Annotated in this window: 172 protein-coding genes and 1 pseudogene; 127 read left to right on the top strand and 46 right to left on the bottom strand. The window is 31.6% G+C overall.

Annotation, left to right across the window (positions count from 1 at the left end):
* Positions 1–38: 38 nt before the first annotated feature.
* The 4 genes from IDG64_RS01995 (at position 39) to IDG64_RS01980 (ending at position 3,182) form a co-directional block, all read left to right on the top strand.
* A complete protein-coding gene (locus IDG64_RS01995) occupies positions 39–695 on the top strand; it encodes a uracil-DNA glycosylase (RefSeq protein ID WP_000455256.1) in 657 nt (218 codons plus the stop codon).
* The gene (locus tag IDG64_RS01990) at positions 696–1,076 is read left to right on the top strand and encodes a DUF5327 family protein (protein ID WP_000934516.1); all 381 of its coding nucleotides are present in this window, start codon (positions 696–698) and stop codon (positions 1,074–1,076) included.
* A 132-nt stretch (positions 1,077–1,208) separates the two neighbouring features.
* Entirely contained in the window at positions 1,209–1,577 is a 369-nt protein-coding gene (locus IDG64_RS01985) for a DUF423 domain-containing protein (RefSeq protein WP_000765183.1), read from the top strand.
* A 120-nt stretch (positions 1,578–1,697) separates the two neighbouring features.
* Positions 1,698–3,182: an APC family permease gene (locus tag IDG64_RS01980; RefSeq protein WP_000412520.1), complete on the top strand. Its 1,485-nt coding sequence runs from the start codon at positions 1,698–1,700 to the stop codon at positions 3,180–3,182.
* Between the two features lie 140 nt (positions 3,183–3,322).
* Here IDG64_RS01980 and IDG64_RS01975 read toward each other — a convergent pair whose 3' ends face one another.
* The 3 genes from IDG64_RS01975 to hemQ all read right to left on the bottom strand — a co-directional run bounded on the left by IDG64_RS01975 (position 3,323) and on the right by hemQ (position 5,853).
* Positions 3,323–3,775 (bottom strand): threonine/serine exporter family protein, encoded by a 453-nt coding sequence (locus IDG64_RS01975; RefSeq protein WP_000498572.1) that lies wholly within the window; start codon positions 3,773–3,775, stop codon positions 3,323–3,325.
* Between the two features lie 12 nt (positions 3,776–3,787).
* Complete coding sequence (locus IDG64_RS01970) at positions 3,788–4,552, bottom strand: threonine/serine exporter family protein (RefSeq protein WP_000354088.1); 765 nt, start codon at positions 4,550–4,552, stop codon at positions 3,788–3,790.
* 548 nt (positions 4,553–5,100) lie between these two features.
* Complete coding sequence (gene hemQ, locus IDG64_RS01965) at positions 5,101–5,853, bottom strand: hydrogen peroxide-dependent heme synthase (protein WP_000075705.1); 753 nt, start codon at positions 5,851–5,853, stop codon at positions 5,101–5,103.
* Positions 5,854–6,020: 167 nt separating this feature from the next.
* Between hemQ and pta the strand changes: the two genes are divergently transcribed.
* From pta to IDG64_RS01935, 6 genes are all read left to right on the top strand, one after another.
* A complete protein-coding gene (gene pta, locus IDG64_RS01960; protein ID WP_000774287.1) occupies positions 6,021–7,007 on the top strand; it encodes a phosphate acetyltransferase in 987 nt (328 codons plus the stop codon).
* A 2-nt stretch (positions 7,008–7,009) separates the two neighbouring features.
* Positions 7,010–7,846, top strand: a complete 837-nt coding sequence (locus IDG64_RS01955) for a lipoate--protein ligase family protein (RefSeq protein ID WP_000362356.1) — start codon at positions 7,010–7,012, stop codon at positions 7,844–7,846.
* A 586-nt stretch (positions 7,847–8,432) separates the two neighbouring features.
* The gene (gene mvk, locus IDG64_RS01950; RefSeq protein WP_000197035.1) at positions 8,433–9,353 is read left to right on the top strand and encodes a mevalonate kinase; all 921 of its coding nucleotides are present in this window, start codon (positions 8,433–8,435) and stop codon (positions 9,351–9,353) included.
* Between the two features lie 4 nt (positions 9,354–9,357).
* Positions 9,358–10,341, top strand: coding sequence for a diphosphomevalonate decarboxylase (gene mvaD, locus IDG64_RS01945; protein WP_000597330.1), 984 nt, complete (start codon positions 9,358–9,360; stop codon positions 10,339–10,341).
* A gap of 12 nt (positions 10,342–10,353) precedes the next feature.
* Complete coding sequence (locus IDG64_RS01940) at positions 10,354–11,430, top strand: phosphomevalonate kinase (RefSeq protein ID WP_000616885.1); 1,077 nt, start codon at positions 10,354–10,356, stop codon at positions 11,428–11,430.
* A 176-nt stretch (positions 11,431–11,606) separates the two neighbouring features.
* Positions 11,607–11,948, top strand: coding sequence for a YuzB family protein (locus IDG64_RS01935; RefSeq protein WP_000798967.1), 342 nt, complete (start codon positions 11,607–11,609; stop codon positions 11,946–11,948).
* Between the two features lie 51 nt (positions 11,949–11,999).
* Here the strand turns inward: IDG64_RS01935 and merA are convergent, their stop codons facing one another.
* Positions 12,000–13,322 carry a hypothiocyanous acid reductase MerA gene (merA, locus tag IDG64_RS01930; protein WP_000860599.1) on the bottom strand — a complete coding sequence of 441 codons (1,323 nt, stop codon included), beginning with the start codon at positions 13,320–13,322 and terminating at the stop codon, positions 12,000–12,002.
* On the bottom strand, positions 13,309–13,749 hold the full coding sequence (gene hypR / locus IDG64_RS01925) for a redox-sensitive transcriptional regulator HypR (protein WP_001047239.1): 441 nt from the start codon (positions 13,747–13,749) through the stop codon (positions 13,309–13,311). Before hypR ends, merA begins: the two co-directional genes overlap by 14 nt.
* A 57-nt stretch (positions 13,750–13,806) precedes the next feature.
* Here hypR and IDG64_RS01920 point away from each other — a divergent pair, with 57 nt between their 5' ends.
* The 24 genes and pseudogenes from IDG64_RS01920 to IDG64_RS01805 all read left to right on the top strand — a co-directional run bounded on the left by IDG64_RS01920 (position 13,807) and on the right by IDG64_RS01805 (position 34,520).
* A complete protein-coding gene (locus IDG64_RS01920; RefSeq protein ID WP_001788276.1) occupies positions 13,807–13,908 on the top strand; it encodes a hypothetical protein in 102 nt (33 codons plus the stop codon).
* A gap of 465 nt (positions 13,909–14,373) precedes the next feature.
* Positions 14,374–15,780 (top strand): T7SS effector LXG polymorphic toxin, encoded by a 1,407-nt coding sequence (locus IDG64_RS01915; protein WP_025176421.1) that lies wholly within the window; start codon positions 14,374–14,376, stop codon positions 15,778–15,780.
* Positions 15,781–15,783: 3 nt separating this feature from the next.
* The gene (locus IDG64_RS01910; RefSeq protein WP_014533155.1) at positions 15,784–16,404 is read left to right on the top strand and encodes a DUF443 domain-containing protein; all 621 of its coding nucleotides are present in this window, start codon (positions 15,784–15,786) and stop codon (positions 16,402–16,404) included.
* Positions 16,405–16,478: 74 nt separating this feature from the next.
* A complete protein-coding gene (locus tag IDG64_RS01905) occupies positions 16,479–17,108 on the top strand; it encodes a DUF443 domain-containing protein (protein WP_001834198.1) in 630 nt (209 codons plus the stop codon).
* Positions 17,109–17,164: 56 nt separating this feature from the next.
* The gene (locus IDG64_RS01900) at positions 17,165–17,281 is read left to right on the top strand and encodes a hypothetical protein (RefSeq protein WP_001788281.1); all 117 of its coding nucleotides are present in this window, start codon (positions 17,165–17,167) and stop codon (positions 17,279–17,281) included.
* Positions 17,282–17,303: 22 nt separating this feature from the next.
* The gene (locus tag IDG64_RS01895) at positions 17,304–17,924 is read left to right on the top strand and encodes a DUF443 family protein (protein ID WP_000882092.1); all 621 of its coding nucleotides are present in this window, start codon (positions 17,304–17,306) and stop codon (positions 17,922–17,924) included.
* Between the two features lie 139 nt (positions 17,925–18,063).
* Positions 18,064–18,696 (top strand): DUF443 family protein, encoded by a 633-nt coding sequence (locus IDG64_RS01890; protein ID WP_000226989.1) that lies wholly within the window; start codon positions 18,064–18,066, stop codon positions 18,694–18,696.
* Between the two features lie 447 nt (positions 18,697–19,143).
* A complete protein-coding gene (locus IDG64_RS01885) occupies positions 19,144–20,082 on the top strand; it encodes an aldo/keto reductase (protein ID WP_000808903.1) in 939 nt (312 codons plus the stop codon).
* Between the two features lie 208 nt (positions 20,083–20,290).
* Positions 20,291–20,827, top strand: a complete 537-nt coding sequence (locus tag IDG64_RS01880) for a flavodoxin family protein (RefSeq protein WP_000633782.1) — start codon at positions 20,291–20,293, stop codon at positions 20,825–20,827.
* A gap of 167 nt (positions 20,828–20,994) precedes the next feature.
* Entirely contained in the window at positions 20,995–21,471 is a 477-nt protein-coding gene (locus IDG64_RS01875; RefSeq protein ID WP_000477505.1) for a GNAT family N-acetyltransferase, read from the top strand.
* 39 nt (positions 21,472–21,510) lie between these two features.
* Entirely contained in the window at positions 21,511–22,806 is a 1,296-nt protein-coding gene (locus IDG64_RS01870; RefSeq protein ID WP_000180145.1) for an HD domain-containing protein, read from the top strand.
* Between the two features lie 27 nt (positions 22,807–22,833).
* Positions 22,834–23,355, top strand: coding sequence for a YwhD family protein (locus IDG64_RS01865; protein WP_001792725.1), 522 nt, complete (start codon positions 22,834–22,836; stop codon positions 23,353–23,355).
* Positions 23,356–23,853: 498 nt separating this feature from the next.
* A complete protein-coding gene (adhP, locus tag IDG64_RS01860) occupies positions 23,854–24,864 on the top strand; it encodes an alcohol dehydrogenase AdhP (RefSeq protein WP_001200748.1) in 1,011 nt (336 codons plus the stop codon).
* 74 nt (positions 24,865–24,938) lie between these two features.
* Positions 24,939–25,047 (top strand): annotated as a pseudogene (locus IDG64_RS01855) (hypothetical protein).
* 92 nt (positions 25,048–25,139) lie between these two features.
* A complete protein-coding gene (locus tag IDG64_RS01850; protein ID WP_000359086.1) occupies positions 25,140–25,556 on the top strand; it encodes a YwiB family protein in 417 nt (138 codons plus the stop codon).
* Positions 25,553–27,214, top strand: a complete 1,662-nt coding sequence (gene argS / locus IDG64_RS01845; RefSeq protein WP_001021139.1) for an arginine--tRNA ligase — start codon at positions 25,553–25,555, stop codon at positions 27,212–27,214. Before IDG64_RS01850 ends, argS begins: the two co-directional genes overlap by 4 nt.
* A gap of 333 nt (positions 27,215–27,547) precedes the next feature.
* Complete coding sequence (locus IDG64_RS01840; RefSeq protein WP_000901764.1) at positions 27,548–28,183, top strand: endonuclease III domain-containing protein; 636 nt, start codon at positions 27,548–27,550, stop codon at positions 28,181–28,183.
* Between the two features lie 316 nt (positions 28,184–28,499).
* Positions 28,500–29,387, top strand: coding sequence for an ABC transporter substrate-binding protein (locus tag IDG64_RS01835; protein ID WP_000749059.1), 888 nt, complete (start codon positions 28,500–28,502; stop codon positions 29,385–29,387).
* A gap of 147 nt (positions 29,388–29,534) precedes the next feature.
* Positions 29,535–30,485: a FecCD family ABC transporter permease gene (locus tag IDG64_RS01830; protein ID WP_001790232.1), complete on the top strand. Its 951-nt coding sequence runs from the start codon at positions 29,535–29,537 to the stop codon at positions 30,483–30,485.
* A 54-nt stretch (positions 30,486–30,539) separates the two neighbouring features.
* Complete coding sequence (locus IDG64_RS01825; RefSeq protein WP_000365354.1) at positions 30,540–31,259, top strand: HAD family hydrolase; 720 nt, start codon at positions 30,540–30,542, stop codon at positions 31,257–31,259.
* Positions 31,243–32,043 carry an alpha/beta fold hydrolase gene (locus tag IDG64_RS01820; RefSeq protein ID WP_000362967.1) on the top strand — a complete coding sequence of 267 codons (801 nt, stop codon included), beginning with the start codon at positions 31,243–31,245 and terminating at the stop codon, positions 32,041–32,043. The genes IDG64_RS01825 and IDG64_RS01820 overlap by 17 nt, the downstream gene beginning before the upstream one ends.
* Before the next feature lie 135 nt (positions 32,044–32,178).
* Positions 32,179–32,685 carry an SA0570 family protein gene (locus tag IDG64_RS01815; protein ID WP_000735558.1) on the top strand — a complete coding sequence of 169 codons (507 nt, stop codon included), beginning with the start codon at positions 32,179–32,181 and terminating at the stop codon, positions 32,683–32,685.
* A gap of 161 nt (positions 32,686–32,846) precedes the next feature.
* The gene (locus IDG64_RS01810) at positions 32,847–33,563 is read left to right on the top strand and encodes a hypothetical protein (protein ID WP_001222133.1); all 717 of its coding nucleotides are present in this window, start codon (positions 32,847–32,849) and stop codon (positions 33,561–33,563) included.
* Between the two features lie 168 nt (positions 33,564–33,731).
* Positions 33,732–34,520, top strand: a complete 789-nt coding sequence (locus tag IDG64_RS01805; protein WP_001045423.1) for an alpha/beta fold hydrolase — start codon at positions 33,732–33,734, stop codon at positions 34,518–34,520.
* 248 nt (positions 34,521–34,768) lie between these two features.
* On the opposite strand, the gene sarA is transcribed toward IDG64_RS01805, so the two are convergent.
* The 4 genes from sarA to sroA form a co-directional block, all read right to left on the bottom strand.
* The gene (gene sarA, locus IDG64_RS01800; protein ID WP_001018677.1) at positions 34,769–35,143 is read right to left on the bottom strand and encodes a global transcriptional regulator SarA; all 375 of its coding nucleotides are present in this window, start codon (positions 35,141–35,143) and stop codon (positions 34,769–34,771) included.
* Positions 35,144–36,090: 947 nt separating this feature from the next.
* Positions 36,091–37,020, bottom strand: coding sequence for a DMT family transporter (locus IDG64_RS01795; protein ID WP_001813815.1), 930 nt, complete (start codon positions 37,018–37,020; stop codon positions 36,091–36,093).
* A gap of 194 nt (positions 37,021–37,214) precedes the next feature.
* Positions 37,215–37,439 (bottom strand): DUF2922 domain-containing protein, encoded by a 225-nt coding sequence (locus IDG64_RS01790; protein ID WP_000169042.1) that lies wholly within the window; start codon positions 37,437–37,439, stop codon positions 37,215–37,217.
* A gap of 16 nt (positions 37,440–37,455) precedes the next feature.
* Positions 37,456–37,659 (bottom strand): sigS mRNA-stabilizing protein SroA, encoded by a 204-nt coding sequence (gene sroA / locus IDG64_RS01785; RefSeq protein WP_000036088.1) that lies wholly within the window; start codon positions 37,657–37,659, stop codon positions 37,456–37,458.
* A 158-nt stretch (positions 37,660–37,817) separates the two neighbouring features.
* On the opposite strand from sroA, the gene IDG64_RS01780 reads away from it, so the two are divergent.
* The 9 genes from IDG64_RS01780 to IDG64_RS01740 all read left to right on the top strand — a co-directional run bounded on the left by IDG64_RS01780 (position 37,818) and on the right by IDG64_RS01740 (position 46,614).
* Positions 37,818–38,378 carry a tyrosine-type recombinase/integrase gene (locus IDG64_RS01780; RefSeq protein ID WP_001044915.1) on the top strand — a complete coding sequence of 187 codons (561 nt, stop codon included), beginning with the start codon at positions 37,818–37,820 and terminating at the stop codon, positions 38,376–38,378.
* An 18-nt stretch (positions 38,379–38,396) separates the two neighbouring features.
* Positions 38,397–40,799 (top strand): Na+/H+ antiporter Mnh2 subunit A, encoded by a 2,403-nt coding sequence (mnhA2, locus tag IDG64_RS01775; protein ID WP_000060782.1) that lies wholly within the window; start codon positions 38,397–38,399, stop codon positions 40,797–40,799.
* Positions 40,786–41,211 carry a Na+/H+ antiporter Mnh2 subunit B gene (gene mnhB2, locus IDG64_RS01770; protein WP_000661906.1) on the top strand — a complete coding sequence of 142 codons (426 nt, stop codon included), beginning with the start codon at positions 40,786–40,788 and terminating at the stop codon, positions 41,209–41,211. Before mnhA2 ends, mnhB2 begins: the two co-directional genes overlap by 14 nt.
* On the top strand, positions 41,208–41,552 hold the full coding sequence (mnhC2, locus tag IDG64_RS01765) for a Na+/H+ antiporter Mnh2 subunit C (RefSeq protein ID WP_001048985.1): 345 nt from the start codon (positions 41,208–41,210) through the stop codon (positions 41,550–41,552). Before mnhB2 ends, mnhC2 begins: the two co-directional genes overlap by 4 nt.
* Positions 41,542–43,038, top strand: a complete 1,497-nt coding sequence (mnhD2, locus tag IDG64_RS01760; protein WP_000950548.1) for a Na+/H+ antiporter Mnh2 subunit D — start codon at positions 41,542–41,544, stop codon at positions 43,036–43,038. The genes mnhC2 and mnhD2 overlap by 11 nt, the downstream gene beginning before the upstream one ends.
* Positions 43,039–43,521, top strand: a complete 483-nt coding sequence (gene mnhE2 / locus IDG64_RS01755) for a Na+/H+ antiporter Mnh2 subunit E (RefSeq protein ID WP_001071973.1) — start codon at positions 43,039–43,041, stop codon at positions 43,519–43,521. It begins immediately after the preceding gene.
* Positions 43,518–43,820 carry a Na+/H+ antiporter Mnh2 subunit F gene (gene mnhF2 / locus IDG64_RS01750; RefSeq protein ID WP_000616642.1) on the top strand — a complete coding sequence of 101 codons (303 nt, stop codon included), beginning with the start codon at positions 43,518–43,520 and terminating at the stop codon, positions 43,818–43,820. Before mnhE2 ends, mnhF2 begins: the two co-directional genes overlap by 4 nt.
* Entirely contained in the window at positions 43,795–44,232 is a 438-nt protein-coding gene (mnhG2, locus tag IDG64_RS01745; protein ID WP_000406611.1) for a Na+/H+ antiporter Mnh2 subunit G, read from the top strand. Before mnhF2 ends, mnhG2 begins: the two co-directional genes overlap by 26 nt.
* 339 nt (positions 44,233–44,571) lie before the next feature.
* Positions 44,572–46,614 carry a cation:proton antiporter gene (locus IDG64_RS01740; protein WP_000402172.1) on the top strand — a complete coding sequence of 681 codons (2,043 nt, stop codon included), beginning with the start codon at positions 44,572–44,574 and terminating at the stop codon, positions 46,612–46,614.
* Between the two features lie 1,159 nt (positions 46,615–47,773).
* Here IDG64_RS01740 and mntC read toward each other — a convergent pair.
* From mntC to IDG64_RS01725, 3 genes are read right to left on the bottom strand one after another with little or no spacing between them, the layout of a single operon-like run.
* Positions 47,774–48,703 carry a manganese ABC transporter substrate-binding lipoprotein MntC gene (gene mntC / locus IDG64_RS01735; protein WP_000737654.1) on the bottom strand — a complete coding sequence of 310 codons (930 nt, stop codon included), beginning with the start codon at positions 48,701–48,703 and terminating at the stop codon, positions 47,774–47,776.
* Positions 48,700–49,536, bottom strand: a complete 837-nt coding sequence (locus IDG64_RS01730) for a metal ABC transporter permease (RefSeq protein WP_000889252.1) — start codon at positions 49,534–49,536, stop codon at positions 48,700–48,702. The genes mntC and IDG64_RS01730 overlap by 4 nt, the downstream gene beginning before the upstream one ends.
* Positions 49,530–50,273, bottom strand: coding sequence for a metal ABC transporter ATP-binding protein (locus IDG64_RS01725; RefSeq protein WP_206171276.1), 744 nt, complete (start codon positions 50,271–50,273; stop codon positions 49,530–49,532). Before IDG64_RS01725 ends, IDG64_RS01730 begins: the two co-directional genes overlap by 7 nt.
* Positions 50,274–50,394: 121 nt before the next feature.
* Here IDG64_RS01725 and IDG64_RS01720 point away from each other — a divergent pair, with 121 nt between their 5' ends.
* Entirely contained in the window at positions 50,395–51,039 is a 645-nt protein-coding gene (locus IDG64_RS01720) for a metal-dependent transcriptional regulator (protein WP_000954654.1), read from the top strand.
* Positions 51,040–51,118: 79 nt separating this feature from the next.
* Here IDG64_RS01720 and IDG64_RS01715 read toward each other — a convergent pair whose 3' ends face one another.
* Positions 51,119–51,871 carry a M50 family metallopeptidase gene (locus tag IDG64_RS01715; protein ID WP_001108545.1) on the bottom strand — a complete coding sequence of 251 codons (753 nt, stop codon included), beginning with the start codon at positions 51,869–51,871 and terminating at the stop codon, positions 51,119–51,121.
* 235 nt (positions 51,872–52,106) lie between these two features.
* Between IDG64_RS01715 and tarA the strand changes: the two genes are divergently transcribed.
* Complete coding sequence (gene tarA / locus IDG64_RS01710; RefSeq protein WP_000215389.1) at positions 52,107–52,871, top strand: N-acetylglucosaminyldiphosphoundecaprenol N-acetyl-beta-D-mannosaminyltransferase TarA; 765 nt, start codon at positions 52,107–52,109, stop codon at positions 52,869–52,871.
* A gap of 60 nt (positions 52,872–52,931) precedes the next feature.
* Here the strand turns inward: tarA and tagH are convergent, their stop codons facing one another.
* Positions 52,932–53,726, bottom strand: a complete 795-nt coding sequence (tagH, locus tag IDG64_RS01705; protein WP_001103231.1) for a teichoic acids export ABC transporter ATP-binding subunit TagH — start codon at positions 53,724–53,726, stop codon at positions 52,932–52,934.
* Between the two features lie 346 nt (positions 53,727–54,072).
* Here tagH and tagG point away from each other — a divergent pair, with 346 nt between their 5' ends.
* The 4 genes from tagG (at position 54,073) to tagD (ending at position 57,606) form a co-directional block, all read left to right on the top strand.
* Positions 54,073–54,885, top strand: a complete 813-nt coding sequence (gene tagG / locus IDG64_RS01700) for a teichoic acids export ABC transporter permease subunit TagG (protein ID WP_001273058.1) — start codon at positions 54,073–54,075, stop codon at positions 54,883–54,885.
* A 98-nt stretch (positions 54,886–54,983) separates the two neighbouring features.
* Positions 54,984–56,087: a teichoic acid glycerol-phosphate primase TarB gene (tarB, locus tag IDG64_RS01695; RefSeq protein ID WP_001101618.1), complete on the top strand. Its 1,104-nt coding sequence runs from the start codon at positions 54,984–54,986 to the stop codon at positions 56,085–56,087.
* Entirely contained in the window at positions 56,084–57,145 is a 1,062-nt protein-coding gene (locus tag IDG64_RS01690; RefSeq protein ID WP_001212877.1) for a glycosyltransferase family 2 protein, read from the top strand. Before tarB ends, IDG64_RS01690 begins: the two co-directional genes overlap by 4 nt.
* 62 nt (positions 57,146–57,207) lie before the next feature.
* Complete coding sequence (tagD, locus tag IDG64_RS01685; RefSeq protein WP_000832260.1) at positions 57,208–57,606, top strand: glycerol-3-phosphate cytidylyltransferase; 399 nt, start codon at positions 57,208–57,210, stop codon at positions 57,604–57,606.
* Between the two features lie 116 nt (positions 57,607–57,722).
* Here tagD and pbp4 read toward each other — a convergent pair whose 3' ends face one another.
* Entirely contained in the window at positions 57,723–59,018 is a 1,296-nt protein-coding gene (pbp4, locus tag IDG64_RS01680) for a penicillin-binding protein PBP4 (RefSeq protein ID WP_000793066.1), read from the bottom strand.
* Positions 59,019–59,438: 420 nt separating this feature from the next.
* On the opposite strand from pbp4, the gene IDG64_RS01675 reads away from it, so the two are divergent.
* The 14 genes from IDG64_RS01675 (at position 59,439) to IDG64_RS01610 (ending at position 73,581) form a co-directional block, all read left to right on the top strand.
* Complete coding sequence (locus IDG64_RS01675; protein ID WP_000817954.1) at positions 59,439–61,166, top strand: ABC transporter ATP-binding protein; 1,728 nt, start codon at positions 59,439–59,441, stop codon at positions 61,164–61,166.
* Positions 61,167–61,524: 358 nt separating this feature from the next.
* Complete coding sequence (locus IDG64_RS01670) at positions 61,525–62,754, top strand: NupC/NupG family nucleoside CNT transporter (protein ID WP_200626247.1); 1,230 nt, start codon at positions 61,525–61,527, stop codon at positions 62,752–62,754.
* A 254-nt stretch (positions 62,755–63,008) separates the two neighbouring features.
* The gene (locus tag IDG64_RS01665; RefSeq protein WP_001788321.1) at positions 63,009–63,101 is read left to right on the top strand and encodes a hypothetical protein; all 93 of its coding nucleotides are present in this window, start codon (positions 63,009–63,011) and stop codon (positions 63,099–63,101) included.
* A 177-nt stretch (positions 63,102–63,278) separates the two neighbouring features.
* The gene (locus IDG64_RS01660) at positions 63,279–64,112 is read left to right on the top strand and encodes a YitT family protein (protein WP_001044662.1); all 834 of its coding nucleotides are present in this window, start codon (positions 63,279–63,281) and stop codon (positions 64,110–64,112) included.
* Between the two features lie 281 nt (positions 64,113–64,393).
* The gene (locus IDG64_RS01655) at positions 64,394–65,191 is read left to right on the top strand and encodes an ABC transporter ATP-binding protein (protein WP_001080809.1); all 798 of its coding nucleotides are present in this window, start codon (positions 64,394–64,396) and stop codon (positions 65,189–65,191) included.
* Between the two features lie 35 nt (positions 65,192–65,226).
* The gene (locus tag IDG64_RS01650; protein WP_000184754.1) at positions 65,227–66,231 is read left to right on the top strand and encodes a FecCD family ABC transporter permease; all 1,005 of its coding nucleotides are present in this window, start codon (positions 65,227–65,229) and stop codon (positions 66,229–66,231) included.
* Positions 66,228–67,244 (top strand): FecCD family ABC transporter permease, encoded by a 1,017-nt coding sequence (locus IDG64_RS01645; protein ID WP_000625897.1) that lies wholly within the window; start codon positions 66,228–66,230, stop codon positions 67,242–67,244. The genes IDG64_RS01650 and IDG64_RS01645 overlap by 4 nt, the downstream gene beginning before the upstream one ends.
* A gap of 299 nt (positions 67,245–67,543) precedes the next feature.
* On the top strand, positions 67,544–68,512 hold the full coding sequence (dhaK, locus tag IDG64_RS01640; protein ID WP_000976266.1) for a dihydroxyacetone kinase subunit DhaK: 969 nt from the start codon (positions 67,544–67,546) through the stop codon (positions 68,510–68,512).
* A gap of 41 nt (positions 68,513–68,553) precedes the next feature.
* Positions 68,554–69,138 carry a dihydroxyacetone kinase subunit DhaL gene (dhaL, locus tag IDG64_RS01635; RefSeq protein ID WP_000867200.1) on the top strand — a complete coding sequence of 195 codons (585 nt, stop codon included), beginning with the start codon at positions 68,554–68,556 and terminating at the stop codon, positions 69,136–69,138.
* Positions 69,131–69,493, top strand: a complete 363-nt coding sequence (dhaM, locus tag IDG64_RS01630; RefSeq protein ID WP_001124169.1) for a dihydroxyacetone kinase phosphoryl donor subunit DhaM — start codon at positions 69,131–69,133, stop codon at positions 69,491–69,493. The genes dhaL and dhaM overlap by 8 nt, the downstream gene beginning before the upstream one ends.
* Positions 69,494–69,608: 115 nt before the next feature.
* Entirely contained in the window at positions 69,609–70,106 is a 498-nt protein-coding gene (locus IDG64_RS01625) for a hypothetical protein (RefSeq protein WP_001164085.1), read from the top strand.
* A gap of 456 nt (positions 70,107–70,562) precedes the next feature.
* Entirely contained in the window at positions 70,563–71,630 is a 1,068-nt protein-coding gene (locus tag IDG64_RS01620; RefSeq protein ID WP_000980137.1) for a YkvI family membrane protein, read from the top strand.
* 150 nt (positions 71,631–71,780) lie between these two features.
* Positions 71,781–72,824, top strand: a complete 1,044-nt coding sequence (locus tag IDG64_RS01615; protein ID WP_001030771.1) for an alpha/beta hydrolase — start codon at positions 71,781–71,783, stop codon at positions 72,822–72,824.
* Between the two features lie 328 nt (positions 72,825–73,152).
* Positions 73,153–73,581 (top strand): hypothetical protein, encoded by a 429-nt coding sequence (locus IDG64_RS01610; RefSeq protein WP_000198504.1) that lies wholly within the window; start codon positions 73,153–73,155, stop codon positions 73,579–73,581.
* 208 nt (positions 73,582–73,789) lie between these two features.
* On the opposite strand, the gene IDG64_RS01605 is transcribed toward IDG64_RS01610, so the two are convergent.
* Positions 73,790–74,296, bottom strand: coding sequence for a GNAT family N-acetyltransferase (locus IDG64_RS01605; protein WP_000940129.1), 507 nt, complete (start codon positions 74,294–74,296; stop codon positions 73,790–73,792).
* 112 nt (positions 74,297–74,408) lie between these two features.
* On the opposite strand from IDG64_RS01605, the gene graX reads away from it, so the two are divergent.
* The 7 genes from graX to IDG64_RS01570 all read left to right on the top strand — a co-directional run bounded on the left by graX (position 74,409) and on the right by IDG64_RS01570 (position 82,204).
* Positions 74,409–75,332 (top strand): auxiliary protein GraX/ApsX, encoded by a 924-nt coding sequence (gene graX / locus IDG64_RS01600; protein WP_000802955.1) that lies wholly within the window; start codon positions 74,409–74,411, stop codon positions 75,330–75,332.
* 15 nt (positions 75,333–75,347) lie between these two features.
* Complete coding sequence (gene graR, locus IDG64_RS01595) at positions 75,348–76,022, top strand: response regulator transcription factor GraR/ApsR (RefSeq protein ID WP_001166505.1); 675 nt, start codon at positions 75,348–75,350, stop codon at positions 76,020–76,022.
* A complete protein-coding gene (gene graS, locus IDG64_RS01590; protein WP_001061247.1) occupies positions 76,015–77,055 on the top strand; it encodes a histidine kinase GraS/ApsS in 1,041 nt (346 codons plus the stop codon). The genes graR and graS overlap by 8 nt, the downstream gene beginning before the upstream one ends.
* A 143-nt stretch (positions 77,056–77,198) precedes the next feature.
* Positions 77,199–77,960, top strand: coding sequence for an ABC transporter ATP-binding protein VraF (gene vraF / locus IDG64_RS01585; protein ID WP_000985996.1), 762 nt, complete (start codon positions 77,199–77,201; stop codon positions 77,958–77,960).
* The gene (vraG, locus tag IDG64_RS01580) at positions 77,950–79,839 is read left to right on the top strand and encodes an ABC transporter permease VraG (RefSeq protein ID WP_000143623.1); all 1,890 of its coding nucleotides are present in this window, start codon (positions 77,950–77,952) and stop codon (positions 79,837–79,839) included. The genes vraF and vraG overlap by 11 nt, the downstream gene beginning before the upstream one ends.
* A gap of 724 nt (positions 79,840–80,563) precedes the next feature.
* A complete protein-coding gene (locus tag IDG64_RS01575) occupies positions 80,564–81,181 on the top strand; it encodes a DUF47 domain-containing protein (RefSeq protein ID WP_000491755.1) in 618 nt (205 codons plus the stop codon).
* Positions 81,182–81,196: 15 nt separating this feature from the next.
* Positions 81,197–82,204: an inorganic phosphate transporter gene (locus tag IDG64_RS01570; RefSeq protein ID WP_000120368.1), complete on the top strand. Its 1,008-nt coding sequence runs from the start codon at positions 81,197–81,199 to the stop codon at positions 82,202–82,204.
* 587 nt (positions 82,205–82,791) lie between these two features.
* On the opposite strand, the gene IDG64_RS01565 is transcribed toward IDG64_RS01570, so the two are convergent.
* On the bottom strand, positions 82,792–83,589 hold the full coding sequence (locus IDG64_RS01565; protein ID WP_000731644.1) for a LysM peptidoglycan-binding domain-containing protein: 798 nt from the start codon (positions 83,587–83,589) through the stop codon (positions 82,792–82,794).
* A gap of 360 nt (positions 83,590–83,949) precedes the next feature.
* On the opposite strand from IDG64_RS01565, the gene IDG64_RS01560 reads away from it, so the two are divergent.
* The 11 genes from IDG64_RS01560 to IDG64_RS01510 all read left to right on the top strand — a co-directional run bounded on the left by IDG64_RS01560 (position 83,950) and on the right by IDG64_RS01510 (position 93,486).
* Positions 83,950–84,594: a Bax inhibitor-1/YccA family protein gene (locus IDG64_RS01560; protein ID WP_000081602.1), complete on the top strand. Its 645-nt coding sequence runs from the start codon at positions 83,950–83,952 to the stop codon at positions 84,592–84,594.
* A gap of 696 nt (positions 84,595–85,290) precedes the next feature.
* Positions 85,291–87,441: a helix-turn-helix transcriptional regulator gene (locus tag IDG64_RS01555; protein ID WP_001129749.1), complete on the top strand. Its 2,151-nt coding sequence runs from the start codon at positions 85,291–85,293 to the stop codon at positions 87,439–87,441.
* A 145-nt stretch (positions 87,442–87,586) separates the two neighbouring features.
* Positions 87,587–87,946: an HTH-type transcriptional regulator SarX gene (sarX, locus tag IDG64_RS01550; protein WP_001090985.1), complete on the top strand. Its 360-nt coding sequence runs from the start codon at positions 87,587–87,589 to the stop codon at positions 87,944–87,946.
* A gap of 189 nt (positions 87,947–88,135) precedes the next feature.
* Positions 88,136–88,852, top strand: a complete 717-nt coding sequence (locus IDG64_RS01545; RefSeq protein WP_000532966.1) for a YebC/PmpR family DNA-binding transcriptional regulator — start codon at positions 88,136–88,138, stop codon at positions 88,850–88,852.
* Positions 88,852–89,325, top strand: a complete 474-nt coding sequence (locus IDG64_RS01540; protein ID WP_000833481.1) for a cupin domain-containing protein — start codon at positions 88,852–88,854, stop codon at positions 89,323–89,325. The genes IDG64_RS01545 and IDG64_RS01540 overlap by 1 nt, the downstream gene beginning before the upstream one ends.
* 91 nt (positions 89,326–89,416) lie before the next feature.
* Positions 89,417–89,533 (top strand): hypothetical protein, encoded by a 117-nt coding sequence (locus IDG64_RS01535; protein ID WP_001789973.1) that lies wholly within the window; start codon positions 89,417–89,419, stop codon positions 89,531–89,533.
* A 144-nt stretch (positions 89,534–89,677) separates the two neighbouring features.
* Positions 89,678–90,322 (top strand): ribonuclease FAU-1 family protein, encoded by a 645-nt coding sequence (locus IDG64_RS01530; protein ID WP_000865624.1) that lies wholly within the window; start codon positions 89,678–89,680, stop codon positions 90,320–90,322.
* 115 nt (positions 90,323–90,437) lie between these two features.
* Positions 90,438–91,304, top strand: coding sequence for a LysR family transcriptional regulator (locus IDG64_RS01525; protein ID WP_000687412.1), 867 nt, complete (start codon positions 90,438–90,440; stop codon positions 91,302–91,304).
* Positions 91,305–91,363: 59 nt separating this feature from the next.
* A complete protein-coding gene (locus IDG64_RS01520) occupies positions 91,364–91,735 on the top strand; it encodes a hypothetical protein (protein WP_142758962.1) in 372 nt (123 codons plus the stop codon).
* A gap of 45 nt (positions 91,736–91,780) precedes the next feature.
* The gene (locus IDG64_RS01515) at positions 91,781–93,001 is read left to right on the top strand and encodes a sugar efflux transporter (protein WP_000367064.1); all 1,221 of its coding nucleotides are present in this window, start codon (positions 91,781–91,783) and stop codon (positions 92,999–93,001) included.
* Positions 92,998–93,486: a DUF456 domain-containing protein gene (locus IDG64_RS01510; protein ID WP_000152582.1), complete on the top strand. Its 489-nt coding sequence runs from the start codon at positions 92,998–93,000 to the stop codon at positions 93,484–93,486. The genes IDG64_RS01515 and IDG64_RS01510 overlap by 4 nt, the downstream gene beginning before the upstream one ends.
* A gap of 98 nt (positions 93,487–93,584) precedes the next feature.
* Here the strand turns inward: IDG64_RS01510 and IDG64_RS01505 are convergent, their stop codons facing one another.
* Positions 93,585–94,274 (bottom strand): DUF1129 domain-containing protein, encoded by a 690-nt coding sequence (locus IDG64_RS01505; RefSeq protein WP_000842860.1) that lies wholly within the window; start codon positions 94,272–94,274, stop codon positions 93,585–93,587.
* Between the two features lie 126 nt (positions 94,275–94,400).
* Between IDG64_RS01505 and IDG64_RS01500 the strand changes: the two genes are divergently transcribed.
* The 4 genes from IDG64_RS01500 (at position 94,401) to IDG64_RS01485 (ending at position 96,359) form a co-directional block, all read left to right on the top strand.
* A complete protein-coding gene (locus IDG64_RS01500) occupies positions 94,401–94,844 on the top strand; it encodes a GNAT family N-acetyltransferase (protein ID WP_001259679.1) in 444 nt (147 codons plus the stop codon).
* A gap of 66 nt (positions 94,845–94,910) precedes the next feature.
* Positions 94,911–95,300 carry an SA0632 family lipoprotein gene (locus IDG64_RS01495; RefSeq protein WP_206171275.1) on the top strand — a complete coding sequence of 130 codons (390 nt, stop codon included), beginning with the start codon at positions 94,911–94,913 and terminating at the stop codon, positions 95,298–95,300.
* Between the two features lie 137 nt (positions 95,301–95,437).
* Positions 95,438–95,737 carry a hypothetical protein gene (locus IDG64_RS01490; protein ID WP_000545115.1) on the top strand — a complete coding sequence of 100 codons (300 nt, stop codon included), beginning with the start codon at positions 95,438–95,440 and terminating at the stop codon, positions 95,735–95,737.
* A 79-nt stretch (positions 95,738–95,816) separates the two neighbouring features.
* Complete coding sequence (locus IDG64_RS01485) at positions 95,817–96,359, top strand: GNAT family N-acetyltransferase (protein WP_000638620.1); 543 nt, start codon at positions 95,817–95,819, stop codon at positions 96,357–96,359.
* Positions 96,360–96,454: 95 nt separating this feature from the next.
* On the opposite strand, the gene IDG64_RS01480 is transcribed toward IDG64_RS01485, so the two are convergent.
* The 4 genes from IDG64_RS01480 to IDG64_RS01465 all read right to left on the bottom strand — a co-directional run bounded on the left by IDG64_RS01480 (position 96,455) and on the right by IDG64_RS01465 (position 99,214).
* The gene (locus IDG64_RS01480) at positions 96,455–97,021 is read right to left on the bottom strand and encodes an LOG family protein (protein ID WP_000820892.1); all 567 of its coding nucleotides are present in this window, start codon (positions 97,019–97,021) and stop codon (positions 96,455–96,457) included.
* Between the two features lies 1 nt (position 97,022).
* Positions 97,023–97,481, bottom strand: coding sequence for a YaiI/YqxD family protein (locus tag IDG64_RS01475; protein ID WP_000148828.1), 459 nt, complete (start codon positions 97,479–97,481; stop codon positions 97,023–97,025).
* A gap of 2 nt (positions 97,482–97,483) precedes the next feature.
* Entirely contained in the window at positions 97,484–98,167 is a 684-nt protein-coding gene (locus IDG64_RS01470) for a hypothetical protein (RefSeq protein WP_000358508.1), read from the bottom strand.
* A 171-nt stretch (positions 98,168–98,338) separates the two neighbouring features.
* Positions 98,339–99,214: an undecaprenyl-diphosphate phosphatase gene (locus IDG64_RS01465; RefSeq protein ID WP_000469890.1), complete on the bottom strand. Its 876-nt coding sequence runs from the start codon at positions 99,212–99,214 to the stop codon at positions 98,339–98,341.
* 218 nt (positions 99,215–99,432) lie between these two features.
* Between IDG64_RS01465 and IDG64_RS01460 the strand changes: the two genes are divergently transcribed.
* Together IDG64_RS01460 and IDG64_RS01455 are read left to right on the top strand one after the other, a co-directional pair.
* The gene (locus IDG64_RS01460; RefSeq protein WP_000737146.1) at positions 99,433–101,064 is read left to right on the top strand and encodes an ABC transporter ATP-binding protein/permease; all 1,632 of its coding nucleotides are present in this window, start codon (positions 99,433–99,435) and stop codon (positions 101,062–101,064) included.
* Positions 101,061–102,734 (top strand): amino acid ABC transporter ATP-binding/permease protein, encoded by a 1,674-nt coding sequence (locus IDG64_RS01455; protein ID WP_000857604.1) that lies wholly within the window; start codon positions 101,061–101,063, stop codon positions 102,732–102,734. Before IDG64_RS01460 ends, IDG64_RS01455 begins: the two co-directional genes overlap by 4 nt.
* A 126-nt stretch (positions 102,735–102,860) precedes the next feature.
* On the opposite strand, the gene mgrA is transcribed toward IDG64_RS01455, so the two are convergent.
* Entirely contained in the window at positions 102,861–103,304 is a 444-nt protein-coding gene (gene mgrA, locus IDG64_RS01450; RefSeq protein WP_001283444.1) for a global transcriptional regulator MgrA, read from the bottom strand.
* Between the two features lie 226 nt (positions 103,305–103,530).
* Between mgrA and IDG64_RS01445 the strand changes: the two genes are divergently transcribed.
* The 5 genes from IDG64_RS01445 (at position 103,531) to IDG64_RS01425 (ending at position 109,085) form a co-directional block, all read left to right on the top strand.
* Complete coding sequence (locus tag IDG64_RS01445) at positions 103,531–104,457, top strand: CobW family GTP-binding protein (protein ID WP_000794421.1); 927 nt, start codon at positions 103,531–103,533, stop codon at positions 104,455–104,457.
* Between the two features lie 102 nt (positions 104,458–104,559).
* Entirely contained in the window at positions 104,560–105,468 is a 909-nt protein-coding gene (locus IDG64_RS01440) for an aldo/keto reductase (protein WP_000435107.1), read from the top strand.
* A 34-nt stretch (positions 105,469–105,502) separates the two neighbouring features.
* Entirely contained in the window at positions 105,503–105,790 is a 288-nt protein-coding gene (locus IDG64_RS01435) for a hypothetical protein (protein ID WP_000180416.1), read from the top strand.
* Positions 105,791–106,072: 282 nt separating this feature from the next.
* Complete coding sequence (locus IDG64_RS01430; RefSeq protein WP_001288060.1) at positions 106,073–107,626, top strand: SLC13 family permease; 1,554 nt, start codon at positions 106,073–106,075, stop codon at positions 107,624–107,626.
* A gap of 85 nt (positions 107,627–107,711) precedes the next feature.
* On the top strand, positions 107,712–109,085 hold the full coding sequence (locus IDG64_RS01425) for a cryptochrome/photolyase family protein (protein WP_000952043.1): 1,374 nt from the start codon (positions 107,712–107,714) through the stop codon (positions 109,083–109,085).
* A gap of 154 nt (positions 109,086–109,239) precedes the next feature.
* On the opposite strand, the gene IDG64_RS01420 is transcribed toward IDG64_RS01425, so the two are convergent.
* From IDG64_RS01420 to IDG64_RS01410, 3 genes are all read right to left on the bottom strand, one after another.
* Entirely contained in the window at positions 109,240–109,524 is a 285-nt protein-coding gene (locus IDG64_RS01420; RefSeq protein WP_000154462.1) for a hypothetical protein, read from the bottom strand.
* On the bottom strand, positions 109,521–110,138 hold the full coding sequence (locus IDG64_RS01415; RefSeq protein ID WP_001191875.1) for a DUF1361 domain-containing protein: 618 nt from the start codon (positions 110,136–110,138) through the stop codon (positions 109,521–109,523). Before IDG64_RS01415 ends, IDG64_RS01420 begins: the two co-directional genes overlap by 4 nt.
* Before the next feature lie 185 nt (positions 110,139–110,323).
* Positions 110,324–110,746 (bottom strand): PPC domain-containing DNA-binding protein, encoded by a 423-nt coding sequence (locus IDG64_RS01410; protein WP_000776015.1) that lies wholly within the window; start codon positions 110,744–110,746, stop codon positions 110,324–110,326.
* 208 nt (positions 110,747–110,954) lie between these two features.
* Between IDG64_RS01410 and norA the strand changes: the two genes are divergently transcribed.
* From norA to csbB, 10 genes are all read left to right on the top strand, one after another.
* Positions 110,955–112,121 carry a multidrug efflux MFS transporter NorA gene (norA, locus tag IDG64_RS01405; RefSeq protein ID WP_001041274.1) on the top strand — a complete coding sequence of 389 codons (1,167 nt, stop codon included), beginning with the start codon at positions 110,955–110,957 and terminating at the stop codon, positions 112,119–112,121.
* Positions 112,122–112,413: 292 nt separating this feature from the next.
* The gene (locus tag IDG64_RS01400; RefSeq protein ID WP_000216727.1) at positions 112,414–112,866 is read left to right on the top strand and encodes a hypothetical protein; all 453 of its coding nucleotides are present in this window, start codon (positions 112,414–112,416) and stop codon (positions 112,864–112,866) included.
* Positions 112,867–113,039: 173 nt separating this feature from the next.
* Positions 113,040–113,522, top strand: a complete 483-nt coding sequence (gene ybaK / locus IDG64_RS01395) for a Cys-tRNA(Pro) deacylase (RefSeq protein ID WP_001107241.1) — start codon at positions 113,040–113,042, stop codon at positions 113,520–113,522.
* A 249-nt stretch (positions 113,523–113,771) separates the two neighbouring features.
* A complete protein-coding gene (locus tag IDG64_RS01390) occupies positions 113,772–114,536 on the top strand; it encodes a DeoR/GlpR family DNA-binding transcription regulator (RefSeq protein WP_000972699.1) in 765 nt (254 codons plus the stop codon).
* Positions 114,533–115,453, top strand: a complete 921-nt coding sequence (pfkB, locus tag IDG64_RS01385) for a 1-phosphofructokinase (RefSeq protein WP_000640731.1) — start codon at positions 114,533–114,535, stop codon at positions 115,451–115,453. The genes IDG64_RS01390 and pfkB overlap by 4 nt, the downstream gene beginning before the upstream one ends.
* A gap of 5 nt (positions 115,454–115,458) precedes the next feature.
* Positions 115,459–117,417 carry a PTS fructose transporter subunit IIABC gene (locus tag IDG64_RS01380; protein WP_001266541.1) on the top strand — a complete coding sequence of 653 codons (1,959 nt, stop codon included), beginning with the start codon at positions 115,459–115,461 and terminating at the stop codon, positions 117,415–117,417.
* A gap of 307 nt (positions 117,418–117,724) precedes the next feature.
* On the top strand, positions 117,725–118,906 hold the full coding sequence (nagA, locus tag IDG64_RS01375) for an N-acetylglucosamine-6-phosphate deacetylase (RefSeq protein ID WP_001292247.1): 1,182 nt from the start codon (positions 117,725–117,727) through the stop codon (positions 118,904–118,906).
* 220 nt (positions 118,907–119,126) lie between these two features.
* Complete coding sequence (locus tag IDG64_RS01370; RefSeq protein WP_000450257.1) at positions 119,127–120,476, top strand: hemolysin family protein; 1,350 nt, start codon at positions 119,127–119,129, stop codon at positions 120,474–120,476.
* Positions 120,477–120,697: 221 nt separating this feature from the next.
* Positions 120,698–121,537 carry an aldo/keto reductase gene (locus tag IDG64_RS01365; RefSeq protein WP_000931239.1) on the top strand — a complete coding sequence of 280 codons (840 nt, stop codon included), beginning with the start codon at positions 120,698–120,700 and terminating at the stop codon, positions 121,535–121,537.
* Positions 121,538–121,668: 131 nt separating this feature from the next.
* The gene (gene csbB, locus IDG64_RS01360) at positions 121,669–122,652 is read left to right on the top strand and encodes a lipoteichoic acid-specific glycosylation protein CsbB (RefSeq protein WP_000702781.1); all 984 of its coding nucleotides are present in this window, start codon (positions 121,669–121,671) and stop codon (positions 122,650–122,652) included.
* Positions 122,653–122,723: 71 nt separating this feature from the next.
* Here csbB and saeS read toward each other — a convergent pair whose 3' ends face one another.
* The 8 genes from saeS to queC all read right to left on the bottom strand — a co-directional run bounded on the left by saeS (position 122,724) and on the right by queC (position 128,464).
* Entirely contained in the window at positions 122,724–123,779 is a 1,056-nt protein-coding gene (gene saeS / locus IDG64_RS01355; protein ID WP_000244415.1) for a two-component system sensor histidine kinase SaeS, read from the bottom strand.
* Positions 123,779–124,465: a response regulator transcription factor SaeR gene (saeR, locus tag IDG64_RS01350; protein ID WP_000149344.1), complete on the bottom strand. Its 687-nt coding sequence runs from the start codon at positions 124,463–124,465 to the stop codon at positions 123,779–123,781. The genes saeS and saeR overlap by 1 nt, the downstream gene beginning before the upstream one ends.
* A complete protein-coding gene (locus tag IDG64_RS01345) occupies positions 124,440–124,913 on the bottom strand; it encodes a DoxX family membrane protein (protein WP_001037807.1) in 474 nt (157 codons plus the stop codon). Before IDG64_RS01345 ends, saeR begins: the two co-directional genes overlap by 26 nt.
* A gap of 341 nt (positions 124,914–125,254) precedes the next feature.
* Positions 125,255–125,695, bottom strand: a complete 441-nt coding sequence (locus tag IDG64_RS01340; protein ID WP_001093560.1) for a DM13 domain-containing protein — start codon at positions 125,693–125,695, stop codon at positions 125,255–125,257.
* A 279-nt stretch (positions 125,696–125,974) separates the two neighbouring features.
* Complete coding sequence (locus IDG64_RS01335; RefSeq protein ID WP_000604990.1) at positions 125,975–126,559, bottom strand: hypothetical protein; 585 nt, start codon at positions 126,557–126,559, stop codon at positions 125,975–125,977.
* A gap of 98 nt (positions 126,560–126,657) precedes the next feature.
* On the bottom strand, positions 126,658–127,371 hold the full coding sequence (gene queE / locus IDG64_RS01330) for a 7-carboxy-7-deazaguanine synthase QueE (protein ID WP_001062965.1): 714 nt from the start codon (positions 127,369–127,371) through the stop codon (positions 126,658–126,660).
* Positions 127,372–127,374: 3 nt separating this feature from the next.
* Positions 127,375–127,794: a 6-carboxytetrahydropterin synthase QueD gene (gene queD / locus IDG64_RS01325; protein WP_000941340.1), complete on the bottom strand. Its 420-nt coding sequence runs from the start codon at positions 127,792–127,794 to the stop codon at positions 127,375–127,377.
* Position 127,795: 1 nt separating this feature from the next.
* Positions 127,796–128,464, bottom strand: coding sequence for a 7-cyano-7-deazaguanine synthase QueC (gene queC / locus IDG64_RS01320; protein ID WP_000446724.1), 669 nt, complete (start codon positions 128,462–128,464; stop codon positions 127,796–127,798).
* Between the two features lie 350 nt (positions 128,465–128,814).
* On the opposite strand from queC, the gene IDG64_RS01315 reads away from it, so the two are divergent.
* The 13 genes from IDG64_RS01315 to IDG64_RS01255 all read left to right on the top strand — a co-directional run bounded on the left by IDG64_RS01315 (position 128,815) and on the right by IDG64_RS01255 (position 144,455).
* Positions 128,815–129,408 (top strand): anthranilate synthase component II, encoded by a 594-nt coding sequence (locus tag IDG64_RS01315; protein WP_000604515.1) that lies wholly within the window; start codon positions 128,815–128,817, stop codon positions 129,406–129,408.
* On the top strand, positions 129,392–130,543 hold the full coding sequence (locus IDG64_RS01310; RefSeq protein WP_206171274.1) for a chorismate-binding protein: 1,152 nt from the start codon (positions 129,392–129,394) through the stop codon (positions 130,541–130,543). The genes IDG64_RS01315 and IDG64_RS01310 overlap by 17 nt, the downstream gene beginning before the upstream one ends.
* Positions 130,543–131,151: an aminotransferase class IV gene (locus IDG64_RS01305; RefSeq protein WP_001175778.1), complete on the top strand. Its 609-nt coding sequence runs from the start codon at positions 130,543–130,545 to the stop codon at positions 131,149–131,151. Before IDG64_RS01310 ends, IDG64_RS01305 begins: the two co-directional genes overlap by 1 nt.
* Positions 131,152–131,216: 65 nt before the next feature.
* On the top strand, positions 131,217–131,423 hold the full coding sequence (locus IDG64_RS01300) for a hypothetical protein (RefSeq protein WP_001790169.1): 207 nt from the start codon (positions 131,217–131,219) through the stop codon (positions 131,421–131,423).
* An 87-nt stretch (positions 131,424–131,510) separates the two neighbouring features.
* Positions 131,511–132,221: a 5-oxoprolinase subunit B family protein gene (locus tag IDG64_RS01295; protein ID WP_000708692.1), complete on the top strand. Its 711-nt coding sequence runs from the start codon at positions 131,511–131,513 to the stop codon at positions 132,219–132,221.
* A complete protein-coding gene (locus IDG64_RS01290) occupies positions 132,205–133,209 on the top strand; it encodes a 5-oxoprolinase subunit C family protein (RefSeq protein WP_200626250.1) in 1,005 nt (334 codons plus the stop codon). Before IDG64_RS01295 ends, IDG64_RS01290 begins: the two co-directional genes overlap by 17 nt.
* 473 nt (positions 133,210–133,682) lie before the next feature.
* The gene (gene ltaS / locus IDG64_RS01285) at positions 133,683–135,623 is read left to right on the top strand and encodes a polyglycerol-phosphate lipoteichoic acid synthase LtaS (RefSeq protein ID WP_000098285.1); all 1,941 of its coding nucleotides are present in this window, start codon (positions 133,683–133,685) and stop codon (positions 135,621–135,623) included.
* A gap of 269 nt (positions 135,624–135,892) precedes the next feature.
* Entirely contained in the window at positions 135,893–137,776 is a 1,884-nt protein-coding gene (locus IDG64_RS01280) for an ABC-F family ATP-binding cassette domain-containing protein (RefSeq protein WP_000525103.1), read from the top strand.
* An 11-nt stretch (positions 137,777–137,787) separates the two neighbouring features.
* Complete coding sequence (gene recQ / locus IDG64_RS01275; protein ID WP_000983672.1) at positions 137,788–139,569, top strand: DNA helicase RecQ; 1,782 nt, start codon at positions 137,788–137,790, stop codon at positions 139,567–139,569.
* Positions 139,570–139,791: 222 nt separating this feature from the next.
* Positions 139,792–140,769 carry an ABC transporter ATP-binding protein gene (locus IDG64_RS01270; protein WP_000589249.1) on the top strand — a complete coding sequence of 326 codons (978 nt, stop codon included), beginning with the start codon at positions 139,792–139,794 and terminating at the stop codon, positions 140,767–140,769.
* Positions 140,762–142,276 (top strand): ABC transporter permease/substrate-binding protein, encoded by a 1,515-nt coding sequence (locus IDG64_RS01265; RefSeq protein ID WP_156981644.1) that lies wholly within the window; start codon positions 140,762–140,764, stop codon positions 142,274–142,276. The genes IDG64_RS01270 and IDG64_RS01265 overlap by 8 nt, the downstream gene beginning before the upstream one ends.
* 239 nt (positions 142,277–142,515) lie before the next feature.
* The gene (hisC, locus tag IDG64_RS01260; RefSeq protein ID WP_000663035.1) at positions 142,516–143,574 is read left to right on the top strand and encodes a histidinol-phosphate transaminase; all 1,059 of its coding nucleotides are present in this window, start codon (positions 142,516–142,518) and stop codon (positions 143,572–143,574) included.
* Positions 143,575–143,912: 338 nt separating this feature from the next.
* Positions 143,913–144,455, top strand: coding sequence for a 5' nucleotidase, NT5C type (locus IDG64_RS01255; RefSeq protein ID WP_000197262.1), 543 nt, complete (start codon positions 143,913–143,915; stop codon positions 144,453–144,455).
* Between the two features lie 566 nt (positions 144,456–145,021).
* Here the strand turns inward: IDG64_RS01255 and IDG64_RS01250 are convergent.
* Complete coding sequence (locus IDG64_RS01250; RefSeq protein ID WP_000429006.1) at positions 145,022–145,939, bottom strand: diacylglycerol/lipid kinase family protein; 918 nt, start codon at positions 145,937–145,939, stop codon at positions 145,022–145,024.
* 90 nt (positions 145,940–146,029) lie between these two features.
* On the opposite strand from IDG64_RS01250, the gene IDG64_RS01245 reads away from it, so the two are divergent.
* Positions 146,030–146,131 carry a hypothetical protein gene (locus tag IDG64_RS01245; protein ID WP_031835073.1) on the top strand — a complete coding sequence of 34 codons (102 nt, stop codon included), beginning with the start codon at positions 146,030–146,032 and terminating at the stop codon, positions 146,129–146,131.
* A 77-nt stretch (positions 146,132–146,208) separates the two neighbouring features.
* Here the strand turns inward: IDG64_RS01245 and IDG64_RS01240 are convergent, their stop codons facing one another.
* The 4 genes from IDG64_RS01240 to IDG64_RS01230 all read right to left on the bottom strand — a co-directional run bounded on the left by IDG64_RS01240 (position 146,209) and on the right by IDG64_RS01230 (position 149,441).
* The gene (locus IDG64_RS01240; RefSeq protein ID WP_000193751.1) at positions 146,209–147,714 is read right to left on the bottom strand and encodes a peptide MFS transporter; all 1,506 of its coding nucleotides are present in this window, start codon (positions 147,712–147,714) and stop codon (positions 146,209–146,211) included.
* Positions 147,715–147,779: 65 nt separating this feature from the next.
* Positions 147,780–148,025 carry a hypothetical protein gene (locus IDG64_RS15110; protein WP_001788366.1) on the bottom strand — a complete coding sequence of 82 codons (246 nt, stop codon included), beginning with the start codon at positions 148,023–148,025 and terminating at the stop codon, positions 147,780–147,782.
* 29 nt (positions 148,026–148,054) lie between these two features.
* Positions 148,055–148,555 carry a preQ(1) synthase gene (gene queF / locus IDG64_RS01235; RefSeq protein WP_000930014.1) on the bottom strand — a complete coding sequence of 167 codons (501 nt, stop codon included), beginning with the start codon at positions 148,553–148,555 and terminating at the stop codon, positions 148,055–148,057.
* Positions 148,556–148,574: 19 nt separating this feature from the next.
* Positions 148,575–149,441, bottom strand: coding sequence for a DMT family transporter (locus IDG64_RS01230; RefSeq protein WP_001068497.1), 867 nt, complete (start codon positions 149,439–149,441; stop codon positions 148,575–148,577).
* Between the two features lie 800 nt (positions 149,442–150,241).
* Here IDG64_RS01230 and nrdI point away from each other — a divergent pair.
* The 8 genes from nrdI (at position 150,242) to IDG64_RS01190 (ending at position 157,991) form a co-directional block, all read left to right on the top strand.
* On the top strand, positions 150,242–150,640 hold the full coding sequence (gene nrdI / locus IDG64_RS01225) for a class Ib ribonucleoside-diphosphate reductase assembly flavoprotein NrdI (protein ID WP_000692521.1): 399 nt from the start codon (positions 150,242–150,244) through the stop codon (positions 150,638–150,640).
* A complete protein-coding gene (nrdE, locus tag IDG64_RS01220) occupies positions 150,603–152,708 on the top strand; it encodes a class 1b ribonucleoside-diphosphate reductase subunit alpha (RefSeq protein ID WP_000855505.1) in 2,106 nt (701 codons plus the stop codon). Before nrdI ends, nrdE begins: the two co-directional genes overlap by 38 nt.
* Positions 152,709–152,825: 117 nt before the next feature.
* Complete coding sequence (nrdF, locus tag IDG64_RS01215; RefSeq protein ID WP_000562498.1) at positions 152,826–153,797, top strand: class 1b ribonucleoside-diphosphate reductase subunit beta; 972 nt, start codon at positions 152,826–152,828, stop codon at positions 153,795–153,797.
* A gap of 180 nt (positions 153,798–153,977) precedes the next feature.
* The gene (locus tag IDG64_RS01210) at positions 153,978–154,133 is read left to right on the top strand and encodes a hypothetical protein (RefSeq protein WP_000499195.1); all 156 of its coding nucleotides are present in this window, start codon (positions 153,978–153,980) and stop codon (positions 154,131–154,133) included.
* Between the two features lie 38 nt (positions 154,134–154,171).
* Positions 154,172–155,143, top strand: a complete 972-nt coding sequence (locus IDG64_RS01205) for an ABC transporter permease (RefSeq protein WP_000876319.1) — start codon at positions 154,172–154,174, stop codon at positions 155,141–155,143.
* On the top strand, positions 155,130–156,086 hold the full coding sequence (locus IDG64_RS01200; RefSeq protein WP_001245577.1) for an iron chelate uptake ABC transporter family permease subunit: 957 nt from the start codon (positions 155,130–155,132) through the stop codon (positions 156,084–156,086). The genes IDG64_RS01205 and IDG64_RS01200 overlap by 14 nt, the downstream gene beginning before the upstream one ends.
* Entirely contained in the window at positions 156,083–156,844 is a 762-nt protein-coding gene (locus tag IDG64_RS01195) for an iron ABC transporter ATP-binding protein (protein WP_000616840.1), read from the top strand. The genes IDG64_RS01200 and IDG64_RS01195 overlap by 4 nt, the downstream gene beginning before the upstream one ends.
* 118 nt (positions 156,845–156,962) lie before the next feature.
* A complete protein-coding gene (locus IDG64_RS01190) occupies positions 156,963–157,991 on the top strand; it encodes a ferrated catecholamine ABC transporter substrate-binding lipoprotein SstD (protein ID WP_000754443.1) in 1,029 nt (342 codons plus the stop codon).
* 316 nt (positions 157,992–158,307) lie between these two features.
* Here the strand turns inward: IDG64_RS01190 and IDG64_RS01185 are convergent, their stop codons facing one another.
* The 3 genes from IDG64_RS01185 to IDG64_RS01175 all read right to left on the bottom strand — a co-directional run bounded on the left by IDG64_RS01185 (position 158,308) and on the right by IDG64_RS01175 (position 160,208).
* Complete coding sequence (locus IDG64_RS01185; RefSeq protein ID WP_001127269.1) at positions 158,308–158,622, bottom strand: CHY zinc finger protein; 315 nt, start codon at positions 158,620–158,622, stop codon at positions 158,308–158,310.
* 17 nt (positions 158,623–158,639) lie between these two features.
* Positions 158,640–159,563 carry a UDP-N-acetylmuramate dehydrogenase gene (gene murB, locus IDG64_RS01180; RefSeq protein WP_000608440.1) on the bottom strand — a complete coding sequence of 308 codons (924 nt, stop codon included), beginning with the start codon at positions 159,561–159,563 and terminating at the stop codon, positions 158,640–158,642.
* A 126-nt stretch (positions 159,564–159,689) separates the two neighbouring features.
* A complete protein-coding gene (locus IDG64_RS01175) occupies positions 159,690–160,208 on the bottom strand; it encodes a GrpB family protein (protein ID WP_000287200.1) in 519 nt (172 codons plus the stop codon).
* Positions 160,209–160,327: 119 nt separating this feature from the next.
* Here IDG64_RS01175 and IDG64_RS01170 point away from each other — a divergent pair, with 119 nt between their 5' ends.
* From IDG64_RS01170 to IDG64_RS01160, 3 genes are all read left to right on the top strand, one after another.
* The gene (locus tag IDG64_RS01170; RefSeq protein ID WP_000724887.1) at positions 160,328–161,206 is read left to right on the top strand and encodes an EMYY motif lipoprotein; all 879 of its coding nucleotides are present in this window, start codon (positions 160,328–160,330) and stop codon (positions 161,204–161,206) included.
* A gap of 153 nt (positions 161,207–161,359) precedes the next feature.
* Entirely contained in the window at positions 161,360–161,680 is a 321-nt protein-coding gene (gene ytxJ, locus IDG64_RS01165) for a bacillithiol system redox-active protein YtxJ (RefSeq protein WP_000985617.1), read from the top strand.
* A 424-nt stretch (positions 161,681–162,104) separates the two neighbouring features.
* Positions 162,105–163,229, top strand: a complete 1,125-nt coding sequence (locus IDG64_RS01160) for a glycerate kinase (protein WP_000866739.1) — start codon at positions 162,105–162,107, stop codon at positions 163,227–163,229.
* 181 nt (positions 163,230–163,410) lie between these two features.
* On the opposite strand, the gene pepT is transcribed toward IDG64_RS01160, so the two are convergent.
* The 4 genes from pepT to gdpS all read right to left on the bottom strand — a co-directional run bounded on the left by pepT (position 163,411) and on the right by gdpS (position 167,190).
* Positions 163,411–164,637 (bottom strand): peptidase T, encoded by a 1,227-nt coding sequence (gene pepT, locus IDG64_RS01155; protein WP_000795826.1) that lies wholly within the window; start codon positions 164,635–164,637, stop codon positions 163,411–163,413.
* Between the two features lie 13 nt (positions 164,638–164,650).
* Positions 164,651–165,145 (bottom strand): threonine/serine exporter family protein, encoded by a 495-nt coding sequence (locus IDG64_RS01150; protein ID WP_000899890.1) that lies wholly within the window; start codon positions 165,143–165,145, stop codon positions 164,651–164,653.
* 17 nt (positions 165,146–165,162) lie between these two features.
* The gene (locus IDG64_RS01145) at positions 165,163–165,924 is read right to left on the bottom strand and encodes a threonine/serine exporter family protein (RefSeq protein ID WP_001113406.1); all 762 of its coding nucleotides are present in this window, start codon (positions 165,922–165,924) and stop codon (positions 165,163–165,165) included.
* 195 nt (positions 165,925–166,119) lie between these two features.
* Positions 166,120–167,190 carry a GGDEF domain-containing protein GdpS gene (gene gdpS / locus IDG64_RS01140; RefSeq protein WP_000460983.1) on the bottom strand — a complete coding sequence of 357 codons (1,071 nt, stop codon included), beginning with the start codon at positions 167,188–167,190 and terminating at the stop codon, positions 166,120–166,122.
* Positions 167,191–167,467: the final 277 nt, after the last annotated feature.

Genomic DNA, 167,467 nt, shown 5'->3' with positions numbered 1-167,467 from the left:
AGTGTGATATGTTAAAATATGTCCTGAGGTGAGATTGAATGGAATGGTCGCAAATTTTTCATGACATAACAACGAAACATGACTTTAAAGCTATGCATGATTTTTTAGAAAAAGAATATTCGACTGCAATCGTATACCCTGATAGGGAAAATATATATCAAGCGTTTGATTTAACACCGTTTGAAAATATCAAAGTTGTTATATTAGGACAAGACCCGTATCATGGTCCAAACCAAGCACATGGATTAGCATTTTCAGTGCAACCTAACGCAAAATTCCCTCCATCTTTACGTAATATGTATAAAGAATTAGCAGATGATATTGGATGCGTTAGACAAACACCGCATTTACAAGATTGGGCAAGAGAAGGCGTCTTGTTATTGAATACAGTTTTAACCGTAAGACAGGGTGAAGCAAATTCTCATCGTGATATTGGTTGGGAAACATTTACTGATGAAATTATTAAAGCAGTGTCTGATTATAAAGAACATGTTGTCTTTATTTTGTGGGGGAAACCTGCACAGCAAAAAATAAAGCTTATCGATACATCTAAACATTGTATTATAAAATCAGTGCATCCTAGTCCACTGTCTGCATATAGAGGATTCTTTGGATCAAAACCGTATTCCAAAGCGAATGCCTATTTAGAGTCAGTAGGAAAATCACCAATTAATTGGTGTGAAAGTGAGGCGTAGATGTTGAATAGAGAAACTTTAATAGCACGAATTGAGCAAGAATTAGTACAAGCAGAGCAGGCACAGCATGACCATGACTTTGAAAAACATATGTATGCCATACATATATTAACATCTTTATATGCTTCAACATCAAATACACCACATATTGGTGAACAACAAATGAATCGTCGTATTGCTAACCATAATCAAATGCCACAATCACAAATAACGCAGCCAACTCATCAAGTGACAGCTGCTGAAATTGAAGCGATGGGTGGTAAAGTAAATACGCATTCAGCACATCATCATAATAAGTCATATTCACAACCTTCAAACCAACAACAAAGATTAGCGACAGATGATGACATTGGCAATGGTGAATCCATATTTGATTTTTAAAAAGCAACAATGAAACATAATTACTTAATAGCTTGTTAAGTATGTAGGTTAATAATCAAGACGCATATACTTTTATTCGAGTGTTCGGATTTAAACATTTATTAATACTGAATTATATAAGGAGAGGTAGCAATGAAATTATTTATTATTTTAGGTGCATTAAACGCGATGATGGCTGTCGGAACAGGTGCATTTGGTGCGCATGGTTTACAAGGAAAAATAAGTGATCACTATTTATCAGTATGGGAAAAAGCAACGACGTATCAAATGTACCATGGCTTAGCATTATTAATTATAGGTGTAATTAGTGGTACAACTTCAATCAATGTTAACTGGGCTGGCTGGTTAATATTTGCTGGTATTATTTTCTTTAGTGGATCATTATATATTTTAGTATTAACTCAAATTAAAGTTTTAGGTGCGATTACGCCAATTGGTGGCGTATTGTTCATCATTGGATGGATAATGTTAATCATTGCGACATTCAAATTTGCTGGTTAAATTTTAAAACTTTAGATTACCTATGTAACTAAACATTAAATTTTTAATAAAAATAATCAAGAAAAAGAGTTACAAACTCATCTTTTGGGTATAGAATACCTTCGAGGTGAGTTTTTATTTATGGAAAAAAAGAATAAGCAAATAGATAGAGGCGATTTAAAACAAAACCTATCTGAAAAGTTTGTATGGGCGATTGCATATGGTTCATGTATCGGATGGGGCGCATTCATCTTACCAGGAGACTGGATTAAGCAGTCAGGTCCGATTGCAGCATCAATTGGTATAGTTATTGGTGCATTATTAATGATATTAATTGCGGTTAGTTATGGCGCATTAGTAGAGAGATTTCCAGTATCAGGGGGCGCGTTTGCCTTTAGTTTCTTAAGTTTCGGCAGATATGTGAGTTTCTTCTCATCATGGTTTTTAACTTTTGGTTATGTCTGTGTCGTTGCTTTAAATGCGACCGCATTCAGTTTACTAGTTAAATTCTTATTGCCAGATGTCTTAAATAATGGGAAACTATACACCATTGCGGGCTGGGACGTTTATATTACGGAAATCATTATTGCGACCGTATTACTACTTGTATTCATGCTAGTAACGATTCGTGGCGCAAGTGTATCTGGATCATTACAATATTATTTCTGTGTGGCGATGGTAATCGTCGTATTATTGATGTTCTTTGGTTCATTCTTTGGTAATAATTTTGCACTTGAAAATTTACAACCGTTAGCTGAACCTAGCAAAGGATGGTTAGTGTCTATTGTGGTTGTTGTATCCGTGGCACCATGGGCATATGTTGGATTTGATAATATTCCACAAACAGCAGAAGAGTTTAACTTTGCACCAAACAAGACATTTAAGCTTATCGTGTACAGTTTATTAGCAGCATCATTAACTTATGTTGTCATGATTTTATACACTGGTTGGTTATCAACAAGTCATCAAAGTTTAAATGGGCAGTTGTGGTTAACAGGTGCTGTTACACAAACAGCATTTGGTTATATTGGATTAGGTGTATTAGCAATTGCAATTATGATGGGTATATTTACTGGTTTAAATGGATTCTTGATGAGTTCAAGTCGCTTGTTATTTTCTATGGGACGTTCAGGTATTATGCCAACAATGTTTAGTAAATTACATAGTAAATACAAAACACCATATGTCGCAATCATATTCCTAGTAGGTGTGTCGTTAATTGCACCTTGGCTAGGAAGAACTGCATTGACTTGGATTGTAGATATGTCATCTACAGGTGTATCCATTGCCTACTTTATTACATGTTTGTCTGCAGCGAAATTATTCAGTTATAACAAACAAAGTAATACGTATGCACCGGTTTACAAAACGTTTGCTATTATCGGCTCATTTGTATCATTCATTTTCTTAGCGTTGTTATTAGTGCCAGGTTCTCCTGCAGCACTGACTGCACCGTCTTATATTGCATTACTTGGATGGTTAATCATCGGTTTAATATTCTTTGTGATTCGATATCCTAAATTGAAAAATATGGATAATGATGAATTAAGTCGCTTGATTTTAAATAGAAGTGAAAATGAAGTTGATGATATGATTGAAGAACCTGAAAAAGAAAAAACTAAATAATAAAAGAATCGCACAATATACCTTCTTCATTCGGAGGCGTATCGTGCGATTTTTTGTATTATAAATTGACATTTAAGACGAGGCAGCTGAACCTTATATATAATTGCTAAGAGTTTGGGCTGAGCCATTTCTAACAATATTTATAATCGTTTAAAAGATTTCACGAACCCAGAAACAATTAATTTGGAAATTTGGTCGGCGAATAATAAACCTAATGCGATGGCTCCTGCAATAAGTGTTACTTCTAACATTGTATTTATTGCTGTGCTGAAATTTAATAAGACTAAATTTTTTGTAGCATCGTATGCTAATCCACCTGGTACTAATGGAATGATACCCGTTACCATAAAAATGATGGCAGGTTCTTTTTGTTTACGAGCCATATAATGACTTAACAAGCCTAATGCTAAACTACCAAAGAAACTAGAGTATATAGTGTGCACATTAAAGCCGTTGAAGAATAAGGTGTAAACCATCCATCCACATGTACCAACGAAACCACATGATAGATATAATTTTCTAGGTGCATCAAAAATGACGCAGAAGAACATTGAAGCTAAAAAGCTAAAGATAAAGTTTAAGATCCAAAACATAGTCTGATACTCCTATACTAAAATTAATACGCTACCAACGCCAGCACCGATGCCAAACGCAGTAACCAATGCTTCTAATGATTTCGTTGTGAACATCAACATGTGTCCACCAAATAAATCTTGTATTGCGTTTGTTATTAATACACCAGGAACAATAGGCATGACTGCCGCAATGATAATAGTTGCCAAGTCACCTGTTGGAATAAGTGTATGTCCAATAACGGCGATAATCCCAATAACTAATGAACCAATGAATTCTGGGATAAACTGTGCGTGTAACTTACGATCTAAAATCTCAGTGACTAGGTATCCTAGACTACCTGCTAATATCGCAGTTAAAACATCAATCAATCTACCACCTTGTAAATATAAGAAACTCATTGCAATCATTGCTGCAGCAAAACCTTTAAAGGGAAGACTGCTGTCACGCTTAGCAACATATATTTTTTCAAGTTGCGTTTTTGCTTCGGCTAAAGAAATTTCATTATTTGTAATTTGACGCGAAATTTTATTAGCTTGCGAAATTTTTATTAAGTTTGTATCTCGAGAGGTAATTCTAAATATTCTAGGAAACGATTCCGAATGTAACGTAAACTGGATGACAGTGTTTGTAACAAAGCTGTTACTTTCACTGTAACCAAGTTTTTTTGCAATACGTGTCATGGTATCTTCTACACGCGTACCTTCTGCACCAGATTCTAATAGTATGCGAGCAGCAAGCATGACAACGTCTTTGATAAGTACCTCTTGTTTGTATTCTTCTGAATTTATGTCCATTTCATCACCATTGTTTATAAGAATTTAATACTCATTATAGTTTATACACTATAAAATAACCACATGAGCTTTTTGATAAGTTGTTATTGATTTTAAAAAACTAATATTTGATACTATTGTAATAATAATCATCGGAATTTTTAGTAGTTAAAATTCTCTTGAAGTATAAAAAGGAAAAATTATTGAAAAAAATTCGACAAAAATATGTTTCAAATATTTCAAATAGGTTAAAATAATATTAGTTAACCATTACAAAAATTGTATAGAGTAGCGACTGTATAATTTCTATTGAGGTTAACGTTTATATGTAGTGATAGTAGTTAAAGTTCTCCCAAGGAAGACTACTCGGGTACACTTTGCTATGAGCAAAGTGTACTTTGTTATTGATAATACATTAGCACATATATATAAGTTTAAACATACAGATTTCAACTATTTACCAAATCACGTCTTATGTATACGGGAATATACTGAAGATAAACGAAAAATTCCAAGCTTAAACCGATAAGCTTGGAATTTTTTTATTAATTTATAAACGTACCAATGTATTAAGAAATCGCAAAGAATTGATCGAATTCGTTTGTGTTAATAATATGTCCTACAAAGAAACTACCGAATTCACCGTATCGTGCTGTTGTTTCATCAAAGCGCATTTCGTATACAATTTTTTTGAATTGTAATACGTCATCTGAGAACAATGTTACGCCCCATTCGAAATCATCAAACCCTACAGAACCAGTAATAAATTGTTTGATTTTGCCAGCATATTTTCTACCAATCATACCATGGTCATACATTAATTTTTGGCGTTCTTCCATAGTTAACATGTACCAGTTATAAGTTTCATTACGACGTTTGTTCATTGGATAGAAACAAATATAATCAGAATGTGGTAATTCTGGGTATAATCTTGCTTTGATATGAGGGTTCTCATAAGGATCTTCATCAGATTTACCAGCTAAATAATTGCTCAATTCAATGACTGATACATATGAATATGTAGGGATTAAGAAGTCAGCAATGCGCAATTTGTTAAATTCATTTTCAATATGATTTAAAGACTTCATTTCAGGACGTAAGTACCATAATAACAAATCTGCTTTTTGACCAGTTATATTATAAATAGCTTGATCACCAGATTTTGATGATCTTACAGTTGCTGTATTTTCTAAAAATGATTGAAATTCAGTGACAAGTGCATCGCGTTCGTCCTTTGGAACTATACGTAATGATGCCCAATCAACTGCATAAAATAAATGTAGACTATACCAACCATCTAATGTTTCGGCTGCTTGACTCATGTTTATCGCTCCTTTTCAAAAATCATCAGTTCTTTATAAATTTTATCATAAAGCAAAGGGGTAACGATAAAATTATGATTACAAATTGGTGACGTGGCATTATGAAATAAAATGGCGTATAATTATACCGTGAATGATTAATAAGATTTATATTACAGGAGGACATTATGGCTGATTTATTAAATGTATTAAAAGACAAACTTTCTGGTAAAAACGTTAAAATCGTATTACCTGAAGGAGAGGACGAACGTGTTCTAACAGCTGCAACACAATTACAAGCAACAGATTATGTTACACCAATCGTGTTAGGTGATGAGACTAAGGTTCAATCTTTAGCGCAAAAACTTAATCTTGATATTTCTAATATTGAATTAATTAATCCTGCGACAAGTGAATTGAAAGCTGAATTAGTCCAATCATTTGTTGAACGACGTAAAGGTAAAGCGACTGAAGAACAAGCGCAAGAATTATTAAACAATGTGAACTACTTCGGTACAATGCTTGTTTATGCTGGTAAAGCAGATGGTTTAGTTAGTGGTGCAGCACATTCAACAGGCGACACTGTGCGTCCAGCTTTACAAATCATCAAAACGAAACCAGGTGTATCAAGAACATCAGGTATCTTCTTTATGATTAAAGGTGATGAACAATACATCTTTGGTGATTGTGCAATCAATCCAGAACTTGATTCACAAGGACTTGCAGAAATTGCAGTAGAAAGTGCAAAATCAGCATTAAGCTTTGGCATGGATCCAAAAGTTGCGATGTTAAGCTTTTCAACAAAAGGGTCTGCTAAATCAGACGACGTGACAAAAGTTCAAGAAGCTGTCAAATTAGCACAACAAAAAGCTGAAGAAGAAAAATTAGAAGCAATCATTGATGGCGAATTCCAATTTGATGCTGCGATTGTACCAGGTGTTGCTGAGAAAAAAGCGCCAGGTGCTAAATTACAAGGTGATGCAAATGTCTTTGTATTCCCAAGTTTAGAAGCTGGTAATATTGGTTACAAAATTGCACAACGTTTAGGTGGATATGATGCAGTTGGTCCAGTATTACAAGGTTTAAATTCTCCAGTAAATGACTTATCACGTGGCTGCTCAATTGAAGATGTATACAATCTTTCAATTATTACAGCAGCGCAAGCCTTACAATAACGATGGATTTAGCGAGTAAATATTTTAATGGCGTCAACTGGCGATATATCGATCATTCTTCTGGATTAGAACCTATGCAATCTTTCGCATTCGATGATACATTTTGCGAAAGTGTGGGCAAAGATATATCAGATAATGTTGTGCGTACTTGGATTCATCAACATACTGTTATTCTTGGTATTCATGATTCAAGATTGCCGTTTTTAAAAGATGGCATTGATTATTTAACGAATGAGATTGGTTATAATGCCATTGTTAGAAATTCTGGTGGCTTAGGTGTCGTTCTAGATCAAGGTGTATTAAATATATCGCTGATGTTCAAAGGACAAACAGAAACAACGATTGATGAAGCGTTTACTGTGATGTACCTCTTAATTAGCAAAATGTTCGAAGATGAGAATGTTGATATTGATACGATGGAAATTGAACATTCTTATTGCCCAGGAAAATTTGACTTAAGTATCGATGGTAAGAAATTTGCAGGCATATCGCAACGAAGAGTTAGAGGCGGTATTGCTGTACAAATTTATCTTTGTGTTGAAGGCTCTGGTTCAGAACGTGCATTGATGATGCAAACATTTTATGAACATGCTTTAAAAGGTGAAGTGACTAAATTTAAATATCCTGAAATTGAACCATCTTGTATGGCCTCATTAGAGACATTGCTTAACAAAACGATTACTGTTCAAGATGTAATGTTTTTACTATTATATGCAATCAAAGATCTTGGTGGTGTATTAAATATGACGCCAATTACTCAAGAAGAATGGCAAAGATACGATACGTATTTTGATAAAATGATTGAAAGAAACAAGAAAATGATAGATCAAATGCAATAGTTAAATATTTAACAGCCCCTTTCAAGTTAGCGTTTGGGGCTGTTATTTTTGAAAGTATCCATAAAAAGCATAAATATGTTATTGACCTAATATTTAAATTGAACATCATTAAATTAAAAGTAATGATATGATGGAAATAATAAATTTAATAAGAAAATTTCATGTTTTACGTATTAAATAGATTGAGAATAGGGTATATATAATGCGTATGACTATGAAAGAAACGACCTTCTATTGAAATGTTCTAATACTTTAGTAGTAAATCTATATATTCCAATTATTATTTGTAGTATTATAGTTAGGGTGGAAAATTATAAATTGTAGGGCTATTTTATAAAAAGATAAAGAATCTGAAATATCACTCGATAAGATTTAAACTTTGAAGTAAACGAAAGTTAGTTTTATACTAATCAAGTTAAGTCAAATATAAATTCAAAATAAAGATTATACATAATATGAATAATGTGAGATAAAGACTGCAATGAAATTTAACGCGAATGCGTATGCAACTTAGAATATGATGTCTTTTACTAATAAATAAAAATAATGAATCAAGTATAGGATAAATATAAAAGGTGATATTGACATGACAAGAAAAGGATATGGGGAATCGACAGGTAAGATTATTTTAATAGGAGAACATGCTGTTACATTTGGAGAGCCTGCTATTGCAGTACCGTTTAACGCAGGTAAAATCAAAGTTTTAATAGAAGCCTTAGAGAGCGGGAACTATTCGTCTATTAAAAGCGATGTTTACGATGGTATGTTATATGATGCGCCTGACCATCTTAAGTCTTTGGTGAACCGTTTTGTAGAATTAAATAATATTACAGAGCCGCTAGCAGTAACGATCCAAACGAATTTACCACCATCACGTGGATTAGGATCGAGTGCAGCTGTCGCGGTTGCTTTTGTTCGTGCAAGTTATGATTTTTTAGGGAAATCATTAACGAAAGAAGAACTCATTGAAAAGGCAAATTGGGCAGAGCAAATTGCACATGGTAAACCAAGTGGTATTGATACGCAAACGATTGTATCAGGCAAACCAGTTTGGTTCCAAAAAGGTCATGCTGAAACATTGAAAACGTTAAGTTTAGACGGCTATATGGTTGTTATAGATACTGGTGTGAAAGGTTCAACAAGACAAGCGGTAGAAGATGTTCATAAACTTTGTGAGGATTCTCAGTACATGTCACATGTAAAACATATCGGTAAGTTAGTTTTACGTGCGAGTGATGTGATTGAACATCATAACTTTGAAGCCTTAGCGGATATTTTTAATGAATGTCATGCGGATTTAAAGGCGTTGACAGTTAGTCATGATAAAATAGAACAATTAATGAAAATTGGTAAAGAAAATGGTGCGATTGCTGGAAAACTTACTGGTGCTGGTCGTGGCGGAAGTATGTTATTGCTTGCCAAAGATTTACCAACAGCGAAAAATATTGTAAAAGCTGTAGAAAAAGCTGGTGCAGCACATACTTGGATTGAGAATTTAGGAGGTTAATGCGTTGATTAAAAGTGGCAAAGCACGTGCACATACGAATATTGCACTTATAAAATATTGGGGTAAAAAAGATGAAGCACTAATCATTCCAATGAATAATAGCATATCTGTTACATTAGAAAAATTTTACACTGAAACGAAAGTCACTTTTAACGACCAGTTAACACAGGATCAATTTTGGTTGAATGGTGAAAAGGTTAGTGGCAAAGAATTAGAGAAAATTTCAAAATATATGGATATTGTCAGAAATAGAGCTGGCATCGATTGGTATGCAGAAATTGAAAGCGACAATTTTGTACCAACAGCAGCAGGGTTGGCTTCATCAGCAAGCGCATATGCAGCTTTAGCAGCAGCTTGTAATCAAGCACTAGACTTGCAGCTGTCAGATAAGGATTTATCGAGATTGGCGCGAATTGGTTCGGGTTCTGCATCGCGTAGTATTTATGGTGGATTTGCAGAATGGGAAAAAGGGTATAATGATGAGACGTCATATGCCGTTCCACTTGAATCGAATCATTTTGAAGATGACCTTGCCATGATATTTGTTGTGATTAATCAACATTCTAAAAAGGTACCTAGTCGATATGGTATGTCGTTGACACGAAACACATCAAGGTTTTATCAATATTGGTTAGATCATATTGATGAAGATTTAACTGAAGCAAAAGCAGCGATTCAAGACAAAGATTTTAAACGCCTTGGTGAAGTAATTGAAGAAAATGGTTTGCGTATGCATGCCACGAATCTAGGATCAACACCGCCGTTCACATATCTTGTGCAAGAAAGTTATGATGTCATGGCGCTCGTTCACGAATGCCGAGAAGCGGGATATCCGTGTTATTTTACGATGGATGCGGGTCCTAATGTGAAAATACTTGTAGAAAAGAAAAACAAGCAACAGATTATAGATAAATTATTAACACAGTTTGATAATAACCAAATTATTGATAGTGACATTATTGCCACAGGAATTGAAATAATTGAGTAAGGAAGAGATAAAATGATTCAGGTCAAAGCACCCGGAAAACTTTATATTGCTGGAGAATATGCTGTAACAGAACCAGGATATAAATCTGTACTTATTGCGTTAGATCGTTTTGTAACTGCTACTATTGAAGAAGCAGACCAATATAAAGGTACCATTCATTCAAAAGCATTACATCATAACCCAGTTACATTTAGTAGAGATGAAGATAGTATTGTCATTTCAGATCCACATGCAGCAAAACAATTAAATTATGTGGTCACAGCTATTGAAATATTTGAACAATACGCGAAAAGTTGCGATATAGCGATGAAGCATTTTCATCTGACTATTGATAGTAATTTAGATGATTCAAATGGTCATAAATATGGATTAGGTTCAAGTGCAGCAGTACTTGTGTCAGTTATAAAAGTATTAAATGAATTTTATGATATGAAGTTATCTAATTTATACATTTATAAACTAGCAGTGATTGCAAATATGAAGTTACAAAGTTTAAGTTCATGCGGAGATATTGCTGTGAGTGTATATAGTGGATGGCTAGCGTATAGTACTTTTGATCATGAATGGGTTAAGCATCAAATTGAAGATACTACGGTTGAAGAAGTTTTAATCAAAAACTGGCCTGGATTGCACATCGAACCATTACAAGCACCTGAAAATATGGAAGTACTTATCGGTTGGACTGGCTCACCGGCGTCATCACCACACTTTGTTAGCGAAGTGAAACGTTTGAAATCAGATCCTTCATTTTACGGTGACTTCTTAGAAGATTCACATCGTTGTGTTGAAAAACTTATTCATGCTTTTAAAACAAATAATATTAAAGGTGTGCAAAAGATGGTGCGTCAGAATCGTACAATTATTCAACGTATGGATAAAGAAGCTACAGTTGATATAGAAACTGAAAAGCTAAAATATTTGTGTGATATTGCTGAAAAGTATCACGGCGCATCTAAAACATCAGGCGCTGGTGGTGGAGACTGTGGTATTACAATTATCAATAAAGATGTAGATAAAGAAAAAATTTATGATGAATGGACAAAACATGGTATTAAACCATTAAAATTTAATATTTATCATGGGCAATAAATGATTTGATAGGGGAGCAATCATCTAATTTAATTAGAAGATAAATGCTCCATTTTTTATTGTCAGCCGTGTTACGTATCTTGAAAAAAATATTAAAAAGAGTAAAATAGATAGAGTTAACGAAAAAATTAATGAAATCGACGATATAGATATGATAAAGAAAGGTGGGTAGCAATATGAAAAATACATTCCTTATTTGTGATGAATGTCAGGCAGTCAATATAAGAACGTTACAAAAGAAGTTGGAAAAATTAGATCCCGATGCTGAAATCGTGATAGGTTGTCAATCTTATTGTGGACCTGGACGCCGAAAAACATTCACTTTTGTTAATAACCGCCCACTGGCTGCGCTTACTGAAGAAGAATTAATCGAAAAAGTTTCTCAACAATTAAAGAAACCACGTGATCCTGAAGAAGAAGAGCGTTTAAGAAAACGACATGAAGAACGTAAACGTCGTAAAGAAGAACAAGATAGAAAGCTTAAAGAAAAATTAGAAAAGCGAAAAGCACAACAATAAAGCCTGATGGCAGCATCATTCAATGCGTGCCACCAGGTTTTTATGTTTTGTCTAGAAATTAAATAAATCATTAAATGATTCGGCCATCGTAGGATGCGTATAAATATTATCTCGTAATACGGTATATGGAATGTTTTGATCAATCGCAAGTTTAATTATATTAATTAATTCTTCAGATTGCTTACCATATAATGTAGCACCTAAAATCATATTATTTTCATTATTAATGACTACTTTAAATAAACCTCTTGGATCATTGTTAATTTTATGACGAGGTATAGCACTTACTAAAAGTTGATGTTCAGTGTAATCATAATGTTGAGCGGCAGCTTCTTTACTAGTTAATCCAACACGTGATAATGGTGGATCTATAAATACTGTATAAGGCACGCTGCCTCTATTGTCAGTCGTACGTGACTGATTACCATATAACGCTGATTTGATAATTCGATAATCATCTAAAGATATATACGTAAATTGAAGTCCGCCTTTAACATCACCTGCAGCATAAATATGCGGCACAGTTGTTTGAAGATGAGCATTGACTTTAATTTCGCCTCTGTCGCCTAATTCGATATCAGTATTTTCTAAAGCTAAATCCGTATTCGGTTTGCGCCCGATAGCCAAAAGTACTGCATCAGCCTCAAAGTTACCAACGTTGGTATGGACTGTTGTATGATGATTGTCAGATGACAATTCAGTCGTTTCAACATTTGTATGCAATGCAATGCCTTTATTTTCTAAGTCAGTAATACCATGTGCAACGACATCTTGATCTTCGCGTGGCATAAATGATTCGCCACGTTCTAATACTGTTACCTTACTACCTAAATTCGCAAACATTGAAGCAAATTCTAAGGCGATATAACCGCCACCTACAATAACGAGGTGCTTAGGTTGATAGCTAATGTTTAATAAACCTGTCGAATCGAAGACGTGTTTAGCTTGATCAAGGCCTTTAATGTTAGGAATGACAGAGGTAGCACCGGTATTAATAATGATATGAGGTGCAGTAATACTATCGACGATATCGTCATGTTGATCTAATAAATTCACTTCAGTATTAGATTTAAACTGCGCTTTAAAATCCAGTACATCAATGTTGTTATCGTCTGCTAATAAGTGGTAATTTTTATTGTTTAGCCCATTGACAACATCGTTTTTACGGTTATAACTTGCTTCAAAAGATTTGCCTTCTAATCCATCATGTACAAGTGTCTTCGAAGGTATACATCCTATATTTATACAAGTGCCTCCATACATTTTCGAAGATTGTTCGATAACTGCGACGTGTTGACCTGTTGATGCAGCGTATTTCGCTAAAGTTTTACCAGCTTTCCCAAATCCTATTACAATTAAATCATATGTTTTCATGACATAAATCCTCCTTTTGAATGTCTTCAATGACATCTTTGATTGTTTTTCCATTATAAAAATTAATAATGATATTCTGTTCGTCTTGCTGATAATGTGACATGGTAGTTGCAATATTACGAGCAATTTGACAGTGACTGCCTTCGTCGCCAGTAAATAGACGTGTGTGGTGTTCTTTCTCTAAGACAAAATGTTTATATAATGTTGCTAGAGAGACATCAGCACTTTGATCATTTGCTAAATAACCGCCATCTTTACCTCGTATTGTGTCAATCATTTTTAAATCGACAAGTTGAGTCGTCACGCGTCGTAATTGAACAGGATTTAAACAAGTTAATTCTGCTAATGAACTACTATTGAATTTTTCTGAATGATGCTTAGTTAAAAAAGCTAATACATGCACGGCAATGTTAAATTCTAAATTCAATGTTTCTCACCTCATAATTGTAACTGTATTAGTTACAATTAAAAATCATTTTGCTCAATGTGTCAATACTTATGTTTGAAAAGTGTTGAATTAGGTGTGGTTATTGTGATGATTTATTGTTTGAAAGTTGATGCATTAACGGTGAGATTGCACAATTGAAATTTTAATTATGTATGAACTGATAGATATGAAATGAATATTGAAAATGAGAGCAATAAAATTTTGAATGATGATGTTGTGTGATTGTATAAACTTATTCGTATTTTAGATACGTTTTGATATTTCGCATGATGAGGAAATACTTTTAACAACTGATGACATATTTTAATAGTGAATATATTTTGAGATATTAATATATTTAATGTTAAGGATGTTGTCGCAATAAAATTAAAATATTGAAAGATAATTTTTATTGATTAATTGCGAATATACAAAGACACCATTATATCCATATGCTAAAATAAGAAAAAAGGCGACATGTTATCTCAATTTACCTGCATCTAGACTCCTTTACATAAGAAATAATCATCGCCGAGTTTTAAAATTTTACAACTTTGTAGATGTAAAAAGCATTTGATTTTAAATAGTTTGAAAATCATATATTTTTGAAAAAGGAGCATGCCGATGAGTATTGACATGTATTTAGACAGATCTCGAAACCAAGCTTCAAGTGTGGGGAATTTGAGTCAAACAATGAATTCAAATTATGATGCGTTGGAAAAAGCAATTACTCAATTTATTAATGATGATGCGCTTAAAGGGAAAGCGTATACGTCAGCTAAGCAATTTTTTAGTACGGTGTTAATTCCATTATCAACAAGTATGAAAACATTGAGTGATTTAACGAAGCAAGCTTGCGATAATTTTGTGTCACGTTATACGAGTGAGGTTGATAGCATATCTTTAAAAGAATCAGAGCTTGAAGAAGATATCAGATCATTAAGTCAACAAATTACGCGATATGAAAATTTGAATAACAATTTGAAAAAGCATGCTTCCGATAATCAGCAAGCCATTTCATCGAACCAACAAATAATACGAACATTAGGTCAACAAAAACATGAATTAGAAGAGAAGCTACGCAAATTGCGTGAGTTTAATCAAAAATCACCAGAAATATTTAAAGAAGTTGAAGAATTTCAAAAAATTGTCCAACAAGGACTTACCCAAGCGCAGAATTTTTGGAACTTTTCAACAAATCAATTTAATATACCTTCAGCTAAAGAACTTGATTGGGCTAAAGCAAGTCATGAAAAATATTTGAAAGTTGCTATGGGGAAAATTGAACATAAAGCAGAGAAAGAAACTTTAAATAAAGCAGACTTTGCTGTTATAAAGGCATATGCCAAAGAGCATCCAGAAGACGATATCCCGAAAAGTATAATGAAATATATAAATGACAATAAAGACAGTATTAAAAGAGATATAGGATTAGATATCACTTCAACACTTTTAGAGCAAGGCGGTATAAATGCAAGTAAATTCGGTGTATTTATCAATACAGCAGGTGGAGTGAAAGGCCCAGCCGGTCCAAATTCATTTGTGGAAGTCAAACGTACATCAGGTAATGTGTTTATAGAAAATGGTAGTAAATTTGCTAAAGGTGGAAAATATCTAGGTAAAGGTGTTGCAGGTGTAGGATTTGGTATAGGTATGTATGATGACCTTGCAAATGATGATAAAACATTTGGGGAGGCGTTGTCGCATAATGCTTTAACTACAGGAATAGGTACTGGTGCTGGAATTGCTACTTCAGCAACAATAGTCGCACTTGCTAGTAACCCAGTTGGTTGGGCTGCTTTAGGAGGTTTGGCAGTAGGTATTGGAGCTACCCACCTTGCTGATTGGGCTTACCAAGCAAATATTTTGGGGTTAAAAGATAAAACTGATTGGGTTGGACATAAGATAGATGAAGGTATTGATAATTTCAAAAAGTCAACGGTAAATACAGTAGATAGCATTGGAAATGTCGTTGGTGAAGCTACAAAAAGTATTAGCAATCATATAAACCCTATGAAATGGGAGTGGTAAGTGTTGATTTGTGAATCAAAAAATATAAATAAGAACCCGAGATATAAAATTATAAAATATAAGAACGAGTTTTTAATGGTTGATGTAACTAGTTCTTGGATTTTCTTCTTCATTCCAATGCTTAATTGGGGTGTACCTAAGAAATATGCGAAGATTAGTCAAAGTGAGTTTGAAGAATTAAATACATTTACACCGAAAAATAGTAGCTCAGCTGGATGGATAGCAGGTGGGGGATCAGTTTTATTGGCAGTATTGACGAGAAAATATATACAGTTGTTAAATATACAAGTTAATCAAATTGCTGTAAATATTTTATGTTGTCTCGTACTTTTGGGGGTTTTCCTTTCAGCTTTATATATTAATTCGAAATCTAAATTAAATGTTTATGATAGAAATAACTGTGATGAAAAGATAATTTTAATACCAACTTTTAAAAATTTATGCTTAATGCTCCTTTCGTATATTATTTTTGGTGGTTTAAGCATACTTGCTTTTTATATGTTTATCACAGAAGGTATTCAAAACATCATTTTATTTATTACTTGGATTATGCTTGTAATAATGTTCTTACTTAGTAATGTAGCTTTGGTAGTCAATAAAAAAGTATATGTTATAAAAAGGTAGAAAAATGACTAACAATATTATGTTAACCGTTCTTCAAATAAAGATTACTAAGTAAAAGTAGGAAGTGATAAACAGTGCTTTGTGAATCTCGAGTCATTAATAAAAACCCAAAATACAGGATCATTAAATATAATGAGGAGTATTTCATGGTTGATTTAGTAAGTACTTGGATTGCTTATTTTTTGCCCATGATTAATTGGTTTATTCCCAAAAAGTACGTGAAAATTAGTAGAGAAGAATTTGAAAGTTTAAATATTGTCAAACCCGCTAAAAATAATACTTTCTGGCCTGTTGCAGGATTTGCAGTGTTATTAACAACCTTAACAAGAAAATATATTTATTTGCTTAATATCCATTTAGAAAAAGAATTAGTTATATTAACATGCTGCATGATACTTCTAGGTGTTTTCGCATTGTTTATATATATAAATACAAAATTGAAGTTACATATTTTTGATAAAAATAAAAGTAATAACGAAAAGATCATATTAATACCTACATTTAAAAATATTTGTTTATCTTTATTTGCTTATATATTATTTGGTGGATTGTCAACAATGGCTCTGAGTATGTTAGTAACTTCATCCCCTCAAAATATAATAGAATTTCTTGCTTTAATTGGCATGACTGCATGCTTCTTTCTACTGAATATGTCATCGGTTTTAGATAAAAATATTCATGTTATTTTAAAAACAAATAAGTAGTAAAATTGATTAACTTAGGTAGTATCGGATACTTAAATGTTGGTTCATAAAAAGCAATGATTTTAAATCGAGGAGCTATCTTAGAACAGGGAAATAAAACAGCTAAAGTTATAAAAAGCGAATTAATAACTAATTATATTATGTTAGCCACTCTTCAAATAAAAAATAATTAGAATAAGGTGGAATTGATAATCAATGCTATGCGAATCTAAAATCATCAATAAAAATCCAAAATATAGAATTATTAAATATAATGATGAGTACTTAATGATCGATATAATAAGCACTTGGATTAGTTTGTTTTTTCCTTTTATTAATTGGTTCATCACCAAAAGATACGTCAAAATTAGTAGAGAAGAGTTTGAAAATTTAAATATTGTTAAACCTGCTAAAAAGAATGTTTTTTGGCCAGTTGCAGGTATCTCTACTTTATTCGCAGTTACATTAAGAAAGTATACGCATTTACTTGACACTCAACTTGATAAAAAATTAGTTATTGCCATATGTTGTATCACATTTATAGGGATTTTAATATTTTATGTACGCCTAATTAAAAAATCATCTTTAAATATTTATAATACTAAAAATAAAAGGTCGAAAATCATCTTAATACCAACACTAAAAAATTTTTGTTTCACATTGTTCGGATATGTTTTTTTAATTTTTTGGACAGTGGTTTTCTCATATGCTCTATTATCAATGAGTTATCAAAACATAATAGTATATTTTGCTTGGATTACAGCAATAATGGGTTTTTTTCTAGTGAATATAGCTTTAATTATAGATAAAAACATTCATGTCATACTTAAAAATTAAATGGTGGTAATAAATTCAGATTAAAGATATGCAAATAACAATGAATAAAATTTTTAATGATAGTAAGTTGATAATATTTTAATGTCTTTTGAAGTATCGAAAAATGTATTACACATAAAATTAAAGGGATGTGGAGACATTGGTTTGCGAGGTAATAGCTATATACAAAAATCCCAAATATAGAATTATTAAATATAATGATGAATATTTGATGGTGAATATAATAAATAATTGGTTAGTTTTATTCATTCCATTGCTTAATTGGTTGACACCAAAAAGATACATCAAGATCAGTCAAGAAGAATTAGAAAGTTTAAATACTTTCAAACCTGCTAAAAACAATGCATTTTGGCCAGCATTAGGTAGTTCAGTTTTATTTAGTGTGACTTTTAGAAAGTATATGCCTTTATTTAATGTTAGATTGGAAAAAACAATAGTAATAGCCATATTTTTTGTTGTATTTCTTGGTATTTTATTTTTCTACCTAAATTTAAATCGTAGGCTAGCATTAAGTGTTTTTACTATGAATAAAGAAAAAAGTCAGAAAATGATATTGCTACCTAATTTAAAACATTTTTTCTTTATAATATTTGCATATTTATATTTCGGTGGTTTTTCATTTTTCACTTTATATGCCCTGATAACTATAGATGTTCAAAATATAATTATATTTATCTGTTGGGGTGCAGTAACTATGTTTTTCTTTTTTATAAACATTGTTCCCATTGGCATTAAAAAAGCTCATGTAATACTTCTTAAAAAAGCTGAATAATAAATGAGTTTTTTAAATCTAAAATTATTAAATTTAATATAAAAATTTGACTCATAGATAGAATGAATAAAAATCCGAAATATAGAATTATCAACTACAAAGATGAATATTTTATAATGGATATCCCATGTTAATATTAACAGTTTTAATTTCTTTGTTATGCAAATCAAAACATTATAGTATTTCTAATTGAATTTGTAATGGCTTTAATGTTGTCGTTCTTAAATGTTTTTCAATTTCTGATTCAAAAGTACATGTAATTTAAAGGTCAACGAGCAATCGCGCTATGTGAATATCAACTTAAACAATACTTATTTTAACTGAGTTCTACATAACGTTTTTCTAAAACACCGCCTAAATTCAAACCCTAATTCTAACATTTGGAAGTTGTATTAAATCATGGTAGTGTGATAGTGGAAAAGTTATAAAGATAAGGAGCTGGGTCTAATGAAGCAATTTGTAAACTTAGGTAAATCTGATGTTGAAGTGTTTCCAATCGCACTTGGGACGAACGCAGTAGGTGGGCATAATTTATATCCGAACTTAGATGAAGAACAAGGAAAAGATGTTGTTCGTCAAGCCATTAATCATGGTATTAATTTATTAGATACGGCATATATTTATGGGCCAGAACGATCAGAAGAATTGGTTGGAGAAGTTGTTAAAGAATATCCGCGAGAGCAAATTAAAATTGCTACAAAAGGGTCTCGTGAATTTGATGAAAATCAAGAAGTACATCAGAACAATCAACCTGAATATTTAAAACAACAAGTTGAGAATAGTTTGAAACGTCTACAAACTGATTATATCGATTTATATTATATTCATTTTCCGGATGACAACACTCCGAAAGATCAAGCAGTTGCAGCATTACAAGAGCTTAAGGAACAAGGGAAGATTAAAGCCATTGGTGTATCAAATTTCACATTAGATCAACTTAAAGAAGCAAATAAAGATGGTTACGTTGATGTTGTACAGTTAGAATATAATTTATTGCACCGCGAAAATGAGGCAGTATTGCAATATTGTGTTGATCACCAAATCACATTTATTCCTTATTTCCCATTAGCATCCGGTATTTTAGCTGGAAAATATGATGAGAACACTAAATTTAGTGACCATCGTACTACACGTCGTGATTTTATACCTGGTGTTTTTGAAGAGAATGTGCGTCGCGTAAAAGCTTTGGAAAGCCTAGCTGCAGCACATCAAACTTCAATTGCGAACATTGTATTAGCATTTTATTTAACGAGACCAGCTATCGATGTGATTATTCCTGGTGCAAAACGTGCAGAACAAGTCGTTGAAAATATTAAAGCTGCAGATATCGTTTTATCAGATGATGAGATTCAATATATCGATGAACTGTTTCCGATTGAAGACTAAATGAATTGTATTTAATGGTGACATATGTATCTAATTCATCATGAATTAGCCCCGTATCACAAACGACGTTATATAAGGAAGACGAAATTTCGTCAAATTTATATAAAAGTTGTAAGCGTTTTACTATTCGGTAGGCAAAGCTTATGATAGTATAATTAGGTAACGAAAAACACAGATATTTATTAATCAAAAGTGAGGTTAGGCTAAAATGATTACTGTTTTGTTTGGTGGGAGTAGACCAAACGGTAATACTGCACAATTAACAAAATTCGCTTTGCAAGATTTAGAGTATCAATGGATTGACGTGACACAACATCAGTTTAAACCGATACGTGACGTGAGACATACAGCAGAGACTATTACTTCATATGACGATGACTATTTGCCGATTCTAGATAAAATATTGGCTAGTGATACAATTATTTTTGCATCACCAGTGTATTGGTATAGCATTTCAGCACCATTGAAAGCATTTATCGAACATTGGTCAGAAACATTACAAGATAAACGATATCCTAATTTTAAGGCACAAATGGCCGAAAAGGATTTTAGAGTTATTTTAGTTGGTGGAGATTGTCCAAAAATAAAAGCGAAGCCAGCAATTACGCAAATGAAATATAGTTTAGACTTTTTAGGTGCCACTTTAAATGGTTATATTATTGGAACTGCTGAAAAGCCTGGTGACATCATGAAAGACAACTATGCCTTAGCACGTGCAACTGAGTGGAATAGTATATTGCAATAAGACATACCTCATACTAAACGAAGTGATTTTTTGCTTCGTTATTTTTATTTTTAATTTTAACGGAAAATATAAATATATAAATTGAATAGACAATCATTGTTTATTAAGTATTGAGCAAGTTGTGGTATAATGCCGTTATTAAAACTTGTTAATAAGGGGAGAAAGTCATGTTCAAGGTAAGACAAGCAACTGAAAAAGATGTTGTTCAAATTAGAGATGTCGCAACTAAAGCTTGGTTTAATACATACTTAAATATATACGCTGCGACAACAGTTAATCACTTGTTAGAAGCTTCATATAATGAACATCATTTAAAGAAAAGACTTCAAGAACAATTATTCTTAGTCGTTGAAGAAGGTAATGACATCGTTGGCTTTGCTAACTTTATTTACGGTGAAGAATTATATTTATCAGCTCATTATGTTAAACCAGAATCGCAACATACAGGTTATGGTACAGCATTGTTAAATGAAGGATTATCACGTTTTGAAGATAAATTTGAAGGTGTTTACTTAGAAGTAGATAATAAAAATGAAGAAGCAGTAGCTTACTATAAAGAGCAAGGTTTTACAATCTTACGCTCTTATCAGCCAGAAATGTATGGCGAAAAGTTAGACTTAGCACTTATGTACAAAGCATTTTAAGTAAATTAAATATTATATTAAACGAAAAGGAGGGGAATAATGACTAACGCATTTGTAGATTTAAAATTAGTAGAAGAAAAAGTTTTTAAAGACCCGATACATCGATATATTCATGTTGAAGATCAATTGATATGGGATTTAATTAAAACTAAGGAATTCCAAAGGTTACGTCGAATTAGACAACTAGGAACACTGTACCTATCTTTTCACACAGCAGAACATAGTCGCTTTGGACATTCTTTAGGTGTGTATGAAATAGTTAGACGATTAATTGATGAGTCATTTATTGGTCATGATGCATGGGACAATAAAGATAGACCGTTGGCATTATGTGCTGCATTATTACATGATTTAGGACATGGTCCATTTTCACATAGTTTTGAAAAAATATTTAATACAGACCATGAAGCATACACACAAGCGATTATTACTGGAGATACTGAGGTGAATGCTGTATTACGTAAAGTGGCGCCTGAGTTTCCAAGAGAAGTTGCGGAAGTAATTAATAAAACGCATCATAATAAATTGGTCATTTCGATGATTTCGTCACAAATCGATGCGGATAGAATGGATTATTTACAACGTGATGCGTATTTCACAGGTGTATCATATGGTGCTTTTGATATGGAACGTATTTTAAGATTAATGCGACCTTCTAAAGATGAAGTACTAATTAAAGAAAGTGGTATGCATGCAGTTGAAAACTTTATTATGAGTCGTTATCAAATGTATTGGCAAATTTATTTCCACCCAGTTAGTCGTGGTGGAGAAGTGCTGCTTAATAATTGTTTGAAACGCGCAAAACAGCTTTATAATGAAGGCTATGAATTTAAGTTGCATCCACATGATTTTATTCCATTTTTTGAAGAGACAGTTACGATTGAACAATATGTTGAACTCGATGAAGCGGTAGTTACGTATTATTTGGAAAAATGGACAAAAGAAGATGATGCTATTTTAAGTGATTTAGCAAGTCGATTTATTAATAGAGACTTATTTAAATATATTCCATTTGATGGCTCAATTATTACAATATCAGAACTGCAAGAACTGTTTGAAGCAGGTGGTATTAATCCAGATTATTATTTTGTGAGTGAAGCATTTTCGGATTTGCCATATGACTATGATCGACCTGGGTCAAATCGCAAACCGATTCATTTATTAAGACAAGATGGTACGATTAGAGAAATAAGCAATCAATCTTTAGTCATTCATAGTATTACAGGTATTAATCGCCAAGACTATAAATTATATTATCCTAGAGAAATGGTTGCAAAGATTAAAGATAAGACAATTAGAGAAGCTATTGAAAATTTGATTAATGAGCTTAATTAAACAGGGCTAAAATTGTTATCGTTAAATATGGAGGTTATATCATTGTCTGAGAAAAAAGGCTTTAATTTTAATATCATAAAAAATGACCCTCTAGATGGTCATAAAGGTACAAATATTGGTTCAATTAGCTTAGACAATATTGCACCAGTTTTTATCGATGTTGCTAACAAAGAAGCATTTATTGATATTGGAGGCATGCATGCTCGCGCCAAAGTTGAAAAAGGCGTGAAATGGATTACTGATAAAGCTGCTGTTGAAGGCGATGAAGCTAAAGAATATTGGTTGTGTTGGGTAACAACAGAACGTAATGAACAAGGACCATATTATGCTGGTTTAACAGCGTGCTATTTATTAGTGAATAAAGCAATTCGTCGTGGTTATAAAAGTATGCCTGAACATGTTAATATGATGGATAAATCAATGAAACATCATATTATCATTGATCAAATTGGTGACGAGAATAAAGCTATTTTAAAAGACTTTTTAATGAACCATGATGAAGGTATGTGGAAGCTTTCTTCTGATGCTTTACATCAAGCATTTAATTAAATATTAGAAACTAAAATTTCCCAATTAATCTATAAAGATATGATTCATTTCTCAATGACGACGTAAATCTTGAGGTGAAAATAAAGTCTTAGATTGGTTGGGAGTTTTTTTAATTTTTTTGAAATTAAATTAATCTGTAGTTAATAAAAAATTTGAATAACTGACACATTTTTTTGATCATAGCTATATACTTTGTGAATTAATTCACATTATAATAAGAGTGAAGATAAGAGTATTATAAATTATCTTTAAATAAATATATGTGAAGTAAAAATTACACGTTAGCATATCGATTATGTCATTTCTTTTAACATATTAACTAGGGAAACGTTAAAAGTTAACGGTTGATATCTAACTAAAAACAAAGTCACAGTAGTATGTTTTAATCTGGCGTCTATTACAAATAAAAATTACATCTATAATTATTCGTTTTCATTTTTGAAAGTAATCGCCAATTAATATCATACATACTGGAGTGACTATAAGGAGGACATTATTATGAGAGCAGCAGTTGTAACGAAAGATCACAAAGTAAGTATTGAGGACAAAAAGTTAAGAGCTTTAAAACCTGGTGAAGCATTGGTACAAACGGAATATTGTGGTGTTTGTCATACCGATTTACATGTTAAGAATGCTGATTTTGGTGATGTTACAGGCGTTACTTTAGGTCATGAAGGTATTGGTAAAGTCATCGAAGTTGCAGAAGATGTAGAATCATTAAAAATTGGAGACCGTGTGTCTATCGCTTGGATGTTCGAAAGCTGTGGAAGATGTGAATATTGTACAACAGGTCGTGAAACACTTTGCCGTAGTGTGAAAAATGCTGGTTATACAGTAGATGGTGCAATGGCTGAACAAGTTATTGTTACTGCAGACTATGCTGTGAAAGTACCTGAAAAATTAGATCCAGCAGCAGCGTCTTCTATTACATGCGCAGGTGTGACAACTTATAAAGCTGTAAAAGTAAGTAATGTAAAACCTGGTCAATGGTTAGGTGTTTTTGGTATAGGTGGTTTAGGTAACCTAGCTTTACAATATGCTAAAAACGTTATGGGGGCTAAAATTGTTGCCTTCGACATTAATGATGATAAATTAGCATTCGCGAAAGAATTAGGTGCAGATGCTATTATTAATTCTAAAGATGTTGATCCAGTTGCAGAAGTTATGAAATTAACTGATAACAAAGGATTAGATGCAACAGTGGTAACTTCAGTTGCTAAGACGCCATTTAACCAAGCGGTTGATGTTGTAAAAGCTGGTGCAAGAGTTGTTGCCGTTGGTTTACCTGTTGATAAAATGAACTTAGATATCCCAAGATTAGTGCTTGACGGTATTGAAGTAGTAGGTTCACTTGTTGGTACAAGACAAGACTTACGTGAAGCGTTTGAATTTGCTGCTGAAAATAAAGTAACACCTAAAGTTCAATTAAGAAAATTAGAAGAAATCAATGATATTTTTGAAGAAATGGAAAATGGTACTATAACTGGTAGAATGGTTATTAAATTTTAAAAATATCAACTGACTATATAGATAAAGAAGGTAGTGCTCTGAACACTATCATTATAATCAAACACGAGGTTTTCATGAAAGATAGTGAAAATCTCGTGTTTTTTTGGTTTTGAGGTGTTGTTTGTATTTTATAAAATGGCTTACATATATGAAGCGTTGATTAAGTATGGAATTGTTAATTAATTGAACCTATTTAGCTTTAAGAAGGCATAACAAGATGACCTTATTTTATGCTATAATATTTCTATTATGCGAAGATTAAGGTGAGTAGTAAATTGGATAAAAAAGTAAGTATTCAAACAAAGCAAGTGTTGAAACAGCACAACGAAAAAGAAAAATTTGAATTTACTACTGAAGGAACTTGGCAACAAAGGCAATCTAACTTTATTCGGTATGTAGAACAAATTGAGGATGCAACAGTTAATGTTACAATAAAAGTGGATGATGATAGCGTTAAGTTGATTCGTAAAGGCGACATTAATATGAATTTGCATTTTGTTGAAGGACAAACGACAACAACTTTTTACGATATATCGGCTGGACGAATTCCACTAGAAGTTAAAACATTACGCATTTTACATTTCGTAAGTGGAGACGGTGGCAAGCTAAAGATTCATTATGAATTATATCAAGATAATGAAAAAATGGGTTCTTATCAATATGAAATTAACTATAAGGAGATAGGCGAATGAATATTATTGATCAAGTGAAACAAACATTAGTAGAAGAAATTGCAGCAAGTATTAACAAAGCAGGATTAGCAGATGAGATTCCTGATATTAAAATTGAAGTTCCTAAAGATACAAAAAATGGAGATTATGCTACTAATATTGCGATGGTACTGACTAAGATTGCAAAGCGTAATCCTCGTGAAATTGCTCAAGCGATTGTTGATAACTTAGATACTGAAAAAGCACATGTAAAACAAATTGACATTGCTGGTCCAGGATTCATTAATTTTTACTTAGATAATCAGTATTTAACAGCAATTATTCCTGAAGCAATTGAAAAAGGTGATCAATTTGGACATGTAAATGAATCAAAAGGTCAAAATGTATTGCTTGAGTATGTTTCAGCTAACCCTACAGGAGATTTACATATTGGTCATGCTAGAAATGCAGCAGTTGGTGATGCTTTAGCTAATATTTTAACTGCAGCTGGCTATAATGTAACACGTGAATATTATATTAATGATGCTGGTAATCAAATTACTAACTTAGCGCGTTCGATTGAAACACGTTTCTTTGAAGCTTTAGGTGACAATAGTTATTCAATGCCAGAAGATGGCTATAATGGAAAAGATATTATTGAAATAGGTAAAGATTTAGCAGAGAAACACCCTGAAATTAAAGATTATTCTGAAGAAGCACGTTTGAAAGAATTTAGAAAATTAGGCGTAGAATACGAAATGGCTAAATTGAAAAATGATTTAGCAGAGTTCAATACGCATTTTGATAATTGGTTTAGTGAAACATCTTTATATGAAAAAGGAGAAATTCTTGAAGTTTTAGCAAAAATGAAAGAATTAGGTTATACGTATGAAGCTGATGGCGCTACATGGTTACGTACAACTGATTTTAAAGATGACAAAGACAGAGTATTAATTAAAAATGACGGTACATATACGTATTTCTTACCAGATATTGCGTACCACTTCGATAAAGTTAAACGTGGTAATGACATTTTAATCGATTTATTTGGTGCTGATCATCATGGTTATATTAATCGTTTGAAAGCATCTCTTGAAACGTTTGGTGTAGATAGTAATCGTTTAGAAATTCAAATCATGCAAATGGTTCGTTTAATGGAAAATGGTAAAGAAGTGAAGATGAGTAAACGTACTGGTAATGCGATTACATTAAGAGAAATTATGGACGAAGTTGGCGTTGACGCTGCACGTTATTTCTTAACTATGCGTAGTCCTGATAGTCACTTTGATTTTGATATGGAATTAGCGAAAGAGCAATCTCAAGACAATCCAGTTTACTATGCTCAATATGCACATGCGCGTATTTGTTCAATTTTAAAACAAGCGAAAGAGCAAGGAATTGAGGTAGCTGCTGCGAATGATTTTACAACGATTACAAATGAAAAAGCGATTGAATTGTTGAAAAAAGTAGCTGATTTCGAACCTACAATTGAAAGTGCTGCTGAGCATAGATCAGCACATAGAATTACTAACTATATTCAAGACTTGGCTGCTCATTTCCATAAATTCTATAATGCTGAAAAAGTGTTAACAGATGATATTGAAAAAACAAAAGCACATGTTGCTATGATTGAAGCGGTCAGAATTACATTGAAAAATGCATTGGCAATGGTCGGTGTAAGCGCACCTGAATCAATGTAAGAACATTTATATACACTCCAACGTAGAGTTTCTCGAAAGATACTTTGTGTTGGAGTGTTTTTTTTAGGTATGTGACATATTGGGGAATGCTTAGTATGTGAATAAGGTTAAGAGGAACACAGTTGGATGCTACTGCACAACTGCATAAGAGAGCCTGAGACATAAATCAATGTTCTATGCTCTACAAAGTTATAATGGCAGTAGTTGACTGAACGAAAATTCGCTTGTAACAAGCTTTTTTCAATTCTAGTCAACCTTGCCGGGGTGGGACGACGAAATAAATTTTACGATAATATCATTTCTGTCCCACTCCCTCTAAAATGGAGGGTGTAAATGTTAGGAACTGATGAATTATATAAAGTTTTATATGAACATCTCGGACCACAATTTTGGTGGCCTGCTGATAATGACATTGAAATGATGTTAGGTGCAATTTTAGTTCAAAATACTAGATGGCGAAATGCAGAAATTGCATTGAATCAGATTAAAGAACATACGCATTTTAATCCAAATCATATATTAGAACTACCTATTGAAACGTTACAATCATTGATACATTCAAGTGGCTTTTATAAAAGTAAATCACTGACGATTAAAACATTATTAACATGGTTAGCACGACATCATTTCAATTATCAAGAGATTAATGAGCGATATAAAGGTGGATTAAGAAAAGAATTATTATCTTTGAAAGGTATTGGAAGTGAAACAGCAGATGTCTTACTTGTTTATATATTCGGACGTATTGAATTTATTCCAGATAGCTATACAAGAAAAATATATGATAAATTAGGATATGAAAACACTAAAAATTATGATCAATTAAAAAAAGTAGTCACATTACCAAATCATTTTACAAATCAAGATGCTAATGAATTTCATGCTCTGTTAGATGTATTTGGTAAACATTACTTTAGAGACAAAGATATAAAGAATTATGATTTTTTAGAACCTTACTTTAAAAAGTAAACGCTGTGAAGTTAGATAGATGAGTTTATATGAAATATAAAAAATAATTTACTATTTTCTTTTAGTATGTGGACTTATATAATAAATAGAAGCATATAAAGAAAAAAACAGTTGTTTGTTTGTGCAGCAACTGCATAAGAGCCCCTAATCGCTAAAGCTCAAGGGGAGTAAAGGAATACAGTTGTTTGTGCAGCAACTGCATAAAAGCCTCTAATCACTAAAGGTGAAGAGGAACGCAGTTGGATGCTAAGGCACAACTGCATAAAAGCCTCTAATCGCTAAAGCTCAAGAGGCTTTAAAAAGGAGATGTGATAGTGTGAAGAAATCGTTAATTGCTTTTATTTTGATTTTTATGCTTGTCCTGAGTGGCTGTGGTATGAAAGATAATGATAAACAAGGTAGCAATGATAATGGCTCGTCTAAATCGCCGTACCATAGAATTGTTTCGTTAATGCCTAGTAATACTGAAATTTTATATGAATTAGGATTAGGTAAATACATAGTTGGTGTTTCAACGGTTGATGATTATCCAAAAGATGTGAAAAAGGGTAAGAAACAATTTGATGCTTTGAATCTAAATAAAGAGGAACTTTTAAAGGCAAAGCCAGATCTAATTCTTGCGCATGAGTCGCAAAAGGCAACTGCTAATAAAGTATTGTCATCATTAGAGAAACAAGGCATCAAAGTAGTGTATGTTAAAGATGCACAATCAATTGATGAAACTTACAACACATTTAAGCAAATTGGGAAATTAACGCATCATGATAAGCAGGCTGAACAACTTGTTGAGGAAACTAAAGATAATATCGATAAAGTCATAGATTCAATTCCTGCTCATCATAAAAAATCAAAAGTATTTATTGAGGTTTCATCAAAGCCTGAAATATATACAGCAGGGAAGCATACATTTTTTAATGATATGTTAGAAAAATTAGAAGCCCAAAATGTGTATAGTGACATTAATGGTTGGAACCCTGTAACGAAGGAAAGTATTATTAAAAAGAACCCAGATATATTAATTTCGACGGAAGCTAAGACAAGATCAGATTATATGGATATCATCAAAAAAAGAGGTGGATTCAATAAAATTAATGCTGTCAAGAATACACGTATTGAAGTTGTAAATGGTGATGAAGTATCAAGACCAGGTCCACGTATTGATGAAGGATTAAAAGAATTAAGAGATGCAATTTATAGAAAATAAACCATTCTAATTATGCCCCTTATTGCTACATGTAAAAAATACATGTTTGAGATAAGGGGTTTTTAAAATATATTTAGTGAATGATAGCAACGCGAGTATGTGATTGCTATAATGAATGTAATTATCGATGAAAGAAAAGAGAATGCTATGACATTTAATAAAGTATTATTGAGCTGGATAGTCATATTGATTATAACAACTAGCATATATCTATTTTGGCAGTTGGGCGATATCAATGATGTATTTAACCAGTCTATTTTAATCAATGTTAGATTACCGAGATTATTAGAAGCATTGTTGACAGGTATGATATTAACTGTTGCAGGCCTTATATTTCAAACAGTTTTAAATAATGCATTGGCAGATAGCTTTACATTAGGATTGGCAAGCGGCGCTACATTTGGTTCAGGATTAGCATTATTTTTAGGTTTAACAACGTTATGGATTCCTGTATTTTCAATAACATTTAGTTTGATAACATTAATAACTGTATTAGTCATTACGTCGGTATTGAGCCAAGGCTATCCAGTTAGAATCTTAATATTAAGTGGTTTAATGATTGGTGCGTTATTCAATTCACTTCTATATTTTTTGATTTTATTAAAACCTCGCAAATTAAATACAATTGCCAATTATCTGTTTGGTGGTTTTGGTGATGCAGAATACTCAAATGTATCTATAATAGCAATCACATTTATCATTGCATTGTTTGGTATATTTATCATTCTTAATCAACTAAAGTTATTGCAATTAGGAGAACTAAAAAGTCAGTCACTAGGCTTAAATGTTCAATTGATTACATATATCGCGTTATGTATAGCTTCTATGATAACGGCGATAAATGTCGCATATGTTGGCATCATTGGATTCATTGGTATGGTGATACCGCAACTCATTAGAAAATGGCAGTGGAAACAATCATTAGGAAGACAATTGGCTTTAAATATTGTAACTGGAGGACAAATAATGGTTATGGCAGATTTTATTGGTAGCCATATATTGTCACCAGTACAAATACCGGCAAGTATTATCATTGCATTAATTGGTATACCAGTGTTATTTTACATGCTAATATCTCAGTCGAAACGGTTACACTAGCACACGACATTTGCTAAAATAAAAATAACTATAAACATAAAGAGGGCATAAGCGATGGATTTGAATCAAATTAAAGCAGTTGTATTTGATTTAGAAGGTACGTTGTTGGACAGAGTTAAATCTCGAGAGAAATTTATCGAAGAGCAATATGAACGATTTCATGACTACTTAATTCATGTTCAACTGGCAGATTTTAAAAAAGCATTTATTGAGCTAGATGACGATGAAGATAATGATAAACCTGATTTATATAAAGAAATCATTAAACGTTTCCATGTAGATAGGTTAACTTGGAAAGACTTATTTAATGATTTTGAAATGCATTTTTATCGTTATGTATTTCCTTATTACGATACTTTGTATACACTAGAAAAGCTATCGCAAAAAGGCTTTCAAATTGGTGTTATCGCAAATGGTAAATCTAAGATTAAACAATTTCGATTACATTCACTTGGTTTGATGCATGTTATTAATTATTTATCAACATCAGAAACAGTTGGTTTTCGTAAACCACATCCTAAAATTTTTGAAGATATGATTGATCAACTAGGGGTATTACCTGAGCAAATTATGTATGTTGGCGATGATGCGTTAAATGATGTAGCTCCAGCACGAGCTATGGGCATGGTTAGTGTATGGTATAAACAAGAAGATGCTGAAATTGAACCACTCGAAGAAGAAGTTGATTTTACAATTACAACAGTGGAAGAATTATTAACCATTTTACCAATAAAAAATGATAATAAAGGAGAAAATTATGGATCTATTTACTAGAAAAGATGGAACATCGATACATTACAGTACATTAGGTGAAGGCTATCCTATCGTATTGATTCATACTGTACTTGATAATTATTCTGTGTTTAATAAATTAGCAGCAGAATTAGCAAAATCATTTCAAGTTGTGTTAATTGATTTACGTGGACATGGCTATTCTGATAAACCTCGTCACATTGAAATAAAAGATTTTTCTGATGACATTGTTGAATTACTTAAATATTTATATATTGAAGAAGTTGCATTTGTATGCCATGAAATGGGTGGAATCATTGGTGCGGATATTTCAGTACGTTATCCTGAATTTACATCATCACTTACGTTGGTAAATCCAACATCTATTGAAGGTGAATTACCGGAAGAACGTTTATTTAGAAAATATGCCCATATTATTCGAAACTGGGATCCTGAAAAACAAGATAAATTTTTAAATAAGCGTAAGTATTATCGTCCGAGAAAAATGAATCGATTCCTCAAACATGTCGTAGATACAAATGAAATATCAACTAAAGAAGAAATTCAAGCAGTTAAAGAGGTATTCAAAAACGCTGATATTTCTCAAACTTATAGAAATGTCGTAGTACCGACAAAAATTATTGCAGGAGAATTCGGTGAAAGAACAACAAGATTAGAAGCTAAAGAAGTAGCTGATTTAATCCAAAATGCGGACTTTGAAGTATATCAAGAATCAAGTGCATTCCCATTTGTTGAAGAGCAAGAAAGATTCGTCGAAGATACAGCTGCATTTATCAACAAACATCACGATGAAAAGCATGTTTAATTTTTAGTGATAAGTGAAATATAAAAGTAGTAATTATTATTTGTAATATAATTGTAATATGACTGTTGTTTTAGAAATGATTGTTGTATAATGGTTGTGAGCACAAGACGATATAAATAAAAGGAGAGAGTGCTTATGAAAAAGCTACTAACGGCAAGTATAATTGCATGTTCTGTTGTAATGGGAGTAGGCTTAGTGAACACTAGTGCCGAAGCAGCAAGTGGCAACTCTATTGATACTGTTAAACAATTAATTAAGGGTGATCAGTCATTAGAAAATGTGAAAATTGGCGAATCTATTAAAGATGTTTTAACTAAGTACAAAAATCCGATGTATTCTTACAATGAAGATGGAACTGAACATTATTACGAATTCCATACTAAAAAAGGTATGTTATTAGTAACTACTGATGGTAAGAAAAACAATGGTAAAGTAACTCATATTTCAATGATGTATAATGATGCTAATGGTCCAACATATCAAGCTGTTAAAAATTATGTTGGCAAAGCAGTAACACATACGGAATATAGCAAAGTTGCTGGTAATTTTGGATATATTGAAAAAGGCAAAACGACTTATCAATTTGCCTCAGCACCAAAAGATAAAAACATAAAATTATATCGTATTGATTTGGAAAAATAATAATTAAATTAATCGTGCTTAACCGACAAGTTAAATCGCAATACTTGTCGGTTATTTTATTACATGGCATAATACAGTGAATATTAATTTTTATGATTTGCGAAGGGGAAATTAAACCAATACAATAAATAAAGATGTTTCATTTTAAAGGAGTACTACCAATGCGTATTAACGATAAAATTTTACTAGAAAATATAGAAGATTACTTTAATCATAAAGGTTTATCACCGCATTTGATTGATGATATTAAAGAGAAAGTAATTACTGATATAAAAAATTCTGAAAAGAAAGATCAAGATTATATTGAATATAAAAGAAAATCTCCAGCACAAATCATATTAATGATTCAAAGGAATTTGTTTGCTTTACAAATGAATCCAGTTATTTTCTTTATTATAAACTTCATTCTCATATCCTATTTATATGATAAACAGTATGTTCAGTTTCAAGCTATTACTGGAATGAGTCTATTTTACTGTTTAGTGATTTTTCCAATGACTATTGTTGTATACCTAAGGGTGTCTCAAAAGAATTACTTGCGTAGTAATAAAATAGAAATGATTATGGGTACAATTATCGCTATCATATCCTTGTTATTAATTATATTACAAGCATTTAATATTACTTGGGGCGTTATACCAATTACAAATTTTGGACATCAATTTTTCTTTTTCATTGGTATTATTTTAGTAATTGCCGGCATATTTTATAAGCGACTTGAGTTTTCGGGAATCGGGTTATTATTTTGTCAAAAAACCGTCGATGCAATGATTCATAATCCACAATCAGCCCAGATTTTTTCATTAATTATATGGATATTATTAGTAGTTCTAGTTATATATTTCACAATTAGATTATCTTCACGTACAAGATTATAAATATGATAAAACTATTCACTTGATTAATTGTATTAATTGAGATGAATAGTTTTTTTATTGTTGGAATAACTTTTGGTAATTTATAAATAATTTAAAAAAATTGTTTATAAAATGGAAGCGTATATAGAATGAAGGTTGGGTATATAGTTTATTGAGGGAGGTGTCACAATGAATAAAGTCACAATTAATCCTCAAATCCAATTAACTTATCAAATTGAAGGTAAAGGGGATCCTATAATATTACTTCATGGATTGGATGGTAATTTAGCTGGATTTGAAGATTTGCAACATCAACTAGCATCATCATATAAAGTACTTACTTACGATTTAAGAGGTCATGGCAAGTCTTCTAAAAGTGAATCATACGATTTAAACGATCACGTTGAGGATTTAAAAATTCTAATGGAGAAGTTAAATATTCATGAGGCACATATTCTAGGACATGATTTAGGTGGGGTAGTTGCTAAGTTATTTACAGATAAATATGCTTATCGTGTAAAATCATTAACTACCATTGCATCGAAGAAAGATGACTTAATACACAGCTTTACTCAATTGTTAATTCAATATCAAGATGATATAGCGGGTTTTAATAAGTCTGAAGCGTATATTCTTTTATTTTCTAAATTGTTTAGAAATCAAGAGAAGACGATGAAATGGTATCAAAAACAAAGAATATATAGCATTAAGTCTGAGGATGATAGTGCGGTGGCAATTCGTTCATTAATTTTGCATAAAGATGAACCTATGTATTTAAAAAAACGTACATGTGTGCCTACTTTGTTAATTAATGGGGAACATGATCCTTTGATTAAAGATAAAAATCATTTTAAATTGGAAGCGCATTTTTTAAATGTTACGAAAAAAATTTTCGAACATTCAGGACATGCACCGCATATTGAAGAACCAGAAGCATTTATGAATTATTATTTAAATTTTTTGAAAAGCGTATCATAATATGTGATATATAAACCTAGGGCATAAAGTCCTTAGGCAATGTGAAAAAGCTGATTACTATTCATTATTTGATAGAAATCAGCTTTTTTGAAATGTATTTGATATATACTACTTGTTATGCGGCTATCTTCCCTATATTAAGTGCCATTAGTGCAAAACCTCTTAACATTTACAAAAAAAGACATAAAAAAAGGAAGTTTAATAGAATGTATCATCTATCAAACTTCACCAAATTGCGCTAAACAAAATTATAGTTCAATTTCGTTGTTTGCTTCAGTGATTCGTTTATTTACTCGACTCAATAATGATTCGATTTTTTTACGTTGTTGTGCATTAACAAGAATTAATACAGTTCTTTCATCATGCTCATTACGTTTTTTATCGAAGTAATCTTCTTGAGATAAAATTTTAACTGCTTTAACAACTTGTGGTTGTTTGTAGTTTAAATGATTAATAATATCTTTAAGATAGTATTCTTTCTCTTTGTTTTCGCTGATGTATGTCAATACAGCGAATTCTTCAAAGCTAATTGAAAATTCCTTTTTAATTAAACTTTTTAATTTGTCAGCATAAGTGACCATTGATAACAACTCAAAGCAATCATTGATTTTTGTAATTGCCATGTTTAAAACCTCCCTATTTGATGCATCTTGCTCGATACATTTGCCCGATAATATATTGATATCTAATCTTTATTTATTATAGATATGTTAGTCATAATTTTGCATTAAATAAGTTTTATTAAATATATTTAATGCTCTATTATTTAGTTAATTATAACTAATTAAAAATGAGAAGTAAACAAAAAAGTGTTTATAAAACAAATTATTCATTAGACACAGTGATTGTATTTCTGGGTTAGCATTTGGTTTAGTCAAAAATATCAGCATTTTTTATAATTTACCTTAATTTAATCGCCAATACAAGGTAATTTATTTAATGAAACGATTTAGCGCAATTAAATGTTTCGATATTCAATGTATGTCTAAAGAGATTCTTTGTTATAGCTTAACTCTTCCAAGTTAACTTCTTCTACTATTTATACCCATTTTTCAGAATTTTATCACTAAAAATGAAAAATTTTTATAATTTTTTTAATTTAGTAATTCTCAGTGCAGTTTTAATGATAAGAAAAACACATTAATTTAGTGATTAAAACCAATCTATAGCACGTTAAAGTGTCTATACGTTATTCCGATTGATAACGGGTAACAAATAATAGAAAGTACGATAATTGATCATGCATTAAAGCACTTTTATTTTTCAAACTCGACTCAATGAATTATAAAAAGTTGTGCATTTTGACTTATTTTTAATTAATTGAATAACCAACTATGAAATATTAGCACGAATAACATAATTTTTGCTATTAATTTGGTGTAAATTATTAAAAAATAACATTAATTTAGGTCTTAAGAATGAGTTGACTATCGAATTTGCTAAATTAAAATTTGTTGTGTCAAAGCATACTACCCAAATCAACGCTTTTCTAAAGATTTTTAGACCACAAAAAAATAGCTTATCACTTTTAAAAATAATTACAAGTTAAAATGATAAGCTAAAAGTTAATTTAAAATAATCTTAAAAGTATAATGCCTGTCAAAATACATAATAGACCAATAGTTTTTCTGGATGTCATTGCTATTTTAGGTGAACCAAATAATCCAAAGTGATCTATCAATATGCCCATTAGAATCTGGCCAAACATCCCAATAAGTGTTGTTAATGCTGCACCCATATGAGGCATTAAGATAATGTTAGCTGTTACAAAAGCCATGCCAAGTATACCGCCAGTAAAATAGATAGGCTTTAATTTACCGAATTTTAAATGACTTGTTTTCAGTTTTAAAGAACGATTAAAAATAGCGGTTAAAATCAATAGCGCTATTGACCCAATTGTAAATGATACTAATGATGCAAAGGCTGGTGAATGAGTATGACTTGCTAAAGCACTATTAATTGTCGTTTGAATAGGTGGAAAGAAACCAAAAATAAATCCTAAGAGAAGCCAAAACAGTAAATACTTTTGATCAGTTAGTAATAAATTATTCTTGTTAAATTGATTCATTATGACGATGCCGATAATGAGTAACAATACTCCAATTGCTTTAATTAAATTAAAATCATGAATTGTAGCGCCAAATAAGCCAAATGTATCAATAATGACACCCATAATAATTTGACCCGCAACTGTTGCAATTACAGTTAATGTTGCACCTAATTTTGGCAATAACAATAAATTGCCAGTTAAAAAGCTAACCCCAAGCAAACCACCGACTACCCATGTGTAGTTAAATGATTGATTATTGTAAAAGTGAATAGTAAATACTTCTGGATTGATAATGATATTTAAAATAATTAAACAAATTGTTCCAACTGAAAATGAAATGAATGAAGTATAGAAAGGCGATTTAGTATACAGTGATAGTCTTGAATTGACAGATGTTTGGATAGGAATAAGCATTCCAACTAGGACACCAATGATATAGAAAAGAAGCATATGAATAAAGTCTCACTTTCCAAAGTTAATAATAAAATCATATGAATACATTATCATTATAGAGAAAATATACAACTCATTTACAATAATGTTGAAAAAAACAGGACATTATCACAACAAAATCACCCTAGACAATCATGATGAAAGTCTAGGGTGTTAGTATTTATACTAAATTAATTGCGCTTTCTTTATATCTATTTCTTATCTTCAAATAAAACAGTTGTTGTTTTATCAATAATTTGAGCAGAATGTACTTTGGTGATAGTACCACTATTTGACTTTATAATATTTAAATCTACTAATGCATTCATACTATCACGTGCAACTTGCTCGGTCACTACGTTGTTTAATTGTGGTAATTGCAGTTTTACAGGCTTGTCTAGTGAAGATTTAAAACTTAATTCAAGTGTTTTAGTCATGAATATGTCCTCCTGATTAAATTGATAAAGATTTGATGAGTTCGATATTGCTATATGTTTCTCCAGTAAGTCGCTCAATAAGTTTGCTGAATGTTTTAATTTGGTCGTTTGATGCATCAGGGTTAATGTTAGCGAATCGACGCTTAAATTCTGTTTGTTTGCCGTTAGCGTCTACTTTAGTAAATGATAATACAATAGTGATGTGGTTTATTTTACTCATATTTTAAAACCTCCTTTCACACTATATATCGAAATAAAATAATAAAATGGCTAATTTTATTTTCTATGTTTAAAATCTATAAAAAAGGCAATAGATATATGTAACTAAAATATAAAATAGCTATGATTAAGACACTTAAAGCAAGGGGAGGTTGAGTAATGAATAAAGTAGAAGCGATTAAATTTAATGATGATATTGTTAAAATGTATGAAGCGCTCAAGATAAAATCTGAACGTGACTATTTATTCTTTAAGTTAGCTATACATAGTGGATTGAAAGTATCAGAATTATTAACAATTACAGTCTCTCAAGTTAAGAGACTAATTGAAAAGTGTACGTTATCAGAAATGTGTAAAGCACATTTTCATTCGTTGATTAAAATTAGGTTACCAGAAACATTATCGAAAGAACTACTTCAATATATAGAGGACAGGAGTCTTTCGAATGAAGACGTTCTTTTTCAATCACTACGAACAAATCAAGTATTATCTAGACAGCAAGCATATCGAATAATTCACCAAGCATCAATTGAAGCTGGTATAGATAATGTAGGACTAACGACATTGCGTAAGACATTTGCATATCATGCTTATCAAAAAGGTATACCTATACCAGTCATTCAAAAGTATTTAGGGCATCAATCTGCTATTGAAACACTAAATTTTATCGGTTTAGAAAATGAGTGTGAACATAGTATTTATATTTCATTACAATTATAGAAACAAAGGAGGCTAATAATGAGTTTGGTTTATTTATTAATTGCTATACTTGTGATTATGGCGATGATACTTCTAATGTCTAAACGTAGAGCATTGGCTAAATATGCCGGGTACATAGCGTTGGTTGCACCTGTAATTTCATCTATCTATTTTTTGATTCAAATACCATCAGTAGCTAAACTGCAATATCTTTCTACCTCTATTCCATGGATTAAGACATTAGATATTAATTTAGATTTACGTTTAGATGGTTTAAGTTTAATGTTTTCTCTTATTATTTCACTTATTGGAGTTGCAGTATTCTTCTATGCAACTCAATATTTATCCTCTCGAAAAGACAATTTACCAAGGTTTTATTTTTATTTAACGTTATTTATGTTCAGTATGATTGGTATTGTATTATCAGACAATACGATATTGATGTACATTTTTTGGGAATTAACGAGTGTATCATCATTTTTATTGATTTCATATTGGTATAACAACGGAGATAGTCAATTTGGTGCGATGCAATCATTTATGATTACAGTATTTGGTGGTTTGGCGTTATTAGTTGGTTTTATCATGTTGTATATTATGACAGGAACGAATAACATCACAGAGATATTAGGACAAGCAGATCATATTAAGAATCATGGATTGTTTATCCCTATGATTTTTATGTTTTTATTAGGTGCATTTACAAAATCAGCACAATTTCCATTTCATATTTGGCTACCTAGAGCAATGGCTGCACCTACACCTGTAAGTGCTTATTTACATTCAGCCACGATGGTAAAAGCTGGTATCTTTTTATTACTTCGATTTACACCATTATTAGGTCTTAGCAATATGTACGTATATATCGTTACGTTTGTTGGTTTAATAACAATGTTATTTGGTTCAATTACAGCTTTAAAACAATGGGATTTAAAAGGTATCCTAGCGTACTCTACAATCAGTCAACTTGGGATGATTATGGCTATGGTGGGTATAGGTGGCGGATATGCTCAACACCAACAAGACGCAATAGCATCTATTTATGTATTTGTATTATTTGGTGCGCTATTTCATCTAATGAATCATGCCATCTTTAAATGTGCGCTTTTCATGGGAGTAGGTATTTTAGATCATGAAGCAGGTTCAAGGGATATACGAATTTTAAGTGGAATGCGTCAACTATTTCCTAAAATGAATCTAGTCATGACGATAGCGGCTCTATCTATGGCTGGAGTACCATTTTTAAATGGATTTTTAAGTAAAGAAATGTTTTTAGATGCATTAACACAAACTGGACAATTATCCCAATTTAGTTTGATTTCAATGATAGCTATCGTGTTTGTTGGTGTTATTGCGAGTGTTTTTACATTCACATATGCACTATACATGGTAAAAGAAGTATTTTGGACAAAATATGATTCTAAGGTTTTTACTAAAAAAAATATCCACGAACCATGGTTGTTTAGTTTACCATCTCTTATATTAATGGTGCTAGTACCTGTAATCTTTTTTGTACCAAATATATTTGGGAAGGGGATTATCGTTCTAGCATTAAGAGCTGTATCAGGTGGTAATCATCAAATTGATCAATTGGCACCACATGTTTCGCAATGGCATGGATTTAACATACCGCTTCTTTTAACCATCATCATTATTTTATTGGGTAGTGTACTAGCAATCAAAGTAGATTGGAAAAAAGTGTTCACAGGTAAAATTAGACAGATTTCAGTTTCAAAAAGCTATGAGATGGTATATCGACATTTTGAAAAGTTTGCTACGAAGCGATTTAAACGTGTTATGCAAGATCGTTTAAACCAATACATTATTATGACCTTAGGCATATTTATGATTATCATTGGATATGGTTATATTCGAATTGGACTTCCTAAAGTACATCAGTTACATGTTTCTGAATTTGGGGCATTAGAAATTATATTAGCAATCGTAACTGTCACAATTGGTATTTCTTTAATTTTTATACGTCAACGACTGACAATGGTCATTTTAAATGGAGTCATCGGATTTGTTGTGACCTTATTCTTTATAGCAATGAAAGCCCCTGATTTAGCATTGACTCAGCTAGTAGTTGAAACAATAACGACGATACTATTTATTGTCAGTTTTTCAAGATTACCAAACGTGCCAAGATCTAACGCTAACAAAAAAAGAGAAATAATTAAAATTTCTGTATCACTCTTGATGGCACTTATTGTTGTATCATTAATTTTTATTACACAACAAACAGATGGTTTATCATCAATATCAGACTTTTATTTAAAAGCTGACAAACTAACAGGTGGTAAAAATATTGTAAATGCGATACTTGGTGACTTTAGAGCATTAGATACATTATTTGAAGGATTAGTGTTAATTATTACTGGGCTAGGTATTTACACATTATTAAATTATCAAGATCGGAGGGGACAAGATGAAAGAGAATGATGTCGTGTTAAGAACGGTCACGAAACTTGTTGTATTTATTTTATTGACTTTCGGATTCTATGTCTTCTTCGCAGGTCATAATAATCCTGGTGGTGGGTTTATTGGTGGTTTAATATTTAGTTCAGCGTTTATTTTAATGTTTCTGGCTTTTAATGTTGAAGAGGTTTTAGAAAGTTTACCGATTGATTTTAGAATTTTAATGATTATTGGAGCATTGGTATCATCTATTACTGCGATAATACCTATGTTTTTTGGAAAACCATTTTTGTCTCAATATGAAACAACTTGGATACTTCCAATTTTAGGACAAATTCATGTAAGTACAATAACACTTTTTGAATTAGGTATTTTATTCTCAGTTGTTGGTGTTATTGTCACAGTGATGTTGTCGCTTAGCGGAGGTCGATCATGAATTTAATATTATTACTAGTTATAGGATTTTTAGTGTTTATAGGAACATATATGATTTTATCAATCAATTTAATTCGTATTGTAATCGGAATTTCAATATATACTCATGCTGGTAATCTCATTATTATGAGTATGGGAACGTATGGTTCTAGTAGATCAGAACCACTAATAACTGGTGGAAACCAATTGTTTGTTGATCCCTTGTTACAAGCTATTGTACTAACTGCAATAGTTATAGGGTTTGGGATGACTGCGTTTTTACTTGTACTTGTTTATAGAACTTATAAAGTAACAAAAGAAGATGAAATTGAAGGCCTAAGGGGGGAAGATGATGCTAAGTAACTTATTGATTTTACCAATGTTATTACCATTCCTTTGTGCCTTAATCCTTGTATTTTTAAAAAATAATGATCGTATTTCTAAATATTTATACTTAGGTACAATGACTATCACCACAATTATTTCATTAATGCTATTAATTTATGTTCAGCGTCACCGTCCAATTACGCTAGACTTTGGAGGATGGTCAGCGCCCTTTGGTATACAGTTTTTAGGAGATTCTTTAAGTTTAATTATGGTTACAACCGCTTCGTTTGTGATTACTTTAATTATGGCATACGGATTTGGGCGTGGCGAACATAAAGCAAATCGTTATCACTTGCCATCGTTCATATTATTTTTAAGTGTTGGCGTGATAGGCTCTTTTCTAACATCAGATTTATTTAATTTATACGTCATGTTTGAAATTATGTTACTAGCGTCATTTGTACTCATTACACTTGGACAATCTGTAGAACAATTACGTGCTGCAATTATTTATGTTGTCTTGAATATTATTGGTTCATGGCTATTCTTATTAGGTATAGGTTTACTTTATAAAACAGTAGGTACATTAAACTTTTCACATATTGCAATGCGTTTGAATGACATGGGAGATAATCGCACTGTTACAATGATTTCATTAATCTTCTTAGTCGCATTTAGTGCGAAAGCAGCGCTGGTCCTTTTTATGTGGCTACCCAAAGCCTACGCTGTGTTAAATACTGAGCTTGCAGCATTATTTGCAGCGTTAATGACCAAAGTAGGGGCCTATGCATTAATTCGATTCTTCACTTTACTATTTGATCAACATAATGATCTCATACATCCATTGCTAGCAACTATGGCTGCTATAACTATGGTCATCGGCGCTATAGGTGTCATTGCTTATAAAGATATTAAAAAGATTGCAGCTTACCAAGTCATAATCTCAATAGGATTTATCATTTTAGGTTTAGGAACAAACACGTTTGCAGGTATTAATGGTGCAATATTTTATTTGGTAAATGACATTGTTGTAAAAACATTGCTATTTTTTATTATTGGTAGTTTAGTTTACATTACAGGCTATCGACAATATCAATATTTGAATGGCTTAGCTAAAAAAGAACCTTTATTTGGAGTTGCGTTTATTATAATGATTTTTGCTATTGGCGGCGTGCCTCCATTTAGTGGCTTTCCGGGGAAAGTACTTATTTTCCAAGGTGCATTGCAAAATGGCAATTATATTGGACTAGCGTTAATGATTATTACTAGTCTAATTGCAATGTACAGTTTATTTAGGATACTTTTTTATATGTATTTTGGAGATAAAGATGGGGAGGAAGTTAATTTTAAGAAAATCCCGCTATATCGAAAAAGAATTTTAAGTATTTTAGTAGTTGTGGTTATCGCAATCGGAATTGCTGCACCTGTTGTGTTAAATGTTACAAGTGATGCAACTGAGTTGAACACGAGTGATCAATTATATCAAAAACTTGTAAATCCGCATTTGAAAGGAGAGGACTAAATGAATCAAATAGTTTTAAATATTATCATTGCATTCTTATGGGTATTATTTCAAGATGAAGATCATTTTAAATTCTCGACTTTCTTTTCTGGATATCTAATTGGTTTAATTGTCATTTATATATTACACAGGTTTTTCAGCGATGATTTTTATGTTAGAAAAATATGGGTAGCTATTAAATTTTTAGGTGTTTATTTATATCAATTAATAACATCTAGCATTAGCACGATTAATTATATTCTTTTTAAAACAAAAGATATGAACCCTGGATTACTTTCATATGAAACAAGACTAACAAGTGATTGGTCAATAACATTTTTAACAATTTTAATTATTATAACTCCAGGGTCTACAGTAATACGAATTTCTCAAGACTCTAAAAAGTTTTTTATTCATAGTATCGACGTGTCAGAAAAAGAAAAAGATAGTTTGTTAAGAAGTATTAAGCATTATGAAGACTTAATATTGGAGGTGTCGCGATGATACAAACAATAACACATATTATGATTATTAGTTCACTCATTATTTTTGGAATTGCATTAATCATCTGTTTATTTAGATTAATCAAGGGACCTACAACAGCAGATCGTGTCGTTACATTTGATACAACAAGTGCTGTCGTAATGTCAATTGTGGGTGTGTTAAGTGTACTTATGGGCACCGTTTCTTTCTTAGATTCAATCATGCTCATTGCCATTATATCTTTTGTAAGTTCTGTTTCAATATCACGCTTTATTGGTGGGGGGCATGTGTTTAATGGAAATAACAAAAGAAATCTTTAGTCTTATTGCTGCTGTGATGTTGTTGTTAGGTAGTTTTATTGCTCTTATTAGTGCAATAGGTATCGTGAAATTCCAAGATGTTTTCTTAAGAAGTCACGCTGCGACAAAAAGTTCAACTTTATCCGTGTTATTAACTTTAATCGGTGTATTAATTTATTTTATTGTGAATACAGGATTTTTCAGTGTGCGTTTATTACTGTCACTTGTTTTTATTAATTTAACTTCACCAGTCGGCATGCACTTAGTCGCTCGCGCTGCTTATCGCAACGGCGCTTATATGTATCGAAAAAATGATGCTCACACACATGCATCAATATTATTAAGTTCAAATGAACAAAACTCTACAGAAGCATTACAATTACGTGCTGAAAAACGAGAAGAGCATCGTAAGAAATGGTATCAAAACGATTGAAGTGTTGGCTAAATTGTTAAGCATAACAATGCTTTTGAAAATCTGTTTTCAAAATTAATCATTAAAAGAGTACTTTGAAATTGGTTAGTCGATTTTAAGGTGCTCATTTTTTGTATTATAAGTTAATGTTGTTATGTGAAAGCAAGTTGTTTATTTATACAAACAATTAGTGATAAAATAAAATTAAATAATTGCAAATTTAAGTACTGCAATCGTAGACATATATCTATATTAAAGTGCTTTTGTGGTCGCTAACTCAATTTATCCTCTAAAGTATAATTACAACGAGATGTGATACTTAATTTTCAATTAAACAATACTTTTTAGAGAGGTGAAAGTTTGGAAATATTTGAAACAATTCTTATATTTATAGCTGTTGTGATACTAAGTTCGTTTGTCCATACTTTCATACCTAAAGTACCCCTAGCATTTATACAAATTTTCTTGGGCATGTTACTATTTATTACCCCAATCCCTGTTCAATTTAATTTTGATTCTGAATTGTTTATGGTAACAATGATTGCGCCTTTGTTATTTGTAGAAGGTGTTAATGTTTCTAGAGTCCATTTAAGGAAATATATTAAGCCAGTGATGATGATGGCATTAGGATTAGTCATTACTACTGTGATAGGTGTAGGTTTATTTATTCATTGGATTTGGCCAGATTTACCTATTGGAGCAGCATTTGCAATTGCTGCCATTCTTTGTCCTACTGATGCAGTAGCAGTGCAAGCAATCACTAAAGGAAAGGTCTTGCCAAAAGGAGCAATGACAATTCTTGAAGGTGAGTCATTATTGAATGATGCTGCTGGTATTATTTCATTTAAAATAGCTGTTGGAGTATTAGTTACAGGTGCTTTTTCACTTGTTGATGCTGTTCAGTTGTTTTTAATTGCATCAATTGGTGGCGCAGTGGTTGGTTTACTTATAGGTATGGCATTAGTAAGGTTCCGATTAACATTGATGCGTCGAGGATATGAAAACATTAATATGTTTACAATTATTCAATTGTTAACACCATTTGTTACGTATTTAATTGCTGAATTGTTTCACGCATCAGGAATCATTGCAGCAGTAGTTGCAGGACTTGTACATGGTTTCGAACGTGACAGAATTATGCAAGTACGTACACAACTGCAAATGAGTTACAATCATACATGGAATATACTAGGTTATGTTTTAAATGGCTTTGTTTTTTCAATATTAGGATTTTTAGTACCTGAAGTTATTATTAAAATTATCAAAACAGAACCGCACAATTTAATCTTTTTAATAGGCATCACTATTGTTGTTGCTTTAGCTGTCTATCTATTTAGATTTGTTTGGGTTTATGTCTTATATCCTTATTTTTATTTAGCCATCAGTCCATTCCAAAAAATGATGACTAAAAATGATGATGATAATCCAACGACTGAGAAACCACCAAAGCGAAGTTTATACGCTTTAATTATGACGTTATGTGGTGTGCATGGAACAATTTCTTTAGCAATCGCATTAACGTTACCGTATTTTTTAGCAGGGCATCATGCTTTTACGTATAGAAACGACTTATTATTTATTGCATCTGGTATGGTTATTATTAGTTTGGTAGTTGCGCAAGTATTATTGCCATTATTAACGAAACCTGCACCTAAAACAGTAATTGGCAATATGTCGTTTAAAGTTGCTAGAATTTATATATTAGAACAAGTTATTGATTATCTAAATCAAAAATCTACTTTCGAAACAAGTTTTAAATATGGTAACGTGATTAAAGAATATCATGATAAATTAGCATTTTTAAAAACTGTAGAGAAAGATGATGAAAACTCTAAAGAATTAGAACGTCTACAAAAAATTGCTTTTAATGTAGAAACAAAAACATTAGAGTCTTTAGTAGATGAAGGACAAATAACGAATAGTGTACTTGAAAACTATATGCGTTATGCTGAAAGAACACAGGTATATAGACAAGCATCATTAATAAGAAGAATGATTGTATTATTACGAGGTGCTTTATTAAAACGAAGAGTACAAACGAGAGTGAACTCCGCATCTTCACTTAGTGTTACGGATAACTTAATGGAATTAAATAAAATTAATAAATTAGTCCATTATAATGTGGTTAGTCGTTTGTCTAAGGAAACAACAAAAGATAATACACTTGAAGTTGGAATGGTTTGTGACGGTTATTTAATGCGAATTGAAAACTTAACACCATCAAATTTCTTCAACTCAGCAAGTGAAGATACGATTACTAAAATTAAATTAAATGCATTGAGAGAACAACGTCGCATTTTACGTGAATTGATAGATACAGACGAAGTATCTGAAGGTACTGCTTTGAAATTAAGAGAGGCAATCAATTACGATGAAATGGTTATTGTAGATAGTATGACGTAGTTCCTAATTATGCTAAAAGGGATTGATGAAAAACTGAAGGGCTTTTCATCAATCCCTTTTATTTTATGGGAATTGAATAGATAGTTTTAAACTATACGAATTATTAATATTTGAGATTTAATTGAAATAAGTTTTAAAAATTGGAGGAGATAGATTAAGCGAAGTCATTTAAAGGTGAAGTTAAGTGTATTCACAAAAAATAGCCACACTCATATGACATCGGATGAGTGTGGCTTAAGGATCTATGGGGGGAGGAAACCATAGATGTTTACTTTGATAGGCCAGATTAAATATCAAAGTATGCGATTATTTATAGCTTGATGCAAAAGTGGTATGCCTATTAAAAGTTACTGCACATAGCTTTTAATATTCCGTTCAAAGGAAAGGGGCATACAATTGAACAATCTGTAATAGTACTTTTAACCAGCTATGCTAAAAGTCTAGTAGGGAGAACAGTTGTCCAATCACATAAGAACCTCTAACTTCGTTAGTACGATTAAGAAAAGCTTTTTAGTTAGTATGTAATACAATTTATTGACGCGCGTGAATCTCTTTTATAAGAGTGTGTAGGGAATGGCGTTGTATAAATTGTATTAGAAGAACTTCTAACGCATCTCTGTGGTTAAAAGAGATGAAGGGAACGACAGTTTAATTAAAACTGCATAAGAACTTCTAGCTTTTCTCTTTCGTTCAAAGAGAAGCAGCTGTTCGCAGTTTAATCAAAACCACATAAAGCTTTTAACTTTACTCTTTGATTTAAAGAGTGACAAATGTTTACAGTTTAATTAAAACTGCATAAGAACTTCTAACTTTTCTCTTTCGTTCAAAGAGAAGCAGCTGTTCGCAGTTTAATCAAAACCACATAAAGCTTTTAACTTTACTCTTTGATTTAAAGAGTGACAAATGTTTACAGTTTAATTAAAACTGCATAAGAACTTCTAGCTTTTCTCTTTCGTTCAAAGAGAAGTTCTAATACCACCATATCGTGCGATCGGGAACGGTATATATATTAATAGGAGGGTAATATATATTTAACGCACGATATGGGACTATTAGCCTTCGACTTTGTTATGTTGATGTGTGGCCTAAAATATTGGAGATACCAATATTTTAGGTTGCATCAACATCAATTCATCTTACTTCATTAAAACACAGCGTGTTATTTCATGCTTCCGTGTACAGTTTCAATATTTGATTTCATCATTTTGTAGTAAGAGTCACCTTTAGTGCCTTCTTTACCGATTGAATCTGTGTACACTTCACCAAAGATATCTTTCTTCGTTTCTTCAGATAAACTTTCCATTGCTTTCTTATCAACACTTGTTTCTACTAATAAGTGTTTTAATTTGTGCTTTTTAACAAACTCAATAGCTTGTCTCATTTGTTCAGGTGTACCTTGTTTTTCAGTGTTAATTTCCCAAATATAACCTGGTGTAATACCGTATTGTTTTGAGAAGTACTTGAAGGCACCTTCACTTGTAATCATGGCACGTTGTTCTTTTGGAATGTCATTAAATTTGTCTTTACTGTCATTATTTAATTTTTCCAATTGAGCAATGTATTTGTTACCTTGCTTTTCATAATCTGCTTTATGTTTTTTGTCGTTATCGATAAATGTTTGTTGAATTGTTTTTACGTATTTAATACCGTTATCTAAACTTAACCATGCGTGTGGATCTTGTTTATCTTTGTTGCCTTCTTCACCGTTTAAATAGATAGGTTTAACATCTTTTGATACTGCGATAACTTTTTTATCTTTTAATGATTTACCAGCCTGTTCTAAGGCTTTTTCAAACCAACCGTTACCAGTCTCTAAATTTAATCCGTTGTATAAAATAACGTCAGCGTCAGTTAACTTTTTAATATCTTTAGGTTTAACTTCATATTCATGAGGATCTTGACCAACAGGTACAATACTATGAATATCGACGTTGTCCCCACCAACATTTTTAGCCATATCATATAAAATTGAATTCGTCGTTACTACTTTTAATTTGCCATTTGACTTATCACTGCTTTGTTTACCACCAGTACCACATGCAGCAACTAGAAGTAATAAGGCTAATAATAAAGGTACTAATTTTTTCATGTTAAACTTCCTCGTTTCTTTCTATTCGTAAATTTTGTGAAAAATAATGTGATGATATAAATTACAAACGTACAAAGTACGATTGTCGCACCACTAGGAATGTTGTAAATATAGCTGTAATAAAGTCCGACAATTGAACTTATGACACTTATTAAACTTGCTATAATCATCATTGAGTATAGTTTTTTACTAATTAAAAATGCTGTAGATGCAGGTGTAATTAATAATGCAACTACAAGAATAATACCTACCGTTTGAATACTTGCTACTGTTACTAATGAGAGTAACAACATCACAAAGTAATGTAATAACGTCGTATTTAGACCACTCATTCTACTAAACGTTGGATCGAATGTAGAAATCATTAATGGACGATAGAAAATAATGATTAGAATAAGGACGATTGAACCAATCACAATAGTTGTTAAAAATGCACTATTTGTGATTGCCAGTAAATTACCAAACAGAATATGGTACAAATCTGTCGTAGTGTTTATTAAGCTAATAATAATAATCCCCGAAGCTAAGAAAGCGGTAAAACTAATTCCAATAGCGGCGTCAGGTTTCGTTTTACTACTAGATGTGATATAACCGATAAAAATACTTGCGATCATACCAGTTATAAGTGCGCCTACAAACATTGGAATACCAAATAAGAATGATAGGGCAACACCAGGTAATACTGCGTGACTCATTGCATCTCCCATTAATGAAAGACCACGTAATACAATTAAACTACCAACTGTACCACAAACTATCCCTACAATAATTGAAGTTATCAATGCTCGATTCAAGAATTGATATGTAAATAAATGTTCGACAAACTCTAACATGTTATATTGCTCCTTTGACTAGGGTCACTACAGTCAGTGCTACTCATAAATGTTTCGTTTAAGCGAGTGACACTCATAGCCTCTTCACTATCACCAAAGTATCGTAATGTTTGATTTAATAGAATAATGCGATCAAAGTATTGCTTTACTTTTGATAGATCATGGTGGATGATAAGAATAAGTTTTCCTTGTTGTTTTAAGTTCTCGATTTTTGTCATGATTAATTTTTCGCTACTAAAATCAATTCCGACAAACGGCTCATCTAGAAAATAAACTTCACTTTCGGACATCAATGCTCTTGCTACTAGCACACGTTGTAATTGTCCACCACTTAATTCTGAAATTTGTCGATGACGTAAAGATTCTAATTCTAAATCGCTTAATAACTGTTTGAGTTTATCCCTTGCTGATTTATTAGGTCGTCTAAACCATTCAATTTCTTTGTAGCAACCTGATAAAATCACTTGTTCCACACTTATAGGAAAATCTAAATCAATATGTGCTTTTTGTGGAATATATGTAATATGTTGCAGTTGTTGTTGTATAGGTTTGTTATATAACAATTTAGTACCGGTAGCATTAAATTCACCAATTAAAGACTTGATAAGGGAAGATTTACCAGCACCATTCGGGCCCATGATACCAATTATTTCGCCGCGTACTGGTATCGATAAGGAAATGTTTTTAAGTACATGCTTATTACCTAAAAACAGATTTAAATCTTTTGTTTCTAACAAACGTTTATACCTCCTAATTAAAAGTTTAGGCTAACCTAATTAACTGTATAATAAACTGAGAATATTTATCATGTCAAGTAAATTCGTGATATAATATAGACAATGTATGTGAGGTGAAAGTATGTTAACTGAAGAAAAAGAGGACTATTTAAAGGCAATCCTTACGAATAATGGCGATAAAAACTTTGTGACAAATAAAATCTTATCTCAATTTTTAAATATTAAGCCTCCATCTGTAAGTGAAATGGTAGGACGTCTTGAAAAAGCAGGCTATGTTGAAACAAAACCATACAAAGGTGTTAGATTAACAGAGGATGGTTTAACGCATACGCTTGATATCATTAAGAGACATCGACTATTAGAATTATTTTTAATAGAAATATTGAAATATAATTGGGAAGAAGTACATCAAGAAGCAGAAATTTTAGAACATCGAATTTCAGATTTATTTGTTGAAAGGCTGGATAGCTTGTTAAATTTCCCAGAAACTTGCCCGCACGGCGGTGTGATTCCTAGAAATAATGAATATAAAGAGAAATATATAACAACGATATTGAATTATGAACCTGGCGATATCGTTACAATCAAACGTGTGAGAGATAAGACCGATTTGCTAATATATTTGTCTAGTAAAGATATTTCTATTGGTAATGAAGTGGAAATTGTATCGAAAGATGAAATGAATAAAGTAATTATCATTAAACGTAATGATAATGTAATTATTGTCAGTTACGAAAATGCAATGAACATGTTTGCTGAAAAATAAAATAAAGAAGCCATAAAGATATCCATGATTGAACTGATAAAGACATATGGATAATTGCTTTAGGCTTCTTTTTTATTAGTTAATTTATCAAGTGAGTATATTTGAGTAAAATATTCACTGCATAAAGATTGAAGATAATCCAGATTGTACTATAAATGAAGATAGGTACATGACTGAGTTCTTTAAGTGCACTACCATCCCACTGTGGACTCGGACGCTGGAAAGTCAATTTAGCAATCGTCCAACTAGATTGTAGAACTTCGCCTAATAATACACCTAAAATATATTGATAACTCATTGTGACAAGTAGTTGAATTTCTACTATATTTTCATCTTTTAATATAAAATACAACATGATAGAAATTAAAGTTATAACAACAATGGGTGAGCCTTTTCTAGATGTTAAAATTAAAAAATAAATAAATATCAATAAATAGGTAAATATAAAGAAACTAGGTATCTGATAATGGCTCGACGCTAAACCTATCAATAACATAATAGGAGGCATAAAATAACCACCAATCGTTGTAAGCCATTGGCCTGCTAGATGTCTAGATTGTGTAATTGCGAATCCTTGTTGTAATGTCTGTTGTCGCTCTCGTGGACTTGTTACAATGACTAAATCTTTTGCACGGCCACCAGCGAGTTTATTAAACAGTACATGACCAAATTCATGTGTTAAAACAGGGATATAGTTTAAAATGACATCTAAATAGTTCAAAACAGGCTTATGTCTATATTGATGAATAGCAATATAACAAGCTGCAACAATAACGATAATGTATATATTAAGTTGAATTGTCGTATTAAAAAAGTTTGATAAATAATTCATTGTTAACCTCATATAAGATATTAATTTAAAGTTTGCTTAGCACTTATTATAAATGATATTGGCATCAATAGCGTTAGACTTTAGACTTACCTTAGTTAAACTAATTTTAATTTTTGAAAAGGTGAATATGTGTTAAAATAAAGCAAAATCATTTCGATATAAATAGGATGAATATAAATACTGTTAATATTGATTACACTAACATAATAATGAAATAAGATAGGAGATTCCTGTTATGACTGTTGAAGAAAGATCCAATACAGCCAAAGTTGACATTTTAGGGGTCGATTTTGATAATACAACAATGTTGCAAATGGTTGAAAATATTAAAACCTTTTTTGCAAATCAATCAACGAATAATCTTTTTATAGTAACAGCCAACCCTGAAATAGTGAATTACGCGACGACACATCAAGCGTATTTAGAGTTAATAAATCAAGCGAGCTATATTGTTGCTGATGGGACAGGAGTAGTCAAAGCTTCGCATCGTTTAAAGCAACCTCTAGCGCATCGTATACCTGGTATTGAGTTGATGGATGAATGTTTGAAAATTGCTCATGTAAATCATCAAAAAGTATTTTTGCTAGGGGCAACTAATGAAGTTGTAGAAGCGGCACAATATGCATTGCAACAAAGATATCCAAACATATCGTTTGCACATCATCACGGTTATATTGATTTAGAAGATGAGACAGTAGTGAAACGAATTAAACTGTTTAAACCTGATTACATATTTGTAGGTATGGGATTCCCTAAACAAGAAGAATGGATTATGACACATGAAAACCAATTTGAATCTACAGTGATGATGGGCGTAGGTGGTTCTCTTGAAGTATTTGCTGGGGCTAAAAAGAGAGCGCCTTATATCTTTAGAAAATTAAACATTGAATGGATATATAGAGCATTAATAGATTGGAAACGTATTGGTAGATTGAAGAGTATTCCAATATTTATGTATAAAATAGCCAAAGCAAAAAGAAAAATGAAAAAAGCGAAATAGTCATGATGATAAAAATAAAACCGAGGAAATCCTTAAATGGAGATTCTCGGTTTTTTCGGTTTATTTAATAACGAAGCGGGCCTCATCGAGTTTGTTTCTAAATTCTTTTTGTTCGGCTTTGGATTTCTTTTTAAAATCGTTAAGGAAAGCCTCATATTTAGGTAATACATCATCAAGTTCACCGTAATCTTTTAACTTTCCGCCTTCAATCCAAGCAATCTTAGTACAAAATTGTCTCACTTGGCCTAAGTTATGACTAACGAAAAAGATGGTTTTGTTTTGCTCTTTAAACTCGTAAATTTTATCTAAACATTTTTGTGCAAAAGTTTGGTCACCTACAGATAAAGCTTCGTCAATGACTAAGATATCTGGATTAACTGTGATATTAATTGAAAAACCAAGTTTTGCACGCATACCACTTGAATACTTTTTAACTGGTTGATAAATAAACTCACCAAGTTCACTAAATTCAATAATCTTAGGTGTCATCGCTTTAATTTCTTTTCGCTTAAAGCCCATACATAACATTTTAAATTCGATATTTTCAATCCCTGTAAGTTGTCCACTCAAGCCAGCACTAATTGCGATAACGCTGACTTCACCATTACGATCCACTTTGCCAACAGTAGGCGACAAAGAACCGCCAATGATATTGCTCAACGTTGATTTGCCGGAACCATTGATGCCAACAAGCCCTATGACGTCGCCTTCATATGCTTTTAAACTAATGTCATCTAAAGCGAAAAATGTTTTGTTTTTATGTTTGGGAATGAGCGCATCTTTCATACGTTCTTTATTTGTACGATAAATACGATATTCTTTTGTTACATTTTTAATGTTTACCGAAACGTTCATTTGTAGACCTTCCTTATTCACATTTATCTAGATTATAATATACTACTCAACAGTTGTTAAATTTTAAAACCTGTTGTAAAGTGTATAGAAGATTTTGTTATTATCAGAGTTGGTGTTTTGATACAAAATGTTAAGCATCAATGATAACAATGATATTTAAAAACTAAACTTATTTCAACTTACATGATTGTATACTATAATGTATTTGTAATAAACTAATATTTTAAAGAACTAGACAATAATTTTGATAGCATCCATGTATAGTGATAGTATTTACAACAATTATTATAATACTATTTAGTTAAGTAGAGAAATAGTTAAACATTTGAAAGTGTGGTTTAATGGAATGTCAGCAATAGGAACAGTTTTTAAAGAACATGTAAAGAACTTTTATTTAATTCAAAGACTGGCTCAGTTTCAAGTTAAAATTATCAATCATAGTAACTATTTAGGTGTTGCTTGGGAATTAATTAATCCTGTTATGCAAATTATGGTTTACTGGATGGTTTTTGGATTAGGAATAAGAAGTAATGCACCAATTCATGGTGTACCTTTTGTTTATTGGTTATTGGTTGGTATCAGTATGTGGTTCTTCATCAACCAAGGTATTTTAGAAGGTACTAAAGCAATTACACAAAAGTTTAATCAAGTATCGAAAATGAACTTCCCGTTATCGATAATACCGACATATATTGTGACAAGTAGATTTTATGGACATTTAGGCTTACTTTTACTTGTGATAATTGCATGTATGTTTACTGGTATTTATCCATCAATACATATCATTCAATTATTGATATATGTACCGTTTTGTTTTTTCTTAACTGCCTCGGTGACGTTATTAACATCAACACTCGGTGTGTTAGTTAGAGATACACAAATGTTAATGCAAGCAATATTAAGAATATTATTTTACTTTTCACCAATTTTGTGGCTACCAAAGAACCATGGTATCAGTGGTTTAATTCATGAAATGATGAAATATAATCCAGTTTACTTTATTGCTGAATCATACCGTGCAGCAATTTTATATCACGAATGGTATTTCATGGATCATTGGAAATTAATGTTATACAATTTCGGTATTGTTGCCATTTTCTTTGCAATTGGTGCGTACCTACACATGAAATATAGAGATCAATTTGCAGACTTCTTGTAATATATTTATATGACGAAACCCCGCTAACCATTAATAAATGGAAGTGGGGTTCATTTTTGTTTATAATTTAAGTAAATAACATATTAAGTTGGTGTATTATGAACGTTTTAATAAAGAAATTTTATCATTCGGTAGTTCGAATACTTTCTAAAATGATTACGCCTCAAGTGATTGATAAACCGCATATCGTATTTATGATGACTTTTCCAGAAGATATTAAGCCTATCATCAAAGCATTAAATAATTCGTCGTATCAGAAAATTGTTTTAACAACACCAAAACAAGCGCCTTATTTATCTGATCTTAGCGACGATGTTGATGTGATAGAAATGACTAATCGAACATTGGTAAAACAAATTAAGGCTTTGAAAAGCGCGCAGATGATTATTATCGATAATTATTACCTATTACTAGGTGGATATAATAAGACTTCTAATCAACACATTGTTCAAACGTGGCATGCAAGTGGTGCATTAAAAAACTTTGGATTAACAGATCATCAAGTCGATGTGTCTGACAAGGCAATGGTTCAGCAGTACCGTAAAGTTTATCAAGCGACGGATTTTTACTTAGTGGGTTGTGAACAAATGTCACAATGTTTTAAACAGTCTTTAGGCGCAACAGAAGAGCAAATGCTGTATTTTGGGCTTCCGAGAATTAATAAATATTACACAGCTGATAGAGCAACGGTTAAGGCAGAGTTAAAGGATAAATATGGAATTACAAATAAGTTGGTATTATATGTACCAACATATAGAGAAGATAAAGCAGATAATAGGGCTATTGATAAAGCTTATTTTGAAAAATGTTTACCAGGATATACACTGATTAATAAATTACATCCATCAATTGAAGATTCAGACATTGATGACGTATCTTCAATCGACACGTCTACATTAATGCTAATGTCAGATATAATTATTAGCGACTATAGTTCGCTGCCAATAGAAGCTAGCTTGTTAGATATTCCAACTATATTTTATGTGTATGATGAAGGAACATATGATAAGGTGAGAGGCCTGAATCAATTTTACAAAGCAATACCGGATAGCTACAAAGTGTATACTGAAGAAGATTTAATAATGACGATACAAGAAAAAGAACATCTATTAAGTCCGTTATTTAAAGATTGGCATAAGTATAATACTGATAAAAGTTTACATCAGCTCACAGAATATATAGATAAGATGGTGACAAAATGAGGTTTACGATAATCATACCTACATGTAATAATGAGGCAACAATTCGACAATTGTTAATATCTATTGAGAGTAAAGAACACTATAGAATCCTTTGTATTGATGGTGGTTCTACTGATCAAACAATTCCTATGATTGAACGGTTACAAAGAGAACTCAAGCATATTTCATTAATACAATTACAAAATGCTTCGATAGCTACGTGTATTAATAAAGGTTTGATGGATATCAAAACGACAGATCCACATGATAGTGACGCATTTATGGTCATAAAACCAACATCAATCGTATTGCCAGGTAAATTAGATAGGTTAACTGCTGCTTTCAAAAATAATGATAATATTGATATGGTAATAGGGCAGCGCGCTTTCAATTACCATGGTGAATGGAAATTGAAAAGTGCTGATGAGTTTATTAAAGACAATCGAATCGTTACATTAACGGAACAACCATATTTGTTATCAATGATGTCTTTTGACGGAAAGTTATTCAGTGCTAAATTTGCTGAATTACAGTGTGACGAAACTTTAGCTAACACTTACAATCACGAAATACTTGTCAAGGCGATGCAAAAAGCTACGGATATACATTTAGTTTCACAGATGATTGTCGGAGATAACGATATAGATACACATGCTACAAGTAACGATGAAGATTTTAATAGATATATCACAGAAATTATGAAAATAAGACAACGAGTCATGGAAATGTTACTATTACCTGAACAAAGGCTATTATATAGTGCTATGGTTGATCGTATTTTATTCAATAATTCATTAAAATATTATATGAACGAACACCCAGCAGTAACGCACACGACAATTCAACTCGTAAAAGACTATATTATGTCTATGCAGCATTCTGATTATGTATCGCAAAACATGTTTGACATTATAAATACAGTTGAATTTATTGGTGAGAATTGGGATAGAGAAATATACGAATTGTGGCGACAAACATTAATTCAAGTGGGCATTAATAGGCCGACTTATAAAAAATTCTTGATACAACTTAAAGGGAGAAAGTTTGCACATCGAACAAAATCAATGTTAAAACGATAACGTGTACATTGATGACCATAAACTGCAATCCTATGATGTGACAATATGAGGAGGATAACTTAATGAAACGTGTAATAACATATGGCACATATGACTTACTTCACTATGGTCATATCGAATTGCTTCGTCGTGCAAGAGAGATGGGCGATTATTTAATAGTAGCATTATCAACAGATGAATTTAATCAAATTAAACATAAAAAATCTTATTATGATTATGAACAACGAAAAATGATGCTTGAATCAATACGCTATGTCGATTTAGTCATTCCAGAAAAGGGCTGGGGACAAAAAGAAGACGATGTCGAAAAATTTGATGTAGATGTTTTTGTTATGGGACATGACTGGGAAGGTGAATTCGACTTCTTAAAGGATAAATGTGAAGTCATTTATTTAAAACGTACAGAAGGCATTTCGACGACTAAAATCAAACAAGAATTATATGGTAAAGATGCTAAATAAATTATATAGAACTATCGATACTAAACGATAAATTAACTTAGGTTATTATAAAATAAATATAAAACGGACAAGTTTCGCAGCTTTATAATGTGCAACTTGTCCGTTTTTAGTATGTTTTATTTTCTTTTTCTAAATAAACGATTGATTATCATATGAACAATAAGTGCTAATCCAGCGACTAGGCATGCACCACCAATGATAGTGAATAATGGATGTTCTGCCCACATACTTTTAGCAACAGTATTTGCCTTTTGAATAATTGGCTGATGAACTTCTACAGTTGGAGGTCCATAATCTTTATTAATAAATTCTCTTGGATAGTCCGCGTGTACTTTACCATCTTCGACTACAAGTTTATAATCTTTTTTACTAAAATCACTTGGTAAAACATCGTAAAGATCGTTTTCAACATAATATTTCTTACCATTTATCCTTTGCTCACCTTTAGACAATATTTTTACATATTTATACTGATCAAATGAGCGTTCCATTAATGCATTCCCCATCATATTACGTTGCTTCTCGCCACCAAGGTTTTTATAGTCTCCCGCACCCATGATAACTTGATTAATTCTAAATTTACCTCGTTTGGTAGTAATCGTATGGTTGTAATTTGCTGTATCACTTGATCCAGTTTTTAAACCATCTGTACCAGGCAAACTCATTTTTGCACCTTCCAATGAAAAGTTGAATGTGTAATACGTAACTGCATGCGTTGTTGGTGCTAACTGCTTTGTAAAGTCTAATATTTTAGGTGTCTCTTTAATCACGTGTAAATCTAAAATGGCATAGTCTCTAGCAGTCGTTACAGTACGTTCTTGGTCTTTATACTTTGTTGGTGCAAATGAACGTAATCTTGAATTTTCAGCACCCGTTGGATTGACGAAATGTGTATTTTTCATTCCGATAGCTTTAGCTTTGTTATTCATTAAATCAACGAAATCGCTGGTGTTTTTTGATACCTTCTTAGCTAAAATTAATGCCGCGGCATTACTAGAATTAGATACTGTAATTTGTAATAGGTCTGCGATTGTCCATACTTGTCCAGGATATAGTTTCGTATTACTCAACTCAGGTAGTGTAGACATAATATATTCTTTGTTCGTCATTGTGACTGTGTCATCAAGTGAAAGCTGCCCCTTATTTACAGCTTCCAATGTTAAGTACATTGTCATTAATTTAGTCATAGACGCTGGATTCCACTTAGTATCGATATTGTATTGATACAGTAATTGTCCAGTTTGACTTACATTAACAGCACTCGTCGGTTCGTATGCAGCCGACAAACCTGCATAACCATATTGATTTGCTGCTTGTACAGGGGTTACGTCACTGTTAGTAGCTTGTGCATATGGTGTCATAATACTTAATGTTAAACATAAAATGATGATAATAGATATTAAATTTTTCATAAAGCGTTAATCTTCCCTTTTCCAATTCTTAAATATTCCCTAAAAGCAATGGTTATTCCTACTTACGGAAATCATTGCTAATTCACTTCACCTTAATTAAATTGTTGAAAATAAAGTTTTCTGCAGTTAATTTGAAAAATAATGCAAATATATTACGTGTGTAGCTAAAGGTGTTATAATGTTTGTACGAAGAGCAAACTTACTCAAAAGCGATTAATTTTCATGTTTTAATATAAAGACTTTGAGAAGTTATTACAAAAAATGCAATAGAAATATTCTATCATATAAATGTTATGAGCGGTATTTTGGGGCAACACTTTATTTGATTTTTAAAGTTTTGTTGGGAGAAAGTATATGATAGAAATGCATGTATCTATCTAAATGAATTAACTATAAATTTCAAACAGAAGAGGTAAAACTATGAAACGAGAAAATCCATTGTTTTTCTTATTTAAAAAACTATCATGGCCAGTGGGTCTTATCGTTGCAGCTATCACTATTTCATCACTAGGGAGCTTAAGTGGACTATTAGTGCCACTGTTTACTGGACGAATTGTAGATAAATTTTCCGTGAGCCATATCAATTGGAATCTAATCGCATTATTTGGTGGTATCTTTGTCATCAATGCTTTATTAAGCGGATTAGGTTTATATTTATTAAGTAAAATTGGTGAAAAGATTATTTATGCGATACGCTCAGTTTTATGGGAGCATATCATACAATTAAAAATGCCATTCTTTGACAAAAATGAAAGTGGTCAATTAATGAGTCGATTAACTGACGATACGAAAGTGATAAATGAATTTATTTCACAAAAGCTACCTAACTTATTACCATCAATCGTTACATTAGTTGGGTCACTAATCATGTTATTTATTTTAGATTGGAAAATGACATTATTAACATTTATAACGATACCGATATTCGTTTTAATTATGATTCCTCTAGGTCGTATTATGCAAAAGATATCGACAAGTACACAATCTGAAATTGCAAACTTCAGTGGTTTGTTAGGGCGTGTCCTAACTGAAATGCGTCTTGTTAAAATATCAAATACAGAGCGTCTTGAATTAGATAATGCACATAAAAATTTGAATGAAATATATAAATTAGGTTTAAAACAGGCTAAAATTGCGGCAGTTGTACAACCAATTTCAGGTATAGTTATGTTGCTAACAATTGCAATTATTTTAGGTTTTGGTGCATTAGAAATTGCGACTGGTGCAATCACTGCAGGTACATTAATTGCAATGATATTTTATGTTATTCAGTTATCTATGCCTTTAATCAATCTTTCCACGTTAGTTACAGATTATAAAAAGGCAGTCGGTGCAAGTAGTAGAATATACGAAATCATGCAAGAACCTATTGAACCGACAGAAGCTCTTGAAGATTCTGAAAATGTATTAATTGATGACGGTGTATTGTCATTTGAACATGTAGACTTTAAATATGATGTGAAGAAAATATTAGATGATGTGTCGTTCCAAATCCCACAAGGTCAAGTGAGTGCTTTTGTAGGCCCTTCTGGGTCTGGTAAAAGTACGATATTTAATCTGATAGAACGTATGTATGAAATTGAGTCAGGTGATATTAAATATGGCCTTGAAAGTGTCTATGATATCCCGTTATCTAAGTGGCGACGCAAAATTGGATATGTTATGCAATCAAATTCGATGATGAGTGGTACAATTAGAGACAATATTTTATACGGAATTAATCGTCATGTTTCAGATGAAGAACTTATTAATTATGCTAAATTAGCGAACTGTCATGATTTTATCATGCAATTTGATGAAGGATATGACACGCTTGTAGGTGAACGAGGATTGAAACTGTCTGGCGGACAACGTCAACGTATTGATATTGCTAGAAGTTTTGTTAAAAATCCTGATATTTTGTTACTTGATGAAGCAACAGCTAATCTCGATAGTGAAAGTGAATTGAAAATTCAAGAAGCTTTAGAAACATTGATGGAAGGTAGAACAACGATTGTCATTGCGCATCGTTTGTCTACAATTAAAAAAGCCGGTCAAATTATATTCTTAGACAAAGGACAGGTAACAGGTAAAGGTACGCATTCAGAACTGATGGCATCACATGCGAAGTATAAAAACTTTGTAGTGTCTCAAAAATTAACAGATTAATTTTATATATATAAGTAAGCTTGGAGCAAATACACATATACCATCGAGGAAATTAAAGTGTGGCACATTGATGGATATAGATGTTAATAAATTGCTTCAAGCTTTTGTCTATTTTAAATCATTTGAGAAGTTACGACATAATAATTCTTAAATTAATGAAATCGATATTTTAAGAAAAAAATGCTCATGGTATAATACAAGTTATAAGCAAACATACATATATTAAATACTGTAGCCACGAGTCATAATTCTTCATATTTTACATAGCAATTTAACTGATTTTAGAGTCCACGGTACAGAAGTTTGATATTTCAATGTTTCTAAATTTTTAAAAAATTAAATCATAGGTGGGTGCCAAATGTTTTTATTAATCAACATTATTGGTCTAATTGTATTTCTTGGTATTGCGGTATTATTTTCAAGAGATCGCAAAAATATCCAATGGCAATCAATTGGGATCTTAGTTGTTTTAAACCTGTTTTTAGCATGGTTCTTTATTTATTTTGATTGGGGTCAAAAAGCAGTAAGAGGAGCAGCCAATGGTATCGCTTGGGTAGTTCAGTCAGCGCATGCTGGTACAGGTTTTGCATTTGCAAGTTTGACAAATGTTAAAATGATGGATATGGCTGTTGCAGCCTTATTCCCAATATTATTAATAGTGCCATTATTTGATATCTTAATGTACTTTAATATTTTACCGAAAATTATTGGAGGTATTGGTTGGTTACTAGCTAAAGTAACAAGACAACCTAAATTCGAGTCATTCTTTGGGATAGAAATGATGTTCTTAGGAAATACTGAAGCATTAGCCGTATCAAGTGAGCAACTAAAACGTATGAATGAAATGCGTGTATTAACAATCGCAATGATGTCAATGAGCTCTGTATCGGGAGCTATTGTAGGTGCGTATGTACAAATGATACCAGGAGAACTGGTACTAACGGCAATTCCACTAAATATCGTTAACGCGATTATTGTGTCATGCTTGTTGAATCCAGTAAGTGTTGAAGAGAAAGAAGATATTATTTACAGTCTTAAAAACAATGAAGTTGAACGTCAACCATTCTTCTCATTCCTTGGAGATTCTGTATTAGCAGCAGGTAAATTAGTATTAATCATCATCGCATTTGTTATTAGTTTTGTAGCGTTAGCTGATCTATTTGATCGTTTTATCAATTTGATTACAGGATTGATAGCAGGATGGATAGGCATAAAAGGTAGTTTCGGTTTAAACCAAATTTTAGGTGTGTTTATGTATCCATTTGCGCTATTACTCGGTTTACCTTATGATGAAGCGTGGTTGGTAGCACAACAAATGGCTAAGAAAATTGTTACAAATGAATTTGTTGTTATGGGTGAAATTTCTAAAGATATTGCATCTTATACACCACACCATCGTGCGGTTATTACAACATTCTTAATTTCATTTGCAAACTTCTCAACGATTGGTATGATTATCGGTACATTGAAAGGCATTGTTGATAAAAAGACATCAGACTTTGTATCTAAATATGTACCTATGATGCTATTATCAGGTATCCTAGTTTCATTATTAACAGCAGCTTTCGTTGGTTTATTTGCATGGTAATATGTCGAAGAGTGACTATGATAATACATTTTAACTAATAAATATGTCCAGGTATGTCGTCTATTGATATAGGTGAGATGCTTGGACTTTTTTATTATTGATATAAAGGTATTTAAATATTTTTAAAGTTACCGAAATTGAAGCATTATAAAAACCAAGTGCACATGGTAATACACTTGGCTTTTATGGGAAATGAATATTATTGTACATATGACAGTAAGGACTAGGTACAGTCATAGTACTTCGAGCAAAATTTGTTTTGTTATTATAAACAACACAAAGGAGATAACTTCTCTATTGAAGAAGTTAAAAACATTATAGCAGACAATGAAATGAAAGTAAATTAAAAATTCAGAATATTTTTAATTATTATATTGTGAGTGATATTTATTAGGGAAAGCTATTCTTCATATAAATTAGTTAAATAGTAAATCTTTGTTAGAACTCTTTCCATAGAGTTGTGACAGCATTTTTGTTGTGCTACTATTTTTATAGTCTAATAAATATATAAAGGGGATGGTTTCGTGAATAAAACGGTTAAAGATTTAATACTAGTTGTCTTAGGTTCATTTATCTTTGCTGCAGGTGTAAATGCATTTATTATTTCTGGTAACTTAGGTGAAGGCGGGGTTACAGGTTTAGCAATTATTTTATATTATGCGTTTCATATTTCACCAGCCATCACTAACTTCTTGGTCAACGCAGTATTGATTGCCATAGGTTATAAATTTTTGAGTAAGAGAAGTATGTACTTAACTATTCTTGTAACAATTCTTATTTCAATATTTTTGAGTTTAACAGAATCATGGCAAGTAGAAACTGGAAACAGCATTGTGAATGCCATTTTTGGTGGTGTAAGCGTTGGACTAGGAATCGGAGTAATTATCCTTGCAGGCGGTACAACAGCAGGTACAACAATTTTGGCGAGAATTGCAACGAAATACCTCGATGTAAGCACGCCATATGCTTTGCTTTTCTTCGATATGATCGTTGTTGCAATTTCACTTACAGTTATTCCACTTGATAAAGTATTAGTAACAGTAATATCACTTTATATAGGAACAAAAGTGATGGAATATGTCATAGAAGGTTTAAACACTAAAAAAGCTATGACGATTATTTCAACTAATCCCGACAAACTTGCCAAAGCAATAGACGAGCAAATTGGAAGAGGTTTAACCATTTTAAACGGACATGGCTATTATACGCGTGAAGAAAAAGATGTCTTATACGTTGTTATTTCTAAAACACAAGTTTCAAAAGCAAAGCGATTAATTAAACAAATCGATAAAGATGCATTCCTCGTAATTCATGATGTAAGAGATGTCTATGGTAATGGCTTTCTTGCAGATGAATAAATAAATGGTATGAGCACACATACTTAAATAGAAGTCCACGGACAAGTTTTTGAACTATGAAGACTTATCTGTGGGCGTTTTTTATTTTATAAAAGTAATATACAAGACATGACAAATCGAGCTATCCAATTTAAAAAGTAATGTTAGTCAATAAGATTGAAAAATGTTATAATGATGTTCATGATAATCATTATCAATTGGGATGCCTTTGAAAATTGATAATTTAAAAATAGAAATTATTTTTTATAAACAGAAAGAATTTTATTGAAAGTAGGGAAATTATGAATCGTTTGCATGGACAACAAGTTAAAATTGGTTACGGGGATAACACGATTATAAATAAATTAGATGTTGAAATACCAGATGGCAAAGTGACGTCAATCATTGGTCCTAACGGCTGCGGGAAATCTACTTTGCTAAAGGCATTGTCACGTTTATTGGCAGTTAAAGAAGGCGAAGTATTTTTAGATGGTGAAAATATTCATACACAATCTACGAAAGAGATTGCAAAAAAAATAGCCATTTTACCTCAATCACCTGAAGTAGCAGATGGCTTAACTGTTGGGGAATTAGTTTCATATGGTCGTTTTCCACATCAAAAAGGATTTGGTAGATTAACTGCTGAGGATAAGAAAGAAATTGATTGGGCAATGGAAGTTACAGGAACTGATACATTCCGACACCGTTCAATCAATGATTTAAGTGGTGGTCAAAGACAACGTGTTTGGATTGCAATGGCATTAGCACAAAGAACTGATATTATCTTTTTAGACGAACCAACAACATATTTAGATATCTGTCATCAATTAGAAATACTAGAATTAGTTCAGAAGCTAAATCAGGAACAAGGTTGTACAATTGTCATGGTTCTTCATGATATCAACCAAGCGATTCGTTTCTCAGATCATCTTATTGCGATGAAAGAAGGGGATATCATCGCTACAGGTTCAACAGAAGACGTATTAACACAGGAAATTTTAGAAAAAGTTTTCAATATTGATGTTGTTTTAAGTAAAGATCCTAAAACTGGAAAACCTTTATTGGTAACTTATGACTTATGTCGCAGAGCTTATTCTTAATTAAGTAAGTTAATATGATAAAAAGGACAATTAACATGACAAATAGAGAGAATTCAACGCCATTGAAGTTTTTAGCCTATATTATAGGTTTAAGTATGATACTACTAATCACACTATTTATTTCTACATTAATAGGTGACGCCAAAATTCAAGCCTCTACAATTATAGAGGCTATTTTTAATTATAATCCTAGCAATCAACAGCAAAACATCATCAATGAGATTAGGATTCCCAGAAATATAGCAGCAGTAATTGTGGGTATGGCGCTTGCAGTTTCTGGTGCGATTATACAAGGTGTTACCCGTAATAGTCTTGCTGATCCGGCGCTCATAGGTTTAAATTCAGGTGCTTCATTTGCTTTAGCATTAACATATGCAGTTTTACCAAACACTTCATTTTTAATATTGATGTTTGCTGGATTTTTAGGTGCTATTCTAGGAGGTGCTATTGTATTAATGATAGGCCGATCTAGACGTGATGGATTTAATCCGATGCGTATTATTTTAGCGGGTGCAGCAGTAAGTGCTATGTTAACAGCGCTAAGTCAAGGTATTGCATTAGCTTTTAGACTAAATCAAACAGTAACATTTTGGACTGCTGGAGGCGTTTCAGGCACAACATGGTCACACCTTAAGTGGGCAATTCCATTAATTGGTATTGCGTTATTCATTATATTAACAATTAGTAAACAACTTACCATTTTAAATCTTGGTGAATCATTAGCTAAAGGTTTAGGTCAAAATGTAACAATGATCAGAGGCATATGTTTAATTATTGCTATGATTCTAGCAGGTATTGCAGTTGCTATCGCTGGACAAGTTGCATTTGTAGGTTTGATGGTACCTCATATAGCAAGATTTTTAATTGGAACTGATTATGCTAAAATTCTACCATTAACAGCCTTGTTAGGTGGGATACTCGTGCTTGTTGCCGATGTGATAGCACGATATTTAGGAGAAGCGCCTGTTGGTGCAATCATTTCATTTATCGGTGTTCCTTACTTTTTATATTTAGTTAAAAAAGGAGGACGCTCAATATGATTAGTTCAAATAATAAACGCAGACAATGGATTGCACTGGCTGTTTTTAGCATTCTACTATTTCTAGGTTGTACTTGGAGTATTACCTCAGGTGAATACAACATACCTGTTGAAAGATTTTTCAAAACTTTAATTGGACAAGGTGATGCCATTGATGAGTTAATCTTATTAGATTTCAGATTACCTCGGATGACGATTACTATTTTGGCTGGCGCAGCGCTTAGTATTAGTGGTGCAATAGTGCAAAGTGTCACGAAAAATCCAATAGCTGAACCCGGTATATTAGGTATTAACGCAGGTGGCGGATTTGCAATCGCATTATTTATTGCAATTGGTAAAATTAATGCTGACAACTTTGTTTATGTACTGCCGTTAATAAGTATACTAGGTGGTATCGCCACTGCATTGATTATTTTTATTTTCAGTTTTAATAAAAATGAAGGTGTTACACCTGCGAGTATGGTATTAATAGGTGTAGGTTTACAAACAGCATTATATGGTGGCTCAATTACAATTATGTCAAAATTTGATGATAAGCAATCTGATTTCATCGCTGCTTGGTTTGCAGGTAATATTTGGGGTGACGAATGGCCATTTGTCATTGCATTTTTACCGTGGGTGTTGATTATTATTCCTTACTTACTATTTAAATCGAATACACTAAATATTATTCATACGGGTGATAATATTGCACGAGGTCTAGGTGTAAGGTTAAGCAGAGAACGTTTAATATTATTCTTTATCGCAGTGATGTTATCATCTGCTGCTGTAGCAGTAGCAGGTTCGATTTCGTTTATCGGATTAATGGGTCCGCATATTGCCAAACGTATCGTTGGACCACGTCACCAGTTGTTTTTACCAATTGCCATTTTAGTAGGGGCATGTTTACTTGTTATAGCTGATACAATTGGCAAAATTGTATTACAACCAGGTGGGGTTCCAGCAGGTATTGTCGTAGCAATTATTGGTGCACCGTATTTCTTATATTTAATGTACAAAACGAAAAATGTATAGTGTCAAAGGACACAACTTATTGCTATGAAAGGCACTTTATTATAAGGCTTTTCATAGCATTTTTTATTTAATGAGCCACTCAAGACTATTTATTTTTTATTTAATGAGCCACTCAAGACTATTTATTTTTTATTTAATGAGCCACTCAAGACTATTTATTTTTTCAATAATGAACCATTAAGTTATCAAGAGGATCTTATCAAAAATATATTTGATAACGGTATCAGGTTAATTCTTTATGATAGCGCATTCATTTATTCTGTTTTATACTATGACTGATAATACCAAGGAGGTACAACATGATGAAAAAGTTAATCAATAAAAAAGAAACATTTTTAACTGATATGCTTGAAGGATTGTTAATTGCGCACCCAGAGTTAGATCTGATTGCTAATACAGTTATTGTAAAAAAAGCTAAGAAAGAACATGGTGTAGCAATAGTCTCTGGAGGTGGAAGCGGTCATGAACCTGCGCATGCCGGTTTTGTTGCAGAAGGTATGCTAGATGCAGCGGTTTGTGGCGAAGTATTTACATCACCTACACCAGATAAAATATTAGAAGCTATTAAAGCAGTAGATACTGGTGATGGTGTATTACTAGTTGTAAAAAACTATGCAGGTGACGTGATGAATTTCGAAATGGCACAAGAGCTTGCAGAAATGGAAGGTATAAATGTTCAAACTGTTATTGTTCGTGACGACATTGCTGTGACAAACGAAGCACAACGTCGTGGTGTTGCAGGAACAGTGTTTGTTCATAAGCTTGCTGGTTATCTTGCTGAAAAAGGTTATTCATTAACAGAGATAAAATCGCGTGTAGAAGCGTTGTTACCTGAAATTAAAAGTATTGGTATGGCAATTGAGCCACCGCTTGTTCCAACTACTGGAAAATATGGCTTTGATATTGAAGACGACAAAATGGAAATCGGTATTGGTATACATGGTGAAAAAGGTATTCATAGGGAAGAAGTAAAGGATATTGATCATATTGTTGGAACATTGTTAGACGAATTGTATAAAGAAGTTACTGCCAATGATGTCATATTAATGGTAAATGGTATGGGTGGTACGCCGTTATCTGAATTAAATATCGTAACTAAATATATTCAACAAAATTTAGCTGCAAGAACGGTTAATGTTGCTAAATGGTTTGTTGGTGATTATATGACATCTTTAGACATGCAAGGTTTTTCTATAACTATCGTGCCTAATAAACCAGAATATTTGGAAGCATTTTTAGCACCAACAACAAGTCAATACTTTAAATAAGAAGTGAATATGAATAAATATACATTTATGAGGTGGCACAAATGAAAGTGAATGATATGAAAGCACGTTTATTAAATTTAGAAGAAACGTTTAAAAAACATGAATCTGAATTAACTGAATTAGATCGAGCAATTGGTGATGGTGACCACGGGGTTAACATGGTTCGTGGGTTTAGTAGTCTTAAAGACAAACTTGATGATAGCTCAATGCAATCATTGTTCAAATCAACTGGTATGGCATTGATGTCAAATGTTGGGGGTGCATCTGGACCACTGTATGGCTTTAGCTTTGTTAAAATGTCTGCAGTCACGAAAGATGATATGGATAATCAAGATTTCATTACACTAATTCAGGCATTTGCCGAAGCGGTTGAATCACGTGGTAAAGTTACTTTAAATGAAAAGACAATGTATGATGTAATAGCGCGAGCAGCAGAGAAGCTTAAAAATGGTGAAACTTTAACATTCAATGATTTACAGCAATTAGCAGATAATACAAAAGATATGGTAGCAACGAAAGGTAGAGCTGCATATTTTGGAGAAGAATCAAAAGGTTATATTGATCCAGGTGCTCAAAGTATGGTTTATATTTTAAACGCTTTGATTGGAGATGAAGATAATGCCTAAAATTATACTTGTTAGCCACAGTAAAGAAATTGCAAGTGGTACAAAATCTTTGTTAAAGCAAATGGCAGGTGACGTTGATATTATACCAATCGGGGGATTACCAGATGGTTCAATTGGAACTTCATTTGATATCATCCAAGAAGTTTTGACTAAATTAGAGGATGATGCATTGTGTTTTTACGATATTGGATCTTCAGAAATGAATGTAGATATGGCAATTGAAATGTATGATGGTAATCATCGTGTGTTAAAAGTTGATGCACCAATTGTTGAAGGCAGTTTTATCGCAGCAGTAAAGCTATCAATCGGCGGTTCAATTGATGATGCATTAGCAGAAATGAAACAATCATTTTAGTTAAAATTTACTAATAATGAAAAATGTAAACCTTTTTCAAATGAAACTTTATAAAAAATATGATAGTATATATGTAAATGTTTAATAAAATCTGGAGAAATAGGAGGACATTGCCATGCAACACCTTATAAAAAAACATGTATTGAATGGCGAGTTTGATTTAGTACGACAATTGATGTCCGAAACAGATTTTATGGAATTTGAAGAAGCATATATTTCAAGTGCGCATGAAGTAGAAAGTATGATGTTTTATACATGTATTTTAGATATGATTAAGTACGAAGAATCATCTGAAATGCATGACTTAGCATTTTTATTGCTTGTGTATCCACTAAGTGAATATGAAGGTGCTTTGGATTCTGCTTATTATCATGCAGACGCTTCCATAAAACTTACTGACGGCAAAGAAGTTAAAAGTTTGTTACAAATGTTATTATTGCATGCGATACCAACACCTGTTATTTCAGATAAGAAGGCTTTTGATATCGCCAAGCAAATTTTAAAATTAGATCCTAATAATAATGTTGCTCGTAACGTCTTAAAAGACACTGCCAAACGTATGGACAACGTTGTTGTTGATATAAATGAATTACACCAACGTAATGCACGTTAATTACATTTCAATTATATTAGCTTAATAATAGTTTTAACATTTGGTTGGGTTGGGACATATGTTCCAGCCTTTTTTAATACTTAAAAACTAACGAAGTATACTTGTGTGCACAAATGGTTTTTATACAACATTTTATAAATTTATACATTTTAATAAAGAACATACGATAGATGGTTTAAACCTTGTTAACTGAGAAATTTTGATATGTATTCTTCGAAATTTAACTAAATATACGAAATTCAAGAAGCACAATAATTAATCATTTTTCCTATACAAAAGTTCGTATGACTGCATTATAAAAGCATAAATTTATAATTTTTTTAAATGTCATTGAACGTGATAATGTGAATGGATTGAGCAATTTTGAAAAAGTGAAAAATAACCTATGCGACTTGCAATTAATTTTCAGTACGTTATAATGCACACTGTGCAAAATTAAGGAGGTCTATTATTCACATGATGATGAATAAAGAAGCAACAAAAATTGGATTTGCCTACGTCGGCATTGTAGTGGGCGCAGGATTTTCAACTGGACAAGAAGTTATGCAATTTTTCACTAAATATGGCTTGTGGGCTTATTTAGGTGTTATTATATCTGGTTTTATTTTAGCTTTTATTGGGCGCCAAGTAGCAAAAATTGGTACTGCCTTTGAAGCGACAAATCATGAATCAACATTACAATACGTATTCGGTGAAAAGTTTAGTAAAGTCTTTGATTATATTTTAATCTTCTTCTTATTTGGTATAGCTGTAACCATGATAGCTGGTGCAGGCGCAACATTTGAAGAAAGTTATAACATACCTACATGGCTAGGTGCTTTAATTATGACATTAGCGATTTATATTACGTTGCTATTAGACTTTAATAAAATAGTACGTGCACTAGGTATCGTTACACCATTTTTAATTGTTTTAGTTGTATTAATCGCTGGCGTTTATTTATTTAAAGGTCATGTTTCATTAGCAGAAGTTAACCAAGTAGTGCCTGAAGCAAGTATTTGGAAGGGAATCTGGTTTGGTACAATATATGGTGGATTAGCTTTTTCTGTAGGTTTTAGTACCATCGTAGCAATCGGTGGGGATACTGAAAAGCGTACAGTGTCAGGTGCAGGCGCGATGTATGGTGGTATTATCTATACTGTATTACTAGCATTGATCAACTTTGCATTGCAAAGTGAATATCCAACTATTAAAAATGCCTCAATTCCTACATTGACGTTAGCAAATAATATCCATCCTTTAATAGCAACAGTGTTATCTGTTATTATGCTGGCGGTTATGTATAATACTATTCTAGGACTAATGTATTCATTTGCAGCACGTTTTACAGAACCATACAGTAAAAATTATCATATCTTTATTATTATAATGATGGTAGCAGGTTATTTATTAAGTTTCGTAGGATTTGCTGAATTAATTAATAAGTTATATACAATTATGGGATATGTAGGCTTATTTATTGTAGTAGCTGTAATTATTAAATATTTCAAACGTAAAAATGCGGATAAAAAACATATTGCTTAATATCATATGAGGGATATCCGAAACTTTACAATTGAATCACTTTGTTTTAACCTTAAAAGCAATTCGTCTCTACTCTTATCGGGCGAATTGCTTTTTATATTTATTCAGTCTATTAATATGAGCGTCTAACAAATAGAGAGGTACGATGTAATGAATAAAGATAATAAATGGACGATGATAACTGCGCTTTTTATAACTGTAATCAGTGTATTGTTAGCATTTCATCTGAAACAACATTATGACCAAATTACAAATGAGAACCATGCTAATAAAGACAAAATTAATATTAAAAATAAAAATGTGCGCATTTATCAAAACCTTACATACAATAGAGTTTTCCCTAACAGTAAATTAGATATTATTACACCTGTTGATATGTCTTCTAATGCCAAACTGCCAGTTATTTTTTGGATGCACGGTGGTGGTTATATTGCGGGTGATAAGCAGTATAAAAACCCATTATTAGCGAAAATTGCTGAACAAGGGTACATTGTTGTGAATGTAAATTATGCATTGGCGCCACAATATAAATATCCCACACCATTAATTCAAATGAATCAAGCAACTCAATTCATTAAAGAAAATAAAATGAATTTACCTATTGATTTTAATCAAGTAATTATTGGCGGTGATTCTGCAGGTGCTCAATTAGCTAGCCAATTTACGGCAATACAGACGAATGATCGCTTAAGAGAAGCCATGAAATTTGATCAGTCATTCAAACCATCGCAAATTAAAGGTGCTATACTATTTGGTGGTTTTTATAATATGCAAACAGTTAGAGAAACTGAGTTTCCAAGAATACAGTTATTTATGAAAAGTTATACTGGCGAAGAAGATTGGGAAAAGAGTTTTAAAAACATTTCACAAATGTCGACAGTAAAACAATCGACAAAAAATTATCCACCAACATTTTTATCTGTTGGAGATAGCGATCCATTCGAAAGTCAAAATATAGAATTCAGTAAGAAATTACAAGAATTGAATGTACCAGTAGATACTTTGTTTTATGATGGTACGCATCATTTACATCATCAGTATCAATTTCACCTTAATAAACCAGAATCGATAGATAATATCAAAAAAGTGTTACTTTTCTTAAGTCGTAATACATCTTCTAGTGGTATTCAAACTGAAGAGAAACCACAAATAGAAAATCCGAGTAATGAATTACCGTTAAATCCTTTAAACTAATGATAAACAGTAGTAATTTATTACTTAAGCAACATTTAAGATCTTCAAATTGAAAACGAAGAATTTAAAACATGTGGGGCTAATGTGTAAGAGTCTGAGATATAATAAATTGTTAGCGGTTCTTTATCATTTCTATCTCACCCTATTATGATGTGACATTTATTTTACAAACTAATTTGTTTTGAACCTGAAAATAACTTTTTACAACTAAATTGTCGAAAAACAGTGTGTACATGATATAATAAATTTATAAATTGAAAAGAATTCAAAAGAAAAATTAAAATATAGATTGAGCACGAAGTGATTTGAAATAAGGTTGTGAAAGGGAATGACAAGGTCAGCATTAAAACCATTTAAAAATAAACGCGTTATGGTTACTGGACGTATACAACGTGTTTTGTTTAAAAATTATTTAGATAGACATAGCACATTTAAGCCGAATGTAAGGATATTATTAAAAGATGTATTTGTTTCAGGTGTATCAATAGATCATTTATGGTTATATGAGACAAATAAATACTATGCATTGGCAATGGAACTTATTCATCAACGAGTAAAATTTAGTGCGAATGTTGTACCGTATTACAAAATAAATAGAAATAATAATTTATTCGTACAAGATTATGGAATTAAGCGTAAAGGTAGGTTAATTACTGAAGAAGCTTACAATCAAAACAATCAGTATCAGGATAAGATATATGAAAAATTACCGGATATAGATTTTAGACTCGAAGATTTTTATAGTAAGGAAAACTAAACAACATATATAAAGCACCACTAATCGTAGTTGATAGTTGATCAATTACACATTAGTGGTGCTTTATTTTGAATTTAAATTTGATAAATGAATAAGAGTATACGCATTCATTTAAGATTAGATGACATTGATAAGTATGAGTAATGTATTAGGTAACCATTAAATTCGTTGTTATGCGATTCTGATACAAGATTATGATAAAATAGCTTTAATTAAGAATTTTAGCCATCATATAGTCATCGTAATATTTACCATCGATAAATAACTTATCTTTTAAAACGCCTTCGATTTGAAAATCGGCACTTTTAAAAAGCTCGAGGGCAGGTTGGTTATTGAGTGGTACATTTGCTTCAATTCGGTGTATTTGATTGTTTAAACACCAAGCCATAATGGCATCAAGAAGTGCTTGGCCAATTCCACGATGTTGATATAATTTCTTTACACCTAAATCAATTTTAGCAACATGTTTAATGCGTTGAAATGGTGTCGTATTAACAAAGGCAAAGCCAACGAGTTGTTCATCACTTTCAGCAACAAAGATGACTTTATGTGGAGAAGTGATATATTCTTCTAATTGTTTACTAGCCGATGTGACGCTAGGATCATATTCTCCTGGTGTGTAGAACATATACGGAGATTCGTCGTATATTTTCGCTAACATTGAAATGAAATTTTCTACATCTTTGATACTAACTCTACGTATAATATGGGCCATAAAAAGCCTCCAGTATTTTGAAATTTTAAAACATTTGCTACTATTATAATATATATGTAACTAAAAGGTGGAGTAATATGTTTTTTGGTTACAGTTTAAAGGAGTATTTTAGATGAAACCTAAAGTTTTATTAGCAGGTGGAACAGGATATATTGGTAAGTATTTAAGTGAAGTGATTGAAAATGATGCTGAACTTTTTACTATATCAAAATATCCAGACAATAAAAAAACAGATGATGTTGAAATGACTTGGATTCAGTGTGATATATTTCATTACGAACAGGTTGTTGCAGCAATGAATCAAATAGATATTGCTGTATTCTTTATCGACCCAACAAAGAATTCTGCCAAAATAACACAATCATCAGCAAGAGATTTAACATTAATCGCAGCAGATAATTTTGGTCGAGCAGCGGCTATCAATCAAGTAAAAAAAGTAATCTACATACCTGGGAGTCGTTATGATAATGAAACAATTGAACGCCTAGGTGCATATGGCACACCTGTAGAAACAACAAATTTAGTTTTTAAACGTTCTTTAGTTAATGTAGAATTACAAGTTTCAAAGTATGATGATGTTAGATCAACGATGAAGGTAGTTTTACCAAAGGGATGGACATTAAAGAACGTTGTAAACCATTTTATTGCATGGATGGGTTACACTAAAGGAACTTTTGTGAAAACAGAAAAATCACATGATCAATTTAAGATATATATTAAGAATAAGGTGCGACCGCTCGCAGTATTTAAAATAGAAGAAACAGCTGACGGAATAATAACTTTAATTTTATTGAGTGGAAGTTTAGTGAAAAAATACACAGTTAATCAAGGGAAGTTAGAATTTAGATTAATCAAAGAGTCGGCAGTCGTTTATATACATCTATACGATTATATCCCTCGATTATTTTGGCCGATTTATTACTTTATACAAGCACCAATGCAAAAAATGATGATTCATGGCTTTGAAGTTGACTGCCGGATTAAAGATTTTCAAAGTCGATTAAAATCAGGAGAAAATATGAAATATACTAAATGATATTGGGTGATATGGATGCAAATACTACTAGTAGAAGATGACAATACTTTGTTTCAAGAATTGAAAAAAGAATTAGAACAATGGGATTTTAATGTTGCTGGTATTGAAGATTTCGGCAAAGTAATGGATACATTTGAAAGTTTTAATCCTGAAATTGTTATATTGGATGTTCAATTACCTAAATATGATGGGTTTTATTGGTGCAGAAAAATGAGAGAAGTTTCCAACGTACCAATATTATTTTTATCATCTCGTGATAATCCAATGGATCAAGTGATGAGTATGGAACTTGGCGCAGATGATTATATGCAAAAACCGTTCTATACCAATGTATTAATTGCTAAATTACAAGCGATTTATCGTCGTGTCTATGAGTTTACAGCTGAAGAAAAACGTACATTGACTTGGCAAGATGCTGTCGTTGATCTATCAAAAGATAGTATACAAAAAGGTGATCAGACGATTTTCCTGTCCAAAACAGAAATGATTATATTAGAAATTCTTATTACCAAAAAAAATCAAATCGTTTCGAGAGATACAATTATCACTGCATTATGGGATGATGAAGCATTTGTTAGTGATAATACGTTAACAGTAAATGTGAATCGTTTACGAAAAAAATTATCTGAAATAAGTATGGATAGTGCAATCGAAACAAAAGTAGGAAAAGGATATATGGCTCATGAATAATTTGAAATGGGTAGCTTATTTTTTGAAATCTCGCATGAACTGGATATTTTGGATATTGTTTTTAAACTTCCTTATGTTAGGCATTAGTCTAATCGATTATGATTTTCCAATAGACAGTTTATTTTATATTGTTTCTTTGAATTTAAGTTTAACAATGATTTTTCTTATATTGACATATTTTAAAGAAGTAAAATTATATAAGCATTTTGACAAAGATAAAGAAATAGAAGAAATTAAACATAAAGATTTAGCGGAAACGCCATTTCAACGTCATACAGTTGATTATTTATATCGTCAAATCTCAGCGCACAAAGAAAAGGTTGTTGAGCAACAGTTACAATTGAACATGCATGAACAAACCATTACAGAATTTGTGCACGACATAAAAACACCTGTGACAGCCATGAAATTATTAATTGATCAAGAAAAAAATCAAGAAAGAAAACAGGCATTACTATATGAATGGTCTCGTATAAACTCGATGCTGGATACACAGCTGTATATTACTAGATTAGAATCTCAACGCAAAGATATGTATTTTGATTACGTGTCACTTAAACGCATGGTCATTGACGAAATACAATTAACAAGACATATTAGTCAGGTTAAAGGTATTGGTTTTGATGTTGACTTTAAAGTGGATGATTATGTTTATACAGATATAAAATGGTGCCGTATGATTATTAGACAGATTTTGTCAAACGCATTGAAATATAGTGAGAATTTTAATATTGAAATTGGGACAGAATTAAATGATCAACATGTTTCGTTATATATTAAAGACTATGGCAGAGGTATTAGTAAAAAAGATATGCCGCGAATATTTGAACGAGGATTTACGTCAACGGCTAACAGAAATGAAACGACGTCTTCAGGTATGGGTCTATATTTAGTAAATAGTGTAAAGGATCAATTAGGTATTCACCTGCAAGTCACGTCGACTGTTGGTAAGGGGACAACTGTCAGATTGATTTTCCCATTACAAAATGAAATTGTTGAACGCATGTCGGAAGTGACAAATTTGTCATTTTAAACATGCGTTTTGTTACTTAGAATTGATACATCAATGCAGCTTCAACGTTATAATAAGATAGATGTTAGTCATATGTTAAATTGAAGATACAAGTGCCAAAGCCTAAAGGAAATGAAGTTAAGATAAATTATAGGAGTGTTAAAGTGGCAATTTTAGAAGTAAAACAATTAACAAAAATATATGGAACTAAAAAAATGGCACAAGAAGTGTTGCGAGATATCAATATGTCTATTGAAGAAGGCGAGTTTATTGCTATTATGGGTCCCTCTGGATCTGGGAAAACGACATTATTAAATGTTTTAAGTTCAATTGATTATATTTCACAAGGTTCTATTACATTAAAAGGAAAAAAATTAGAAAAGCTTTCAAACAAGGAATTATCTGATATACGCAAGCATGATATTGGTTTTATTTTTCAAGAGTATAATTTACTGCATACATTGACTGTTAAAGAAAACATAATGTTACCACTAACGGTTCAGAAGTTAGATAAAGAACATATGTTAAATCGTTATGAAAAAGTAGCAGAAGCATTAAATATATTGGATATTAGTGATAAATACCCTTCTGAATTGTCTGGTGGACAAAGACAACGAACATCTGCTGCAAGAGCGTTTATTACATTACCTTCTATTATATTTGCTGACGAACCAACAGGTGCACTGGATTCTAAAAGTACTCAAGATTTATTAAAACGATTAACAAGAATGAATGAAGCATTTAAGTCTACAATTATTATGGTAACGCATGATCCTGTTGCAGCAAGTTATGCCAATAGAGTAGTGATGCTAAAAGATGGTCAAATTTTCACTGAATTATACCAAGGGGATGACGATAAACATACCTTTTTCAAAGAAATAATACGTGTACAAAGTGTTTTAGGTGGCGTTAATTATGACCTTTAACGAGATAATATTTAAAAATTTCCGTCAAAATTTATCACATTATGCCATCTATCTTTTTTCATTAATTACGAGTGTAGTATTGTATTTTAGCTTTGTAGCATTAAAATACGCGCATAAACTAAACATGACAGAGTCATATCCAATTATAAAGGAAGGCTCACAAGTCGGAAGCTACTTTCTATTTTTCATCATAATTGCATTTTTGTTATATGCCAATGTGTTATTTATTAAACGACGAAGTTATGAGCTTGCATTATATCAAACATTAGGTTTATCTAAATTCAACATTATTTATATACTAATGCTCGAACAATTACTAATATTTATAATTACGGCAATATTAGGTATTATTATTGGTATTTTTGGTTCGAAACTGTTATTAATGATTGTCTTTACATTATTAGGAATTAAAGAAAAGGTTCCAATTATTTTTAGTTTGAGGGCGGTATTTGAAACATTAATGTTAATCGGTGTCGCTTATTTTTTAACATCTGCTCAAAATTTTATATTAGTGTTCAAACAATCTATTTCACAGATGTCAAAGAATAACCAGGTTAAAGAAACAAATCATAATAAAATTACATTTGAAGAGGTTGTTTTAGGCATCTTAGGTATAGTATTGATTACCACAGGATACTATCTATCTTTGAACATTGTTCAATATTATGATTCTATCGGTACACTTATGTTTATTTTATTGTCAACTGTGATTGGGGCATACTTATTTTTTAAAAGCTCTGTTTCTCTAGTTTTTAAAATGGTAAAGAAGTTTAGAAAAGGTGTTATAAGTGTAAATGATGTCATGTTCTCATCATCTATTATGTATCGTATTAAGAAAAATGCTTTTTCACTTACGGTCATGGCAATCATTTCAGCGATTACTGTTTCAGTTCTTTGCTTTGCTGCTATAAGTAGAGCGTCCTTATCAAGTGAAATAAAATATACTGCACCACACGACGTTACAATTAAAGACCAACAAAAAGCTAATCAGTTAGCAAGTGAATTAAACAATCAAAAAATTCCTCATTTTTATAATTATAAAGAAGTAATTCATACGAAATTGTATAAAGATAATTTATTTGATGTAAAAGCGAAAGAACCATACAATGTAACAATTACTAGTGATAAATACATCCCTAATACTGATTTGAAACGTGGGCAAGCTGATTTGTTTGTAGCGGAAGGTTCTATCAAAGATTTAGTGAAACATAAGAAGCATGGTAAGGCAATTATAGGAACGAAAAAACATCATGTTAATATTAAGTTACGTAAAGATATTAATAAAATCTATTTTATGACAGATGTTGATTTAGGTGGACCAACGTTTGTCTTAAATGACAAAGACTATCAAGAAATAAGAAAGTATACAAAGGCAAAGCATATCGTCTCTCAATTTGGATTCGATTTGAAACATAAAAAAGATGCTTTAGCATTAGAAAAAGCGAAAAATAAAGTTGATAAATCTATTGAAACAAGAAGTGAAGCGATAAGCTCAATATCAAGTTTAACCGGAATATTATTATTTGTAACATCATTTTTAGGTATTACATTCTTGATTGCTGTATGTTGCATTATATACATAAAGCAAATAGATGAAACCGAAGATGAGTTAGAGAATTATAGTATTTTGAGAAAGCTTGGATTTACACAAAAAGATATGGCAAGGGGACTAAAGTTTAAAATTATGTTTAATTTTGGGTTACCTTTAGTTATTGCACTATCACATGCATATTTTACATCATTAGCATATATGAAATTAATGGGTACAACGAATCAAATACCGGTTTTCATAGTAATGGGATTATACATTTGTATGTATGCTGTTTTTGCAGTGACGGCTTATAATCATTCCAAGCGAACAATTAGACATTCCATATAAAATATACAGATGGCTTTCAGTAGAGTAGTGGATTCGAATTCACGAACTATACTGGAAGCTTTTTATTATAAATGAAGAGAAGTTATATTTTTAGCATGTATAGTTGAATAATGGGTTAAAATACCATATTAATAATGAAGTAAAGGTATGAGTGATTATGAAAGTGTTTTGAATGAAATATATTTAATTGGTGATGCTTTTAATTGAAAAGATTAACAGGATTCAACTTTGTAAATTGTATTAAATGTGAGAAAATAAAAGTATATTCATTGAGAGATATATGAGTCAATGATCGTTTTAAACAAGATAAGTGTATTTTAATATGTAAAAGTTATGTAATAAATATTGTATCGTTGCAAATTTCCCAAATATATCCATTTACAATTTTTAGAGTTGTAAAGATAAAAAATTGCCTATACAATAACTTTTTCAAAACAAATGCCTACTACTATTTAAATTTTATGTAAAAGTTAAGTTTCGGAATTGTTAAAAATTTGTAAATTGAATTGTGGGATTGTAAATTTTGTGCTATTTTCATATAAGGACAAATACAGTAAATTGTTTACTGTGAGGCATTTTTGAAATTAATATCAGTACACTAAAATTATACTGACGATTGATAATAACAAATTTGTATCATTAGTTTGTAAATTCACTTGTCTTAATTTGAAACAAATTATAACTGAATGTGATTGGTGACAATCGCTTAAATGGAGGATTTTAAATGTTTAGTAAGAAAAAAGATAAGTTTATGGTTCAATTAGAAGAGATGGTTTTCAATCTGGATCGTGCTGCTATTGAATTCGGTAAAATGGATTTCAATACACATTTAGATTTAAAAGCATACTCAGACAACATTAAAACTTATGAGTCACATGGTGACGAATTGGTACATCAAGTAATTACTGATTTAAATCAAACATTTATCACACCAATTGAACGTGAAGATATTTTATCATTATGTGATGCAATTGATGATGTTTTAGATGCAATTGAAGAAACGGCAGCTATGTTTGAAATGTATTCAATCGAATACACAGATGAATATATGGCTGAGTTTGTTGATAACATTCAAAAAGCAGTTGCAGAAATGAAACTTGCTGTCGGCTTATTAGTCGATAAAAAATTATCACATATGCGTATTCATTCAATTAATATTAAAGAATTTGAAACAAACTGTGATGGTATTTTAAGACAGTCAATTAAACATATTTTCAATAGCGAAACAGATCCAATCACATTAATTAAAATAAAAGATATTTATGAAAGCATGGAAGAAATTGCTGATAAATGTCAAATCGTAGCAAATAATTTTGAAACTATTATTATGAAAAATAGCTAAGGGGAGTATATATTTATGTCATATATAATCATCGTCACTATAGCTGTAGTTATTTTCTCGCTGATATTTGACTTTATCAATGGATTCCATGATACAGCCAATGCAGTAGCTACTGCTGTATCTACTAGAGCGTTAACGCCTAAAACGGCAATTTTAATGGCAGCAGTGATGAACTTTATAGGTGCTTTAACATTTACGGGCGTTGCAGGCACCATTACTAAAGACATTGTCGATCCATTTAAATTGGAAAATGGATTAGTTGTTGTGTTAGCTGCAATACTTGCGGCTATTATTTGGAATTTAGCTACTTGGTTTTACGGAATTCCAAGTTCGTCTTCACATGCACTTATAGGTTCAATTGCGGGTGCAGCAATCGCATCTGAAGGCTCATTTGGAGTGTTACATTACCAAGGTTTCACAAAAATTATTATTGTATTAATCGTTTCACCGATAATCGCATTTTGTGTTGGTTTCTTGATGTATTCAATTTTTAAAGTTATCTTTAAAAATGCAAATTTAACAAGAGCGAATCGTAACTTTAGATTTTTCCAAATTTTCACAGCAGCGTTACAATCATTCTCTCACGGTACGAATGATGCGCAAAAGTCAATGGGTATTATTACGTTGGCATTAATTGTTGCTAATGTACAGAATGATGGCAGCGTTGAACCACAGTTATGGGTAAAATTTGCCTGTGCGACAGCAATGGGGCTTGGTACTGCAATTGGTGGCTGGAAAATTATCAAAACTGTAGGTGGTAATATTATGAAAATACGTCCAGCAAATGGTGCTGCGGCCGATTTATCATCTGCATTAACAATTTTTGTTGCATCATCGCTACATTTCCCATTATCAACAACTCACGTTGTGTCATCATCAATCTTAGGTGTTGGTGCTTCTAACCGAGCTAAAGGTGTAAAATGGAGTACTGCGCAACGAATGATTATTACATGGGTGATTACATTACCTATTTCAGCATTGTTAGCAGGTTTACTATTCTATATACTTAACTTATTTTTCTAATTGAAAATAAAACTAAACTGAACTTCAGTATCACAAACATATCGTGGTATTGAAGTTCAGTTTTTTATGTAAGTAGATAACATATTTTATAGAATTTACGTAGAATGACCAAGACAAAGCATTTTAATTAGGAGGCTAAGTTATAAATGTATTCCATGGAACATAAACAGTTAGGTCATTAAAATATAAGTAAGCGTAAAATAAGGATTTAATAGTTTATATTCTTCAATGAAGGAATAATTAAATTGTTATCAACTTGTTTAATTAACCTAAATTGTATTGGACTTTATTTAATATAAATTTGTATATGTAGACGAAAAAGCGTAAAATACTGGTATAACAAATTAAATCATTATATAGTCAACTTAGTTGCATTATTTTGATTTTTAATATATTATGCATTTAATTTAATCAAATAGGTAGGTTATTATTTTTTACCTAACTACCATTCATACAAAATATAAATAAGTATGATAGGGAAGGGTGAGATAATTTTTTGTACCAAAATGAAAATTTTTTTCAAAAATAAAAAACTAGCAATCTCACATGATGTGAATTGCTAGTATATATCAGTACAATTTATTTAATTAATGGATGAATGCATAGCTAGAAACTTCTGAAGCTGGAATTGTACGGTAGTTCATATTGTATGGACCATATGTGTAATTCATTTCAGAAATCAAGATACTACCATCACCATTGACACGTTCAACATAAGCAACATGACCATATGGACCAGGTGTGCTTTGCATAATTGAACCAACTGATGGTGTGTTGTTTACTTGGTAACCATCATTAGCTGCGTTACCAGCCCAATACTTAGCGTCTGACCAATATGTGCTAATTGGACTACCAGCTTGAGCACGACGGTCAAATACGTACCATGTACATTGACCAGCAGTGTATAAATTTTGGTGATTAAAAGATGATGCATTGCCATTGCTACCTGTTGTAGCTGTTGGTGTTGTACCACCTGATCCACCATTAGGAATTTGTAATGTTTGGTTAGGCATAATTAAATAACCACGTAAGTTATTGGCTGCCATTAATTGATCAACTGAAACACCATATCTGCTAGCAATGATATTTAATGATTCACCAGCTTGTACAGTATGAGATGATGCTGAACCTGCTTGTGGAGAAGTGTTTGACGTATTTTGTGCATCACTTCCACCTACTGAGATAACTTGACCAGGGAATACCAAGTTGTTATCTAATTGGTTATTTTGTTTAATACTCTCTACTGAAGTGTTGTATTTTTGAGCAATACTCCATAATGATTCACCAGATTGTACTGTATGTTGTGTAGAAGCTTGTGCATCATGATGCGTTAAAAATGCAGCTGCACCAGATGTTGCTGTTATTGCAAATGCTAATTTTTTCAAAGGGACTCCTCCTTAAAATTAAGTTTTACTACTTTTAAAAATTATTAAGACAATTTATATAGTAAATTAAGTTTTCGTTTTATATTACGATTTCCATATTATCAAAAATAAGTAGCTTTGTGTGGTTTGTTATTATCTTGTAATATTATTAACATTTTAGGATATCGGTTCATATTTTTATAAATGCTGATTTGATAGTGTATAAAAGCGTTTTAGTGATTTTAACTAATTATAAAAAATTATATTTTGTAACATTGTAAAATGTAAAATTACTATACTTATTAAAGGTTATTTCTTTTGATGAAGCAAAATTTACTGTAAAATTTGACGCATAAAACGACGGTAGAAGGAGGAATTATTTTGTCGCAAAATACAAATCATTCATATTATCATCAAAATCAGCATGCTCAATCAATAAGTAAAGTGTGGCTTTATTTTATGTATTATTGGATTATATTTGGCATAGGATGCTATCTAGGTCAGTTTTTACCATTAAGTTGGCGACAACCCTTGTCATTTGGATTACTGATTATTATTTTAGCAACACTTGTTTTTGAAAGAGCGAGACGGTTCGGTTTAATTATTTCACATATTTACGCTGTAGTGATCGGCTTATTGTCATACGCAACGTTTACCACGTATTTACAAAATTTAGGACCAGATATTTTCTATAAAAATATCGCATTAGCAATTTTTGCATTTATAGCATTTGGTATTATTGGTTATTTCTTCGTTGGAGATGCATCGAGTATAGGCAAATATTTATTCGTTACATTAATAACATTAATTATTGCGAGTCTAATTGGTATTTTTCTTCAAAATCCTATTTTTTACACTATTATTACCGTCGTTAGTCTGTTGTTATTTCTACTTTATACTTTGTATGATTTTAATCGTTTAAAAAGAGGTGACTATTCACCAAGAGAAATGGGATTTAATCTATTTATTAATTTGTTGAATATTATTAAGGATATACTTTATCTTGCTAATATGTTCAGAAGATAAACAGTTAAATTAATAAAGAAATTTGTATAAAGTTTTGGAATAATCAATAATGAATATCAACCTTAAACTGGAGCGATTGTCATAAGTTAGAAACTTAGACTGAGATTTTACTGATAAAGCAATAAAAATATATTACCTTAATTGTAAAGATATTATTAATCATTGAAATGATTAACTGCTATAGTTCTAAAGTAAACAAATCTTAGAAGATAAACTTTAAACAGGTGTACTTGCCTTTCTAATTACACTTTTATTAGAAAAGTAAAGTATAGCTACGTATTAATTTTAAAATCGAAACATTAATAGGAAGAAGTATAGATAATATAAACAATTTAATGTTAGTTTGAGCTCATCTCAAAAGTAGAATGTGATTTAAATAAGTGTTTATTTTTAAATTGAAAATGAATATATAACTAACAAAAGATAATAGTAATACGTTGTAGATGTGGTCATTTAAAATTATTTTGAAAATACTAAAAAGTAGTGTGTTTTCAATTGGATAGTTTAATTAAACTGACTACATCTATTTTTGTAATATTTAAATGATTGATATATAAGTTTAAAAATTAACCATTATATAGTTTTATTTATTTTTGATTTGGTATTCGTATTGTGTTAAATTTACGTTTAATTAAATAAGTTAAATATTATAGGGAATGATAAAAGTGGTACTTAAATATAGAAAGAGGTAAAGTTATGGCAAAATCATGCTTGCATATACTTACTAATAATGAATATGCGACAACGCGTTGCCAAGATGGCATAGTCTTATTTTGGCCAATTGACGGGGAAATCGAACTACAAAAATTTCGTAAAAGTAAAATAATTGAAGATGATATATATATTATTAATCATCTGGATGTATTTAGTATTAAGAATAATAAAAAAACGATCATGTTGTATTTGAGTAGCGATTGGTTTGCGGAATTAGGCTTTACTTTCTTTAATTACCACTATACAGCAAAGTTGATTAAATCATCCTATAATTTGAAATGTCTACTATTAAAATTGACCTATCGATACCTTGATAATCAGCCTCTTAATGACGCTGATATTAGAAAATTACAGGATATTATTAAAATCATTGCAAAAGAAGCAAGTATGGATAAAAAGATTGCACAAAATCAATATCGATATGCTTATTATGGTGATTTGCGTGATGAGCTCGAATATATTTATCAAAATGTAAATCAACGATTGACATTAAAAAGTGTCGCTGATAAATTATTTGTCTCAAAGTCAAATTTGTCATCACAATTCCACTTACTTATGGGCATGGGTTTTAAAAAATATATTGATACTTTGAAAATTGGTAAATCGATTGAAATTCTACTTACTACTGATAGTACTATTAGCAACATAAGTGAACATTTAGGTTTTAGTAGTAGCTCCACTTACTCTAAAATGTTTAAAAGTTATATGGATATAACACCGAATGAATATCGTAATTTATCAAAATATAATAAATGTTTAATGCTAAAGCCAGAACCACTAGTAGGCAAAATGGTGCAAGAAGTAAAAGAAATCATATTGAATTATATTGAACATTATAAAAACCACCTAACTGATGTTATACATATTGATGAAGACAAATTTGAAACACCTAAATTGTTTCAAACGGTTATTCAAATAAATACTTATACAGAAATGAAATTAGTTTTCTTAGAAGGAATCTTTAAAACCTTATTGAATAAGAACAGTCAAGTTGTCTTTTTCATCATGCCATCGATTCTAAAAAGTAAAAATACCATGTCCGAAGAAGAAAAATTCACAATCATTAAAACAATAATTGAAAGTGATCTAAAGATAGCATTTAATATAAATGATATTGAAACAACTTATTTTGTTGAAGAAGCTTTTATGAGTGTTTTCAGACAAATATCTCCAAACGAATTAAGTAATCATAATAATTACGAAGTGCATTTTGTTTTTGATTTATCATTGATGGAAATTAGAACAATTTATCGAATGATATTAAAATTACATAACATCATGTTGAATGTGAAATTAGGATTGAACATTACCTGTTTATTTGAAAAACCTTCAGTTTTTAAATCACTAGTATCACAAATAAAGCGACTTAAATTCGATTCGTTAATAATAGATAATGCAAATTTAAGTAGCCCTTATTTGATGGGGGAAAGTGATGAGTTACTATTGAAAAATATTTTGCATTTTAAAAATTTAAAACAAGTAATTAATGAATTGGATATTGAACAAGAAAAGCTTATTTTTCTAAATGTTGAAAATCATAAACTGCTTAATAATAAAGAACGAGATTTAAGTAATAGTGCTCCATTAATTTATAAGACATTAAGTGCGCTGTATCACAACTTTGATGGCTTTGGATTAAACATTTTTGATAATCATCATACATTTAATGCGATGCATCTATATGATAAAAATGGATTTAAAACAACACTAGGTCTTATATTGGAAAAATTTATCGAATATGTCTCGAAACCAAAATACGAAAACAGTTATTATTCTATTTTTGATATAGAGAATTATTATTGTCTTGTTATTTATGATTGGCGAGTGATAGAGAGCGAGACAATTATGAGTAATTTTGAGGATAGTCAAGTTTATATAAATTTTAAAAACAATGTTTTAAACGATAAATATCTAATTGTAATAGAAACATTGGACGAAAATAGTGGCAACATTAATCATTTGATTTCTAAAGAATTAAGAGATAAATATGAATGGAACCCTAGTTTACTATCTAAAATTGACAACTACCTTAAACCAGCAATAGAGATTAAAGAGCATAATTTTAGTGATAATTCTTTGAATATTAACGTTACTTTTAATGCGTTATACATAATTAAAATAGGAAAAAAATAACACCTTGATATGTATTGCAAAATTTAATTTGCATTTGTTGGTAATTTTGACAACGTATTAAAAACAAATGAGAAAGACAATGGCAAAAAAATTTAAGATAATAATGACAGAAGCATTGTCTTTATATATTTGGGGGTGCAACATTTTGAATACTGAGAAATTAGAAACATTGCTTGGCTTCTATAAACAATATAAAGCATTATCTGAATATATTGATAAAAAATATAAGTTGTCGCTAAATGATTTAGCAGTCTTAGATTTAACGATGAAGCATTGCAAAGATGAAAAAGTACTTATGCAATCATTTTTAAAAACTGCAATGGATGAGCTAGATTTAAGTAGGACAAAATTATTAGTTTCTATAAGAAGACTAATTGAAAAAGAAAGACTTAGTAAAGTTAGATCATCTAAAGATGAGCGTAAAATTTATATTTATTTAAATAATGATGATATATCTAAATTTAATGCTTTATTTGAAGATGTAGAACAATTTTTAAATATTTAATTGAAATTGAGTGTCGAAAGCATAGAATTTGCTTATCGGCACATTTTTAATTTATACATATTTTAAAACTAAGTAACAGTTTGAAGGAATCGTAGTTCAATAATGTTAATTGTGAAAATGTATATAAACATAAAAAAATCATGTATAATATATGTTGTTAATTAAACAGTTCGAAAGCGAGATGACATTATGGGACGTAAATGGAATAACATTAAAGAAAAAAAGGCCCAAAAAGATAAAAACACAAGTAGAATATATGCGAAATTTGGTAAGGAGATTTATGTTGCAGCAAAATCTGGTGAACCCAATCCAGAATCTAACCAAGCTTTAAGGTTGGTGCTTGAACGCGCTAAGACATATTCAGTGCCGAATCATATTATTGAAAAAGCAATAGATAAAGCTAAGGGTGCTGGAGACGAAAACTTTGATCACCTAAGATATGAAGGATTTGGCCCAAGCGGATCAATGCTAATTGTTGATGCGTTAACAAATAATGTAAATCGTACTGCCTCTGATGTGCGAGCTGCTTTTGGTAAAAATGGCGGTAATATGGGTGTATCTGGATCAGTTGCTTATATGTTTGATCATGTGGCAACATTTGGTATTGAAGGAAAGTCTGTTGACGAAATACTTGAAACATTAATGGAACAAGATGTAGATGTAAATGATGTGATTGACGATAATGGATTGACAATAGTCTATGCTGAACCAGATCAATTTGCAGTCGTTCAAGATGCGCTTCGTGCAGCAGGTGTTGAAGAATTTAAAGTTGCTGAATTTGAAATGTTACCTCAAACAGATATTGAACTTTCTGAAGCGGACCAAGTAACATTTGAAAAATTAATCGATGCATTAGAAGATTTAGAAGATGTACAAAACGTATTCCATAATGTGGATTTGAAATAATGAAATCAGCAGAACAATGGATTGATGAATTGCAACTTGAATCACATCCTGAAGGTGGTTTCTATAGAGAGACAATTCGAGAAGTATTGAAAGATGGACGCAGAGCGCCGTTTAGTAGTATTTATTTTTTACTTACAGATGACAATATTTCGCATTTTCATCGAATTGATGCTGATGAAGTATGGTACTATCATGCTGGCGATTCTCTAACAATTCATATGATAAATCCGGATGGGGAATATACGACTGCAACATTGGGTACTGATATCCAAAATGGAGATGTATTGCAATATGTAGTGCCTAAAGGAACAATTTTTGCTTCTTCAATCGAATTTTCAAATACTTATAGTTTAGTAGGTTGTATGTGTCAACCGGCATTTGAGTTTAAGCAGTTTGAATTGTTTAAGCAATCTGAATTAATTACACAATATCCGCATCTTAAATCAGTGATTGAAAAATATGCTTTAAAATAAAAATGATCAATGAAGTGGTTTGAAGGTTGTTAATAAACCTTTGAGTCACTTCATTTTTGTATGTATTCTTGATTGAATCAGAATAGAATTGATGCTACAGCTGTTTTTAATGAAAATAGCATTAAATGATTTTGAAAACGATAAGAGTGTGTTATTTATATTTTTGAAAAATCACTTTTATGAAGAAATGTGTGTACTATCTAATTAATATTGTCTATTTTAAGTAAATTGAAGCGAGTTGTAGTAAAATAATAATAAATATTTTCATATGATTAACAAAAACTATAAAACTGTATCATGACATGACATCATTTATGTAGTTTTATATAATAATGACAAGGAGTTGGTGACTGTGAAAGTAAAGTATATAGATAAACGTCACTGGCGTCGCCTAATTGATAGGGAATACACAGAGGTAAAAGTTAATAATAATAGGTTTAAGGGTATTATAGGCTTAGTCACGATGAAAAAGGTTCGTGATCCTTTAGAGGTGACGGTAGTTGGACAAAATATCATTGTCGCAGATGACAATTATAAATGGTTGCAAATACTACCTGAAAAGAAACGTTATAGTATAACTGTAATGTTTGATAATAAAGGCAATCCATTAGAATATTATTTTGATATAAATATCAAAAATATAACGCAAAAAGGTAATGCGCGTACAGTAGATTTATGTTTAGATGTTTTAGCGTTACCAAGTGGTGAATATGAGTTGGTAGATGAAGATGACTTAATGTTTGCATTAGAAAGTGAGCAAATTACAAAAAAGCAATTTCATGAAGCATATATGATTGCACATCAAATTATGGCAGAGTTAGAAAATGATTTTAAAGGATTCCAAAAGAAAATCATGTACTGCTTTAATAAAATTAATGCAAAGGCTCAAAAAAATCATCAAAAGCCACAAAATAAAACTAATATTGAAAAAAGCAAACAAATAAAGCCTAAGCAATATAATCAAACTAAAAATCACCAACAACAAAAGAAAAACTAAGTAATTCAAGCTGCAGCCATGCCAATAAAATTGGTGAAATTATTCGTTAGTAATGAACTCTTGAATGCTCGTAGTCATGAAAGTTCAATAATTGAATAATTTATGGGGGGAAATTATGAAGATTGAAGACTATCGTTTACTAATAACATTAGACGAAACGAAAACGTTACGTAAAGCGGCTGAAATTTTATATATATCTCAACCTGCTGTTACACAAAGACTAAAAGCTATTGAAAATGCTTTTGGAGTAGATATTTTTATCAGAACAAAAAAACAATTGATTACAACAACTGAAGGAACAATGATTATTGAGCATGCCCGTGACATGTTGAAAAGAGAGCGATTATTTTTTGACAAAATGCAGGCACATATTGGTGAAGTGAATGGAACAATATCAATCGGGTGTTCTTCTTTGATTGGACAAACCTTACTTCCTGAAGTTTTGAGCCTATATAATGCCCAATTTCCTAATGTTGAAATACAAGTGCAAGTTGGTTCAACTGAACAAATTAAAGCAAATCATAGAGATTATCATGTTATGATAACTCGTGGAAATAAAGTAATGAATTTAGCTAACACACATTTATTTAATGATGATCATTATTTTATTTTTCCAAAAAATAGACGAGATGATGTTACAAAGTTACCATTTATAGAGTTTCAAGCTGATCCGATTTATATAAATCAAATAAAACAATGGTATAACGATAATTTAGAACAAGATTACCATGCAACTATTACAGTGGATCAAGTAGCAACTTGCAAAGAAATGTTGATTAGTGGTGTAGGTGTTACAATTTTGCCGGAAATTATGATGAAAAATATCAGCAAAGAACAATTTGAGTTTGAAAAAGTAGAAATTGATAATGAACCGCTGATTCGTTCGACATTTATGAGTTATGATCCGAGCATGTTGCAATTGCCACAAGTTGATTCTTTTGTAAATCTCATGGCGAGCTTTGTTGAACAACCAAAGGCGTAGTTTTAGACTAATTTAAGGTTTGTATTTAGTTTTAAACTATTCGGTTAAATTGAACGTAGTTGGTTGCTAATGCACCAACAGCAAAAGAGCCCCTAATTAATAAATTAAAAGGGGACAAAGGAACGCAGTTGATTGCTAATGCACCAACAGCAAAAGAGCCCCTAATTAATAAATTAAAAGGGGACAAAGGAACGCAGTTGATTGCTAATGCACCAACAGCAAAAGAGCCCCTAATTAATAAATTAAAAGGGGACAAAGGAACGCAGTTGATTGCTAATGCACCAACAGCAAAAGAGCCCCTAATTAATAAATTAAAAGGGGACAAAGGAACGCAGTTGATTGCTAATGCACCAACAGCAAAAGAGCCCCTAATTAATAAATTAAAAGGGGACAAAGGAATACAGTTGGTTGCTAACGCACCAACTGCATAAGAGCCCCTAATTAATAAATTAAAAGGGGCTCTAAGAAGCGGGGTTATGGATATGTTTGCAGCGTTATTACAAATAAAGAATTATAAACTCTTTGTTGCTAATATGTTTCTACTAGGTATGGGTATTGCGGTTACGGTCCCATATCTTGTTCTTTTTGCAACTAAAGATTTAGGTATGACAACAAATCAGTATGGATTACTTCTAGCATCTGCAGCGATTAGCCAGTTTACAGTAAATTCAATTATTGCTAGATTTTCGGATACGCATCACTTTAATAGAAAAATTATTATTATTCTCGCATTATTAATGGGTGCGCTTGGTTTTTCAATATACTTTTTTGTAGATACAATCTGGTTATTCATATTACTATATGCGATTTTTCAAGGATTATTTGCACCAGCAATGCCCCAACTTTACGCATCTGCTAGAGAATCTATCAATGTTTCAAGCTCTAAAGATAGAGCTCAATTTGCCAACACAGTATTACGTTCAATGTTCTCATTGGGCTTTTTATTTGGTCCATTTATTGGTGCCCAATTAATCGGATTAAAAGGCTATGCTGGATTGTTTGGTGGAACAATAAGTATCATTTTATTTACTTTAGTACTTCAAGTGTTTTTCTATAAGGATTTAAACATTAAACACCCTATTAGTACGCAACAACATGTTGAAAAAATTGCTCCTAATATGTTTAAAGACAAAACACTTTTATTACCATTTATTGCATTTATTTTATTACACATTGGACAATGGATGTATACGATGAATATGCCTTTATTTGTTACTGATTATTTAAAAGAAAATGAGCAACATGTCGGTTATTTAGCTAGTTTATGTGCTGGTTTAGAAGTGCCATTTATGATCATTCTTGGCGTTTTATCATCTAGATTACAGACTCGAACATTGTTGATTTATGGAGCGATTTTTGGTGGTTTATTCTACTTCAGCATTGGGGTATTTAAAAACTTCTATATGATGTTAGCAGGACAGGTGTTTTTAGCTATTTTCTTAGCGGTTCTTTTAGGAATTGGTATTAGTTATTTCCAAGATATCTTACCAGATTTTCCAGGATACGCCTCAACACTATTTTCTAATGCAATGGTTATTGGACAGTTAGGCGGTAACCTATTAGGTGGTGCTATGAGTCACTGGGTAGGTTTGGAAAATGTATTTTTTGTATCAGCAGCATCAATCATGTTAGGTATGATACTTATATTCTTTACTAAAAATCAAAAAATTACAAAAGAGGATGTGATATCAACATGACAATTATTTTATGGCTACTTATCATCGCTGCCTTCATGTTAGCATTTGTTGGGTTGATTAAGCCGATTATTCCTTCTGTTTTAGTATTATGGGTTGGCTTTTTAATCTATCAATTTGGCTTTCATAATCAGCATTTATCATGGGTGTTTTATGTATCTATGGCATTGCTAACAATATTAATTTTATGTGCCGACTTTTTAGCTAATAAATATTTTGTGAATCGCTTCGGTGGTTCTAAGTTTGGAGAGTATGCAGCTTTAATTGGTGTGGTTATTGGATGTTTTGTTTTACCGCCATTTGGAATTATTATTATACCTTTTATTTTGGTATTCATAGTTGAATTAATACAAGGCTATTCATTTGAAAGAGCAGTTAAAGTAAGTATAGGTTCAATCGTAGCATTTTTAACAAGTAGTATAGCTCAAGCAATCATTATGTTTATAATGATTGTATGGTTCTTTATAGATGCTTTATTGATTAATTAATAAAAAGCTTATTGCAAAATATGTTTTTCGGTAACTGTAATTTAGTGATTTTATCATTAACAGTACCAAATTCGCATATGATGTAATAAGCTTTTTGTTTATAAAAATGTATGAGAATGTTTTTTCGAAATATTTCTTTCAATGCGTAATCCAATAGGCATAACTATAAATGAAAATATAATAAATACCCAATTGCTTACCTGAATATATGGTCCAAAGGCAAGTAATGATTGTGGAATAAAGAATACATAGAAAAATCCTACAATTAGTAGAATGATTGCTAAATAGGTGAATATCCATATCCAATTTGAATTGTTAAAACACTGCAGTTGTATTGTTTTAAAACTAAACCATATAAATAAAAAGACAATAAAGAATCCAACGACTACTGAAAACGGGAATGAAACAAAATATAAATTACTTCCATTTTTTTCCATGAAAAATCCTAAAAATCCTTTGAGAAAACTAACAATCCCAATTAATAGAACGATGTGTTGATAGATATATTTAAAAATATTTTTAAATGTTTCATTAGGCATCGCTTTTAGTTCTTTTATTGCATGTGCTTTTGGGTCGTGATTGAAAAAATCTAAGGCTAATAAACCATGTTGTTCTGCGCTTAATAATTGTTTAAGTATACGGTTAATAATTAACTCTGTATCATGAGGATTGACGCGAAAGTCAGAGCGCATATAAGTCATATAATTCTCGAAGATTTCTCTATCAGTATTGCTTAATCTTAATGATTTAACATTATTTTCTTTTGTTAATTGCGCAGTACTTTTCATTGTTACTTAAGCGCTCCTTTAAAAATGTTTAATTCCAAATTAAAATGGAAATGATTTTATAGTATTAATAAGGTCAATCATATCATATTAAACGCATAAATATAACGATTAATATTGGAGAGGAAAATGAGGACACTTAATAAAGATGAACATAATTATATCAAGCAAATAGCTAATATACATGAGACATTATTGTCGCAAGTAGAATCCAACTATAAATGTACTAAACTGAGTATTGCTCTTAGGTACGAGATGATATGTTCAAGATTAGAACATACAAATGATAAAATTTATATATATGAAAATGAAGGTCAATTAATAGCGTTTATTTGGGGACATTTTAGTAATGAAAAAAGTATGGTTAACATTGAACTGCTATATGTTGAACCACAATTTCGCAAACTGGGAATAGCTACGCAACTGAAGATTGCGCTTGAAAAATGGGCAAAAACTATGAATGCAAAGCGAATAAGCAGTACAATTCATAAAAATAATTTGCCAATGATATCTTTGAATAAAGATTTAGGTTATCAAGTGAGTCATGTGAAAATGTATAAAGATATTGATTAGAATTAGGATTATGTTGCTAATTCATGTTAAAATTAAAAAAGATTTAATGACGTTAAGGAGTTTTATATGAAGAAATTAATCATCAGTATTATGGCGGTCATGCTATTTTTAACAGGTTGTGGTAAAAGTCAAGAGAAAGCCACTCTGGAAAAGGATATCGATAATTTACAAAAAGAAAATAAAGAATTAAAAGATAAAAAAGAAAAGCTTCAACAAGAAAAAGAAAAATTAGCAGATAAGCAAAAAGACCTTGAAAAAGAAGTGAAAGATTTAAAACCTTCAAAAGAAGATAACAAGGATGATAAAAAAGACAAAGACAAAAATGAAGATAAAGATAAAGAGGCATCACAAGATAAGCAATCAAAAGATCAAACTAAGTCATCGGATAAAGATAATCACAAAAAGCCTACATCAACAGATAAAGATCAAAAAGCTAATGACAAACACCAATCATAATTGAATTGCTTACTTGTTATAGATGAAAGGTACAGCGTTTTAAACCTTATTTTAAGGGTATGTATTAATTAAAATGTGGTCATGATTGAAATAGAACGTAAAAATAGACAACGTAATTAATAAAGGAGAGAAACGGCATGCATGAACAAGATTTTAGAATTTTAGAGGGTCAAGATATTACTTTGCCAGAATTAGGTAGAGAATTAGAAAATATTACAGGACATACGATTGCTGATTCTACTGGCGAAATTAAGCGTGTAATTGCACATTTACCAAACTTTGAGTCCGATACAGATACTTTTGTTGCTACATATCGTTTAAACCATCAACAAGATTTTATAGATGCAACTTTTACTGCGCTGAAATCAGATAGAGCACGTTTAAAAGAAGTGCCAGTTCATGTTGAACTTATAAGTTATATTTCTAAATCAAAATAAACTGCTATCTAAAACGCAAAGTTGATCAAAATATCGATTTTGTGTTTTTTATTGAGAAATTATATAGGAGTGTCAATCGATGATTTATTGTGAAACGGAGCGTTTAATATTAAGAGACTGGCATGAAGATGATCTGTTACCTTTTCAAAAAATGAATGCGAATTATGACGTACGTAAATACTTTCCAAGTTTATTGAGTTATCGTCGTTCAGAATTAGATATGAGAACTATGGATGCGGTTATTAAAGATTATGGCATTGGATTATTTGCTGTAGAAGATAAAGAGACACATCAATGGATAGGCTTTATAGGTTTGAATTATATTCCAGAAACAAGCGATTATCCATTTAAAGAATTACCGCTTTATGAAATAGGTTGGCGCTTGTTGCCAGAATTTTGGGGAAAAGGATTAGCAACTGAAGGCGCAAAGGCAACGTTGAAGTTAGCAGAAGAACATCAAATATACGATGTCTATAGTTTTACAGCAGAAGCAAATAAAGCTTCACAACGTGTAATGGAAAAAATTGGCATGACAGTGTATGATCATTTCGAATTACCCAATCTAAGTAAGTATCATTTATTAAAAAGGCAAGTGCGCTATTACATTAATCTTCGAAAGTGAAAAATTTATACATAAGCGTAACAAACACCCCTAACATTGTTTAGCTGATGATAACAATATTAGGGGTGTTTATTTATTTTTTAACCTTAGAATGATTAATCGTATGAACGAGTACCCAGAGGTTTGAAATTTAATATTGATTCAATTAATGATTCCTTAGTGTCGCATAACGGTGCAAGAGCACGATACTTAGGATCAATAAAACCTTCCTCAATCATATGGTCAATCATTGTTTGTAGTGGATTGAAAAAGCCATTAATATTATAAATGGCAATAGGCTTTTCATGGATACCTATTTGAGCCCAACTATACATTTCGAAAAATTCTTCTAGTGAACCTGCGCCACCAGGAGCCATGACAAATGCATCTGCAAGTTCTGCCATTTTATTTTTACGTTCATGCATAGAATCAACTAAAATTAATTCAGTTAAACGTTGGCTTGTGATTTCATGTTCATCTAACATTTTAGGCATGACGCCAATAGCTTTGCCGCCATGATCTAATACACCATCTTGAATGGCACCCATAATGCCAATTGACCCTGCACCAAATACTAATTCATAACCTTGTTCAGCAAAATATTTACCTAAATCGTATGCTTTTTGTACATATGAAGGGTCATGACCTTTGCTTGCACCACAATAAACTGCGATTCGTTTCATGTTAATCCAGCTCCTTAATTCGATGAATGACTTTTAATAGTGATTGTTCAAACACTTTTTGATCTTGCTTTGTAAAAGGTGGGGGACCTTTGTGGCGACCACCTTGTTTTCTAATTTGTGCATTCATATATCGTTTATCTAATAGTTGTTGAATATTTTTGGAATTGTATATCTTCCCATTATGATGCATGACAATTAAGACTTTGTCGACTAATAAACTTGCGAGTCCATAATCTTGAGTGACTACGATATCATCCTTCGTTGATAATTGAACAATTTTGTAATCAACTGCATCTGGTCCATCATCAACATATAATGTTGATACATGTGGAGGATATAATTGGTTCGAAAAATGGCTGAAGCTCCGAATAATTGTCACAAAAATGCCTGTCTCAGTTGTTAAATCTATAATAGAATCAACAACAGGACAAGCATCTCCATCAATAATAATATGTGTCACAATTATGCCTCTGTATTGTTTTCTTTATTTTGTTGAGAGGCGCTTTTGGCAACATAATCTTTATATTTTTTAAATGACTTGATGCGTGCTTTATCAGCTTCTTGTTGGCGTTTTTGTTCTTCTTTGTGTCGTTTTTCAATATTTTTTTGTAACTTTTTATTCATTTTAGCGATTTCTTTGCGATTTTTTTCAGCTAGTTTATCGCCTTTTTTCTCAGTTTTCTCATCTAATTTATTAGGTGTTAAGCCTGCTTTTTCTTCGTATTTTTGTGATTTTTTCATATCTTTAATACGTTGTATTTCATTCTTTTCGCGGGCTTTTTGCTCTTCTTTATGACGCTTTTCGATATTTTTTTGAAGTATTTTATTCATTTTATTAGCGTCTTTACGATTTTGTTTAGCTAATTTTTCGCCTTTTTTCTCAATATAGGCAGGATCATGTTCTCTAGCAAACTTTTTAAGTTCACGTTTATTTTCAAAATCTTGTTTTTTATCGCCGACATATTCTTTAACATCACTCGCTGTGTTACTGATTGCTGCAGATGTTTTTGAAGCAACTTTACTTGTAGCATCTGTAACTTTTTGTACGTCCGGATGTTGTTTGATACGTTTACGTTCAACAATTAACGGTACCAATACAATTGGTAATACATTAATCATAAATTTGATGACTTTTTTCTTATCCATAGATCTTGCCTCCATAATTACTTTATTAATTTTACATACCCTATGATACATCAATATAAACGATGATAGTAGTGAATCACTATTAAGTATTTCAGATGTTTTTTAAAAGAAGACAATAAAAACTGCCAATCAAGTGATTCCTTAATTGACAGTCTATATTTTAAAAGGAAATTAAATACCTTTACCAATGCCAAATCCGAAGTAAAGTATAGCAATAAAGATTACTAATACAATTCTGTAAATGGCAAATGGAATTAGTTTGATTTTGTTAATTAGATGCAAGAATGTTTTGATTGCAATTAGTCCAACAGTAAATGCAGCTAAAAAGCCTAAAATATAAAAAGGTATATCAGCAATCTGAATATCTTGATAATGTTTTAATAAAGATAAACCACTAGCTGCTAACATAATTGGAACAGCCATAATAAATGTAAAGTCCGATGCTGCTTTATGATTTAATTTCATTAATACCCCAGTTGAAATTGTTGAGCCTGAACGGCTGAAACCAGGCCACATAGCTACTGCTTGAGAGATACCAATTACAAATGCTTGGAAATAACTGATTTGATCTACTGTTTGTGGGTTTTTAACTTTAGCTGAGTATTTATCAGCAATAATCATATAGATAGCACCTACGAATAAGCCAATCATAACAGTTGGCACACTAAATAAATGTTCTTCGATGAAATCATCAAATAGTAAGCCTAAAATACCTGCTGGCACCATACCCACTAATACATGTAATAAATTTAAACGTCTTGGCTTTGAACGTCTTTGTTGATCGTTATCTCCTTCAACATGTTTGTGTTTACCAATATGTAAAATCTCTAAGAAGCGTTCGCGGAACACCCATGCTGCTGCAAAGACGGATCCTAATTGGATGACGATTTTAAATGTAAATGCTGACTGAGAACCTAAAAATTCAGATGATTTTAACCACATATCATCAACTAGGATCATATGTCCAGTAGAGGAAACAGGTGCAAATTCTGTTAATCCTTCGACGACCCCTAAGATAATACCTTTTATTAATTCAATGATAAACATAATGTACCCACTTTCATTACTCAATTTAATTTATTTAAATATCAAAATTACCATATCATGATAGCATATTCATTTAAAGACATGCTAGTTATAGTTATAATACTAGACTAAAGATGTATATATTCATTTTCTTTTACATGTAAAACTACAATATTTTATTGAGCTATTTAATTTGATTTTAAGGAAAACCTTTTATAATAGGTTTAGGTGATATAATTGTGAAAAAATTAACAACGATACTGTTTCAATATAAAATTTTTCCGGTACTCATGTTCTTGGTCAGTACTGGTCTCGGCATACTCGTTATAACGCAAAATATTTTAATAGCAGATTTTTTAGCTAAAATTATAAGACATCAATTTCAAGGTTTATGGATTGTATTATTTATTTTATTAGGTGTTTTATTTTTAAGAGCAACTGTGCAATTTCTAAATCAATGGTTAGGTGATACATTAGCATTTAAAGTTAAGCATATGCTTAGACAGCGGGTTATTTATAAAAATAATGGTCATCCAATCGGTGAACAAATGACTATACTCACAGAAAACATTGATGGTCTAGCACCTTTTTATAAGAGTTATTTGCCTCAAGTGTTCAAATCAATGATGGTTCCGCTCATCATAATCATTGCAATGTTTTTCATCCATTTCAATACCGCATTAATTATGTTAATAACTGCACCATTTATTCCTTTGTTTTATATTATTTTCGGTTTGAAAACCCGAGATGAGTCAAAAGATCAAATGACTTATTTGAATCAATTTAGTCAACGGTTTTTAAATATTGCTAAAGGTTTAGTGACGTTAAAGCTATTTAATCGTACAGAGCAAACAGAGAAGCATATTTACGACGATAGTACTCAGTTTAGAACTTTAACAATGCGCATTTTACGCAGTGCTTTTTTATCGGGTTTAATGCTCGAATTTATAAGTATGTTAGGTATTGGATTGGTTGCATTGGAAGCAACGCTAAGCTTAGTAGTATTTCATAATATTGATTTTAAAACTGCGGCAATTGCGATTATTTTAGCGCCTGAATTTTATAATGCAATTAAGGACTTAGGGCAAGCGTTCCATACTGGAAAACAAAGTGAAGGTGCCAGTGACGTTGTGTTTGAGTTTTTAGAACAACCGAACAATAATAATGAATTTCTATTAAAGTATGAGGAAAATCAAAAGCCATTTATTCAGTTAACAGACATATCATTTCGATATGATAATTCTGATAGATTGGTATTAAATGATTTAAATTTGGAAATATATAATGGTGATCAAATTGCACTTGTAGGTCCAAGCGGGGCAGGTAAATCCACTTTGACACATCTAATTGCAGGTGTTTATCAGCCAACAATAGGTACTATAAGTACAAACCAGCGTGATTTAAATATAGGAATACTTAGTCAACAGCCATATATTTTCAGTGCTTCTATAAAAGAGAATATTACGATGTTTAAAGATATAGAAAATAATACTATTGAAGAAGTGCTAGACGAAGTAGGTTTATTAGACAAAGTGCAATCTTTCACAAAAGGCATTAACACAATAATAGGTGAAGGAGGCGAAATGTTATCTGGTGGACAGATGAGACGCATAGAACTTTGCCGTCTTTTAGTTATGAAGCCAGATCTCGTTATATTTGATGAGCCTGCAACTGGTTTAGATATTCAAACAGAACACATGATTCAGAACGTTCTGTTTCAACATTTTAAAGATACAACGATGATTGTCATTGCACATAGAGATAATACAATTCGCCATTTACAACGACGTTTGTATATAGAAAATGGAAGACTGATTGCTGATGATCGCAATATTTCAGTAAATATAACAGAAAATGGTGATGACTTATGAAAACACGACTAAAATTTCAAGTAGATAAGGATTTATTGTTAGCTATAGTTGTTGGTGTTTGTGGAAGTTTAGTTGCGCTCGCCATGTTTTTCTTAAGTGGTTATATGGTGACACAAAGTGCACTTGGTGCGCCACTATACGCTCTGATGATTTTAGTCGTTACAGTAAAATTGTTTGGGTTTTTAAGAGCTATTACTCGATACGTAGAGCGCCTTATTTCTCATAAAGCTACATTTACAATGCTACGTGATATTCGGGTACAGTTTTTCGGTAAATTAGTAAATGTCATTCCTAATGTTTACCGTAAACTGAGTTCTAGTGATTTAATTTCACGTATGATTAGTCGTGTTGAGGCATTACAAAATATATATTTACGTGTTTATTATCCACCAGTCGTCATCGGTTTGACAGCGCTAGTTACAGTAATAGTATTGGCGTTCATTTCAATCGGCCATGCGCTATTGATTATGGTTAGCATGTTGTTTACTTTACTCATTGTTCCTTGGTTAAGCTCAAAAAAAGCACGTACTTTAAAGAAACATGCAGCTAATGAACAGGCCCGATTTTTAAATCATTTTTATGATTATAAAGCTGGTATGGATGAACTACGTCGATTTAATCAAATTAATCATTATCGAGATAATTTGATGGCTAAATTAAATCATTTTGATAAATTACAACTTAAAGAGCAACGCTTTTTAACGATTTATGATTTTATATTAAATATTATTGCTATGCTTTCGATTTTTGGTAGTTTAGTTCTAGGATTAATTCAAATTAATGCAGGCCAACTAAATATTATTTATATGACGAGTATAGTTTTAATGGTCTTAACTTTATTTGAACAAGCTGTACCAATGACAAATGTCGCGTATTATAAAGCGGATACTGACCAAGCATTGCATGATATTAATGAAGTGATATCTGTACCTTCTACTAATGGAAAAAACCGTCTTAATGATAAGTATGATGCAACGAACATTTATGAAGTTAAGGACGCTAGTTTTAAGTATTGGAACCAGCAAACGTATGTGTTGTCGGATATTAATTTTAATGTTAATAGAGGCGAAAAGATTGCGATTGTGGGGCCTTCTGGTTCAGGAAAAAGTACATTACTACAAATTATGGCTGGGTTATATCAATTAGATAGTGGCTCTATTCGTTTCGAAAATATGGATATGTTTGAAATAGATGACAAAGATAAGTTTGAATCGTTAAATGTCTTGCTACAATCTCAACAATTATTTGATGGTACAATACGTCAAAATTTATTTACCGATGAAAAAGATGAAGCGGTGCAAGCAATATTTAAGCAATTAGATTTAGAACATTTGGCACTAGAACGTCAAATTGACTTAGATGGTCATACATTATCTGGCGGAGAAATTCAGCGTTTAGCGATTGCAAGGATGTTATTAAAAGATACTGCATCAACATGGATTTTAGATGAACCAACAACTGCATTAGATAAACAAAATAGTTTAAAAGTTATGGATTTAATTGAAGCACATGCAGAAACATTAATTGTTGCTACACACGATTTAACTTTATTGTCACGTTTTGAGACCATCATTGTGATGATAAATGGTAAAATAGTTGAAAAGGGAAACTATCAACAATTACTCGCTAATCAAGGTGCTTTATGGAATATGATTCAATATAATGCATAAAAAAACTGCTTGATAGGCTAAGAAACCTTTCAAGCAGTTTTTTAACTAACAAGCTTACGCGTGCTAATTGTTTTTCTATTCTTAATAAATTCTAAACATTACTTTAATTGTCATGACAAAAGTTAATTATTTTTCCTTTGTTTCATCAAATGCATGAATGACTTTACCTAATAAGCGATTAAGTTCTTTAACTTCATCTTGAGATAAAGAAGAAGCTGAAGCGACTTTGTCAGATGCATTACTTAATTCTGGTCTAATAGTTTCACTTTTGTCAGTCAAGTGAATAAATACTTCACGTTGATCGACTTCGGAACGTTCACGCTTAATTAAGTCTACTTGTTCCATTCGTTTTAATAATGGTGATACTGTACCAGTATCGAGTGCTAATTCAGTTACGACTTTCTTGACGTTTACAGGAGATTCATCCCATAAAATTGTTAAGACAAGAAATTGTGGGTATGTTAGATTGTACTTCTTAAAAACTTTGTTAGAGTAGTAGCGATTAACTTGTCTTTGAGCATTGTACAAACTAAAGCATAGCTGTTCTTTTAAATTATGTTGATCAGACATTAAAGTTCTCCTCCAGACATACTATCCGTTTTTTTCTCTTTTCGGATTGGTAATCATTAAAAAGTTGATTGTTTATTAATTCACAACTTTCTTTGATTCAATGCCATGCTAAAATTAAAGTATGTTTAAAGTTTAGAAGATATTTTTGATTAAATCAAGCAAAAAGATAATTTAATATATATGTTATCATTTTTAAAAATAACTGTAATAGAAAAGAGAATATAAAATGAAAAATAATAAAGATGAAAAAATAAGAATATCCATAATTAACGGATTTTTGGGTAGTGGTAAAACCACGTTACTGACACATTATATTAGTGAATTATTAAAAAATGATGAGAAAATTAAAATCATCATGAATGAATTCGGTACTTTTGATATTGATAGCAATAGTATTTCAAATGAAATTGAAGTCCATTCATTGATTAATGGTTGTGTTTGTTGCGATCTTAAACAAGAACTTGTCTATGAACTAAAAGCCATTGCTTTAAAAGGGGACGTTAATCATGTCATCATAGAAGCGACAGGCATTGCGCATCCTTTGGAATTACTAGTTGCATGTCAAGATCCGCAAATCGTTAATTTCTTTGAAAAGCCGATTATTTATGGTGTATTAGATGCGACTCGATTTTTAGAACGTTATCAATATACCGAAAATACAGTTTCGCTGATGGAAGATCAGTTGAAACTAAGTGACATGATTATTATTAATAAAATTGATCTTATAACTGATGACAGTCTTGAGAAAATTGATAAGCAATTAGGTATGATTTGTGCAAGTATTCCAACTTATAAAACAACCTATGGAAAAGTTTCGTTGGAAGAATTGGACTTAACTGTTAAAGACAGAGAGATATCGTCTCATCATCACCATCATCATGGGATTAAAAGTATGACTTACACGTTTACAGGTCCGATTGATCGTCAATTGTTTTATCAATTTATAATGAAATTACCGGAATCTGTTCTACGTTTGAAAGGTTATGTGTCATTTAGAGATCAACCAAATGCAATTTATGAATTTCAATATGCATATGGTTTACCAGACTATGGAATAATTGACATGCAATTACCATTAACGATTGTTATTATTGGTGAAACTTTAGATACAAATCACATACGTAATCAATTGGATATGCTACAATTTACGTAAATCAGAAAATGTGTTGTTTCAATTTAACGGAAATAGCACATTAATTTCTTAATACTTTTATTGTGAATATTTTGTGACATTGAGGGATGGAGTGGATGAGATATGGAACAAATAATGATTAATCACTATGTTCATTTTTCTAGGCTTGTACAAGGTTTTTGGCGTGCAAATGAATGGAAGATGACTGCGAAAGAGTTAAATTATTTTATAAATGAATTAGTTGAACGTGGAATTACAACGATGGATCATGCTGATATTTATGGGGATTATCAATGTGAATCACTGTTTGGTAATGCTTTGGATTTATCACCCGAATTAAGAAATAAAATTCAAATTGTTACGAAATGTGGTATCATTTTGCCTTCTAAGCAATTTGATTTTACAAATGGACATCGTTATGATTTGAGTAGTAAGCACATCGTGAAATCTGTTGAACAGTCATTAATCAATTTGAATGTAGATTATTTAGATAGTCTACTCATTCATCGTCCTTCACCATTGATGGATCCAGAACAAGTTGCTGATGCATTAACTAAACTTGTTAAACAAGGTAAGTTGAAGTCATTCGGGGTGTCGAATTTTAATCATTCACAATACCAATTGTTAAATCAATATATTATGAAAGAAAGACTACATATTAGCATCAATCAATTAGAATTATCGCCATATCACGTTGATAGTTTACAAGATGGAACAATGGATTCAATGTATCAAAACCATGTTCAAATTATGGCTTGGAGTCCTTTTGCAGGCGGTAAAATTTTCGACAAGGAAGATATTAAAGCGCAACGTATTATGAAAGTTGTTCAATCAATAGCTGACAAATATGGTGTGAGTGACACAGCTGTGATGATAGCATGGTTAGTAAAAATACCGCATCGTATCATGCCGATACTTGGAACAAGTCAGTTAAAGCGTATTGATCAAGCAATCGAAGGGCTACAACTTAATTTAGATGATCAGTCGTGGTTTGACATTTACACCGCTATTATCGGACAAGATATTCCGTAAACTTATTTACTTTTAAATCATAAAGGAGCATATCATGACAAACGAAGATAAACGTTTCGAACAATTAAGATTTGAACGCAAATTTATAGTTATTCCGTATTTAATTTATGCAGTCATTGTATTACTATTAAATATTTTCTATTCTGATTTGAAAATAACAATGACATTATTCGGACTTTTCTTTGCGTATAATGTAGTCATTTTGTTCATAGCATTTATTAAACATTATAAACGCACATTGTTACTAAGTCTTATATTAACAGTGCTTAGTGGCGCGGCATTCTTTGGAATTATTTATGTTTATGGCATTAATCATTTTTAAACATTAAAAAGAGACTATCTACAATAATCTCATTTGCATTTTATCTAACTAAGTTTAACTTTTGCTTAGAAAAATGATGCTATGAGGATATTCAGTAGATAGTTTTTTTATGATCTAATATTTAAACTTAGATATCGTTTTGTAATTAACCGAGATAACTCATCACCTAGCAATATTATTTACAAAATATTTCGATAAAATTGTGTATTTTGCATAAATTAAAAATGTATGTTTTAAAAAATTGTTATAATTAAATTAAGATTAAACAAAGGGGTGACTGTTATGTCAGAAGAAAAACATGTAGTTGAACATGAACAACAAAAGAAAGAAAAGACAAAAAAGCAATACAAGACATTTTGGATTGTCATGAGTTTTATAATACTTATAGTTGTACTATTACTCCCGGCACCTTCAAGTCTGCCGATAATGGCTAAGGCAGTACTAGCTATTTTAGCTTTTGCAGTTATTATGTGGGTAACGGAAGCTGTATCATATCCGGTGTCAGCAACTTTAATTATTGGCTTAATGATATTACTTTTAGGATTTAGCCCGGTTCAAAATTTAGGGGAGAAGCTAGGTAATCCGAAAAGTGGCAGTGCTGTTTTAGCTGGAAGTGACCTTCTAGGAACTAATCATGCATTATCATTAGCGTTTAGTGGATTTGCAACTTCAGCTGTAGCTCTCGTTGCAGCCGCATTATTTTTGGCTGCTGCTATGCAAGAAACGAATTTGCATAAAAGACTAGCTCTTTTAGTGTTATCAATTGTTGGTAATAAAACTAGAAATATAGTTATTGGAGCAATTATCGTTTCAATTGTACTTGCATTTTTCGTTCCTTCTGCAACAGCTAGAGCAGGGGCAGTTGTACCAATCTTGCTGGGTATGATTGCGGCATTTAAAGTTTCCAAAGATAGCAAGTTAGCGTCTTTATTAATAATTACTTCGGTACAAGCTGTGTCAATTTGGAATATTGGTATCAAAACGGCGGCAGCACAAAATATCGTAGCGATTAATTTTATAAACCATCAATTAGGATTTGATGTTTCATGGGGCGAGTGGTTCTTATATGCAGCGCCTTGGTCCATAGTTATGTCTATAGCTTTATATTTCATCATGATTAAAGTGATGCCTCCCGAAATTAATACAATAGAGGGTGGCAAAGATTTAATAAAAGAAGAATTGCATAAACTTGGCCCCGTTAGCGCACGTGAATGGCGTTTAATTGTTATATCGATGTTATTATTACTGTTTTGGTCAACTGAAAAAGTATTACATCCGATTGACTCTGCATCCATTACTATTATTGCTTTAGGTGTTATGTTAATGCCGAAAATTGGTGTCATGACATGGAAACATGTTGAAAATAAAATACCATGGGGAACAATTATCGTGTTTGGTGTAGGTATTTCACTAGGTAACGTTCTTTTGAAAACAGGTGCAGCTCAATGGTTAAGTGATCAAACTTTTGGTGTTTTAGGTTTAAAACATTTACCTATTATCGCGACAATTGCACTTATCACGCTTTTTAATATATTGATTCATTTGGGCTTTGCGAGTGCAACAAGTTTATCATCAGCGTTAATACCTGTTTTTATTTCGCTAACCTCTACGTTACACTTAGGAGACCAGTCTATAGGATTTGTTTTAATTCAACAATTTGTTATTAGTTTTGGTTTCTTATTACCTGTTAGTGCACCTCAAAATATGTTGGCTTATGGCACTGGTACTTTTACGGTTAAAGATTTCTTGAAGGCAGGTATACCATTGACAATTGTAGGGTATATTCTAGTGATAGTTTTTAGCATGACTTATTGGAAATGGTTAGGTTTGCTTTAATTAAAAATATAAATAAGAATCTAGGTTATTTTAAAGTGACAAAAAGCTTAATAAAATAAAAAGATAATTGAAGGGTGTTTTGTTTATGGCAATTGCTGTGTTATTAAATCGAATGTTTCGAATGGAACACAATCCATTATTTGAATATATTTATCAACAAAAAGAAGACATTGATGCATGTTATTTTATCATTCCGGAAGAGGACATGTCTTCAGCTTCTGATTTGAAAGCACAGTTTTATCGCGGTACTTTGCAGCGCTTTTACCAATCGTTGCACGCAGAAAAGCTTACACCTTATGTTATGTCTTATGACGATATCATTTCATTTTGTAAAGAAAACAATATCTCTGAAGTAGTGACTGCGGGTGATATTATGAGTTATCATTTTGAAGAGTATGATATTTTACATCAACGTTCTTTATTCAATGAAGCACGCATTGCCGTTACTTTGATACGTGGGAATCATTACTTTAAAGCGAGTAAAACAATGAATCAACAAGGGGAGCCATACAAAGTTTTTACTAGTTTCTATAAAAAATGGCGACCTTACTTGAGGCATAGAGACGTATATCACTATGATTTAAAATCATTCGAAGACTTCGTCATTGCATCACCTGATGATTTAGTGTTTGATGACATAGCATTTGGATCCTCACAAATAATTGAACAGAATAAATGGCAACATTTTTTAGATCAAGATATACAGAATTACGAAAGCGGAAGAGACTATTTACCTGAAGTATTAACAAGTCAGCTAAGTGTTGCTTTAGCATATGGATTATTAGATATTATTGAAATTTTTAATGATTTATTGGCGCGTTATGATGAAGATGAGGCAAACTATGAAGCATTTATACGTGAACTCATTTTTAGAGAATTTTATTATGTGTTAATGACACAGTATCCTGAAACCTCATACCAAGCTTTCAAACCTAAATATCGACAGATAAAATGGTCGCAAAATGAAGCGAATTTTAATGCATGGTGCGAAGGGCAAACAGGATTTCCAATCATTGATGCAGCAATAATGGAATTGACACAAACTGGTTTTATGCATAATCGAATGAGAATGGTTGTGTCGCAATTTTTAACCAAAGATTTATTTATAGATTGGACATGGGGAGAAAAATTCTTTAGAAAGCACCTTATTGACTATGATGCAGCATCAAATATTCATGGATGGCAATGGTCTGCTTCTACAGGTACGGATGCAGTGCCGTATTTTAGAATGTTTAATCCAATAAGACAGAGTGAACGCTTTGATGCTAAAGCTTTGTATATCAAAACATATCTTCCGATTTTTAATCAAATTGATGCAAAATATTTGCATGATACGCAACGCAATGAGTCCAACCTTTTTGAACAGGGGATTGAATTAGGTCGTCATTATCCAAAACAAATAGTGGATCATCAAGAAAAGAGATCTCAAGTTTTAGCGACATTTAAAGCATTAGACTAATTCGTCTCAATTGATAGATCAGGCATGAGTAAAATCTGGAGCAGAATATAAAGTTCTTAAGCAATATAAATAAGCCAATTTCTATTATTGATGTGATAGAAATTGGCTTTCCTCAAATATATAAGTTGTATTTAGTTTTCTTATTAATTTGATGTTATCTTAGTATGTCCGTAAATAAAGTGAGGTATAGTACGACATACTCTAAAAACGTAGTGAGATAAATATATTTCAATCTAACTTTTATGTTTTGAGGCACTTGCCATTTAGGATATTGTCGTTCGTAATACGACACTTGTTGTATAAATACACCTAGTCCAAATGGCAGCATCATGAGTAAGATACTTCTTAAATAACTTAAACCAATATCATGCCATATGTGTCCAATAATCAATTGAAAGCCAATGATAGATACTATTAAAACGATTATATTTATTGTCACTTGTTCAAACGCACTCCTTTTCCAAATAATAGAATTGCTACTTGCATGACAACCATAAAACATACAAACATAGCAGTTTTAAGCGTTAGACTTTCTAGAATGTGATTTAAAACATGTAAGGGCTCATTAAAGAAATAAACGGAATGTAAGCGTAAGAAACGACCAATATAAATTCCGAATCCATTTAAAAACATTAGCACGACAACAATTAATCTATTAAGCCAACGGTGAGAAGTCAATGTTAGTATTTCAAAATAGATTAAAATCATCACATAAACCGCTAAGAAGACACCAAGCAGTAAATAGGTAAAGTATTTCCACTCACTTAAATTTAGTCCTGCGTAAAAGTTGAATTGAAATTGGTTCAAATGGATTAAATCAGTTACCATATAAAATGTATTTGGTAAAAGTAACACAAATATAAAACTATATATGATAAATAGTGGCCATTCATACTTTTTATTCGGTTTGAATAATCGTAATAATAGACTAAGCTCAAAAGGTATATATGCTAAAAACAAATTTAAAGTCATAAATTGAAAAATTTTAGTCTCAAAAAGTGAGACGATAAATAAAATTAAAAAGTAAATTCTAGCGATGTATCGAGATTGCATCAATAATAAACACTACTTTCTAATGAAAAAGTTATTCATTCAAATGTGATAGTTATAAACGCATTCAATTCCTAATTAAAAATTTAATTTAACTCGTTGAAGTATATTAATAAACGAGAATGCATTTATGATTAAGCACTTATGATAACTTGTAATAAAATTTGATTCAACTAAAAAGTAAAGTGCTATTGAGGATCAAGTAAATTTAAACCGACTGCATCTTTGAATGAACGTTGAATGTCCAAATCAGTTACAGTAAGAATGATTTCAGCAGTTGCAGAAACAATTGCTTTAGCGAGATGTCCGCTAAAAGTTTCATATGATTGAGTACCGAAAGTAGCATGCAAATGTGCAAAATGACCATTGTCTAGATGAGAAATATTACCTAATAAGCTCGTCAATTCCAGTGGCTCAGTAATATGTTTTTCTTCGTATTGTTTCGTTGTTAAATTGAAAAATTTTAATACAACGTCATCACATGCACCAATGCCGCTGACAGATGTAAATGTTAAGTCTTGGTCATCTGCAAAGGTTGTTATACATTCAACGATATCTTCTCCTTTTTCCAACACTAGTAGTATAGTATGATTACTTTTTTGCAATTTCATATGATCAATCCCCTTTATTTTAATATGTCATTAATTATACAATTAAATGGAAAATAGTGATAATTACAAAGAAAAAATATTGTCAAATGTAGCAATGTTGTAATACAATATAGAAACTTTTTACGAATATTTAGCATGAATTGCAATCTGTCGTGGAAAAGAAGAATAACAGCTTTAAGCATGACATGGAGAAAAAAGAGGTGAGCATATGAATAAACAGATTTTTGTCTTATATTTTAATATTTTCTTGATTTTTTTAGGTATCGGTTTAGTAATACCAGTCTTGCCTGTTTATTTAAAAGATTTGGGATTAACTGGTAGTGATTTAGGATTACTAGTTGCTGCTTTTGCGTTATCTCAAATGATTATATCGCCGTTTGGTGGTACGCTAGCTGACAAATTAGGGAAGAAATTAATTATATGTATAGGATTAATTTTGTTTTCAGTGTCAGAATTTATGTTTGCAGTTGGCCACAATTTTTCGGTATTGATGTTATCGAGAGTGATTGGTGGTATGAGTGCTGGTATGGTAATGCCTGGTGTGACAGGTTTAATAGCTGACATTTCACCAAGCCATCAAAAAGCAAAAAACTTTGGCTACATGTCAGCGATTATCAATTCTGGATTCATTTTAGGACCAGGGATTGGTGGATTTATGGCAGAAGTTTCACATCGTATGCCATTTTACTTTGCAGGAGCATTAGGTATTCTAGCATTTATAATGTCAATTGTATTGATTCACGATCCGAAAAAGTCTACGACAAGTGGTTTCCAAAAGTTAGAGCCACAATTGCTAACGAAAATTAACTGGAAAGTGTTTATTACACCAGTTATTTTAACACTTGTATTATCGTTTGGTTTATCTGCATTTGAAACATTGTATTCACTATACACAGCTGACAAGGTAAATTATTCACCTAAAGATATTTCGATTGCTATTACGGGTGGCGGTATATTTGGGGCACTTTTCCAAATCTATTTCTTCGATAAATTTATGAAGTATTTCTCAGAGTTAACATTTATAGCTTGGTCATTATTATATTCAGTTGTTGTCTTAATATTATTAGTTTTTGCTAATGGCTATTGGTCAATAATGTTAATCAGTTTTGTTGTCTTCATAGGTTTTGATATGATACGACCAGCCATTACAAATTATTTTTCTAATATTGCTGGAGAAAGGCAAGGCTTTGCAGGCGGATTGAACTCGACATTCACTAGTATGGGTAATTTCATAGGTCCTTTAATCGCAGGTGCGTTATTTGATGTACACATTGAAGCACCAATTTATATGGCTATAGGTGTTTCATTAGCAGGTGTTGTTATTGTTTTAATTGAAAAGCAACATAGAGCAAAATTGAAAGAACAAAATATGTAGCATAAGTATTTTGGTGTATATTGATATAAAGTAAAGCGTAATATTATGAATGATTAGCATCGTTTTTCTTATGAATTTTATTAAGAAAATTCGATGCTTTACATTTAAAAAGATTCGATTGACTAAATGTTTTACTCTTTATATTTAAATGTTATATGTAACAAAAAATGATTTTGAGTAATAAACATGTTACAAATATTACATTCTTTTTAAATTGCAATCCACATACCTAATTCATTAACGTTAATGTGTTAAGATGATAAAAAATGAGTAAGGAAATGTGGGTAAGGGGATGACAGTAAAAAATTTATTTTTAGGCTTTGTTGCTGTAATATTAACCGTTTGTTTAATTGGTTTATTAATATTAGCAACAAATGAAGATGCGCTTGCTAAGGTACATAAAACAATTAATACGCTTAACGCGATAAATGTATCAACTGAAGATACTTATAAAAAGAAAATGGATATTCTCAATATTCATACTGCTAAAGCATCTGAAGTGAATGAAAATGTGAAAAAGCAAAATCATTTTAAACATCGTGTGAATGCAAATAAATCAAATTCTTTTAACGAACAAGAGTGCCAAGTTATTGCTGATCGTTATGCAGATAAGCATATCAATGATAATTATGGTTTAGAAAGAATTTCTAAGACAAATCATGGATATAATTATGTGTATTCCAATGATAATTCAACTAGTAAGCAACATGTAAGTATTTCAAATCAAGGCATAATAACGAAATAATAGATGGAACAGTGTATTCTAATTGGATATACTGTTTTTATTTTGCAATAATTTAATTTAAAAAGGTGAATTCAACTTATAAAATGATGTAAATGTTATGTCAAAATCAACCAATCCGTAATGTATTTTAAAATGTTAATATAGTTCTGAAGAAGTATAAATGAGGTGTTGAAATGGCTAAAAATAAGAAAACGAACGCGATGCGTATGCTTGATCGTGCAAAAATTAAATACGAAGTTCATAGCTTTGAGGTACCAGAAGAACATTTATCTGGTCAAGAAGTCGCAGAACTCATACAAGCAAATGTTAAAACAGTATTTAAAACGCTTGTTCTAGAAAATACAAAACATGAACATTTTGTATTTGTTATCCCAGTAAGTGAAACTTTAGATATGAAAAAGGCAGCTGCTTTGGTTGGAGAGAAGAAATTGCAGCTTATGCCTTTAGATAATTTGAAAAATGTAACGGGGTACATTCGTGGTGGGTGTTCGCCTGTTGGTATGAAAACATTGTTTCCAACAGTCGTTGACAAATCGTGTGAAAATTATAGTCATATCAGTGTGAGTGGTGGGCTTCGAACAATGCAAATCACAATAGCTGTTGAGGATTTGATTACAATAACTAAAGGCAAAATTGGAGCAGTTATCCATGAATGATTAATAACAACAAAAAGTATGGGGCAAGATTAGGAGTGTGACAGAGATGAAATTTTTATAAAATTCATTTCTGCCACACTCCTTTTTGATTGAATTAGCATTTTACGATCATAAACAGTCATTATAATTGAGTATTTGAACATAAAAATGTAATTTTATCTTCACAATTTGAGTGTTTGTGATTGTTTTTGGTAATTTATGATTGAAAAGTGAAAGCGTACTCATTATAATACAGAGTGAGATGGGGTGATGATGATAATTACAGAAAAAAGACACGAGTTAATTTTAGAAGAACTTTCGCACAAAGATTTTTTGACTTTACAAGAATTAATAGATCGAACTGGGTGCAGTGCTTCAACAATACGAAGAGATTTATCTAAACTACAACAATTAGGGAAATTGCAACGTGTGCATGGTGGTGCAATGTTAAAAGAAAATCGTATGGTTGAGGCGAATTTAACTGAAAAATTAGCAACGAATCTTGATGAAAAGAAAATGATTGCTAAAATAGCAGCTAATCAAATCAACGATAATGAATGCTTATTTATCGATGCTGGTTCATCTACATTGGAGCTAATTAAATATATTCAAGCGAAAGATATCATTGTGGTAACCAATGGTTTAACACATGTAGAAGCTTTACTTAAAAAAGGTATTAAAACAATTATGCTAGGTGGTCAAGTTAAAGAAAATACACTTGCTACGATTGGTTCTAGTGCCATGGAGATATTAAGACGATATTGTTTCGATAAAGCTTTTATCGGGATGAATGGATTAGATATTGAACTTGGATTAACTACTCCCGATGAGCAAGAGGCATTAGTTAAACAAACAGCAATGTCATTAGCCAATCAATCATTTGTACTTATTGATCATTCTAAGTTTAATAAAGTATATTTTGCTCGTGTACCTTTGCTAGAAAGTACGACAATCATCACATCTGAAAAAGCATTAAATCAAGAATCGTTAAAAGAATACCAACAAAAGTATCACTTTATAGGAGGGACTTTATGATTTATACAGTGACTTTCAATCCTTCAATTGACTATGTCATTTTTACGAATGATTTTAAAATTGATGGTTTGAACAGAGCAACAGCAACATATAAATTCGCTGGGGGGAAAGGTATTAATGTCTCGCGCGTCTTAAAGACATTGGATGTTGAGTCAACTGCCTTGGGATTTGCAGGTGGATTTCCTGGAGAATTCATTATAGATACATTAAATAACAGTGCAATTCAATCGAATTTTATTGAAGTTGATGAAGATACACGTATTAATGTGAAATTAAAAACAGGACAAGAAACAGAAATCAATGCACCGGGTCCTCATATAACGTCAACACAATTTGAACAACTGTTACAACAAATTAAAAATACAACAAGCAAAGATATAGTTATTGTTGCTGGAAGTGTACCAAGTAGTATTCCAAGCGATGCGTATGCGCAAATTGCACAAATTACAGCACAGACAGGTGCTAAATTAGTAGTCGACGCTGAAAAAGAATTGGCTGAAAGCGTTTTACCATATCACCCACTATTTATTAAACCTAATAAAGATGAATTAGAAGTGATGTTTAATACAACAGTGAACTCAGACGCAGATGTTATTAAATATGGTCGTTTGTTAGTTGATAAAGGTGCGCAATCTGTTATTGTCTCGCTTGGCGGTGATGGTGCTATTTATATTGATAAAGAAATCAGTATTAAAGCAGTTAATCCACAAGGGAAAGTGGTTAATACAGTTGGCTCTGGTGATAGTACAGTTGCAGGCATGGTGGCTGGAATTGCTTCAGGTTTAACGATTGAAAAAGCATTCCAACAAGCAGTCGCATGCGGTACTGCCACGGCATTTGATGAGGACTTAGCAACACGGGACGCTATAGAAAAAATAAAATCACAAGTTACGATTAGCGTACTTGATGGGGAGTGAAAATAATGAGAGTAACAGAGTTATTAACAAAAGATACGATAGCAATGGATTTAATGGCAAATGACAAAAATGGTGTTATTGATGAGTTAGTAAATCAATTAGACAAAGCAGGTAAATTAAGTGATGTCGCGTCATTTAAGGAAGCGATTCACAATAGAGAATCACAAAGTACAACTGGTATCGGCGAAGGTATTGCCATTCCACATGCCAAAGTGGCCGCAGTTAAGTCACCAGCTATTGCATTTGGTAAATCTAAAGCAGGTGTAGATTATCAAAGTTTGGATATGCAACCAGCACACTTATTCTTTATGATAGCAGCGCCAGAAGGTGGCGCCCAAACACATTTAGATGCTTTAGCTAAGTTGTCTGGTATTTTAATGGATGAAAATGTACGTGAGAAATTATTACATGCTTCATCACCTGAAGAAGTACTAGCGATTATAGATGAGGCTGATGATGAAGTGACAAAAGAAGAAGAGGCAGAAGCTGAAGCACAACAAGTTGCAACTGCAGAACAATCATCTAAACAATCTAACGAGCCATATGTGTTAGCAGTAACTGCTTGTCCAACAGGTATTGCACATACGTACATGGCACGTGACGCATTGAAAAAACAAGCGGATAAGATGGGTATTAAAATTAAAGTAGAAACGAATGGTTCAAGCGGCATTAAAAACCATTTAACTGAACAAGATATTGAAAATGCAACAGGTATCATTGTTGCTGCTGATGTTCATGTTGAGACGGATCGCTTCGATGGTAAAAATGTCGTAGAAGTACCAGTAGCAGATGGTATTAAACGCCCAGAAGAATTAATTAATAAAGCATTAGATACAAGTCGTAAACCTTTTGTTGCCCGTGATGGTCAAAGAAAAGGTAACTCAAATGACAGTCAAGAAAAATTAAGCCCAGGTAAAGCATTCTATAAACACTTAATGAACGGTGTTTCTAACATGTTGCCACTTGTAATATCTGGTGGTATTTTAATGGCAATTGTATTTTTATTTGGAGCAAATTCATTTAATCCAAAAAGCTCAGAGTACAATGCGTTTGCAGAGCAGCTTTGGAACATAGGTAGTAAAAGTGCATTCGCGTTAATCATTCCAATTTTATCTGGATTCATTGCACGTAGTATTGCGGATAAACCTGGTTTCGCTTCAGGTCTTGTAGGTGGTATGTTAGCAATTTCAGGTGGTTCAGGATTTATTGGTGGTATTATTGCAGGTTTCTTAGCAGGTTACTTAACACAAGGTGTTAAAGCGATGACACGTAAGTTACCACAAGCATTAGAGGGATTAAAACCAACATTAATTTACCCACTATTGACAGTAACAGCTACAGGCTTATTGATGATTTATGCCTTTAATCCACCAGCATCTTGGTTAAATCATTTGTTATTAGATGGATTAAACAATTTATCAGGTTCTAATATTGTATTATTAGGTTTAGTTATTGGCGCTATGATGGCGATTGATATGGGCGGTCCATTCAACAAAGCGGCATATGTTTTTGCAACAGGTGCGTTGATTGAAGGTAATGCAGCACCAATTACAGCTGCAATGATTGGTGGTATGATTCCACCGTTAGCAATTGCGACAGCGATGTTAATTTTTAGACGTAAATTTACAAAAGAACAACGTGGTTCAATTATCCCTAACTATGTGATGGGTATGTCATTTATTACAGAAGGTGCGATTCCATTTGCAGCTGCCGATCCATTACGTGTTATTCCTTCAATGATGATTGGTTCAGGTATAGGTGGCGCAATTGCTTTAGGCTTAGGTTCACGAATTACTGCGCCACATGGTGGTATTATTGTAATTGTTGGTACTGATGGTGCACACTTACTTCAAACTCTTATTGCACTTCTAGTTGGCACATTAGTTTCAGCATTAATTTACGGTTTAATCAAACCAAAGTTAACTGAAACAGAAATCGAAGCTTCAAAATCAATGGACGAGTAGTTTTAATGATGTAAAATGATTGTTAGCAAAGAGCTTCATATTAAGTTGTATGTTCAATGAATATATGTTAGTTTTATATATCGTGTTAACGGTAGCTTATACAAAGCTGTAAAAACACTTTCTATTAATTCAGTTTTTATGAATTGATATGAAAGTGTTTTTATTTTTAGATAAATGAATGAAGAAATAGACACCACAAATGTATAGACTTTTTTAATATTTTGCAAAAAGTTATGCCAAACGAAGCAGATATAGTAAAATATGAGTGTCTTAAAGTGAAAATTTATAAATAAAGAAGGGTTTATACGTGTCAGAATTAATTATATATAACGGCAAAGTTTATACTGAAGATGGCAAAATCGATAATGGTTACATTCATGTGAAAGATGGACAGATTGTTGCAATTGGAGAAGTGGATGATAAAGCAGCAATTGATAATGATACGACAAATAAAATTCAAGTGATTGATGCTAAAGGTCATCATGTATTACCAGGTTTTATTGATATACATATTCATGGTGGTTATGGTCAAGATGCAATGGATGGGTCATACGATGGCTTAAAATATCTATCCGAAAATTTGTTGTCTGAAGGGACGACATCATACTTGGCCACTACAATGACGCAATCGACTGATAAAATAGATAATGCACTTACAAATATTGCTAAATATGAAGCGGAGCAAGATGTTCACAATGCAGCGGAAATTGTAGGTATACATTTAGAAGGACCATTTATATCTGAAAATAAAGTTGGTGCTCAACATCCGCAATACGTTGTACGCCCATTTATCGATAAAATTAAACATTTTCAAGAGACTGCTAACGGATTAATAAAGATTATGACGTTTGCACCTGAAGTTGAAGGTGCAAAAGAAGCGCTTGAAACGTATAAAGATGACATTATTTTTTCAATTGGTCATACAGTAGCAACATACGAAGAAGCAGTTGAAGCTGTTGAGCGAGGAGCTAAACATGTCACGCATTTATATAATGCAGCGACGCCATTCCAACATAGAGAACCAGGTGTTTTTGGAGCAGCATGGTTGAATGATGCTCTACATACCGAAATGATTGTTGATGGCACTCATTCTCATCCGGCATCGGTTGCAATTGCTTACCGTATGAAAGGTAATGAACGTTTTTATTTAATTACCGATGCAATGCGTGCAAAAGGTATGCCTGAAGGAGAATATGATTTGGGTGGACAAAAAGTAACTGTTCAATCGCAACAAGCACGTCTTGCAAATGGTGCGCTTGCTGGTAGTATTTTAAAAATGAATCATGGGTTACGTAACTTAATATCATTTACAGGTGATACATTAGATCATTTATGGCGAGTAACAAGTTTAAATCAAGCCATTGCATTAGGTATCGATGATAGAAAAGGTAGTATTAAAGTAAATAAGGATGCAGATCTTGTTATTCTAGATGATGATATGAATGTAAAATCTACAATAAAACAAGGCAAGGTTCACACATTTAGCTAATAAATAATCATAATTAAATGTATGCAATAGATTTAATCTGTTAACATAAGCACTTTATATTATGATAAAATAGAAGTAATAACATTTTTTTCTGGGGGTGTCTAAATGGGAAGGCGATAACATGTAGTTGTAATTTAAGTCATAGTGATAAATTTGAATGCGTGTTACCCATGAGTGACACATATAACATGGAGGTGAATCCCTAGAAATAGGGAATTAATTGGAAACTTCGACCATAATTAGTTTGATTATATTTATTCTATTAATTGCATTAACCACTGTATTTGTTGGTTCAGAATTTGCATTAGTAAAAATTAGAGCAACAAGAATTGAACAGCTAGCAGATGAAGGAAATAAACCTGCTAAAATAGTAAAAAAGATGATTGCTAATCTAGATTATTATCTTTCTGCTTGTCAGTTAGGTATAACAGTAACATCTTTAGGGTTAGGTTGGCTTGGTGAACCAACGTTTGAAAAGCTATTACACCCAATATTTGAAGCAATCAATTTACCAACTGCATTAACGACGACGATTTCGTTTGCAGTGTCATTTATAATCGTTACGTATTTGCATGTAGTACTTGGTGAATTAGCGCCTAAATCTATAGCTATTCAACATACTGAAAAGCTTGCTTTAGTATATGCAAGACCATTGTTCTATTTCGGTAACATTATGAAACCATTGATTTGGCTGATGAATGGTTCTGCACGTGTTATTATTAGAATGTTTGGTGTAAATCCTGATGCCCAAACTGATGCAATGTCAGAAGAAGAAATCAAAATTATTATTAACAATAGTTATAATGGTGGAGAAATCAACCAAACTGAATTGGCATATATGCAAAATATCTTTTCATTCGATGAAAGACATGCAAAAGATATAATGGTACCTAGAACTCAAATGATTACACTAAATGAACCTTTTAATGTAGACGAATTACTAGAAACAATAAAAGAACATCAATTTACGCGTTATCCAATTACTGATGATGGTGATAAAGACCACATTAAAGGATTTATTAACGTCAAAGAATTTTTAACTGAATACGCTTCTGGAAAAACGATTAAAATAGCAAACTATATACATGAGTTGCCAATGATTTCAGAGACAACACGTATCAGTGATGCATTAATTAGAATGCAACGTGAACATGTACATATGAGTCTTATTATAGATGAATATGGTGGAACGGCAGGTATTTTAACGATGGAAGATATTTTAGAAGAAATCGTTGGAGAAATTCGTGATGAATTTGATGATGATGAAGTGAATGATATCGTTAAAATTGATAATAAGACATTCCAAGTAAATGGCAGAGTACTATTGGATGATTTAACTGAAGAGTTCGGTATAGAATTTGATGACTCTGAGGATATTGATACGATAGGTGGATGGTTACAATCTCGTAATACCAATTTACAAAAAGATGATTACGTGGATACAACTTATGATCGCTGGGTTGTTTCAGAAATCGATAACCACCAAATTATTTGGGTGATATTAAACTATGAATTTAATGAAGCGAGACCTACTATCGGACAGTCTGATGAAGATGAAAAATCAGAATAGATATTAATATATAAACCAACTAAGAATGATTTAATTCATTTTTGGTTGGTTATTTTTTTGACTAAAATTAATGAAAAGTGAAAATAGTATTGGAACTCAATATCTTTAATGATTTAATGAATAATTTTTATTGAAAGCGATAATTCGTATTAATTGAGTTTATTGAAAAATTTAGGGTAATGTAAAGATATAAAAGATACATAGATTGGAGAGATATAAAGATGTTGAATGAGATACAAATATTAAATAATGGATACCCGATGCCTTCAGTTGGATTAGGTGTTTATAAAATCTCTGACGAAGATATGACTAAAGTTGTAAATGCTGCAATTGACGCAGGCTATAGAGCGTTTGATACAGCATACTTTTATGATAATGAGGCTTCACTAGGACGAGCATTAAAGGATAATGGCGTCGATAGAGAAGATTTGTTTATAACAACGAAGTTATGGAATGACTATCAAGGTTATGAGAAAACATTCGAATATTTCAACAAATCGATTGAAAATTTACAAACTGATTATCTTGATTTATTTCTAATACATTGGCCTTGTGAAGCAGATGGTCTATTTTTAGAAACATATAAAGCTATGGAAGAACTTTACGAGCAAGGTAAGGTAAAAGCAATAGGTGTATGTAATTTTAATGTTCATCATCTAGAAAAATTAATGGCTCAATCAAGTATCAAACCAATGGTGAATCAAATTGAGGTACATCCATATTTTAACCAACAAGAATTACAAGAATTTTGTGATCGTCACGATATTAAAGTGACTGCATGGATGCCTTTGATGAGAAATAGAGGACTACTAGACAACCCTGTCATTGTTAAAATTGCTGAAAAATATCATAAAACACCAGCACAAGTTGTATTACGTTGGCATTTAGCACACAATAGAATTATTATTCCAAAATCTCAGACACCTAAACGCATTCAAGAAAATATAGATATTTTAGATTTTAATTTAGAATTAACAGAAGTAGCTGAAATTGATGCTTTAAATAGAAATGCAAGACAAGGTAAAAATCCAGATGATGTGAAAATTGGGGATTTAAAATAACTGGATGTTAAATTTTACGTTTATGAATGCCTTTTAATGTGTACATTAAAATAAATGAGTTGGTTTTTACTATTTGATAAAACAATACTCAGGTACATTCAAAATCTTTTAAATAAAAAGGATGGACATAGATGAAAATTAGAGTCGTCATTCCTTGTTTTAATGAAGGGGAAGTCATTACACAAACACATCAACAATTAACTGAAATACTTTCACAAGATAGTAGTGTGAAAGGCTATGATTATAATATGCTTTTCATAGATGATGGTAGTACGGATACCACTATAGATGAAATGCAACATCTTGCCACAATAGATAGGCATGTCAGCTTTATTTCTTTTAGTAGAAATTTTGGAAAAGAAGCAGCTATGATTGCAGGTTACCAGCATAGTACTGAATTTGATGCAGTCATCATGATAGATTGTGATTTGCAACATCCACCTGAATATATTCCGAAAATGGTTGAAGGTTTTATGGAAGGCTATGATCAAGTGATTGCAAAGCGTGATAGAAGTGGTGAAAATTTTAGTCGCAAAACATTAAGCCATTTGTACTATAAGTTAGTTAATTGCTTTGTAGAAGAAGTACAATTTGATGATGGTGTTGGTGATTTTAGACTTTTAAGCCAAAGAGCTGTTAAATCCATTGCATCACTTGAAGAATATAATCGATTTTCAAAAGGGTTATTTGAATGGATAGGCTATAATACTAAAGTGTTTACGTATCAAAATGTTGAGAGACAAAAAGGGGAATCTAAGTGGTCCTTTAAAAAGTTATTTAATTATGGTATTGATGGATTGATTTCCTTTAATAGTAAACCTTTGAGAATGATGATTTATCTTGGCTTGTTTATCTTTTCAATAAGCGTGCTATATATTATCTATTTATTCATCAATATTATGATATCTGGTGTTAATATTCCAGGATATTTTTCAACGATTGCAGCTATTTTATTATTAGGCGGCATACAGTTAATTTCAATTGGTGTTGTAGGTGAATATATTGGCAGGATATATTATGAAGTTAAGGCACGTCCTAAATATATTATTCAAGCTACAAATCTTTCAAGTATTGAAAATGATGAGAAGGATACCCATAAAGTTTATTCTAAATAAACAAAAAAAGAAGCCCTCATTAATGGGAGCTTCTTTTTAGTCTTTGCATTTTATTTTATAAATAAATCGGATTATGACGTAATGTCTAATTTGTGTAATGTTACAGTCATCGTAGTTCCTACATCTATATCACTGCTTACACTGATTTTTGCGTTATTTTGTTGCGCGAGTTCATTAGCTATATATAAGCCTAATCCAGAACCACCCGTTTTTGTATTACGAGAGTTTTCTACTCTGAATGTACGTTCGAATATACGTTCTTGTAGTTCTGGTATAATGCCAATACCTTCATCGCTAATAGCAATGTCGATAGTATCTTGATCTTTGTTTTCACTAATATTAATATCAATGCGACTACCAACATTTGAAAATTTTAGCGCATTATCAAGTAAGTTTGTTAAAATACGCTCAAGTGGCGTTCGATATTGATAAAATGCATCAATTTCGCTACAGAAATTCACTTCTAATGTGCGGTTTTCATGTTTGATACGTTGCTCATATGGTTGCAATATTGATACAAGTAATTGGTCTAGTTGTATTAATTCTGGGGGATATGTTTTACCTGTATTTAAAGTGATAATATGAGTCATATCATCAAATAATGTTGATAATCTGTTTGCTTGTTTAATTAATATGTCGTATGACTCTTTAATCTCATGATCCTTAGTGATTATACCATCACGTAGTCCTTCAGAATATGAAATAATGCTTGCTAAAGGTGTTTTTAAATCATGGGCTAAGTTTTGAATCAGTTCTGTTTTTTCTTGTTGTTCGGATTTAATTTGATTCATTTGTTGCGTAATTTCAGAAGCCATTTTATTAAAAGATTGATTTAATTCATAAATTTCTTTTGGTGAATTAAACGTTTTATCATTGCTTGCGTAATTTCCGTTAGCAAATTGCTTAGTTTTTATATTAAACTGCTTAATTTTTTGTATAAGTGGATTAATAAAAATACTACATATTAATAAGGTTAAACAGCTTGTAATTATTGTCGTTAAGGTCAAAGTTAGTGTCATATGGCCGTTAAACCACATTAAAATATATGCAATTGCTAAAATAGTTGAAGTTAATAGTATACTCGATACGACGCCAATAATGATTTGACTTCTAATTGATAACACCATTATCGGCTCCTTTCAAATTTATATCCTAATCCCCATACAGTTGTGATGGTATATGTTGTAAAGCTCTCTTTTTCTAATTTTTCTCTAATACGGTGTATATGGACATTCACGGTATTAGCATCTTCGTAATAGTCATATCCCCAAACTTTTTCAAGTAATTCTGATTTAGAAATAACTTCATTTTCTCTAGAAGCTAAATACCACAATAACTCAAATTCCTTAATACGCATAGGGACTTCGTGACCATTTACAGTCACAACTTTACTTAAGTTAATAAGTGTTAATTCATCAAACGACAGTTGTTCAACTGGTTGATGATGGTATTTCTTCATTCTTGTAAGTAAATTATTAATACGTAAAACGAGTTCCCTTGGACTAAATGGTTTTTTGACATAGTCATCTGCACCTAAAGTTAAGGCGTAAATGGTATCATGTTCTTGTGTTTTGGCAGTTAAATAGATAAAGGGGATATCTAATTTTTGCCTTTTCATTTCTTTGACAATGTCGTAACCATTAACTTCTGGCATCATGATATCAAGTACCATGATATCAATATCATTTGATAGTAAAGAAATTGCTTCTTTACCGCTAGTTGTCGTTGTTACTTTGTAACCTTCATATTCAAAATAGGTTTGACAAATGTCTACAATGTCTTGTTCATCATCCACGATCAGTAAGTGGGTCATCTATTTTTTCACCTCTGTTCTTACGACCTCTAAAGTAATTAATGATTTCTTTAAGTGAAATCTGTTTTAACAATGAGTGACTCATTAGTAAAAGGATAAAGAAAGTTAATTGAAGAGGATACGTAAATATCATATCTGCTAAGATATAATTTATCATAACAAAGGCTCCAAAGAAACTAGCAGCATATGCAAAAACTCCAAAAATTAAACCTAATCCAATTGCAATCTCTCCGAGTGGGACAACAATATCAAATAATGACGTCGTATGTGCAACTATATTTGCGAAAAACCACTTATACCACTCTGGTGAATCAGTATTGTTAGCGATGACTGGTACTAAACCTTTCAGCGTAAATCCGCCCGTTAATTTTTCGTAGCCTTGCATTAACATAACAATACCTGAACCCACACGAATGATAAATGTAACGAGTAGCAATAATTTATTCATGATGTTCACATTCTTTCTATTTATTGTGTGTAATTTATATAAACATAAGATTAAGCAACATAATGCGATTTGTAGTGTTATGTGAACAGGAAGTGTTTGAGCTCATGGGTTGCTTAAGCTAAACAAACCTCAAGCTCTAAAAAAATTTACTTATGTGCTCTGCAATCTTATGGGATTTAATAGTTGTATATATATTGAAAAAAGGAAAGTATGATTTCTACAAGCTAGGGGGGCTGTGAAATCATACGCTTTCCATTGAGTAATGAGTGTAATGTATATTTTTAAAATTTGTAATGTATAGTAATAGTATGTTGTAAATAAAAGTTTAACTCAGAAATTGATTATTTTAATTTAGCGCCGCCGAAGATGACGTGAGCTTTTTTACAATAGATTGTTACTTCATCATATTTGCTTAAATCTATATTTTTAAGATCAAATGTTTGTTTTTCTTTATCGTAGTCAACCATTGCGATTTCTTTACCGTTTTTAATGTCGCCATTTTTTGTTAGGTAGACGTATAAATCTGGACCTTTTGATGATTTGTAGTTAGTAAGCATTAATTTACCATTTTTAATCTCAGCTTTACCTTCAACAGTTTCACCGTTTTTAGAACTGAATGTACCTGTTAGGTGTTTTGTTTTATCAGTTTTAACATTGCTATCTTCTGACTTTGTTTTTTGTTCAGTTTTGTTACCTTGATCTTGTGAATTAGAATTACCACAAGCGCCTAAAGTTAATACAGAGGCAACAGCACCAACTGCTAAAAAATATTTTGTATTCATGCTAACTCCTCATTTCTTCAATTTGATAAGTTAAGTTTAAAATGAAGGCAAATAATATGCCATTAACTAATTCTTAACTTCGTTTAAATATCGCTTAACTAATATTGAAGAAAGAATAATTTGAAAATGAAAATAATTGTCTGATTTAAATAAATAGGAGTCAAAATAAGAGGAGGGCATTTTTTTAGGTGAGAAAATATTTATCTGAACTAGATAACACTATAAAACACTTCTGATATTTTGAACTAAGAATATCAGAAGTGTTTTATAGTTTTGGTATTAAAATTTATAAACCTTTTGCCACAATAAAAACAACAAGAAAATAAGATAGACGATTAAATACAAGTACCAATATGGTGTTAAAACCATCATAACGATAAATGAAATGTTAATAATGATAAGTCCTTTAATCATTAGTTTCTTTATTTTGTTATTATTTTCAGCAGTTTCATCTAAGCTATTAAATGTTGAAATAAACAACATAATACCACCAATGATGAAAATTGCAGGGGCTAAAAATGGAATAGACATATATATTGATTGTGTACTTGAAAAGTCGGTAACACGTTGCGTTAAACTGACAACAATCGTTAATATGATAGCAATAAATTTTTGGTCTGTAATGTATACAGGTTTTAATTTTTTATCAATGTAAAACTGTAGTATCGTCCAAATGATAAACATCGTTATAGTACACAGAGTAATAAAGTTATATTTATCAATTATGAATGTATTTATAAAGGCGTTTATCGTAATAGATAACAACATTGCACTTAATGATAAATGTTGCATTTGATGCCTATATAAATTGAATCCAGTTATAAGTACGACGATAGCAATATTAATTAATATATATAAAATCATGATGGACTCCTGTTCGTTATACTTCAATCAACTATTATATCAATTAATATATTGTTATTCATTAGATATGACTTGTAAAAAGTAAAATAAGTTTTCCTTTATACACCTTTTTTATTACTCCAAAGTAATGTATGAAGTTGTGGTAACACATAAACGTGATTCATATCATTACTTTGCATAACTAAATCCACCAACTGCTCGTAGCGTTCTAACAACTTTTCGGTATGATTATCTACGCTGTCTGATAAATATGGGTTACCAACTTGTAAATAGAAGGGAATATCTGGATAACGGTGGTGTATCATTTTGGCAAAATCATAATCTTTATCGTCGAATACAACTACTTTTAAGTTTAATGAGGAAGGTACGCATTGTGTAATCACTTCATCTAACTTTTTTAAATCAGGTGTCATAGTTGAACTTGGTGGTTTTGGACTAATCGTTAAATCATCAATTTGTGTCATCCAAAGTTGGAATTTACTGCCTTGTGTCTCCAGTGCGCTGAAAATACCTTTATCTTGAAATAAGTCAACTAACTCTTGGATACCTTTAATTAATGCTGGGTTACCACCAGAAATTGTAACGTGATTAAATAAATCGCCACCAATTCGTTTTAATTCATCATAAATTTCTTCAGCGGTCATGAGTTTTATATCGCCTTTAGCACTACCATCCCAAGTAAATGCAGAATCACACCAGCTACAGCGATAATCACATCCAGCTGTTCTCACAAACATCGTTTTTCTACCGATTACTCGACCTTCACCCTGAATGGTTGGACCGAATATTTCGAGTACAGGAATTTTAGCCATTAGTTACACCTGTTCCTTTGGTCTAAATACAACATAACTTGTTGGTGTTTCTCTTACAAATACTTGAATACATTTTGGTTGGTGTTCGAGCGATGCCAAATTTTCTTTAACAATTTGATAAATTGTTTCCGCTACGATTTCAGTTGAAGGGATTTTATTTTTAAAAGCAGGTAAGTTATTTAACAGTTGATGGTCAAATTTACCGTGTATCATCTTTTTCAAATGGCTAAAGTTCACTAAGAAGCCAGTGTTATCTAGTTTATCACCGACAATTGTTAAATTAACAAAGTAAGTATGACCATGGACATTTTGACAAATACCTGCTTCTTCACAAGGAATGTGATGTGCAGCTGAAAAATTAAAATCTTTATTTAATTCGAATTGATATGGATGCGTTGTACTAGGATAGATTTGTTGTAACATTTTAAAGCGCTCCTTTACTTTCAAGATATTGATTTAGTCCACGTTGACGTAAATGACAAGCTGGACATTCACCACAGCCATCCCCAATGATACCGTTATAGCATGTTAATGTTTTTGTACGAATATAATCTAAAACTTCGAGTTCATCACTTAATTTCCACGTTTCTGCTTTGTTTAACCACATTAAAGGAGTATGAATGACAAAATCTTTGTCCATAGCTAGGCTTAATGTTACGTTCATTGATTTTATAAAACTATCACGACAGTCTGGGTAGCCTGAAAAGTCTGTTTCACATACGCCTGTAATAATATGCTTAGCCCCAATTTGATAAGCTAGAGCGCCTGCAAACGACAAGAAAAGTAAATTTCTAGCTGGAACAAATGTATTAGGTATACCATCTTCATTATTAGTAATTTCCATATCATGTTGTGTTAATGCGTTTGGAGTAAGTTGTGATAATAATGACATATCTAAAACGTGATGTTTCATTCCTTGATCTTGTGCAATTTGTTTTGCGACTTCAATTTCAGTATCATGTCTTTGGCCATAATTAAACGTTACGAGTTCAACTTCTTTGAAATGTTTTTTTGCATAAAAGAGACATGTTGTACTGTCTTGACCACCACTAAAGACAACGATGGCTTTTTCATTATTTAATACACTTTCCATTTTGTAATTGCTCCTATCATTAATAATATTAATAAAGAGGTTAATGGCATTGATAAGCCCGTTTTTAATTTATAAAATAAAAAAAGCCTATCTCCATAAAAGATAGACGAAAGAAATGGGTTGCTCCTATAATATATATTAAAGGTTTACCAACGAATGTTTGAAATTTCAATGTCTAGTTTTTTATAGAGGGTTTCAGCTAGGAACCTCTGATATTCATTTATGTACGATGAATAGAATATACTATATATTAGTTAAAATCAAGGTCAGGATAATGACAATGCTTTTAAAGTTTTAGCTACATCCAATACATATTATAAAAATAAAACACATTTAGAACGGAGTATACAATGATTCTAGTCATAGATAATAATGATTCATTTACATATAATTTAATAGACTATATTAAGACTCAAACGAAACTAACAGTTCAAGTTGTTGGTATTGATAATCTGCTGATAGAAGACGTCATTAATATGAAGCCAAAAGCAATTGTTATTTCACCTGGGCCGGGTAATCCGGATGATTATCCTATATTGAATGAAGTGTTAGAACAATTTTATCAGCGTGTACCTATACTAGGTGTATGCTTAGGATTTCAATGTATCGTGTCTTATTTTGGTGGAAATATCATTCACGGCTATCATCCTGTACACGGACATACTACACAGTTACGCCATACCAATGAAGGTATTTTTCAAGGACTGCCTCAAAATTTCAATGTAATGCGTTATCATTCATTAATTGCTGACGGAGCGACTTTTCCAAATTGCTTAAAGATTACAGCCAAAAACGATGAAGCGATTATTATGGCATTTGAGCATATTACATTTCCGGTTTTTGGTGTGCAATATCATCCTGAATCTATTTTGAGTGAATACGGTTATCGACAAGTTGAATTATTTTTATCGAAGGTAGGTGATTACTGTGAGAATAGAATATAATTATCGCTACTATTTAACTGAAAATGAATATAAGCAATACCATATTCAATTAAAGGGATTTATAAAGAAGTATGTTGCTACTAAGTTGGCTGATGTGGGAGAAGTGATACACTTTGCACAAGCGCAGCAACGACAAGGTAGATATGTCTCGTTATATTTAAGTTACGAAGCGGCAAAGTATTTTAATCATGTTATGTGTACACATTCATTAGCTAAAGATGATATTTATGCAGTAGCTTATAGTTTTGAAAAAGCGGAAAGCATAAATTCAACATATGAACATCAAACTTCTTATGTATCAAAGCATCATTTTTCATTTGTTGAATCTTCTGAGGTTATGATGACTAATATTAAACGTGTCCAACAAGCAATTGTTGAAGGCGAAACGTATCAAGTGAACTATACGGCGCGCTTAACGGATAACATTTATTATCCTATTAGTACTTTATATGAACGATTAACTCAATTTAGTAATGGTAATTATACTGCGTTATTACAAACAGATGAAATCCGAGTAGCGTCTATCTCACCAGAATTATTTTTTCAAAAAGGACAGTTTAACAATGTCGATAACGTTATCATAAGCAAACCGATGAAAGGGACAATGCCTAGAGGTAAAACGGAAGCTGAAGATCAACAGTATTATAAAACATTGCAAACTTCTTCGAAAGATCGTGCAGAAAATGTCATGATTGTTGATTTACTAAGAAACGATATAGGGAGAATATCACAGAGTGGCTCAATTAAGGTGTATAAACTATTTTTTATTGAGGCATATAAAACTGTATTTCAAATGACTTCGATGGTAAGTGGTACTTTAAAAACTAATACAGACCTAACTCAAATTTTAACATCGTTATTTCCTTGTGGTTCGATTACAGGTGCACCGAAACTGAATACAATGAAATATATTAAACAATTAGAAAGTTCACCTCGTGGTATATACTGCGGAGCAATTGGACTATTACTTCCAACTGAAGATGATAAAATGATTTTTAATATTCCGATTCGTACTATTGAGTATAAATATGGACAAGCGATTTATGGAGTCGGAGCAGGTATTACAATTGATTCTAAGCCAAAAGATGAAGTGAATGAATTTTACGCAAAAACCAAGATTTTGGAGATGTTATAATGCAATTATTTGAAACAATGAAAATTGATAATGGACATATCCCTAGACTTACTTATCATACTAATCGCATAAAATGTTCTTCTGAGCGATTAAACTTTAAATTTGATGAACATGCATGGCGAAATGAATTAAACGATGTAACAACAAAGTATCACAGTGGCCAATATAGACTTAAAATCGTATTAAATGCTGAAAGCGAATTTGAAACGATAGTGTCACCTTTACCTGAGAAAAGTAGTTTTACAGCAAAATTTCAAGTGTTGCCCAAAGTAGTTAATCCAACTTTTATAAATAATAAAACGACAGAACGAAAGCATTTAGCTCACAATCATGAAACAGATTTAATATTGCTAACTTCAGAGGACGGCAAGGTCCTTGAATTTGATATTGGCAACATTGTCATTGAAGAGGATGGAAAATGGTACACACCAAGTTATAAAGATGATTTCTTAAAAGGATGCATGCGTGATTATTTAATAGATAGTGACAAACTTGTTGAAAAAGACTTTAATAAAAACGAATTGATTTATAAATATCATAACAATGAGATACGTTTATTTTTGATAAATAGTTTACGAGAGGTTGCCGATGTCCACCTTTGCCTTTAAAATTATTATGATAATAATGTAGAAAATGATGTGAAAACAAATTTAAAAATTAAATGGGGCCAAATATGATTATTGTTTATATTGTGCTGTTGTTAATTCTTGTATACGTAAATTATCGATTAGTGAATCGATTGCTATCTGAAAATAGAATATATGTTGTTCGTTTGATAGCAACAATTACTACTGTTATAAGCTTTATCCTTGTATACGCATTAATTCACGAACTCATGCCTTTTGTTGTGCGGGCAATGGATTTAATGTATCACCAGTAAATTTAGTGAGTAGGTAAAATGAACTATTCAATCGATTCTATAATTAAAAATGAAAGTAAAGTAACCAAATATTGAAGAGGTGTACAAATGAAAATATATAGTCAAGGTGACCAAGCCATTGTAGTCGCAATTGAAAAAGAAGTATCTAAAAGTTTAACCGAAGATTTATTAACACTTCGCTCATATTTAATTGAACAAAATTATCCATTTATTATAGAAATTGTGCCATCAGAATCAGACATGATGATTGTCTATGACGCAAGGGATATGATTAAACACCATAATATACAATCACCTTTTTTATACATGAAAGCACTAATAGAATCGATTCATTTAAACATAAAACATGATTTTAACCAGCAAGATTTGATTGAAATACCAATTGTGTATGGTTCGAAATATGGTCCGGATTTAGAATCACTTTTAAAACATTACAAAATCAAGCTAGAAACTTTTATTGAATTACATTCTAAGGCGCAATATTTTGTTTCGATGATGGGATATTCACCTGGGTTTCCTTATTTAACTGGATTAAATAAGAAATTGTATATTAATCACACGAGTAAACAGAAAAAATTCATTCCAGCTGGTTCTGTAGTACTTGAAGGGAAAAAATGCGGTATTGTAACTACGGATACAATTAATGATTGGTTAGTTATTGGTTATACACCATTATCACTTTTTAATCCGAAAGAATCAGATTTCGCACGCTTAAAGTTAGGCGATAATATTAAATTTAGACCTATCAATGAAAATGAATTAGAAGTAGGAGCGTTTAAAGATGTCAATCATAATTGAAAAAAGTGGCTTATTCAGTAGCTTTCAGGACTTTGGCAGAAGGGGATATGAACATGATGGTGTAATTCCATGTGGTGCACTTGATACTTTAGCACATGAAATTGCTAATCGATTAGTTGCTAATGACAAGAATGAAGCAACTTTGGAAATGACTAATAAAATGGCAACGATTCGTTTTACAGAACCTACGCTGATTGCATTAGCAGGGGGTAATGTCAAAGCTTACACTGAGCATATGACTATATCTCCATATAAATTGTATTTGTTAGATAAAGGCGATGTTTTAAAGTTTAGAGAAACAAGTTATACATCGCGAGTGTATTTAGCTGTGGGAGGTGGATTTGAATTAGATGCATGGTTAGGATCTAATTCAACCGACTTTAATGTAAAAATTGGTGGTTTTAAAGGTAGAACATTACAAGATGGCGATGAAATAAAGCTTAAGAGAGATTATGCAGCTCGTCATCATAAGTTATTTGAAAACCTTGCTCACACGAAACAAACAGATTGGGGTATTGATGGATACGCCTTGTCATTTAATTATATGTCTGATGTATTTCATGTCGTTAAAAATAAAGGTACGGAAGATTTTAAAGAAGATGCCATTCAAAGATTTGTGAAACATGATTATAAAGTAACGAGCAAAGCAAATCGCATGGGGATGATGCTTGAAGGTGAAAAAATCAAAGCTTTTTATGAAGATATGCCACCGTATCAGACTGTCAAAAAAGGAACGATACAAATTAAGCGTGATGGCACACCTATTATCCTATTAAATGATCATTATACGCTAGGTAGCTACCCGCAAATCGGTACAATCGCAAGTTATCATTTAACGAAATTAGCACAAAAACCGCAAGGATCACGTTTGAAATTTCAATTTATAGATATTTTAACGGCTGAAAAGAACCTTGTTAAGTATAGTAACTGGTTAAACCAATTATTCCATGGAATAGAATATAGAATGCAATTAGAAATGATGAAATAATATTTGGTACGTAGCTCATACTCGAGTCCGATGCAAATAATTTCCTCCTAATGTATAATGAAATAATACTGTGTTTTATCTGCGAAATGTATCATTTTCTAATTCGTTTCACAGTAAAATGAAAAGATAAAGTGTGTTTTTACTTGAATTTTGACTAAAATTACTCTATATTTATTAATTGAGCTATGCTTATTATTACAATTTGATTACAAATTTTAAATTTGTTAATTGAATGATAATATTAAATAAAGAAACTTACACAAGCAAATATGAGTTGTAGCCCAAAATACTTGTTAAATCAAAGTTGAAAGCTACAAATAATGAAAATTATAAACTTGAATCTGAAAGTAATTACTATAATTATGACAATGTTAACTTTTAAACGCACTTATTAATTAACTACATAATGTTAATATCTAATTTATTCAAGTACTTTCGCAAGATTTATTATCTAAATAACGGGGGAAAGAATCATGAGTTCACAAAAAAAGAAAATTAGTCTTTTTGCGTTCTTCTTATTAACCGTAATAACGATTACCTTGAAGACGTATTTTTCTTATTATGTTGATTTTTCTTTAGGTGTTAAAGGTTTAGTACAAAACTTAATATTATTGATGAATCCTTATAGTTTAGTAGCACTGGTTTTAAGTGTGTTCCTATTCTTTAAAGGCAAAAAAGCATTTTGGTTCATGTTCATAGGCGGCTTCTTATTGACGTTCCTATTATATGCCAATGTTGTGTACTTTAGATTCTTCTCGGATTTTTTAACGTTTAGTACTTTAAACCAAGTAGGTAACGTAGAATCTATGGGTGGTGCGGTTAGTGCATCATTCAAATGGTATGACTTTGTTTATTTCATTGATACGTTAGTTTACTTATTCATTTTAATATTTAAAACAAAATGGTTAGACACAAAAGCATTTAGTAAGAAATTTGTTCCTGTCGTAATGGCGGCTTCAGTAGCATTATTCTTCTTAAACTTAGCTTTTGCTGAAACTGACAGACCAGAATTATTAACACGTACATTTGACCATAAATATTTAGTGAAATATTTAGGACCGTATAACTTTACAGTATACGATGGTGTTAAAACTATCGAAAATAATCAACAAAAAGCGTTAGCATCTGAAGATGACTTAACAAAAGTATTAAATTATACGAAACAACGTCAAACAGAGCCTAACCCAGAATATTATGGGGTGGCAAAGAAGAAAAATATTATTAAGATTCATTTAGAAAGTTTCCAAACCTTCTTAATTAATAAAAAGGTTAATGGTAAAGAAGTAACACCGTTTTTAAACAAATTATCAAGTGGGAAAGAGCAATTCACATACTTCCCTAACTTTTTCCATCAAACAGGTCAAGGTAAAACATCTGACTCTGAATTTACAATGGATAACAGTTTATACGGTTTACCGCAAGGTTCTGCCTTTTCATTAAAAGGAGATAATACGTATCAGTCACTACCAGCAATTTTAGATCAAAAGCAAGGCTACAAATCTGATGTCATGCACGGTGACTATAAAACATTCTGGAACAGAGACCAAGTATATAAACACTTTGGTATCGATAAATTCTATGATGCAACATACTATGACATGTCAGATAAAAACGTTGTAAACTTAGGCTTGAAAGACAAAATTTTCTTTAAAGATTCTGCTAATTATCAAGCTAAGATGAAATCACCATTCTATTCTCATTTAATTACATTGACTAACCACTATCCATTCACATTAGATGAAAAGGATGCGACTATTGAGAAGTCAAACACAGGTGATGCAACAGTTGATGGTTATATTCAAACAGCGCGTTATTTAGACGAAGCATTAGAAGAATATATTAATGACTTGAAGAAAAAAGGATTATATGACAATTCAGTGATTATGATTTATGGTGACCACTATGGTATCTCTGAAAACCATAACAATGCCATGGAAAAACTATTAGGTGAAAAAATCACACCAGCTAAATTTACAGATTTAAACAGAACTGGTTTCTGGATTAAAATCCCTGGTAAATCTGGTGGTATCAATAATGAATATGCTGGTCAAGTCGATGTAATGCCAACAATTTTACATTTGGCTGGTATAGATACGAAGAATTATTTAATGTTCGGTACTGATTTATTCTCTAAAGGTCATAATCAAGTAGTTCCATTCAGAAATGGTGACTTTATAACAAAAGATTATAAATATGTTAATGGTAAGATTTATTCTAATAAAAATAATGAACTCATAACTACTCAACCAGCTGATTTCGAAAAGAATAAAAAGCAAGTTGAAAAGGATCTCGAAATGAGTGACAACGTGCTTAATGGTGATTTGTTTAGATTCTACAAAAATCCAGACTTCAAAAAGGTAAATCCTTCGAAGTATAAATATGAAACAGGACCTAAAGCAAACTCTAAAAAATAATATTTAAACACGAACTCGGATTGATAAAATATCAATCCGGGTTTTATTATGTTCTTTTATATTATGTTTTACATTATATGTGTTGATAAAAAGGTATATTATAAAGATCGTTAGCATAGTCATCAAAGCCTTATCAAGTTTTATTTATAGTTGAAGCAACAATATATTAAATTATGACACTTAACAGTATCGATTTCTTTTGATTTCAAAAAGGTGTATAATGTATAGAACTGATTTAAGTACGTAGAGATTTCAACAGAAGAAGGAAGATGGGTATGGAAGCATATAAAATTGAACATTTAAATAAATCTTATGCCGATAAGATTATATTCGATAATCTAGATTTATCAATTTCAGAAGGTGAAAAAATAGGTTTAGTAGGCATAAATGGTACAGGGAAAAGTACGTTGTTAAAAGTAATTGGTGGTATTGATGATGATTTTACAGCCAATGTTATGCATCCAAATCAATATCGAATTCGATATTCGTCTCAGAAACAGGACCTTAATGAAGATATGACAGTTTTTGATGCAGTATTAAGTTCTGATACAACAACTTTACGCATCATCAAGCAATATGAGCAGACAGTACAAGCTTATGCGGATGACCAAAGTGATAAATTGTTCAAGCGAATGATGGATGCGCAAGATGCTATGGATCAACATGATGCTTGGGACTATAACGCTGAAATTAAAACAATCCTCTCAAAACTAGGTATACATGATACTACTAAATACATTAAAGAATTATCCGGCGGACAACAAAAACGTGTTGTACTTGCTAAAACATTAATAGAACAACCAGATTTATTGTTATTAGATGAACCTACGAACCATTTAGACTTCGAATCAATCAGCTGGTTGATCAATTATGTGAAGCAATATCCTCATACAGTTTTATTCGTAACCCATGATCGATATTTTTTAAATGAAGTTTCCACTAGAATTATTGAACTAAACAGAGGTAAGTTAGCGTCATATCCTGGCAACTATGAATCTTATATTGAAATGCGCGCTGAAAGAGAAGTAACACTTCAAAAGCAACAACAAAAGCAACGAGCTTTATATAAGGAAGAACTTGCTTGGATGAGGGCTGGAGCTAAGGCTCGTACTACAAAGCAACAAGCTAGAATTAATCGATTTAATGACCTAGAAAATGAAGTTAACCAGCAATATAAAGACGATAAAGGTGAATTGAATCTTGCTTATTCAAGATTAGGTAAGCAAGTGTTCGAATTAGAAGACTTATCAAAGGCTATTAATGATAAAGTATTATTTGAACATCTGACGGAAATTATTCAAAAAGGTGAGCGTATTGGTGTTGTTGGGCCAAATGGAGCTGGTAAAACAACACTCTTAAATATTTTGAGTGGAGAAGACCAACAATTCGAAGGTAAATTGAAGACTGGGCAGACGGTTAAAGTAGCTTATTTTAAGCAAACTGATGAGACCCTGGATAGAGATATTCGTATGATTGATTATTTAAGAGAAGAAAGTGAGATCGCAAAAGAAAAAGATGGAACCTCGGTATCTATTACACAACTTCTTGAACGATTTTTATTTCCAAGTGCAACTCATGGTAAAAAAGTTTATAAATTATCTGGTGGAGAGCAAAAGCGCTTGTATTTATTACGTCTACTCGTACACCAGCCAAATGTTCTGTTGTTAGATGAACCGACAAATGATTTAGATACTGAGACTTTAACAATACTTGAAGATTATATTCATACTTTCGGTGGTACAGTGATTACCGTAAGCCATGATCGCTACTTCTTAAATAAAGTTGCACAGTCATATTGGTTTATTCATGATGGTCAGATGGAAAAGATTATCGGAACTTTTGAAGATTATGAAAGTTATAAAAAATCATTAGATAAAAATAAATCCACATTGAAGCAACAATCTAAATCTTCTACAACTGTACGTAAGAAAAATGGTTTATCATATAAAGAAAAATTAGAATATGAACAATTGATGAAACGCATAGAACAAGCGGAAGTAAGAATGGAAGAAATTGATGTGCTCATGATTGAGGCAAGTGCAGATTATGGGAAAATTAAAGAACTAAACGAAGAAAAAGAACAACTTGAAATTCAATATGATTTAGACATCACAAGATGGAGTGAGTTAGAAGAAATTAAAGAACAACAATAAGGGGTCAATTTATGATGCAACAAACATTATCGCATTACTTTGGGTATGAAACGTTTCGACCAGGACAAGAAGAAATTATTAGCAAAGTATTAGACCATCGTAATGTGCTTGGTGTCTTACCAACTGGTGGAGGTAAGTCTATATGCTATCAAGTACCAGGTTTATTGTTAGGTGGTACAACAATTGTAATAAGTCCACTAATATCATTAATGAAAGATCAAGTGGATCAATTAAAAGCGATGGGAATTCAAGCTGCTTTTTTAAATAGTAGTTTGACTCAAAAAGAGCAACAACGTATTGAAAAAGCATTATCAAATGGAGAAATTCAATTTTTGTATGTTGCACCAGAACGATTTGAAAACCGATATTTTTTAAATATGCTTCAGCGTATAAAGATTCACTTAGTCGCGTTTGATGAAGCGCATTGTATTTCTAAATGGGGTCATGATTTCAGACCGAGTTATCAAAACGTCATTTCTAAAGTATTTACGTTACCTCAAGATTTTACAATAATAGCGTTGACAGCAACTGCCACAGTTGAAGTACAGCAAGATATTAGAGAAAAGTTAAATATCGCTCAAACTGATCAAATTAAAACGAGTACTAAGCGTAGAAACTTAATTTTTAAAGTAAATCCTACTTATCAACGTCAAAAATTTATATTGGATTATATTAAAACACACGATGAAGATGCAGGTATTATTTATTGTTCTACACGTAAGCAAGTTGAAGAGCTTCAAGAAGCTTTAGAAAGCCAGAAAATTGAAAGTGTTATATATCATGCAGGTTTGAGCAATAAAGAAAGAGAAGAAGCGCAGAATGATTTCTTATTTGATCGTGTTAAAGTAGTTGTTGCTACAAATGCTTTTGGTATGGGTATTGATAAATCCAATGTACGCTTTGTTATTCATTATAATATGCCTGGAGATTTAGAATCTTATTATCAAGAAGCGGGTCGTGCAGGTCGTGACGGGTTAAAAAGTGAATGTATTTTGTTATTTAGCGAACGCGATATCAATTTACACGAGTATTTTATAACAGTCTCTCAAGCTGATGATGACTATAAAGATAAAATGGGCGAAAAGTTAACTAAAATGATTCAATATACAAAAACAAAAAAATGTTTAGAAGCAACAATTGTCCATTATTTTGAACCGAATGAAAAATTAGAAGAATGTGAACAATGTAGTAATTGTGTTCAACAAGATAAATCATATAATATGACACAAGATGCTAAGATGATTATTAGTTGCATCGCTCGTATGAAACAACAAGAGAGTTATAGTGTTATCATTCAAGTGCTAAGAGGAGAGTCAACAGATTATATTAAGTACAAAGGTTATGACCAAATTTCAACCCATGGTTTAATGAAAGGTTACACAACATCAGAATTAAGTCACTTAATAGATGAATTAAGATTCAAAGGGTTCTTAAATGAAAATGATGAAATATTAATGTGTGATACTTCAATTAAAAAATTACTCAGTAATGAAGTAGAAGTATTCACAACACCATTTAAGCAAAAAGCGACTGAAAAAGTATTTATAAATACGGTTGAAGGGGTTGACCGAGTATTATTCAGTCAGTTGGTAGAAGTTCGTAAAAAGTTAAGTGACAAATTAACGATAGCACCTGTAAGTATATTTTCTGATTACACGTTGGAGGAATTTGCTAAACGTAAGCCTGCTTCGAAACAAGATATGATTAATATTGATGGCGTAGGTAGTTACAAATTAAAACATTATTGTCCAGCATTTTTAGAAACGATTCAAAATTATAAAGCCAAAGTATAGTGAAGACACCTAGTAAGCATTCCTTGTTTTACTGGGTGTTTTTTTTGAATTCAAGGTAAAATAACACTATTTCTTAACTGGAGATTACCTATTATTCATTATTTTATTAAAAAAGTTCAAGGATAAATCATTTAAATTTGAAAATTGTAATAAACGTGGTTAAATAGGGAATACATACATATAATCTCGGTTTTATGCTATGAGAAAAAAAGAGGTGGCAAAGTGATTAAGTTTAAAAATGTAACTAAGCGTTATGGCAAACATGTTGCTGTCGATAACATTAGTTTCAATATTAATGAGGGTGAATTTTTTGTGCTAATTGGACCTTCAGGTTGTGGAAAAACTACGACATTAAAAATGATTAATCGACTCATTCACTTAAGTGAAGGTTATATTTATTTTAAAGATAAACCAATAAGTGATTATCCAGTATACGAAATGCGTTGGGATATTGGATACGTATTGCAGCAGATTGCATTATTCCCACATATGACAATCAAAGAAAATATTGCACAAGTGCCACAAATGAAAAAGTGGAAAGAAAAAGATATAGATAAAAGAGTAGATGAATTACTTGATATGGTTGGATTAGAACCTGAAAAATATAAAAACAGAAAACCTGATGAATTGTCAGGGGGGCAACGACAACGTGTAGGAGTTATACGTGCGTTAGCAGCTGATCCACCAGTTATTTTAATGGATGAACCGTTTAGTGCATTAGACCCAATCAGCCGAGAAAAACTTCAAGATGATTTAATTGAATTACAAACTAAAATTAAGAAGACAATCATATTTGTTACACATGATATTCAAGAGGCGATGAAACTTGGTGATAAGATTTGTCTTTTGAATGAAGGCCATATTGAACAAATTGACACACCAGAAGGATTTAAAAATAATCCTCAAAGTGAATTTGTTAAACAATTTATGGGTAGTCATTTAGAAGATGATGCGCCATGTGTTGAAGAGAACGCAATTATCCGTGACTTGGATATTATGAAACCAATCGATGAGGTTACATCTATGAGCGCTTATCCAATTGTTTATGACAATCAACCAATTGAAGTATTGTATCAACTTTTATCAGAGAGCGAGCGTGTCATTGTCATGCAAGAAGATAGCGTAGGTCAATATGTTATTGATAGGAAAGATATCTTCAAATATTTGTCCCAGAAAAAGGAGGTAGCTCAACATGACTAACTTTTTCGACATATTGAGTGAACGTAAGGGGCAACTCTTTTCGACAATGATAGAACATATTCAAATATCATTTATCGCATTATTGATTGCAACTGCTATTGCGGTACCATTAGGTATTTTATTAACGAAGACTAAAACGATATCTGAAATCGTAATGAATATTGCGGCAATTCTTCAAACCATACCATCGTTGGCATTATTAGGTTTAATGATTCCTTTATTTGGTATCGGTCGTGTGCCAGCAATTATTGCACTTGTAGTGTATGCGTTGTTACCAATTTTAAGGAATACGTATACTGGAATTAAAGAAGTTGATCCATCACTCATTGAAGCGGCTAAAGGTATAGGTATGAAACCATTTAGACGTTTAACTAAAGTCGAACTTCCGATAGCAATGCCTGTTATAATGGCTGGTGTAAGAACGGCTATGGTATTAATTATAGGTACAGCAACACTAGCAGCATTAATTGGTGCAGGCGGACTAGGAGATTTAATTTTATTAGGTATAGACCGTAACAATGCATCGTTGATATTATTAGGTGCAATTCCAGCAGCCTTATTGGCAATTATATTTGATTTAATTTTAAGATTTATGGCTAAATTATCTTATAAAAAGTTATTGATGACGTTAGGTGTTATAGTGATGATTATTATACTGGCTATCGCTATTCCTATGTTTGCACAAAAAGGTGATAAAATTACGTTAGCTGGAAAGCTTGGCTCCGAGCCATCGATTATTACAAATATGTATAAAATTTTAATAGAAGAAGAGACCAAAAATACTGTAGAAGTGAAAGATGGTATGGGCAAAACAGCATTTTTATTTAATGCTTTAAAATCTGACGATATAGATGGGTATTTAGAATTTACTGGAACAGTTTTAGGTGAATTAACAAAAGAACCATTGAAGTCAAAAGAAGAGAAAAAAGTTTATGAACAAGCTAAGCAAAGTCTTGAAAAGAAATATCAAATGACTATGTTAAAACCAATGAAGTATAACAATACGTATGCTTTAGCTGTAAAACGTGATTTTGCTAAACAACATAATATACGTACAATTGGTGATTTAAATAAGGTTAAAGATCAACTTAAACCAGGATTTACATTGGAATTTAATGATCGTCCAGATGGTTACAAAGCTGTTCAAAAGGCTTATAATTTAAATTTAGATAACATACGTACAATGGAACCTAAGTTGAGATATCAAGCGATCAATAAAGGTAATATTAATTTAATAGATGCATATTCAACTGACGCTGAATTAAAACAATATGATATGGTTGTGTTAAAAGATGATAAGCACGTATTTCCACCATATCAAGGAGCACCATTATTTAAAGAAAGCTTTTTAAAGAAACATCCAGAAATTAAGAAACCGTTAAACAAACTAGAAAACAAAATATCTGATGAAGATATGCAAATGATGAACTATAAAGTAACAGTTAAAAATGAAGACCCATATACAGTTGCGAAAGATTATTTAAAAGCAAAAGAGTTAATCAAATAACGACCAACGCCACATAAGATGCGTAACACCAAATTATATCTTATGTGGCGTTGTTATATTTAAATCTATAATTATGTTCAATTTAAACATGCAATAATGATTAAAAAATATGACATGTTAAACACAATGTAAGCTATTATGATGTGAAAATAGTAGCATTGCATTTTAGAAACATAGAGCGATATAATGAATATAAGTTTTTTAAAATTTCAGTTAATTCTAAGGAGGTTGTTTTTATTATGAAAGAACAACTTAATCAACTATCAGCATATCAGCCTGGTTTATCTCCAAGGGCATTGAAAGAAAAGTATGGCATTGAAGGAGATTTATATAAACTTGCATCAAATGAAAATTTGTATGGACCATCGCCTAAAGTTAAAGAAGCGATATCAGCACACTTAGATGAGTTATATTATTATCCTGAAACAGGATCACCGACATTAAAAGCGGCGATTAGTAAACATTTAAATGTAGATCAATCACGCATTTTATTTGGTGCGGGATTAGATGAAGTTATATTAATGATTTCTAGAGCTGTATTAACGCCAGGGGATACTATTGTTACAAGTGAAGCGACATTCGGTCAATATTATCACAATGCGATTGTTGAATCAGCTAATGTGATACAAGTACCTTTAAAAGATGGTGGCTTCGATTTAGAAGGTATTTTAAAAGAAGTTAATGAAGATACGTCATTGGTATGGTTATGTAATCCAAATAATCCTACAGGTACATATTTTAATCATGAGAGCGTAGATTCGTTTTTATCTCAAGTACCTCCACATGTACCAGTAATTATAGATGAAGCTTATTTTGAATTTGTGACAGCAGAGGACTACCCGGATACACTTGCTTTGCAACAAAAATATGACAATGCTTTCTTATTACGTACATTTTCAAAGGCGTATGGATTAGCGGGTTTACGTGTAGGATATGTGGTAGCAAGTGAACATGCGATTGAAAAATGGAACATCATTAGACCACCATTTAATGTGACACGTATATCTGAATACGCAGCAGTTGCAGCACTTGAAGATCAACAATATTTAAAAGAGGTAACACATAAAAATAGTGTTGAACGCGAAAGATTTTATCAATTACCTCAAAGTGAGTATTTCTTGCCAAGTCAAACGAATTTTATATTTGTAAAAACAAAGCGGGTAAATGAACTTTATGAAGCACTTTTAAATGTAGGGTGTATTACGCGACCATTTCCAACTGGTGTTAGAATTACAATTGGTTTTAAAGAACAAAATGATAAAATGTTAGAAGTTTTATCAAACTTTAAATACGAATAGTAAGTGGGGAGTGGGACAGAAATGATATTTTCTCAAAATTTATTTCGTCGTCCCACCCCAACTTGCATTGCCTGTAGAATTTCTTTTCGAAATTCTCTGTGTTGGGGCCCCTGACTAGAATTGAAAAAAGCTTGTTACAAGCGCATTTTCGTTCAGTCAACTACTGCCAATATAACTTTGTAGAGCATTGAACATTGATTTATGTCTCAAGCTCAATGCAGTGTGAATGATGAGGTGAGAGTATTCAGTGTAAAAAGCAACAATAGATGATATTGTTTTGTATCAATTGCTTTTTTGCTATACTGAATCAATACTGATATTTTGAGGAGAAGATTAAAATGACCCGTAAATCAATCGCGATTGATATGGATGAAGTATTGGCAGATACATTAGGAGAAATCATTGATGCTGTCAATTTTAGAGCGGATTTAGGTATTAAAATGGAAGCTTTGAATGGTCAAAAACTTAAACATGTTATTCCTGAACATGATGGATTAATTACAGAAGTATTGAGAGAACCAGGCTTCTTCAGACATCTTAAAGTGATGCCACATGCACAAGAAGTTGTGAAAAAATTAACTGAACATTATGATGTATATATTGCTACAGCAGCAATGGATGTACCAACATCATTTAGTGATAAATATGAATGGTTACTAGAGTTCTTTCCATTTTTAGATCCTCAGCATTTTGTTTTTTGTGGTAGAAAAAACATCGTTAAAGCTGATTATTTAATAGATGACAATCCTAGACAGCTTGAAATTTTTACTGGTACACCGATTATGTTTACAGCAGTGCATAATATTAATGATGATCGATTTGAACGCGTAAATAGCTGGAAAGATGTAGAACAGTATTTTTTAGATAATATTGAGAAATAAAATATATCACTTGAAAAATTTCATGTAGAAAAGATGATGGATAGGCTATAAAGTAATTGTGACTGAGATGAACTTTTATGTCTTAGACACTACAACACTATATTGGCAGTAGTTGACTGCGGGGCCCCAACATAAAGAAATACTTTTTCTTTAGAAATTAGTATTTCTTATGCATGAGTGTAACTCATGCATTCATATTTTTAAGTACACATTAGCTGTGACTAATGATAAAGAATCGCTACATAACCAATCATTAGTCGTTCTTTATCATTTCCGTCCCGCTCTCAATAAATGTTAGTCTATCTCATTATTATAAATCGGATGAATGTGTTAATCTATGGCAGATTACACGTCATCCGATTTTTTATAGAATTTGAAAAAGACGCATAAACCACTATGATTTAAAATACAACATCAATCATTTTAGTGGCATGCGCCAAAATTATATGTCTGTTTTTGAAACAGGGTAATAGCTTAAAGCTAATAAAAACGAATATAAGGTGCGTTGAATCTTATGATTACACTCCAAACCTAATATAATATCGGGTTAAGATCATTCCGGATGCTTACAAATCATTGACAGTAAGTAACTGAATGGCATTTGGTATAACCTCAATATCAATAGGTGTTTCTAATGAAATTTCGCCATCAATATCAACTTTCATTGCTGGATCTGTTGTAAGTGAAATCTTTTTACCAGGTATATGCTCAATACCTTGAGTGATTTCATTCCAATTCATGCTATCACGCTTTTTAAAAATATCATTTAAAATACTGAAACTTTGTTCATTAAAAATGAAAGTGTTCAGTTCACCATCTTGAGGAGACAAATCAGTCAATGGTATACGACTACCACCAATGAATGGGCCATTTGCTGTTAGTATCATGGTCGTTTCGCCAGAATATGTCTTATCATCTATTGATAATTGATAATTAAATTGTGTTGGATTTAGCAGTGTTTTGACAGTTGATCCAATATAACTCAATTTACCAAATATATCTTTTGAACCATCTTGTACGTTTTCAGCGTTTTGAACAATTAGACCTAACCCAACAAAGTTGAGTGCATATTGATTATTTATTTTAATTACATCGTATGTACCAACTTGTGCAGAAATCATTTGTTCACTAGCTTGTTTATGATTAGGTGCTATATTTAGCGTTTTTGTAAAATCATTAAAAGTACCGCCTGGTAAAATGCCAATAGGGAGTTGAAGGTCATGTGACATAACACCATTTATAAGTTCGTTAACCGTGCCATCACCGCCAAGAATAAATAATATATCTACATCTTTTGCATAGTTTTTAGTTTTGATTTCTTGGCAATATTTAATAATGTCACCTTCGTTTTCACTCAATTGAATAGAAAGATGCTTACAAATTGAACTTAATGCTGTTGTAACTTCCCCAATACCTTGATTAATATTTTTTAATCCACTGTGTTCATGGTAAAAGAGGACACCATGTGTATATTTATTTTCCATAGTTTAGCCTACTTTCTAAAAATTGGTTCATTAAATATATATACCCACTTTTAATTGTTAATACCAAAAATATGTTTTTAAATAGAGAAAATGGTAATAACTGACATTGATGTCTATAGAGTGGGACGAGAAAAAATAGTTATAGCTGTCTATAACGAGCATATTAAGCTTTTATTTATACTGATATCTTGAATTTAATTAATAGAAACCTATAAAAAAACAGTAAGCCATTTAAATGACTTACTGTTTTTTGAATTAGGCCAACAATATTAACGTATACCTTTCATCGCTTTGATGATTAAAGGTGAGAATGCTAATACAATTGTTGTAACAATAATTGCAACAACACCTAGGAAAATAAAGTAATTTGTTTGACCTAGTGGTTCTATTAACTTAACTAAAGTACCATTGATTGCTTGTGCAGAAGCGTTAGTTAAGTACCAAATACTCATCATTTGGGCATTAAATGCTTTAGGTGCTAACTTAACAGCAGCACTATTACCCGTTGGTGATAAGCATAGCTCACCGATAACACAAATAATGTACGATAAAATAACCCAGTTAACTGAGAAGTTTGATGAACCTGATGCATAACCTACAATACCAATTAGTATGTATGACGCACCTGCTAAGAACGTACCAATTGCAAATTTTACTGGCAGGCTAGGTTGTTTAGTTCCAAGCTTTTGCCATAAAAGTGAAATAATTGGAGCTAGTAATAAAATAAATAATGGGTTAATTGATTGGAAGATCGCTTCACCAAAGTTTGTTTTCCAACCAAATAAGTTTAATTTCATATCTGAATGTTCAATTCCATATATGTTTAATACATTAGACCCTTGTTCTTGAATAGCCCAGAACACCATTCCAAGAATAAATAATGGAATAAATGCTTTAACACGAGAACGTTCAGTATCAGTGACATCTTTACTTCTAATAATTAAAGTGAAGTAAATGATTGGTAATGCAATACCTAATACTAAAACAGTATTACTAACTAAGTTAAATGATAATGAATTAGTTAATGCACCAATAACGATAATTAATACAATTGCTAAAACAACACTTCCGATAATAAGACCATACTTTTTCTTTTCAGCTGGTGTCAATGGGTTAGTAGGTTTCATACCAACGCTACCTAAGTTTTTGCGGTTGAAAAGTACATACCATACTAAACCTAATGCCATACCAACTGCTGCAATCAAGAATCCGCCGTGGAAGTTTTTAACATTAACAAAGTGTTGCAAAATAATAGGTGATAATAATGCACCCATATTAACTGACATATAGAAAATAACAAAACCTGCATCCATACGTCTATCATTTTCAGGATATAAACGGCCAACGATATTTGAAATGTTTGGCTTCATTAAACCTGAACCAATAATGATGAAGAACATTGATGTGAATAAGCCGATTAATGCAAATGGTAAGCTTAAACAAATATGTCCGATAATAATAAAGACTGCACCTAATAAAGTAGCGCCTCTAGTACCTGTAATTCTGTCAGCAATCCATCCGCCTGGTATTGATGTCATATAGATTAATGAACCATAAACTGACATAATTGACATAGCTGTTGTTTTATCAATTCCAAGGCCATTATCTGTTACGGCAAAGTACATGTAGAAAATGAGTAGGGCACGCATGCCATAATAACTAAACCTTTCCCAGAACTCTACAAAGAAGAGTACGCCTAGTCCTCGAGGATGCCCGAAAAATCCTGTTTGAGGTATGTCTTGAATTTGATTTCCATGGGAGTTTTGTTGTGTCATGTATACATCCCATCCTTTCTTCCCCTAATACAATAGTTTAAGTAAATTTGATTGTGCCTTATCAACTAAATATTCCAACAAATCACAAAAAAATAAAAATATTGAGAATATTCTGTTATTAAGCGCGCACAATTAATTAGAGATAATATAAAAATATACTTATTGACGTTAAAGTGCAATAGGTTTCTATAAAAATGTTGTTTAATTCGTGTACTAATATTCTTTTGGTGTACTTTGGTATAAAATGTTATTTTAATGTAACCTATTATGTATGCTAAATGAAAAACACACCAATAAGTTAGGAAAATCAACTTATTGGTGTGTTTATTAAATGATACATTTAACGATTATCTATTTTTTCGGGATATAAATCATGATTCATCAAACGATGCTCAGCCATTTTTTCATATTTAGAATTTGGACGTCCATAGTTTGTATAAGGATCAATAGAAATTCCACCACGTGGTGTGAACTTGCCCCAGACTTCAATATAATGTGGGTCCATAAGCTCTATCAAATCATTCATAATAATATTCATACAATCTTCGTGAAAATCACCGTGATTTCTGAAACTAAATAAGTATAATTTCAAAGATTTTGATTCAACCATTTTAACATTTGGAATATATGAAATATAGATAGTTGCAAAATCTGGTTGCCCAGTAATTGGACATAATGATGTAAATTCTGGACAGTTGAATTTTACGAAATAGTCACGACCTTGATGCTTATTATCAAACGATTCTAATACATCAGGACGATAGTCAAAATTGTAAGTATTGTCTTGATTTCCTAATAAAGTTATATCTTGTAATTCATCTTGTTGACGGCCATGTGCCATATAAAGCGCTCCTTTAAATTTATTTTTTTATTATTTTGGCGTCTCGGCGTGCTTTTTCAAACATGTAATAACTTGCACCGATAATAACGACGTAACCTAATGTTGCATAGAAATCTGGAGATTCTCCGAATAGAATAAATCCAAGTATTGCTGTGAAAATTATAGATGCATACGTGAAAATAGAAATATCTTTTGCTGCTGCAAAACTATATGCTAATGTAACACCAATTTGACCCACAGCGGCAGCTAAGCCAGCCCCTAATAGATAAAGTATTTGCATCTGACTCATTGGTTCATAGGTATATGCAGTGAAAGGTATTAAAACGATGACAGAAAATAAGGAGAAGTAAAATACTATAGTATATGGTGCTTCTCTTGTACTAAGTGCTCGAACACATGTATATGCTGATGCTGCAAAAATACCTGAGAATAAGCCAGCTAATGATGGAATCATAGATGATGAAAATTCAGGTTTCACTATTAAAAGCATACCTAAAATAGCAATTATCATTGCTGTAATTTGATACTTCCTTACCTTTTCATGTAAGAAAACAATGCTTAATAAAATCGTCCAGAAAGGATTGAGTTTCATTAATGAATCGGCATCACTAAGTACCATATGATCAATGGCATAAATATTTAACAATACACCAATAAGTCCAAGTGTTGATCGTGTTATTAATAAGGGTTGACTTGAAAGTCTGCCAAACATTGGCTGATGGTATTTATATATAAAAAATAATGGAATAAACATTGCTACTAAGTTTCGTGCTAATGATTTTTGAAAAACAGGAAGGTCACCTGCAAGTCTGAAAAACACTGACATAAAACTGAAACCAATAGCCGAAATTAAAATGGCAATGATACCTTTTACTTTAGGATTCAATTTTATCGCCTCTTTTATATAAAATTAACGTATTTATATTAGCATAAAACAACATGTTGTGCATAAATAGTTGAAATTTACTATAAAAAGACTATAATAGACTGTACCGAACAAATGTTCTGTGTTTATTTGTCGGAATAATAGGGCATTACACTTTTATGAATGTTTGTGTTATTACATAAAACAAATATCAATTCAGTATCAAGCTAATAAGCTTTTTCTTGATTTCTGTTGATACAATTGAGATTGACACAGATTTAAAAAAATCAAGTGATATCTACTAAAAAATTTTTTTAAATTTGTTCAAGTTTTTCTAATTTAGTATTGGTGCCTAGTTGGAACGTTTTACGAACATTCGATTAGAAAATGGCACTTTAAATCATAGTGTGTCTTATGTATAATGAAACACATAATATAGTGTTGGTGAAACGAAAAAGACACAATATCTTGTGTTTTGTATGCAAATGCTTTATTTATGAAGAAATTACATTTAAAAGTAATTTAACACAGAAATTTAATAGTTATTATCAATTAATAGTCATATTTTTAGAAAATGTACTGAGCAAATGGAAGATATCCAATGATGTAAACACTACATATAGTGATTTTTATACATTCAACCCATATAAGCTACTATTTTCTCAAATATAAATCTATGCAATTGGTTTACATTTGAGAAAATAAGTAGCTTCATTATAGTTAATACAATGCTGAGATAACCATAGTAACCATGTTGTTAAAGCATTTTTTAATTGGAATGACTACTTTATTTAAAAGGGTTGAAGAAAGAAGGTGATCCAATGAAAATAATATATTTTTCATTTACTGGAAATGTCCGTCGTTTTATTAAGAGAACAGAACTTGAAAATACGCTTGAGATTACAGCAGAAAATTGTATGGAACCAGTTCATGAACCGTTTATTATCGTTACTGGCACTATTGGATTTGGAGAAGTACCAGAACCCGTTCAATCTTTTTTAGAAGTTAATCATCAATACATCAGAGGTGTGGCAGCTAGCGGTAATCGAAATTGGGGACTAAATTTCGCAAAAGCGGGTCGCACGATATCAGAAGAGTATAATGTCCCTTTATTAATGAAGTTTGAGTTACATGGAAAAAACAAAGACGTTATTGAATTTAAGAACAAGGTGGGTAATTTTAATGAAAACCATGGAAGAGAAAAAGTACAATCATATTGAATTAAATAATGAGGTCACTAAACGAAGAGAAGATGGATTCTTTAGTTTAGAAAAAGACCAAGAAGCTTTAGTAGCTTATTTAGAAGAAGTAAAAGACAAAACAATCTTCTTCGATACTGAAATCGAGCGTTTACGTTATTTAGTAGACAACGATTTTTATTTCAATGTGTTTGATATTTATAGTGAAGCGGATCTAATTGAAATCACTGATTATGCAAAATCAATCCCGTTTAATTTTGCAAGTTATATGTCAGCTAGTAAATTTTTCAAAGATTACGCTTTGAAAACAAATGATAAAAGTCAATACTTAGAAGACTATAATCAACACGTTGCCATTGTTGCTTTATACCTAGCAAATGGTAATAAAGCACAAGCTAAACAATTTATTTCTGCTATGGTTGAACAAAGATATCAACCAGCGACACCAACATTTTTAAACGCAGGCCGTGCGCGTCGTGGTGAGCTAGTGTCATGTTTCTTATTAGAAGTGGATGACAGCTTAAATTCAATTAACTTTATTGATTCAACTGCAAAACAATTAAGTAAAATTGGGGGCGGCGTTGCAATTAACTTATCTAAATTGCGTGCACGTGGTGAAGCAATTAAAGGAATTAAAGGCGTAGCGAAAGGCGTTTTACCTATTGCTAAGTCACTTGAAGGTGGCTTTAGCTATGCAGATCAACTTGGTCAACGCCCTGGTGCTGGTGCTGTGTACTTAAATATCTTCCATTATGATGTAGAAGAATTTTTAGATACTAAAAAAGTAAATGCGGATGAAGATTTACGTTTATCTACAATATCAACTGGTTTAATTGTTCCATCTAAATTCTTCGATTTAGCTAAAGAAGGTAAGGACTTTTATATGTTTGCACCTCATACAGTTAAAGAAGAATATGGTGTGACATTAGACGATATCGATTTAGAAAAATATTATGATGACATGGTTGCAAACCCAAATGTTGAGAAAAAGAAAAAGAATGCGCGTGAAATGTTGAATTTAATTGCGCAAACACAATTACAATCAGGTTATCCATATTTAATGTTTAAAGATAATGCTAACAGAGTGCATCCGAATTCAAACATTGGACAAATTAAAATGAGTAACTTATGTACGGAAATTTTCCAACTACAAGAAACTTCAATTATTAATGACTATGGTATTGAAGACGAAATTAAACGTGATATTTCTTGTAACTTGGGCTCATTAAATATTGTTAATGTAATGGAAAGCGGAAAATTCAGAGATTCAGTTCACTCTGGTATGGACGCATTAACTGTTGTGAGTGATGTAGCAAATATTCAAAATGCACCAGGAGTTAGAAAAGCTAACAGTGAATTACATTCAGTTGGTCTTGGTGTGATGAATTTACACGGTTACCTAGCAAAAAATAAAATTGGTTATGAGTCAGAAGAAGCAAAAGATTTTGCAAATATCTTCTTTATGATGATGAATTTCTACTCAATCGAACGTTCAATGGAAATCGCTAAAGAGCGTGGTATCAAATATCAAGACTTTGAAAAGTCTGATTATGCTAATGGCAAATATTTCGAGTTCTATACAACTCAAGAATTTGAACCTCAATTCGAAAAAGTACGTGAATTATTCGATGGTATGGCTATTCCTACTTCTGAGGATTGGAAGAAACTACAACAAGATGTTGAACAATATGGTTTATATCATGCATATAGATTAGCAATTGCTCCAACACAAAGTATTTCTTATGTTCAAAATGCAACAAGTTCTGTAATGCCAATCGTTGACCAAATTGAACGTCGTACTTATGGTAATGCGGAAACATTTTACCCTATGCCATTCTTATCACCACAAACAATGTGGTACTACAAATCAGCATTCAATACTGATCAGATGAAATTAATCGATTTAATTGCGACAATTCAAACGCATATTGACCAAGGTATCTCAACGATCCTTTATGTTAATTCTGAAATTTCTACACGTGAGTTAGCAAGATTATATGTATATGCGCACTATAAAGGATTAAAATCACTTTACTATACTAGAAATAAATTATTAAGTGTAGAAGAATGTACAAGTTGTTCTATCTAACAATTAAATGTTGAAAATGACAAACAGCTAATCATCTGGTCTGAATTAGCAGATGATTAGACTGCTATGTCTGTATTTGTCAATTATTGAGTAACATTACAGGAGGAAATTATATTCATGATAGCTGTTAATTGGAACACACAAGAAGATATGACGAATATGTTTTGGAGACAAAATATATCTCAAATGTGGGTTGAAACAGAATTTAAAGTATCAAAAGACATTGCAAGTTGGAAGACTTTATCTGAAGCTGAACAAGACACATTTAAAAAAGCATTAGCTGGTTTAACAGGCTTAGATACACATCAAGCAGATGATGGCATGCCTTTAGTTATGCTACATACGACTGACTTAAGGAAAAAAGCAGTTTATTCATTTATGGCGATGATGGAGCAAATACACGCGAAAAGCTATTCACATATTTTCACAACACTATTACCATCTAGTGAAACAAACTACCTATTAGATGAATGGGTTTTAGAGGAACCCCATTTAAAATATAAATCTGATAAAATTGTTGCTAATTATCACAAACTTTGGGGTAAAGAAGCTTCGATATACGACCAATATATGGCCAGAGTTACGAGTGTATTTTTAGAAACATTCTTATTCTTCTCAGGTTTCTATTATCCACTATATCTTGCTGGTCAAGGGAAAATGACGACATCAGGTGAAATCATTCGTAAAATTCTTTTAGATGAATCTATTCATGGTGTATTTACCGGTTTAGATGCACAGCATTTACGAAATGAACTATCTGAAAGTGAGAAACAAAAAGCAGATCAAGAAATGTATAAATTGCTAAATGACTTGTATTTAAATGAAGAGTCATACACAAAAATGTTATACGATGATCTTGGAATCACTGAAGATGTGCTAAACTATGTTAAATATAATGGAAACAAAGCACTTTCAAACTTAGGCTTTGAACCTTATTTTGAGGAACGTGAATTTAACCCAATCATTGAGAATGCCTTAGATACAACAACTAAAAACCATGACTTCTTCTCAGTAAAAGGTGATGGTTATGTATTAGCATTAAACGTAGAAGCATTACAAGATGATGACTTTGTATTTGACAACAAATAACAATTAAATTAAAAGACCTTCACATGTAAAGGGAAATAGCGATTCGTTTCGTCTTGCCTCCTACATGTTGAAGGTCTTTTCTCTATGCTTAAAAGCGTATGCATATTTTGAAAAAGTAAAAATTGTATTTAATGATGTCAATGAGGCTAGAAAGTATACAAGATATTGCATTACAAAAGGGTGTTCTATTTTACTTTAAGCAAACAAAATACACATTCCGAAAAATTAAATTTCAGTTTAATTGCAAATATCAATAAAATTGACACTAAATTATTTGAAAGGCTATTGAAATTATGGTCAAAAAACGCTACTATTAATGAGAAATATTATCAATGATAATGATTATCATTAATTTAAAGGGAGAAAAATTTGTAATGAAGTATTTATTAAAGGGAAATATTTTGCTTCTATTACTAATATTGTTGACAATTATTTCGTTGTTCATAGGTGTGAGTGAACTATCAATTAAAGATTTACTACATTTAACTGAGTCACAGCGGAATATTTTATTCTCAAGCCGAATACCAAGGACGATGAGTATTTTAATTGCTGGAAGTTCGTTGGCTTTAGCAGGCTTGATAATGCAACAAATGATGCAAAATAAGTTTGTTAGTCCGACTACAGCTGGAACGATGGAATGGGCTAAACTAGGTATTTTAATTGCTTTATTGTTCTTTCCAACCGGTCATATTTTATTAAAACTAGTATTTGCTGTTATTTGCAGTATTTGCGGTACGTTTTTATTTGTTAAAATCATTGATTTTATAAAAGTGAAAGATGTCATTTTTGTACCGCTTCTAGGAATTATGATGGGTGGGATTGTTGCAAGTTTCACAACCTTCATCTCATTGCGCACGAATGCTGTTCAAAGCATTGGTAACTGGCTTAACGGGAACTTTGCCATTATCACAAGTGGACGCTATGAAATTTTATATTTAAGTATTCCTCTTTTAGCATTGACATATCTTTTTGTTAATCATTTCACGATTGTAGGAATGGGTAAAGACTTTACTAATAATTTAGGTTTGAGTTACGAAAAATTAATTAACATCGCATTGTTTATTACTGCAACTATTACAGCATTGGTAGTGGTGACTGTTGGAACATTACCGTTCTTAGGACTAGTAATACCAAATATTATTTCAATTTATCGAGGTGATCATTTGAAAAATGCTATCCCTCATACGATGATGTTAGGTGCCATCTTTGTATTATTTTCTGATATAGTTGGCAGAATTGTTGTTTATCCATATGAAATAAATATTGGTTTAACAATAGGTGTATTTGGAACAATCATTTTCCTTATCTTGCTTATGAAAGGTAGGAAAAATTATGCGCAACAATAATAAAAAAATAATGCTTTTAATTGCAGTAACGTTATTAATTAGTATGCTGTACTTATTTGTAGGTATTGATTTTGAAATATTTGAATATCAATTTTCAAGTCGTTTAAGAAAGTTCATATTAATTATTTTAGTAGGTGCTGCCATTGCAACTTCAGTGGTGATTTTTCAAGCGATTACAAATAACCGTCTATTGACACCATCAATAATGGGGTTAGATGCAGTTTATTTATTTATCAAAGTATTGCCAGTCTTTTTATTTGGAATTCAATCGGTATGGGTTACTAATGTATATTTGAACTTTATATTAACACTTATAACGATGGTGTTATTCGCACTAATCCTATTCCAAGGTATCTTTAAAATTGGACATTTTTCAATTTATTTTATCTTACTTATTGGTGTCCTTTTAGGAACATTTTTTAGAAGCATAACAGGTTTTATTCAACTGATTATGGATCCTGAGTCATTTTTAGCAATACAAAGTAGTATGTTTGCTAATTTTAATGCTTCTAATTCGAATTTAGTTACTTTCTCAGCAGTGCTATTAGTAATCTTATTAGTCATTACAATTTTACTATTGCCTTATTTAGATGTATTGCTTTTAGGTCGTGCTGAAGCAATTAATCTTGGGATATCGTATGAAAAATTAACGCGAATTCTACTTGTAATAGTCTCAGTTTTAGTTTCTGTGTCAACTGCATTAGTAGGACCAATTACATTTTTAGGTTTATTAACTGTAAATCTAGCGCATGAACTAATGAAGACGTATGAACATAAGTATATTTTAATTGCGACAATTTGCTTGAGTTGGATTAGTTTATTTAGTGCGCAATGGGTAGTTGAAAATGTGTTTGAAGCTACGACAGAAATGAGTATACTTATTGATTTGATTGGTGGAAGTTATTTCATTTATCTATTAGTTAGAAGGAGAAATGCGCAATGATTCAAGTTGAAAATTTAACTAAAACTATAAATAATCAAATGATATTGGAAGATATTAGCATAGATATCGAAAAAGGTAAATTGACTTCTTTAATTGGACCTAATGGTGCGGGTAAGAGTACTTTACTTTCAGCGATATGTAGGTTAATTCGTTTTGATAACGGTGAAGTGAAAATAGATGGACAGCTCATGTCTGATTATAAAAATAATGACTTGTCGAAAAAAATATCTATATTAAAACAAACAAACCATACTGAAATGAATATTACGGTAGAGCAGTTGGTAAACTTTGGACGATTCCCTTATTCTAAAGGTCGTTTGACGAAAGAGGATCATGATATTGTCAATGATGCGCTAGATTTGTTGCAACTACAAGATATCAGAAATCGTAATATTAAGTCATTATCTGGTGGACAACGTCAGCGTGCATACATTGCAATGACAATAGCACAAGATACTGAATATATTTTGCTAGATGAACCATTAAATAATTTAGATATGAAGCATGCTGTTCAAATTATGCAAACGTTAAAAATGTTAGCGCATAAAATGAATAAAGCGATTGTCATTGTGTTACATGATATTAACTTTGCGTCCTGTTATTCAGATCAGATTGTAGCATTGAAAAACGGACAACTAGTTAAGTCAGATTTGAAAGATAATGTCATTCAAAGTAGTGTTTTAAGTGATTTATATGACATGAATATTCAAATTGAACATATAAGAAATCAAAGGATTTGTTTATATTTTAAGGATTGATAATTTGGAGACACTTTAAAGGGGTGATGCGCCAATTAAAGAAGGGTTAAACGTAAAGCATTTATTTATATTTCACATCAAGCACACAGATTAAGCCAAAAGAGGAGAATATTATATTATGAAGAAAACAGTCTTATATTTAGTATTAGCAGTAATGTTTTTATTAGCGGCATGCGGTAACAATTCTGATAAAGAACAATCAAAATCAGAAACTAAAGGTTCTAAAGATACAGTGAAAATTGAAAATAACTATAAAATGCGTGGCGAGAAAAAAGATGGTAGTGACGCTAAAAAAGTTAAAGAAACTGTTGAAGTACCAAAAAATCCTAAAAATGCAGTTGTGTTAGACTATGGCGCATTAGATGTAATGAAAGAAATGGGCTTATCAGATAAAGTAAAAGCATTACCTAAAGGGGAAGGCGGTAAGTCATTACCGAATTTCTTAGAATCATTTAAAGATGATAAATATACAAACGTTGGTAATTTAAAAGAAGTGAATTTTGATAAAATTGCTGCGACGAAACCCGAAGTAATCTTTATCTCTGGACGTACAGCTAATCAAAAGAATTTAGATGAATTCAAAAAAGCTGCACCTAAAGCGAAAATTGTTTATGTTGGTGCAGATGAAAAGAACTTAATTGGTTCAATGAAACAAAACACTGAAAATATCGGTAAAATTTACGATAAAGAAGATAAAGCTAAAGAATTAAATAAAGATTTAGATAACAAAATTGCTTCAATGAAAGATAAAACGAAAAACTTCAATAAAACTGTTATGTATTTACTAGTTAACGAAGGTGAATTATCAACATTTGGACCTAAAGGTCGTTTTGGTGGATTAGTTTACGATACATTAGGATTCAATGCAGTTGATAAAAAAGTAAGTAATAGCAATCATGGACAAAATGTTTCTAACGAATATGTTAATAAAGAAAATCCAGATGTTATTTTAGCGATGGATAGAGGTCAAGCGATAAGTGGTAAATCAACTGCGAAACAAGCATTAAATAATCCTGTATTAAAAAATGTTAAAGCAATTAAAGAAGACAAAGTATATAATTTAGATCCTAAATTATGGTACTTTGCTGCTGGATCAACTACAACTACAATTAAACAAATTGAGGAACTTGATAAAGTTGTAAAATAATTTTAAAAGAGGGGAACAATGGTTAAAGGTCTTAATCATTGCTCCCCTCTTTTCTTTAAAAAAGGAAATCTGGGACGTCAATCAATGTCCTAGACTCTAAAATGTTCTGTTGTCAGTCGTTGGTTGAATGAACATGTACTTGTAACAAGTTCATTTCAATACCAGTGGGCTCCAAACATAGAGAAATTTGATTTTCAATTTCTACTGACAATGCAAGTTGGCGGGGCCCAAACATAGAGAATTTCAAAAAGGAATTCTACAGAAGTGGTGCTTTATCATGTCTGACCCACTCCCTATAATGTTTTGACTATGTTGTTTAAATTTCAAAATAAATATGATAGTGATATTTACAGCGATTGTTAAACCGAGATTGGCAATTTGGACAACGCTCTACCATCATATATTCATTGATTGTTAATTCGTGTTTGCATACACCGCATAAGATTGCTTTTTCGTTAAATGAAGGCTCAGACCAACGCTTAATGGCGTGCTTTTCAAACTCATTATGGCACTTATAGCATGGATAGTATTTATTACAACATTTAAATTTAATAGCAATAATATCTTCTTCGGTAAAATAATGGCGACAGCGTGTTTCAGTATCGATTAATGAACCATAAACTTTAGGCATAGACAAAGCTCCTTAACTTACGATTCCTTTGGATGTTCACCAATAATGCGAACTTCACGATTTAATTCAATGCCAAATTTTTCTTTGACGGTCTTTTGTACATAATGAATAAGGTTTTCATAATCTGTAGCAGTTCCATTGTCTACATTTACCATAAAACCAGCGTGTTTAGTTGAAACTTCAACGCCGCCAATACGGTGACCTTGCAAATTAGAATCTTGTATCAATTTACCTGCAAAATGACCAGGCGGTCTTTGGAATACACTACCACATGAAGGATACTCTAAAGGTTGTTTAGATTCTCTACGTTCTGTTAAATCATCCATTTTAGCTTGTATTTCAGTCATTTTACCAGGAGCTAAAGTAAATGCAGCTTCTAATACAACTAAGTGTTCTTTTTGAATAATGCTATTACGATAATCTAACTCTAATTCTTTTGTTGTAAGTTTAATTAACGAGCCTTGTTCGTTTACGCAAAGCGCATAGTCTATACAATCTTTAACTTCGCCACCATAAGCGCCAGCATTCATATACACTGCACCACCGATTGAACCTGGAATACCACATGCAAATTCAAGGCCAGTAAGTGCGTAATCACGAGCAACACGTGAGACATCAATAATTGCAGCGCCGCTACCGGCTATTATCGCATCATCAGATACTTCGATATGATCTAGTGATAATAAACTAATTACAATGCCACGAATACCACCTTCACGGATAATAATATTTGAGCCATTTCCTAAATATGTAACAGGAATCTCATTTTGATAGGCATATTTAACAACTGCTTGTACTTCTTCATTTTTAGTAGGGGTAATATAAAAGTCGGCATTACCACCTGTTTTAGTATAAGTGTATCGTTTTAAAGGTTCATCAACTTTAATTTTTTCATTTGGGATAAGTTGTTGTAAAGCTTGATAGATGTCTTTATTTATCACTTCTCAGTACATCCTTTCTCATGTCTTTAATATCATATAGTATTATACCAATTTTAAAATTCATTTGCGAAAATTGAAAAGAAAGTATTAGAATTAGTATAATTATAAAATACGGAATTATTGTCGTTATAAGTATTTTTTACATAGTTTTTCAAAGTATTGTTGCTTTTGCATCTCATATTGTCTAATTGTTAAGCTATGTTGCAATATTTGGTGCTTTTTTGTATGGAATTGCAAAGCAATATCATCATTAGTTGATAAGAGGTAATCAAGTGCAAGATAAGATTCAAATGTTTGGGTATTCATTTGAATGATATGTAGACGCACCTGTTGTTTTAGTTCATGAAAATTGTTAAACTTCGCCATCATAACTTTCTTATTATATTTATGATGCAAGCGATAAAACCCTACATAATTTAAGCGTTTTTCATCTAAGGATGTAATATCATGCAAATTTTCTACACCTACTAAAATATCTAAAATTGGCTCTGTTGAATATTTAAAATGATGCGTACCGCCAATATGTTTTGTATATTTTACTGGGCTGTCTAAGAGGTTGAATAATAATGATTCAATTTCAGTGTATTGTGATTGAAAACAATTAGTTAAATCACTATTAATGAATGGTTGAACATTTGAATACATGATAAACTCCTTTGATATTGAAATTTAATTTAATCACGATAAAGTCTGGAATACTATAACATAATTCATTTTCATAATAAACATGTTTTTGTATAATGAATCTGTTAAGGAGTGCAATCATGAAAAAAATTGTTATTATCGCTGTTTTAGCGATTTTATTTGTAGTAATAAGTGCTTGTGGTAATAAAGAAAAAGAGGCACAACATCAATTTACTAAGCAATTTAAAGATGTTGAGCAAAAACAAAAAGAATTACAACATGTCATGGATAATATACATTTGAAAGAAATTGATCATCTAAGTAAAACTGATACAACTGATAAAAATAGTAAAGAATTTAAGGCACTACAAGAAGATGTTAAAAACCATCTCATACCTAAATTTGAAGCATATTATAAGTCAGCAAAAAATTTGCCTGATGATACAATGAAAGTTAAGAAATTAAAAAAAGAATATATGACGCTTGCAAATGAGAAGAAGGATGCGATATATCAATTAAAAAAATTCATAGGTTTATGTAATCAATCTATCAAGTATAACGAAGACATTTTAGATTATACGAAACAATTTGAAAAAAATAGATACAAAGTTGAATCAGAAATTAAATTAGCTGATAATAAAAGTGAAGCAACTAATCTTACGACAAAATTAGAACATAATAATAAAGCGTTAAGAGATACTGCGAAGAAGAACCTAGATGATAGTAAAGAAAATGAAGTAAAAGGCGCGATTAAAAATCACATTATGCCAATGATTGAAAAGCAAATTACCGATATTAACCAAACTAATATTAGTGATAAGCATGTTAATAATGCAAGGAAAAACGCAATAGAAATGTATTACAGTCTGCAGAACTATTATAATACACGTATTGAAACAATAAAGGTTAGTGAGAAGTTATCAAAAGTCGATGTAGATAAGTTGCCGAAAAAGGGTATAGATATAACTCACGGCGATAAAGCCTTTGAAAAAAAGCTTGAAAAATTAGAAGAAAAATAACTATAATCATTTTTCAAAGTTAAAAATTTTGAATTTATGGTTAACATGTCAACTTACTATGTGTATAATGGTAAACATTGATATTAACTATATGTATAAAAATGTCACGCAGATGCTATTTAAATGTGATAAATATTTTTAGAGGTGAATAGAGTGGCTATAAAGCTAAGTTCAATTGACCAATTTGAACAGGTTATTGAGGAAAATAAATATGTTTTTGTATTAAAACATAGTGAAACTTGTCCAATATCGGCAAATGCGTACGATCAATTTAATAAATTTTTATATGAACGCGATATGGACGGTTATTATTTGATTGTCCAACAAGAACGCGATTTGTCAGATTATATTGCTAAAAAAACGAACGTTAAACATGAATCACCTCAAGCATTTTATTTTGTAAATGGTGAAATGGTTTGGAATCGAGACCACGGTGATATCAATGTGTCGTCATTAGCACAAGCAGAAGAATAATGAAACTATAGGGTTGGAACATTTTGCCTTACACTACTAGACGTGAATAGCACAACTTAAATTCGTGTGAATCAGAGTAGTTTGGCTATAATGATGTTCTGACCTTTTATTTTATGTCACCTTTAGAAGCAGTTAAGTTAGTACTTTTTTACAAACATATGTATAATGTATTCGAGTATTTTTATTGAAAATATTTTGGAAAACGACGAATCCAATAAGAAAATTTAAACATGATTTGTAAGTTAGTTTAATAGGAAATATATGCTAAACCAAAAGAAGCATACTGTTATTTACTGGAATAATTAATAATCATGTCATGTTAAATGTTCGCATATAATCACGAGATAAAATCTAAAATTTAAGATTAATCTTTTATGAATAAAAAACGTATCACAACAAATAATAAAGTAAGGTGGTCAAGGTTATGAAAGTATTAGTAGCCATGGATGAGTTTCATGGAATTATTTCGAGTTATCAAGCTAATAGATATGTTGAAGAGGCAGTTGCAAGCCAAATTGAAACTGCAGATGTAGTTCAAGTACCATTGTTTAATGGAAGACATGAATTATTAGATTCTGTATTTTTATGGCAATCTGGGCAAAAGTATCGTATACCAGTACATGATGCAGATATGAATGAAGTTGAAGGTGTTTACGGACAAACTGATACAGGGATGACCGTTATCGAGGGGAATTTATTTTTAAAAGGTAAAAAACCAATTGTTGAACGAACAAGTTATGGTTTAGGAGAAATGATTAAACATGCATTAGATAATGACGCAAAACATGTTGTAATTTCACTAGGTGGGATTGATAGTTTTGATGCTGGTGCAGGTATGTTACAAGCATTAGGTGCTCAATTCTATGATGACGAAGGGCGTGTCGTAGATATGAGACAAGGTGCTGGTGTAATTAAATATATTCGTCGTATGGATATGTCGAACTTACACCCTAAAATGGAAACAGCAAGAATTCAAGTAATGTCGGATTTTTCAAGTCGATTATATGGTAAGCAAAGTGAAATCATGCAAACTTATGATGCGCATCAGTTGAATCATAATCAAGCAGCAGAAATCGATAATTTAATTTGGTATTTTAGTGAGTTATTTAAAAGTGAATTGAAAATTGCAATTGGTCCAGTTGAACGTGGTGGTGCTGGTGGTGGAATTGCAGCAGTCTTGAATGGACTGTATAAAGCTGAAATATTAACCAGTCATGCATTAGTAGACCAACTAACACATTTAGAAAATTTAGTTGAACAAGCGGATTTAATTATTTTTGGAGAAGGATTAAATGAAAATGATCAGTTGCTAGAAACGACAACATTGCGTATTGCAGAACTTTGTCATAAACATCAAAAGGTTGCCATTGCAATTTGTGCAACTGCTGAAAAGTTTGATTTATTTGAATCACAAGGGGTTACAGCAATGTTTAATACATTTATCGATATGCCAGAAACTTATACTGACTTTAAAATGGGATTACAAATTAGGCATTATACGGTTCAGTCTTTAAAACTGTTGAAAACACATTTTAATGTTGAGGTTTAGTAAAGAAGGACTAAATTGGTGATGCTGTCATGTTGGTTAATAACATTTATGATGGTTAGCAAAACGAATTAGAAGATCGAAAGTATACGTAAAAAATATGAAAAATCACGCTATCATTGCACTGAATGTTAGCGTGATTTTTTTATTAATTAAGCCTGAGTTGGTATATAATCGTTGGTTTTTAGTGATTTTCAGCGATATCTTCTACAATTCCAATGATTACTTGTACTGCTTTTTCCATAACATCAATGGATGCATATTCATATGGGCCGTGGAAGTTACCGCAACCTGTAAAGATGTTTGGAGTTGGTAACCCCATAAATGACAATTGTGAACCATCTGTACCACCGCGAATAGGTTCAGTGTTTGCTGGAATATCTAATTTGGCAAAGACACGTTTAGGTATATCAATAATATGAGGCAATGGTAATATTTTTTCTGCCATATTGAAATATTGATCCGATATATCAACTTTAACTGGATAATTTTCAAAATGGGCATTGATATCGTCACGTATTTCTAAAATACGTTTCTTACGCAATTCGAATTGTTTTTTATCATGATCACGAATAATGTATTGCAAAGTTGCTTTTTCAACAGTTCCTTCAAAGTTCATTAAGTGATAAAAGCCTTCGTATCCTTCTGTTCGCTCCGGAACTTCACTATCAGGTAGCAAACTATCGAATTGTTCACCTAAACGTATTGCGTTTACCATTGCATTTTTAGCTGAACCAGGATGAACATTTACACCGTGGCATGTAATAACCGCTTCAGCAGCGTTAAAGCTTTCATATTGTAATTCTCCATATTGACTACCATCCATAGTATAAGCAAAATCAGCATTGAAGCGGTCAACATCAAATTTATGTGGACCACGACCGATTTCTTCGTCTGGTGTAAATCCAATGCGAATGGTACCATGTTTAATTTCTGGATGTTCTTGTAAATAACAAATAGCTTCCATAATTTCCACAATACCCGCTTTATCGTCTGCACCTAGTAACGATGTACCATCAGTTACCATTAATGTATGACCAACTAAACTGTTAAGTTCTGGAAATACTTTAGGATCTAAGACACGTTTAGTATTGCCTAGTTTGTATGGCTTACCATCATAGTTTTCAATAATTTGCGGTTTAACATTTGAAGCATTGAAATCAGGTGATGTATCAACATGCGCCAAAAATCCAACTGTTGGGACGTCGACATCGATGTTACTTTCTAATGTAGCAAATAAGTAGCCATTTTCATCTAAATCAGTTGGCAATCCTAATTGTTGTAATTCTTTTTCTAATAAATGTAACAAATCCCATTGCTTTTCAGTTGAAGGTGTTGTTGTAGATTTTGGATCAGATTGCGTATCAATTGTCGTATATCTTGTTAATCTATCTATCAATTGGTTCTTCATTATATTCGACCCCTTAAACTCTATTATTCATGTTGTAAGATTTTTTATATGTCTTACCTTTGATTTTACCATACAGTTGTTTGATACGTGTGTATAGGTAATATAGAATTTCAGAAACTAATATACCGAAAGCAATCGCACCTGAAATCAGTGTAACTTCTAAAAATGTATTTACAGCACTTGTATAATCATTTGATACTAAAAAACGAGTCGCTTGATAAGCTGCACCACCAGGTACTAATGGTATAATGCCTGGCACTATGAATATAATTACCGGTCGTTTATATCTGCGACTCATAGTATGACTCATTAAGCCTAAAATTAAGCTTCCCAAAAATGAAGCGCCAACTTTTCCAAACTCTAAATCTACCGTTAATTGGTAAATCGTCCATGCAATGGCACCCACAAATCCACATGCTACTAAGAGGCGTTTGGGTGCATTGAAAATGATAGAGAAAAGTACTGTTGATATAAAGCTGATTGTAAAATGAAATAAATAAAATAGCATGCTTTAACAGTCCTTCCTTAAATGATTAATAAAACGATTGCGACACCAGCACCGATTGCGAATGCTGTTAATGCAGCTTCAACACCACGAGACATACCTGCAAGTAATTCACCCGCTAATAAATCTCGAATGGCATTGGTAATTAATATACCAGGGACAAGTGGCATGACACTGGCTATAGTAATGATATCTTGATTGGTTGCAATGCCTAATTTAGTAAATGTGGCTGCAATGGATATGACCACAGCGGCTGCAACAAACTCTGAGAAAAATTTAATTTGTATATAGCGTTGCACAAAGCTGAATGTTAAAAATGCGGATCCGCCAGCAATGACTGCAATCCAACAATCTGATGCGACACCACCAAACATAAATAGGAAGAAGCCACATGCAATGGCAGCTGCAAAGAAATTCGTTAAAAAAGAATATTGTAATGATGCATGCTGTAAATGAATAAATTCAGATTTAGCTTCATCAATTGTGAGTTCTTTATTTGATATTTTACGTGAAAGACTATTCGTTAAAGCAATTTTCTCTAAATCTGTTGTACGCTCTTGTACACGAATTAATCTTGTACTTGTTCGATCATTTAATGAAAAAATAATTGCAGTTGAACTGACAAAACTATATGTATTATGAAGACCATAACTATGTGCGATACGGTTCATTGTATCTTCAACTCGATATGTTTCAGCACCTGATTCAAGTAAAATTCTACCTGCAATTAATACAACATCAATCACTTTGTTTTCATCTATAATTGTGATTGAATCTGGCATATCAATTCACCTCCAATGATATGTGTTATTTATTTGAACAATTGAAGTTTACAACTTGTTGTTACAACTTTCAATAGTGAGACTTTGTGTTAGTATGATGAACTTGTATGGTTCAAATTTAAATAAGAAAAACTGTTAATCTTTGCTATTATACTATGATTTAATAATAGCAAAGGATTAACAGTTTTGTCGTTGTTATAAATTGATAATAGGGTTAAACATTACTTTGTTTCGCCCTTGATTTTTGGCTACATGCACCATATCGTCTGCATCTTTAAACACTTTACGCTGTGATTTTGGATCGTCATCTGTTAAATAACCAACACCGATAGACACTGACAATTTAATAACTTCTTTGTTTGGTAAATGGAATGATGATTTTTCAACACCCGAACGAATATTTTCAGCTAATTTAACACTTTGATCAAGTGAATAATTGTGAATGACAACTGAGAACTCTTCGCCACCATTTCTAAAAATTTTAAATTGATTCGGCACATAGTTTTTAAGTAATTGAGACATTTGTTTTAATACAGCATCACCTGATTTGTGTGAGTAGGTATCATTGACATCTTTAAATCCATCGATATCGATTAATAATAAAGCGATACTTTGATGTTCTTTTTCAGCTTTTCGTGAAATTTCATTTAAATGTCTATCAAATTCTTTTACATTACCTAAGCCTGTTAAGTAATCATATTTATCTTCGTTTTCATAACGATTTACGAGTGAGAAGAAATGCCAAATATCGACAAATGTTATCGCTGAAGCTAAAGTGATAATTAATGAAATTGGTATTAAAATGATAACTTCCGATAGTGTGTAAATAGGACTCACTAACGCGACACCAAATAAAATGATTATTGTAACAACATTAAGTATTAATAATGATAGCACATCATTTTGTTTTAAAAATGGTCCAATAGCACTTGTTACTGCAGCAATAACAATCAACGTAACACCGTACATAATCGAGTTGTTAAATACTACAATTTCAACAATTGCTACAATTACTGTGGCAGATAATGTATAGACCATATTTGTAAATCTACCTAAAAACAATAAAGGAACGAATGTTAAGTGAATTAAATAATCTTCACGATAAGGGATAGGGTAGACAGATAATAATAATGATACGATTGTCATTAAAACAGTGACATAAGCCTTAGAAAAAACCATACGTTTGTTTTCTGAATACTGTAAGCGATGGAATAAATAGATTCCAGCGACTATAACAGATATATTGTATATAAATGCTTCGAACATGTCTGAATCGACTCCTTTAATTGACCACTAGCTATTGTAAGTGAAAACTTACAATTTGTCATTAGTTTACATATAAAATTAATGTATGATATAGACTTTGATGTTAAAATGTTGCCTTAAATGATATGATGAAAAAATGAATAATAGGCGATATATAAGAAATGAATCGTATAGTTGTAAATATGATATCATTGATTGAGCGAATTAATTTATAATAAAGCTATAAGATATACGTAGAAAATAGATATATCATTCTATAAAGACAATATTAAATAAA

This window comes from Staphylococcus sp. EG-SA-15 (genome assembly GCF_017151895.1).
Classification (GTDB): Bacteria; Bacillota; Bacilli; order Staphylococcales; family Staphylococcaceae; genus Staphylococcus; species Staphylococcus aureus.
This window is presented reverse-complemented; position numbering and strand designations above follow the sequence as displayed.

Excerpts from the sequence above, each read along its gene's own strand:
- IDG64_RS01995 (WP_000455256.1), top strand. The coding sequence starts at position 39 with ATGGAATGGTCGCAAATTTTTCATGACATAACAACGAAACATGACTTT.
- IDG64_RS01990 (WP_000934516.1), top strand. The coding sequence starts at position 696 with ATGTTGAATAGAGAAACTTTAATAGCACGAATTGAGCAAGAATTAGTA.
- IDG64_RS01985 (WP_000765183.1), top strand. The coding sequence starts at position 1,209 with ATGAAATTATTTATTATTTTAGGTGCATTAAACGCGATGATGGCTGTC.
- IDG64_RS01980 (WP_000412520.1), top strand. The coding sequence starts at position 1,698 with ATGGAAAAAAAGAATAAGCAAATAGATAGAGGCGATTTAAAACAAAAC.
- IDG64_RS01975 (WP_000498572.1), bottom strand. The coding sequence starts at position 3,775 with ATGTTTTGGATCTTAAACTTTATCTTTAGCTTTTTAGCTTCAATGTTC.
- IDG64_RS01970 (WP_000354088.1), bottom strand. The coding sequence starts at position 4,552 with ATGGACATAAATTCAGAAGAATACAAACAAGAGGTACTTATCAAAGAC.
- hemQ (WP_000075705.1), bottom strand. The coding sequence starts at position 5,853 with ATGAGTCAAGCAGCCGAAACATTAGATGGTTGGTATAGTCTACATTTA.
- pta (WP_000774287.1), top strand. The coding sequence starts at position 6,021 with ATGGCTGATTTATTAAATGTATTAAAAGACAAACTTTCTGGTAAAAAC.
- IDG64_RS01955 (WP_000362356.1), top strand. The coding sequence starts at position 7,010 with ATGGATTTAGCGAGTAAATATTTTAATGGCGTCAACTGGCGATATATC.
- mvk (WP_000197035.1), top strand. The coding sequence starts at position 8,433 with ATGACAAGAAAAGGATATGGGGAATCGACAGGTAAGATTATTTTAATA.
- IDG64_RS01940 (WP_000616885.1), top strand. The coding sequence starts at position 10,354 with ATGATTCAGGTCAAAGCACCCGGAAAACTTTATATTGCTGGAGAATAT.
- IDG64_RS01935 (WP_000798967.1), top strand. The coding sequence starts at position 11,607 with ATGAAAAATACATTCCTTATTTGTGATGAATGTCAGGCAGTCAATATA.
- merA (WP_000860599.1), bottom strand. The coding sequence starts at position 13,322 with ATGAAAACATATGATTTAATTGTAATAGGATTTGGGAAAGCTGGTAAA.
- IDG64_RS01920 (WP_001788276.1), top strand. The coding sequence starts at position 13,807 with ATGTGTCAATACTTATGTTTGAAAAGTGTTGAATTAGGTGTGGTTATT.
- IDG64_RS01915 (WP_025176421.1), top strand. The coding sequence starts at position 14,374 with ATGAGTATTGACATGTATTTAGACAGATCTCGAAACCAAGCTTCAAGT.
- IDG64_RS01900 (WP_001788281.1), top strand. The coding sequence starts at position 17,165 with ATGATTTTAAATCGAGGAGCTATCTTAGAACAGGGAAATAAAACAGCT.
- IDG64_RS01895 (WP_000882092.1), top strand. The coding sequence starts at position 17,304 with ATGCTATGCGAATCTAAAATCATCAATAAAAATCCAAAATATAGAATT.
- IDG64_RS01885 (WP_000808903.1), top strand. The coding sequence starts at position 19,144 with ATGAAGCAATTTGTAAACTTAGGTAAATCTGATGTTGAAGTGTTTCCA.
- IDG64_RS01880 (WP_000633782.1), top strand. The coding sequence starts at position 20,291 with ATGATTACTGTTTTGTTTGGTGGGAGTAGACCAAACGGTAATACTGCA.
- IDG64_RS01875 (WP_000477505.1), top strand. The coding sequence starts at position 20,995 with ATGTTCAAGGTAAGACAAGCAACTGAAAAAGATGTTGTTCAAATTAGA.
- IDG64_RS01870 (WP_000180145.1), top strand. The coding sequence starts at position 21,511 with ATGACTAACGCATTTGTAGATTTAAAATTAGTAGAAGAAAAAGTTTTT.
- IDG64_RS01865 (WP_001792725.1), top strand. The coding sequence starts at position 22,834 with ATGGAGGTTATATCATTGTCTGAGAAAAAAGGCTTTAATTTTAATATC.
- adhP (WP_001200748.1), top strand. The coding sequence starts at position 23,854 with ATGAGAGCAGCAGTTGTAACGAAAGATCACAAAGTAAGTATTGAGGAC.
- argS (WP_001021139.1), top strand. The coding sequence starts at position 25,553 with ATGAATATTATTGATCAAGTGAAACAAACATTAGTAGAAGAAATTGCA.
- IDG64_RS01840 (WP_000901764.1), top strand. The coding sequence starts at position 27,548 with ATGTTAGGAACTGATGAATTATATAAAGTTTTATATGAACATCTCGGA.
- IDG64_RS01830 (WP_001790232.1), top strand. The coding sequence starts at position 29,535 with ATGACATTTAATAAAGTATTATTGAGCTGGATAGTCATATTGATTATA.
- IDG64_RS01825 (WP_000365354.1), top strand. The coding sequence starts at position 30,540 with ATGGATTTGAATCAAATTAAAGCAGTTGTATTTGATTTAGAAGGTACG.
- IDG64_RS01820 (WP_000362967.1), top strand. The coding sequence starts at position 31,243 with ATGGATCTATTTACTAGAAAAGATGGAACATCGATACATTACAGTACA.
- IDG64_RS01815 (WP_000735558.1), top strand. The coding sequence starts at position 32,179 with ATGAAAAAGCTACTAACGGCAAGTATAATTGCATGTTCTGTTGTAATG.
- IDG64_RS01810 (WP_001222133.1), top strand. The coding sequence starts at position 32,847 with ATGCGTATTAACGATAAAATTTTACTAGAAAATATAGAAGATTACTTT.
- IDG64_RS01805 (WP_001045423.1), top strand. The coding sequence starts at position 33,732 with ATGAATAAAGTCACAATTAATCCTCAAATCCAATTAACTTATCAAATT.
- sarA (WP_001018677.1), bottom strand. The coding sequence starts at position 35,143 with ATGGCAATTACAAAAATCAATGATTGCTTTGAGTTGTTATCAATGGTC.
- IDG64_RS01795 (WP_001813815.1), bottom strand. The coding sequence starts at position 37,020 with ATGCTTCTTTTCTATATCATTGGTGTCCTAGTTGGAATGCTTATTCCT.
- IDG64_RS01790 (WP_000169042.1), bottom strand. The coding sequence starts at position 37,439 with ATGACTAAAACACTTGAATTAAGTTTTAAATCTTCACTAGACAAGCCT.
- sroA (WP_000036088.1), bottom strand. The coding sequence starts at position 37,659 with ATGAGTAAAATAAACCACATCACTATTGTATTATCATTTACTAAAGTA.
- IDG64_RS01780 (WP_001044915.1), top strand. The coding sequence starts at position 37,818 with ATGAATAAAGTAGAAGCGATTAAATTTAATGATGATATTGTTAAAATG.
- mnhA2 (WP_000060782.1), top strand. The coding sequence starts at position 38,397 with ATGAGTTTGGTTTATTTATTAATTGCTATACTTGTGATTATGGCGATG.
- mnhB2 (WP_000661906.1), top strand. The coding sequence starts at position 40,786 with ATGAAAGAGAATGATGTCGTGTTAAGAACGGTCACGAAACTTGTTGTA.
- mnhC2 (WP_001048985.1), top strand. The coding sequence starts at position 41,208 with ATGAATTTAATATTATTACTAGTTATAGGATTTTTAGTGTTTATAGGA.
- mnhD2 (WP_000950548.1), top strand. The coding sequence starts at position 41,542 with ATGCTAAGTAACTTATTGATTTTACCAATGTTATTACCATTCCTTTGT.
- mnhE2 (WP_001071973.1), top strand. The coding sequence starts at position 43,039 with ATGAATCAAATAGTTTTAAATATTATCATTGCATTCTTATGGGTATTA.
- mnhF2 (WP_000616642.1), top strand. The coding sequence starts at position 43,518 with ATGATACAAACAATAACACATATTATGATTATTAGTTCACTCATTATT.
- mnhG2 (WP_000406611.1), top strand. The coding sequence starts at position 43,795 with ATGGAAATAACAAAAGAAATCTTTAGTCTTATTGCTGCTGTGATGTTG.
- mntC (WP_000737654.1), bottom strand. The coding sequence starts at position 48,703 with ATGAAAAAATTAGTACCTTTATTATTAGCCTTATTACTTCTAGTTGCT.
- IDG64_RS01730 (WP_000889252.1), bottom strand. The coding sequence starts at position 49,536 with ATGTTAGAGTTTGTCGAACATTTATTTACATATCAATTCTTGAATCGA.
- IDG64_RS01720 (WP_000954654.1), top strand. The coding sequence starts at position 50,395 with ATGTTAACTGAAGAAAAAGAGGACTATTTAAAGGCAATCCTTACGAAT.
- IDG64_RS01715 (WP_001108545.1), bottom strand. The coding sequence starts at position 51,871 with ATGAATTATTTATCAAACTTTTTTAATACGACAATTCAACTTAATATA.
- tarA (WP_000215389.1), top strand. The coding sequence starts at position 52,107 with ATGACTGTTGAAGAAAGATCCAATACAGCCAAAGTTGACATTTTAGGG.
- tagH (WP_001103231.1), bottom strand. The coding sequence starts at position 53,726 with ATGAACGTTTCGGTAAACATTAAAAATGTAACAAAAGAATATCGTATT.
- tagG (WP_001273058.1), top strand. The coding sequence starts at position 54,073 with ATGTCAGCAATAGGAACAGTTTTTAAAGAACATGTAAAGAACTTTTAT.
- tarB (WP_001101618.1), top strand. The coding sequence starts at position 54,984 with ATGAACGTTTTAATAAAGAAATTTTATCATTCGGTAGTTCGAATACTT.
- IDG64_RS01690 (WP_001212877.1), top strand. The coding sequence starts at position 56,084 with ATGAGGTTTACGATAATCATACCTACATGTAATAATGAGGCAACAATT.
- tagD (WP_000832260.1), top strand. The coding sequence starts at position 57,208 with ATGAAACGTGTAATAACATATGGCACATATGACTTACTTCACTATGGT.
- pbp4 (WP_000793066.1), bottom strand. The coding sequence starts at position 59,018 with ATGAAAAATTTAATATCTATTATCATCATTTTATGTTTAACATTAAGT.
- IDG64_RS01675 (WP_000817954.1), top strand. The coding sequence starts at position 59,439 with ATGAAACGAGAAAATCCATTGTTTTTCTTATTTAAAAAACTATCATGG.
- IDG64_RS01670 (WP_200626247.1), top strand. The coding sequence starts at position 61,525 with ATGTTTTTATTAATCAACATTATTGGTCTAATTGTATTTCTTGGTATT.
- IDG64_RS01655 (WP_001080809.1), top strand. The coding sequence starts at position 64,394 with ATGAATCGTTTGCATGGACAACAAGTTAAAATTGGTTACGGGGATAAC.
- IDG64_RS01650 (WP_000184754.1), top strand. The coding sequence starts at position 65,227 with ATGACAAATAGAGAGAATTCAACGCCATTGAAGTTTTTAGCCTATATT.
- IDG64_RS01645 (WP_000625897.1), top strand. The coding sequence starts at position 66,228 with ATGATTAGTTCAAATAATAAACGCAGACAATGGATTGCACTGGCTGTT.
- dhaK (WP_000976266.1), top strand. The coding sequence starts at position 67,544 with ATGATGAAAAAGTTAATCAATAAAAAAGAAACATTTTTAACTGATATG.
- dhaL (WP_000867200.1), top strand. The coding sequence starts at position 68,554 with ATGAAAGTGAATGATATGAAAGCACGTTTATTAAATTTAGAAGAAACG.
- dhaM (WP_001124169.1), top strand. The coding sequence starts at position 69,131 with ATGCCTAAAATTATACTTGTTAGCCACAGTAAAGAAATTGCAAGTGGT.
- IDG64_RS01625 (WP_001164085.1), top strand. The coding sequence starts at position 69,609 with ATGCAACACCTTATAAAAAAACATGTATTGAATGGCGAGTTTGATTTA.
- IDG64_RS01620 (WP_000980137.1), top strand. The coding sequence starts at position 70,563 with ATGATGATGAATAAAGAAGCAACAAAAATTGGATTTGCCTACGTCGGC.
- IDG64_RS01615 (WP_001030771.1), top strand. The coding sequence starts at position 71,781 with ATGAATAAAGATAATAAATGGACGATGATAACTGCGCTTTTTATAACT.
- IDG64_RS01610 (WP_000198504.1), top strand. The coding sequence starts at position 73,153 with ATGACAAGGTCAGCATTAAAACCATTTAAAAATAAACGCGTTATGGTT.
- IDG64_RS01605 (WP_000940129.1), bottom strand. The coding sequence starts at position 74,296 with ATGGCCCATATTATACGTAGAGTTAGTATCAAAGATGTAGAAAATTTC.
- graX (WP_000802955.1), top strand. The coding sequence starts at position 74,409 with ATGAAACCTAAAGTTTTATTAGCAGGTGGAACAGGATATATTGGTAAG.
- graR (WP_001166505.1), top strand. The coding sequence starts at position 75,348 with ATGCAAATACTACTAGTAGAAGATGACAATACTTTGTTTCAAGAATTG.
- graS (WP_001061247.1), top strand. The coding sequence starts at position 76,015 with ATGAATAATTTGAAATGGGTAGCTTATTTTTTGAAATCTCGCATGAAC.
- vraG (WP_000143623.1), top strand. The coding sequence starts at position 77,950 with ATGACCTTTAACGAGATAATATTTAAAAATTTCCGTCAAAATTTATCA.
- IDG64_RS01575 (WP_000491755.1), top strand. The coding sequence starts at position 80,564 with ATGTTTAGTAAGAAAAAAGATAAGTTTATGGTTCAATTAGAAGAGATG.
- IDG64_RS01570 (WP_000120368.1), top strand. The coding sequence starts at position 81,197 with ATGTCATATATAATCATCGTCACTATAGCTGTAGTTATTTTCTCGCTG.
- IDG64_RS01555 (WP_001129749.1), top strand. The coding sequence starts at position 85,291 with ATGGCAAAATCATGCTTGCATATACTTACTAATAATGAATATGCGACA.
- IDG64_RS01545 (WP_000532966.1), top strand. The coding sequence starts at position 88,136 with ATGGGACGTAAATGGAATAACATTAAAGAAAAAAAGGCCCAAAAAGAT.
- IDG64_RS01540 (WP_000833481.1), top strand. The coding sequence starts at position 88,852 with ATGAAATCAGCAGAACAATGGATTGATGAATTGCAACTTGAATCACAT.
- IDG64_RS01535 (WP_001789973.1), top strand. The coding sequence starts at position 89,417 with ATGCTACAGCTGTTTTTAATGAAAATAGCATTAAATGATTTTGAAAAC.
- IDG64_RS01525 (WP_000687412.1), top strand. The coding sequence starts at position 90,438 with ATGAAGATTGAAGACTATCGTTTACTAATAACATTAGACGAAACGAAA.
- IDG64_RS01515 (WP_000367064.1), top strand. The coding sequence starts at position 91,781 with ATGGATATGTTTGCAGCGTTATTACAAATAAAGAATTATAAACTCTTT.
- IDG64_RS01510 (WP_000152582.1), top strand. The coding sequence starts at position 92,998 with ATGACAATTATTTTATGGCTACTTATCATCGCTGCCTTCATGTTAGCA.
- IDG64_RS01505 (WP_000842860.1), bottom strand. The coding sequence starts at position 94,274 with ATGAAAAGTACTGCGCAATTAACAAAAGAAAATAATGTTAAATCATTA.
- IDG64_RS01500 (WP_001259679.1), top strand. The coding sequence starts at position 94,401 with ATGAGGACACTTAATAAAGATGAACATAATTATATCAAGCAAATAGCT.
- IDG64_RS01495 (WP_206171275.1), top strand. The coding sequence starts at position 94,911 with ATGAAGAAATTAATCATCAGTATTATGGCGGTCATGCTATTTTTAACA.
- IDG64_RS01490 (WP_000545115.1), top strand. The coding sequence starts at position 95,438 with ATGCATGAACAAGATTTTAGAATTTTAGAGGGTCAAGATATTACTTTG.
- IDG64_RS01485 (WP_000638620.1), top strand. The coding sequence starts at position 95,817 with ATGATTTATTGTGAAACGGAGCGTTTAATATTAAGAGACTGGCATGAA.
- IDG64_RS01480 (WP_000820892.1), bottom strand. The coding sequence starts at position 97,021 with ATGAAACGAATCGCAGTTTATTGTGGTGCAAGCAAAGGTCATGACCCT.
- IDG64_RS01470 (WP_000358508.1), bottom strand. The coding sequence starts at position 98,167 with ATGGATAAGAAAAAAGTCATCAAATTTATGATTAATGTATTACCAATT.
- IDG64_RS01465 (WP_000469890.1), bottom strand. The coding sequence starts at position 99,214 with ATGTTTATCATTGAATTAATAAAAGGTATTATCTTAGGGGTCGTCGAA.
- IDG64_RS01455 (WP_000857604.1), top strand. The coding sequence starts at position 101,061 with ATGAAAACACGACTAAAATTTCAAGTAGATAAGGATTTATTGTTAGCT.
- mgrA (WP_001283444.1), bottom strand. The coding sequence starts at position 103,304 with ATGTCTGATCAACATAATTTAAAAGAACAGCTATGCTTTAGTTTGTAC.
- IDG64_RS01445 (WP_000794421.1), top strand. The coding sequence starts at position 103,531 with ATGAAAAATAATAAAGATGAAAAAATAAGAATATCCATAATTAACGGA.
- IDG64_RS01440 (WP_000435107.1), top strand. The coding sequence starts at position 104,560 with ATGGAACAAATAATGATTAATCACTATGTTCATTTTTCTAGGCTTGTA.
- IDG64_RS01435 (WP_000180416.1), top strand. The coding sequence starts at position 105,503 with ATGACAAACGAAGATAAACGTTTCGAACAATTAAGATTTGAACGCAAA.
- IDG64_RS01430 (WP_001288060.1), top strand. The coding sequence starts at position 106,073 with ATGTCAGAAGAAAAACATGTAGTTGAACATGAACAACAAAAGAAAGAA.
- IDG64_RS01425 (WP_000952043.1), top strand. The coding sequence starts at position 107,712 with ATGGCAATTGCTGTGTTATTAAATCGAATGTTTCGAATGGAACACAAT.
- IDG64_RS01415 (WP_001191875.1), bottom strand. The coding sequence starts at position 110,138 with ATGCAATCTCGATACATCGCTAGAATTTACTTTTTAATTTTATTTATC.
- IDG64_RS01410 (WP_000776015.1), bottom strand. The coding sequence starts at position 110,746 with ATGAAATTGCAAAAAAGTAATCATACTATACTACTAGTGTTGGAAAAA.
- norA (WP_001041274.1), top strand. The coding sequence starts at position 110,955 with ATGAATAAACAGATTTTTGTCTTATATTTTAATATTTTCTTGATTTTT.
- IDG64_RS01400 (WP_000216727.1), top strand. The coding sequence starts at position 112,414 with ATGACAGTAAAAAATTTATTTTTAGGCTTTGTTGCTGTAATATTAACC.
- ybaK (WP_001107241.1), top strand. The coding sequence starts at position 113,040 with ATGGCTAAAAATAAGAAAACGAACGCGATGCGTATGCTTGATCGTGCA.
- IDG64_RS01390 (WP_000972699.1), top strand. The coding sequence starts at position 113,772 with ATGATGATAATTACAGAAAAAAGACACGAGTTAATTTTAGAAGAACTT.
- pfkB (WP_000640731.1), top strand. The coding sequence starts at position 114,533 with ATGATTTATACAGTGACTTTCAATCCTTCAATTGACTATGTCATTTTT.
- IDG64_RS01380 (WP_001266541.1), top strand. The coding sequence starts at position 115,459 with ATGAGAGTAACAGAGTTATTAACAAAAGATACGATAGCAATGGATTTA.
- IDG64_RS01365 (WP_000931239.1), top strand. The coding sequence starts at position 120,698 with ATGTTGAATGAGATACAAATATTAAATAATGGATACCCGATGCCTTCA.
- csbB (WP_000702781.1), top strand. The coding sequence starts at position 121,669 with ATGAAAATTAGAGTCGTCATTCCTTGTTTTAATGAAGGGGAAGTCATT.
- saeS (WP_000244415.1), bottom strand. The coding sequence starts at position 123,779 with ATGGTGTTATCAATTAGAAGTCAAATCATTATTGGCGTCGTATCGAGT.
- saeR (WP_000149344.1), bottom strand. The coding sequence starts at position 124,465 with ATGACCCACTTACTGATCGTGGATGATGAACAAGACATTGTAGACATT.
- IDG64_RS01345 (WP_001037807.1), bottom strand. The coding sequence starts at position 124,913 with ATGAATAAATTATTGCTACTCGTTACATTTATCATTCGTGTGGGTTCA.
- IDG64_RS01340 (WP_001093560.1), bottom strand. The coding sequence starts at position 125,695 with ATGAATACAAAATATTTTTTAGCAGTTGGTGCTGTTGCCTCTGTATTA.
- IDG64_RS01335 (WP_000604990.1), bottom strand. The coding sequence starts at position 126,559 with ATGATTTTATATATATTAATTAATATTGCTATCGTCGTACTTATAACT.
- queE (WP_001062965.1), bottom strand. The coding sequence starts at position 127,371 with ATGGCTAAAATTCCTGTACTCGAAATATTCGGTCCAACCATTCAGGGT.
- queD (WP_000941340.1), bottom strand. The coding sequence starts at position 127,794 with ATGTTACAACAAATCTATCCTAGTACAACGCATCCATATCAATTCGAA.
- queC (WP_000446724.1), bottom strand. The coding sequence starts at position 128,464 with ATGGAAAGTGTATTAAATAATGAAAAAGCCATCGTTGTCTTTAGTGGT.
- IDG64_RS01315 (WP_000604515.1), top strand. The coding sequence starts at position 128,815 with ATGATTCTAGTCATAGATAATAATGATTCATTTACATATAATTTAATA.
- IDG64_RS01305 (WP_001175778.1), top strand. The coding sequence starts at position 130,543 with ATGCAATTATTTGAAACAATGAAAATTGATAATGGACATATCCCTAGA.
- IDG64_RS01300 (WP_001790169.1), top strand. The coding sequence starts at position 131,217 with ATGATTATTGTTTATATTGTGCTGTTGTTAATTCTTGTATACGTAAAT.
- IDG64_RS01295 (WP_000708692.1), top strand. The coding sequence starts at position 131,511 with ATGAAAATATATAGTCAAGGTGACCAAGCCATTGTAGTCGCAATTGAA.
- IDG64_RS01290 (WP_200626250.1), top strand. The coding sequence starts at position 132,205 with ATGTCAATCATAATTGAAAAAAGTGGCTTATTCAGTAGCTTTCAGGAC.
- ltaS (WP_000098285.1), top strand. The coding sequence starts at position 133,683 with ATGAGTTCACAAAAAAAGAAAATTAGTCTTTTTGCGTTCTTCTTATTA.
- IDG64_RS01280 (WP_000525103.1), top strand. The coding sequence starts at position 135,893 with ATGGGTATGGAAGCATATAAAATTGAACATTTAAATAAATCTTATGCC.
- recQ (WP_000983672.1), top strand. The coding sequence starts at position 137,788 with ATGATGCAACAAACATTATCGCATTACTTTGGGTATGAAACGTTTCGA.
- IDG64_RS01265 (WP_156981644.1), top strand. The coding sequence starts at position 140,762 with ATGACTAACTTTTTCGACATATTGAGTGAACGTAAGGGGCAACTCTTT.
- hisC (WP_000663035.1), top strand. The coding sequence starts at position 142,516 with ATGAAAGAACAACTTAATCAACTATCAGCATATCAGCCTGGTTTATCT.
- IDG64_RS01255 (WP_000197262.1), top strand. The coding sequence starts at position 143,913 with ATGACCCGTAAATCAATCGCGATTGATATGGATGAAGTATTGGCAGAT.
- IDG64_RS01250 (WP_000429006.1), bottom strand. The coding sequence starts at position 145,939 with ATGGAAAATAAATATACACATGGTGTCCTCTTTTACCATGAACACAGT.
- IDG64_RS01245 (WP_031835073.1), top strand. The coding sequence starts at position 146,030 with ATGGTAATAACTGACATTGATGTCTATAGAGTGGGACGAGAAAAAATA.
- IDG64_RS01240 (WP_000193751.1), bottom strand. The coding sequence starts at position 147,714 with ATGACACAACAAAACTCCCATGGAAATCAAATTCAAGACATACCTCAA.
- queF (WP_000930014.1), bottom strand. The coding sequence starts at position 148,555 with ATGGCACATGGCCGTCAACAAGATGAATTACAAGATATAACTTTATTA.
- nrdI (WP_000692521.1), top strand. The coding sequence starts at position 150,242 with ATGAAAATAATATATTTTTCATTTACTGGAAATGTCCGTCGTTTTATT.
- nrdE (WP_000855505.1), top strand. The coding sequence starts at position 150,603 with ATGAAAACCATGGAAGAGAAAAAGTACAATCATATTGAATTAAATAAT.
- nrdF (WP_000562498.1), top strand. The coding sequence starts at position 152,826 with ATGATAGCTGTTAATTGGAACACACAAGAAGATATGACGAATATGTTT.
- IDG64_RS01205 (WP_000876319.1), top strand. The coding sequence starts at position 154,172 with ATGAAGTATTTATTAAAGGGAAATATTTTGCTTCTATTACTAATATTG.
- IDG64_RS01200 (WP_001245577.1), top strand. The coding sequence starts at position 155,130 with ATGCGCAACAATAATAAAAAAATAATGCTTTTAATTGCAGTAACGTTA.
- IDG64_RS01195 (WP_000616840.1), top strand. The coding sequence starts at position 156,083 with ATGATTCAAGTTGAAAATTTAACTAAAACTATAAATAATCAAATGATA.
- IDG64_RS01190 (WP_000754443.1), top strand. The coding sequence starts at position 156,963 with ATGAAGAAAACAGTCTTATATTTAGTATTAGCAGTAATGTTTTTATTA.
- IDG64_RS01185 (WP_001127269.1), bottom strand. The coding sequence starts at position 158,622 with ATGCCTAAAGTTTATGGTTCATTAATCGATACTGAAACACGCTGTCGC.
- IDG64_RS01175 (WP_000287200.1), bottom strand. The coding sequence starts at position 160,208 with ATGTATTCAAATGTTCAACCATTCATTAATAGTGATTTAACTAATTGT.
- IDG64_RS01170 (WP_000724887.1), top strand. The coding sequence starts at position 160,328 with ATGAAAAAAATTGTTATTATCGCTGTTTTAGCGATTTTATTTGTAGTA.
- IDG64_RS01160 (WP_000866739.1), top strand. The coding sequence starts at position 162,105 with ATGAAAGTATTAGTAGCCATGGATGAGTTTCATGGAATTATTTCGAGT.
- pepT (WP_000795826.1), bottom strand. The coding sequence starts at position 164,637 with ATGAAGAACCAATTGATAGATAGATTAACAAGATATACGACAATTGAT.
- IDG64_RS01150 (WP_000899890.1), bottom strand. The coding sequence starts at position 165,145 with ATGCTATTTTATTTATTTCATTTTACAATCAGCTTTATATCAACAGTA.
- IDG64_RS01145 (WP_001113406.1), bottom strand. The coding sequence starts at position 165,924 with ATGCCAGATTCAATCACAATTATAGATGAAAACAAAGTGATTGATGTT.
- gdpS (WP_000460983.1), bottom strand. The coding sequence starts at position 167,190 with ATGTTCGAAGCATTTATATACAATATATCTGTTATAGTCGCTGGAATC.